Below are 230,686 nucleotides of genomic sequence, written 5' to 3' on the forward strand. Positions count from 1 at the left end.
TAGCCGGTCATCGACTCGGGTCGAGGTGCGACATATCCCTGCCGCCAGGAGTTCGAGGTCACCGCGGCGCTCGCGACGTTGGCCATCACATAGCAGGAGGTCCGCGCCGCATCGACCGTGCGCGCATCGCAGGCGCTGTGCATCCGCCGGTCCAGCTGCGCGTCAAGGCTTTTCCGTGCCCACGGTCCGAGGGCGGCGCCGTGGCGGTCCGCATAGCGCAGCAGGTCGTAGCCGAGATCGTGGGCCTTGCAAGCGGTCTCGAACTCCGCGGGCAGCGTGACCGGAGAGGAACAGTCGCCACTCGGGTTCACGAGCATCCCGGATTCGACGGCCGGGCGGTAGCCCATCGTGGCCACGAAGTCCGCCGGGATCGACGACGCAGGCGCCGCGTGATCGGCGGTGGTGAGCGAGGCGATCGCGGCCGCGGTGGGGGTGCTCTCGCGCGGCTGCTCTGCTCCAGCCGGGTGGGCCATCAGGGTGGTCGTCAGGGCGGCCGCCGCGGCCACCGTCAGCGCTGTCCAGGTCGTCTTCCGCATGGAGAAAACGCTAGGAATCCGCGGGACCAGGGCACATCACCCCGCAGCGTGGTTCCCGGGTTCCCACGCAGGTGGCGTCGATGCTGCGCCCTCATACCCTGGTGCCGCGCTGGTCTCACCCCGCAGTATGAGGACTTTTCGGATCCCGGTTCCTACGCTTCTGGATGTGAGTAAGACAAATCGTGCGCTCAAGAAGGTCGCGAACGAGGCCGCGGTGGCGGCCGCGCCGCGACTCAAGCGGGTGAGCTCGAGCCAGTGGGTGGACGTCTTCATCATCTTCGTCACCGGCGTGCTCTTCGCCATCGCCTGGCCGACGCTGCAGGTCACACACCACGTGCCCGCCGGGGTGCAGCCGGTCATCGCCGGGCTCGCGGCGCTGCCCCTGCTGCTGGTTCGGGCGAATCCCGCCCTGGGGTGGGCGATCTCGGCGGCGGGCGCGCTGGTGATCCCGCTGGTGTTCGACCGCACCGACGACTACGACTTCCCGTGGCAGGTCGTCCACGTGATGGTCATGATGGTGCTGCTGGTTGCGGTCAGCATGCGGGCACCGATCCCGGTGGTCGGGGTGGCATGGGTGTCGACGGTGCTGCTCTTCCTCGCCGACGCGCCCGGCCAGGACGGCAGGGGCTGGGCGGTCGGGCTGACCGCGTTGGTGCTGTTCGGCCTGCTGATCCGCTGGCTGGTGCTCTCCCGTCGCGAGCTCGCCCGGCAGGAGGAGGTCAACGAGGTCGAGCGGGCGCGGCGGGCGATCCTCGAGGAGAAGGCGCGCATCGCCCGCGACCTGCACGACGTCGTTGCCCACCACATGTCGCTGGTGGTGGTGCAGGCGCAGAGCGCGCCGTACCGGATCGACGATGTCTCGCCCGCGGCACGGGCCGAGTTCGAATCCATCGGTGCCACGGCCCGCGACGCCCTCAACGAGATCAGGGGCATGCTCGGGGTGCTCCGCAGCGACGGACAGCTCGCCGAGGACGCCCCGATGCCGGGCCTCGACCGGATCGACGAGCTGGTCGAGGGCAGCAGGCGGGCGGGCATGCAGGTGCAGGTGGACCGGATCGGGATGCCCGAGCGGTTGTCCGATTCGGCGGGGCTGACGATGTACCGGATCTTGCAGGAATCACTGTCCAACGCTGCCCGGCACGCGCCGGGGGCGCCGGTTCGCGTCATCCTCGGCGGGGACGGGGGCCTCGCCACCATGGCGGTGGTCAACGACCGGCCCGTCGGTACCACTGTGTCGACGGTCGCCGATCATGCCGGTGGGCACGGCATCGCCGGCATGCGCGATCGGGCCTCGTCGGTCGGTGGGAGCCTGGTCGCGCAGCCGCGCCCCGACGGCGGATTCGAGGTGCTGGCGCGGGTCCCCGCAGTGCCAGGGGCGGCGGTGTCGAGCGGCCACGTCACCCCGGCATAGGGTGACCGGGTGGCGATCACGGTATTCATTGCGGACGATCAGGCGATGGTGCGCCAGGGTTTTGGCGCGCTGCTCGGCGCTCAGCCCGACATCAGCGTGGTCGGCGACGCCCCCGACGGGAAGATCGCGGTCGACGAGGTGATGCGCCTTCGCCCGGACGTCGTGCTGATGGACGTGCGGATGCCGAACCTGAACGGGCTGGAGGCGGCACAGCAGATTCTGTCGGCCTCGTTCGACAAGCCGGTGCGGGTGCTGATGCTCACCACCTTCGACATCGATGACTATGTCTACGAGGCGCTGCGCGTCGGCGCCAGCGGCTTCATGCTCAAGGACGCCCCAGCCGAGGAACTGATCCGGGCGGTCCGGGTGGTGGCGGACGGGCAGGCACTGCTCGCGCCGACCGTGACCCGCAGGCTGATCGCCGATGTCACCAGCAGGCGCGCGCCCGCACGGCGCGAGCCGGCGCAGCTCGCGGCGCTGACTCCCCGCGAACGGGAAGTGTTGGAACTGATCGCCCGCGGGCTGTCGAACGTGGAGATCGCGGAGTCGCTGTTCGTGGCCGAGCAGACCGTCAAGACGCACGTCGGCAAGGTCCTCGGCAAGCTGCACCTGCGGGACCGGGCGCAGGCCGTGGTGCTCGCCTACGAGACGGGACTGGTCACCCCAGGCTGACCCGTCGGCGTGCCCGAACCGCCGGGCGGGGGCAGTATGCAATGGGACACTGAGGATCCACCTGCACGCAGAACGGGCGATTGACGATGACGACGATCGGCATTCTCACCAGCGGCGGCGACTGCCCCGGCCTCAACGCGGTGATCCGGGGCGCTGTGCTCAAGGGCTCCGAGGTGCACGGGCAGGATTTCGTCGGATTCCTCGACGGGTGGCGCGGCCTGGTCGAGGGCGACGCGATGCCCCTGGATCGCAGCCGCGTCCGCGGACTCTCGCACGAGGGCGGGACGATTCTCGGGACCAGCCGCATCGGTCCGTATCAGGGACCGAACGGCGGGGCGGAGAACATCGCCCGCACCATGGCGCGGCTCGGGGTCGATGCCGTGGTGGCCATCGGTGGCGAGGGCACCGCCGCCGCGTCGCAACGCCTGTTCGACGAGGGCATTCGGATCGTCGGGGTCCCGAAGACCATCGACAACGACCTCGACCAGACCGACTACACCTTCGGATTCGACACGGCGGTGGAGATCGCGACCGAGGCGATCGACCGGCTCCGGACGACGGGCAACTCGCACAAGCGGTGCATGGTTCTCGAGGTGATGGGGCGCAACGCCGGATGGATCGCCCTGCACTCGGGGACGGCAGGCGGTGCGCACGCGATCCTGATCCCCGAACAGCCCGAGAGCATCGAGCAGATCTGCTCGTGGGTGAACAGCGTCCGCGAACGCGGCCGGGCGCCGATGGTGGTCGTCGCGGAGGGCTTCACCTTGCCGGACATGACGGCGGCCCATTCGACCAAGGGCATGGACGGCTTCGACCGCCCGCGGCTCGGTGGGATCGCCGAGCTGCTGGCACCGATCATCCAGGAGCGCACCGGAATCGAGACCAGGGCGACGGTGTTGGGCCACATCCAGCGGGGCGGCGTCCCGACCGCGTTCGACCGTGTCCTCGCGACCAGGCTCGGCATGGCGGTGACCGATCTGGTGGCGGACGAGGAATGGGGCCACATGGTTGCGCTGCACGGAACGGAGATCGTGCGGGTGGGTTTCGACGAGGCGCTCGTCGACCACAAGTCCGTACCCGCGCACCGGTATCAGGAGATGCGGGTCATCTTCGGGTGAGCCCGGATCAGCGCCGCCCGATTCGCAGCAGCACGAAAACCGCGAGGGTGGCCACGGCCGCGATCGCCGAACTCGTCGCCATCACCGCGTCCAGTCCCTGCGCTGTCGCCCCCCGTGCCAGTTCGGACAGCGCGGGCACCGCGGCGGCAAACTGATCGGGGACGAACTCGATGACCCGTTGTCCGGCACCGGAACCGAGCGCCTCGGTGATCATGTCGGCCTGCTCGTCCGGGACCGAGACGGTCATCGTCCCGACGGTCAGCGCGGCGAGGCCGGTGTTCGCCTCGGTGGCGACCGCGTGCGAGAAGACCGCGCCGAGGCCGGCCACTCCGACCACGATGCCGACCTGGCGGGCGGTGTTGACCGCGCCGGTGGCCATGCCGGCCCGATCCACCTCGACGAAGGTCAGCGCGGACTGCGAGGCGATCACCGTGACCGCGCCGAGTCCGGCACCGCCGAGGACCGAGCCGGCGATGTAGTGCGTCCACGTGGTGGACGCATCCGCCCCGGTGCACAGCCACAGGCCCGCCGCGACCACCCCCATCGAGACCGGCAGCGACCACCTCGCGGGCAGGCGGTCGTGCAGCACGGCGATCGGCGGGGCGACGACGAGCGCGGACAGGGTGAGCGGCAGGGCCCGCAGTCCCGCCTGGAACGGGTCGTGGCCGAGCGTGTTGATGAAATACAGCGCCAGGAAATTCGTTGCGGCGACGAGGGTTCCTGCGCCTGCGAAGGCCGCGAGCGCGTTCGCCGCGAAGGCGGGCCGGACGACGAGACGCAGGTCCAGCATCGGGTGATCGGCACGTAGCTCCCAGGCGATGAAGGCGAGCAGTCCGGCGATCGAGGTGGCGCCGAGGGCAATCACCCGCGCGGACGACCAGCCCCACCCGTTGCCCTCGATCAGCGCCAGCACCCCGGGCAGGAGCGCGAGGGTGAGCAGCCCGGTGCCGGCCCAGTCCGCAGGCACCGCACTGTCCGCACGGGATTCGGTGACGTATCGGTACGCCAATGCCACCGCGACGATGCCGATGGGGACGTTGATCAGGAAGATCCACTCCCAGCCGATCGCCGTGACGAGGGCCCCGCCGACGAGGGGACCGGCGGCGGTCGCCGATGCCATCACCGCGCCGTAGATGCCGATCGCCCTGGCCCGCTTCATCGGATCGGGGAAAGCCGCCGCGACGAGGGGCAGGGAGACGCCGAACAGCAGCGCCGCGCCGACGCCCTGGACCGCCCGCACCACGTTGAGTGTCACGATGTCGCCCGCGAGCGCGCAGCCGAGCGAGGTGAGGGTGAAGATCGCCATGCCCGCGATGTAGAGGCGGCGTCGGCCGAGCCGGTCGCCGAGGGTGGCCGCGGTCAGCAGCAGCGCCGCGACCGGCAGCGTGTAGGCGTCGACCACCCACTGCAGGCCGCTGAGCGAGGCGTCGAGGGAGGACTGGATGTTGGCCAGCGCGGCCGCGACGATCGTCATGTCCAGCATCAGCATGAACATTCCGATGCAGACCGTGATCAGCGTGGCGGTGGGATGGGTGGCGGTCGACTCCGCGGTGGTCGCGTCGGAAACGTCGGTGAGCGAGCCGGTACCGGCCATCGGTCCTCCTCTGCGGGCGCCGTGCCGGATCGGGTAGCGCTACGGGTGTAAATTAACAGGCGTAGCCCTACGGGTGTCAATGCGGATCGCCCGGCCCCGACCGCCCGCGACTAAGGTGGCTCGCGTGATTTCGACGAGGAAGAAGGCTCAGCGCACGCCGTCCAGACGGGGAGCGGGCGAGTCGCTGCGAACGGACATCCTCGCGGCCGCAGCGGAGATGCTCGGCGAGACCGGCGATGTCGACGCGGTGTCGCTGCGCGGCGTCGCCAGGCGCGTCGGCGTCACACCGACCTCCATCTATCTGCACTTCGCCGATCGCGAGGAGCTCCACCTGGCGGTGAAGCAGCTCCGGTTCGAGGAGTTCGCCGCCGTGCTGCAGGCGGCCGCCGAAGCCGCCGGCGAGGATCCAGGCGCCCGGCTGCGCGCGATGGGGCATGCCTACGTCGGCTACGGCCTGGCCAATCCCGGCCACTATCGGGTGCTGTTCGTCTCCAACCTGCGTCATCAGGCCGGCGAGAAGCTGGCCGACTCGCACGCGCACCGTGCGATCCAGCTCATCACCGAGGAGGTCGGGCGATATCTGGGCCTGCCCGCGGAGGCGAAGGAGACGGTGATGCTCGCGTTGCACCTGTGGAGCGCGACCCACGGCATGGTGGCGCTGCGGCTCGCGCAAACCCGCTATCCGCACGCGGATGCGACCCGCGCCGCCTGGCCGGATGCGCACGAGCAGATCGACAACCTGGCCGACCTGCTGCTGCCGAAGCGGGGCGCATAAACTCGTGACCATGACTGCAGCCGGCCGGGTGGCGACAAGTACTGACCTTCTCGACTACGACGAGGTGCTCGCCCGCTTCGAGCCCGTCATGGGCATGGAGGTACACGTCGAGCTGCACACCGCGACGAAGATGTTCTGCCCGTGCCCCACGACCTTCGGCGCCGAGCCCAACACCCAGGTGTGCCCGGTCTGCCTGGGCCTGCCGGGCTCGCTGCCGGTCGTCAACCAGTCGGCGGTCGAGTCCGCCATCCGCATCGGTCTTGCGCTGAACTGCTCGATCACCCCGTGGGGCCGCTTCGCCAGGAAGAACTACTTCTACCCGGATCAGCCGAAGAACTACCAGATCTCGCAGTACGACGAGCCGATCGCCACCGAGGGATACCTCGACGTCGTGCTCGACGACGGCACCACCTGGCGGGTCGAGATCGAGCGCGCGCACATGGAGGAGGACACCGGTAAGTCGTTGCACGTCGGCGGCGCCACCGGCCGGATCCACGGCGCCAGCCACTCGCTGCTCGACTACAACCGCGCGGGCGTCCCGCTGGTGGAGATCGTCACCAAGACCATCTCCGGTGCGGGCGAGCGCGCCCCCGAGGTCGCCCGCGCGTACGTCACCGCGCTGCGTGACCTGCTCAAGTCGCTCGACGTCTCCGACGTCCGGATGGACCAGGGGTCGATGCGGTGCGACGCCAACATCTCGCTGATGCCGATCGGCGCCAAGGAGTTCGGCACCCGCACCGAGACCAAGAACGTCAACTCCCTCAAGAGCGTCGAGGTGGCCGTCCGCTACGAGATGCGCCGGCAGGCCGCCGTGCTCAGCTCGGGCGGTGAGGTCATCCAGGAGACCCGCCACTTCCAGGAGGCCGACGGCACCACCTCCGCCGGGCGCCGCAAGGAGACCGCGGAGGACTACCGGTACTTCCCGGAGCCGGACCTCGAGCCGGTCGCCCCGAGCGCCGAGTGGGTCGAGGAACTGCGCGGCACGCTGCCCGAGCTGCCGTGGATCCGCCGCGCCCGCATCCAGGCGGACTGGGGCGTCTCCGACGAGGAGATGCGCGACCTGGTGAACTCCGGTGCGCTGGAGCTGGTCATCGCGACCACCGAGGCGGGCGCGCCCGCCGACGCGGCGCGGTCCTGGTGGGTGGCGTACCTCTCGCAGCAGGCGAACACCCGCGGCGTGGCGCTGGCCGAGCTGCCGATCACCCCGGCCCAGCTGGCGCGGGTCATCGCGCTCGTCGCCGATGGCACCCTGGCGAACAAGCAGGCGCGGCAGGCCGTCGACGGCGTGCTCGCAGGCGAGGGCGAGCCGGACGAGGTAGTGGCCAAGCGGGAGCTCGCCGTGATGCGCGACGACTCGGCGCTGCAGGCCGCTGTCGACGCCGCGCTCGCCGCGAACCCGGACATCGCCGAGAAGATCCGCTCCGGCAAGGTCGCGGCGGCGGGCAAGATCGTCGGCGACGTCATGAAGGCGACCCGAGGCCAGGCCGACCCGGCCCAGGTCAAGGACATGGTCATCGCGGCCTGCTCCTGAGCCGACACACGGCGTGAGGGTCCTGTCGTCGATGGTGGTGCCCGTCTAGCAGAATCAGGCGGGTGCCCTCAGTCTCCGCTTCGTTCTTCTGGATAGCGCTCTGCGCCGTCATCGCTCCGCTGGTCGCCGGGCTGGTGCCGCGGAAGCTGGTGCCGGAGGTCGTGCTGCTGCTGATCGCGGGCGTCATCGTCGGGCCGCACGTTCTCGACCTCGCCGTCATGGGCAGCGAGATCGACCTGCTCCGCGAGCTCGGCCTCGGCATGCTGTTCCTGCTCGCCGGCTACGAGATCAACACCAGTGAGCTGACCGGTCGCGGCGGGCGCCGGGCGCTGATCACGTGGCTGTCCTGCCTGGTGCTGGCCTTCGTGGTGGTCGGGTTGCTCGGCCTCACCGGCGCGATCAACGCGGAGATCGCGGTGGCCATCGCCCTGACCTCCACGGCGCTCGGCACGCTGCTGCCGATCCTCAAGGACAGCGGCATGCTCGGAACCCGCTTGGGCCGAACCGTTCTCAACCACGGCGCCTTCGGTGAGCTCGGCCCGGTGATCGCGATGGCGATCCTGCTGAGCTCACGGAGTGCCGGCGCGTCGCTTGTCGTGCTCGCGGCGTTCGCGGCGGCCGCGGTCGGAGTCGCGTTCATCCCGGCGGGCCTGCGCCGCGAGGGCTCGAAGCTGGCCTCGATCATCCGGCTCGGCTCCGAGACCACCGCGCAGACGACCGTGCGGCTGACGATCCTGCTGCTGGTCACGCTGATCGCGGTCGCGACGATCTTCGATCTCGACATCATCCTGGGCGCCTTCGCCGCTGGCTTCATCCTGCGCCGCGCGATGCCGTCGGGCGACGAGAAGCTGGAGGCGAAGCTGGACGGACTGGCCTTCGGGCTGCTCATCCCGATCTTCTTCGTCACCTCGGGCATGGCGATCGACGTCAAGGCGGTGGCCGCGGCGCCGGGCGTCCTGCTCGCGTTCCTGGTGCTGATCCTCTTGGTGCGCGGGCTGCCGGTGTTCTTCGCCGAACGCTTCGACCGGGGTCCGGACCTCAAGGATCCGCAGCCGACCGTGCGGGAACGGGGGCAGGTGGCGCTGTACGCCGCGACCGGTCTGCCGCTGATCGTCGCGGTCACGGAGGTCGCGGTGAACGCCGGTCAGATGACCGAGTCGAACGCCTCGATCCTGGTCGCCGCGGGCGCGATCACCGTGCTGGTGTTGCCGCTGTCCGCTTCGCTGCTCGCGCCGAAGGCGCCGAAGAAGGTTCCGGCCCCCACCACCGGCTAGCGCCGAGTGTGCACCTACTGTCGGGTGTTCTCGGCCGATGCCCCGGCAGCTGCACACTCGGCGGTCAGTCGAAGCCGCCGCCGCCCTGCGGTGCGGGGATCTTGACCACCCGGTCGTCGGTCGGGCCGCCGGGATGGCCGTCGGCCTTGTTGACCGTCGATACCCAGATCGTGTTCTCGGCGCCGAGCGCGGCCGCGCCGAGCCGGCCGTACCGGTCCTGGGCGATCAGCGACGGCGCCGCGGTCACGGCGCCGGTCTGCGGATCGGTGTCGAGCAGCGCGAGTGCCCTGCCCGCGGTCAGCGCGATGGCGACCGAACCGCCGCCCGCCGTGCAGCCCGCGACACCGGGCCTGTCCGGCCAGGTCCAGACCGGGACGCCCGCCGCGCCGTTCGGGGCGACCTTCTGCAGTCGGTCCTCGAGCGGGGTCCGGTCGGTCACCCAGATGTTCTGGTCGGTCGGGTCCACGCAGACATCGCCCGCGCCGCCGATGCCCGACAGCGCGACCTGGGGGAAGGGCTGCGACCCGGGAGGTCCGGGCGTCAGCGCGGTCACGCGGAGCAGCTTTCCGGCCAGCGAGCCGGGATCGGCTGCGGCGGAAGGGTTCCCGGCATCACCGGTCAGCACCAGTAGTTCATTGGGGCCCGCGAAGGTCAGGGCTCCTGTGTTGCCGACGGATCCGCGCGGGATGCCGGTCAGGACGTCCTTGGGAGCATCGCCCTGCGCGACCCGCACCACCCGGTTGTCGCCAGGGGTGGAGACATAGGCGTACACCAGGTTGTCCTCGACGAAGGTCGGCGACAGCGCGACATCGAGCAGGCCGCCGTCGGAGGAGCCGTCCACGTCGAGTCGGGCGAACTCCTCGGTGGGCTTGCCAGGGGTGACGCGGAGGATGCGGCCGGTGCGGCGCTCGGTGACCAGTACCGAATCGCCGCCGGGCAGCATGGCCATGCCGCCGGTGGTGTCGAGGCAGGTGGTCACGACGGCGGGGTCCGGGTCCATGCAAAGCACCGGCTCGGCGGTCGGGAGGGGCCCGCGGGGGCTGGTCGGGGGCGTGCCGGGCGGTCGGGGCCGGACCTCTCCGCCTGCGTCGAACGTCGGCGCGGGGGTGAACGGGCTCGTCGCCGAGTCGTCGAACCGGGCACAGCCCGCCACCGCGACGACGATCGACACGGCCGCCAACACCCTGACCCGACTTGCTCCCATGACTGCAAACGGTACGGAATCCGGTGGGGGCGGCGCCACGGCGGCCCGGTGCGGCGCGCCGGACCGCGTATCTGCCGCTCGCCCTTACGCTGTCCATCGTGACAGCGAAGCAGCAAGGGAACCCGGACCGTGACGGCACCGAGCGCACCGCCTCCAGTCCGTTCGACCTGCCGACCGAGCAACTTCCAACCTCCTCCGGCGGTGCGCTGCCAGTATCGGACGACGATCTCGGGCTGATGCCCACCGAGCAGATCCCGACCTACCGCGGCAGTTCGGTCGACGAGGTGTATCCCAGCGACGAGGTGTATCCCACCGAGGAACTACGGTTCGCCGAGCCGTCCGAGCCTGCCGTCGTGTCTGCTTTCACCTCGCCCGTCCAGCAGGCGATGCCGGAGACGATCGCGCCGGAGACGCCGTCCGGGCGAGGAACGCTCGACCTCGGCCTGCTCGTCCTTCGGGTGGGGCTCGGGACGGTCGCGCTCTTCCACGGGCTGCAGAAACTGTTCGGCTGGTGGAACGGCCCCGGACTCGACGGCTTCGAGACGACGCTGCTCGACGCCGGCTTCGAGCAGGCCCGACTGCTCTCGATCCTCACCGCCGTCGGTGAGGTCGCGGCAGGCGCCCTCCTGATCATCGGTCTGGTGACGCCGCTGGCCGGCGCCGCGGTACTCGCGGTACTGATCAACGCGTGGTGCGTTCGCCAGGTCGCGGAGCCGGGACTGCAGTTCTTCGCGCCGTCCGGCGTCGAGCACGAGACGATGCTGGTCGCCGCGGCCGTCGCGGTGGTGTTGACCGGCCCCGGCCGGTTCTCGGTGGACGGAGGCCGGAAGTGGGCCACCAGGCCGCACATCGGTTCCTTCGTCGCACTCATCCTCGGCGTCGCGGCAGGCGTCTGCCTCTGGATCTTCTTCAACGGGGCGAACCCCCTGATCTGAGTGATCAGGGGGTTCGCGGCCGGGTCGGTCAGGCGGTGACCGTCTCCAACTGCTCCTCCGGGGGCGGCGTGGCCTGGGCGGCGAGCCGCTGGCCGAGCACCGACTTGCGCTTGCCGTAGGCGAAGTAGATCACCACACCGATCGCCATCCAGACCAGGAATCGGATCCAGGTCTCCACGGACAGGTTCAGCATCAGCCACCCGCAGGCCAGCACCGCGAGGATCGGCACGAGGGGAACCAGCGGGACCCGGAATCCGCGCGGCAGGTCGGGTCGCGTCTTGCGCAGCACCACGACGCCGATGCAGACCAGGACGAAGGCGAACAGGGTGCCGATGTTGACCATTTCCTCGAGGGTCCCCATCGGGAAGAAGGCCGCGAGCAGCGCGACGATCACGCCGACGACGACGGTGATCCGCACCGGGGTGCCCTTGGTGCCGGTCTTGGCGAGTCCGCGGGGCATCAGCCCGTCCCGCGACATCGCGAACAACACCCGGGTCTGGCCGAGCATCATGACCATGACGACGGTCGTCAGTCCCGCGAGGCCGCCGAAGTTGATCACCCACTGCGCCCAGGTGATCCCGTGCGCCTCGAATGCGGTCGCGAGGGTGGCGCTGCTGTCGCCGACGAGCGGGCTGCCGGTCTTCAGGTCGGTGTACTTGACCATGCCGGTCAGGACCAGGGTCACCGCGACGTACAGGACGGTGACGATGGCGAGCGAACCGAGAATGCCGCGGGGGAGCGCCTTCTGCGGGTTCTTGGTCTCCTCGGCGGTGGTGGCCACGACGTCGAACCCGATGAACGCGAAGAACACGAGGCTGGCCGCGGCGAGCAGGCCGTACCAGCCGTAGCTGCTGCCGTCGGCGCCGGTGAGGAACGAGAACAGGGTCTGGTGGACGCCGCTTGCCGTGCTGGCCGCGCCCTCGGCGGGCGGGATGTACGGCGAGTAGTTGTCCTTGTTGATGTAGAACGCGCCGACCACGACGACGAGCAGGACCACGGCGATCTTGATGGCGGTGATGATGGCCGACACCCGCGAGGACACCTTGGTGCCGACGGCCAGCACGATGGTGATCGCGCCGATGATCAGCAGGGCGCCCCAGTCGAAGTCGATCGGGCCGAGATGTGCGGTGGTCGAACCGCTGGCCCCGAGCACGTTCCCCAGGTACAGCGACCAGCCCTTGGCGACCACCGCCGATGCGAGCGCGAACTCGAGGATGAGGTCCCATCCGATGATCCAGGCGACGAACTCGCCGAAGGTCGCATAGGAGAAGGTGTAGGCACTGCCTGCGACCGGGACGGTGGAGGCGAACTCGGCGTAACAGAGGGCTGCGAGCCCGCACGCGATGGCGGCGAGGACGAAGGCGAGTGAGATGGACGGTCCTGCGACGTTTCCTGCCGTCCTCGCGGTGAGGGTGAAGATGCCCGCCCCGATGACCACGGCGACGCCGAAGACGGTGAGGTCCCAGGCGGTCAGCTCTTTGCGTAGGCGGGTACCGGGTTCATCGGTATCTGATATCGACTGTTCGACGGACTTGGTGCGCCAAATACCGACTCCGGGCATGGATGGGCTCCTTGGTTGACTCCCGACGGCCTTGTGGGTCGCCGGGTGGGGGCAGTGCTTGACCGGATGTGATCTGTGTCTCATCGGCTGAAGAGAGAACCACCTGCGAACCCGATGCGCAACACCCGGTCGCTCGATGGTGCAACATGCTCAGCTGCGCGCCGAATCGCTCGGGCGAACTGCGCGGTGTGCACACCTGGATTGGGCCGATTCGCCAATTCTGCTGCCTTGGCGCGTGATCGCGGCCCCGGCGTCGCCCTGCGCGGAACAGGCAACGGCTTGACATCCGTGTGACGCGCCTTACAGTTCATGCCGGGCAGGTACTCCGCCCGTCGCGGCCACAAGTGCCGTAACTCTCTGTCCCGCAATGGATCAGCCCCACAAGGGTGTCATCTGTCGTGGGCTGACCTCAGGAGCAGTAGTGAGCGCCATCAATTCCCTGGCCGAGCAGGACTTCGAGCAGCTGTCGATCCAGCGCGTGGAGAACGGGCTCGCCAGCATCATCGCGGTCCACGACACCACCCTCGGGCCCGCGCTCGGGGGAGTCCGGATCCGCCAGTACGAATCCGACGATGCGGCCGCGGCGGACGCGATGCGCCTCGCACGCGCGATGACCTACAAGGCGGCGCTCGCCGGCCTGGCGCTCGGCGGCGGAAAGAGCGTGATCAACGCCGATCCCCGCAGCCAGAAGACGCGTTCGCTCCTGGAGGCGCACGGCAGGCACATCGGGATGCTCGGTGGCCGCTACATCCCCGGCGCCGACATGGGCACCGGACCCGCGGACCTGAAGGTGATCGCCGAGCACGCCCCCCGGGTCTCCAGCGACGGCCGCGATCCCTCGCCGTACACGGCCAGGGGAGTGGTCGCCTCGATCTCGGCGGTCGCCGACCACCTGGGGCGTGACGGCGTCGAGGGGCTGCGGGTTGCCGTGCAGGGCGCGGGCAATGTCGGCCTCGGGATCGTCGAGCTCCTCTCCGCGGCGGGGGCCACGGTGCTGGTGGCCGACCCCGATCCGGAGCGGGTGCGGCTCGCGGTGGAAGGTTTTGGTGCGCAGGCGAGTTCGCTGGACGAGATCCTGCACACCGACGTCGATGTGGTCTGCCCCGCGGGTCCGGGACTGGTGATCGACGAGCGTGCGGTCGACCGGTTCAAGGCGGTGGCGCTGGTCGGTGCGGCCAACAACATGCTCGCCTCTCCGGCCGCGGGTGACGCGCTGACCGCTCGCGGCATCGTGCACATCCCGGATTTCGTGTCGAACGCGGGCGGCCTGATCTCCTGCGACGCCGAGGTGAACGGGCTGACGGACTTCGTCGGCAAGGTGGACCGCATCGCGGATGTGGTGATGGAGATCCTCGACCGGGCTCGGGTGACCGGGGTGGACACCTCTACGGCCGCGATCGAGCTGGCCGAGCGACGGATCGCGGAGGTCCGCGCGGCCTGAGCCCGAGCAAGAGCGGGAGCATCCCGCCGATACGACAGCGCCCCTGCGGTTCCGGGCATTCCCGGCACCACAGGGGCGCGTCTGTGAACAGTGAGGACTACGGCACGTAGCGAACGGCGCCCTTGTCCGCGGAGGTCGCCAGCGCCGCGTAGGCGCGCAGCGCGGTGGTGACGGTGCGCTGGCGGTCGACCGGCTGCCACGGACGCTCGGATGCCTCCATCTTGGCGCGGCGCTCGGCGAGCACGGCGTCGTCGACGAGGATCTCGAGGGTTCGGGTCGCGACGTCGATGCGGACCTGGTCGCCGTTCTCCACCAGGCCGATCACGCCGCCCGCCGCGGCCTCCGGGGAGATGTGCCCGATGGACAGGCCGGAGGTGCCGCCGGAGAAGCGGCCGTCGGTGATGAGCGCGCACTCCTTGCCGAGGCCCGCGCCCTTGAGGAATGCGGTGGGGTGCAGCATTTCCTGCATGCCCGGTCCGCCCTTGGGGCCCTCGTAGCGGACCACGAGGACGTCGCCGGGCTTGATCTTCTTCTGCAGGATCACCGAGACGGCCTCCTCCTGCGATTCGACGACGAGCGCCGGACCCTGGAAGGAGAACAGCTCCTCGTCGATGCCCGCGGTCTTGAGGATGGCGCCGTCGAGCGCGATGTTGCCGCGCAGCACGACGAGTCCGCCCTCGACGGTGTACGCGTGCTCCTTGTCCCGGATGCACCCGCCTGCTGCGTCGGTGTCCAGCGCGCTCCAGCGGTTGGAGGTGGAGAACGGCTCGGTGGTGCGGACCCCGCCCGGTGCGGCGTGGAAGAGCTCGATCGCCTCGTCGGTTGCCTTGCCGGAGCGGATGTCCCAGTCGTCGAGCCACTGGTCGAAGCTCTTGGTGTGGACCGTGGAGACATCGGTCTCGAGCAGGTTCGCGCGACGCAGCTCGCCGAGCAGCGCGGGGATTCCGCCCGCCCGGTGCACGTCCTCCATGTGGTAGTCGGAGTTTGGTGAGACCTTCGACAGGCACGGCACCAGGCGGCTGATCTCGTCGATGGTGTCGAGGTCGAAGTCGACCTCGCCCTCCTGGGCGGCGGCGAGGGTGTGCAGGACCGTGTTGGTCGAGCCGCCCATCGCGACGTCGAGGGCCATCGCGTTGCGGAACGCCTTGGGAGTGGCGATGTTCCGGGGGAGCACCGACTCGTCCTCGTCGCGGTAGTACTTGAGCGCGGCCTCGACGACCGTGGTGCCCGCGCGGGAGAACAGTGCGCGGCGGGCCTCGTGGGTGGCCAGGGTGGAGCCGTTGCCGGGCAGCGCAAGGCCGAGTGCCTCGGTGAGGCAGTTCATCGAGTTCGCCGTGAACATGCCGGAGCAGGAGCCACAGGTCGGGCACGCGCTGCGCTCGACCTCGTCGAGGCCTTCCTCGGACACCGCGTCGTTCGCGGATGCCGAGATGGCGGTGATCAGGTCGGTGGGGGCCTGCGCGACGCCGCCGACGACGACGGCCTTGCCTGCCTCCATCGGACCGCCCGAGACGAAGACGGTCGGGATGTTCAGTCGCATCGCGGCATTGAGCATGCCGGGGGTGATCTTGTCGCAGTTGGAGATGCAGACGAGTGCGTCGGCGGTGTGCGCGTTCGCCATGTACTCGACCGAGTCGGCGATGATCTCGCGGCTGGGCAGCGAGTAGAGCATGCCGCCGTGGCCCATGGCGATGCCGTCGTCCACCGCGATGGTGTGGAACTCGCGGGGCACTCCGCCCGCGGCGCGCACGGCCTCGGCCACGATCTCGCCGACGTCCTTGAGGTGCACGTGCCCGGGGACGAACTGGGTGTACGAGTTCGCGATCGCGACGATCGGCTTGCCGAAATCGGAGTCCGTCATTCCGGTGGCGCGCCACAGGGCGCGGGCTCCGGCGGCATTGCGTCCGACGGTGGTGGTGCGTGACCTCAACGGGGGCATAGGACTGTCCTTAATCGTCGAACTGCGAACGTTGCCGTGACTCGAGCGGCTCCGGCGGGCTGGGCCGGTGGGCGGGTCTTCGGCATGGGGTGGGTGCCGTCGGCGCCCTGGCGTCGAGTGTCCGTAGCAACGCTACTCGCGGGCTATTTCGTTCCCGGATCCGACTCCGTGCCGGACTCGGTCTCGTCATTCTCTGCGGCGGCCCTCTCGGCGGCGGCCTTCTCGCGGGCCGCACGATCCGCGGCCGCGTAGGGGTCGGTCACCCGGCCGCCGCTGGCCGCCGCGATCTGGGGGAGCCGACCGAAGGTGACGACGGGCAGGCTCACCTCGCGGCCGTCGGTCAGGTCGGCGCGCGCCCATCCGCGCTTGGGGAAGCGGAAGCCCTTGATCTGGCTCCACTCGATGTTCTCGGTGGAGAACATCCGGCGCAGGCGCAGTCCCTCGGCGGTGACGGTGGTCCGTACCCGCAGCATCCACCAGGCGACCGCGACGGGGATCAGCAGCAGGATCACAAGGGGGACCGGCTTGGTGAGCACGACGGGGCTCAGGCAGATCGCCAGCAGGCCAACCGCGAGGAGTCCGAGCTTCGAGATGTGTATGGACTGCTCGATCGGTTCGGCGGTGTGCGAGGATGAGTTCGGTGGCACGGGCTGCGATGAGGATGACACCGCACCATCCTTGCATTGCAGTCAGCGCTTCTCACATTCTGGGACAGCAGACTCACCAAGTTGACTGTTCACCCTTGACGCGCCTACCTTCGAGCGCGTGAAGCAGAATGAGTTGCTCGTAATCGGCCGGCGCGTCGCCGCCTGAGTCGATTTCGTCAACTCACAAGCACGACGCGCCACCCTCGTACAGCAAGATTGCTGACGGGGGTTTTTTCTTGCCCGGAGCCAGCTTGAACCGTCAAGACCAGAGGATTATGCAGTGAGCGCACCAACCGCACGGCCGCAGCCCACGCCGCGCAAGTCGGGGGGAACGGGTCAGCCCAGCCCCGCGGCAGCGCCGGCCGCCCAGCCCGGTACCCGCCGTCAAGTCGCCCCCGAGCGAGTGACCGGCGCCCAGTCCGTGGTTCGGGCCCTCGAGGAGCTCGAGGTCGACACTGTATTCGGCATTCCCGGCGGCGCCGTTCTGCCCGTCTACGACCCGCTCTTCGACTCGAAGAAGGTTCGGCACGTCCTGGTCCGGCACGAGCAGGGCGCCGGACACGCCGCAACCGGGTACGCCCAGGCCACCGGCAAGGTCGGCGTCTGCATGGCCACCTCCGGCCCCGGCGCCACCAACCTGGTGACCCCGATCGCCGACGCGCAGATGGACTCGGTCCCGATCGTCGCGATCACCGGCCAGGTCGGTCGCAGCCTGATCGGCACCGACGCGTTCCAGGAGGCCGACATCTCCGGCATCACCATGCCGGTGACCAAGCACAACTTCCTGATCACCGACGGCGCCGACATCCCGCGGATCATGGCGGAGGCCTTCTACCTGGCGTCCTCCGGTCGTCCCGGTGCAGTCCTCGTCGACATCCCGAAGGACGTGCTGCAGGCGCAGACCACGTTCTCGTGGCCGCCGGAGATGCACCTGCCCGGCTACCGTCCGGTGAGCAAGCCGCACGGCAAGCAGGTCCGCGAGGCGGCCCGGCTGATCGCCGAGTCGAAGGCGCCCGTGCTCTACGTCGGTGGCGGCGTCATCAAGGCCGACGCGTCCGCCGAGCTGCTCGAGCTCGCGGAACTGACCGGCATCCCCGTCGTGACGACGCTGATGGCCCGCGGCGCGTTCCCCGACAGCCACCAGCTGCACTGCGGCATGCCGGGCATGCACGGCACCGTGGCGGCGGTCGGCGCGCTGCAGAAGAGCGACCTGCTGATCACCCTCGGCGCACGTTTCGACGACCGGGTGACCGGTCAGCTCGACTCGTTCGCACCCGACGCCAAGGTCATCCACGCCGACATCGACCCGGCCGAGATCGGCAAGAACCGGTACGCGGACGTCCCGATCGTCGGTGACTGCGGCGAGGTGATCACCGAGCTGATCGAGGCGATCAAGGCGGATCAGGCCACCGGGACCACGCTCGACTACGCCGAGTGGTGGTCGTACCTGGACGGTCTGCGCGACACCTACCCGCTGGCCTACGGCAAGCCGTCGGACGGCGCGCTGTCCCCGGAGTACGTGATCGAGGCGGTCGGCAGGCTCGCGGGCCCGGACGCGATCTACTGCGCGGGCGTCGGCCAGCACCAGATGTGGGCTGCGCAGTTCGTCAAGTACGAGAAGCCGCGCACCTGGCTCAACTCCGGCGGCCTCGGCACCATGGGTTACGCGGTGCCCGCCGCGATGGGCGCCAAGATGGGCATGCCGGACAAGGAAGTCTGGGCCATCGACGGTGACGGCTGCTTCCAGATGACCAACCAGGAGCTCGCGACCTGCGCGGTCGAGGGCGTGCCGATCAAGGTCGCGCTGGTCAACAACGGCAACCTCGGCATGGTGCGGCAGTGGCAGACGCTGTTCTACGACCAGCGTTACTCCAACACCAACCTCGGCACCCACGGAGCGATCCGGATCCCGGACTTCGTCAAGCTCGCCGAGGCGTTGGGCTGCCACGGCATCCGCGTCGAGCGCGAGGAGGACGTCGAGGCGGCGATCCGCGAGGCACAGTCCATCAACGACAAGCCGGTGGTGATCGACTTCATCGTCGGCGCCGACGCCCAGGTGTGGCCCATGGTGGCCGCGGGCACCAGCAACGACGAGATCCAGGCGGCGCGGGGCATCCGGCCGCTGTTCGACGACGACGAGGCCGTCAATGAGCCCGCCGTCATCCACGAGGCCATGGAGCGCGAGCAGCAGTCCGGCCAGGCCGCTGCCGCCGCAAGGGAGGACAACCAGTGAGCACCAGCCACACCCTCAGCGTTCTCGTCGAGGACAAGCCGGGAGTGTTGGCCAGGGTGGCCGCGCTGTTCTCGCGCAGGGGCTTCAACATCGAGTCCCTCGCTGTCGGGGGACCGAACTCCCCGACGTCTCCCGCATGACCATCGTCGTCACCGTCGACGAGTTCCCGCTCGAGCAGGTGACCAAGCAGCTCAACAAGCTGATCAACGTGCTCAAGATCGTCGAGCAGGACACCGAGGCCTCGGTGGCCCGTGAGCTCGTGCTGATCAAGGTGCGGGCCGACGCCAGCGTTCGGACGCAGGTCCTCGAGACGGTGAACCTGTTCCGCGCCAAGGTGATCGACGTCTCGCCTGAGTCGGTGACCATCGAGGCGACCGGCACCCGGTCGAAGCTCGACGCGTTGCTGCGGATGCTCGATCCCTACGGGATCCGGGAGATCGTGCAGTCCGGTGTCGTGGCTGTCGGCCGTGGGCCGAAGTCCATCACCGCGGCCCGCTAGTACTTTCTATTCACGAATCAAGTCTTCAGATAACCGAGGAGAGGTAATACCAGTGGCAGTCGAGATGTTCTACGACGATGACGCCGACCTGTCGATCATCCAGGGCCGCAAGGTCGCTGTGATCGGCTACGGCAGCCAGGGACACGCGCATTCGCTCAGCCTGCGTGATTCGGGCGTCGATGTGCGCATCGGCCTCAAGGAGGGTTCGAAGTCTCGGGCCAAGGCCGAGGAGCAGGGCCTGACCGTCGGCACGCCTGCCGAGGTCGCCGAGTGGGCAGACGTGATCATGGTGCTGGCACCTGACACCGCGCAGGCGTCGATCTTCACCAACGACATCGAGCCGAACCTCAAGGACGGCGACGCGCTGTTCTTCGGGCACGGCCTGAACATCCACTTCGACCTGATCAAGGCCCCGGAGTTCGTCACCGTCGGCATGGTCGCCCCGAAGGGCCCCGGCCACCTGGTGCGCCGTCAGTTCGTCGACGGCAAGGGCGTTCCCGCCCTCATTGCCGTCGACCAGGACCCGAAGGGCGAGGGCCAGGCCCTGGCGCTGTCCTACGCCAAGGCGATCGGTGGCACCCGCGCGGGCGTCATCAAGACCACCTTCAAGGAAGAGACCGAGACGGACCTCTTCGGCGAGCAGGCCGTGCTCTGCGGCGGCACCGAGGAGCTCGTCAAGACGGGCTTCGAGGTCATGGTCGAGGCCGGCTACGCGCCCGAGATGGCGTACTTCGAGGTCCTGCACGAGCTCAAGCTGATCGTCGACCTCATGTACGAGGGCGGCATCGCGCGCATGAACTACTCGGTGTCCGACACCGCCGAGTTTGGTGGCTACCTCTCCGGCCCGCGCGTCATCGACGCAGGCACCAAGGACCGCATGAAGGCGATCCTGGCCGACATCCAGTCGGGCGAGTTCACCCGTCGCCTGGTCGCCAACGTCGAGAACGGCAACACCGAGCTCGAGGGCCTGCGCAAGGCCAACGCCGAGCACCCGATCGAGGTCACCGGCAAGAAGCTGCGCGACCTGATGAGCTGGGTCGATCGCCCGATCACCGAAACCGCTTAGGCGGCTGCGCCACCCGTGAGTCCTTCCGGTCCCGTAGGGGCCAGAAGGACTCACGGGGCGCGAAGCGCATTTTGGGGCCCGATGTCACCCCGTGACGGTGCAGACTGTCACGGAGGGCATCGGGCCCTTGCGTTGTCCGGGGTAGGTGATGGATGGCACGACAATCGTCCCTTCGGTCATGGCTTCCTGGTGTCGAGGTTGCCCGCCGATACGAGCGGTCCTGGTTGCGCCCCGACCTCACCGCAGGGGTCGCACTCACCGCGCTGCTGATCCCGCGGGCATGGGGTACGCCGAGGCGGCGGGCCTGCCCCCGGAGACCGGCCTCTACGCCACCATCGTGCCGCTGCTCGTCTACGCACTGGTCGGGCCCTCGAAGATCCTGGTGCTCGGCCCCGATTCCTCGCTCGCCCCGATCATCGGCGCGGCCGTCCTGCCGCTCGCCGCTGGAGATCCTGACCGGGCCGTCGCCCTCGCAGGACTGCTCGCGATCCTGATGGGCCTGATCCTGGTCGCCGGTGGCCTGCTGAACCTGGGCTTCGTCACGGACCTGCTGTCCAAACCGATTCGGCTCGGCTACCTCAACGGCATCGCCCTGGTCGTGGTCGTCAGCCAGATACCGAAGCTGCTCGGCTTCTCCGTCGACGGCGTCAACCTCATCGACGAGGCCCGCAACACCGTTGTCGCGATCGCCGACGGCGAGATCGACCCGACCGCCGCCGTGTTCGGCATCGGGGGCATCGCGGTGATCCTCGCCTTCAAGCTGCTGCACAGCCGCATCCCCGGTGTACTGGTCGCGGTGGTGGGCGCGATCGTCCTGGCTTACGTCCTCGGCCTGAAGGACGATCTCCCGATGGTCGGCGCGCTGCCGCAGGGCCTACCCGCGCCCGCGCTCGGCGGGCTGACCTGGTCAGACGTCGCCGATCTGATAGTCCCGGCGGCTGGTATCGCGCTGATCGCGTTCGCCGACACCGGGGTGCTCTCGCGCACCTTCGCGGCGCGGCGCGGCGAGAGTGTCAACGGCAGCATCGAGATGCGCGCGATCGGCACCGCCAACGTGGCCAGCGGGCTGCTCGGTGGATTCCCGATGTCCGCGAGCTCCTCGCGCACCCCGGTCGCCGAACAGAACGGCGCCAAGACCCAGCTCGTCGGGGTGGTCGGTGCACTGGCCATCGTGCTGTTCATCCTCGTCGCGCCCGGCGTAACCGGTTACCTGCCGTCGGCGGTGCTGGCGTCGGTGGTGATCGTGGCGGCGACCTCGCTGGTGGACGTCCGCGGGATGGTGGCGATGTGGCGGATGAGCAAGGTGGAGGCGTCCCTTGCGATCGCCGCGTTCCTCGGCGTCGCGCTGGTCGGGGTGCTGGAGGGCATCGTGGTGGCGATCGCCCTGTCCTTCGTGGCCGTCGTCGTGCACGCGTGGCAGCCGTACCGTGCGGAACTGGTGGTGGTACCCGACCTCGACGGCTACCACGACCTCGCCCGGCACCCCGAGGGCCACCGGATCCCGGGCCTGGTCATCGCTCGGTTCGACGCACAGCTCTTCTTCGCGAACGGTGCGCTGTTCGACGACTACGTGCGGGGGCTCGTCACCGACGCGCCCGATCCGGTCCGATGGGTGGTGATCGCCTCGGAGCCGTTGACCGGGCTCGACACCACGGCGGTGGACGAGCTGGTGGAGCTCGACCAGTACCTGGACAGCCACGGGGTGCGACTGGTCTTCGCCGAGATGAAGGGACCGGTGAAGGATCGGCTGATCCTGTTCGGGGTCGGCGACCGTTTCGGCCACGACAGGTTCTATCCGACGCTCGACGCCGCGGTGGAGGCGTTCGAGGCCGGCCGCTCGGGCTGAGTGATCCGTCCCACGAGGTGTCCACTATCTGGTATCGGCGCACCCAGGGTGCCGAAACCCGGGGGCCCGCACACTAAGCTGTCTTCGGTCACGGCCTCACGTGGGCGCCCGAGGCGGCGCCGGGCCGCGGACGATCCGCCCGACACCTAACACAGGAGTTCACTCGTGAGCCAGCCAGGCCGTCCCGTTGTTCTGATCGCAGACAAGCTCGCGCCGTCCACGGTCGAGGCGCTCGGCGATGGCGTGGAAGTGCGCTGGGTCGACGGTCCCGACCGTCCCGCCCTGCTGGCCGCCGTCCCGAGGCCGACGCGATCCTGGTCCGCTCGGCGACCACCGTCGACGCGGACGTCCTCGCCGCGGGCACCAAGCTGAAGATCGTCGGCCGTGCAGGCGTCGGCCTGGACAACGTCGACATCCCGGCCGCCACCGAGCGCGGCGTGATGGTCGTCAACGCGCCGACCTCGAACATCCACACCGCCGCCGAGCACGCCGTCGCCCTGCTGCTGGCCACCGCGCGACAGATCCCGGCCGCCGACCGCACCCTCCGCGAGAAGACCTGGAAGCGTTCGAGCTTCAACGGCACCGAGATCCTCGGCAAGACCGTCGGCGTCGTCGGCCTCGGCCGGATCGGCCAGCTGTTCGCGCAGCGCCTCGCGGCGTTCGAGACCCACGTCATCGCGTACGACCCCTACCTGCCCGCGGCCCGCGCCGCGCAGCTCGGCATCGAGCTCGTCGACATCGACGAGCTGGTCAAGCGCTCGGACTTCATCTCCGTGCACCTGCCGAAGACCAAGGAGACGGCCGGCCTGATCAACGCCGAGCGTCTCGCCACCGCCAAGGACGGGCTGATCATCGTCAACGCCGCCCGCGGCGGCCTGATCGACGAGGACGCGCTGTACGACGCGCTCGTCTCCGGCAAGGTCCGCGCCGCAGGCCTGGACGTGTTCAACACCGAGCCGTGCACCGACTCGAAGCTGTTCGACCTCGACAACGTCGTCGTCACCCCGCACCTCGGCGCGTCCACCTCGGAGGCCCAGGACCGCGCGGGCACCGACGTCGCCAAGAGCGTGCTGCTGGCGCTGGCGGGCGAGTTCGTGCCCGAGGCCGTCAACGTCTCCGGTGGCCCGGTCGGCGAGGAGGTCGCGCCGTGGCTCGACCTGGTCCGCAAGCTCGGCCTGCTCGCGGGCACCCTCTCCCCGGAGGCCGTGCAGAACATCCAGGTCATCGTCAGCGGTGAGCTGTCGGCGGAGAACGTCGAGATCCTCGGCCTTGCCGCGCTGCGCGGACTCTTCTCGGCCAGCAGCGACGAGCCGGTCACCTTCGTCAACGCGCCCGCGCTCGCCGAGCAGCGTGGCGTGAGTGTCGAGGTCGACAAGCACAGTGAGGCGCTCACGCACCGCAGCGCGGTCGAGGTGCGGGCCGTCGCGGCCGACGGCACCGTCACCGCCGTCGCTGGCGCGCTGACCGGCCTGCAGCAGATCGAGAAGATCGTCAACGTCAACGGCCGCAGCTTCGACCTGCGCGCCGAGGGCCACAACATCGTCGTGCACTACCAGGATCGTCCGGGCGTGCTCGGCACCCTCGGCACCGTGCTGGGCAACGCCGGCATCGACATCCAGGCCGCGGCGCTGAGCCAGGACGTCGAGGGCGAGGGCGCAACCGTCATCCTGCGCGTTGACCGCGTGGTCGGCGATGCCGAGGTCTCGGAGGTCGTCGCCCAGCTCGACGCCCGCGTTGCCCAGGTCGACCTGTCCTGATTTCGTCTCTGCGAGGAAGTGAGTAAGTACATGAAGCTTGCAGTCATTCCCGGCGACGGCATCGGGGTCGAGGTCACGGCAGAGGCGCTCAAGGTGTTGCGCAAGCTGGTCCCCGACCTGCAGACCACCGAGTACGACCTCGGTGCGACGCGCTACAACGCGACCGGTGAACTGCTGCCGGACGCGGAGCTCGCGCAGATCCGCGAGCACGACGCGATCCTGCTCGGCGCGATCGGCGACCCGCGCCTGGTCGGCCCCGGCATCCTCGAGCGTGGCCTGCTGCTGAACATGCGGTTCCAGCTCGATCACCATGTGAACCTGCGTCCGTCGCGGCTGTACCCGGGCGCGACGTCGCCGCTGGCCGCCAACCCGGACATCGATTTCGTGGTGGTGCGCGAGGGCACCGAGGGCCCGTACACCGGCAACGGCGGCGCCATCCGCGTCGGGACGCCGCACGAGATCGCCACCGAGGTGTCGATCAACACGTGGTTCGGTGCCGAGCGCGTCGTCCGCTACGCCTTCGAGTTGGCGCAGACGCGGCGTAAGCACCTCACACTGATCCACAAGACCAACGTGCTCTCCAACGCGGGCGCCATCTGGTCTCGTGCGGTGGAGACCGTCGGTGCCGAGTACCCGGACGTCGAGACCGCGTACTGCCACATCGACGCCGCCACCATCTACATGGTCAGCGACCCGTCGCGCTTCGACGTGATCGTCACCGACAACCTGTTCGGCGACATCATCACCGACCTGGCAGGCGCGGTCACCGGTGGCATCGGTCTCTCGGCGTCCGGCAACATCGATGCCTCGGGCACCAACCCGTCGATGTTCGAGCCCGTGCACGGCTCGGCTCCTGACATCGCGGGCAAGGGCATCGCCGATCCCACCGCCGCGATCCTGTCGGTGGCGCTGATGCTGCGTCACCTCGGGCGCGAGGAAGATGCGGCCCGCGTCGAGCAGGCCGTCGAGGCCGATCTCGCGGCCCGCGGTGATGGTCCGATCAAGACCTCCGAGGTCGGCGACCGCATCGCCGCGAGCCTCTAGGCTCGGCGAAACTCCGTAGTAGCACTCCGCCCGCGAACCGAAAGGTCGCGGGCGGAGTGCGTTCGGGGTGGTTCACGTCGATGGCGGAGGTGGGTCGGCGGGGACCAGCGGGGCGGCGGCCAGCGGCAGCGCGGCGGCGAGCGCGAAGGCGGCAGGAAAGCCGAGGGTCCCGATCACCGCACCGAACACCGGCGGCACGAACGCGGCGACCAGGAACTGGCCGGTGTTCTGGGCGCCGAGTGCCCTGCCGCTCCAATACGGGCCCGCGATCTCCGCGACCGCGGTGAAGGCGAGTCCGTTGTCGGCCACCGTGATCACCGAGGCCACCACCATCAGGGCGACGGAGATCGGTGAGTCGAGCCAGTCCGTGATCGCCAGCGCCGCCATGGACAGCGCCGCGGCGACCGCGACGGTCCGCAGCGGGCCCATCCGGCTGCCGACCCGGTCCGACCAGATCCCCGCACCGATCCGGCCGAGCGCGCCCAGCAGCTGGGTCGCGGTGATGAGAATGCCCGCCGACGCCGCCGACCAGTGCCGGTCGGTGATCAGCCAGACCGGGACGAAGGTCCACACCAGATACTGCGGCACCACCAGCGCCGCCGAGACCGAGTGGATTCGCCACAGCACGCTCTGGTTCCGGTACGGGTTGGCCAACAGGCCCTGCGACGACGCCGCCGCGCGGCTGGGCCGCGGTGGGTCGACCACGAACACCAGGCAGGCCAGTGCGGCGACCGCGCAGATGATCGCGGGCACGGTCAGCGCCCAGCCGATCCCGTGGTCGGCGGCCAGGTTCGGGACGGTCAGCGCGGCCACCGCAACTCCGAGGGGCAGTGCCATCTGGCGCACGCCCATCGCGAATCCGCGCCGGTGCGGCGGGAACCAGCCCACCACCACCCGCCCGCTGGCGGCGTTGGGACTCGAGGCGGCAACGCCGCCGAGGAACAGGAACACCCCCAGTGCCAGAAAGGACGCGCTCAGTGCCGCGGCCGCAGCACTCGCGAGTGCCGCGGCGCCGAGTCCGATGGCCAGCACCCGGCGTTCGCCGATCCGGTCGACCACCACACCCCACGCGAACAGGCTGACGAGGAAGCCGACCGTCGGGGCGGCCGCGATCAGTCCGGCGCGGGCCAGGCTCATGCCCTGTGCGTCGTGCAGGGTCGGGATGAGGAAGGCGGGTGCGTTGGCAAACACCCCGCCCGCCGCCTGGGCGAGGACACCGAGGCCGAGCATGGACCACCGCCTCGGCGAGGTGATCTGCGAATCCTGTCTGTTCTGTTCCTGAACACTCATGCAAGCCGTCCCAATATATGGAATGAGAATCTTATAGAATGGAATTCGAGATCGAGTGTATCGCGCCGTTCCCTGCCGCGCGCCACGGGTGGACGCGGGGGTCCGGTGGCGGCCGATAGACTGCCGCCATGCGTCTAGGTCGAATCGCCAGCCCTGATGGGGTCGCCTTTGTTTCCATCGAAGGGGAGGGTGACGCGCAGACCGCGAAGGAGATCGCCGAGCATCCGTTCGGCAACCCGACCTTCACCGGCAGGAGCTGGCCGCTCGCCGACGTCCGGCTGCTCGCGCCGATCCTGGCCAGCAAGGTGATCTGCATCGGCAAGAACTACGCGGCGCACGCGGCCGAGATGGGCTCCGAGGCGCCCGAGGATCCCGTGATCTTCCTCAAGCCGAACACCTCGATCATCGGCCCCGGTGTGCCGATCATGTTGCCGCCCAGCTCGAATGAGGTGCACTACGAGGGCGAGCTCGCGATCGTCATCGGGCGTCCCTGCAAGGACGTGCCCGCCGCGAAGGCGCTCGAGGTGGTGCTCGGGTACACCGTCGCGAACGATGTGTCCGCGCGCGATCATCAGCGCCAGGACGGCCAGTGGACCAGGGCCAAGGGGCACGACACGTTCTGCCCACTCGGACCGTGGATCGAGACCACCCTTGACGCCTCCGATCTCGAGATCAAGACGGATGTCAACGGTGAGGTCAAGCAGCGCAGTCGGACTTCGCTTCTGCTGCACGACATTCCGAAGATCATCGAGTGGGTCTCCGCGGTGATGACGCTGCTCCCCGGCGACGTCATCCTGACCGGCACCCCCGAGGGGGTCGGTCCGATCGTCGCGGGCGACACCGTGAGCGTCACCATCGAGGGCATCGGTACCCTCGCCAACCCGGTGGCCGCCAAGGGCTGAGTCCGGCGGCGTGGCGACGGGTCGGTGGTCACTGCCGGGCCGGGTGGGGGCGGGGAAGACTAGCCTGTAGGGGACCGATTCCCCCCTCCGACCCAAGTGAGCCATGACCTCCAGCGAAGTGCGTGTTCGTTTCTGTCCCTCGCCGACCGGCACGCCCCATGTCGGGCTGATCCGTACGGCCCTGTTCAACTGGGCCTATGCCCGGCACCACGGCGGCAAGTTCGTCTTCCGCATCGAGGACACCGACGCCGCGAGGGACTCGGAGGAGTCCTACCAGGCGATCCTCGACGCGCTGAACTGGCTCGGCCTGACCTGGGACGAGGGTCCCGAGGTCGGCGGCCCATACGCGCCGTACCGCCAGTCGCAGCGACGAGACCTGCACCTCGAGGTCGTCGCGAAGCTGCTGGCGGCGGGGGAGGCATACGAGTCCTTCTCCACCCCGAGGAGGTCGAGGCGCGGCACAAGGCGGCCGGCCGTGACCCCAAGCTCGGGTACGACAACTTCGATCGCGATCTGACCGCAGAGCAGCGTCAGGCGTACCTCGACGAGGGGCGTAAGCCCGTCGTGCGGTTGCGGATGCCCGACCACGATCTGACCTGGAACGACCTCGTTCGCGGCGAGACCACCTTCAAGGCGGGCACGGTGCCCGATTTCGCACTCACCCGGGGCAACGGCATCCCGCTGTACACCTTGGTGAACCCCGTGGACGACGCGCTGATGAAGATCACTCACGTGCTGCGTGGCGAGGACCTCCTCTCGTCGACGCCGCGCCAGCTGGCCCTCTACGAGGCGCTGCAGCGGATCGGCGTCGCTGAGCTCACCCCGGAGTTCGGTCACCTCCCGTTCGTGATGGGGCAGGGCAACAAGAAGCTCTCGAAGCGTGACCCCGAGTCGAACCTGTTCATCCATCGGGACCGCGGCTTCATTCCAGAGGGTCTGCTCAACTACCTGGCTCTGCTCGGCTGGGGCATCGCGGACGATCGCGACGTGTTCTCGCTCACGGAGATGGTCGAGGCCTTCGACATCTCGAAGGTCAACTCCAATCCGGCGCGTTTCGACCAGAAGAAGGCCGACGCGATCAACGCCGAGCACATCCGGTTGCTCGACCCCGCGGACTTCACGGCGCGGCTGCGGGCGTTCCTGGCCGGGCACGGTCATCTCGTGGACGCGCTCGACGAGGCCTCGTTCGCCGTCGCGGCCGAACTCGTGCAGACGCGCATCGTCGTCCTCGCCGATGCGTGGGACCTGCTCAAGTTCCTCTTCGTGGACGAGTCCGAGTTCGCGATCGATCCGGCCGCGGCCGCGAAGAACCTGGGCGCGGATTCCGCTCCCGTGCTCGACGCAACGATCGCCGCGCTCGAGGCGACGCCGAACTGGGCGAGCGTGGACCTGGAGGAGTCTCTGAAGGCCGCTCTCATCGATGGCCTGGAACTCAAGCCGCGCAAGGCCTTTGCGCCCGTGCGGGTCGCGGTGACCGGCTCACACATCAGCCCGCCGCTGTACGAGTCGATGGAGTTGCTCGGCAGGGAGAAGACGATGGCCCGGCTGCGCTCGGCACGCGCTCAGGTGGGTCAGTAGGAGTTCCTGTCGGCTGGCCAGGGGCGATTTCAGGCCCCTGACCAGCCGATTTGGAGAATGGCCCTAGGGCTTTGCTATTGTTCTCCTCGTCCGAAACGGAGAGCACAGCCGCAAGGTTGAGCGAGCCGCCGAGGTCATTGGGGTATGGTGTAATTGGCAACACAGCGGTTTCTGGTACCGCCATTCTAGGTTCGAGTCCTGGTACCCCAGCGGAGAGTTCAGACGATTTTGACTCTGAACTCCGGCCAGCTAAGCTAGCCGAGCTTCCACTGATGCGGAACTTCTCTTCGGAAGAGTTCCACAGCAGCGCAACAAATCAGTACAGCGTGTTCTTGGCCCCGTCGTCTAGCGGCCTAGGACGCCGCCCTCTCAAGGCGGTAGCGCGGGTTCGAATCCCGTCGGGGCTACAAATGAAAAAGACCCTCTGGCACATGCCAGGGGGTCTTTTTCTTGTCTCCGGTAGATCGAACGGGCGGCGTTCGGAGCTGGGACTGGCGCAGTGCGAAAAAGGCGCCCACCCGAGCCGGGTGAGCGCCTTCGCTCGGAAATGCTCAGCCGCTCTTGCGGCGGAATTCTCGTTTGTGATCTGCGGGGCCGTGCGTGTGATGAATCTTCGAATCGCCGGCCGTGGCGGCCGTCGGGTTCGCGTTCTTGTGGTTCTTGCGCTCTAGTGCCTCGCGGAACTGCTGCTTGATCTGATCGTTCTCGTTCTGATCCTTCGCGGAGTCAGTCACGGTGCGCTCCTCCCATTCTGTTTGGTCGCACCGTGACGGTACCGCCGCCGCCGCGGGAAGTCCCGCAGATTTCCGCGGTGGCGCCGCTACAGGAAAGCCGCGGTGGTGCCGCCCACGGGCATCTGGGGCAATCCGAGCTTGCGGTGATCCCAGGACCGGATGCGATCGATCTTCACCCGAACGGCGACCCGCTTGTTGAGCATCATCTCGATCGCCGGGTCCACGTCGGTGGAGTACGGGCCCGTGTAGCGCTCCCAGATGCTGACGCCGACCTGCCAGAGGGCGTCTCGGTCGTCGACGATCTCGGCGGTGCCCTCGATGGAGATGCCGCGCAGGGTGTCGTAGGTGTCGCCGTCCTCGATCATGACGGTGATCCGGTTGTCCCGGCGGAGGTTGACGGCCTTCTGTGATTTCGACTTCGTCTCGAACCAGATCTCGCCGTCGATCACCGCGTACCACATGGCGATCAGGTGCGGCGCACCCTTCGCGCCCACCGTCGCCAAGGTGGCGATCCGGCTGCGTTCGATGAACCCGGCGATCTCGTCGTCGTTCATCGTGATCTGGCTACGTTGGTTGGTGCCCACTGCGCTGTCCTCCCATGGGGATCGGAACCTGTTCTCGCATGCACTGTGCCATGGGCCACACATGTGGCTGTGCCATGGGCCACATCGGATGCGCAGGTGGCTACAGGCGTTTGTGGAGTGCGTCCGCGGCGGCGAGGAGGTCGGCGGCCCAGCGGGCGCCGGGGCGCCTGCCCATTCGGTCGATCGGACCCGAGACCGAGATCGCCGCGATCACGACGCCAGCGCCATCACGCACCGGCGCCGCGACGCTCGCCACCCCGGGTTCGCGTTCGGCGGCGCTCTGTGCCCAGCCTCGCTTGCGCACCTCGAGCAGTGCCCGCTCGCTGAAGAGCGCGTCGGCCAGCACCGCCCGCTGGGTCTGCGGGTCCGCCCATGCCAGCAGCACCTTGGCTCCCGAGCCTGCGGTCATCGGCAGGCGTGCGCCGACAAGTACCGTGTCCCGGAGGCCGGTCGGCGGCTCCATGGAGGCCACGCACACCCGCTGGGTGCCCTCCCTGCGGTAAAGCTGCACACTCTCGCCGGTGATCTCGCGCAGTCGCGGCAGGATCATGGCGGCCGCCTCGAGGAGGCTGTCGTGTGCGGTCGGGGCCAGCTCCGCAAGGCCGGGACCCGGGCGCCAGAGCCCGTCGCCGTCGCGGGCGAGGAGCCGGTGCACCTCGAGGCCGACCGCCAGTCGGTGGGCCGTCGCCCGGGGCAGACCCGTGCGGGCGCACAGCTCTCCGAGATTGCAGGGCTGCTCCGCAACGGCGTGGAGAACGGTCATCGCCTTGTCGAGCACCCCGATCCCGCTCGAGGCGGGGGAGCCGCTATGCTGTCTCATAGGGCGATACTACCGTCTCGCATTCTGAGATGGAAATTCGGACGGCTTCGATCGGGCGTGATCGGGGAGATGATGGAAGTGGCGCACTCCAGGCCGTCCGATGTCCGGGACGCACTAGTCACACTGAGAGGTGGAGAACATGGTCAGTAGAAAGCGCACCCTGGCAGAGAAGGTGTGGGACGAGCATGTCGTCGTCCAGGGCGAGGGGGAGGGCGCCTCGCGCAACCCGGACCTCATCTACATCGATCTGCACCTCATTCACGAAGTGACCAGTCCTCAAGCCTTCGACGGCCTTCGGTTGGCGGGCAGGCCATTGCGACGCCCCGATCTCACAATCGCCACCGAGGACCACAACGTCCCGACCATCGACATCGACAAGCCGATCGCGGACCCGGTCTCCCGTATCCAGGTCGAGACCCTTCGTCGCAATTGCGAGGAGTTCGGAGTCCGCCTGCACCCGATGGGCGACCTCGATCAGGGCATCGTCCACGTCGTCGGTCCGCAGCTGGGCCTGACCCAGCCCGGCATGACGGTGGTGTGCGGCGACAGTCACACCTCGACCCACGGCGCCTTCGGTGCTCTCGCAATGGGAATCGGCACCAGCGAGGTCGAGCACGTGATGGCGACCCAGACGCTGTCGCTGCGCCCGTTCAAGACGATGGCGATCAACGTCGACGGCGAACTCCAGCCAGGGGTGACGAGCAAGGACGTCGTGCTCGCCGTCATCGCGAAGATCGGCACCGGCGGCGGCCAGGGCTACGTGCTGGAGTACCGCGGATCGGCCATCCGTCAAATGTCGATGGAAGCCCGAATGACGGTCTGCAACATGTCGATCGAGGCCGGTGCCCGCGCGGGCATGATCGCGCCCGACGAGATCACCTACGAGTTCATCAAGGGACGGCCGCACGCGCCGCAGGGCGCGGACTGGGATGCCGCCGTCGCTGCGTGGGAGCAGCTGAAGACCGACGAGGGCGCGACTTTCGACCAAGAGGTCTACATCGACGCGAACTCGCTGACCCCGTTCGTCACATGGGGGACCAACCCGGCCCAGGGTGCGCCGCTCGGCGACTCGGTGCCGGATCCCACGCAGATGGTCGACGAGAGCGAACGCCAGGCCGCCGAGAAGGCGTTGACCTACATGGGCCTGACGGCGGGCACTCCGCTGCGTGAGATCGCCGTGGACACGGTCTTCGTCGGTTCCTGCACCAATGGCCGGATCGAGGACTTGCGGGCCGTGGCGGGCGTCCTGAAGGGCCGCAAGGTGGCCGAGGGTGTGCGGATGCTGGTCGTCCCCGGCTCGATGAGGGTTCGCGCGGAGGCCGAGAAGGAGGGCCTCGGTGAGATCTTCATCGCAGCGGGTGCGGAATGGCGGCAGGCGGGGTGCTCGATGTGTCTCGGTATGAATCCCGATCAGCTGTCCTCGGGTGAGCGTTCGGCATCGACTTCCAACCGGAATTTCGAAGGTAGGCAGGGCAAGGGCGGGCGGACCCATCTCGTCTCCCCGCTGGTCGCGGCGGCGACGGCGGTGCGAGGCACGCTCTCGGCGCCCGCGGACCTGGACTGAAGACCACCGGAACGACAGGAGTATTTGATGGAAGCCTTTACGACACACAAGGGAATCGGCGTCCCCTGCGGCGCTCCAATGTCGATACCGACCAGATCATTCCGGCGGTCTACCTAAAGTCGGTCTCTCGTAGCGGTTTCGAGGAGGGCCTCTTCGCGGGCTGGCGGGCCGACCCCGAGTTCATCCTGAACATTCCGCCGTACGACAAGGGCTCGGTTCTCGTCGCGGGCCCGGACTTCGGCACCGGCTCGTCCCGGGAGCACGCGGTGTGGGCGCTATCGGACTACGGATTTCGCGTAGTGATCGCCTCTCGCTTCGCGGACATCTTCCGCGGCAACTCCGGCAAGGCCGGCCTGCTGGCCGCTCAGGTCGACCAGTCGGACGTCGAACTGCTCTGGAAGTTGCTCGAAGAGCAGCCCGGTCTCGAAATTGTTGTGGATCTCACGGAGCGCACAGTGACCGCAGGAACGCTGGTGGTGCGCTTCAACATTGATGACTACACACGGTGGCGTCTGCTCGAGGGTCTGGACGATATCGGATTGACATTGCGGCAGGTAGATGCGATTTCGGAGTTCGAAAAGTCAAGGCCGTCATGGAAACCTGCCACCCTCCCGGCACGGGTTGCCGAGGGAAACTAATACGACCGACTAACGGGATTCAGGCACGAAAGAGGGTGCCACGCCTCTGAGAAGGACATGAGAATTGGCGTGGCACATAGACTCTTGCCCTTTTCCGGATTACCGTGTTTGCTAGTCGGTCCGACAATGGGCCATCAGTTTGCGGAGGACTTCCATGAACAAAGCAGAGCTCATTGACATCTTGACCGAACGGTTGGACTCGGATCGCCGTACCGCCACCGATGCGGTCGAGCACATCGTCGACACCATCGTGCGCGCCGTGCACAGGGGCGAGAGCGTCACGATCACCGGCTTCGGCGTCTTCGAGCAGCGTCGCCGTGCGGCCCGCGTCGCGCGCAACCCGCGCACCGGCGAGACCGTCAAGGTCAAGCCGACCTCGGTGCCTGCGTTCCGTCCGGGTGCCCAGTTCAAGGCCGTGATCGCCGGTAGCCAGAAGCTTCCGGCCAGCGGACCCGCGGTCAAGCGTGGGTCGGCGGCCGCCGCACCTGCGAAGAAGGCAGCGGCGAAGAAGACCGCAGCGAAGAAGGTTGCGGCCAAGAAGGCGGCGCCCGCGAAGAAGGCTCCGGCCAAGAAGGTCGTGGCGAAGAAGGCGGCACCGGCCAAGAAGGCGGTCGTGAAGAAGGCGGCGCCCGCGAAGAAGGCTCCGGCCAAGAAGGTCGTGGCGAAGAAGGCGGCACCGGCCAAGAAGGCGGTCGTGAAGAAGGCGGCACCGGCCAAGAAGGCGGTCGTGAAGAAGGCGGCGCCCGCCAAGAAGGCTCCGGCCAAGAAGGTCGTCGCCAAGAAGGCGGCTCCGGCCAAGAAGGCGGCTCCGGCGAAGAAGGCTCCTGCCAAGAAGGCGCCTGCCAAGAAGGCGCCCGCTCGCAAGAAGTAGGCACGACCGACTACTCGTGCCTCGCACGAGATCGAGGGCGGCGACGGGAAACCGTCGCCGCCCTCTGTCGGATCGGTGGCCGCCTCAGGCGTTCTCGGGCAGCGGGCTGTCGATGTGGCTGGCGTCCACCAGCTTGCCCCCGGAGAACGAGAGAACCCAGGTGCTGGCCTTCCGGTTGCGGGCAGGCGGCAGGGTGATCCCGTCCCGTTCCGCCCACCAGCTCAGCAGGTCGGGATCACCCCGCTCTGACTGCAGATCACCTGGACGCCACCGAGCGTGGCGATCTTCCGCACGCGTGACCGGGCCGCGGCCGGATCCTCCGCGTACGCCTCCTCCGAGAGCAGCGGCTCCGCCACGATCTCGGTGCCGAGCGCACGCGCAAGCGGTTCCACCGTCTGCTCGCAGCGGATGCGATCGGCAGAATGAACCGCCGTCGCACCGAAGGCGAGGAGCTGGGGCACCAGCGCCTCGGCCTGGACGCGCCCGAGCTCGTCCAACGGGCGCAGCGCGTCGTCCGGTGAGTCCTTCCGTCGTCCGGCCTTGCCGTGCCGGACGACGAGCATGGTGGTGGTGTCGGCGGGAACACGGAGGAACCGGCGCATCACCTTGCCGTCCACCGAGTACGAGAGTTCACCGGCCACGTCCTCGGGCGCCACCCACCGGAGCTCGTCGACCTCGGAGTTCGGTACGAACTCGCCCCCGAGTGATTCGGCGGCCCAGTAGTCGACCCGCTTGCGCTTGCGGTGGCCGGGGATCTCGTAGGCGACCCGGGTCACGCGCCGGTCCAGGCGCACCCGTAGCCCGGTCTCCTCCTGCACCTCTCGCAGCGCCGCGACGATCGGCGTCTCCCCGGGGTCGAGCTTGCCCTTGGGGAAGGACCAGTCGTCGTACTTGGGCCGGTGGATCAGTGCGATCTCGATCTCGTAGGGATTGGTCGGTGACTTACGCCAGAGCACGGCACCTGCCGCGAAGATATTGGCCTTGATGGGTCGATCCGACTTCGAGCTCACTAGCTGCCTTCCTGTGGTGGCCGGAAAACGTTCCTACGAGCCGAGTGCACGGCGGCCGCGCATCAACTCCTGCTGGTGCTCGCGGACGCGTTCACCCCGCGCAGGCGAGGCCGCCCAGTGCCCGTCGGACTGGAGTACCCAGCACCTGGTGGTCGGGTCGAGAGCGGAGTCGAAGATGTCGCCGAGCTGACGGGACAGCCGCGGATCCTTCACCTGGGCCATCACCTCCACCCGCCGGTCGAGATTGCGGTGCATCATGTCGGCGCTGCCGATCCAGAATTCCTCCGCGCCGACGAAATGCAGGATGCGTGAATGCTCGAGGAACCGTCCGAGAATCGAACGGACCTCGATGTTCTCGCTCAGTCCCGGCACCCCCGGCTTGAGCGCACAGATACCGCGGACCACCACCTGCACCTGCACGCCTGCCTGCGAGGCGCGATAGAGCGCGTCGATCACCTGCTCGTCCACCAGGGCGTTGGCCTTGAGGCGGACTCCCGCGGACTTGCCCTCGAGCTGGCGCGCGACCTCCGCGTCGATTCGCTTGATGATGCCGTCGCGGACGCCGTAGGGAGCGACCAGCAGGTTCCGGTACTGCGCCTTGCGCGAGTACCCGGTCAGCGAGTTGAACAGGTCCGTGAGGTCCGCACCGATTTCCGGCGCGGCGGTGAGCAGGCCCACGTCCTCGTACAGCCGGGCCGTCTTCGGGTTGTAGTTCCCGGTGCCGATGTGGCAGTACCGGCGGATCGCCGAGCCCTCCCGGCGCACGACAAGGCAAGTCTTGCAATGGGTCTTGAGTCCGACCAGTCCGTACACCACGTGCACGCCCGCCTGTTCGAGCTTGCGCGCCCACTTGATGTTCGCCTGCTCGTCGAACCGTGCCTTGATCTCGACGAGCGCCACCACCTGCTTGCCCGCCTCCGCGGCGTCGATCAGCGCGTTCACGATCGGGGAGTCGCCGGAGGTGCGGTACAGCGTCTGCTTGATGGCCAGCACATGCGGATCGGCCGCCGCCTGCTCGATGAACCGCTGCACGCTGGTGGAGAACGAGTCGTAGGGGTGGTGCACCAGGACGTCGCCGTCGCGCAGCGTCGAGAACACGCTCTTCGGGGTCTCCCGCTCTCCGAACGCCGGATGGGTCGCGGGCACGAAGGGGGCGTCCTTGAGGTTGGCGCGGTCGACACCGTAGACCTGCCACAGGCAGGACAGGTCGAGCAGACCGGGGACCTGGATCACGTCGCCCGGATCCACGTCGAGCTCGCGCAGCAGCAGTTCGAGCATGTGCTCGGTCATGTCGTCCGCGACCTCGAGCCGGACCGGCGACCCGAACCGCCTGCGGGCCAGCTCGCGCTCGAGGGCCTGCAGCAGATCCTCGTCGCGATCCTCTTCGACCTCGAAGTCGGCGTTGCGGGTGATCCGGAATGCGTGGTGTTCGACGATCTCCATCCCGGGGAACAGTGCGTTCAGGTGTGCCGCGATGAGCGCCTCCATGGGCAGGAAGGCCGGGGTCGTCGCGGGGAATCGGTGCGGTTGACGCGGACGAACCGGTCGACGTTGTCGGGCACCTTCACCCTCGCGAAGTGCTCGCCACCCGTCGACGAATCCTTCACGGTCACCGCGAGGTTCAGGCTCAGGCCGCTGATGTAGGGGAACGGGTGCGCCGGATCGACCGCGAGGGGAGTGAGCACGGGGAACACCTGCTCGCGGAAGTGCGCGGACAGGCGCTCCTCCTCGTCGGCATCGAGGTCGGCCCAGCCGATGATGGAGATGCCCTCCTCGGCGAGCTGGGGCAGCACCTTGTCCAGGAAGGTCCTGGCGTGCTTCTCCGCGATCTCCTGGGTCCGTCGACCGATCAGCGCCAACTGTTCGCGCGGGCTCAGGCCGTCGGCGGAACGGACCGAGAGTCCTGTCTCGTCCCTGCGCTTGAGGCCCGCGACCCGGACCATGTAGAACTCGTCGAGGTTCGAGGCGAAGATCGCGAGGAACTTGGCGCGCTCGAGCAGCGGAAGCGACGGATCCTCGGCGAGGCTGAGCACCCGGGAGTTGAAGTCGAGCCAGCTCAGCTCGCGGTTGAGGTAGCGCTCCTCCGGCAGGGGATGACCGAACCGTCGACCACCACCGGGTGGCGGCGGGCGGCGCGGTCGGGATCACCGGAAGGTGATTGACGATCGGTGCGCTCCAATCGCGCTCGCCGGTGCCCGACGCCGTGTGCTGCCCGGCGTCCTGTCCGCGTACCTCACCGTTACTCACGCGTAGATCATCCCCCAGATCGCGAGTGGGCGACAATCGATGCGCATTTATCTTCGGTGAATTCGCCGGGCGGTTCCCGCGACGCCGGGCCAGCCGATCCGGTCGAGCTCCGCGGCGGTTGCCGGGCCGGGTCCCAGCATGACCGCGGCATCGAGGTCGGCCGCGGTGTCGACATCGAGTCGCAGCCCCGGCCAGTCGCCGGACAGTTCCGCTGCCCCGGAAAGGCGGTGCCGCCGCGCCGAGTCCGGACCGAACGCGGGGTCGAGGTCGGCCCGCGGATCCCCGACGATCAGCGCCGCGGTCCCTGTGCCGTGGTGATCGACCACGAACGAGCGGGGTGCCCGTGCGCCTGCGTCCAGCGCCGCCGTCAGCTCGCCCGGGCGTAGGCAGGGGAGATCGCCCTGCAATGCCACGATGGGTCCTCGGCCGTGGGTCGATCGCACATGGGTGGCGGCGGCCCGCAGGACGGCGTTGAGGCGATCGCCACCCTCGCCTGCCGGGTCGGCGTAGTGCCCGGCCCCGCACTCGCGCGCAACGCGGGCCACCGACGGGTCAGGGGTGATGACCGTGATCTCGGCGATCCCCGACGCGGTCGCGGCCGCCGTCAAGGTGTCGCGCAGCATGGCCAGCACGAGCGCAGTCCGCTCCTGTGGCCCGAGGCGGGCGGCCAGCCTGCTCTTGGCCCGGCCGAGCTCCTTGACCGCGATCAACACGTGCGCCTGCCCCGAGGGCGGCGTGCGATGCGCTGGGTCCATAGCGGCAATCCTGCCAGCACGCCGCCGCGGGCGAGCAGACCGCGGTGCCCCCGCGGCCGTCTACTCTTGGGTCCCGGCGGCAGCGGGTGGCGAGGGGAAGGGACATTCCATGAGCAAGGCAGCGGTACTGGGGCGGGGTCCTGGGGACGGCGTTCGCGAAGGTGTTGGCGGACGCCGGCACCGACGTCACGATGTGGGCGCGGAGACCCGAAGTGGCCGAGGCGATCTCGGCGGATCACCAGAATCTGTTCTACCTCGAGGGATCGCGTTGCCGCCCTCGCTGTCGGCCACCAGTGATCATCGCGTCGCGCTCGAGGGCGCCGACATCGTCGTCCTGGCCGTGCCCTCGCAGTCGCTGCGCGAGAACCTCGGTGCCTGGGCGCCGTCGATCGAGCCCGATTCGACGCTGTTGTCCCTGGCGAAGGGCATCGAGAGCGGGACACTGATGCGGATGAGCCAGGTCATCAGCCAGGTGGCGGGTGCGGATCCGTCGCGGGTGGCGGTGCTGTCGGGGCCCAACCTGGCCAGGGAGATCGCGGTGGAACAGCCAGCGGCCACCGTGATCGCGTGCACCGATTCCGTTCGCGCGGTGGATCTGCAAAAGGCTTGCGCCACCGGCTATTTCCGCCCCTATACCAATTCCGATGTGATCGGCTGCGAGGTGGGCGGGGCGTGCAAGAACGTGATCGCCCTTGCCTGCGGAATGGCATCGGGGATCGGTCTGGGGAGAACACCAACGCAACCATCATCACCCGTGGACTGGCGGAGATGATCAGGCTCGGGGTGGCGCTCGGCGCGAACCCGGCGACGCTGGCCGGACTGGCGGGCGTCGGCGACCTCGTCGCTACCTGCTCCTCGCCGCTCTCGCGAAACCGGACCTTCGGCCACCACCTCGGTGCGGGCGGCTCCATGGAGAGCGCTCAGCGGGCCACGAAGGGCAGGTGGCCGAGGGTGTGAAGTCCTGCACCTCGGTGCGGGCGCTGGCGGCGAGTCACGACGTGGAGATGCCTCTCACCGACGCGGTTCATCGGGTCTGCCACGAGGGCATGTCGGTCCCGGATGCCGTCGGACTGCTCCTGGGGCGGCGCACCAAGCCAGAGTGAGCAGCCCGAACGGTTCGAGTGGTCCCGATCAGCGGTGACCTGACGCGGCAGATCGGTTGGTCCAACGGTACGGTTCGGTACGTGAGTAATCCGCGTACGAGGGTGGCTGTGGTCTTCGGTGGCCGTAGCAGTGAGCACTCCGTCTCCTGTGTTTCCGCTGGCAGTGTGCTTCGCAACCTCGATCCCGAGCGTTACGAGGTGGTGCCGATCGGCATCACCCCCGACGGTGCCTGGGTGCTCGGTCCGACGGACCCCGACGCCCTCACCATCGCGGGCCGCTCACTGCCCACCGTCGACGCGGCGGGTACCGCACTGACCCTGACCGCCGACCCGACCCGTTCGGGCGCGCTGGTGTCCCTGAGCAACGACGAGGCCGGAGCGGTCCTCGCGTCGGTGGACGTGGTGTTCCCGGTCCTGCACGGCGCTTACGGCGAGGACGGCACCATCCAGGGCCTGCTCGAGCTCGCGGGCCTGCCCTATGTCGGTCCCGGCGTGCTGGCCAGCGCGGCGGGCATGGACAAGGAGTTCACCAAGAAGTTACTCGCGGCCGATGGGCTGCCGATCGGGGAGCAGGTGGTGCTGCGCGCGGGTACCACTACGGTGTCGCCCGCCGATCGCGAGCGGCTCGGCCTCCCGGTGTTCGTCAAGCCCGCCCGCGGTGGATCCTCGATCGGGATCTCCCGGGTGTCGTCCTGGGATGATCTCGACGCGGCGATCGAGATGGCCCGCAGCCACGACCCGAAGGTCATCGTGGAGGCGGGCATCGTCGGCCGCGAGGTCGAGTGCGGTGTACTCGAATTCCCGGATGGCTCAGTGAAATCCAGTGTCGTGGCGGAGATCCGGATGCCGGAGTTCGCGGGCGACGACGGCGCCTTCTACGACTTCGACACCAAGTACCTCGACGACATCTGCGAGTTCGACGTGCCCGCCAAGCTCGACGACGCGATCAGCGAGGAGATCCGGGCGATCGCCGTGCGGGCCTTCGCCGCGCTCGACTGCCAGGGGCTCGCCAGGGTCGACTTCTTCATCACCGAGAACGGTCCGGTGATCAACGAGATCAACACGATGCCCGGGTTCACCTCGATCTCGATGTACCCGCGGATGTGGGACGCGGCAGGGATCGACTACCGGACCCTGGTGTCCACTCTGGTCGAGACGGCGCTGGCCCGGGGACCGGCCTGCGCTGACGGCAGGCCGGCAGGCCCGGGTCAGGGCGTCGGAATGGGCGCCGGGTCCAGCGGTCGCTGTTCCAGCGCGCCGGTGATGGCGGTCGAGGCGTCCTGCAGTGGGGTCGGACCCGATCCGTGCGGCACGGTCAGTGCGACGTAGACCCCGCGATCGACCGCGAACCAGGTACTGGCGTCCAGTCCCTCCTCGCCGGGAACCTCGAACCACTGCACCGCGTCGACCACCGTTAACGGCGATGCCGCGTTGAACTCGAGCGGGCGGTCGACCCCACAGCGAAGCACGACCTCTTTGGCGTCGTCCGCCTGCCAAGCGGCCGCGCCGACGGGGCCGGATCCATCAGTTCGGCCCTCTCGAAATCGCCGAGGTTCTCGGGCAGATCCGCGATCAGGGCCGCGCACTCGGGGGACTCGGCGGCGGGGGCGGGCACCGTGCCCAGCGCGACCGGCTCCCGGATGGGGTCGCGTCCGGCGATCACGGCGGCGACCAGCACGCCGACCACAAGGGCGACCGGAAGGGCGACCGCGACGGCGATCAGCGCCGGGCTGCGCCGGGCGGTGGGGTGGGGTTCTGCGGGTTCGGGAGCGTCAGCGGAATCGGGGAGATCGGGGTCGTTCACGGTTACTAGTGTGCCGCAACCTGACATGTGAGGGTCCGGGTGATTCCCTGGACGCGCTGAATCCGCTGCACCACGCCCGGTAGCTCGGTCGTGTCCGCGGCCTCCACCCGGACGACCACGTCGTAGGGGCCGAGGACGTCCTCCGCGCTGAGAACGCCAGGTAGCTGGCTGATCACCTCGGAGACGAGCAGGGCCTTGCCGACCTCGGTCTGGATCAGAACGAAAGCTTGCATCGCTGACGCCCCTTCTCGGTGCAGTGCCCGCGACCTCGGTAGAGTCGCGGTGGCCCTGGCCTGCCACTTGCACGGTCGGGTCACTCCCGGCTGCGATAAAGGGTACCGGTTCTCATTCCTCGGAGGTGCGTCATCGAATCGACTGATCGCGGCACCGATGCCGGGCGCACGGTCGCCGACATCGGCGAATTCGCGGTGATCGACCGGGCGGTGGCGGGTCGAGCGCAACCCGAGAGCACGCTGCTCGGCCCCGGTGACGACGCCGCGGTGGTGCGGGCGCCGGACGGCGCGGTCGTCGCCTCGACCGACATGCTGGTCGAGGGCAGGCATTTCCGGCTGGACTGGTCGACTCCCGACCAGGTGGGGCGCAAGGCGGTCGCGCAGAACGGCGCGGACATCGTCGCGATGGGCGCGTGGCCGACCTCGTTCCTGGTCGCGATCGGGTGCCCACCGAGCACGCCGGTGTCCGTCACCGACGCGCTGACGGACGGGATCTGGGCCGAGGTGGCCGGGTTCGGTGCGGGTGTGATCGGCGGGGACATGGTGCAGGCGGAGCACTTGGTGGTCTCGATCACGGTGCTCGGCGACCTCGGCGGGCACGCGCCGGTATTGCGGTCGGGGGCGCGTCCCGGTGATCAGGTGGCCGTCGCGGGTCGGCTCGGCTGGTCGGCGGCTGGACTGTCCGCGTTGCTCGCCGAATCCGGTCGTTTCCCGGAACTGGTTGCCGCGCACAAGGTTCCGGTCCCTCCCTACGAGAGCGGTCCGGTTGCGGCGCGCGCAGGGGCCTCCGCCATGACCGATGTGTCCGACGGATTGATCGCCGATCTGGGGCACATGTGCACAGCTTCGGGGGTCGCGATGGACCTGGACAGCGCGCTGCTCGAACCTGGGCCCGAGCTGTCCGAGGCCGCGACGGCGCTGGGGCGGACGCGCTCGACTGGGTGCTCACCGGTGGCGAGGACCATGCCCTGGCCGCGACCTTCCCCGCCGATGCGCCGCTGCCTTCGGGCTGGCGGCGGATCGGGTCGGTCCTGGCCGGTGACGGCGTGCAGGTCGACGGCCGTTCCTGGGCGGGCGGCGGCGGATGGCAGAGCTTCGATTAGATAGATTGCCCGCATGCCTATCTACGCCCTCGGTGACCGCGTTCCCGACATCCATCCGGACGCGTACGTCCACCCCGACGCCGTGGTGATCGGTGCGGTCACCCTGGCCGCGGGCGCCTCCGTGTGGCCGCAGGCAGTGCTGCGCGGCGACTACGGCACCATCACGATCGGCGCGGACACCAACATCCAGGACGGCACAGTCATCCACTGCACCCCGATCGATCCGACGGTGATCGGGTCGGGCTGCGTGGTGGGGCACAGCGCGCACATCGAGGGCGCCACCATCGGCGACAACTGCCTGATCGCGTCCGGATCGGTCGTGCTGAACGGCTCGAAGGTCGGCAGCGGCGCGATCGTCGGCGCCGGGGCCGTCATCCCGTTCAGGTTCGAGGTGCCCACGCGGCGGATGGCGCTCGGCGTGCCCGCGAAGATCCGCGAGGGCTACGAGGTGCCCGAGGGCACCTGGATATCAACGTGAAGACCTATTCGGCGAACGCCGCGTTCTACCGGGACGCGCTCCGGCGTCTCGACTGATGCCTGCCCGAGCTCTCGACGAGCTGATGGAGGCGGGCTGGGCGCAGGCCCTGGCGCCGGTCGCGGTGCAGATCTCCGCGATGCAGGAGTTCGTTCGTGACGAGGCCACACAGGGCCGCGACCCCCTGCCCGCCCAGGAGAACGTGCTGCGTGCCTTCCGGCAGCCGTTTCGTGACGTTCGGGTGCTGATCGTGGGACAGGATCCGTACCCGACGCCGGGACATGCGGTGGGACTGAGCTTCTCGGTGGCGCCCGACGTGCGTCCTGTGCCGCGCAGCCTCGGCAACATCTTCGCCGAGTACAGCGAGGATCTGGGGTTGCCGACGCCCGGCAATGGCGACCTGACGCCGTGGAGCGAGCGGGGGTGCTGCTGCTCAACAGGGTGCTCACCGTCGAGTCCGGCAGGGCGGCTGCCCATCGAGGCAAGGGCTGGGAGGCCGTGACGGAGCAGGCCATCCGGGCGCTGGTCGCGCGGCCCGAGCCGATGGTGGCGATCCTGTGGGGGCGGGACGCGGGCACCCTGAAGCCGATGCTCGGCGATGTGCCGGTGATCGAGTCCGCGCACCCGTCGCCGCTGTCCGCCCGGCGTGGGTTCTTCGGGTCGCGGCCGTTCAGCCGCGCCAATCGGCTCCTCGACGAATTGGGGGAGGGCCGGTCGACTGGCGGCTGCCGTTCTGAGCCAACGGGCATCCATGTGTTGTTGTCGTAGGAATTGAGCCGGTAGGGACGCTTGTCTCCCTTGCGATCAGGGGCCGTAGTGCTCCACGACGAGGCGGGTGAGCGGGTCGGGGTACTCCCAGAAAGCTTCGTCCAGCTCGCCCAGGCGTTCGTTGTCGGCTTCGGTCAGACGGCCGTAGATGTCCGAGATCGATTCGATCCCGCCTGCGGCGAGATGCGGCTCGACGACGATGAACATCGCCCGCAGTATGCCCGCGGCCGCAGTCGCGCCGACCGCATCCAGCGCGGCGACCGCGGTCTCGTGATTGCGGATGCCCCAGTTCCCGAGGAACTGCAGGAACCCGCCGTTGTTGATGTCGGCCTCCGCCCGCCACAGCGCGACAAGGTCGCGGTCACGCGGCGAGATCGCATCCGTGTTCCAGTCGGCGGTCTTGAGTCGGCCGAGGGCGGCGTCGTAGAGGCGATCCTGCAGGATCTCCCACACACTCACCATTCCCTCCGGGCTCGGATCCCACAGCTCAGGCCAGTTCACGCCGTGACCGTCGTCGATCAGCCGCCACCGCTCACGCTCCGCGGGTGTCGCCTTCTCCAGACGAACATGGCGCCGGAGCGGCTCAGCGAGTGTTTGCCCGTCGGCGAGGGTCAGCACGACGGCGGTATCGGTGAGGGCGACGCCGGTGATGCGGTACGTCCCGTTCGTGTCGAATCGATCCTCTGTCACGCGGAAATCCTAATCAGCGTCCTGAACTGGGGTGATGACACTGCCCGGTCGACTCGGTGAGAGTGGGTAGTGGGGTCCGGTCGAGTCGGATCTTGTGTGCAGCGCGCCCGTGTCGGCGAGGATGGATCAGATCCCTGAAAAGGTAAGAAGGAGTCGACGCGATGACGAAGTACCTGATCTCGTTCCCGAGTGGCGCCATGGACTTTCCCGACGAGGTTCTGCAGGCAGCGTCGGATGCGTCGCACGCGGTGGTGGAGGAGGCGAAGGACGCCGGCGTCTGGGTGTTCGGTGGTGGAATCGACGAGAGCGTTCCGCCTGTCCTTGTCGATGGGGATGGCACGGTGACCGAGGGCACGTACCCGCAGACGAAGCAGCTCGACGGCGGTTACACGGTGCTGGAGTTGCCCTCCCGCGAGGCAGCACTGGAATGGGCTGCGAAGATCGCGGTTGCCTGCCGGTGCGCGCAGGAGGTGCGCGCGTTCCATTACGACCCCGCCAGCTGACGAGGTTCGCGCTGACTATCGACGACCCTGCGCTTTCGTCGGGCTCGGTCGAGGAGCTCTTTCGGGTGGTGGCGGTGGTTGATGCGGGGTTTTTGCTGGGGTCGATGTGCGGTGGTGGGATCCATTGGGTGCGTCCGGCGTATTCGGTGCCTTTGGGTGCGGTGCGGGTTTCCAGCCGCCGGGTCCGTCGTGGATCAGGGCGTGGCAGCCATCGCATCCGAGCGTGAGCACGCCAATGTCGGTGGTGCCGCTCTTGGACCAGTCGTGGATGTGGTGGACGGCGGTCATCGTGGCCGGTGCGTCGCAGCCGGGCCTGGTGCAGCCGCGATCGGCGGCGACCAAGGCGAGTCGTTGGTCGGCGGTAGCGAGGCGTTTCGAACGTCCGAGGTGCAGGGGTCTGCCGTTGTGGTCGAAGAGCACCAGTACCGGATGTGACCGTTCTGCGAGCCTGAGGGCGTCCTTGATCGGACGATCCCCCGGATGCGGTGGTGACCACACCTGTTTGTTGTTCGAGTTGATCGATTGTCAGCGTCAGGATCGTCGTCACCGGCAACCCGCGGTGCGACCCGAGGATGCCGGAACCGAGGAGGGCGCGTAGTGCTTCCTTGAATGCGTCGTGGTTGCGTTGTGCGGCGGTGCGGGTGTCGCGGCCCGCGGCCGCGGCGAGCTGGTCGCGGTCGAGGTTTGGGTGTTCGGCGGCGCCGGTGGGTGATTCGGGGTCGTCGGGGTTGTTCATCCCCGGCCGAGCCCATTTGGCGAGGATCGGGTCGAGCAACGCCCGGGTCTCGGGGTCGAGGTGCCCGGAGATCGGGGTCATGAGGTTCTGGTCCTGACGACCCAACCGGATCCCGCGCAGTCGCTTGCGGTCCTTCTCGTCGGTGAGGTCGCCGTCGGGGTTCAGGTGCGCGAGCAGATCATGTCCGGCCTTCTCGACGTCCTCCGGTGTTGCCGAGCGCGCCAGTTCCGCCAGGATCTCCTCCGCGGTCGCGACGTCGGAACTGCTGACGGCGTGCGGGATCTTGCGGATGACCTCGCGTATCGCGCGGGCGTGGTCCGGGCCGATGTCGCCGTCGCGTTGCGCGGCAGCGGTTTCGGGCAGGTCCGCGGGTAATTGCTCGCCGGAGAGCGCATGCCAGGTGCCGAGGGCCTTGGCTGCGGTGACCCGCGCGGAGGCGTCGGCCGCGGAGATCCGCAGCACGGCGATGAGCAGCTTGTTGACGGATTTGTGGCCCAGTTTCCCAGGTAGGGAACGTTCGACGGATTCGACGATCAGGTTGTGGCCGACTGCCGAGGCCCGGCGCAGCGTTTTCTCCAGCCGGCGCATGGTGTCGGTCAGCTCGTCGTCGGAGAGCCCGGTCAGATCGCTGTCGCATAGTCCCTCGACGGCGTCGGCGATCGTGGACAGGTGTTCCTGCACCTGCCCCGCAGCCCCGACCCCATTGATCGAACTCATGTTCGAAGTCTACCGCCGGGGTCTGACACAATGCTCCGCATCGGATCTGCTGATGGCGGAGGAGCGCGCCCGGTTGATCACGAGCTTGAGTGACTCAAGGCGGGTCGTTCATGAGGTGCCCGTACGGCGACCGCAGGGAGGGCGGAACTCTCGGGGTCGCCCTCCCTGTGGTCTCCTACCGGTGCACCGGTCGAGCTACTGGCCGGCGGAGAAGTCGGCGCGGCGCTTCTCGACGAAGGCGTCGACACCCTCCCGGCCGGTCGGGCCTGCGGCCGCGGCCGAGATCGAGGCGGTCTCCGCATCCAGCTGCTCGGACAGCGAACGCTGACCCGACTGGGCGAGCAGGCGCTTGATGCCCGCATATGCGGCGGTCGGACCGGCGGCGAGGGTGCGGGCGACCCGCAGCGCCTCTTCGCGGATCTCGTCGTCGCCGACCAGCCTGCTCAGGATGCCGAGCCGCACCGCCTCGTCACCGCCGATGATCGCGTCGGTGAGCAGGATCTCGCGGGCCTTGGCGATCCCGACGATCCGCGGCAGCGTCCAGGACATGCCGCCGTCGGGGTGTACCCGATCGAGGGGTAGGCCGGGCGGAGCTTGGTGGACGGGCCGCCGATGGAGACGTCGGAGGCGCAGACCAGGCTCATGCCCGCGCCCGCCGCCCAGCCCTGAACCGCGGCCACGACCGGGATCTCGGTGGCGTCGATCGCACGGACGAAGTCGTGCAGGGTGCGTGCGAGGTAGTCGACGAACTCGCCGCGGTTCTCGGCGGCGGCGAAGGCTCGGACATTGCCGCCCGCGCAGAAGTTGGCGCCCTCGCCGATCAACAGGACGCTGCGCGCGGCGAGGGTGCCCGCCGTCACGGCCTGCAGGGCGGTGGTGCCCTGGCTCACCCCGTCGAAGTCGAGGGAGGTGCCGTTGTCGGCGGTGGCGATTGCGATTCGGAGTACGTCGCCTTCGAGGCGGACGTGGCTGAGGCCGTCGAGTGAAGTCACCGATGAACCATATCGGGCCGCAGATACGACTGTGCCCCGACACCTGAGGTGTCGGGGCACAGTCGTGAAAGCGTGAAACGCGTCAGCCGCGGACGACCTTGCCAGCCTTGAGGCAGGAGGTGCACACGTTGAGCTTCTGACGGGTACCGGGTCCAACCTGGGCCCGGACAGTCTGAATGTTCGGGTTCCAACGACGGTTGGTACGCCGGTGCGAGTGCGAGACCGACTTACCGAAGCCGGGCCCCTTGGCGCATACGTCGCAGACGGCAGCCATAGTCGCGAACTCCTTGAATTGATGTACGGATATCTTCTTTGGTGCTGGCCTACGAACACGGGACACCGAAGTGACCCTTGCGAGGCAACCCTGCAAGAGTAACCGTATCCGTGTTGATTGACCAAACCGGCCTGTCCCGCACGTGGAGCCGGGCGGACCGTCTGTGGAGAAGGATAGTCTGGCCGAGCCGAGCAGTTACCACTAGGGCAGAGAGGAAGAGTCGAGTTGCTCATTGCCCTGGACAGCGTGGACGGCGAGGCGTTGCTGCGTTGGTCGCGGCGGTGCGTGGACGGCCTGGTCGCCCGCTGCGAGGAGATCAACAGCCTCAATGTCTTCCCGGTTCCGGACTCGGACACCGGCACGAATCTCCTGTTCACCATGCGCGCGGCCGCCGAAGGCGCCGAGGTCGTCGGCCCCGCCGCCTCGGTGGGTGCGGTGGCCGCGGCCCTGGCCCGAGGCGCGGTCGCGGGAGCGCGCGGTAACTCCGGTGTGATCCTGTCCCAGGTGCTCCGTGGGATCGCCGAGGTCGCGGGTGACGAGCCGCTGGACGCCCGGCTGCTGCGCGGTGCACTGAACGAGGCCGCCGTGCTGGCGACCGAGGCGATCAGCATCCCGGTCGAGGGCACGATCGTGACGGTGCTCCGGCACGCAGCAGCGGCGGCGGACGGGTGCCCGCACGACGCGGCGCTGTCGGTGGTGGCCGTGGAGGCAGCGGACGCCGCCGCCGAAGCGCTCGCGCGCACCCCCTCGCAGCTCTCCGTCCTCGGCGCGGCAGGCGTGGTCGACGCGGGCGGGCTCGGGCTGCTTGTCATTCTGGACGCGCTCGTCGGCGTGGTCACGGGGGCGACACCCGAGCGCCAGGACATCGTGGTCGCGCCGGTCACGCTGGCGACCCCCGGCGTGGTCGCACCGCCGTCCACCTGCGCGGACGAGCCGGGCGACCAGGACTACGAGGTGATGTACCTGCTCTCCGGGTCCGATTCGCGACGGGTGGACACCTTGCGGTCCCGGCTCGGTGAGCTGGGCGACTCGGTGATCATCGTCGGCGACGGCGAGGGCTCCTGGTCTGTGCACGTGCACTGCTCGGATCCCGGCCCCGCGATCGAGGCCGGACTCGCCGCGGGCCGCACCCACGACATCCGGATCTCCTGCTTTGCCCTCGACGAGGCTCGGGCGGGGACGGTGGCCAGGCGGGCGGTCGCGACCGACCGCGGGGTTCTCGCAATCGTCGCGGGCGACGGCGCCGCCGACCTCTTCGCGGGGAGGGTGCGACGGTGCTCCGCTGTGACGAACCGGTCACCCCCGAGCAGCTGCTCGACGCGATTCGCGCGCTCGACTGCGGTGAGGTGCTGGTGCTCCCGAACGGCGCACTCTCGGCGCCGGAGCTGGTGACCATCGGTGTCGCCGCCCGCGACGAGAGCCACGAGGTGCTCCTGCTGCCCTGCTCGTCGATGGTGCAGGGGCTTGCCGCCCTTGCAGTGCACGACCCGGGGCGGGCCGCTGTCGACGACGTGTTCGCGATGTCCGAGGCAGCCGCGACGACGCGCTGGGGATCCTTGCGGGTGGCGACGGAGCGGGCGCTCACCCTGATGGGTACCTGCGAGGCCGGCGACGGGCTCGGGCTGATCGGACGCGAGGTCGTGGTGATCGCGCCCGACCCGGCCGAGGCGGGCAGGCGCCTGATCGACCAGGTTCTCGGGGTCGGCGGCGAACTGCTGACGTTGTTGTTGGGGGCCGAGATTCCCGCGGGCTTCGCCGATCTCCTGTCGGAGCATGTCGCGGCGCGCCACCAGGGCGTCGAGGTGTTGATCTACGAGGGCGGGCAGTCCGGGGATCTGCTGCAGCTCGGCGTCGAATAGGCGGTGTGATGGCTACTCTGACCGATCGGATCGATCACCTGCTCGGCCGCAAGGTCGCGGAGCCGCTCGCGGAGGCGTTCGGGATCGAGACCGTGCAGGACCTGCTGCGGCACTATCCGCACCGGTACGCGACGCAGGGCGCCGAGCTCGGCGAGAAGGAGCCGCCCGAGGGCACGCACCTGACGATTCTGGCGACGGTGACCTCGGCCGCGATCATCTCGATGAAGTCGCGCAGCGGGAAGATGCTCAAGGTGGTGCTGACGTCCGACAAGCAGAGCGTCGACGCCACCTTCTTCAACCCGCAAAAGGTGGCACACTCCATCAAACCCGGTGTGCGCGCGATGTTCTCGGGGAACGTGAAGTACTTCAGGGGCAAGCTGGGGCTCACGCACCCCAGCTATCTCATCCTGCCGAACCGCGACGAGGACGACGGTTCGGTGGTGGCCGCGGGCAAGGTGCGCGGCGGTGGTGCTCTGGCCGGGATGGCGCGCAGCGCACAGGATCCGGGCGCAGGAGTCGACATGTCGATCTTCGAACGGAACCTCATCCCGCTGTACCCGGCGACCCGCGAGGTCGAGAGCTGGACGCTGCTGCGGTGCATCCGCCAGGTGCTCGACCAGCTCGACGAGGTACAGGACCCGTTGCCCGAGGAGATTCGGCGTGAGCACGGTCTGATCGGCCTCGACGAGGCGCTGCGATCGGTGCACCTGCCGGAGACGAAGGACGAGGTGGATCTCGCCCGCGAGCGTCTCCGGTTCGACGAGGCGGTCGCGCTGCAGTTGGTGCTGGCGCAGCGCAGCCACGAGGTGGCGGGACGGGTGGCACCCGCCTGCCCGCCGAAGCCCGACGGTGTCGCCGCCGCATTCGAGACGCGGCTGCCGTTCACTCTGACCGAGGGCAGCACGCGGTCGCCGAGGAGATCTCGGCAGACCTCGGCCGGGCACACCCGATGAACCGGTTGCTGCAGGGTGAGGTCGGCTCGGGTAAGACCGTCGTCGCTTTGCGCGCCATGCTGCAGGTGATCGATGCCGGCTACCAGTGCGCGCTGCTGGCGCCGACTGAGGTGCTCGCCGCGCAGCATGCCCGCTCACTACGGCAGATGCTCGGAAACCTCGCCATGGCAGGCGAACTCGGCGCCGACGAGCTGGCCACGCGGGTGACCCTGCTGACCGGGTCGATGTCGGTCGCGGCTCGCCGCGCCGCGTTGCTGGAGGCGGTGACGGGCGACGCAGGGATCGTGATCGGCACCCACGCCCTCATCCAGGACGGCGTCGAGTTCTTCAACCTCGGCATGGTGGTGGTCGACGAGCAGCACCGGTTCGGCGTCGAGCAGCGCGACGAGTTGCGTGGCCGGGCACGCGAGGGGCTCAGCCCGCACCTGCTGGTGATGACGGCGACGCCCATTCCCCGGACCATCGCGATGACCGTGCTCGGCGACCTGGAGACCTCGACGCTGCGGCAGCTGCCCGGCGGGCGTTCGCCCATCGTCAGCAAGGTCGTGCCCGCCCTGACCCAGCCTGCGTGGGTGGACCGCGCCTGGGAACGGATCCGCGAGGAGGTCGCCGACGGCAGGCAGGCCTACGTGGTGTGCTCGCGGATCGGCGAGGGCGACGACGCCCCGGACGCGAAGGAGCAGCCCACGACGGCGGCGTTGGCGCTGTTCGAGGAGCTGCGGTTCGGCCCGCTGTCCGATCTGCGGGTCGGCCTGCTGCACGGCCGGTTGCCCGCGGACGAGAAGGACGCGGTGATGCGCGATTTCACCGCGGGACTGATCGACGTGCTGGTGTGCACCACCGTCGTCGAGGTCGGGGTGGACGTGCCGAACGCGACCGTGATGGTGCTCAAGGACGCGGACCGGTTCGGCGTCAGTCAGCTCCACCAGCTCCGCGGCCGGGTCGGTCGCGGTGCCCATCAGGGCTGTGCCTGCTCATCACGGACACGAAGCCCGGCTCCCCGCCGTTCGAACGACTGACCGCGGTTGCGGGCACGAACGACGGCTTCGAGCTCGCCCAACTCGACCTCGCGCAGCGGCGCGAGGGCGACGTGCTCGGTGCCGCGCAGTCCGGCAGCACCACCACCCTCCGGCTGCTGTCACTGCTCGACCACGAGGACGTGATCGTGGCCGCACGCGAGTTCTCGCGCGCGGTGATCGACGCCGATCCAGACCTGGCCCGGCATCCGGGCCTGGCCTCGATGGTGACCGCCGCGATCGACGCCGACCGGATCGAATACCTGGAGAAGTCATGATCGGGCGCGGTGATCGCTCGCCGGTGTGAGTGCCTCGGTCAGTCGTCGGGACCGAGGATCGACGCGCCCCGCGATGCGAGCCATTCGATGGGGTCGACCTTGTCGCCCGACGGTGATTCCACCTCGAAATGTAGGTGCGGGCCGGTGGAGTTGCCGCGATTGCCGACGGTCGCGATCCGTTGACCGGCCCGCACCCGCTGGCCGACCGACACGGCGTTGTCGTTGTTGTGGCCGTAGGTGGTGACCGTTCCGTCGTCGTGCCTGATCCTGATCCACAGCCCGAAGCCCTGCGCCTGGCCCGCGCTGATCACCTCGCCGTCGGCAACCGCGACGATGGGGGACCCGAGCGTGTTCGCAATGTCGATGCCCTGGTGCCTGCGTCCGTCTCCGAAGGTCGAGGTGACGCTGCCGGCGGTCGGTGCCACGAACGGGCCGGTGGAGAGGTCGCTGCTCGATCCGCCCTCTGCGGTTTCTGTGATGTCCAGGGTGGAATCGGTTTCGCCGCTGGGGGTTTCGGTGACATCCTGGTTCATGCTCGGATGTGTGCTCTCCGTCGGGCCGAGTTCGATCGCGTCCAGCAGTCGTACGATGATCATCGGATCGATCGTCGTGAACTCGTCCGCACAGGCCGCCACCGCTACCTCGGCATCTGCCACGCCGTACGGGCTCAAGCATTCCGACAGGCTCCGTTGGGCAGATGCCAGGTCCACGAGCGATCCGTTGGCGCTAGCGTTCTCCAGGCTGGCGCTGGTGATGTTCGCGATCGTCTGCCACAGGGTGGGGTCGACGAGTGCGTCGGCCGTGTCGTCCGGTGTCGAGGCCAGCAGGCCTGCCACCAATCCCACGAGTGAGGTGTCTGCAGCGTCGGTCGGCGACACCGCGGCCGCGGTCCCGGCCGCCATGGCGGATGTGGCCGCGGCGGCGAGGACACAGGCGGTCGAGCGGGCGATTCGTCGGTGGGCGACGCGGGTTTTCGTCGAGCGCATCATGGGGTCCCTTCGGGTTGGTGGGGGTCGACGGGTATCCGGTCAGATCGGGAGCACCACCGAGCTGACGAACTCGTCGCGAATCCACGCGACGAACAGCTGCCATACGCCGGTGACCAGAGCCAGCCCGACCGCGATCAGCGTGACGCCGCCGACGATTTGCACGGTGCGCGAGTGCCTGCGCAGCCATCCGACACCGCTCATCGCCCGGTTGGACCCGAAGGCCAGTGCGATGAACGGCAATCCGAGGCCGAGGCAGTAGGCGACGATGAGCACAACGCCCCGTGCCGCGGTGGTGCCCTCGGTGCCGGCGGCGACGGAGAGCACCCCGGCGAGCGTGGGGCCCAGGCATGGGGTCCAGCCCAGGCCGAATGCGCCGCCGAGCAGCGGGGCCCCGATCAGGTGGGGATCCGTCGCGGGCGCGGTCGTAGGTCCCGTTGCAGCGCGGGGAAGAGTCCGATGAACGTCAGCCCCATCGCGATCGCGACCACACCGCCGAGCCGTTGCAGCAGATCCCGGTTGATCTGCAGTGCACTGATGAGTCCGAATACGGACGCGGTCGCGAGCACGAACACGACGGTGAACCCCGCGACGAACAACAGGGCTGCCCCGGTGACGCGCCAGCGCGCGGCACGCGCGGTGATGGTCGTGACGCCTCCGCGCCCGGACCCTGCAGATATCTCGGCACCCGAGATGCCCGCCAGGTAGGACAGGTAGCCGGGCACCAGTGGAATGCAGCACGGCGAGGCGAACGAGATCAGTCCGGCCAGGGCCGCGGCACCGAAGGCGAGCAGCAGCGGCCCCGATGCCGCGACTGATTGGAAGCTGGTGCCCCAGTCCTGGGCGAGCACGGTCATTGCGTCTCGAGCCTTCCGTCTTGGTCGCAGGGGCGGGCCGCGGTGGTTCCGGACCCGGGTCAGCGTAATCTACTATTTACGTACGTAGATAGTAGATGGCAACTTCGCCATACTCTTGGGTGCGGGCGACGGAGGGAGGCGACGGTGCGGGTGCGGGGGTTCGGCGAGCTCGAGGCGGCCGTGATGGATCGGTTGTGGAGCCGTGAGCGGGCGACGACGGTTCGTGAGGTTTTCGACGAGCTGTCCGCCGATCGCGAGATCGCCTACACCACGGTGATGTCCACGATGGACAACCTGCACCGCAAAGGCTGGCTCGAGCGGGAACGCGTCGGCAAGGCCTTCGCCTACTGGCCCACGATGACGAGGGAGCAACACACCGCGCGGCTGATGCGGGAGGCCTTCGACGGTGGCGGGCGATCCGACATCGTCCTGACCCACTTCATCGAGCAGATGAGCGACGAGGAATCGGCCACGCTGCGCGACGCGCTGCGCCGTCTCGCCGGGCCTGAGGGGCCTGATGAGCGCGGGGGCGTGTCTGCTGATCTACTCGGTGTCGATCGCAGTGTTCGCGCCTTCGGTGTTGACCCGATGGGCACATCACGGCAACGCACCCCGGCTGGGGGTGGCCGCGTGGGTCACCGCCATCGGCAGCGCGGTGGTCTCGTGGGTCGCGGGTGCCATCCTGCTCGCCATCGAACTGCCGCACGCGATGCCTGTCGCGGGGGAGTCGGTCGTCGGGTCTTGCCTGCAGTTCCTGCGGGGGTCCTCGGTGACGGCGGAACCGTCGGAGTGCAACTCGGGTTGCTCGTGTCGGCAACCGTGGTCGCGGTCATCGTCGGGTGGCGGCTGATCGGGGGACTTGCGGTCGCGCGCAGGCGTACTCACGCCCATGCACACGACACCCGGATGGTGGCGCGGCGCGTCGACGGAGTCGACGCCCTCGTCCTCGACGCCGGTGAGCGTGCCGCCTACTGCGTGCCGGGGCGCCCGCACGTCATCGTCGTCACCAGTTCCGCTCTGGACGCACTCGCTTCGCACGAGCTCGACGCCATCCTCGCCCACGAACGAGCACACCTGGACGGCCACCACCCGCAGTTGCTCGCCGTGCTCCGGGTGCTGGCGGGGGTTCTCCCGCGGGTGGCGCTGTTCACCACAGGGGCCGCCGAGGTCTCGCGTTTGCTGGAGATGTGCGCGGACGACGCGGCGACACGGATCCACGGGCGGGGCGCGCTGCTCGCCGGGCTGATCGCCCTGGCAGGCTCCGGGCCGATTCCCGCCCAGGGAATGGGCGCCACGTCGGTCGCAGTGCTGGACAGGGCGGGCCGTCTGGCCGCGCCCGCTCCCGGACCGGACCGGGTGCGTGCGCGGGCGCAGTTGGCGCTGGCGAGCGTCGCGGTCGCCACACTCGTGTTGGTTCCCGGACTGACCGCGGTCACCGGCGTCATGTGGTGCCCGCCGATGGCCCTGTGATCGGGCAACCCCGCGTGCGTGCAGCGGTCGTCGTGGGCGTCGTCTATCTGCTTGCACACACGATCCTGCAGTGCGGGTTCGCATTCGCGCACGGTGCCGAGCCGGATCCCGCGCACACGCTGTCGGCCACAGCGATCGAGACCGAACTCTCGCCTGCGCACACCCACATCGGAGATGTCGCGGAGCACGTGGCCCACGAGGAACACTCGCTCGCCTCGTTGCCGCGCGTCGACAACCCGTTCCGCCTGCTGGCCATCGCAGTGGCGATGGTCGCTGTGGTGGCCGCTTCGGTGTTGTGGTCCCCGCAAACCACGCGGTCCTCACCCGTGGTGTCCGCGCCCGCGCGCCGCGGGCGCGTGGTCCTGATCGAGCTGTGTATCGACAGGTGCTGATCGGTCGTGGACCGCCTCCGAGACTCCTCGGCGGTCGGTCATCGCTGTCACCGATCACCCGCCTGCGCCGAGCGCAGCGACACACAGGGACTTGATGTCACATGAATACTCTTGCGACCACGATCGATCATGCACCGTCGACCCAGCTTTCGACGCCGCCCGCGGCGCAATTGCTGACCACCGCGGGGCGCTGCCCGCAGCCGAGCACGATGGTGGGGAACACGCCCGTGCTCTGGATAGGTGAGCCGTTTGCCGACGCCGGCCGCGGGTTCTGGGCGAAACTCGAGGGGGCCAACCCCGGTGGGATGAAGGATCGACCCGCGCTGCACATGGTCGAGCGGGCGAAGCTAAGGGGTGATCTGGCCCCGGGCGCCATGATCATCGAATCGACAAGCGGCACATTGGGTCTCGGGTTGGCCCTGGCGGGGATCGTGCATCGGCACCCGGTCACCCTCGTCACCGATCCGGGCATGGAACCGATCGTGCACCACCTGCTCGCCGCCTGCGGGGCGAGGGTTGAGTTGGTCACCGAACCCCACGCGACCGGCGGGTGGCAGCAGGCCCGCCGGGACCGGGTGCACCAGCTCCTCGTGCGCAATCCTGGATCCTGGTGCCCGGACCAGTATCAGAATCCCGACAACGTCGACGCGTACGGCTCACTCGCGCTCGAGCTGATCGCACAGCTCGGCCGGGTCGACGTGCTGGTCTGTTCGGTGGGGACCGGGGGCACTCGGCGGGCGTGGCGAGGGTGCTGCGCCAGTACTGCCCCGATCTCCGATTGGTGGGGGTCGACACGGTCGGCTCGACGATTTTCGGCCAGCCGGCGGGAACCCGGATCATGCGCGGCCTCGGTTCGAGCATCTACCCCGCGAACGTCGACTACCCGGCGTTCGATGAGGTCCATTGGGTGGCGGCGTCGGAGGCGGTGTGGTCGTGCCGGACCCTGGCCGCGACCCATCACGCGAGCGGCGGGTGGAGCGTCGGGGCCGTCGCGCTGACCGCGGGCTGGGTGGCGCGGAACTCGGGCCCAGACGTCCGGGTGGCGGCGATCTTCCCGGACGGGCCGCAGCGGTATTTCGACACCGTGTACAACGACGAGTTCTGTGCGGCGAACGGACTTCTCGGCGACCCGCCACCGGCAGGGCCCGTCACGATCCAGCGACCCGATGACCAGGTTGTCGACAGGTGGACCCGCTGCGCCACGGTCATCGATCCGAGCGGGTCGCGCGCATGAGGGGTCTGATCGGGGGTTCCGAAGCTTCGACCGGCCCAGCCGGGTCCTGATGGTCAACCAGTTCTCGATCAACGTCGGCTTCTACATGCTGATGCCGTATCTCGCGGGGTACCTCGCGGGCCCGCTCGGGCTGGCGGCCTGGGCAGTCGGGCTGGTACTCGGTGTCCGCAACTTCTCGCAGCAGGGCATGTTCCTGGTCGGCGGCACACTGGCCGACCGTTGGGGTTACAAGCCGCTGATCGTCGCGGGGTGCCTGTTGCGAACCGGCGGATTCCTCCTGCTGGCGATGGTCGACTCCCTGCCCGCGGTCCTCGTGGCCGCAGTCGCGACCGGGTTCGCGGGAGCGCTGTTCAACCCGGCTGTGCGTGCTTACCTCGCCGCCGACTCGGGCCCGCGTCGGGTCGAGGCCTTCGCGGTGTTCAACGTCTTCTACCAGGCGGGGATCCTGGTTGGCCCCCTCGTCGGCCTGGCCCTGACGGCCTTGGACTTTCGAGCCACGGCAATGGTCGCGGCGTCGGTGTTCGCGGTACTGACCGTCGTGCAGATCTGGGCCCTGCCGACGCGGCGGGACGGGACCGGCGCATCAAGGACCTCCGTCCTCGACGGTTGGCGCCTGGTCGTCTCGAATCGTCCGTTCGTGCTGTTCGCGGTGGCGATGATCGGGTCCTATGTGCTCTCGTTCCAGGTCTATCTCGCGCTGCCGTTGCAGGCCGCCGTGGCGGCGGGGGACTCTCGCTCCGAGACCGTGCTGGTCACGTCGGTGTTCGTCGTGTCGGGGGTGGTGGCGATCGCGGGTCAGCTCCGGATCACGTCGTGGTTCGCCGGTCGGTGGGGCTCGGGCCGAAGTCTGGTCGTCGGGATGGCCGTGATGGCGAGCGCGTTCGTGCCGCTGATCGTGGTGTCGGGGAAGGGGTTCGGATGGTGGCCCGCGGCCGGTGCGCTGCTCCTGACCGCGGGCCTGCTGGCGGTCGGGACGGCGGCGGTGTTCCCCTTCGAGATGGACACGATCGTCGCGCTGTCGGGTGGTCGTCTCATCGCGACGCACTACGGCTTCTACAACACGGTGGTCGGGGTCGGCATCCTGCTCGGGAACCTCGGTACCGGCGCGGTGTTCGGGAGGGCGCGCGATTCGGGCATGGGGGCGGTGACGTGGGTGGTGCTCACGATCGTCGGAATCGCCTGCGTCGGTTCGCTGTACCTGCTCGAGCATTCGGGCCGACTGGACCGGCCCCCGGCGCGGGACGAGACCGCCCGCGAGGGGGATTCGGTGACCGCGGCCGGCTGACCGCTGACGGGACTCCCATCTACTATGCAACTCAGTAGATGGGAGTCCGCCGGGACCCGATGAGGAGCGTGTGTGATCGATCGAATCCACGGTGGGCGGCGACCGCGCCCGACCACAACCCACAGATCGACAGGTCGTCTCAGGTTGTGCGGCGTCACTGCCGTCACTCTGGTCATCGCGGGATGTTCGGGGGCGGTGCCGACAGTGCGCTCGACGCAGCGGCAGCACCGAGTCCGCGGATGCAGTCGGTGCCGATGGCACCGGCGCTCGACCACCTGCACGGATTGCATGTCGCCACCCGCGGGACGGTGTTGGCGGGCACCCACACCGGCCTGTATGCCGTCGGCACCTCGGGCCGGACCGAGCGCGTGGGCGCGAGGGACGACGATCTCATGGGCCTGGCGGGTGTGGCACAGACCGACACCCTCTACTCGTCGGGGCACCCCGGTCCGTCGAGTGCCGCCCCGAACCCGCTGGGGCTCAAGGAGAGCACCGACGGCGGCCGAACGTGGCGGGCGAGGTCGCTGGCGGGCGAGGTCGATTTCCACGCTCTCGCCTCCGACGGTGAGCTGCTGGTCGGGTTCGACGGAACCGGCGGGCTCCGGGTGTCCACCGACCGGGGAACGACCTGGGCCGCCGGCGCGGCCCTGCCAGCCGCCTCGCTCGCGATAGCTGCGGACGGGGTCTGGGCCGTGACGCCGGATGGACTGCAGCGCAGCACCGATGTGGCGTTGTCGTTCACGGTCGTCGAGGGCGCTCCGGACCTGGTGATCGTCTCGGCGGGCGCGGACGGATCGCTGTGGGGCGTCGACGCCGGCGGCACGGCCTGGCGGAGCGACCTTTCCCGGAGCTGGCAGCGGGTGGCCGAGATCGGCGAGGTGGAGGCGCTCGCCGCGGCCGACTACGGGCGGGCATACGCGGCGACCTCGAGGGTCCTGCACACGCTGGGCTGACGCCGAGACCGGTCCGGCTCACGCATACTGAAGCCATGCGGCGTCTGGGTTTTCGCGGCGGTCTCGGGCTGGTGGTGTTGCTTGCCGTCGCGATCCTGATCGCGGTCGGGTTACTGCAGTCCCGCGGGACGGACAGCGACCCGACCGTCGCCGGATCCGGTGCGGTGAGCACCACGCCGGTGGGCGATCCGGCGCCCGATCCGCTGGCGGGCATCGCGGTCGTGGCCAAGCGCACCAAGGTGCCCGGCTACGACCGCGAGGACTTCGGCCCCGCGTGGACGGACGACACCGATGCCCCGCTGGGCCGCAACGGCTGCGACACCCGCAACGACATCCTCGAGCGGGACCTGGTGGACCGGGTGAACTTCGACATCTGGCGCTGTCCGTGGGCGGTGCGGAGCGGCACCCTGCACGACCCGTACAGCGGCGCCGTCATCGCGTTCCAACACGGGGAGGACACCAGCAACGCGGTCCAGATCGACCACATCGTCTCGCTGGCCCTCGCCTGGGACATGGGCGCGAGCACCTGGACCCCGGAACTGCGGGCGAGGTTCGCGAACGACCCCGCGAACCTCATCGCGGTTGCGGGGGCGGTCAATTTCGCCAAGGCCTCGCACACCCCCGCCAGCTGGATGCCGCCGAACGAGGCCTTCCGCTGCGACTACGCGCATCGCTACACCTCGGTACTGCGGCAGTACGGGCTGCCCATCGACAGGGCGTCCGCCGAGGCGTTGCGCGGGGTCCTGCGGAATTGCTGACCGACGACTGCGGAGGTTGCGCTTGCCCGGACGACAGTCGGTTCTTCAAACCAACAACACCCGGCTCCCTGGCGCCGATCGAGTTGTGGGTACCTAGAGATATCGCTTGATTCTCTTCTGCCATTCTGTGAGTCGCGTGAGCTCCCGCTCAAGATCGGCGGGTTCAGGTGCGACGTAGTTGGTCTCAGCGGCTTTGTCGTGGCGCCGTCCCCACTTGGATGTCGCACCGTAACCTTCTTGAAGATCTTGGTTGTCGGCTTCGGTGATCTTTGTGAGTATGCGAAACTTCAGCATCCGCACTTGCGAACTGCCGCGGTCAAAGACTTGATTCATGATCTCAGTCGTCACGCTGCGTTCCCACGCCTCCGACAAGCGCCCAGCCCAGGACGCGACTTTCTCCTCCCATTCGTCCTGCACAAGGTTTGGTCTTTCCTTCGTGAGCTTTGCAAGTTCGACCTTGAGATGGTCAATTCGGGAGGCGAAGTCCTTTGCCTTCCATGGGAATGCCTTGATGCAGATGCCGGGCTCGATCCCGCGTCGCTCGACAGCCCGCTCTGTGAGCGCAACTCCTTCGCTGTCAGCTGCCGCAGTCAGATCGCCGGTGAAGGCAACATCATGGGTGAATACCACGACCTGCCGGTCTCGTGCGAGCTGAGCCAGGCGTTCTGCAACCTTGTCTCGACGTACGTGGTCCAGTGAAGTGACAGGGTCGTCGAAAATGATGGCCGACCGCGACTCATCGAAGACCGCTTCGGTGAAGAAACCGGCAAGCCCTAGCGCGGTTTGCTCTCCTTCGCTCAGCACACTCGGAGCAGTGATTCCTCTGGTCGCACCGAGGAGTCCGGGCTTCTGGTTAAGTTGACCCTTTCGTCCACCCAGATCCTGCAGGGTGACCTTCTGCAACCTGAGACGATCTGTCTCTCGGGTGAACTGGTCGACGATGCGGTCTGTCGCGTATTCGCGAGTCAGTGATGCCGCTTTTTGGGTGATGCTGCTTGTGTCTGCTGCGCTACGCGCTTGCTTGAGCCCCATCAGGTCTCGTAGCCGCCCAGTCTCTGCTTTGACTCGAGCAGCAGACTCCGAGAGGCGAACACTCGCTTGGAGTTCCGTCTTCTCCTTCGTCGCCGCTGAGAGAGTTGCCTGGAACTGTGATAAGTCTGTCGCTGTGGCCTGACGTTCAAGTTCCTCGGCGAGAGTGATGAGCTTCTCCGGTAGATCAACTTCAGGTATCGGCGTCGGGGCAGCCTCGTCTGTTGTGAGGTGGCGTACGACTGCATCACGCTGTTCTTCAATCTTCGTGAGTAGTGCGGTCGCGGTATCACAAAGGCTCGCGCTATGAGCTTCGAGCGCCGTAAGTGCGGACGTTCGGACTGGAGTCGCAACCTCCAATGATCGCAACTCTTCCATGGCTTCCTCGTAGCTGCGTTCCGCCGCTACGGCGTCACGTTCGGTGGTGTCTGCCATGTACTGCTCGAACCGGCGTAAGCGCTCCTTGGCACTCACGTCGAGGTCTTGCTGGCACAAAACGCAGACTGCCGCATCACCTGTAGCCGGGAAGTCGTGCGAATGGTAAGCCTCGGTGACTGAATAGGCTCGCGCTGTGTTCCAGAGGGCACGCCATGTCTCGGAACCGACTCCGACAAGCGGCTCATCATCGAACGAGTTCGCCGCGGCGACGGACGCCGCCGCACGCGCACTCATTGCGTCAGATCGGAGCTTGGCACGTGAATCGGTCGCCTCGGAATCCAGTGCCCTGATTAATAGGTTCAGGTCTTGCGCAAGACTTTTCACCTGCTTCGCCAGCGTCGTTAGTCGTGTCTTTTCTCGCTGCGGATTGCTTGATGTCAGGCGTGATTCTTCCTGGAGGACGGTGGCGAGGCGCGCGTTCGTCCCGTCTGTCAGCGCTGTCGCTGCATCGACCTGCGCTTCGGTGGTGGAGGCGGTGAGCGTGGCGAGGAACGCCCCCGATGTCGTCGTCGGGGGAACATCCAGTCTCAGAGCGGTTGATTCGTTGGTCTTGATTCGGGCCGCAATCTCGCTACGTGCGCTGTCACATATCTGTATGAGACCGTCCAGCAGGTTCAGGGCGGACGGGCGATAGGAGATTGTTGATTCTTTCGTCAGATACTCGTCGCCGCAGTGCTCGTCAAAGAAGCTCATTCGGAGGAACTCGGGAGGTGGGCTAGCCAAGACTGCCTGCTGTCGTTCGACGCCTGCGACGCTAAAGTGAAGCACACCCGAGGGCTCGGCTGGTGCTTCGCTGAAAACATTCGGTAGGACAGCGGAGCGATGCCGGGCACTCACGGTTGCCTTGATTAGTCGTGCATACCCTGACTTGCCGCTGCCGTTGTCGCCGTAGACGATCGTTAGTCCGTTCGTCGCGAAGTCGAGCCGTTGACCGTCCGCAAGGGCATTCACCCCGTTAAGGTCAGCAATGGCAATCAATTGCACTTGTTCGATGTCCGGCGATTTGACCGAGATTCCCTTGGCTTCCTGGCTCGGTTCGATGTTGGTGCCCGCCAAGATATCGTCGACCAACTGCTCGATCCGCTTCGAGTCGTACGCTTCGCCGTTGGCGAGCGCAACCAAGACATCCTGCTGCCACCCGGGCCGCTGCAGTGCCCACTCGATGATGTCGCTCTCAATCGTCACGGCTCATCTTCACATTCCACCACTCTTCGCGAGGGTCGAATCGACACTGGGATTTGGAGTTCCGCGGCACTTGCAGCAATCGTCGTCCTTGATCCCTCCGACACGAGTCATCTCTACCGCTAGCACCTTCGACCTCATATCTTGAGCGGTTCTTTGGGCCTTGAAGATTCACCTTTCGAAGGGCAATCGTGGGCGATGCTTCTGCCTGGGGTGGCTCGGGAGTGCCGAGTCCCGCTGAGGCCCGGCGGGTAGATGCCTTGCTGCTGCTTGCGTGAATGCTGTTGCTAATTAAAGCTATCCGCTGGGTGCCGCCCTGGCCCGTCGCGCAAGGCCAGGAGCCTACTGCCGGACGATGGCGCCTAGATCGGAAGGGGGACGGTGTCAGAGTCAAGGCAAGCGCCTCGACTCCGAACGTCACAACGGGTCACACATGAGTCAGCACCGCCAATACCTTGTGGCAGCGTCATCGCCACCCTCGAAGGACCGCCGGTAACACATCGTCTCGCTGGCCCTCGCCTGGGACATCGGCGCGAGCACCTGGACCCCGGAACTGCGGGCGAGGTTCGCGAACGACCCCGCGAACCTCATCGCGGTTGCGGGGGCGGCCAATTTCGCCAAGGCCTCGCACACCCCCGCCAGCTGGATGCCGCCGAACGAGGCCTTCCGCTGCGACTACGCGCATCGCTACACCTCGGTGCTGCGGCAGTACGGGCTGCCCATCGACAGGGCGTCCGCCGAGGCGTTGCGCGGTGTGCTGCGCGCCTGCTGACCCCGGACTCAGGCGACGACCGTGCGCTGCGGCACCCCGAGTACTGACTGAGTGGACGGATCAGTGCGTTGGAGCCGCTCTGCTCGATGATGTGCGCGGTCCACCCGGTGATCCGGCTCATCACGAAGATCGGCGTGAACATCTCCACGTCGAAACCCATCAGGTAGTACGCGGGCCCGGTAGGGAAGTCGAGGTTCGGCTTGATGCCCGTCGCGCCGACCATCGTCTTCTCGAGGACCTCGTAGATCCGCACCCAGTTCTCGCCGCCGGTCTGCGCGGCGACATCGGCCAGCGCGGACCTCATCGTCGGCACCCGCGAATCGCCGTTCTTGTAGACCCGGTGCCCGAAGCCCATCACCTTCTCCTTGGCGGCGAGCTTGGCGAGCAGCCACTCCTCGGCACGGTCGGGGGTGGCGATCTCGAGCATGTCGTGCATGACGGCCTCGTTGGCGCCGCCGTGCAGCGGGCCCTTGAGGGCGCCGATCGCGGCGGTCACCGCGCTGTAGATGTCCGAGAGCGTCGAGGTGACGACCCGCGCGGCGAAGGTCGAGGCGTTGAAGCTGTGCTCTGCGTACAGGATCAGCGACACCTCGAAGGCCCGCACGATCGCCGGGTCGGGAACGGTGCCGAAGCACATGTTGAGGAAGTTCTCCGCGAAACCCCGATGTGAGTGCGGTGCGATCGGATCGAGCCCGCGCCTGCGCCGGAAGTCGGCCGCGACGATCGTCGGGAGCACCGCCGTCATCCGCAGTGCCTTCGCGAGGTTCTCCTCGGGCGAGTTGTCCTCCTCCGCAGGGTCTTCCGCGCCGAGGTAGCTGATCGCGGTGCGCACGACGTCCATCGGGTGACAGTTGTCGGGCATCTTCGCCAGCAGCGACAGCAGCGAGCGGTCGGCCCGGCGCGCCGCGCGTTCGCGCTGGCACATCAGCTCCAACTGCGCGGGCGTGGGGAGTTCTCCGTGCCAGAGCAGGTACGCGACCTCCTCGAAGCTGCAGTGCGCCGCGAGGTCCTGCACCGCGTACCCGCGATAGGTCAGCGAGTTGGTCTCGGGGACCACCTTGGAGATCGCGGTGGTGTCGACGACGACGCCCGCGAGGCCCTTGTAGATGGTCGGAATCGCCTCGGTCATGAGCCACTCTCCTCAATGCGGAAGTTGAAGATGCCGCTGTCGAATTCGTTGTAGCGCTCGTACTCGAGCAGTTCGTAGAGCCGGCTGCGGTGCTGCATCCTGTCGAGCAGCCCGGATTGGGTTCCCTCGGTGTGGATCTCGCGGAGACCCTGCTCCGCCGCGAACATCGCCAGCCGCAGCGTGGTGACCGGATAGATCACCGCGTTGAAACCGATGTCCTCGAGCGTTTTCGACGAGATCAGTTCGGACTTGCCGAACTCGGTCATGTTCGCCAGCAACGGGATCTCGACGGCCGCGCGGAACTTCTCGAACTCGGCCTCGGTGTGCAGGGCCTCGGTGAAGATCAGGTCGGCGCCTGCGTCCGCGTAGGCCTTGGCTCGCTCGATCGCGTCGTCGATTCCATTGATGCCCGCGGCGTCGGTGCGGGCGCAGATCACGAAGGTCGGGTCCCGCCGGGCGGAGACCGCCGCGCGCAGGCGCCGCACCATCTCGGCGGTCGACACCACGGCCTTTCCGTCGAGGTGTCCGCACCGCTTCGGGTTCACCTGGTCCTCGAGGTGGCAGCCCGCGATCCCGGCGTCCTCGAGCAGCGTGACTGTGCGGGCCGCACTCATCGGTTCTCCGAATCCGGTGTCCGCGTCGATCAGCACGGGCAGGTCGGTGACGCGGGCGATCTGCCTGCCGCGCTCGGCCACCTCGGTCAGTGTGGTCAGTCCGATGTCGGGCAGCGCGAGGTCCGCGGAGACGACGGCGCCGGACACGTAGACGCCTTCGAAGCCGATCTCCTGGATCAGCTTGGCGACCAGTGGATTGAACGCCCCGGGCAGGCGCTGGATAGAACCCGACGTGAGCCCGCGCCGAAACGCGATCCGCTTGTCGGAGGCGGAGGTCGCGGCGGCGATCAGGCCCGACATCAGAACAGCCCCTTCGGCGACTTCGGTGCGCGGTCGAGCACGTCCTCGGCGACGGTGAACGTGAGCTGGTTCAGCTCGCCGGACCTCAGCTCGGGGGCGCGTTGCGCGGCGTCCAGGAAGCGGTCCTGCTCGGCAGGGGCGACGACGCCCTCGGCGAGCGTGCGGAACTTGGCGATGTACTGGTCCCGTGCGAACGGGCGCGCGCCCAACGGATGTGCGTCGGTGATCGCGAGCTCGTCGACGATCACCTCGCCGCTCTTCAGCGTCACCTCGGCGCGGGCGCCGAACGCCTTCTCGTCCGGGTCGGTCGAGTGGTAGCGGCGGGTCCACTCCGGATCCTCGGCCGTGGAGATCTTCTGCCAGAGCTCGATCGTGTCCGCGTGCTGCGCGCGCTCGGGCGCGTACGAGCGCTCGTGATGCCACGTGCCGTCCTGCAGGGCGACGGCGAAGATGTACATCACCGAGTGGTCGAGGGTCTCCCGAGACGCGGTGGGGTCGAACTTCTGCGGGTCATTCGAGCCGGTTCCGATCACCACATGCGTGTGGTGGCTGGTGTGCAGGACGATCGACGCGATCTGGTCCAGATCGCCGATCCGGGCACGCATCCGGCGGGCAAGGTCGATCGGCGCCTGGCTCTGGTACTCGGCCGAGTGCTCCTTGGTGTAGGTGTCCAGGATCGCGCGCTTGGCCTCGCCAGGTCCGGGCAGAGGAACCTGGTACTCGGCCTTCGGTCCGCCGAGCAGCCAGGCGATGACGCCGTCCTCGCCCTCCCAGATCGGTGATGGTGCGCCCTCGCCGCGCATCGCTCGGTCCACGGCCTCGACGGCCATCTTGCCGGCGAACGCCGGTGCGTACGCCTTCCAGCTGGAGATCTCGCCCTTGCGGGACTGACGCGTCGCCGTGGTGGTGTGCAGCGCCTGGCCGACGGCCTGGTACACCGTCTCGGTGTCCAGGCCCAGCAGGGTTCCGATGCCAGCGGCGGCGGAGGGGCCGAGATGCGCGACGTGGTCGATCTTGTGCTCGTGCAGGCAGATCGCGCGCACCAGGTCCACCTGGATCTCGTAGCCCGTGGCCAGCCCGCGGACCAGATCGGCACCGCTACGACCCGTGTGCTGGGCGACGGCGAGGATCGGCGGGATGTTGTCTCCTGGGTGCGAGTACTCGGCTGCCAGGAAGGTGTCGTGGAAGTCGAGTTCGCGGACCGCGACGCCGTTGGCCCACGCGGCCCACTCGGGGGAGAAGGTTCCGCCGATCCCGAACACCGTCGATCCGGCGCTGTACGGATGCGCCTGCGCCTGGGCCCGGGCATTGGCCACCGGGCGGCGGACGAGGGAGGCCGCCGCCACGGCCGCGTTGTCGATGATCCGGTTGACGATCATCTCGGAGGTGGCGGCCGGGACCTCGACCGTGTCGGTGGCGACCTCGGCGATCTTCCAGGCCAGGTGCTCGGGCTTGGGGAACGCCTCCGCCGACCGGTGCGTGCGTACGAGATGTGTCTTCATCGATCCTCCGTTGTGATGCCTGGCCTGCTGTCCTTCGCACGCTACGCATGGGGTGAGGCGCATGAAATACGTTGCACTTGCCTATTTTTGTGTGAGGCGACCGCAGATCTTGCGAATCTTGTGAATCGGTGCGCGGTACCCTCACTGGGCAAGCGAGGAGAGTCCGATGAAGAAGATGTACGCCGGAGCCCGGCTGCGGCGGCTCCGCGAGGAGCGGCACCTGTCGCAGCTGGCGCTCGCCAAGACGCTGGGGCTCTCGCCGAGCTACGTCAATCAGCTCGAGAACGACCAACGCCCGCTCACGGTGCCGGTGCTCCTCAAGCTCAACTCCGAGTTCGATCTCGACGTCCAGTTCTTCGCGGCGGACTCCGACGCCCGCCTGGTCGCCGATGTGCACCAGGCGCTGGCGGAGACGTCCGAGTCCGGCGACGTCTCGCTGGCGGAGCTGGACGAGTTGGTGGCCCGCATGCCCGCGGTGGGGCGAACCCTGGTGACGCTGCACCGTCGCCTGCACGCGGCGACCGATCAGCTGGACCAGTTCTCGGCGCAGCTGTCCGGGGAGGCCACGGCCGGGTCCGCGCGCGTTCCGATGCCGTACGAGGAGGTTCGCGACTTCTTCTACGATCGCCGCAACCACATCGCCCGGCTCGACGACGCCGCGGAGCAGATGTTCACCCGCAACGAGCTGACCATCGGCGCGCTCGACCTGCAGCTCGCGAGGCTGATGCGCGATCGGCACGGCGTCACGGTGCGGATCCGGACCGATGAACCGGATCAATTGGGTCCCAAGCGTTTCTTCGACGTGAAGAAGTCGACCCTCACGTTGGCGCGGCGGCTCACCGCCGGTCAGCGCGCCTTTCAGATCGCGATGCAGCTGGCCTTCCTGACGCAGGCCGAGGCGATCGACTCCATTGTCGCGGAAGATGATTCGCTGAGCGCCGAATCCGCGGCACTGGCGCGGATCGGATTGGCGCACTACTTTGCCGGCGCGCTGATCCTGCCGTACAGCCAGTTCCTGGACTCGGCCGAATCACTGCGCTACGACATCGACCTGCTCAGCCTGAAGTTCGAGGTCGGCTTCGAGACCATCTGTCACCGGCTGTCCACGCTGCAGCGGCACCGCCAGCGCGGGGTGCCCTTCTTTTTCGTCCGCACCGATCGCGCCGGGAACATCTCCAAGCGGCAGTCCGCCACCGCCTTTCACTTCTCCCGGGTGGGTGGGAGTTGCCCGTTGTGGGTGGTCCACGAGGCCTTCGCCAACCCGGGCCGGATCCACACGCAGGTGGCGAAGATGCCCGACGGGCGAACCTACCTGTGGGTGGCCAGGACCACGCACAGCGGTGGCCTCGGCTACCTGGCCCCCGAGCGCAACTTTGCGATCGGGCTCGGCTGCGACATCGCCTACGCCGACCGCATGGTGTACTCACGTGGAATCCAGACCGACGATCCGGCCACGATCGTGCCGATCGGCGCGGGGTGCAAGGTGTGCGACCGCCCCGCCTGCGCGCAACGGGCGTTCCCGCAGTTGGGGCGGTCGGTCCTGGTCAACGAGAACAGCAGCGGCCACCTGCCGTACCCGCAGGCGTAGCCGCACCCGCGCCCGCCGGGGGCGAGCGTGGGTGCGGCGTCGGCCTAGAGCTCGGCCCGGACCAGTTCGGTCGCGGCGACGAGGTTGCGCAGGGACGCCTCGACCTCGGCCCGGCCGCGGGTCTTCAGGCCACAGTCGGGGTTGACCCACAGCCGCTCCGCAGGCACGGCCTTCAGCGCGGCACGCAGCGAGTCGGCGATCTCCGCGACCGAGGGCACCCTGGGGGAGTGGATGTCGTAGACGCCCGGACCGACACCGAGATCGAATCCGACCGCGTTGAGATCGTCGAGGACCTCCATGTGTGAGCGCGCCGCCTCGATCGAGGTGACGTCCGCATCCAGACCGGCGATCGCCCCGATCACCTCGCCGAACTCCGAGTAGCACAGGTGGGTGTGAACCGAGGTCGCGTCGGCGACCCCGGAGGTGGCCAACCGGAACGCTCCCACAGACCAGTCCAGGTAGGCGGGTTGGTCCGCCGACCGCAGTGGCAACAGCTCGCGCAGCGCGGGTTCGTCCACCTGGATCACCTGCGCCCCCGCGGATTCCAGGTCGACGGTCTCGTCGCGGATCGCGAGCGCCACCTGGTCGGCCGACTCGGACAGCGGCTGGTCGTCGCGGACAAACGACCACGCCAGGATGGTGACCGGCCCGGTCAGCATGCCCTTGACCGGCCTCGCCGTCAGTGACTGTGCGTACGAGGTCCAGTCGACCGTCATCGGGCGCGGTCGGCGGACATCGCCGTACAGGATCGGCGGCCGCACGCAGCGGGTCCCGTAGGACTGCACCCAACCGTTGGCGGTGGCGAAGAAGCCGTCGAGCTGTTCGGCGAAGTACTGCACCATGTCGTTGCGCTCGGGTTCACCGTGCACGAGCACGTCGAGACCCAGCTGTTCCTGGAGGGCGATGACATCGGCTACCTCGCCGCGCATCCGGTGCAGGTACTCGGCCTCGTCGATCTCGCCCTTCCGCAGCGCGGCCCTGGCCACCCGGATCGCGGTCGTCTGCGGGTACGAGCCGATCGTGGTGGTGGGCAGCTGTGGCAGCGGCAGGACTGCCGCCTGCACCTCGCGACGCTCCGCGGCGGGACGCCGCCCGCCGTCGGCCGCCTTCAGGCCGGTCAATCGCGCCCGGATCGCGTAGTCGTGCAGCCGTCGATCGGCCGCCCGGGTGGCCTTCGCGGAAGCCGCATGAGCCAGTTCCGCGCCGACGGCATCGCGACCGGAACGCAGGCCGGTCGCGAGGGTGATCACCTCGCGCACCTTCTCGGAGCCGAAGGCCAGCCAGGACCGCAGGGCGTCGTCGAGTTCGCTCTCGCTCTCGAGCGAGTACGGCACGTGCAGCAGGGAGCAGGAGGTGGAGACCGCGACCGAACCCACGCTCCCGCGCAGGGTTTCGAGCGTCGTCAGGGATTCGGCCAGGTCGTTGCGCCAGATGTTCCGCCCGTCGACGATCCCGGCGACGACGTGCTTGCCCGCGAGTTCGGGGATTCCGGCCAGTGCCTCGGGGTCGCCGGCGACGAGGTCGACCGCCAGTCCCTCGACGCCGGTCTTCGCAAGCGTGGGCAGGGCGGCGCCGAGGTCGCCGAAGTAGGAGGCGAGCAGGATCGCGGGCCGATGCTCGAGCGCGGACAGCGCCCGGTAGACCTCGCCCGCGGTGGCGATCTCGGGCTCCGTGCGATCGGCGACCAGCGCGGGTTCATCGATCTGGACCCACTCGACGCCTGCGTCCGCCAGCCGCCCGAGCAGCGCGGAGTAGAGCGGGAGGAGCTCCCCGACTCGGGAGAGGAGGGAGGACTCGGAGTCGATCGCTTTCGACAGGAGCAGGAAGGTGACCGGCCCGATCAGCACCGGTCGCGCGGCGATGCCGAGCGCCCGCGCCTCCTCGACCTCGCCCAGCACCTTCGACGGGTCGAGGGTGAACCGCGTCGAGGAGCTGATCTCGGGGACCAGGTAGTGGTAGTTCGTGTCGAACCACTTCGTCATCTCGAGTGGGGTGACGGTGGCGGTACCGCGGGCGGCCGCGAAATAGCGATCAAGAGCCGTCGACTCTCCTGCGACCCGCTCCGGCAGGGCGCCGAGCATCGCGGCGGTGTCGAGCATCTGGTCGTAGTACGAGAAGACGTTGACCGGAACGGAGTCGATCCCGGCGTCGCGCAGTTCGGTCCAGGTCTGTGTGCGCAGGTCCCGCGCGACGGCATCGAGCGCGGAGGCGTCGAGCGTGCCTGCCCAGAAGGACTCGACGGCCTTCTTGAGTTCGCGGCGGGGACCGATGCGCGGGGAGCCCAGCACGGTTGCGGTGAAGGTGGATGTCACGGTGTTCTCCAGTTGCTGACAGCGGGGTGGCCACCACCGGCAGACGAGAGCACGGACCGAGCCCAGGTGGCGCCCGCATGCGGGCAGCAGTCAACGGCGATCCGATCTACTCGCCCATTCCACGAGGCGGTGGACCGTCGGGCACGGCGTGCCCGACGCAGTCGGCAGGTCTTCGGACTCGCAGGCGCCCGGTGATCGACACCGGTCCTAGTGGCCGTCGCTTCCCAGACGCGAAGTCCAGTGCATGGTGACGGCGGTCGTTCCTGCATACCGCTGCGGGACAGTCCCGGATTCTCACCGGGTTCCCTCTCACACCTCTCTCCACATAGACGGGGAGACGTGCTTCGACGCCGGGCGGGGACTTCGGGGCTCCTCATGACCACACCGGGCGGACCGATTGCACTGATGAGTATATGAGGCAGAACGGGAGCGGTCGACCAGCTCGCTGCGGGGGTGTTCGCCCGCCGTTCGGGCCATCTGCGAACCCTGCGAAAGAGGGCGCGATCGAGTCGTATCCGCAGCTCACGGTGGGTGCCGTATCCCTGTGAGGTGGGGGCCGGTAGCGTACTGCATCGTTACAGCGGGTCGAGTATGCGGGAATTTCCCGGATGCTAGGACACCGTCCGGCGAGCGGTACGAGAGCAAGGGTAATTTTCAGCAATGTTCTCTAAAGTTTTGGTTGCCAATCGCGGGGAAATCGCGATCAGGGCATTCCGCGCCTCCTACGAGCTGGGCGCGGGGACCGTAGCTGTCTTTCCGTACGAGGACCGCAACTCGGTCCACCGACTGAAGGCCGACGAGAGTTACCAGATCGGGGAGGAGGGGCACCCGGTCCGGGCCTACCTGTCGATCGCCGAGATCGTCGCGGCTGCGAAGAAGTCCGGCGCCGACGCCATCTACCCCGGCTACGGCTTCCTCTCGGAGAACCCGGACCTCGCCGCGGCCTGTGCCGCCGAGGGCATCACCTTCGTCGGCCCGTCCGCCGAGGTGCTCGAGCTCACCGGCAACAAGGCCCGCGCGATCGCCGCCGCGAAGGCGGCCGGACTCCCCGTGCTCTCCTCGTCGGCGCCGTCCGCCGACGTGGACGAGCTGCTCGCCGCCGCCGAGTCCATGCAGTTCCCGCTGTTCGTCAAGGCGGTCGCAGGCGGCGGTGGTCGCGGCATGCGCCGGGTCGCCGAGCGTGCCCAGCTGCGCGAGGCGATCGAGGCCGCGGCCCGCGAGGCGGAGTCCGCCTTCGGTGACGCCACCGTGTTCCTCGAGCAGGCCGTCGTCGACCCGCGGCACATCGAGGTGCAGATCCTGGCCGACGGTCAGGGCAACGTGATCCACCTGTTCGAGCGTGACTGCAGCGTGCAGCGACGGCACCAGAAGGTGATCGAGCTGGCGCCCGCGCCGAACCTCCCGGAGGATCTGCGCGCGCGGATCTGCGCCGACGCTGTCGCCTTCGCCAAGGAGATCAACTACAGCTGCGCGGGCACCGTCGAGTTCCTCCTCGACACCCGCGGCAACCACGTGTTCATCGAGATGAACCCGCGCATCCAGGTCGAGCACACCGTCACCGAGGAGGTGACGGACGTGGACCTGGTGCAGGCGCAGCTCCGGATCGCCTCCGGCGAGACGCTGGCCGATCTGGGTCTGGCCCAGGATTCGATCAAGCTCCGCGGCGCGGCGCTGCAGCTCCGCATCACCACCGAGGACCCGGCCAACGGATTCCGCCCCGACACCGGCCGGATCACCGCGTACCGCACGCCCGGCGGTGCAGGCGTTCGCCTCGACGGCGGCGCCAACCTGGGCGCCGAGGTGGGCGCCTACTTCGACTCGATGCTCGTCAAGCTCACCTGTCGCGGCCGGGACCTGCCCGCGGCCGTGGCAAGGGCGCGCCGGGCGGTGACCGAATTCCGGATCCGCGGCGTGGCCACCAACATCCCGTTCCTGCAGGCCGTCCTCGACGACCCGGACTTCCGCGCGGGCAACGTGACGACCTCGTTCATCGAGGAGCGCCCGGCGCTGCTGACCTCGAGGGCGTCGGCCGACCGCGGCACCAAGATCCTGACCTACCTCGCCGACGTGACCGTCAACAAGCCGCACGGCGAGCGCCCCACCACCGTCTACGCGCGCGACAAGCTGCCCAAGATCGACCTGACCACGCCGCCGCCCGCCGGCTCGAAGCAGCGACTGATCGAGCTCGGGCCCGACGGCTTCGCCGCCGCGCTGCGCGCACAGGCCGCGCTCGGTGTCACCGACACCACCTTCCGCGACGCGCACCAGTCCCTGCTGGCGACCCGGGTTCGCACCGGCGGCCTGCTCGACGTCGCGGGTCACGTCGCCCGGTTGACGCCCGAGCTGCTGTCGGTGGAGGCCTGGGGCGGCGCGACCTACGACGTCGCGCTGCGCTTCCTGCACGAGGACCCGTGGGAGCGGCTGGCCGCGCTGCGCGAGGCGATGCCGAATATCTGTCTGCAGATGCTGCTGCGCGGCCGCAACACCGTCGGCTACACGCCCTACCCCGAGTCGGTCACCCGCGCGTTCGTGCGCGAGGCCACCTCGACGGGCGTGGACATCTTCCGGATCTTCGACGCGCTCAACAACGTCGACCAGATGCGGCCCGCCATCGACGCGGTCCGCGAGACGGGCACCGCCGTCGCCGAGGTCGCGATGAGCTACACCGGTGACCTGTCGAACCCGAACGAGGACCTCTACACCCTCGACTACTACCTGAAGCTGGCCGAGCAGATCGTGGACGCGGGCGCCCACGTGCTGGCCATCAAGGACATGGCCGGACTGCTGCGCGCACCGGCGGCCGCCACCCTGGTGTCGGCGCTGCGCAGCAACTTCGACCTGCCGGTGCACGTGCACACCCACGACACCCCCGGCGGCCAGCTGGCCACCTATCTGGCGGCGTGGCAGGCGGGAGCCGACGCCGTCGACGGCGCGAGCGCGGCGCTGGCGGGCACCACCAGCCAGCCCGCGTTGTCGGCGATCGTCGCGGCCACCGCACACTCGGCGCGGGACACGGGCCTGGATCTGCAGGCCGTGTGCGACCTCGAGCCGTACTGGGAGGCGCTGCGAAAGGTGTACGCGCCGTTCGAGTCCGGGCTGCCTGCCCCACCGGTCGCGTCTACACGCACGAGATCCCCGGCGGTCAGCTGTCGAACCTGCGCCAGCAGGCCATCGCGCTCGGACTGGGCGACCAGTTCGAGGAGGTCGAGGCGAAGTACGCGGCGGCGGACCGGATGCTCGGGCGCCTGGTGAAGGTGACCCCGTCCTCCAAGGTGGTCGGCGACCTCGCGCTGCACCTCGTCGGCTCGGGCGTGTCGACGGACGAGTTCGCGGAGAACCCCGCCGGATACGACATCCCGGAATCGGTGATCGGGTTCCTGCGCGGCGAACTGGGCAACCCGGCGGGCGGCTGGCCGGAGCCGTTCCGCACCAGGGCGCTCGAGGGCCGCGGCGACGCGAAGCCCGAGACCCCTCTGACCGCGGACGACCAGGCCGGACTCGACGGTTCTCCTGTCGAGCGCCGCGGCACCCTGAACCGGCTGCTGTTCCCCGGACCCACCCGCGAGTTCCTCGAGCACCGCGAGAAGTACGGCGACACCTCGCGGCTGTCGGCGAACCAGTTCTTCTACGGCCTGCGCCGCGGCGAGGAGCACCGGGTCACGCTGGCCCCCGGTGTCGAGCTGCTCATCGGGCTGGAGGCGATCTCCGAACCCGACGAGCGCGGCATGCGCACGGTGATGTGCATCCTCAACGGCCAGCTGCGTCCGGTGTCGGTGCGTGACCGTTCGATCGCCAGCGAGGTCCCCGCCGCGGAGAAGGCGGACCGGGGCAACCCCGGCCACGTGGCCGCGCCGTTCGCGGGCGTCGTCACCCTTGTCGTGGCGGAGGGACAGAAGGTCGCCGCGGGCGACACCGTCGCGACGATCGAGGCGATGAAGATGGAGGCGGCGATCACCGCCACCCGTGGTGGCGTCGTGAGCAGGCTCGCGATCACCCCGGTGCAGCAGGTCGAGGGCGGCGACCTGCTGACCGTGATCTCCGTGGTGTCGACGGAGGAGGACGGGCCGCAGTGACCCGGATCGTCGCCGGCGCCGCGGGTGGGCGCCGGCTCCGGGTCCCGCCGAAGGGCACCCGGCCAACCTCGGAGCGTGTGCGCGAGGCGTTGTTCAGTTCGCTCGACGCCAGGATGCATCTCGACGGCGCCGCCGTGCTCGACCTGTTCGCGGGATCGGGAGCGCTTGGCCTGGAGGCGCTCTCGCGGGGCGCCGAGCACGTGGTGCTGGTCGAGTCGGACGCGAAGGCGGCCGCGGTGGCGCGCGAGAACGTGGCGACGCTCGGGCTGCCCGGCGCGCTCGTGCGGTCGTCGCCGGTGGCCGCGGTCGTCGCGGGCACCCCCGACCGCGAGTACGACCTGGTCTTCCTCGACCCGCCGTATGCGATGGGCGAGGACGAGGTCGGGTCGGTGCTGGGTGCGCTCGTCGACGGGGGCTGGATCGGGGAGGATTCGCTGGTCGTGCTCGAGCGGTCCTCGCGATCGCCTGCGACCGTGTGGCCGCCCGGACTGTCGGCCGACCGGGTGCGCAAGTACGGCGAGACCCGGATCGAGATCGCCTGTTACGGTCTGCAGTCATGAGCAGTGCGGTCTGCCCCGGGTCCTTCGATCCCATCACCAACGGTCACCTCGACGTGATCGGCCGGGTGGCGGTTCAGTTCGACGAGGTCATCGTCACGGTGATGATCAACAAGAATAAGAAGGGGCTGTTCAGCATCGACGAACGCCTCGAGATGCTGCGCGAGGCCGTCGCGGACCTGCCGAACGTCCGGGTCGACTCCTGGCAGGGACTCCTCGTCGACTACGCGAAGGCCAATGGGGCCAGCGCGATCGTCAAGGGCCTGCGCGGCGCCAACGACTTCGACTACGAGCTGCAGATGGCGCAGATGAACCACAAGCTCACCGGGGTCGACACCCTCTTCATCGCGACGAACCCGCGCTACAGCTACCTCTCCAGCTCGCTGGTGAAGGAGGTGGCGACCTACGGCGGTGACGTCGCGGACATGCTGCCCGCCAAGGTGCACGAGCGGCTGCTGGCCCGGCTGGCGGAGCGCGCCGCGGGGCCGGCCACGTAACGGTTGATCCTCGACACACTGGGCGTGGCGGCGCGTCGGTGAGCGGCGCGACGGGCAGACTGGTCACGTAAGCCGTCGTCGACGATTGGGGTTTGGCGTGTACCGGGTATTCGAGGCGCTCGACGAGCTCGTCGCGATCGTGGAAGAGGCGCGCGGTGTCCCGATGACGGCCGGGTGCGTTGTGCCCCGCGGCGACGTCCTCGAACTCCTCGATGACGTCCGTGAGGCGATCCCGGGCGAGCTCGACGACGCACAGGACGTGCTCGACCACCGCGACAAGCTGGTCGGCGACGCCCGCGCGCACGCCGAGCAGGCGGTCTCGAGTGCGGACGCCGAGGCGGCGGCCACCCTCGCCGAATCGCGCGACAACGCCGACCGGATCCTCGCCGACGCCAAGGCGAAGGCCGACCGGATGGTCTCCGAGGCGCAGGCACACGCCGACGAACTCGTCGCCGACGCGCGCGAGGAGGCAGACAGGACCATCGCCGAGGGGCAGCACGAATACGACAGCCTCACCGGACAGGCCGCGGCCGAGGCGGAGCGCCTGGTCGAATCCGGCCGCGCCGCGCACGAGCGATCGGTCGCGGACGGCCGCGCCGAGCAGGAGCGCCTGGTGTCGCAGACCGAGGTCGTGCAGGCCGCGCATTCGGAGTCGGCTCGGGTCATCGACTCCGCGCACGCCGAGTCGGACCGGTTGCGGGGCGAATGCGACCTGTACGTGGACGGCAAGCTCGCGGAGTTCGAGGAGTTCCTCAGCGGGACCATCCGCTCCGTTGGCCGCGGCCGCCAGCAGCTGCGGACCGGATCCGGGATCCCCGACTACGACGAGCCCGACGAGCGGCCCAGCCGGTCGAGCCGTCACCGGTAGCCGGGTCGCCGGCTGCAGATTTTCCTTTGGGGGACCCCATCGCGTACCGTTGAGTGGTTGCCCATCCCCTTCTTCGCTGACGAAAGAGTATTCGCGTGTCCTCGCATCGTTCCGGTTCGCCCCGTCTCCACGAGGGCGGCCTCGTGCTGGACATCCTCAGTCTGGGGCGCCGTCCCGGGTCGATGACCACGGTCACCCGCACGGTGCCCGCCGCCTCGCGCATCGGCCTCGACATGATCGCGGTGCCGGTCGGCGGTGACGTCGAACTCGACCTCCGCCTGGAGTCCGTCTCGGAGGGCGTGCTGGTCACCGGCACCGTTCGGGCGGCCACCGAGGGGGAGTGCTCGCGCTGCCTCGAACCGTTCGGCGGCGAGCTCGACCTCTACCTCACGGAGCTGTTCGCGTACCCGAACAGCACCACCGAGGCGACCACCGAAGAAGATGAGATCTACCGCATCGTCGACGACCTGATCGATCTCGAACCGGTCATCGTGAATGCGGCCGGGCTAGCGCTTCCGCTGCAGCCATTGTGCAGCGAAGATTGCCAGGGACTGTGCCCCGAATGTGGGGTTCGTCTGGCGATTGCAGAATCTGGGCATGGACATGAGATACTGGATCCTCGCTGGGCTGCCCTCGCGGGGAAGTTCGACGCTGAGGATGCATCATCCCAGCCCAGCAAGAGTCGTGTGAACACTGAAGCCGAGGAGAAGTAGAAGTGGCTGTCCCCAAGCGCAAGATGTCGCGGTCCAACACCAGGTCGCGTCGCAGCCAGTGGAAGACCACTGTGCCCACCCTCATCACCTGCCCGAACCGTGGCTGTGGCGAGAAGACCCTGCCCCACATTGCGTGCCCGTCCTGCGGCACCTACAAGGGTCGTCAGGTCACCGCTGCGGTCTAGTCGCGCAGTGACAAGTAGTAGCAACGCAGCACCCGCCGGCGGCGAGGGGGATCATGATTCCCTCCTCGCCGCTCTTGGCGTTGTCCTGGACGAACCGCTGCTCACGCTGGCGCTGACCCACCGCTCGTACGCGTACGAGAACGGCGGGTTGCCGACCAACGAGCGGCTCGAGTTCCTTGGCGACTCGGTGCTCGGCCTGACCATCACCGAGAAGCTCTACGTCGCGCATCCGGAGAAGTCCGAGGGTGAGCTGGCCAAGATCAGGGCCAGCATCGTCAACATGCATGCACTCGCGGAGGTCGCACGCGATCTCGGTGAGGGTGGTCTCGGTGCCCATCTGCTGCTCGGCAAGGGCGAGGAGATGACCGGGGGCCGCGGCAAGGCGAGCATCCTGGCCGACGGCATGGAGTCGCTGCTCGGTGCCGTGCACCTGCAGCACGGCATCGACACCGCGCGGACCGTCGTGCTCTCGCTGTTCGGCGATCTGCTCGAGCGCGCGCCCAAGCTGGGCGCGGGTCTCGACTGGAAGACCAGCCTCCAGGAGCTGACCGCGGAGCGTGGCGCGGGCGTGCCGGTCTACGAGATCAGCGCGACCGGGCCCGATCACGACAAGGAGTTCACCGCGACCGTGCTGGTCGCGGGGAACGCGCTCGGGGTCGGTGTCGGGCGGTCGAAGAAGGAAGCCGAGCAGAAGGCGGCCAGCACCGCCTGGAAGTCCCTCTCGGAGGACGACTCCGACCAGGTCGGCTGACGCCGTGCCGGAGCTGCCTGAGGTCGAGGTGGTCCGGCGCGGGCTCGAGGCCCACGTCGTCGGGTCCCGGATCGACGCCGTCGAGGTGCTGCATCCCCGTGCCGTCCGCAGGCACGTCCTCGGCGGTCATGATCTCGCGGCGCAGCTGGCCGGTCTTGCTGTCACCGGCGCCAGCCGTCGCGGCAAGTACCTCTGGCTCGAGTTGGCGCCCGGTGACCTCGCCGTGGTCGTCCATCTCGGGATGAGCGGCCAGATGCTGGTGCAGCCGCCGAGCGCGGCCCGCGAGAAGCATCTGCGGATCCTGGCAGCGCTGGACAACGGCACCGAGCTCCGGTTCGTGGATCAACGCACCTTCGGTGGTTGGGCGCTCGCCCCCATGGTCGAGGTTGACGGCGCGGCGCTGCCCGAGCCGGTCGCCCACATCGCGCGGGACCCTCTGGACCCCGGGTTCGACGGCGAGGCGGTCGTCGCGGCGATCCGCGGCAAGCGCAGCGAGATCAAGCGGATCCTGCTCGATCAGACGGTGCTGTCCGGGGTCGGCAACATCTACGCCGACGAGGCGTTGTGGCGCACCGGGATCCATGGGAACAGGCCTGCGGACCGGCTGACCCGCCCACAGGTGCGCCTGCTGCTCGGCTCGGTCACCGACGTGATGAGTGAGGCGCTGGCGCAGGGCGGTACCTCGTTCGACGCGCTGTACGTCAACGTGAACGGGGAGTCCGGGTACTTCGACCGGTCGCTGTCCGCCTACGGCCGCGAGGACCGTCCGTGCCCGCGCTGTGGTGCGCCCATCCGGCGGGAGAAGTTCATGAACAGGTCCTCCTACAGCTGCCCGAAGTGCCAGCCACGGCCGCGAGGCTTGTAGACCCCGAGCCGCGACGCGCACACTGACGAGTGTCCTTCGGCGAGGAGGTCCCGTGGCCGACTACGACGACATGCTCATCGTGCGCCAGCTCGTCGACGATGTGCTGCTGGTGCTGCGCTGGTCGGCGCAACCGGACGCGGCCCTCGCTGACGACAGCGGTGCGGAGCGCGCCATGCTGCCCGACGAGGATCTCCGGCGCCAGTTCGCCTCCGCTGTCGAACAACTCGTGGCGAATCAGGGGGCGGAGGCGCTTCGCGCACTCGGCGGCGATAGCCGGGAGTTCCCCGCCGGCACCGTGATCGACGCGTTGGGGGCGGCGGGCTGGGACGGCGCCATGCGTGAGTTCAAGCTCGCGGTGCTCGAGCTGGCAGGCCGCAGCGAGGTGATGGGGGTCGTCCGCGGCGGCGGGACGATCGGGCGGCGGGTCTTTCGAGCCCTCCTGGCGGCCCTGAACGCGGCCCTCGCCAGTCTCAGCGCCATCCCCGGGGCGTCCGCGATCCAGGAACTCAAGGACTTCCTGGAGAAGGTCCTCGAGCAGGAGCCCGATGGGCAGCCGTGAGTCAGCGGGCGAGATGCCTGCCGACCACCTCCGCGATCGCCCTTGCGACGGTGTCGGCCTGGGTCTCGGGCAACTGCGCGTATCCGAGCGTCAGGCCCCGTGGGCCCGCGGCGTCGGTTCGGTACGAACCCAGACCGGGCACCGCGATGCCCCTGGCGCCGAGTTCGGTTGCGATGGCGTCGTCGTCGGCGTGGTCCGGCAGGCGCAGCACCACGTGCAGCCCGGCCTCGATGCCTGCCAGGTCGATCCCCGGCCGGTCCATCAGGGCGAGGTGGCTTCGGAGTGCCCCGACCAGGGCCGCCCGTCGCGCCGAGTAGGTGCGTGACGCCCGGGCGAGGTGCCGGGTCAGGGCGCCGGATTCGATGAAATGGGCCAGCGCGAGTCCGGTGACCCCGCAGCAGTTCTCGCCGGTGCCACGCAACGATTCGTGCACCCGCTGGAGGAGCGAGGGCGGGGGGAGCAGCCACGCCATGCGAATCGAGGGCGAGAGGATCTTCGACGCGGTGCCGAGGTAGGCGACGTGCTCGCGTCCGCCCTCGATGCTGCGCAGGGCGGGCAGGGCGGAGACGTCGTAGCGGAACTCGCCGTCGTAGTCGTCTTCGATGATCAGCGTCCCGGAGGTGGCCGCCCGCGCCACCAGCCCGGCGCGACGAGCGACCGGCATCCGGGCGCCGAGCGGATACTGATGTGCCGGAGTGCAATACACGGCGGCATCGGTCTCACGGAGCGCCGCCGGGTCGAGACCGTCGGCATCGACCGCGATTGGCCGCAGGCGGGCCCCGGACAGCTCGAGTGTCCGGCGGGCGTTGCGGTATCCCGGCTCCTCGAAGGCGACGTCCCTGCCGGCCAGGTCCGCGGCCGCGGCGAGAGTGCGCAGCGCGGCGTCCACACCGGGGACGAGCACCAGTTCGTCCGGGTGCGCGAGAATCCCGCGGGTGCGGCGCAGGTGCAGGGCCAGGGCGTGGCGCAGCTCCGGATGGCCGGTCGAGCCGGGGGACCGCGGGCGGATCGGTGCCGCCGCGGCCGCACGCCAGGCGCGCCGCCAGTCGTCGGGGGAGATGAGGCTGGTGTCCGGGCAGCCGGGGGTGAGGTCCCAGGTCGGGGCGGTCGGTGTCGTTTCGGTGTCCGGGACCGGCGTCGGGCCGTCCGACACGTGGGAGCCGGCTCCCACGGCGGCGGCGGCATCGGCCCCAGGCGCGATCAGGGTCCCGGATCCCGGCCGTGCGCAGGCATATCCGGCCGCACAGAGTTCGTCGTAGGCCTCGACCACGCCTGCCCTGGACACGCCCAGTTCGGCGGCGAGCGCCCTTGTCGGCGGCAGTGCGTCGCCGGGGTGGAGCCGGCCGAGCCTAATCGCGTCGATGATCGCCTCCGAGATGCGGTGCCGGAGAGCGGCGCCGGTGGGCGGCAGCGTCAGCGTCAGTTGGACGTCGCGGGGGTGGCGGGCCATGGTCGAAGAATACTGGACTATTCAGATTGGAGATTCTGGACCTGTCGACTGCACCAGAATGCGATGAGGCTGGTGGCGTGGACACAATCAACAGGCACCCCGAACGCTCGATGCACGACCGAACCCAGCTCGACGCTGTGCTCGACGCCGCGGCGGTGGGCACCCTCGCCACCGTTGTCGATGGCATGCCCTGGGCGGTTCCGATGCTCTATGCCAGGGACGGCGACCGGATCATCCTGCACGGGTCAACCGGCGCCGGGGCGCTGCGCCGGGTTGCCGCGGGCGCACCGGCCGCGCTCTGCGTAGCCCTGCTCGACGGGATCGTGGTGGCGGACAACCTCTTCAACTCCTCGGCCAACTACCGATCCGCCGTGGTGCGCGGGCACCTGACCGCGCTCACGCGGGAGGAGTCCGCCGACGCGCTGAACGCACTCTCGGACGCCCTGATACCGGGGCGGAGTGACGAGGTGCGTGGCCACACCAAGAAGGAGCTCGCGGCCACGCTGACGATCGCATTGCCGATCAGCGCGGGCGGATGGACCGTCAAGGTGCGCAACGCCCCGCCGAGTGAACCCAACGTCGACGGTGGTGCTTGGGCGGGCGTCGTGCCGCTGCGGACCGTCGCGGGCACCCCGATTCCTGCGCCATGGGTGGACGGGGACACCCCGGTGCCCGCGTCGGTTGGACGGCTCGCCGGGGAGGGCGCCGTTGTTTGACCGCCGCGGAACTGTGCGCGCGTTGTACCCCCGGTGGGGTGCAACGCGCGCACGGGCGCGAAGCGCGTAAAGAAGGCGTCAACAGCCCAGGTGGCGGCGTTAGCGAGCCGTAAGGAAGTCCCCTTTCGTCCCCGTCCGGGAGCACGCTGCACTGTGCCCCGAAACAGGGACGGCGCACGCCGATGGACGGCGCGCGTGAGACTTTCGAAAAGGAACTGTCATGGCTGATCTGGCCTACGTGGCGCTCATCATCGGCACCTTCGGCCTCTGCGCGCTGGTGCTGCGCGGGTTGCAGACAAAGCGTGCGCAGTGACCGCCGGCGGGACGCTCAGCGTCATCCTGATCGCCATCGCGGCGGCCCTCGTGATCTACCTGCTGATCGCGCTTCTTGACCCCGAGAGGTTCTGACACATGAATCCCGCGCTTGCTGCGGGACTGCAGATAGCACTGGTGATCGCCGTGCTAGCGATTCTGTATGTCCCCGTCGGTGACTACATGGCCAAGGTCTACACCACCGACACCGATCTCCGCTCAGGGGATCTGCGCATCGAGACGGTCCTGTACCGGCTCTGCCGCATCAACGCCCGCACCGACCAGACCTGGTACGGCTACGCCGGGAGCCTGCTCGGCTTCTCGGCCGCGAGCGTGCTGTTCCTCTACTTCCTGCAGCGCGTGCAGGGCGTGCTGCCGCTCAGCGGTGACCTGTCCGGGGTGAGCCCCGCGATGGCGTTCAACACCGCCGCATCGTTCGTGGCGAACACCAACTGGCAGTCGTACGCGCCCGAGACCACGATGACCAACCTGACCCAGCCGGTGGGCCTTGCGGTGCAGAACTTCGTGTCCGCGGCCGTCGGTATGGCAGTCGCCGCCGCGCTGATCCGCGGCTTCGTTCGCGTCTCCCGCGGCGGCGAGATCGGCAACTTCTGGGTGGACCTGACCCGTGGCTGCATTCGGATCCTGCTGCCCATCTCGTTCGTCATCGCACTGATCCTGCTGAGCCAGGGCGTGATCCAGTCATTCGACTCCGGCTTCACCTCGACCGGCCTCGACGGGAACTCCGTGACCAACGCGCTGGCACCTGTGGCCTCGCAGGAGGCCATCAAGGAACTCGGCACCAACGGCGGCGGCATCCTCGCGGCGAACTCGGCGCACCCGTTCGAGAACCCGACCCCGCTGAGCAATATCGTCGAGATCATCGCGATCCTGCTCATCCCGGTGTCGCTCACCCGCACCTTCGGCACCATGGTCGGGGACCGCAAGCAGGGCCTGACCCTGCTGGCCGTCATGGGCCTCCTCTGGGCCGGCCTGCTCGCCGTGACCCTCGCCTCCGAGTCCGGCCAGCGTGGCGTCGCCGCCACCGCGGCAGGCGGGATGATGGAGGGCAAGGAGGTCCGGTTCGGAATTCCGGGTAGCGCGCTGTTCGCGGTGAGCACCACCGGAACCTCCACCGGCGCGGTCAATTCAGCGCACGACAGCATGTCGCCGCTCGGCGGCGGCGCGGTGATGCTCAACATGCTCCTCGGCGAGATCGCACCCGGCGGCGTCGGCACCGGCCTGTACGGCATCCTCGTGTTGGCGCTTATCGCGGTGTTCGTCGGTGGGCTGCTCGTCGGCAGGACCCCCGAGTACCTCGGCAAGAAGCTGGCGCAGCGCGAGATCACCCTTGCGGCGCTCTCGGTGCTCGTGATGCCCGCGCTGGTGCTCATCGGCACCGGCATCACCGTAATCCTGTCGTCCACCACCGGATACCAGGGCAACAGCGGTGATCCGGGCACGCCCGGATCCATCCACGGATTCTCCGAGGTGCTCTACGCGTTCGCCTCGGCCTCGAACAACAACGGCAGCGCCTTCGGCGGCCTGACCGTGACAAGCGACTGGTTCCAGTCCTCGCTCGGCGTCTGCATGCTGCTCGGACGTTTCCTGCCGATCATCTTCGTGCTGGCGCTCGCCGGATCGCTTGCGTCGCAGAAGAAGACGGCGCCGGGCGCGGGCACCCTGCCTACCGCGGGCCCGATGTTCGCCGGCCTTCTCACCGGCACCGTCGTCCTGGTCGCGGCGCTGACATTCTTCCCGGCCCTGGCTCTGGGCCCGATCGCGGAGGCTCTGCAATGAGTGTGAACGTAACCGAACGTCCTGACGTCACCCCACGATCCGGGGAGGGCGTGGGGGACGAGCAGCACCACCAGCATCGGGTGCAGGGCGGGATCTTCAGCCCCAAGCAGCTGCTCACGGCCCTGCCAGGCGCGGTCCGCAAGCTCGACCCGCGTCACCTCGCGCGCAACCCGGTCATGTTCGTGGTGCTCGTCGGCTCGGTCGTCACCACCGTGATGGCGATCGCCGACCCGTCGGTGTTCTCCTGGGTGGTCGCGGCCTGGCTGTGGTTCACGGTGCTCTTCGCGAACCTGGCCGAGTCCGTCGCCGAGGGCCGCGGCAAGGCCCAGGCGGCGAGCCTGCGGAAGGTCAAGCAGGACACCACCGCTCACCGCATCACGGACAGTGGCGCGATCGAGTCGATCCCGGGTGCGGAGCTGGTGGTCGGCGATCGCGTGGTCGTGGTCGCGGGTGAGGTCATCCCAGGCGACGGCGACGTCGTCGAGGGCATCGCCACCGTGGACGAGTCGGCCATCACCGGCGAATCCGCGCCCGTGGTCCGTGAGTCCGGCGGCGACCGCTGCGCGGTGACCGGCGGCACCATCGTGCTGTCCGACCGGATCGTCGTCGAGATCACCGCGGCGCCGGGGCACTCGTTCGTGGACCGGATGATCGCCCTGGTCGAGGGCGCAGCGCGGCAGAAGACGCCCAACGAGATCGCCCTGAACATCCTGCTGGCCTCGCTGACCATCATCTTCATGCTTGCCGTGGTCGCCATCGGGCCGATGGGCACGTACGCGGGCCAGGAGCAGGACCCGATCAAGCTGATCGCGCTACTGGTCTGTCTCATCCCGACGACCATCGGCGCGCTGCTCTCGGCCATCGGCATCGCGGGCATGGATCGACTGGTGCAACGCAACGTGCTGGCCATGTCGGGCCGCGCGGTCGAGGCGGCGGGCGACATCGACACGCTGCTGATGGACAAGACCGGCACCATCACCTACGGCAACCGCAGGGCCACCGCCCTGCATCCCGCTCCCGGGGTCACCGCGGGGGAGCTCGCGGAAGCGGCGCGGCTGTCCAGCCTGGCGGACGGCACGCCCGAGGGACGAAGCATCGTGGAGTTGTGCGCCAAGGACTTCGGGCTCGACTCGGATCCGTCCGAGGCGGAGAAGCTCGGCGAGTTCGTGCCGTTCACGGCTCAGACCCGGATGAGTGGACTCGATCTCAACGGATCGCAGATCCGCAAGGGCGCCAGCGACGCAACGCTGTCCTGGGTGCGGGCCGAGGGGGCGGTGTGGCGCCTGCGGTGACCGATACCGTCAACGAGATCGCCCAGGTCGGCGGCACGCCGCTCGTGGTGGCCGTGGTCGAGGCGGGGAGCCCGAGGGTGCTCGGCGTCATCCAGCTGTCCGACGTGGTCAAGCCGGGCATCGCCGAGCGGTTCGCCGAGCTGCGGGCCATGGGCATCCGCACCGTCATGATCACCGGCGACAACCCGTTGACCGCCAAGGCGATCGCCGCCGAGGCAGGGGTGGACGACTTCATGGCCGAGGCGACCCCGGAGGACAAGCTCGAGCTGATCCGCAAGGAGCAGCGGGGTGGCCGTCTGGTCGCGATGACCGGTGACGGTACCAACGATGCGCCTGCGCTGGCACAGGCCGACGTGGGCGTGGCGATGAACACCGGTACCTCCGCGGCCAAGGAGGCGGGGAACATGGTGGACCTGGACTCGGATCCCACCAAGCTCATCGAGGTGGTGGAGATCGGCAAGCAGCTGCTCATCACCCGCGGTGCGCTGACCACGTTCTCGCTGGCCAACGACCTGGCGAAGTACTTCGCCATCCTGCCCGCGCTGTTCAGCGGGATCTACCCGCAGCTGGACACGCTGAACATCATGCGACTGGCGACGCCGCAGTCGGCGATCGTGTCGGCGGTGATCTTCAACGCGCTGGTCATCGTGGCGCTGATCCCGTTGGCGCTCAAGGGCGTGCGTTACCGGCCGTCCTCGGCCTCGCAGTTGCTGGGGCGAAACCTGTTGATCTATGGCCTCGGCGGTGTGATCACGCCGTTTATCGGCATCTGGCTGATCGACCTCGTCGTCCGACTTATTCCTGGAATTGGGTGAGCTTGAATGCGATTCACAATCGGTTTCGTGAAGCAGGTGTGGGCAGGCCTGCTGGTCCTGCTCGCGCTCACCGTGATCCTCGGCGTGATCTACCCCGCCGCGGTGTGGGGAGTGGGCCGGATCAGCTCCGGGTCCGCGGAGGGCTCACCGGTGCGCGACAGCAACGGGTGCGTGGTCGGCAGCCGCTGGGTCGGGGTTGACCCGCAGGTGGCGGCAGGCGCGCCGGATCCGTTCTTCCACAACCGGGTCACCGGTTCTGTCGCCGATGAGGACCCGTTCGCACCGGGCGACCCCGCGACCGCCCTGCCGACCAACCAGGGCCCCAGCAGCGAGGTCCTGGCATCGTTCATCGCCGAGCGCCGCACGGCGATCGCGGAGCGGGAGGGCGTGCACCCGGACCAGGTTCCCGTCGACGCGGTGACCGGATCCGGGTCCGGCATCGACCCGCACATCAGCCCCGCCTACGCCGCGATCCAGGTGCCGCGGGTCGCCGAGGCGAACGGGCTCGGCGACGAGCGTGTGCGTCAGCTGGTCGACGAACACACCGAGGGCCGCCAGCTCGGCGTGCTCGGCGCCGAACGGGTGAACGTGCTCGAGCTGAACCTCGCGCTGGGCCTGACCGCGCCTTCCTGCGGCTGACGTGCGCACTGGTGGATGATGACGGAGTGAGCGGAACGGGTTCCTGCGACGGGTGCAAGCGCGGTGAGCTGCGCATCTATCTGGGCGCGGCCCCCGGGGTGGGCAAGACGTTCGCGATGCTCGGTGAGGCCCATCGCCGTCGCGAACGGGGCACCGATGTGGTCGCGGCCGTGGTGGAGACCCACGGCCGCGCCCGCACCGCCGCGCAGATCGGCGACCTCGAGGTGGTGCCGCCGAAGCTGATCGACTACCGCGGCACCACGATGGGTGAACTGGACGTGGACGCCGTGCTCAGGCGTAGGCCGGCGCTGGTGCTGGTCGACGAGCTCGCCCACACCAACACCCCGGGCAGCCGCAACGAGAAGCGGTGGCAGGACGTCGAGGAGGTGCTCGCTGCGGGCATCGACGTGCTCACCACCCTCAACGTGCAGCACCTCGAGAGCCTCAACGATGTCGTCCAGCAGATCACTGGGGTGACCCAACGGGAAACCGTGCCCGACGCGGTCGTGCGCGCGGCAACCCAGGTCGAGCTCGTCGACATCACCCCGGAGGCCCTGCGCCGCAGGCTCTCCCACGGAAACATCTACGCCGCTGAGAAGGTGGACGCGGCACTGAGCAACTACTTCCGTCGCGGAAACCTCACCGCGTTGCGGGAACTCGCGCTGCTGTGGGTCGCCGATCAGGTGGATGCGGCGCTCGCGAAGTACCGGGCAGAGAACGAGATCACCGACACCTGGGAGGCCAGGGAGCGGGTGGTGGTGGCCGTCACAGGCGGACCGGAGTCGGAGACCCTGGTGCGCCGGGCCGGCCGGATCGCCTCGAAGTCCAGTGCAGAGCTCATCGTCGTGCACGTGGTGCGCGGCGATGGGCTCGCCGGGGTGTCCGCGCCGGAGATGGGCAAGGTGCGCAAACTGGCGAACAGCATCGGCGCGAGCCTGCACAGCGTGGTCGGCGACGATGTGCCGTCGACCCTGCTCGACTTTGCGCGAGCGGCCAACGCCACCCAGCTGGTGCTGGGGACCTCGAGGCGATCGCGCTGGGCCCGCATCCTCGACGAGGGCATCGGTGCGGCCGTGGTCCAGCAGTCCGGCTCGATCGACGTGCACATGGTCACGCACGGTGAGTCGAGCACCCCACGCAGGCTGACCCCGGTGGGCACGCGTTCGCGAAAGATCCTGGCCTGGGTCGCCGCGGTCCTGGTGCCGTCGGCGGCCGCGCTGGTCATGGGCGCGGTCAACCGGTCCTTCGGCTGGGGCGGGGAGAGCGCGCTGTTCTTCATCGTGGTGCTGCTCGTCGCCCTGCTCGGCGGCGTGGCGCCCGCCGCTCTGTCCGCGCTGATCTCGGGTCTGCTGCTGAACTACTTCTTCACCCCGCCGCTGCGCAGCTTCACGATCGCCGAGCCGGACAACTTCATCACCACGGTGGTGCTGTTGGTGATCGCCGTCGCGGTGGCCGTGCTGGTGGACGCCGCGGCGAAGCGGGCCAGAGAGGCGCGCCGGGCGTCCAAGGAGGCGGAACTGCTGGCCCTGTTCGCCGGGTCGGTGCTGCGCGGCGCCGACCTGCCTGCGCTGCTGGAGAAGGTGCGGGAGACTTATGCCCAACAGTCGGTGAGCATGATTCGTCGCGGGCACGGGGTGGTGAGCTCGGTGGGACCGGACCCGCTCGCGACGGTCGACGAGGCCGACACCGTGTGCGAGGTCAGCGACGGCGAGTACGCGTTGGCGCTGCGCGGTGACGAACTGCACGCGCGCGACCGGCGGGTGCTACTGGCCGTCGCGAATCAGGCGGTGGGGTTGATCCGGCAGAGCGAGCTCGCCGAGGAGGCCAGCCAGGCGAAGGCCCTAGCGGAGGCGGACCGGCTGCGGCGCTCGCTGCTGTCCGCGGTGAGCCACGACCTGCGGACGCCTCTCGCCGCGGTCAAGGCCGCGGTCTCGAGCCTGCGCAGCGACGATGTGGAGTTCTCGCCGGAGGACACCGCGGAACTGCTTGCCACGGTGGAAGAGTCGGCCGACCAGCTGACCAATCTGGTGGGCAATCTGCTCGACTCGTCGAGGCTGGCGGCGGGTGTGGTGCGCCCGACCCTTCGCCCGGTCTACCTCGAAGAGGTGGTCCATCGCGCGCTGGTCGGCGTCGGGGTCGGCGCGCCGGGAATCGGCAGGGCGGGCCCGGACCGGGTGAAGGTCGAGGTCGGCGGCAACGCGGTGATGGCGGACAGCGGACTGCTCGAGCGGGTACTGGCGAATCTGGTGGACAACGCGCTCCGGTATGCACCGGACTCGATGGTGCGGATCGCGGCGGCGCCGGTGAAGGACCGGGTGCTGATCACGGTCGCGGACACCGGGCCCGGGATCGCCCGAGGCGCCGAGGAGCAGATCTTCGACTCGTTCCAACGCCTCGGCGACCGCGACATGTCCACAGGGGTGGGCCTTGGGCTGTCGGTGGTGCGCGGGTTCGTCGAGGCGATGGGGGGAAGCGTCAGTGCCACGGACACGCCGGGCGGTGGGCTGACAATGGTGGTGGACTTGGCCGGGATCGGGAAGGTGACTGCGTGACACGGGTGCTGGTGATCGACGACGAACCGCAGATCCTGCGCGCGCTGCGGATCAATCTGAGCGTGCGGGGCTACGAGGTGACCACGGCGGCGACCGGGGCGGCGGCGCTGCGGGCTGCCGCCGAGAAGCACCCCGAGGTGATCGTGCTCGATCTGGGGCTGCCGGACATGGACGGCATAGAGGTGCTGGCGGGGCTCCGCGGCTGGTCCACCGCCCCCGTGATCGTGCTGTCCGCGCGCACCGACTCGGCCGACAAGGTGGAGGCCCTCGATGCGGGCGCCGACGACTACGTCACCAAGCCTTTCGGCATGGACGAGTTCCTGGCACGCCTGCGGGCCGCGGTTCGGCGGCACTCCGCCGCCACCGATGTGGGCGAGCCGGTGGTGGTGACCGAGTCGTTCACCGTCGACCTGGCCGCGAAGCGGGTGATCAAGGACGAACGCGAGGTGCATCTGACGCCCACCGAGTGGGGGATGCTGGAGATGCTGGTGCGCAACAAGGGCAAGCTGGTCGGGCAGAAGGAGTTGCTGCGCGAGGTGTGGGGCCCGTCGTACGCCACCGAAACCCACTACCTGCGTGTGTATCTCGCGCAGCTACGCCGCAAGCTGGAACGGGATCCCTCGCAGCCCAAGCATCTGATCACCGAATCCGGGATGGGGTATCGCTTCCAGGTGTAACCGAGTGGCACCTCGCGTGTTGGCCGTGATCCTGGCCGTGCACAGGAGATGATCGTCGCTGTCACGATCGACCCCGACGGCAGAGGATCCCACCATGGACACGGCGATCGATCTCGTCAACGCAGTCAACGACAAGTTCTGGTACCTGATCATCGTGCTGCTGGTCGGTCTCGGCCTGTACTTCTCGATTCGGTCCCGGTTCGTCCAGGTTCGCCTGCTGCGGGAGATGTTCCGGGTCATCACCGACAAGCCGGCCGACCTCGCGGACGGCCGCCCTGGCATCTCCTCGTTCCGGGCGTTCGCCATCTCGGCGGCCTCGCGGGTGGGTACCGGCAACATCGCGGGCGTCGCGATCGCGATCAGTGTCGGTGGGCCGGGCGCGGTCTTCTGGATGTGGGCGATGGCGATCGTCGGCGGCGCGACCGCCTTCGTCGAGTCCACCCTCGGGCAGCTCTACAAGATCCGCGATCGGGACAGCTTCCGCGGTGGGCCGGCGTACTACATGCAGTACGGCCTCGGGAAGCGGTGGATGGGTGCCCTCTTCGCGGTGGTGATCACCATCACGTACGGGTTCGTATTCGTAGCCGTGCAGTCCAATTCGATCGCGGATGCGGTCGACACCTCGGTGGGTGGATCCTCGGACACGGTGAACGTGATCGTCGGCGTGGTGGTCGCGGCGCTCACCGGCGCCGTGATCTTCGGTGGCGTGCGGCGTATCTCGTCCGTTTCGCAGGTCGTGGTGCCCGTCGTGGCGGGCATCTATCTGCTGCTCGGCCTCATCGTGGTGCTGATGAATCTCGGTCGGGTGCCCGAGATGTTGACGCTGATCGTGGAGAACGCATTCGGGATCCAGGAGATCGTCGGCGGCGGCATCGGCGCGGCCATCATGCAGGGCGTCCGGCGGGGACTGTTCTCCAATGAGGCGGGAATGGGATCGGCCCCGAACGCCGGTGCCACGGCGTCGATCTCCCATCCCGCCAAGCAGGGCCTGGTGCAGAGCCTCGGCGTGTACTTCGACACCCTGCTGGTGTGCACCACCACCGCCTTCATCATCCTGCTGGCCAACCCCGACTACGGCACCGAGAGTGGCGCCTCGCTCACCCAGGTCGCCCTGGCGGAACATCTGGGGGACTGGACGATCCACTTCCTGACCGTGGCGCTCTTCTTCCTCGCGTTCACCTCGGTGATCGGCAACTACTACTACGGCGAGTCCAACATCGGGTTCCTGACGCCGTCGAAGGGCGCGCTGCAGGGCTTCCGGGTGCTGGTGGTGCTGTGCGCCTTCGGCGGCGCGGTCGGCTCGCTCCCGCTGATCTGGAGCCTGGCGGACCTGTCGATGGGGGTGATGGCGACGATCAACCTGATCGCGATCGCGCCGCTGTCTGTGCTGGCCTTCCGGCTCATGCGGCACTACACCGATCAGCGCAGGAGGGGCCTGGACCCGGTGTTCAACCGGTCGGAGATGCCGGACATCAGGGGGATCCAGGTCTGGGACGACACGCCCTCGTCGGCGGAACGGGCGATCACCGAGCGCCCGCCGACCGCGGCCATGGAGGGTTGAGGCCGCACGTCGCCACTCGCCTGCGGAGCCGACCACGGCGGATGGCAGGATTCGGGTATGGCTGATCAGACTTCCGCTAGCACCCCCGCCCAGCCGGCTGCGTCCACCGAGTTGTGGGTCGAGCGCACCGGGACGCGCCGCTACACGGGCCGCAGCTCGCGCGGCGCGGAGGTGCTGATCGGGTCGGAGAGCGTCGACGGCGTGTTCACTCCCGGCGAGCTGCTCAAGATCGCGCTGGCCGCGTGCACCGGCATGAGCTCGGACCTGCCGCTCTCGCGCAGGCTCGGGGACAACTACGACGCGACCGTCCGGGTGTCGGGCGCGGCCGACCGTGAGAACGAGGTGTACCCGCGGTTGGACGAGGTCCTTGAGGTCGATCTCAGCGAACTGGACGCCGAGGCGCAGGAGCGTTTGCTCACCGTTGTGCTCAAATCCGTGGACAAGGTGTGCACGGTCGGACGTACCCTGAAAAATGGCACCGTGGTGAACCTGACGGTTGAAACTGATTCGTGATCAAATAGGCGCCATGTTGCTCTCTCGTGTTGCGATGGTCGGTGCCCTGGTGGCAACCGGCGCGATCGTGGGTGCCCCGATCGCCGTCGCCCAGCCCGCTCCCGTTCAGCCTGCTCCGACTCCCGCGGAGCCCGTGGCCACGACGACGCCCACTGTCGCGCCGCCCTTCTCGCTGCCCGGCCTGACCTCGCCGTTGCCGGGAGTCGCCGCGCCGACCACGACGGCCGCGCCCGTCGCGCCGACCACGTCCGCCGCACCTGCTGCCGCGACGCCCGCCGCCACCGCGGCACCGACCACGGCGCCCGCGACATCTACACCCGCGAGCTCGGCACCCGCGCCCGCCGCCGCGACCACGACGCCGTCCATCACCACGACCACCGCGGCCGCGCAGTCGTGTACGCCGTGGAAGGCGAGCGAGGTGGCCAGCGGATTCGGGATGCTGGAGAACCTGGCGTTCGACGGCCGCGGAATGATGCTGCTGTCCGAGGGCACACTGTTCGGCGACGGAGCCATCCGAACGCTGTCCCCCGGGGGCAAGACCGGCACGCTGGTCTCGGACTTCACCGGGCCGGGCGGCATTGTCGTGAACGGTGACAGCATCCTGTTCACCACCGGGAACAATGCGATGGCGGGCCTGTCGAACAGCAAGAACGGCACCGTCGAGTCCCTCGACCTGGACACCGGCGAGCAGACCACGGTGGCCAAGGGGCTGACGATGCCGAACGGGCTGGTCAAGCTGGCGAACGGTGACCTGCTGGTGACCAGGAACCTCGGGTCCGATCAGGGCCTGACCCGAATTCCGGCCGCGCAGCCGGGCAGCCCGGCGTCGGTGCGCACCGACCTGGGCTCCGCCAACGGCCTCGCCGTGTCTGCGGACGGCGCAACTGTCTACGTCGGCAACACCTTTGACTCGAACACCGAGATCCGGGAGCTGAACGCGACCGATCTCAAGGGTGCGGTCCACACCATGAAGGTCGCGGGATCCGGTGCGTCGAACGCGGGCGACGACCTCACCGTCGGGGACGACGGCAACATCTACATGGCGCTCAACGGCGCGGGCAAGGTGGTTCGGGTAGACCCCACCACCGGCTCCACCTGCGAGATCGGCTCCGATCTGCCGCTGACGAGTTCCGTCCGGTTCGGATCCGGCCCCGGCTGGGATCCGGCGGCGTTGTACACCACCAGCTTTGACGGCAGCGTGCACAAGCTCGTGCCGCCGAAGAGCAGCTGAGCGAGCTCCGATGCGCCCACCGGAACCGGTGCGCCTGACCGCCTGGGTACACGGGTCGGTTCAGGGCGTGGGGTTTCGGTGGTGGACGCGGTCGAGGGCGCTCGAACTCGGCCTCGTGGGGCATGCCACCAATCGCCCGGACGGGCGGGTGCTGGTGATCGCCGAGGGGCCCCGGCCGCAGTGCGAGCTGCTGCTGGAGCTGCTCCGGTCCGGTTCGACGCCCGGCCGGGTCGATCTCGTGGTGGAGAGCTGGTCGGACGCCGCGGGGAATCTCGCCGGTTTCGACGAACGCTAACCTCGGTGCGATGACGTCACAGGATGGGGAGGGACGAGTGGGACCGGATCAGGGCGGACCGGACGACCGGAACGGGGCAGGCGAGACCGGCGGCGCCGACGGGTCCGGCAGCGGCGACGAGGCCGCGCAGGCTCCCGGCGGCGGCAGGATACGGCGTCAGGAACCCGGCGCCACGGTGCCCCGTCCGCCGACCGTCGGCGAGGCGCGCGCCAGGGACAAGGCCCGCAAGGACCGCGCCGAGCAGGAGCGGCTGGCTGCCGAGGCCGAGGCCAAGGCCGAGGAACGCCGTCGCAAACGGAAAAAGGGCCTGATCGGCGGCGTCGCGGTGGTCGGCGTGGTCGGACTGGTCGCGCTCGGATACACCGCGCTGTCCTCGGACGACGTCCAGGCCACCTGCATCGACCCGAACACCGAGGTCGAGGTCGACGAGTCGTATTGCACGACCGGGACTCCCGGCACCGGCGGCATGGCGGGCATGTTCATCTTCGCGGGCTCGCCGTACCGCTACTACTACGGCGGGAGCGCGGGCGGCGTCGGCACGAAGGTGACCGGCGGCACCGTCGTGACGCCCAAGGGAGCCACCATCACCACCAAGTCCGGTACCACGATTCAACGCGGCGGGTTCGGCAGCAAGTCGACCGGCAGCGGCGGGAGCTGACGTGCGCAGAGTTCGTTCCACCCCGCGTCCTGGGTGGCAGAAGATCGTCGAATCCCAGGGTCTGGTGTACGGCACCCCGGCCCGGCTCGGCGACGGCACCGCCCGCCCCTACTGGGACGAGTCGGTGCACTACGAGTTCGACATGGACGAGATCCTGGCGATCGAGGCGGATGTCGAACTGCTGCACTCGATGTGCCTCAACGCGGTCGAGCACGTGATCCTCACCGAGCGGTTCGCGGACTTCGGTCTGCCGGAATGGACCTGGGGCCCGATCGCCGAGTCCTGGCGTCGCGGCGACCCGCACGTCTACGGTCGATTCGACCTCCGCTACGACGGTCGCCGTCCCGCGAAGCTGCTCGAGTACAACGCGGACACACCGACCACCCTGCTCGAAGCGTCCATCCTGCAATGGCATTGGCTCAAGGACACTCACCCCGACGACGACCAGTGGAACTCGCTGCACGAGGCGCTGGTCGAGCGATGGGGAGCGATCCGCGACCGACTGCCCGGCGACGAGGCGCATTTCTCCTGGTCGTCGGCGGATGCCAGCGGCGAGGACAACATCACCGTCGCGTATCTGCAGGAGACAGCGGCGGAAGCGGGACTGAACACCGTGGCGCTCGCGATCGAGGAGATCGGCTACGACGAGGACCTGCACCGGTTCGTCGACCTCGAAGAGGCGCCGATCTCGACCCTGTTCAAGTTGTACCCCTGGGAGTGGGTGCTCGATGACGACTTCGGGAAGAAGGCCCTCGCGCTGCTCCCGGAGACGATGTGGGTCGAGCCGCTCTGGAAGACGCTGTTGAGCAACAAGGCGATCCTGGCGGTGCTGTGGGGCATGTATCCCGGGCACCCGAACCTGTTGCCCGCGTATCTCGACGACCCGCACGAGCTCACCGAGTACGTGCGCAAGCCCAGGCTCGGCCGGGAGGGCGCGAACATCTCGGTGGTGGGCGCGGGCATGGAGACGACCACCGGCGGCATCTACGGCGACGAGGGCTTCGTCTACCAATTGCTCGATCCACTGCCGGAATTCGACGGCATGCGCCCGGCTCTCGGCGCCTGGATCGTCGGCGACACGGCCGCCGGTCTCGGCATCCGGGAGACCTCCGGGCTGATCACCGATGACGGCGCGGCCTTCGTGCCGCACCGGATTCCGCAGCCGTGACCGCACTCTTCGAACCCGATGCATACCGAAACGGAGCGATTGATGACGACTGAGGTGCTCGCCCTGAGCAGCGATTACTGGTCCGATCTGGGCAGGGGCGTCTCCGCGATCGCGCTGTACGCGATCGTCGGTCTGCTGCTGATGGTCCTCGGCTTCTACGCCATCGACTGGACCACGCCCGGCCACCTGCGAACGCTGGTGCGCGAGGGCAGGCCCAATGCGGCGATCGTGACGTCGGCGGGCATGGTGAGCATGGCGCTGATCATCGTGCTGGCGATCTACGCCTCCTCCGGCCGACTGGTCGAGGGTCTGATCTACACGCTCGTCTTCGGGCTGCTGGGGATTGTCGCGCAGGTGTTCTCGGTGCGATTCATCGAGCTCGTCACCGGCATCGACATCGGCGAGGTGCTCGCCGAGGAGCGCTTCACTCCCGAGGTGCTCGTCGTCGCGGCCGCGCACGTCGCGCTCGGTCTGATCGTCGCGGTCGCCATCCTGTAGGGGTCACCGCTCCCACGGACCGGGAGTAGGTTGGCGGCATGAGTGAATTCCTCGGACGTGTCGCGGTCGTCACCGGCGCAGGCTCCGGCATGGGGCGAACCCTCGCACTCGGTCTGGCTCGCCGCGGGGCGCGACTGGCGGTGTCCGACGTCGACACCGAGGGGCTCGCCGCGACCGTCGGGCTGCTCGAGGAACTGGGTGCCGAGGTGAGGTCGGACCGGCTCGACGTGTCCGAGCGCGAATCGGTGCTGCGCTATGCCGACGCCGTCGTCGAGCATTTCGGCGTCGTCAACCAGGTCTACAACAATGCGGGCATCGCCTTCTCCGGCTCCATCCTCGAGTCCGAGTTCAAGGACATCGAGCGCGTCCTCGACGTCGATTACTGGGGAGTCGTCAACGGCACCAAGGCATTCCTGCCGCACCTCATCGCGTCGGGCGACGGCCACGTGATCAACACGTCCAGCCTCTACGGCATCCTCGCCCTGCCCCGCCAGAGCGCCTACAACTCCGCGAAATTCGCGGTGCGCGGGTTCACCGAGTCGTTGCGGCTGGAGATGCTCGCGGGTGGACACCCCGTGCGCGTCACGTGCGTGCACCCGGGCGGCGTCAAGACCAACGTCGCCAACAACGCCGGGCATGCGGGCCCGACGAAGGACGCGGCCGAGACCGCGCTCTACAACGAGAAGCTGCTGAGGATGAGCCCGGAGAAGGCGGCGGAGATCATCCTCGACGGCGTCGCGAAGAACCGGGCCCGCGTCCTCGTCGGCAACGATGCCCGCGGCCTGGACCTCATGGTGCGCGTTCTCGGTTCGTGGTACCAGCGGCCCATGCTCGAGGTGCTCAGGCGGGTCATGCCGTCCACGAAGCGCGCCTGACGCCTCAGACGACCGGTTCGCGGTCGCGGGCCTCGGGTTCGGGGAGTCGGCGTTCGATGATCTCGCCGTCGAAGAATCGCCGGTCGCGGCCGCGCCACCACCACATCAGCGGCAGGCCGAGCAGCATCGACCCCACACCGAGGATGAACACGCCGCCGATCTGCCAGTGCGGGGCGAAGGGCAGCGTCCAACTGGTCTCGCCGTAGTCCGAGGCGAACGAGGTCACCGCCGTCCATCCGGCGGAGAACAGCAGCATCGCGCCGCCGAGGAGCGGGAGGATGCCCCGCATCCACAGTTCGCGCGGACCCTCGCGCAGGGTGTCCCGGTACAGCCACGCACAGGACACACCGGTGATGCCGTAGTAGAAGCCGACGGCGATCCCGATCGCGGAGACCGAGTCGAAGATCAGGTTGCCCGCGGAGACGAAGTTGAACGCGATGTAGAGCCCCGCCGACACCGCGCCCATCGCGAGGGTGGACACCGTCGGTGTCAGGAAGCGGGGGTGCACCTTCGCGAAGCTGTCCGGCAACGCCTTGAAGACGCCCATCGACAGGGTGGTGCGGGCGGTCGGCAGGATGGTGGTCTGCGTCGACGCGATCGCCGACGTCAGGATCATCAGCAGCAGGACGTGCACCAGGATCTGCCCGAGCATGCTCTCGCCGAACACCGCGGTCCCGAGCGCGGCGAAGATGTCGTCCACGTGCTCGGGGTTGGCCAGCCCGGTTCCCTCCTCGCCGATCCCGGCGAAGGACTGCGCCGCGACGGTGACGAGCACGTACAGGGCGACCAGCACGATCGTCGAGATCACCGCCGAGCGGCCCGGCGTGCGCCGCTTGTCGACGGTCTCCTCGTTGACGGAGACCACCGAGTCCCAGCCCCAGTAGATGAACACCATCAGCAGGATCGCGTTGACGAACGTCGAGAACGATCCGATCTCGAACGGGTTGAACCAGCTCCACTGCGGGGTCAGGGCAGCGGCGCCCGCATTGCCGAGCCACACGCGGATCAGGGCGACCACCGCGAACAGCACCAGCGCGACGAACTCGATCGTCAACAGCACCGACTGGAAGCGTGCCGAGATGTCGATGCCGCGGAAGCACAGGTAGGTCATGGCGACCATGAACGCCACCCCGAGCAGCAGCACCCAGACGCTGGTGGCGTCGCGGCCGATCCCCTCCGCGCCGAACAGCAGGAAGGTGTACTGGCCCGCGACCTGGGCCATGCTCGCCATCACCAGCACGTCCGCGACGACGATGGCCCAGCCGGCCATCCACCCCCAGGACGGGCCGAACGCGCGCGTGGCCCAGACGAAGGTGGTGCCGCAATCCGGGTCGGCGCGGTTGAGTTCCTTGTAGCCGAATGCGGCGAACAGGATCGGGACGAACGCGAGCAACGCCACCACCGGGGCCTGTTGCCCGACCGCCGCGACGACGAGGCCGAGGGTGGCGGCGATGCTGTAGGCGGGGCCGGCGGAGGCCACCCCGATCACCACGCTGGAGGTCAGGCTCAGGGCCCCGCCCGGAGCCCCTTGGAACTGGTCACATCATCGATCACTCGGGGAGAGTAATGCAGGGTCCGTGTCGGCGCCGAAGGCTAGCGTCGACGGCGTACCCGACAGTTGAGGAGTAGCGATGAGCGCCGTCACGACGAACCAACCGCTTGGCACCCCGACCTGGATCGACCTGGGCATCCCCGACCTGGATCGGGCGATGTCGTTCTACGGGCAGGTCTTCGGCTGGGAGTTCGACATCGGCCCCGAAGAGGCCGGGCGGTACACGATGTGTCTGTTGCGGGGTAAGAAGGTGGCCGCGCTGATGCCGAACCCCGACGAGAACGCGACCGATTTCTGGTGGAACGTCTACCTGGCAACCGACGACGTCGACGAAACGGTCGCTCGATCCAGGGACGCGGGCGGTGCCGTGCTGGTCGAACCGATGGATGTGATGGGGCAGGGCCGGATGGCGATCATGCGAGACCCCTCTGGCGGACAGTTCGGGCTCTGGCAGGGCCAGGCACACGTCGGCTGCGAGTTGGTGAACGAGCCGAACACGCTGCTGCGGAACGACCTGGTGACACCGAGACCCGGCCCGGCCCGCGACTTCTACGCCGCGGTGTTCGACTTCACCCTGGACGGAAACGACGACCTGCCCGGCATGGACTTCACATTTCTACGCCGACCGGACGGACACGAGATCGGCGGCATCATGGGTGACCCGGCGGCGCCCGCAGCGGCTTGGGGCACGCTGTTCCAGGTGGACGACGCGAACGCGACCGTCGCCGCCGCCCGAGCAGCCGGGGCACCGCGGACGACCCGACGGACATGCCGTACGGGCGGACCGCGGAGATCACCGACCCGTTCGGCGCCAAGTTCACGGTGGGTTCCCCGGTTCCTGGCGCATCGGGGTAGGGCCTCGCCGGTGCCGCGGGCGAAGACCCTGGTCTTCGCCCCGGCGCGGTGCTCAATGGCCGATTCGGTCGGTGCGGTGCAGTAACGTCATTCGCCATGCATCTCAAGAGTCTGACGCTGAAGGGGTTCAAGTCCTTCGCGTCCGCGACGACTCTGCGGTTCGAACCGGGCATCACCTGCGTGGTGGGGCCGAACGGGTCCGGCAAGTCGAACATCCTCGACGCCCTCACCTGGGTGATGGGCGAGCAGGGCGCGAAGGCGCTGCGCGGCGGCAAGATGGAGGACGTCATCTTCGCCGGCACCTCCGGCCGGCCCCCACTCGGCCGCGCCGAGGTGACGCTCACCATCGACAACTCCGACGGCGCGCTGCCGATCGAGTACTCCGAGGTCTCGATCACCCGGAGGATGTTCCGCGACGGCGCGGGCGAGTACGAGATCAACGGCAGCTCGTGCCGGTTGATGGACGTCCAGGAGTTGCTCAGCGACTCCGGCATCGGCCGGGAGATGCACGTCATCGTCGGTCAGGGCCGCCTGGCCGCCATCCTGGAGTCCCGCCCGGAGGACCGCCGCGCGTTCATCGAGGAGGCCGCGGGCGTCCTCAAGCACCGCAAGCGCAAGGAAAAGGCCGTCCGCAAGCTGGACGCCATGCAGGCCAACCTCGCCAGGCTGACCGATCTCACGACCGAACTGCGTCGTCAGCTCAAGCCGCTGAGCAGGCAGGCCGAGGTCGCGCGCCGCGCGCAGACTGTGCAGGCCGACCTGCGCGACGCCCGGCTGCGGTTGGTGGCCGACGACCTGGTCACCCGGCGGGCGGAGCTGGCATCGCAGTCCCAGGACGAGGCGATGGCCCGAGCTCAGCAGGAGCACGTGCAGGCCGAGCTCGAGGCGGCGTCCGCGGAGCTCGGCGCCCACGAGCAGGCCCTGGCGCGGCTGACCCCGAGCGCGGAGGCAGCGGGGCAGACGTGGTTCCAGCTCTCCGCGCTGGCCGAGCGGGTCAACGCCACGATCAGGATCGCCGCCGAACGTGCCCGCCACCTCGACAGCGCACCCACCTCGAGTCGCGGGCAGGACCCCGACCAGCTCGAGGCGCAGGCCGAACGCGTCGCGGCGGAGGAGGCGGAGCTGGTGGCCGCGGTCGAGATGGCCAGGGCCACCCTCGACGCCGCCAAAGACACTCTGACCGAGTACGAGGAGGCCTCCGCCGCCGCCGAGCGGGCGCACATGGCCGCGGTCCGGGCCATTGCCGACCGTCGCGAGGGCCTGGCCCGGCTCTCCGGCCAGGTGGACACCCTCCGCACCCGCGCGGACTCAGTCGATGCCGAGGTCGCGCGACTGACGCTGGCCATCGAGGACGCGCGCGCCCGCGGCGATGCGGCGCAGGCGGAATTCGAAGGCGTGCAGGCGCAGATCGGCGATCTCGACGAGGGCGAACTCGGGCTCGACACCCAGCACGAACGGGCCGTCGCCGCGCTCGAGGCGGCCAACGCCCGGGTCACCGAACTGCAGGACGCCGAGCGCGCCGCCGGCCAGGAGGTCGCGTCGCTGCGGGCCAGGATCGAGGCGCTCTCGATCGGACTGCAGCAGAAGGACGGCGCCGCCTGGCTGATCGAGCATCGCGCCGAGGACGGATTGATCGGCCCGCTCGCCGGGATGCTCCGCATCCGGCAGGGCTACGAGGTCGCGATCGCCGCCGCCCTCGGGCCCGCCGCAGACGCCATCGCGGCACAGACCGTGGCCGCCGCGCGGTCGGCCGTCGCCGCGCTCAAGGAGGCCGACGGCGGACGGGCCGCCCTGGTGGTCGGGGACGGCGCCTCGGTGTCGCCGCGGGACGACGCTGCCCTGCCAGGATCCGCGCAGCGCGCCCTCGACCTGGTCGAACATCCCGACAACCTGCGCGCGGCGCTCAGCGCGCTGCTCGGCGAGGTGGCCGTCGTGGACACCCTCGAGGAGGCCTCGGACCTCGTCGCCGGACGACCCGGCCTGCGGGCGGTCACCAGGGACGGCGACCTCCTCGGGTCCGGCTGGATGACCGGCGGCTCCGATCGTCGACCCTCCACCCTCGAGGTGCAGTCGGCCATCGACGCGTCCACGGCGGGCCTGGCGGACGCCGAGCGCCGCGCGGACGAGCTCTCCGCCGCGCTGTCGGGGCCACCACCGAACGCGAGCTCCGCGCCGAGTCCGCCGAGCAGACCCTGGCCGCGCTCAACGAGTCCGACGCCGCCCTGTCGGCGATCTACGAGCAGCTCGGCAGGCTCGGCCAGGTGGCCCGCGCCGCGCACGCCGAATCCGAGCGGCTTGCGGGCCAGCGCACCGCGGCGGAGACGGGCCGTGAGGACGCGGTCGCGTCGCTGCGGGAGCTGGAGGAGCGCCTGGCGCTGGCCCAGCAGGAGCAGTCACTGGACAGCGATCCGGCGGCCGGGGACCCAAGCAGCGGCGAGCGCGAGGCCGCGGCCGCGGCGCTGGCCGAGGTGCGGTCCGTGGAGATGGAGGCGCGCCTGACGCTGCGGACGGCCGAAGAACGGGCGGAATCCGTTCGCGGCAAGTCGGATTCGCTTCGGCGTGCGGCGCAGGTGGAACGCGAGGCACGGGCCCGTGCCGAAAGGGCCATGGCCGCGCGGCAGAACGCGGCCACGGTCGCCGCCGCCGTCGCGGAGTCCGGCAGGCGGGTGGCGACTCACCTGGAGGAGGTGGTCGCGGCCGCCGTGGCACACCGCGACGAGCTGACCCGGCAGCGGACCGAGCGCACACAGCAACTGGAGACGGTCAAGGAGCGGGTGCGGCAGTACACCGGCCAGCTGACCGCGCTCACCGACGCCGTGCACCGCGACGAGGTCGCCCGGGCTCAGGCCGCACTGCGGATCGAGCAGCTCGAGCAGACCATCTCGGAGCAGCACGGCATCGGCCTTGACGACCTCGTCGCGGAGTACGGACCCGACGTACCGCTGCCGCCGTCGGCACTGGAGATGGCCGAGTACGAACAGGCGCGCGAGCGGGGCGAACAGGTGGTGGCCCCCGCTCCGATGCCCTACGACCGGGACACCCAGGAGCGACGGGCCAAGCGGGCCGAGCGGGACCTCGCGACCCTTGGCAAGGTCAATCCGCTTGCGCTGGAGGAGTTCGCGGCCCTCGAGGAGCGCTACAACTTCCTGGCCACCCAGCTCGAGGACGTCAAGACCGCGCGCAAGGACCTGCTCGGGGTTGTCGCCGACGTTGACGCCCGGATCCTGCAGGTGTTCACCGAGGCGTGGCTGGACGTCGAGCGCGAGTTCGTCGGGGTGTTCGCGAAACTGTTCCCCGGCGGCGAGGGCAGGCTGGTGCTGACCGATCCGTCCGACATGCTCACCACCGGCATCGAGGTGGAGGCCCGCCCGCCCGGCAAGAAGGTCAAGCGGCTCTCGCTGCTCTCCGGTGGCGAGAAGTCGCTGACCGCGGTGGCGATGCTGGTGGCGATCTTCCGCGCCCGTCCCTCCCCGTTCTATGTGATGGACGAGGTGGAGGCCGCGCTCGACGACACCAACCTCCGGCGCCTGATCGGCCTGTTCGAGCAGCTGCGCGAGAAGTCGCAGCTAATCGTCATCACCCACCAGAAGCCGACCATGGAGGTGGCCGACGCGCTGTACGGCGTCAGCATGCGCGGCGACGGCATCACGCAGGTCATCTCGCAGCGCATGCGGGGGCAGAACCTGGCCGTTCCCCAGCCGGTCGCGGAGTGATGCACGGGGCGTCGATCGCTCGCTGACCGGGTGATCTCCCGTCGCCTCTCTGCGCCGGATCGGTGCCTGAAAGGATGGGGGGCGTGACTACCGGAGCTTGGATCGCAATCGCGGCCGTCGTGGCCGTCCTTCTCGTCGCGCTCGTCGTGGGCTGGGCGCTGTACCGGAGGCGGCGGGTCAGCCTGCAGCCCACCCAGCCGGCGCCAGGTGAACTGGGGGAGACGAAGGACCGTTCGGGCGGGTACAAGCCCGCGAGCGGGATCAGCTTCAGTCAGGGTGCGACGGCCACCGCGCCGCCCGTGTCCCGGCCGACCCCGCCGCAGGCGCCGCCGGTGACTCCGCCGGTCGAGGAACCGATCACGGAGGTGCCGCCCGCGCCGATCGAGCCGGCCCCGGCCGCTCCCGCGCCGGTCGAGCCCGCGCCCGCCCCCGCCGAGGAAACGCCCGTCGAGGAGGCGCCGGAGGTCGCTCCCGCCCCGGAAGCCCCTGCCCCGGAAGTCCCCGCCCCGGTCGAGCCGGCTCCCGTCGAGGAGGCGGCTGCCCCGCCCCGGTCCCGGCTGTTCCCGCCCCGGTGGAGGAGATCGCGCCGACCGCGGGACGGCTCGACCGGCTGCGCGGCCGGCTCTCGCGCTCGCAGTCCGCGGTCGGCAAGAGCCTGCTGGGTCTGCTCGGCGGCGGCGACCTGGACGAGGACTCGTGGGAGGAGATCGAGGACACGCTGCTGATCGCGGACCTCGGTAGCGCAACCACCGAGCAGATCATGACCCGGCTGCGCTCCGAGCTGGCGGCGGGCAGCGTCAAGTCCGAGGCCGACGCTCGAGCCCTGCTGCGCACCGTCCTGATCGAGGCCCTGCACCCCGAATTCGACCGTTCGATCAAGGCGCTGCCGCACGATTCGACCCCGGGGTGCTGCTGGTCGTCGGCGTCAACGGCACCGGCAAGACCACCAGCACCGGCAAGCTGGCGCGCGTGCTCGTCGCGGACGGTCGCAGGGTGTTGCTCGGCGCTGCCGACACGTTCCGCGCGGCCGCCGCGGACCAGTTGCAGACCTGGGCCGAGCGGGTGGGCGCCGAGGTGGTGCGTGGTCCCGAGGGTGGTGATCCCGCCGCGATCGCCTTCGACTCGGTGACCAAGGGCATCGAGACCGGCGTGGACGTGGTGATCGTCGACACCGCAGGCCGGCTACACACCAAGACCGGGCTGATGGACGAGCTCGGCAAGGTCAAGCGCGTGGTGGAGAAGCGCGCCGTCGTCGACGAGGTGCTGCTGGTGCTCGACGCCACCGTCGGTCAGAACGGCCTGATGCAGGCCAGGGTGTTCGCGGAGGTCGTGGACATCACCGGTGTGGTGCTGACCAAGCTCGACGGCACGGCGAAGGGTGGCATCGTCTTCCAGGTCCAGCACGAGCTGGGTGTTCCGGTGAAGCTCGTCGGGCTGGGGGAGGGCGCGGACGACCTCGCGCCGTTCGAGCCGGGCGCCTTCGTGGACGCGCTGCTGGGCTGACCCGAGGGGTCAGACCCCGGACTCGGCGAGCACCGTCAACGCGTCCGCGGTACGGGCGCAGAACGACTCCGCGTCGATCAGCCCGACCGTGAGCCCGCGCATGGTCGTGGCCGACATCAGCAGGTCGAAGACCGCGTTCGCGGTGGCCTGTGTGGCCTCGGCCGTGCGTTCCGGCGCGGCCGAGGCGAGCAGCACGGTCATCGCCTCCCTTGCGGGCAGCTCGGCGCGGCCGACGAGCCGTTCGTAGACGCCCTCGTGGTGGTGGTACGCCGAGAGCAGGCCGGGGATCGCCGACCTGGTCGCGGGTTCCGCGATCCGGTCGAGGAACATCCTCGTCCAGGCGAGCAGGTCCGCGTGCAGGTCGCCGGTCGCGGTGGGGAGGTCCACGTCCTGCATGCCGAAGATTGCGTCCTCGACGATCGATTCCCTCGTCGCCCAGCGCCGGTAGATGGCGGCGGTGCCGACCTTCGCGCGCCGGGAGATCGCCGAGATCGTGGTCTTCTGGTAGCCCGTTTCCGTCAGCAGCTCGCGGGTGGCCTGGAGGATCGACCTGTCGACCTCGGGGTCGCGGGGCCTGCCCGCGCCCGGTTGCTGGACCTGTCGATCCCTCTGTTCGCTCACATCGGCGGACAGTACCGCAGAGTTTTCGCGGAAAGCATTACGATGCGACATGCTCCGTATTATATTTCGGGAATCATCCGATTCACGAAGGGCTCGCCATGATCACGCCGCACGACGAACTGCTCATCCACCAGCTCCCGACCACCCTCGACCACGTCTCGCAGAGCGACCTGCGCTGGACCGAGCGCATCGTGATGTACGGCTTCGACAAGTCCGGCGAGATCAGCATCATGACCGGCATGGCGAAGTACCCGAACCGCAACGTCATGGACGCCTACGCCATGGTCACCCGCAAGGGCGAGCAGGCCCGCGTGGTGCGCATGTCCACCGAGCTGAACCCGCAGACCGGGGCCCTGAACGCGTTCAGCGTCGGGCCGTACACGTACGAGATCGTCGAGCCGCTGCGCAAGGTGAGCTCCACCGTCGAGTCCAACGAGCACGGCCTGAGCCTGCAGCTCGACTTCACCGGTGACTTCCCGGTCTACGAGCAGACCGCTGCCTTCCACCGCAGCCGCGGCCGGGTTCGGGAGGATGCGCGCCGGTTCTACCAGAACGGCACCATCACCGGCTGGATCGAGCTCGACGGCGAGCGCATCGAGATCGACCCCGAGAACTGGTGGTTCGGTCGCGACCACTCGTGGGGCGTGCGCCACGGTGGCGGCGGCGGCAGCCTGCCCGAGGGCGGAAACATGCAGCCCTCCGAGGTGCCTGCCGGCGTCCTCTACTACATGGGTATCTTCCAGTTCGACGACGAGGTGGTGCACTTCGCGCAGCGTGAGACCCACACAGGGGAGCGCTGGCAGTTCGAGGGCGAGGTGCTCTTCCCGATCGACTCCGGCAAGGAGCCGCTGCCGATCATCGACGTCGAGCACGATCTGGACTTCCGCGACGACCTCCGCGTCGTCAAGTCCGGAACGTTCACCGTGCACCGCTCGGACCGCACGACCGATGTCATCGAGGTCAAGCCCGTGTGCGACTTCTGGCCGGGCCTCGCCGGTTACGACGAGTACAACGGCTACGCGTCGGGCATGTACCGCGGCAAGGACTTCAGCGACAGCTTCGACGTCGACATCACCGACGTCGACGAGATCCGCAAGGTGAGCATGCTCAGCGAGACGCTCGTCGAGGTCCGGATGGGCGACAAGGTCGGACACGGACTGGTCGAGATGGTGTTCATGGGCGTGAACCCGCGCTACGGCTACACCGACTGGAGCGCCAACCGATCCGGCAAGAACAATGGCTGAGCGGGTCGCGCCGGAGGACCTGGCGGCCGCCCTCGAGCCGATTGTCCAACAGCGCATTCCGGGTGCCAAGAACGCGAAGATCGTCGACTGGAAGCGCACCGAACGCGGGTTCTCGACCGAGACCTACCTGTTCGACCTCGAGGGTGCCGAGCACGAGTCGGCCGGGTACGTCTTCCGACGGCCGCCCGAGATCTCGCTGTTCCCTGACTACGACCTGCGGCGCCAGTACCTGGTCTCGGAGCGGCTCGCGCCGACCGATCTCCCCGTCCCCAGCGTCCGGTGGATCGACGCGGACGACAACCCGCTCGGAACTCCGTACTACGTGATGGACCGCATCGGAAATGCCGAGGCGCCCAGCGACTTCCCGTCGTACCACACCGCAGGCAACTACTTCGAGGCCGACGAGCAGGGTCGGGCAAAGATGTGGTGGGAGTGCATCGAGACGATGGCGCAGGTGCATCTGCTCGACCCCGAGGAGCTGCGGCTCGGGTTCCTGGCGATGCCCGAGTTCGGGGACAAGCCGGTCGAGCAGATCGTGAACTACCTCGACCAGGCCGTGCGCTGGGCGGCGCCGGAACTGCCCCCGGTGATGGAGAGGGCCCTGACCTGGCTCAAGGGCAACCTCTACGAGCCGGAGCACGTGACGCTGGTCTGGGGCGACGCCCGCATGTCGAACATCCTGTACACGCCGGAGCTGGCGGTCGCCGGCGTACTCGACTGGGAGATGGCATACCTGGGCGACCACGAGGCCGACCTGGCCTGGGTGCTGTTCCTGGATTGGGCATGCAGCGAGAACGAGGGCCACCCGACCCTGCCCGGCACCCCGACGCGGGAGGAGACCGTCGCCCGCTACGAGGAGCTGACCGGCTGGAAGGTGCAGAACCTGCTGTTCAACGAGGTGCTCGGCGCGGTGCTGCTCTCGGTTCCGCTGCTGCGCCTGTCCACCCATCTGAACCTCGGTGACAACGTCAGCATCAGCGGGTTCTGCATGGCCCGGCTCGAGCAGCTGCTCGACGGGGAGTGAAAAGGGGTCACGGGGGCGCCCTCTCGGCGCCCCCGTGGCCGTCGGTGGACGCCTAACGAATGAGTAACGAAGCGGCCGGGGCCCGCCCGGCCGCGGCTCCGCACAGGGAGATTCACTGGGGCGACAGGTTCGTGAAACGTAGAAGCAACACATTCCCCCGATGCGTTCACTCGAGCGAAACACAGCAGCGCCACAGCTGAAACACCGGATCAGCAGTCTTCACACCAAGTCGAAAGCCGCAAGGAGCGGGACGACAGAAGGAGGAGGCTCAACGTGGAATTTCCCACAATCGGGGCGCCGGACACCGGAGACACCGCGTGGATGCTGATGAGCGCCGCGCTCGTGTTGCTGATGACGCCGGGGCTCGCATTCTTCTACGGCGGCATGGTCCGGGCCAAGAGCGTTCTGAACATGATCATGATGAGCATCGGCGCGATGGGCGTCGTGGGCATCCTCTGGGTCCTGTTCGGCTACTCGGTGGCCTTCGGCGAGGACAAGGGCGGCCTCTTCGGTGACCCCTTCCAGTACTTCGGCCTGAAGGGCATCTTCGGCGGCGCCTACCTGGCCGACGCCGACACCGGCGCAGGCATGGCCATCCCGCTGGTCGGCACCATCCCGGCAACCGTCTTCGTCGCCTTCCAGGCGATGTTCGCGATCATCACCGTCGCCCTGATCTCGGGCGCGGTCGCCGACCGCCTCCGGTTCGGCCCCTGGCTGCTCTTCGCGGGCCTGTGGGCGACCATCGTCTACTTCCCGGTGGCGCACTGGGTCTTCGCCTTCGACGGCGTGACCGCGGAGAAGGGTGGCTGGATCGCCAACCAGCTCAAGGCAATCGACTTCGCGGGTGGTACCGCGGTTCACATCAACGCCGGCATCGCCGGCCTGGTCCTCGCCATCGTCCTCGGCAAGCGTCGGGGATGGCCAGGAACGCCGTTCCGTCCGCACAACCTGCCGTTCGTGATGCTCGGCGCCGCACTGCTGTGGTTCGGCTGGTTCGGCTTCAACGCGGGATCCGCGGTGGGCTCCAACGGGATCGCCGGTGCCACCTTCCTGACCACCGTCATCGCCACCTGCGCCGCGATGCTGTCCTGGCTCCTGGTCGAGCGGATTCGTGACGGGCACGCCACCACCCTCGGCGCCGCCTCCGGCATCGTCGCCGGTCTGGTCGCCATCACCCCCGCCTGCTCCTCGGTGAACGTGCTCGGCGCGCTGGCCATCGGCGTGGCCGCGGGTGTCCTCTGCGCCCTCGCGGTCGGCCTGAAGTACCGCTTCGGCTACGACGATTCGCTCGACGTCGTCGGTGTCCACCTCGTCGGCGGTCTGGTCGGCACCCTGCTGATCGGCTTCGTCGCGACGGAGGAGGCGCCCGCGGGCGTCAAGGGACTGTTCTATGGTGGGGGCTTCGACCAGCTGTGGCGTCAGGCGGTCGGTGCGGGTGCGGTTCTGCTGTACTCGCTCGTCGCCACGACGATCGTCGCGCTCATCGTGAAGTACACGATCGGCCTCCGGGCCAGCGATGAGGCCGAGTCGCTCGGCGTGGACGAAGCAGAACACGCTGAGAACGCATACGATTTCGCCGCGCTCGGCGGAAGCTCGGTACCGGGGCGCTCGACCGTCAGGGAGGCATGAGAAATATGAAGCTGATCACCGCAATCGTCAAACCGTTCACCCTCGAGGATGTCAAGACCGGCTTGGAGCAGGCCGGGGTGCTCGGTATGACCGTCAGTGAGGTCCAGGGCTACGGCCGTCAGAAGGGCCACACCGAGGTGTACCGCGGTGCCGAGTACTCGGTCGACTTCGTGCCCAAGGTCCGCGTCGAGGTCGTCGTCGACGACGCCGCCGTGGACAAGGTCGTCGAGGTCATCGTCGAGGCCGCTCGTACCGGAAAGATCGGAGACGGCAAGGTCTGGGTGTCGCCCGTCGAATCCGTCATCCGCGTACGTACGGGTGAACGGGGCGCGGATGCGCTCTGACCCAACAGGGTCCGGATCTGGTGGCCCCGATCCCGCCGCGACGTCGGCGGGGTCGGGGCCACCCGCGTCCGGGGCATCGTTGCCGCCGACGATCTGGTCCGTGCCCGGAAGCAGTTGCTGGACGGTGGTTCCCGGAGCCGCCGTCTCGACACGATCGCCCTCCGGCAGGCGCTGGTGGACCTGCACGAATTCTGGCTGACCACCAAGGGGGCCGAGCTCGGCATCAAGCCGGACAGCGGATTCGCCATCGTCGCCGTCGGCGGGCTCGGCCGCCGCGAGCTGCTGCCGTACTCCGACCTGGACCTGGTGCTGCTGCACGACGACCTGGACCCCGCCGTCGTCTCCGACGTGGCCGATCGGCTCTGGTATCCGTTGTGGGACGCGCACATCAAGCTCGACCACAGCGTGCGGACCGTCCCGCAGGCGCTGCAGGTGGCGTCGTCGGACCTCACCGCCGCTCTCGGTCTCCTCGAGGCCCGGCACATCGCGGGCGATGTGGAGCTGAGCAACCTGCTGATCGGCGGGGTGCGGCGGCAGTGGCGCACCGGGATCCGTTCGCGTTTCGACGAACTCGTCGAGCAGGCGCGCACGCGGTGGGCACGCAGCGGCGAGATCGCGCACCGGGCCGAACCGGACATCAAGAACGGCCGCGGCGGGCTGCGCGACATCCAGCTGCTCAGCGCGCTGGCGATCGCGCAGCTGACCGACGCGGTGCCTGGACTCGGCCCGCAGACACCCGGCGGCGGACTGGCATTCGCGCACGATCGGCTGCTGGACGTGCGGACCGAACTGCACCGGGTGGCCGGACGCGCCCGCGACCAGCTCCGGGCTCAGGACGCCGACGAGATCGGCGCGGCCCTGCGGATAGGGGACCGCTTCGACCTGGCCCGGATGCTCAGTGACTCGGCCCGCACCATCAGCTATTCCGTCGACGTCGGGCTGCGGACGGCGGGCAACGCGCTGCCGCGCCGGGGCCTGTCGCGGCTGCGCAGGGTGCCGGTGCGGCGACCGCTGGACGAGGGAGTGGTCGAGCACGCGGGTGAGGTGGTGCTGGCGCGCGATGCCAAACCGAACAAGGACCCGGGGCTGATCATGCGGGTTGCGGCCGCGGCCGCGCAGACCGGCATGCCGATCTCCGCCTCGACGTTGAACCGCCTCTCGGACAGCGCACCCGAGCTACGGGAGCCGTGGCCGAAGGAGGCCCTCGACGACCTGCTTGTGCTGCTCGGATCCGGCAGGAACACGATTGGGGTGATCGAGGCGCTCGACCGCACCGGCCTGTGGGGGCGGCTGCTGCCCGAATGGGGCGCGATCCGCGACCTGCCGCCGCGCGACGCGGTGCACACGTGGACGGTGGACCGGCACCTCGTCGAGACCGCCGCCTATGCCAGCGGGTTCACCACCCGGGTCTCGCGGCCCGACCTGCTGGTGCTCGGCGCCCTCCTGCACGACATCGGGAAGGGCCGCGGCGGCGATCACAGCCTGGTCGGCGCCGAGCTCGCCAATCAGATCGGCAATCGGCTCGGGCTGTGGCCCTCGGACGTGGCGGTGCTCAGCGCGATGGTGCGCTACCACCTGCTGCTGCCGGAAACCGCAACCCGCCGCGACCTGGACGACCCGGCGACGGTCCGGATGGTCGCGGAGGCCCTCGGCGGCGACACGGTGCTGCTCGAACTCCTCTATGCGCTCGCCGAGGCCGATTCCCTGGCCACCGGTCCTGGTGTGTGGGGGGACTGGAAGTCGTCGCTGATCAGGGAACTGGTCCGGCGCTGCCGGATGGTGATGGCGGGCGAGCAGCTGCCGACGCCGGACCCGATCGACCCGGAGCATGCGGCGTTGGCGGCCGACGGGGGAGTGCACGTGCTGTTGCAGCCCGCGGAGGGCGCGCACACCTACACCGTCACCGTGGTCGCGCCGGACACGCCAGGCCTGCTCTCGGACGCCGCGGGCGTGCTGGCGCTGCATTCGCTGCGCGTGCTCTCGGCCTCCCTCGGTAGCCACGAGGGAGCCGCGGTGAACTCGTTCACCGTTGCGCCCCGGTTCGGTGCGCCGCCGCAGGCCGGGCTGCTGCGCCAGGAACTGATCCGGGCCATCTCAGGGGAACTGGACCTGGTCGCGATGCTCGAGGCGAAGGAGCAGCAGGCGCTGGCCGAGCAGGCGCTCGAGCGCGGAGCCGAGGGCGTGCCTGTCCAGTACGCGCAGGCGCCGCCGCGGATCATCTGGTTCGACACCCCGGTGGACGGCCAGGTGATCCTCGAACTGAGGGCCGAGGACCGGCTCGGCCTGCTGTGCCGGCTGGCGAGCGTGCTCGAGCATCACGGTGCCGACATTCGCTGGGCGCGGGTCTCCACACTCGGCGCGTCGGTGGTCGACGCGTTCTGCCTGTATCTCGGCGACACCGACTCGCGGGTAACCAGGGAAGAGTTCGAGGCTGCGATGCTCGCGGTGGTCCCTGCGCCCCGGCCGCGCACGAGCGAGGGCGCCGAGGATGGCGCCACGGACGGGGGCGCCGGGTAGAGCGGCTAGGCTTGACCGAAACGCCCACGCGACAGCCAGGAGCCCGATCGGTGTTCGAATCCCTTTCCGACAGGTTGACCGGTGCCCTCAAGGACCTCCGGGGCAAGGGGCGTCTCTCCGGCGCCGACATCGACGCCACCTGCAGGGAGATCCGGCTCGCCCTGCTCGAGGCCGACGTTGCGCTGCCCGTGGTGCGCGCCTTCATCGAGAAGATCAAGGTGCGCGCCAAGGGCGCCGAGGTCTCCGGCGCGCTGAACCCGGCGCAGCAGGTCGTCAAGATCGTCAACGAGGAGCTCGTCGGGATCCTCGGCGGCGAGACCCGGCGGCTCCGGTTCGCGAAGAACCCGCCGACCGTCATCATGCTGGCCGGCTTGCAGGGCTCCGGTAAGACCACCCTCGCGGGAAAGCTCGCGAAGTGGCTGACCGGGCAGGGCCACACGCCGCTCCTGGTGGCCTGCGACCTGCAGCGCCCCGGCGCGGTCAGCCAGCTCCAGATCGTCGGTGAGCGCGCGGGCGCCGCGGTGTACGCGCCGCACCCGGGCACCTCGATCGGCGGCGGCGAGAACGCGCTGGGTCAGTCGGCCGCCGACCCGGTCGACATCGCGCGGCAGGGCATCGCGGAGGCCAGGGCCAAGCAGCACGACGTGGTGATCGTCGACACCGCCGGACGCCTCGGCATCGACGAGGAGCTGATGGGTCAGGCGGCGGGCATCCGCGACGCCGTCAACCCGGACGAGATCCTGTTCGTCCTCGATGCGATGACCGGTCAGGACGCCGTCCAGACGGCGGAGGCGTTCCGTGCGGGCGTCGGCTTCACCGGCGTGGTGCTCACCAAGCTCGACGGCGACGCCCGCGGCGGTGCCGCGCTGAGCGTCCGCGAGATTACCGGCGAGCCGATCATGTTCGCCTCCACGGGCGAGAAGCTCGAGGACTTCGACGTCTTCCACCCGGACCGGATGGCCAGCCGGATCCTCGGCATGGGCGACGTGCTCAGCCTGATCGAGCAGGCCGAGCAGGTCTTCGATGCGAAGCAGGCCGAGGCAACCGCCCAGAAGATCGGTTCCGGCCAGCTCACCCTCGAGGACTTCCTCGAGCAGATGATGGCCGTGCGGAAGATGGGCCCCATCGGCAACCTGCTGGGCATGCTGCCCGGCGCCGGGCAGATGAAGGACGCGCTCGCCAACGTCGACGAGAAGCAGCTCGACCGGGTCCAGGCCATCATCCGCGGCATGACGCCCGCGGAGCGCGATGACCCGAAGATCATCAACGCCTCCCGGCGGCTGCGCATCGCCAACGGCTCCGGCGTCAAGGTCTCCGACGTCAACCAGTTGGTGGACCGGTTCTTCGAGGCCCGCAAGATGATGGCCGCGATGGCTGGCCGGATGGGGATGCCAGGGGCCCGCTCGAGCCAGCGCAGCAAGAAGGGCAAGAAGGGCAAGAAGGGCGGCAAGGGGCCGACGCAGCCGAAGATCCGCGGCGGCTTCCCCGGCATGCCCGGTGGGATGCCGGGCGGGATGCCCGCCGGGTTCCCGGGACTGCCCGCAGGCATGGACCTGTCGAAGATGCCGAAGGGGCTCGACGAGCTGCCGCCCGGCCTCGAGGGCATCGACCTGTCCCAGCTGAAGCTGCCCAAGAAGTAGCCGTGGCGCCTGCCCGCCCAGAGTCCTTCCGGCTGCGCGGTGTCGGGCTGCCCGACGGGCAGCCGCTGGAACTGTGGGTCGGCGATGGGGTGATCTCCGATCAGCCGGTGCCCGGCGCGGAGTCCCTGTGCGAATCGGGCTGGATCCTGCCCGGGCTGGTCGACGCGCACTGCCACGTCGGTATCAAGTACGGCGGGGGTCACGAGGACGGGCCGGGAATGATCGCGCAGGCCGAGGCCGAACGCGCGGTCGGGGCGCTGCTGTTGCGCGACGCGGGTCGCCGGTGGACACCCGGGATCTCGACGCGCGCGAGGACCTGCCGCGGATCATCCGGGCGGGTCGGCACATCGCGATGCCGAAGCGGTACATCCCCGGCCTTGCCGTCGATCTCGAGGACGAGTCGCAGCTACCGGAGGCGGTCACCCAGCAGGCGCTGCTCGGCGACGGGTGGGTCAAGATCGTCGGGGACTGGATCGACCGCTCGGTGGGGGACCTGCGCCCGTTGTGGAGCGACGACATCCTCAAGGAGTCCATCGAGGCCGCACACCGGGTCGGCGCCCGGGTGACCGCGCACGTCTTCTCCGAGGACGCGCTGCCCGGCCTGATCAACGCAGGCATCGACTGCATCGAGCACGGCACCGGCCTCACCTCGGAGACGATCGAGCTGATGGTCGAACGCGGCACCGCGCTGGTGCCGACGCTGATCAACATCGACACCTTCCCCGGCATCGCGGACGCGGCCACCCGGTACCCGGTCTACGCGCGCCACATGCGGGAGCTGCACTCGCGGGTCCGTCGCACCGTCGGCGACGCGCACGACGCAGGCATCCCGATCTACGCGGGCACCGACGCCGGCGGCTCGATCGTGCACGGGCGGGTCGCGGACGAGGTCGCCGCGCTCGCGCAGGCCGGACTGGGGCCGACCCGCGCGCTCGGCGCCGCCTGCTGGGACGCCAGGGCCTGGCTGGGTCGGCCCGGGATCGAGCCCGGCGCGCCCGCCGACCTGCTCGTCTACGAGCAGGACCCGCGCACCGGGCCCGAGGTGCTCGCCGCTCCGGACCTGGTCATGCTCCGCGGCCGGGTGGTCGAGGTGCGCGGCCGGGTCGTGTGATGCGCGCGCCTACTTGACGCAGGGATCGGCCCCTGCATCGGCCCGGCCGGTGAACCGGACCTCGCTCACCGAGGTGACGTCGTTGAACGGCGCGGATTCCTGGCCTGCCGCGTTCTTCACCGGCTGACCGTCCACCGTCTCGTTGATCGTCAGGGTGACCGTCTTGGCCGCCTTGTCGACCTCGAGCGCCTGGATGCCGCGCTCCGGACGGACCTCCTGGACGACCGAGGTGCCGTCGTCGAAGGCCCATGTCACCTTCGTGACCTTGCGGTTCTGGGCGAACCGGTCCGAGCCGTCCACGTCCTTCTTGTCGTAGCCGGGATCGATCCCGACGGAGGTGAGGTCGAGCTTGCAGGCGAAGCTCACCGAGAGCACCTGGCCCTTGGTGCCAGCGCAGCGCCAGGCGGTGGTGACGTCGCCGTCGGTGGCGTTCGGGCCTCATAGGAGTTCTTGCGTCCCGTGGAGTCGACCGCGGGCGGGTAAGCGGCGCAGGTGGGGACGGCGCCGGTCGGGGTGATCGCGGTGCCATCGGTTCCGAAGGCGCCGTCGTCGAGGGAGCCTGCATCGCCCCCGGCGTCACCCCCGGCGTCGCCGAAGGAATCGCTATCGGCGGCGGTCGCCTCGCCGTTCGTGTCGCGGGTCAGCGTCGAGTTGAGCAGGAAGCCGCCGCCTGCGAGCAGCACGACCGCGGCGGTGACGGCCGCGATGATGCCGAGCCAGCCCTTCCAGGACAGCGGCCCTCCTCCGGGCGCGGTCCCAGTGGGCGCGTCGAAGATGGGCTGGGCGGGCGGCGGAGGCGGTGGTGGCGGCGGGGAGTCGCCTCGGGGCGGGGCGAGGTCCGTCGTCGGGGGTCACGGGGCCTCCACCTTCTCGCCGGCCTTGTCGGTGGCCTTGTCGGCGGTCTGCTTCGCGGTCTTGTCGGTCTTGTCGGCCTTGTCCTTGTCCTTGTCGGCGGGCTCGTCCACGGGCTTGTCCCCGGTCTTGGCGTCGCGGCGGTCCTGGCGTGCCTTCAGCGCGGCGTCCACCTCGGGGTCGCCCAGCTCCGCCAGCCAGTCCAGCAGGTCGGGGTAGGCGCTGGGGTTCGCCGCGACGTACGGCCGCAACGCGGCATCGGACTGGGCGATGTGGCCGAGCGTCTGCAGCGGGGTGTACGGATCGAGCGCGAGTGCCTGGGTGTACGGCTTGGTCGGGGCGGGGGACCCGACCGCGGGCGGGGGCGTCCCCGGGACCTCCGCGTCGAGGTGCTCGGACTGTGCGGGCGGGAGACCGGCGCCCTGATCGGGCGCGCGGGCGGCGCGGGGCTGCACCAGGCCGAGGTCGTAGGCCAGGGCGAGGAACGCCGCCACGGTCTGCAGGATCGACAGGACCAGGATCGCGATCCCGCCCCAGCCGAGCGAGACGGACAGGCTCTCGTCGTCGGAATCGTCGAAGAAGTTGCCGGTGAAGGTGGGGACGTTGCTGATCGCGATCAGAAGGAAAAGGGCCAGCAGGGCGCCGACCGCGGCCGCGGCGGTCGCGATGGCCCGCAGGACCGGCGCCGCGCCAGGGAACTGGGACAGCCGGGACACGGTGGACAGGCCCGCGCTGATGCCGGAGAACAGCAGGAAAACGACGATGAGCAGGGCCTGTGGGAGGAGGAAGCCGCTTATGTTGATCACGTCGCCGGAGGTTCGGACGACGAAGTAGGGGCCGAAGCCGAGCAGCAGGTTGAGCAGGCCGAGCGTGAGCACTGCGATGCCGAGTGCGTTCGGTCGGCCGACGGCCGGAACCGGTGGCCCCGCAATGGGCGCTGCGAACGGCGCGTTGGACATGATCCCCCTTGTGAACGAGCGACGACTTCGGTCGAATTCGTCACCGACCTGCGGTGATGACGTGCAAACGAAGTCTAGGCCGAGGGGGCGCCCGCGGAAGGGCGAAACACCGGCGGCCGCGGGCGATTAACGGCGCGACCTCATCGTCTGGCAGAATGGACCGCTGTTCGCCCGTCTCCGGTTACGTACCGCGCGGCGGTCACGACAACCCCTCAACGCGAAACCGGGTGCGTAGGCCTTGCGCATCGCTGAATTGCGCCGTGACCATCTGAAAGGCTCCACCATGGCTGTCAAGATCAAGCTCATGCGGCTCGGCAAGATCCGCACCCCGCACTACCGCATCGTCATCGCCGACGCCCGCACCCGCCGCAACGGCCGCGCGATCGAGACCATCGGCAAGTACCACCCCAAGGAAGAGCCCTCCCTGATCGAGATCGACTCGGAGCGTGCGCAGTACTGGCTGGGTGTCGGCGCGCAGCCGACCGAGCCGGTCGAGAACCTGCTCAAGATCACCGGCGACTGGCAGAAGTTCAAGGGCCTGCCGGGCACCGAGGGCACCCTGAAGGTCAAGGAAGCCAAGCCGTCCAAGCTGGAGCTCTTCCAGGCCGCGCTGGCGCAGGCCGACAGCGAGCCGGTGGCCGAGGCCATCACCCCGAAGAAGAAGCAGGCCAAGAAGTCGGCCGAGGACGCTGTGGAGGAGGCCACCGAGGCTCCGGCCGAGGCCGCCGCGGATTCCGAGGCTGCTGACAAGTGAGTGCCGTTGTCGCCGATGCCGTCGAACAGCTCGTTCGCGGCATCGTCGCCAACCCCGACGACGTCCGGGTCGAGCTCTCGACCGGACGCCGTGGGCGGACGGTCGAGGTGCACGTGAACCCCGAGGACCTGGGCAAGGTCATCGGTCGTGGCGGACGCACCGCCACCGCGTTGCGGACCCTGGTCACCGGCATCGGTGGCCGTGGTATCCGCGTCGACGTGGTCGACACCGATCAGTAAATCAGTGGAGCTCGTCATCGGGCGTGTGGCCAAGTCACACGGCATCAGGGGTGAATTGGCCGTAGACATACGGACCGACGATCCCGAAGAGCGTTTTGCGGTCGGCACCGTGCTGCACGGCCGCAAGCCCCGCGAGCAGAAACTCACCAGCTACACGGTGGAAGCCGCCCGGGAACACTCCGGGCGGCTTCTGCTGCGTCTCAAGGGGATCGACGACCGCACGGCGTCGGACGCGATCCGCGGCACGCTGTTCATCGTCGACACCGCGGACCTGCCGCCGTCGGATGATCCCGACGAGTTCTACGACCACGAGCTCGAGGGCCTCGCCGTCCGGCTGGGCGACGGCACCGCGGTCGGCTCCGTCATCGAGGTGCTGCACTCGGCCGCGGGAGAGCTGCTCTCCGTGCGTCCGGATGGGCAGAAGACCGGCGAGATCCTGATCCCATTCGTCGCGGCCATCGTCACCTCTGTGTCCGTCGCCGACGGAGTCATCGAGATCGATCCGCCTGAGGGACTTCTGAATCCGGAGTAGCTGTGCGCCTCGACGTCATCACGATCTTTCCCGAGTACCTCGAGCCGTTGCGAACGGCGTTGCTGGGCAAGGCCATCGACAAGGGCCTGATCTCCGTCGGCGTGCACGACCTGCGGGACTGGACGCATGACGTCCACAAGGCGGTCGACGACTCGCCGTACGGCGGCGGTCCGGGCATGGTGATGAAGCCGACCGTGTGGGGCGAGGCGCTTGACGAGGTGCTCGGCACCGAGCCGGACCCCGACACGCTGCTGGTGGTCCCCACCCCGGCAGGCGTGCCCTTCACGCAGGACACCGCGCACCGATGGGCGGGGGAGAAGCGCCTCGTGTTCGCCTGCGGCCGCTACGAGGGCATCGACCAGCGGGTGTTCGACGATGCGGCCAGGCGGGTGCGGGTCGAGGAGGTCAGCATCGGCGACTACGTCCTCATCGGGGGCGAGGCCGCGGTGCTGGTGATGGCCGAGGCCGTCGTCCGGTTGCTCCCCGGCGTGCTCGGCAATCAGCAATCGCACCAAGAGGATTCGTTCTCCGACGGCCTGCTGGAGGGTCCGAGTTACACCCGGCCGGTGAGCTGGCGCGAGCTCGAGGTGCCGCCGATCCTGCTCTCCGGTGACCACGCCAAGGTGGCCCGCTGGCGCAGGGAGCAGTCGCTGTTGCGCACCGGCGAACGACGCCCCGACCTGCTCGAACACGTCGAGCTCTCCGACGCGGATCGCTCGGTTCTCGAGCCCTGACGGTGGCTGCCGGTAGGGTCGATCGCCGTGACCTCAGCTCCGAATGCACCAGCTCTGAAATCAGTCAACGCGCGCATCGCGGAGGAACTCGGCGTCCGGGAAGAGCAGGTCCGCGCGGCGGTCGAACTGCTCGACGGCGGCGCGACGGTTCCCTTCATCGCCCGGTACCGCAAGGAGGTCACCGGGACCCTCGACGACGCCCAGCTGCGCACGCTCGAGGAGCGGCTGCGGTACCTGCGTGAGCTCGACGAGCGCCGGGTCGCGGTGCTCGAGTCGATCCGCTCCCAGGACAAGCTCGATCCTGAGCTCCATGCGCAGATCATGCTCGCGGACACCAAGGCCCGCCTCGAGGACATCTACCTGCCGTTCAAGCCGAAGCGGCGTACCAAGGCACAGATCGCGCGCGAGGCCGGGCACCAGCCCGTCGCCGACGCCCTGCTGTCGGACCCGACCACCGACCCAGCGCAGTACACCGCCGAGCAGCTCGAGGGTGCCCGCGCCATCCTGGTCGAGCAGTTCGCCGAGGATGCCGACCTGGTCGGCGAGCTGCGCGAGCTGATGTGGACCCGCGGCCAGGTCAAGTCCGCGGTCCGCAAGGGCAAGGAGACCGAGGGCGCCAAGTTCGCCGACTACTTCGAGTTCTCCGAGCCCTTCGGCAAGCTGCCCAGCCACCGCATCCTCGCCATGTTCCGCGGCGAGAAGGAGGAGGTGCTCTCGCTGACCCTCGACCCCGAGACCGAGGAGCTCCCGCTCGGCGAGGTCAGCGTCTACGAGGGCCGCATCGCAGGCCGGTTCGGCGTCGCGGACCGCGGGCGCGCCGCGGACCGGTGGCTGCTCGACACCGTCCGTTGGGCCTGGAAGACCAAGATGCTCATCACGCTCGGCATCGACACCCGGATGCGGCTGCGTCAGTCGGCCGAGCGGGACGCCGTCGACGTGTTCGCGATGAACCTCAAGGACCTGCTGCTCGCCGCGCCCGCGGGCACCCGCGCCACGATGGGCCTCGACCCCGGGTTCCGGACGGGCACCAAGGTCGCCGTCGTCGACTCCACCGGCAAGGTGCTCGCCTACGACACCATCTACCCGCACCAGCCGGCCAACAAGTGGGACCAGTCGCTGGCGACGCTCGCCGCGCTGGCCGCCAAGCACAAGGTCGACCTGATCGCGATCGGCAACGGCACCGCCTCGCGCGAGACGGACGCGCTTGCGGCGGACCTGATCAAGAAGTTCCCCGAGGCCGGGCTCACCAAGGTGATGGTCTCCGAGGCGGGCGCCTCGGTGTACTCCGCCTCCGCGTACGCCTCCGCCGAGCTGCCGGACCTTGACGTGTCCATCCGCGGCGCGGTGTCGATCGCGCGCCGGCTGCAGGACCCGCTGGCCGAGCTGGTGAAGATCGACCCGAAGTCGATCGGCGTCGGCCAGTACCAGCACGACATCTCCGAGACGCTGCTGGCGCGCTCGCTGGCCGCGGTGGTCGAGGACGCGGTGAACGCGGTCGGCGTCGACGTCAACACCGCGTCGGTGCCGCTGCTCTCGCGGGTCTCGGGCATCACCGGCTCGCTGGCCGAGTCCATCGTCGCGCACCGCGACGCGAACGGTCCCTTCCGCGCCCGCGCGGGCATCCTCGACGTGGCGCGGCTTGGTCCCAAGGCGTTCGAGCAGTGCGCGGGCTTCCTCAAGATCACCGACGGCGACGACCCGCTGGACGCCTCCGCGGTGCACCCGGAGGCGTACCCCGTCGTGCGGCGGATCGTGGAGGCCACCGGAACCGGCGTCAAGGAGATCATCGGCAACACCACGGCGCTGCGGGCGCTGCGGCCGCAGGACTTCGCCGACGACAAGTTCGGCCTGCCGACCGTCACCGACATCATCGCCGAGCTGGAGAAGCCGGGCCGCGACCCGCGCCCGGAGTTCAAGACCGCGACGTTCGCGTCGGGTGTGGAGAAGGTCGCCGACCTCAAGCCCGGCATGACGCTCGAGGGCGTGGTCACCAACGTCGCGGCCTTCGGCGCCTTCGTCGACGTCGGCGTGCACCAGGACGGGCTCGTGCACGTCTCCGCGATGTCGCACAACTTCGTGAAGGACCCGCGCGAGGTGGTCAAGTCCGGCGACGTCGTGAAGGTGAAGGTGATGGAGGTCGACCTGCCGCGCCAGCGCATCGGGCTGAGCCTGCGCCTGGACGACGAGCCCGGCGCGGCCAAGCAGGACGGCCAGGGCGGCGGACAGCGCGCCGCAGGTGGTCAGCGGCAGGGCGGGGGCCAGCGGGACGGTGGATCACGTCAGGGTGGCGGCCAGCGTGGCGGTGGGCAGCGGGGCGGCGGCCAGCGTCAGGGCGGCGGGTCGGGTGGCAGCAGCCCGGCGAGCGGCTCGATGGCCGACGCCCTCCGCAAGGCCGGCTTCGGCAAGTAGGCGGCTCCGCCGCCTGTGCGCGGTTGACGAGTCCAGAGACTCGTCAACCGCGCACAGGCGCGCAGCGCCTAGTACCCGCCGAGGCCCTTGCCGATCATCACCACGCCGATCACCAGCAGCAGCGTCGCCATCACGGCCGCGTTGTTGGCGGTCAGCCAGGACTTGAGGTTCTGCAGCCAGACCGTCGCCTTCTCCTTGGCGACGAAGTAGGCGATCACCGGCACCGCCACCGTGCTGGCGGCCAGGATGGTGAAGACCACCCCGGTGACCACCAGCGTGACGCCGCTGACCCCGAGGTTGGCGACGGCCACCGCCGCGCCGACGATCATCAGCAGGTTCTTCGGGTTCACCGCGGACAGTGCGAAGCCGAGCCCGAGCGCCTTGCCTGGGGTGACCTTGTCGATGGCGGCGAGCCAGGCGGGCATGGTCGGTTCCGCGCCAGGCGCGGGCCTGCCACGCCACTGCTTGAGCGCCAGCCCGAGCAGCGCGACGCCAAGGATGATCTTGATGGTCGCGGTCGTCGCGTTCCCGCCCGACGAGCTGTCCAGGCCGACCACGCTGGCGATCGTCACGATCACCGCGTACCCGAGCGCGATGCCGAGAATCCAGCCGGCGGTGAACGCCGTCGCGGTGCTCCCCGCCTTCGGCGTCAGCAGCATGAGGATCGCGGCGATGATCGGGATCGGACTGATCGCGACGCCGAGAGCGAGCGGAAGAATGTCACCAATGGCAGTTCCCATGAATGGCATGCTCTCAGTCGGCGGGTCGCCGGGAACCACCCGAAAAGGGTGACCGGTGGTGGCTGCGCGGGGTGCGGGTGAGGTGACATGCTTCCTTGCATGGCGTCGAGCACCCAGTCGTTGAACACCCCACTCAAAAACATGTCCTGGGTTCCGGGCGGTCTCTTCTGGATGGGCTCGGAGGATTTCTACCCGGAGGAGAAGCCCGTCCATCAGGTCGAGGTGGACGGCTTCTGGATGGACACCCACCAGGTGACCGTCGCGGAGTTCCGGCGTTTCGTGAAGGACACCGGCCACGTCACCGTCGCCGAGACCGCGCCCGACCCCGCCGACTACCCCGGCGCCGACCCTGCGCTGCTGGTGCCTGGCTCGCTGGTGTTCACCCCGCCGCCCGGGCCGGTCTCGCTCGACGACTACCAGCAGTGGTGGTCCTGGGTGCCGGGCGCGGACTGGCGTCACCCGGAGGGCCCGGACAGCAACGTCGGCGGGCGCGAGCGGCACCCGGTGACGCACGTCGCCTATGTGGACGCCCAGGCCTACGCCGCGTGGGCGGGCAAGGAATTGCCGACCGAGGCCGAGTGGGAGTTCGCCGCCCGCGGGGGTCTCGACCGCAAGGCCTTCGCGTGGGGCGACGAGTACACACCCGGCGGGAAGCAGCAGGCCAACACCTGGCAGGGCCAGTTCCCGTGGCAGAACCTCGTCGAGGACGGGTTCGTCGGGACCTCGCCGGTCGGGAGTTTCAAGCCCAACGGCTACGGGCTCCTGGACGTCGCGGGCAACGTGTGGGAGTGGACGACCGACTTCCACACCGCCGACCACAGCGCGGGCGGGAAGAACGTCAACCCGGCGAGCTCGTGCTGTATCCCGCGCAACCCGAGGTCGGAGTCGGCGGCGCGGACCGAGGGCGAGAGCTACCCGCGCCGGGTCATCAAGGGCGGCTCGCACCTGTGCGCGCCCAACTACTGCCTCCGCTATCGCCCCGCCGCCCGCCAGGGGAGACCGAGGAGACCTCCACCTGCCACGTCGGGTTCCGCTGCATCGTCAGGACGCAAGGGCCGAGCTGATGAACCACTGGCTGGAGCGGGCGATCATCGAGCCGGGCAAGCTGCCGCTGCTCATGTTCTTCCTGGGTTTCATCGGTGGCTTCGCGTTCATCCGGCTCAGCGTGCGGATGATCCGGGCGAACGTCCGGTGGTGGCCCGGCAACGTCACCCCCGGTGGCCAGCACGTGCATCACGTTGTGTTCGGCGTGGTGGCCATGCTCATCAGCGGCGGCTGGCTGATCGCCGTGTTCGAGGACGGCAGCTCGACGACCGGCGCGGTACTCGCAGGCGTCTTCGGGGTCGGCGCCGCGCTGGTCCTCGACGAGTTCGCACTGATCTTCTACCTCAAGGACGTCTACTGGGCGGAGCAGGGCCGGACCTCCGTCGACGCGGTGTTCGTCGCCATCGCGGTCACCGGGCTGCTGCTGCTCGGCGCCCGCCCGACGGCGATCCTGGACGTCGAGGACTTCCGAGGGCAGGAGCCCTGGTGGGTCCGCGGGTTGGTGGTGCTGATCACCGTGTTGGGCCTGATGATCGCGGCGGTGGTGATCGCCAAGGGCAAGATCTGGACCGCCCTGCTGGGGATGTTCATCTTCCCGGTGCTCCTGGTCGGCGCGATCCGGCTGAGCCGACCAGGGGCGCCGTGGGCGCGGTGGCGCTACGCGGAGCGGCCGAAGAAGATGCTGCGGGCGATCGAACGGGAGAAGCGCTACCACCGGCCGGTGGTCCGGGCGAAGATCTACGTGCAGGACCTCGTCGCGGGCAAGCCGAGCGTCGAGCATGTGAGGGTCGCGACCGAGCAGGAGTTGGAGCGGACCGTGCGCGCCGCGCCCCCCGCCCCGCACCACGAGCGGGTGCCTCGGTAGTCCCGATTTCGTCCCGTCCTGGTTGTCTGGCACAATTGACGGGTTGCCTGTACAGGCCACACCTACCTAATCGGAGTACGAACCAGCCGAGCACAGCGTGAGCAGTGCCGCTCGGTTCCTCTACTCGTGCGAAAACGCAAGGATGGAACAACCGATGAACACCCTGGACTTTCTGGACGCCCGCTCTCTCCGCGACGACATTCCGGAGTTCCGTCCCGGCGACACCCTGAACGTGCACGTCAAGGTCATCGAAGGCTCGAAGGAGCGCGTGCAGGTCTTCAAGGGCGTCGTGATCCGTCGCCAGGGCGGCGGCATCCGCGAGACCTTCACCGTTCGCAAGGTGTCCTTCGGCGTCGGCGTCGAGCGCACTTTCCCGGTGCACAGCCCGAACATCGCTCAGGTCGAGGTCCTCACCCGTGGTGACGTCCGTCGCGCCAAGCTGTACTACCTCCGCGATCTGCGTGGCAAGGCCGCCAAGATCAAGGAAAAGCGCTGATCTTTTTCACGTCGGCCCGGCCCCGGAACAGCACCACCGTTCCTGGGCCGGGCTAACCTGTTCCGGTGGTAAATACCCCTCAGGAATCGACGGCGCCGGACGGCGCCGAATCCCCCGAACCGACGTCGGGAAGGGTCGAGAAGAAACCCCGCTCGTTCTGGCGGGAACTCCCCATCCTCATTCTCGTCGCGCTCGTGATGAGCTTTCTGCTGCAGACCTTCATCGTCAGGGTGTACCTGATTCCGTCGGAGTCGATGGAACCCACGCTGCACGGGTGCAACGGCTGCACCGGCGACCGGATCGCCGTCGAGAAGATCAGCTATCGCTTCGGCGAACCGCAGCCCGGTGACGTGATCGTGTTCAAGGGCCCGGAGTCCTGGAACAGCGGATGGTCGTCCACCCGCTCCGACAACCCGGTGGTCCGCGGATTGCAGGAGTTCGGTTCCCTGGTCGGGCTCGTGCCGCCGGACGAGAACGATCTCGTCAAGCGAGTCATCGCTACCGGTGGTCAGACCGTCGAGTGCTGCGACGACCAGGGCCGGATCCTGGTCGACGGCAAGCCGATCGACGAGCCGTACGTCGTCACCGACTTCCCCTTCACCCCGGGCACCCAGACCTGCGACACCCCGCTCAAGTCGGGTCGATGCTTCGGTCCCGTCACCGTCCCGAGGGCAACCTCTGGATGATGGGCGACAACCGCAACAACTCTGCGGACTCGCGCTACCACGTCGGCGACGAGTACAACGGAAGCGTGCCCGTGGACAACGTCATCGGCAAGGCCGTCGCCATCGTGCTGCCGCCCTCGCGCTGGGGCCTCATCGATTCGCCTGATATCCAAGGACAGTGAGTACCTGGCCACCGAGGACGATCATCCGCAGAGCGGCTGGCCTGCGGACGATGGAGTCTGCCCTCATCCGTAGCGGCCTCGGCCCCGTGGTGGGCGTCGACGAGGCCGGCCGCGGCGCCTGCGCGGGCCCGCTCGTGGTCGCCGCCTGCGCGTTGGGGCCCAAGCTGCACCCGGCCCTGGAGAACCTCGACGACTCCAAGAAGCTGACCGAGCGGACTCGGGAGCAGCTGTTCCCCGCCATCACGCGAATCGCCAGGGCCTGGTGCATCGTGGAGATCCCGGCGTGGGAGGTCGACTCGCTCGGCGTGCACGTGGCGAACATCGAGGGCATGCGTCGCGCGGTCGCGGGCCTGGCGTTGTCCCCGGGATATGTTCTGACGGACGGGTTTCGGGTGCCGGGCCTGCCCGCGCCGTCACTGCCGGTGATCGGCGGCGACGCGTCGGCGGCGTGCATCGCGGCGGCCAGCGTGCTGGCGAAGGTCTCGCGCGACCGCACGATGGTGGCGATGGACACGGAACTGCCCGGGTACGGGTTCGCCGCGCACAAGGGGTACAGCACGGCCGCGCACACCGCGGCGATGGCCGCGCTCGGCCCGAGTCGCGAGCACCGGATGTCGTACGCGAACGTCGCCGCCGCGCGACTGATGCAGCGCGATCCGGTGCGCTCGGCGGTCGATGAGGTGGGCGAAATGCACACCGCGGAGGTGCGTGCGGGATGATGATGGTTCACCACAGAGCAGGAGGACGGCGAAACAGATGAGTGCCGAAGATCTCGAGAAGTACGAAACGGAGATGGAGCTCTCGCTCTACCGTGAGTACAAGGACATCGTCGGCCAGTTCGCCTACGTAGTGGAGACCGAACGCCGGTTCTACCTGGCGAACTCCGTCGAGCTGATCCCGCACAACGCGGACGGGGAGATCTACTTCGAGGTGCGGATGGCCGACGCCTGGGTGTGGGACATGTACCGCCCCGCGCGGTTCGTCAAGCACGTCCGGGTCATCACCTTCAAGGACGTCAACATCGAGGAGCTGGAGAAGTCCGACCTGCGGCTGCCCGAGAACGGGCCGTTCGGGGAGTAGGGCGCGCACGCCGCCGCACATTTTTTGCCGAGTTCGCACACCCCTTGATCACTCAAGGGGTGTGCGTTCTCGTCAATGGGTGTGCGCGGTCGCTGGGCGCGCATCAGGCGATCCGGACGCCGTTCTCCAGCATTGTGGTCCGCAGGACGAAGGCGGCCTCGCCGCCGATGATCTCGCCGACCAGGACCAGGTAGCGATCGATGAACTCGGGGCCGTGCGGGGCCAGTGCCGCGCCGTCCGGCTCGAGGTGATGGGCCAGCTCGTGCAGGACCACCAGCTCGCGCAGCGCCCATGCCGTACCGCGGGTGTGCAGCGGCACCGCGATGGTCGCCGCGCCGGCCTCGTAGTGGGCGGCGGCCGCCCCGGCCCGCGCGCGGACGGTGACCGGGACGGCCGCGCCCGGCCAGCGCTCGCGCACCCAGTTCAGGGCCAGCACCCGGTCCGCGTAGTCCTGCACCGAGTCGACCGAGGCGAACTTCCGCTCCACCGGCAGCGTGATCGTGGAGCCGAACAGCTCGAGTTCGCGTGCCCCCTTGTCGGCGCGGTCGAACACCGTGCGCACGACGGACTCGGCCTCGTAGACCCGGGAGCGCTGGCTGTCGCGGTCGGTGCTCACTCGAGCTGCTTCCTCGCGCCCGCGAGCTCCGGCGCGTGCCCGAGGCGCGCGGCCCGGCCCGCCCTGTCGCCCGCCCGCCGCGCGGTCGAGGAGTGCCCCGCCGTGGCCTTGGACCCCCGCCACGTCCCGCGCGCCTGCGACGTCTGACGGTAGAAGTCGGACAGCTCGAGCTGCTTGTCGCGCAGCACCAGCGCGGTGCCGGTCAGTTCGGGGCCCGTGGACGCGTCCGCGCGGACCGCCTCGGCCTCGGCGGCCTTCTTCGCGGTTGCCAGCCGCTCGCCGATCCGGGCGGCGAATGCGAGCTGGAAGTTCAGCCTGGCTGTGACCCCGGCGACCGGCCGGTGTGCGCCCGACTTGATGAACGCGTCCGAGGCCCGGACCATCTGCACCAGCAGGCTCGAGTACAACGCCTCGCAGGCGTCGATGTCGGTGCCGAACCCGTAGGCGAACACCTGCGTCGAGTTGTGTGCGACGTCGCACTGCACGTCGTTGGCGGCCGCGATGCTGACGAACAGGTGCACATAAGTGCGCAGCCCCTTCTTGCCGGTCTCGCCGATCGCGATTACCCGCTGGGTGGGGGTGACGCGCTGCTCGCGGCGCGAGGTGTGCGAGCGCGCGACGGCGAGGTCGATCGAGGTGGCGGTGGCGAGGCGCTGCGCGGCCTCCATGAAGGCCTGGGCCTCGTGCGGGTTGGTGGTGGACTCGGCCTGGCGGAGCAGGCCGCCGATCCGGGCCAGCATCTTCTCGGAACTCACCCGGACGAGCGTAGACCGCGGCACCGACGCGCGGCCGGGCCTATCGCGGGCCGTCGAGCTCGAAGTACAGCGCGTCGGACCAGTAGCCCAGTCCGAGCTCTCGGAGCGGTTCCTCGATGCTCTCCTGTGACGGCGTGAACACCCGCTGCCAGAAACTCGGCTTGGTGGGCGCGAGCCCAGCCAGCGCGGCCTCCATCTCGGCGTCGATGTCCGCCAGCCCGGCCAGCAGTGCCGCGCCCTGGTCGGCGAACGGCTCGTCGTCCATCGCGAAGATCTCGCCGCATTCGAGGACGAAATGGTCGTCGGGTTCGGTGTGGGCGCGCAGGAAGCGCAGCGCGTCCTCGGCCATAGTGCCGAGACCCGGGTGGTCGATGCGGCTCAGGAACTTCTCGAGCCGGGCGATGCCGGGGCCGCAGCGCGCGGTGACCGCGATCAGGTCGGGGGTGTCGTCCCAGATGATCGACTGGTGGGCGCGGGGGTCCACGGAGACGAGGATCCGGGGACCAGCGGTATCGCGTACGACCACTCGGAGACGCCTGCGAGACGCCGGGTGCCGGCCGCGGAGGGATCCGTCTGTGGGGCAAGGGGAGTGGTGTAGAGGTACGTGCGGTTGGCCACGCCGCCTCCTGTCTGCGTGCGGGATCGGGCGACCGGCCGAGTGTAGGTGTCGCCGGTGACAGGGACGGTCTGCTGCGTTCTCCACAGGCCGGGATCCATCCACAGGTACCGCGAAATCGGCCGCCGCCGGGTGCGATTCGTCCCGGCCGCGGTGCATCGTCTGGTCATGGCACGAAACCTGGAGCTGGGGCATGGGGCGAGGAGTTGGCCGCGGACCACCTCACCCGCGCGGGCCTGACGATCCTCGCGCGGAACTGGCGGTGCCGCTACGGCGAGCTGGATCTCATCGCCAGGGAGGGGGACGCGGTCGTCTTCGTCGAGGTGAAGACGCGATCGGGCCGGGGCTACGGCACGCCCGCCGAGGCGGTGACGTTCGCGAAGCAAGGGCGGATCCGCCGGCTGGCCGGGTTGTGGTTGGCCGAGCAGCCGCACGGCTGGCGGCACGTTCGGTTCGACGTGGTCGCCGTCGTGGTCGAGTCCGGCCGGGATCCGGTGCTCGAACACCTGCGCGCGGTGTTCTGATGGCGCTCGGGCGGGCCTACGCGGTGGCGGTGCGCGGCGTCGACGGTCAGTTGGTGGAGATCGAGGCGGACATCGGGCGCGGGCTGCCCGGGGTGCACCTGGTCGGGCTGCCCGACACCGCGCTGCAGGAATCGCGGGACCGGGTGCGGGCCGCGGTCACCAACTCCGGTGAGCGATGGCCGGATTCGCGGGTGATCCTGGCGCTCTCACCCGCGACCCTGCCGAAGGGCGGCAGCGGATTCGACCTCGCGCTGGCCTGCGCGGTCCTGGTCGCGGACGGGCGGGTGCCGAGCGCGGACCTGGACAAGGCCGTGCTGCTCGGCGAGCTCGCGCTGGACGGCCGGCTGCGCGGGGTCCGCGGCGTGCTGCCCGCCGTGCTGGCGGCCAAGTCCGCGGGACGGCCCGCCGTGGTGGTGCCGTACCCGGCGCTGGCCGAGGCCGGTCTGGTGGACGGCATCGAGGTGTGGGGCGCGCGCAACCTCCGGGAGGTGATCGAGTGGCTGCGAGGGGAGTTGGTGCTGCCCGGGCCTGCCCCGCTGGAGGTGCCGCCCGAACGGACGACGGCCGACCTCAGCGACGTGGCGGGCCAGGGCGACGCGCGGTTGGCGCTGGAGGTGGCGGCCGCGGGGGCGCACCACCTGATGCTGACCGGTCCGCCCGGTATCGGGAAGACGATGCTGGCGCAACGGCTTCCGGGGGTGCTGCCGCCGTTGAGCGAGCAGGAGGCCCTCGAGGTGACCGCGATCCATTCGGTGGCGGGGCTGCTCACCAGCAAGCGGCCGCTGATCACCGAGCCGCCCTTCGTCGCCCCGCACCACACCTGTTCGATCAGCGCGCTGGTCGGCGGCGGGTCCGGGATGGCACGGCCCGGTGCGGTGAGCCGCGCGCATCGGGGCGTGCTCTTCCTCGACGAGTGCGCCGAGCTGGGTGTGAAGGCGCTGGAGGCACTGCGCACCCCGCTCGAGGACGGTGAGGTCCGGATCGCGCGGCGGGACGGGGTGGCCTGCTACCCGGCACGGTTCCAGCTGGTGCTGGCGGCGAATCCGTGCCCGTGCGCGCCGCCCCGCACGGAGGACTGCGTCTGCGCGCCGACCACGCGCAGGCGCTACCTGGGGAAGCTGTCGGGTCCGCTGCTCGATCGGGTGGATCTGCGGGTGAGCATGCAGCCGCTCTCCGTCGGCGCACTGAACGGGGAGGCCGCCGAGTCGACGGCGGAAGTGCGGGCGAGGGTGGCGGCCGCACGGGCGACGGCGGTCGAGAGGTGGCGTGAGTTCGGTTGGCGGACCAACGCGGAGGTGCCGGGTCCGGCTCTGCGGCAACGGTTCCGGATCTCCCGTGCGGCGCTCCGTCCGCTGGAGGGGGCGCTGCGGGAGGGGCAGATCACCGCCCGGGGCGCCGACCGCGCCCTCAGGGTGTCAAATGCACTACGATAGCTCAAGTGAGAGTAGCTGTGTACCTGAGGCAGAGTCAAGACCGATCCGGTGAACAGCTCGGAATTGATCGCCAACGCGAAGACGTGCACCGCATGGTCGAGGCACGCGGTTGGAGTGTCGCAGCTGAATATGTTGATAACGACGTTAGTGCAACCTCTCGCAAGCCACGCCCCGCCTTCAATCGGATGATGGAGGCGGTGGACGCCGGTGACGTGGACGTGATCGCAGCGCGCCACATTGACCGTCTGCTGCGAAGGCTGTCCGAGATGGAAAGCGCTCTTGAACGCTGCGACGCGCACGGGGTGTTCATCGTGACTGCTTCCGACAGCGTGGACACGTCCACGGACGGCGGACGCCTGGTAGCCCGCATTCTGGCAAGCGTCGGTCAGGGTGAGATGGAACGGAAGTCGGCCCGGCACAAGTCGGCGCAGGCTCAGGCGGCGAAGCTGGGCCGGTGGACCGGGGGGAGGCGTGCGTTCGGCTACGAGTCCGATGGTGTGATCATTCGTGAGTCTGAGGCTGAGCTGATCCGCCAGGGCTACTCAGACGTGTTGGCGGGCCTCAGCATGGGTGACGTTGCCCGGAGGTGGAATGCGGCCGGTCTCCGTACACCGCAGGGTCAGAGAGACGGCACCGAGAAGCTGTGGAATCACCAGAATGCCAAGGACGTGCTGACGAATCCGCGTTATGCCGGACTGAGGCGGCACCGAGAACAGGGACAGCGGGCCTCAATCCGGCAGAACCCGACGCTCGGAATCGTGGCAACGGCTGAGTGGCCGGCACTGGTGTCTGAGGACGCTTGGCGGGCAGCCGTGGCTGTCTTGACGGACCCGGCGCGGTGGAAGCCTGTGAAGGGCCGTAAGAAGCTACTCACAGGTGTTGCAATGTGTGCAGTTTGCTTGGACACAGTTCACGGTGGGGCCTCAAGCCACGGGAAGCCTGCCTATCGGTGCCGCAGCCTCAAGCATGTATCTCGGCTGTCTGACCCCATTGACGAGTTCGTATGTGCAGTCGCCGTGGAACGGCTGAGCCGACCCGACGCGCTGGCGACGTTTGCGCCTCAGGTGGAACGGGACACCCGTCCTCTGTCGGAGGAGGCCGACACCTTGCGGAAGCGACTTGATGAGGTGGCGGTGACCTATGCGGAAGGTGCCATCACTGACGCTCAATTCCGCACTGTGACAACCCGAGTCAGGATCCGGCTGGCTGAGATTGAGGCCGAGATTGCTGCTGCGGGAAGTGCTGACCTGATCGCGCCACTGGTGCGCAAGAGCGACCTTCGCGATGCGTGGGAAGCCCTCGAAACGGGGCGCAAGCGGTCGATCATTGAGGCGCTTATGGAGGTCACCATTCACCCTGTCGGGCGAGGCGTGCGCACCTTCAAGCCTGAGAGTGTCGAGATTGAGTGGAAAGAGATTGACGCCGATGTGTGACCTGCGGTTTCAGTCCCAATCTGGGCGTGGCGCATGACGTTTGCATGAGAACTCATGCAGACGACACGAGGGAACAGGGAACAGGGAACAGGAAAGGCGCGCTGGCGCGCTCCGAGAGCTACCTCAATCCTTGAACTACTTGCCACTGAATTGTGACCTGTGACACGTCGATGCATGGCATCACCTCGGATGGTCGCATGCCGTACCACCTGCGAGTTTCGTCATTGTGGTTCACAACATCTCGCGTTCTATGGATATGTCGGACACTAGGTGTAATCTCTAATACACGAGCGGTGCAAAAGTCAAGGGTCGAGATGATCGGCCGTGACGCCCGTGTCACAGTTGGAGTCGAGTCAGCGGAGGGCCTGAAGCCCTGAGGAAAGCGCACCTGCGGGTGCCATCCTCAACCGCCCCGCTCCACTACCAAGTCCCAAATCCACTGCCGGCCTTTGGCCGGTCTCTTTCACGTGCCCGGAGCACGCGAAATCCCTGTGTAGGAGCATCTTTTATGGCGTATGACCCGTCAAGTGTTTGTCGTGCCGCTGGCCTTGCGGGTGCAGCGGCTCGCTGGAAAAAGCCCGAAGCCATCGCCCGTAAACGTGAACTGGCAGAAGCGCAGATCAGCGACTACATCATGCGAGTCGTAGCGAAAGCGCCACCGCTGGCACCTGCACAGCGGGATCGAATCGCGGCCCTCATCAAGGCGGGCAAGTGACTTATAACCAGCAAGGCCACGAGTTCAACCTGTCATGGTTCAACCGCAACGGGGCAACTGTGTTCCGGCTCGAAACCACCAACTCCCGGTGCATCAACCTGTCGATGACCGAAGCTGAGGCGCTACGGCTGCGGGATGCTGTCAACGATTGCCTCGACAGGTTTGAGGCCCACCGGATTCGGCATCTGAAGCGAACGGCCAACGCGGGAGGCCAATGAGGGGGGCAGATGCCGTCAAGAAGTGGCATGTACCTCAACGGGACTTCCTCAAAGCCGCGAATAGCATTGCTAGGTCAACCATCAAGCCGACACGGCTAAAGGTGTTGCTGTTCCTCCTCAGTCATGAGGATGGGTTCCGAATCATGAAGTCCAGTGCGGCAACCACTTTAGGTCTCAGCCGGCCGGCAGTGGACGCAGCAATCAAGGGTCTTGAGTCAGAGGACCGGCTACTGATCCGACAGCCAGTAATCGGCCCAAGCGGGAAGCAAGTTGGCGTCACCTATCACGCCAGTCACACGCCGTTCAGTGCCGCCGAGGCTGCGGAACTCTCGTTGGCAGTACAGGTTGGGCGTGTAAACGAGACTGTGGCCACGTGTAAACGAGGTTTACATGAGTGTGTAAACGAGCCTTACGCATTAGAAGACCATCCAGAAGACCAAGAGCAGCTAGCTACGCCTGGGGTTCTCCCTGAGGACTGGGCGCCGGGTGAACAGCTGCAACGACTTGCAAGCGAGTTAGGCGTCAACCTCGCTGAGTTCACCGCCAAGTTCCGCGACAAGACACGGGGCGAAACCTCCCTGGACTGGAACCACCGCTATCAGCAATGGCTTATGCGGGAGAAGGCGTCCAGGCCAAGGGCCGGCGCAACCACTTCGGGCGTCAGTCAGGACGGAAGGCGCTGGCAGGAATGACCACGACCGGCCACATCGGCAAGCGATCCCGAGGCATCCACGGCTCGAACACAGAACAGGACAACAACGCATGACAGTCACACCGAACAACATTGCTGGCGCAGGCAACGACATAGACGGGACTCCCAGACGATCCGACGCACACGTCTGGGTCGATCGGTCCATAGTGATGATGCCGCCCGGCTGGGTCAATCGCTACCAGTCGTCCACAGGTGATGAGTACTCAATTCCCTGCCCTGCCGTGATCACACAGCAAGGCAACCTGATCGGAGAAGCGGGCAACCTGAAAGGGCTTTGCCAGTACCGCACCGTACCGGCGCGCTTCGACCGTGGACGCCTTGTAGCCGCATTCAGCGGCATGGATAGATCCGCCAAGTACACGGCTACGGAGTACTGCGGGGCTGTTGGGGTAGGGGGGCAAATGCCACAACGATGACCAAGGGCGGCCAACTCCACGAGGGTTGTTGTCCTCTCCCCCCGGACGGGGTACCCATCGCGCGCGCGTGCGTGGGTGGGGTTCGGTCCACGTAGGGCCAAATTCATTGGCGCCGAGGATTCTGGGGCACCTTCGCCCTATCCTCTGCCCAATCACTTGCGTACCACGTTAGTGCGCTGAGAATTCCAACAGAAGTGAAGTGATTCCACGATGATTTTCGCCAATTGCTGTGACGCATCTTGGGGAGGCACCAGGACATGCCACTGCTCGGGATGCCACAAGACATTCACGGCCATTGAGGCATTCGACCTACATCGGCGCAATGGACGCTGCGTCGATCCCGTCAAGGCAGGCTTGGTTGAAGCTGGGCGCAACTACCAGTGTTGGCGTCGGGATAGGCCCGACCGTTCAGCGCCGAATGGTGTTTGGCGCATGAGCGCCTGACGCGAGTTCACTGTCACGGCAACGGCTGCCGCTGACACTTCCATTCCACGATTGGGGATAGCTATGGCTGAAAGCGCCACTGCTCACGTAGATCACATTCGAGCGTGCCGACTGGCACTCGCGGTAAGGCATGGCGATGAAGCGAACGTCCAACTAATTGCCAGGGAAGCCGTAGAAGACGGCGAGCTAGGCGTTGACCGACTCCTCATTGTTATGGCTGAACTGCTGGGGAGGGCTCTGGATCTGAGCCGCGGTGCCTCCACCGATGACTTCCTGCTCGCTGCAATCGCGGCCCACCAGGAACTCTCCAAGGCCGGTGGCCAGCGATGAGCGATGATCTGGCGATGATGGAGGTGGCGGCATCCCAGGCCCGCAGGGCGGGTTCGCTAGTTGGTGAGGTTAGAAAGATCTGGGTAGAGAGCTTCCTGCATGGCGGGCGGATAGAAGTTCCCGTCGAGAATGCGAAACAGTGGGATGACAGATTCTGGAATGACCGACCGTGAGTAGCGGATTCCTGCCCGGCTATCTCGACCCCACTCGCCCGCAATGGCTTGACGAGAGTGAAGCATGCCGGCGGGTGAGCCGCTCTCGGTGGACGTTAAGGGACTGGCGGCTTGAGGGCCTGCTGTCGGTTCAGAAGATCAGCGGATCATATCGATACCAGTCTCATGCGCTTGATCTTGCGAAGAAGTTCAAGGAGAGGTGTCACAGTGAGGCTGTGACTGGTAAGCGGCTCCGTAAACTCACTACGGGCAATTGTTAGACTGAAGCCGAGACTGGTTTTTCAGTGGTCGCACTCGGATTTGATGTGGAAGCAATCCGGCGTGCTTGATCCGAAATTCACCTCAATTCGACGCATGTGAACAACGAGCTGTTCGATCTACCTAGATTGGATGGTGGATTTGTCGTGCGAATATACCCGTGAAAGGGGTATCTGAAATGGCAACTGAAACGATTATTGAACAGCGCGCTGCGGCCGTGAAGGCGGCCGAGGCGCTGGTAGCCGGCGTCAAGGGCGAGACCCTGAACGCTGCACAGACCGCGGAGCTTCAGAGGCTCACCGAGCAGGTCAAGGGCTTTGACGCCCACATTGCAACGTCCAAGAAGGATCAGGCCCTACTGCAGCAGGTCAAGAACCTTGGGAGCTTTGACGATCAGGGTGCCGGTGGGTACTTGGGCATGACAGGTGTGAAGGCACGTGACCTTGCCCAGTCCATTGCGCGCAGCATGCGGGGGGATGACCGGGAGTTCGGACACAACCCGACTGCGATGAAGGCTGGCGCACCTGCCGGCACGAAGTCGCTCAGCGCCAACGGCGCAGTGACCGTCGGGGTTCCGCTGGTGAGTTCCCCTGTTGAACAGGGCAGGCCGGCGCAGAGTCTGCTTGACGTGCTGCAGCACGTAGTGCGCCCGCCCGTGTACAAGATCAACGTGCAGAAGGCCCGCACCAACAATGCGGCAGTGGTTGCGCCTGGTGGCTTGAAGCCCACCTCGGTCTACGGGATTGAGGACGTCCAGAAGAAGCTGGAGACCATCGCGCATGTGTCCGAGCCGATGGACAACTACCAGCTCGCCAACGGTGTTGACCTCACGCGGTTCCTTGAGATGGAAATGCTCTACGGCTTGCGGGTGAAGCTGGAGGACATGGTTCTGAACGGGGCCGGCGTCGATGACGAGTTCACAGGAATTCTGAAGACCAGCGGGGTTCAGACCCAGGCGTTCGACACTGATCTTCTGACTTCTACACGGGCAGCGAAGACCAAGCTGGACATGTTGGGGTACATCCCTGGCGTCTACGTCATCAGCCCGCTCGATTGGCAGGCGCTGGAACTTCAGCGCAACGCCAGCGGCGCGTTCGATCTGACGGCCGGTCCCGTCGAGAGCGCCGAGCGGCGGCTGTGGGGAACTCCTGTTGTTGTCAGCAACGCGTTGCCGCCGAAGTCGGCCCTGCTGCTTGATACGGCGCAGGTCACTGTCGATACCGATGGGTTCGGTGTGCAGACAAAGTGGAGTGAGGCAACTGGTGAAGACTTCATGAAGAACCAGACCCGCGTGCGCGTCGAAGGTCAGTACGGTGTTTCGCTGTTCCATCCTCAGTCGGCCGTGAAGATCGCAACGGCCGCCTAGGCCCGGCGTTGAGCTGACGGCCTTCCGCCCATTTCACCTGTCAGCTCACGTCAAATAGGAACGCCCCCTGCATCCCGATTGGGTTGTGGGGGGCGTTTTTTCGTGTTCGCGGGCGGCTACGTTGACGTAATCGTCTCGCAGCCGTCGATCCACCTGGCGAGGACACTAAGTGCCGCCAGGTGTTCGAGTGCTTCCTGTTTTGGCACGTCATCGACTGTATGGGTCACTGGGTTACGTATCGCCTGGAAACACCCAACTGCAAAGTTCTTGATGCCGTCGTTCATCGCCTTGACGGTCAGGTTTGTGGGATCGCCGGGCCAGCGCAGGCGCGCCTTGCCTTCCTTTGGCGGGTCAGACGAGAACACCTGCTGCATGAGTGACGAGTCGTTGATGTCGTACCGTCCAACTAGGTCCTGAACGTGACCGCTGAGGTTGGTTGCTGCACGCTGGACGGCCATGCCGTGATGGTGGTCTGACCACAACTTGGATGCTGGTTCCCATACCGTTGGGTGCAACTTGTCCGCAGCCATGCGTGGCGCTTGTGTGCCGATCTTTTCCGCGGTTTCACGCCCACGACGTAGCTGCCCGAGAGCATGTCTGACCGCCAGGATCCCGTTCCTGACCTGAAGGTGCTTGTCGTTTGGGTAGGTTCGGTACAGTAGCTGCTTGACCTGGGTGGGAAGCAACGCGCGAACCATCGTCAGCGTCGACATGTGGCGGTCGGTAAGTTCGTTCCGCAGTACAATTGCACTTTTCAGGCTTGTGGTCTTGATGAGGTCGTACTCTTCTGCCAACTTGACCCACGTCGCCAGTTCTGTCTCAACCCAAACGTCATCCAATTGCGGTTGCCCTTAACTCGTGTGGGTCTGCTTTGACGCTGACCACCATATGGGGAGGCTATCAACGGATACCAGCGATAACGCCTCGTCACGGTGCCCGCGCTGCCAAACTAGCGCCTGTGAGCGTGCCGCCAATCGAATCAGGGCCGCCGTACTCGCGTGACTTCCTGGCGCACCTCCACGGCGAAGGCTACGAGGATGCAAGCCTGTTCAAGCGAGTGTGTGAGGATCAGGACGCCCGTAGCTTCCTTCACGCACTCGATCGGGTGCAGCAACGCCTGTGGGCCTACCGTTTCCACTGCTGAACGATCCTGTCTGCCTACGGGCTGACCCAGCAGATCGTTAGCCGTCTGCTGGTTGGGGATCGGGTCGGTGTGTCGGCGCCGCGTCCGATCGGCGTTCTGAAGAGCGCCACCACCGCCGCGTAGGTTTCATAACTGGGTCTTCGTCAGATGCGGCCGTAGGTACCACGGGGCGGGCACCGGATCGATTCTGAGTCTGAGCCGGGTTGTCGTTGCTAGCGCGTCGCACGCAGTGCCCACGGATTCGACCACGTTTACAAGCTCGGGATCTTGGGGAGGGCGAGCGCCAGACTCATTGGGTTGGATGGCAACAACTCTTGCGGCGGCGCCGAGTGACCGATGCAGGACTCTGAGCGCGTGAAGCACTTCCTCATCGGTGACGATCAGGAAGGCCCGAACCACGATCACATCGATTGCTGTGGTGATTTCAAGAACCTCCCTAAGGGCCTCAGCCAGCCCATCCATGGTTCGCGGAGTTCGACTTCCTTCGCGTCGCGCGTTCTCGAAATGGACAACCCTGAGCAGTTGATAATTGAACTTGTAAGAAGCGTCGATCACCTCAGCAAGGGCAGACCGTTGGTCCGCGTGAGTCTTGTCGAGTCGATCCGCAGCGAAGCGTGCATGAGTGGCATCCAGTTCGAGCGACAGTCGTCGCTCAAGGTTTGACTGTTCAGCTCGGAAGCGCTTCCTCGATAGGCGGTCGCCAACGACCAGTCCGGCGAGTGTTCCGGTTACCGTGACGGCGGTTTGTGCGACGTTTGCCCATGACACCGTGTGGATGCTCCAATCTGGCTTGGCGCCGTGGGAGTTTCACGTTCCGCAGCACGTAGCTATGTCCGAGTCAGCGAACGCCCTGCCAAATGTCTGGCAGAGGCGGGGTGTTCTTCGGGCTGAGGCTAGTCGCCGGCTGAGGTCTGCATAGTCAGAAGGTCACTCAAGATCGCGTGAAGCCGCTCGGCCTGTGGTCGCGTGAGGTCCACGATGAGGTCACGGCCAAAAGCCAGCACAATGTCACTTCCGTCGACATGCGCGGAGGGATCGAACGAGGTGGTGCTGACGTGCTTGATGGTGAACATGCTTCCCTTACTTCCAGATGTTGATGGTTAGGTCTCAAGCCTGACGGACTGAAGGCCCGGCTTGATCTGGACCCCCCAAGCCCCAAGGCCAATTTCCGCCCCCGCGTTGTCCGCTCCACGCCTGATAGCCCGCGTCCTGATGGACGCGTGGCTTATCGGTATCGCCACCGGGACGATGATCAGTCGAAGCGGTGGTGCCTCAGGGCCGGTCTCTGAGGATTTACAAAGGGGCACAGTCAACGGCGGCAGGCTGGTTTTCGTCGGGCGCTGCCAGAAAACGACGCAGAACAGCGGGATCTAGGCCGTGCTGGTCGAGTACAGCCGTTCGGATGCGGCGATGGCGTCGAGCAGTGCGCCCGGGTGATCGCAGGCGACCATCGACAACAGTCGGTAGGCCAGGCGTCCGTCAGGGTCGGCGCCGAGGTGGGTGCTCAAGGCGCTAAGGACTTCGCTGGCGGTCATGCGACGTACCAGCCAAGAGCCAGCGCAAGGCGCAGGGCGCCAACAACAGCCAGATAGACGGTGGGGAGGGTAAGCGTGACGACGACGAATGTCATCGCGTCGTGCGCCTTTTCGGGGCGCGCGGATACACTTCTGGCACGGTTCACGGGCGGGTCTCTTCCGCTAGTGGGCTGAGGCCCCGGCGGAGCGCTCCAACGCTCGCTAGGGCCGCTTGTGTTTAGTTGCGCTATCCCGCTGCCTTTGTCGTCGCGTGGACGCTCGCGGACCTCGCCGGCCTGGCCGTGCCAGGGGAGGACCAGGTGGGGTGCGCGCTGGGCTACCGGGATCGGCGGGGCGAATGAGCGCGCGACGGGAGGCCTGGGCGTATCTGTCGCAGGTGGCGCAGGGTCCGTGCGCCCCGCTGCTGGAACTGGTCGAGGCGGTGGGGCCGGAGGAGGCGGCGCGGGCGGTGCGCGGGGCGGAGTTGCCGGAGGCGCTGCGCACCCGGACGGAGGCGCGCAGGCACCTCGACTCCGCGGCCCGCGATCTCGCAACCGTCGGGCGGCTCGGTGGCAGGCTGCTCACGCCCGACGACGAGGACTGGCCGGCGTGGCGTCTGCTGGCCTTCGACGGTCTCGACTCGCGGCGCGAGCGGGAGTCGGCGCCGCCGTTGGCGCTGTGGGTGCTGGGGGAGCGGCCGCTGACCGAGCTGACCGATCGGGCGGTCGCTGTGGTCGGGACCCGGGCCGCCAGCGGCTACGGCGAGCACGTCACCGGGCAGTTCGTCGACGACCTCGCGGGCCGGGGCTGGACCGTTGTCTCGGGTGGTGCCTACGGCATCGACGGCGCCGCGCACCGCGCCGCCCTGGCCGCGGGTGGTGCGACGGTGGCGGTGCTGGCGTGTGGGGTGGACCGGGCCTATCCGGCGGGGCACGCCCGGCTGCTGCGGGAGATTGCCAGGGAGGGAGCGGTGGTCAGTGAATATGCTCCTGGCACGACCCCTGCCCGGCACCGCTTCCTGGCCCGTAACCGGCTGGTCGCCGCGCTCGCGGGCGCGGTGCTGGTGGTGGAGGCCGGTGCCCGCAGCGGGGCGCGCAACACCGCGACGTGGGCGTCACGGCTGGGCCGTCCGGTGCTGGCGGTGCCGGGCCCGGTGACCTCGGCATCCTCGGTGGGGTGCCATCGGATGATCCGCGAGGGCGAGGCGTTGCTCGCGGCACGCGCCGCCGATGTGGTGGAGGCCGCCGGGCCGGTGGGGTGGGCAGCGAGGAGGGAGGCCCGGTGCGCGCGCTCGACGGTCTGTCCGCCAAGGCGGCGCTGGTGTACGAGGCGCTGCCCGCGTCGGGTTCGGTTGGCGTGGCCGAGCTGTCGGAGGGTTCGGGAATCACGATCGAGTCAGTGCGGGGCGCCCTGCCGGTGCTGGAGCTGGCGGGGCTAGTGGGGTCCGACGGGACAGGGTGGTTCCGGCGCGGGTGAATTCGGGAGAAAGAGTTACGAATCCGCGGTTCGGGCCATCGTGGCAGGCGCGGAGGGTTCGGGACTCAGACTGCTGGGCATCGGCTAGTACGCGGACTGCCAACGATCCTTCCCGTCGCTGGCGACATCGCACACCATTGCTTTGCCCTTCGTGGTTACACCAGTCGCTCCTGGAGTGGAGCAGAACGACCCCGGGTGAACTGTTCCTCCGGATCGCTCCACTGCTGGCGGCGAGTAGACCGGTGCGGGCACAGGTGCCACCGTTGTTGTGGGAGGGGAGAATAGCGGTGCAGGAGCTGGCGGTTGGTTTCTCGGGACCCACGTCGTTCCACAGAGTCTGTCGCCCTCGAGTCCCTTCGACTCCCGCCAGTCCGAGTCGCTGCACGAGGCTTCGAGTGACACTGTGGGTTCGGTGGTGATGGGTCGCTGTGTCGTGGACTCGACAACCGGTGCAACCGGTACCGCCTCCGGTTGCGACGACGGCGGGACCGTCCTTGTTGTTGTCGTTGCGCGCGGCGACGAGGAAACCGGTTGAACCGTAGCGGTAACCGTGGTTCCGGCATCGGATCCGGTGTCGCCGCCGTCGGTTATTGCCCCGAGCGCGATGAACCCAACCACAGCCGCACCGACCAGCCACGGCCAATTTCGATGCTTCTTCTCGACCGCATTCCCGGCCACGCGCGGACGGGCCTGGGCGGTCCATCTCTCGCCGTCCCAGTAGCGCTCACTTGCGCTTGGATCGTATGGGTCCGGGTGCCAACCAGCGGGAGGGAGCATTCCACGTCCGTCTCTTCAGGGTCGAGCTCACTGTTTGCTCGGAGAGTCTGACAGACCGAGCGGTACGGGTCGGCAGTCCCTGAAACTGCTGTCGTTCAGACAGAGGACACCGACTGAGCTGGAGTTATCCAGTTGTGCGAGCGGTTGGAGGTGTCGATCAGGTCGGTTCGGGGCGCGCTGCCGGTGCTGGAGCTGGCGGGGCTGGTCGGTCCGACGGGACGGGGTGGTTCCTGCGCGGGTGACGCCGTGACTTGACCCTGACCCTGGGGCAGGCTTGCAGGATGGTCGGCATGACGAGCACAGAGCCGCCGAGCTACTCCCGAGGGCGCGGTGATCGGTGATGCTCACGGTTGGTGAGCTCGCGTCGCTGGCGGGCACCACGGTGAAGACCGTGCGGCACTACCACGCCCGCGGCCTGCTGGCGGAGCCCGAGCGGGAGGCGAACGGGTACCGCAGCTACAGCGCGCAGGACCTGGTCCGGCTCAGCCGTATCCGCAGGCTTCGTGACCTCGGACTGTCCATCGCCCAAATCGGCGATCTGCTCGAGGGCGAGACCGGCGGCATCCACCAGGCGCTCGACGCGCTGGACGAGGAACTGGCCGAGCAGTCCCGGCTCATCGCGCTCCGCCGCCGCACCATCGCGGACCTGCGCAGCAGCCTCGACCCGGAGCTGCCCTCCGATTTCGCGCAGGTGATGTCGCAGTACCTCGCCGCAGGGGTGTCGCCGGCCTGGGTCGCGCAGGAGAAGGAGTTCCTGCTGCTCGTGCTCGCGGTCTCGGCCGGGAGCCCCGACGTGAGCGAGCGACTCCTCGGCATCCATCGGCGGGTGCTCGCGGAACCTCACCGGGCGCGCGGCGTCGACCTGATCGGCCGGGTCTCCCGGCTCGACGACGACACCGGCGCCGCCGAGATTGACGCGCTGGCGACGGACTACTGCGCCTTCATGGCGGAGGTGCTGCCCGACCAGATGCGTCCAGGAGAGGTCCCGTACATCAGGGACGACGAGCGGATGTCAGCCCTGATGGATGAGCATCGCTTCGCCAACGCCTCATCCGGCTACGCGAGGTTGGTCCGGGCGGTGGCCTCCCGGCTTGCCGACGGCGCCTAGCGCCGCACGCCACCGATTCACCCATTCAGGCCCGCGTCACACGCGGGTCTACCTGCCATGCCCGAACTCAGGAGGTACACGCGCATGAGAAAACTGACAGTCATCACGGCCGCTGCGGCGGCCGTGGGCACCATCGTCACCGGATGTGCTCAGCCCCAGCCGGATTCGGCGGCATCGGCCCCGAGCGCGTCGTCCGTCGCCCTCGACCGCTACTACCGGCAGCCCGTCTCGTGGGCGGCCTGCGCCGACGAGCAACTCGAGGCGAGCGGTAGCGAGTGCGCGACCGTCGACGTCCCGCTCGACTACCGGGATCCGCAGGGCGCGACTATCGAACTCGCGATTTCCCGGATGGCGTCCACCGACCCCGACAGCAGGCGCGGCATCATCCTGACCAACCCCGGTGGACCGGGTGGCCGCGGCCTCGGCATGCCTGCCAACCTGCGCGAAGGGATGACCCCCGACGTGTCCGACGCCTACGACGTCATCGGGATGGACACCCGCGGGCTCGGAAACAGCACCCCGCTCGACTGCGGGCTGACGGACATGACCTGGTTCCGCGCGACCGGCGCCGATCGGTCGGGGTTCGACGAGAACGTACGACGGGCCTCGAAGGCAGCCGACCTGTGCTGGGACAAGTACCCGGATGTATTGCCGCACATCAACACCGCCAACATCGCCAGGGATCTCGACGTGATCCGCGCGGCGCTGGGGGAGGAGAAGGCCTCGTACTTCGGCTGGTCCTACGGCACCGTGCTGGGCGCGACGTACAGCCAGATGTTCCCGGAGCGGATCGACCGCCTGGTGCTCGACAGCGCGGCCGATCCGGCCAAGTACGGCATCGAGATGTTCCGGGATATGGGCCCGGCCAACGAAAAGGCCATCGACGACTTCGCCGCGTGGGCGGCGCCGCGCCACGCCGAGTACGGGCTGGGCGCCACCCCGCAACGGGTGCGGGCGGGCATCGAACAGCTGATCGCCGACGCGGGGACCACCCCGATCAGGACGGGACAGTTCGCCCTCGACGACCACACGCTGCCGTTCGTGCTGTACTTCAACGCCACCAGCGACACCGACAATGCCGCCTTCGCGGAGGTCCTGGTGCAGCTCCGTCAGCTCGCGGCGGGCAAGCAGGTGACGCCGACGCCGAAGCTCGATGGCCTGCTGCAGGCGATGTTCCACCCGGAGTCGGGCACCGGCCTCGACTATGCCTCCACCCTGGCGATCCTCTGCGGCGACCGCAGGATGCCGTCCGACCCGGAGTGGTACTGGCAGCACACCGAACGTGCCCGCGCCGATCAGCCCATCTTCGGATCCGTGCACAACACCATCACGCCGTGTGCCTTCTGGCGCGGGGAACCGATCGAGCAGGTCGAGATCGGCAATGACACCCCCACGCTGCAGGTGCAGTCGCTCGGGGACACCAGGACCACCTACGAGGAGGGCCTGGGCATGCATCGGGCCATGCGAGGGTCGAGGCTGGTCACGGTGCCGGGACGCACGCACGCGGTGTTCCCGGACTACCCCAACGATTGCGCGCGCGACGCGGTGAACGACTACCTCAGGGACGGCACACTGCCGGGCGAAGACGTCGTCTGCGAGGCGTAGCCGGGCGTCAGCCGAACTGTGGGCAGATGCGCTGCCGCGCGGCGTCGTAGGCCCTGGTCTCCTCCTCCAGCGCCTGCTGCTCGGCCGAGGAGTCGCGGCCCGCTGCCTTCGCGGCGTCCAGCGCGGACTGTCGGGCACCGATCAGGGCCGCCGTGTACCCGGCCCAGTCGTCCCAGGAGCCGGTCGACACGGCGGCGGGCAGCATCTGCTCGTACGCCTCGCAGTAGCCGTGGCCCGCGGACACGATGGCGCCGCGTTCGGCGCGCGGGCTCAACGTGATCGCGCCCGCGGTGATGTCGTCCCAGCGGCTGTCCGCGCAGACGGCGCCCGCGTACCCGGCGTCGCCGCGCTCGGGCACGTTCCGGAAGACCGTGCTCTGTCCGATGCGCTCGACCTGGGCCGGGCGCGAGGCGGCGAACTGGTCGACCAGGTTCTGTTCGACGGAGTCGGTGGTCCCGTCGCCCCTCGGCCGGAGCACGTCGACGAGCTCCTCGGCGGTGGCGTTGGGGAGCGACGCGTCGACGCATGCCGCCGCGTCCGCCGACCCGGGCTCGGAGGAGGCCGCCGAGCATCCGCCGAGCAGGACGGCGGCGAGCGGCAGGAGGACGGCGAGCGAACGGATGCGGCGGATGTGTGTCATTGCCCCTCGAGAAGACGCGGAAGTCGTTGGCGGCGGTGTTGGTTCACCTCGCCCCGGCGTGGACGGTCGATCGCAGGCGGCGAATCGGCCAGGCAGCATTATCTCAGGCCGCGGCCGAACGAGAGGGGAATCACGCCATCCGGTCCGAGTCAACCGGTACTGTATTAGGTAACGCTAACTAGCGAGAGGTGTCGGAATGGCCAGGCGAATCACCACACTCACGGTCTCGCGCACCGAGCGGCTGACCCCGCACCTGGTGCGCGTCTTCCTCGGAGACCCCGGCTTCGAGGAGTTCGTCCCCAACGACTTCACCGATGCCTACGTCAAGCTGATCTTCGGGCCGGACGACGACCAGGTGCTGCGCACCTACACCGTCAGCTCCGTGGACGACGAAAAGCGCGAGGTCGCCATCGATTTCGTCGTGCACGGCGACGAGGGGGTCGCCGCACCGTGGGCCGCCGCCGCCGAGCCGGGGGAGAGCGTCCGACTGTACGGTCCCGGTGGGGCCTACGCGCCGCGCGCGGACGCCGACTGGCACCTGCTCGCAGGCGATGAATCGGCGATCCCCGCGGTCGCGGCGGCGGTCGCCGCGCTGCCCGCGGACGCGGTGGCGCGGGTGGTGCTCGAGGTCGCAGGCCAGGACGACGAGGTGCCCCTGCCGTCGGCCGCGCCCGTGCAGGTCACCTGGGTGCACCGCGGCGGCGCCGCGGACGAGGTGGGCGACGACCGGGCCGGCGACAACGCGCCGCTGATCGAGGCGGTCAAGGCCGTGCCGTGGTTGCCCGGTCAGCCACACGTGTTCATCCACGGCGAGGCGCATGCCGTCATGCACGGTCTGCGCGCCTACATCCGCAAGGAGCGCGGGGTCACCGCCGAATGGGCGTCGATCTCCGGCTACTGGAGGCGCGGCCGCACCGAGGAGGGCTTCCGGATATGGAAATCGGAGCTCGCGGCCACCGAGAACCCCGAACGCCCGCGTTAGCCGACGGGGACCGGTTCGCCGCGTCGAACCAGGCGAATCCCGGTGCCGCTGAGCGCTATCGCGATGATCAATCCCAGTGCGAGGCCGATCGCGGGGAAGCTGAGCCAGGTCGGCCCGAGGTCGATGTGCCACGGCAGTGATGCGGTGGTGGGGTCGCCGGTCGGTGTTCGGTCCAGCGCGAAGGGCTCGCCCAGCTGGGGCGGATGGATGCCGCCGACGAGAGCCACGATCGCGCCGTAGACCAGGCCGCAGATCAGGAAGACCGCGAACAACGGCCCTCGTCCGTCGCCCCCGCTGCGGGTCAACCGCCAGCCGGACAACCCCACCAGCGCACCGACGGCGGCCAGCATCGTCGCGCCGACGGCCGGGAAGATCAGCAGCGCCGGGAGCCATGGCGGGCCGGGGAAGTACATGAACCCGTAGTAGATCGTCCTGACACCCAGGCGGCCGTTCGGCTCGGTGGGCGAGTAGTCGGCGTACGGGGTCGCGTGGCGCCACGCCGCCGCGCCGAGCACCCCCGCGGCCAGCCCGAACACGGCCAGCGCGAGGACCACTGCGGCGAACCCGCTGCCCGTCCTTTTGCGGTTGCTCACCGGATCATCATCGCGGACACCGGGTCCCAGACGGTGTAGTCGACGCCGGGCGCGTCACATCGCCGCTTCGGTCTAGGCGCGGGCCGCCACCACACCGGCGCCGTCGACCGCAGGCGTGGCGGGCCTGCCGAGGGCGAGCAGCGCCGTCATCGCCGCGACCGCGCACACCACGATGCCGATGGACATCCCCAGCGCGGACCCGCCGACCAGCGGCGAGATCAGCGCCGCAAGGCCGAACTGGCCCGCGCCCATCAGGGCGGACCCGGTTCCCGCGGCGGCCGTCACCTCGGACTGCCCGAGCGCGGTGGCGTTGCCCATGATGAATCCCAGGCTGGTGGTGACCAGGAACAGCAGGGGCAGCACGACCGCGGTCGCGGCGGCACCGACGGTCACCTCGAGCAGCAGCAGGGTGCCTGCGGTCAGCAGCATCGACACCCCGAACCTCAGCAGCTGTCGGGCGTGGAATCGCCCGATCAGTCTCGTGTTGACGATGCTGCCCGCGACGATGCCGATCGAGTTGACGCCGAACACGATCGAGAACTGGCCGGGGGTCAGGCCGAGCACGTCCTGCACCACGAAGGGCGAGGCGGAGATGTAGGAGAACAGCGCGCCGAATCCGAACATGAAGGTCAGCGCGTACCCGAGGTAGCGGGGGTTGCCGGTCACGTACCGCATGTTGTGCGCGAGCGCCGAGAGGCCGCCGCCGTGCCTGCGTTCGACGGGCAGCGTCTCGGGCACCAGCGTCAGCACACCGACGAGCATCACCACGGAGGCCGCGGCGAGCACCCAGAAGATGCCGCGCCAGCCGATCGGGCCGAGCAGCGCGCCGCCCATCAGCGGGGCCAGCACGGGGGCGACGCCGCCGATGATCATCATGATGCTGAACAGCTTTGCGGCGTTGTCGCCCTTGGCCCGGTCGGCGATCACCGCGCGCGCCAACACGATTCCCGCGCCGCCGCTGAGGCCCTGCAGCAGTCGGGCGCCGATGAGCACCTCCGCCGACGGTGCGAGCGCGCAGGCCACGCCGCTGATCGCGCAGACGATGGTGCCGCCGATGAGCAGCTTGCGCCGCCCCCAGCCGTCGGAGAGCGGGCCGATGATCAGCTGGCCGATGCCGAGGCCTGCCATGAAGGTGGTCAGGGTGAGCTGGACCGTCGAGGCCGAGGTGCCGAGGTCCTCGCCGAGGGCGGGCAGGCCCGGCAGGTACATGTCCGTCGCGAGCGGCGCGATCGCGGACAGCAGGGCGAGGATCAACAGCATCGGGATCGGAATGGTTCGGCTCACATGAGGGACCCAGCGGCGCGGGTGCTTGATTTATTCCCGTCCGGGGGAGACGGTGCGAACATGAGTTCGCAGGCGAAGCGGCAGGAACCGGGCGAGGTGCCCACGCGGTTGGCGTCGCACCTCGACGCCTACGGCGAGTATCTGTCGCTCGAGCGCGGCCGGTCCGAGCACACGGTCCGGGCGTATCTGGCCGACGCCCGGTCGCTGCTCGCGCACCTCGCGGCCGCCTCGCCGGAGGCGGATCTCGACGACATCGACCTGCGGGCGTTGCGGTCCTGGCTGTCCGCGCAGGCATCGGCGGGGGTGGCGCGCACCACCCTGGCTCGCCGAACCGCTGCCGCCCGCACGTTCACCTCCTGGCTGACCCGCACCCGCCGGATCCCCCGCGATCCCGGCGTCCGGCTCGTCGCGCCCAAGGCGCACCGCACCCTGCCTGCCGTGTTGCGCCAGGGTCAGGCGGCGGAGGCCATGCAGGCCGCGGAATCCGGTGCGGCGCAGCTCGAACCGATCGCGGTCCGGGACCGGCTGATCGTGGAGTTGCTGTACGCCAGCGGAATCCGGGTCGGGGAGCTGTGCGGCCTCGACCTCGACGACGTCGACCTCGAACGCCGGGTGCTCCGGGTGCTGGGCAAGGGCAACAAGCAGCGCTCGGTGCCGTTCGGGGGACCGGCGGCCGCCGCCGTCGACGCCTGGCTGACGTCGGGACGCCCCGCGCTGGTGAACGAGCGCTCCGGCCGGGCGCTGCTGCTCGGCCGGCGCGGTGGCCGGATCGATCAGCGGCAGGCCAGGAGCGTCGTGCACGAGGTCCTCGAGGCGGTGCCCGGCGCGCCGAGCCTCGGTCCGCACGGGCTGCGGCACTCGGCGGCGACGCACCTGCTCGAGGGCGGTGCCGACCTGCGGGTGGTGCAGGAGTTGCTCGGGCACAGCAGCCTGGCCACCACGCAGCTCTACACCCACGTGTCGGTTGCGCGGCTGCGGGCCGTGCACGACCAGGCGCACCCTCGCGCCTGACGGCCGCTACCGCTTCGCGTAGTCGGCGAACCCCTGCCAGTCCACCAGGACGCAGGCCTCGTCGCCGACCACCCACGCGTCGTGGCCGGGCGGGGCGATCATGACGTCGCCGGGACCGAACTCCTGCCGTTCGCCGTCGTCCATCACCACGACCATGCGTCCGGAGACGCAGTAGCCCACGTGGGCCGCCTGGCAGCTGTCGGTTTTCGCGATCGGCTTGACGTGATCGGACCACTTCCAGCCGGGTTCGAATACTCCGCGGCCGACCGAACCGCCGTCGAGGTCGACCAGGTCGATCTTGCCCTTGCCGTCCTCGAACGGGCGGGTCTCCTCGGGTGAATCGAAACTCTTGCGAACCAATCCGGACATGGCCTGCCTCCTGTGGTTGCCTACCTCCGATGCTTCTCCCCGGCAGGGGGCGATGTCCAGGCTCCACTTGGTAGCCTCGCCCAGACTGCTGCGGGTCGAACCCGCAGATCTGCCACACATTCGGGGAATTGTGAACCGCGATCATTCGACGCCGGCCTGGCTGCAGGGAGCCGCCGCGCCCGCGGAGGAGCCGATCTGGACGGATCGGAGTGCGCCGCGCACCGCAGTGTCCGCGTGGTCGCCGGCTGCGCCACCCGCGCCCCCTGATCCCGGCGCCCCGGAGGGAGCGTGGACCGGGCCCAACCGCGCCGTCGAACCCGACTGGGCGCAGCCCGGACCCGCCCCGGTCGAGCCGACCTGGACCGAGCCGATCCGCCCACCGGCGCCGCCCCACCAGCCCACCAACCGGGACCTTGTCGCCGGGGCGCTGCTCAAGCGGCCGCGACGTGCCCCCGACGCCGGCTGGCGCGCGGCCGTGCACCGCATCTCCGGCGGGGTCATCAACCCCGGTCAGTCCGGCGAGGAACTGCGACAGCAGGCGCTGGTCGAGCGGATCAACCAGCCGATCCGAGGGGACTACCGGATCGCATTCCTCTCGCTCAAGGGCGGAGTCGGCAAGACCACCACCACGGTCGGGCTCGGTTCGACCTTCGCCTCGCTGCGCGGGGACCAGGTGATCGCGGTGGACGCGAACCCGGACATGGGCACCCTGGCGACCCGGGTTCCGGTGCAGACCGCCTCGACGGTGCGTGATCTGCTCGCCGACGCGCCGAACCTCCACCGTTACTCCGATGTGCGCAGGCACACGTCCCAGGCGGAGAGCCGGCTGGAGGTGCTGGCCAGCGAGCAGGACCCGGCCATGTCGGAGGCGTTCAGCGAGGCCGACTATCGGTCGGTCATCGACATCCTGCAGGTGTACTACAACATCATCCTCACCGACTGCGGCACCGGAATCATGCACTCGGCGATGAACGGCGTTCTGCAGCTTGCCAATTCGCTCGTGCTGGTGAGCTCGCCCGCGATCGACGGGGCCCGCAGCGCCGCGGCCACCCTGGACTGGCTGCAGCACCACGGCTACGGGCACCTGGTCGAACGGACGGTCGTGGTGATCAGTTCCGCCCGGCCGGGCGCGTCGACGATCGATCTCGACGAGCTGAGCAGGCACTTCCTCGCCCGGTGCCGGGCCGTGCAGGTCGTGCCCTTCGACGAGCACCTCGCCGAGGGCGCCGAGATCGACCTGAACCTGCTCCGGCCCGCCACCCGCAGGGCCTTCGTCGAGCTCGCGGCGATGGTCGCCGACGACTTCCCGGCCTCCTCGGGCAGGCACGCCGTCGCCGAGTGGAGCTAATTTCGCCTGCCCGCCGCGCCCAGTGGCTTGAGCCGGACCGGCGCCGAGCGCACCAGGCCGAGCGGGTCGAGGTACTCACGGCCCCGCCGCAGTCCCCAGTGCAGGCACGTCCCGCACCCCGGATGTCCCGGCTCCAGGGTGCCGAGCGGCGTCCCGCGCCCAACCCGCCCGCCGACGGTGACCGCCGCGCGGACCGGCTCGTAGGTGGTCCGCAGCCCGCCCGGGTGATCGATCGAGACCACCGGCTTGCCCGCCACCACGCCCGCGAACGCCACCACCCCCTCGCCCGCCGCGAGCACCGCCTGGCCGGGGCTGCCGACCAGGTCGACGCCGCGGTGCCCGGGCAACCAGTCGTGTTCGGGTGGGTCGAAGGCCCGCGTGAGCGCCGGGCGCGGACGTAGCGGCCAGGAGTAGCCGTCGGGCGCGGCCGTGCTCGGCGCCGGACCGCCGAGCAGGACGATCGCGCACAATCCGAGAACGGTCAGGATCCGCATCTCTCCACCCTGGGCCACGCCGGGTCGTGGTCGGGGCCGCGTCGGGCCACCTGTGGATGACCGATCGGCTGTCCACAGCGCCGGTTATGACCTGCTGGTGTCAGCCCGTACACTGTCCATGCGGTCTGTGCTCGCACAGTCCGACTTCGCGCGCCCGCGCATGAACAACGGCCTCCGGCTGGTCCTGCACTTGTGCAGGTCCGGGGGCTGGCGGGCGCCAGGGCAGGGATCACCGATCGCCTGCGTCAACCGGCTATGAAAGAGGTACACAGCCATGGCTGTCGTAACCATGAAGCAGATGCTCGACAGTGGTACCCACTTCGGGCACCAGACCCGTCGCTGGAACCCGAAGATGAAGCGTTTCATCCTCACGGACCGCAACGGCATCTACATCATCGACCTGCAGCAGACCCTCACGTACATCGACAAGGCGTACGAGTTCGTCAAGGAGACCGTTGCCCACGGCGGCACCGTCCTCTTCGTCGGCACCAAGAAGCAGGCGCAGGAGTCCATCGCCGAAGAGGCGACCCGCGTGGGCATGCCCTACGTGAACCAGCGCTGGCTCGGCGGCATGCTGACCAACTTCACCACCGTCCACAAGCGTCTGCTGCGTCTCAAGGATCTCGAGGCGATGGAGCAGACCGGTGGCTTCGAGGGTCGCACCAAGAAGGAAATCCTCATGCTCACGCGTGAGATGACCAAGCTCGACCGCACCCTCGGTGGTATCCGGGACATGGCCAAGGTCCCGTCGGCCATCTGGGTCGTCGACACCAACAAGGAGCACCTCGCGGTCTCCGAGGCCCGCAAGCTGAACATCCCGGTCATCGCGATCCTGGACACCAACTGCGATCCCGACCTGGTCGACTACCCGATCCCGGGTAACGACGACGCGATCCGCTCCGCCGCTCTGCTGACCAAGGTCGTCGCCTCCGCGGTGGCCGAGGGCCTGCAGGCCCGCGCGGGCCGCGGTTCCGCGGACGACGCGAAGCCCGAGGCCGGCGCCGAGCCGCTCGCCGAGTGGGAGCAGGAGCTGCTCTCGCAGGCCGCCCCCGCCGCCGAGGCGGAGGCAGCAGCCGAGGCTCCCGCAGCCGAGGCGACCGAGGCTCCCGCAGCCGAGGCCCCGCAGGCCTAGTGACTCGGCCCTGACCTTCCAAGGTCAGGGCCGCTTCACTTCCATGCTCCACCCCAGGCATCGAATCTCACTCAAGGAGGCTCGCCCCCAATGGCGAACTACACCGCCGCTGACGTGAAGCGGCTCCGCGAGCTCACCGGCTCCGGAATGATGGATTGCAAGAACGCGCTTGCCGAGACGGACGGCGACTTCGACAAGGCCGTCGAGCTGCTCCGCATCAAGGGCGCCAAGGACGTGGGCAAGCGCGCCGAGCGCACCACGGCCGAGGGCCTGGTCGTCGCCAAGGACGGCGTCATGGTCGAGCTCAACTGCGAGACCGACTTCGTCGCCAAGAACGCCGAGTTCCAGGAGCTCGCGGACAAGGTCGTCACCGCGGCCGCTGCGGCCAAGCCTGCCGACCTCGACGCACTCAAGGCCGCCTCTGCGGGCGACCAGACCGCTGACGAGCTCGTCGCGGCGCTGTCCGCGAAGATCGGCGAGAAGCTCGAGCTGCGTCGCGTCGTCGCGTTCGACGGCCCGGTCGCGACCTACCTGCACAAGCGCAGTGCGGATCTGCCGCCCGCCGTCGGCGTCCTGGTCGAGTACCAGGGCGAGGGCGACGCCGCTGCTGAGGCCGCTCGCGCCGCCGCCATGCAGGTCGCCGCGCTCAAGGCGAAGTACGTCACCCGTGACGAGGTCCCCGCGGAGATCGTCGAGGCCGAGCGCCGCGTCGCCGAGGAGACCGCCAAGGAGGAGGGCAAGCCCGAGGCTGCGCTCCCCAAGATCGTCGAGGGCCGTGTCAACGGCTTCTTCAAGGACGTCGTGCTCACCGAGCAGTCCTCCGTCACCGACTCGAAGAAGACCGTCAAGGCCCTTCTCGACGAGGCCGGCGTGACCATCACCCGCTTCGCGCGGTTCGAGGTCGGCGCCAGCTAGACGGCACCAGCTCCACCGAAAGGCCCCGCCCCGGTTTCCGGGTGCGGGGCCTTTCTGCGTGTGCCGCGCGCGTCGTCGGCCCCGGGCGCCGTTCGCGGGGGCGGATAAGGCAGGATGGAGTGGTCATCTGTGGCCAGAACACCGGGTGGCCTATTCATGCTGGCCACACACCGCCCAGCGCGGCACCGACGATCGAGGAGAGCCATGACCGAACCCGCACCGACCGATTCCGCGCCCCGACGGGACGGCTTCAAGCGCGTCCTCCTCAAGCTCGGTGGCGAGATGTTCGGTGGTGGCGAGGTCGGCCTTGACCCCGACGTGGTGCAGACCGTGGCGGAGCAGATCGCCGATGTCGTCAACTCCGGCGTGCAGGTCGCGGTCGTCATCGGCGGCGGCAACTTCTTCCGCGGCGCCGAGCTGCAGCAGCGCGGCATGGACCGGTCCCGGTCCGACTACATGGGCATGCTCGGTACCGTGATGAACTGCCTTGCGCTGCAGGACTTCCTCGAGAAGCAGGGCGTAGCCACCCGCGTGCAGACGGCCATCACCATGGGCCAGGTCGCCGAGCCGTACCTGCCGCTGCGGGCGCGCAGGCACCTCGAGAAGGGCCGCGTCGTCATCTTCGGCGCAGGCATGGGCATGCCGTACTTCTCCACCGACACGACGGCCGCGCAGCGCGCACTCGAGATCGGGGCCGAGGTCGTGCTGATGGCCAAGGCCGTCGACGGCGTCTACACCGCGGATCCGCGGGAGGACCCGGACGCGACCATGTACACCGACATCACCCACCGCGAGGTGATCGAACAGGGACTGAAGGTGGCCGACGCCACCGCGTTCAGCCTGTGCATGGACAACCAGATGCCGATGCTGGTGTTCAACCTGCTCACCGAGGGGAACATCGCGCGCGCGGTGGCCGGTGAGAAGATCGGAACACTCGTCAAGTCATGAACCATCCCACCGCACCCGCCGAGCCTGGAGGAACACCGTGATTGATGAAGCTCTCTTCGACGCCGAGGAGAAGATGGAGAAGGCCGTCGCGGTGGCCAAGGAGGACCTCGGCGGGATCCGCACCGGCCGGGCGAACCCGGGCATGTTCAACCGGATCGCGATCGAGTACTACGGATCGATCACGCCGATCACCCAGCTGGCGAGCATCAACGTGCCCGAGGCCCGGATGGTCATCATCAAGCCTTACGAGGCCGCGCAGCTCGGACCGATCGAGACCGCGATCCGCAACTCGGACCTGGGGCTCAACCCCAGCAACGACGGCAGCATCATCCGCATCTCGGTGCCGCAGCTGACCGAGGAGCGCCGCCGCGAGTTCGTCAAGCAGGCGAAGGGCAAGGGCGAGGACGCCAAGGTCTCCATCCGCAACGTCCGCCGCAAGGCTATGGACGAGCTCTCGCGCATCCAGAAGGACGGCGACGCGGGCGAGGACGAGGTCGGGCGCGCCGAGAAGGAGCTCGACAAGACCACCGCCAAGTATGTGGCGCACATCGACGAACTTGTGAAGCACAAGGAAGCTGAATTGCTGGAGGTTTAGTGTCAACCGAAGGCTCGGCGCCCCAGGGCGCCGCCGCGGCCGTGAACGCCAAGGCAGGTCGTGACCTGCCCGCGGCGATCGCGGTCGGCGTTGGACTCGGGGCGATGCTCGTCGTCGCGCTGCTCTACGTCCCGAACCTGTTCTTCGCCATCGTGGCGGCCGCGATGGCCGTCGCGACCTGGGAGGTCACCAAGCGGCTGCGCGAGGGCGGTATCGCGGTCCCGTTCATCCCGCTGCTGCTCGGTGGGCAGGCCACGATCTGGCTGGGCTGGCCGTACGGCACCACCGGCGTGCTCGGCGGGTTCGCAGGCACGGTGCTCGCCTGCATGCTGTGGCGCCTGCTGCAGGGCGGGCTGAAGGCCACCCCGCAGAACTTCCTCCGCGACACCGGTGTCGCGGTCTTCGTGGCCGCGTGGATCCCGCTGCTGGCCTCGTTCGCGACGCTGATGGTGCGTCAGGAGGACGGCCCGGGACGGATCTTCTGCCTGATCATCGGGGTGGTGTGCTCCGACGTCGGCGGCTACGCGGCGGGCGTGCTGTTCGGTAAGCACCCGATGGTGCCCGCGATCAGCCCGAAGAAGTCCTGGGAGGGCTTCGCCGGGTCCCTGGTCTTCTGCGTCATCGGCTCGGTCCTCACCGTCACCCTCATCCTCGATGCCGACGCGGTGGTCGGCGTCGTGCTCGGCGTCGTGCTGGTCCTGGTGGCCACCACCGGCGACCTGATCGAGTCGCAGGTCAAGCGCGAACTCGGCATCAAGGACATGGGCACGCTGCTGCCAGGGCACGGCGGGATCATGGACCGGCTGGACTCGCTGCTGCCGTCCGCGTTCGTCACCTGGCTGGTGTTCACCGCGCTGCTGTGACCGTGCGAGCGCAGTCGTGACGGCACCGATCCCGAGCCCCAACATCTGGCACTGGCCGGACGTCTACGAGGTGGAGAACCGCGCCCAGGACGTGGACGGCGCCGTGTTCGGGGAGCTGCGGCGGGTCGCCGACTGGGCCGGGCGCGACGTGCTGGACCTCGGCTGCGGCACCGGGTTCCACCTGCCGGTGTTCGCGGCGGGGGCCCGGACGGTGGTGGGCGTCGAGCCGCACCCCCCGCTGGTCGACCGGGCGCGCAGGCGCACGGCGGGACTCGACACCGTCACGGTGCTGGCCGGCTCCGCCGAGCGGATCCCGCTGCCCGAGAACTCCGTTGACGTCGTGCACGCGCGGACCGCGTACTTCTTCGGCGCGGGCTGCGGGCCAGGCATCACCGAATCCATGCGGGTCCTGCGGCCCGGGGAGTGCTCGCGGTCGTCGACCTGGACGCCACGGTCGGCCCGTACGGCGAGTGGATGCGCGCGGACCTGCCGCACTACGACCCGGCCGGGGTCGAGTCGTTCTTCGCCGCACAGGGATTCGAGCTCTCCCGGGTGCGGACCCGGTGGGAGTTCGACAGCAGGGAGGCCCTGCGCGCCGTGCTGGGGATCGAGTTCAGCGGCAAGATCGCCCAGCGTGCCTACGCGCAGACCCCGGGACTGGCACTCGAGGTCGGCTACCGGATCCACACCAGGCGCGCGCCCGTCGGGCTGCTGTATTGAGTCGTTCCTCCCGCCCGTGACCGCTGGGCGAGGGCATGATGGCCTGATGGCTGAGCTGACCGACTACCTGGCCACGCTCGACGAGCCCGAGCGGTTGTTGCTCGACGGCATCCGGGTGCGCGCGCTGGAACTGGCCCCCGACGCGACCGAGGGCGTGAGCTACGGCATGCCGGCGTTGCGCTACCGGGACAAGCCGCTGCTCGCCGTGCGCGCCGCCGCCACGCACCTGTCGGTGTTCCCGTTCAGCGCGGCGGTCGTCGAGGCGGTCGCGCCCGAGCTGGGCGGCTACTCGCTGTCGAAGGGCACCATCAGGTTCAGCGCGGACCGGCCGCTGCCGCCGCAGGTGCTCACCCGCATCATCGCCCTGCGCCGCGAGGAGATCGACGCAGCGCGCTGACCGGTTCGCCACCCCGACCGACCCACCACCAACGAGCTGTGAGGGCCACGCCGGGAGATTCCCCGGTGTGACCCTGACAGCTCGTGGATGGTTCAGAGGCGACGCTCGCGGCGGTAGAGCGAGCGCGCCCACGCGTATCCGGCGACGCCGATCGCGACGGTCCAGCCGACGGCCTGCGCAACCACCGCGCCCTCTAGGCCCGCGCCGCCTGCGAGCAGCCCGCGCACGGTCTCGATGATCGGCGTGAACGGCTGGTACTCGGCGAACCAGCGCACCGCCGTCGGCATGGTCTCGACCGGCACGAACCCGCTACCCAGGAACGGCAGCAGCAGCAGGATCATCGGGGTGTTGCTGGCCGTCTCCACGCTCCGAGCGTTCAGCCCCATGGCGACGCACAGCCAGCTGAGGGCCAGCCCCAGCAGCACGAACAGACCCAGCAGCGCGGCCCAGTCGAGCACGTCGGCGTCGGGACGGTAGCCCATCGCGAGTGCCGCGCCGAGCACGAGGACGAGCGCTGCCAGCGACTGGAGCACGGTGCCGAGCACCTGCCCGGAGAGCACGGACCCCGGTGAGATCGCCATGGTCTTGAACCGCGCCATGATCCCGCTTGCGGCGTCCATGGCGGCGCTGATGGCCACGGACTGTCCCGCGCCCACGATCGTGAGGATGAACAGGGTCGGCGTGATGTAGTCCAGGTACGCCGCCCGCCCGTCGGCACCGGGGGCGACCCCGGGCATGACGCCTGCGCCGAGGGCGCCGCCGAAGATGTACACGAACAGCACCAGCATCACCAGCGGACCGGCGACGAGGAACATGGTGAGCCCTGGGTAGCGAACCGCGCGTAGGAGGTTGCGGCGCAGCATCGTGAGGACATCCGTCGCCGGGCGCGAGCGCACTGTGGTGGCGGGAGCGGTGGTGGCGATGGCGGTCATCGGACGTTCTCCTTGGTGGCGGCGGGGTCGTTCTCGGTCTCGGTGGGCGGCTCGGTGAGGGCGAGGAATACGTCGTCGAGTGAGCCGGTGTCGTGCGCGGCCTTGAGCTCCTCGGGGGTGCCCTCGGCGACGATGCGGCCTTCGTTCAGGACGGCGACCGAGTCGGCGAGCTTGTCGGCCTCCTCGAGGTACTGCGTGGTGAGCAGGATCGTGGTGCCCGCGGCGACGAGCGTCCGCACCTCGTCCCACAGGACACGGCGGCTGCGCGGGTCGAGGCCCGTCGTCGGCTCGTCGAGGAATACGACGGACGGTGCACCGACGAGTGTCATCGCGAGGTCGAGCTTGCGCTTCATGCCGCCGGAGAAGGTCGCCACGGGCTTGCGTGCGGCGTCGGCGAGGCCGAAGCGCTCGAGCAGTTCGGCGATCCGGCGGCGCCCCTCGGCGCGGCCGAGGTGGTTGAGGTCGGCCATGAGCCGCAGGTTCTCGGTGGCGTTGAGCAGCTCGTCGACGGCGGTGATCTGGCCGGTCACGCCGATCGACGCGCGCACCGCCTCGGGCTCACGCGCCACGTCGTGGCCCGCGACGCGGACCGTGCCTGCGTCGGCGGCAAGCAGGGTGGACATGACGCCGACGGCAGTGGTCTTGCCCGCCCCGTTGGGGCCGAGCAGTGCGGTCACGGTGCCGGCAGGCACGACCAGGTCGACGCCGTCGAGCACGAGCTGCTCGCCCGCCTTCGACCGGTAGGACTTGCGCAGGCCGGCGACCTCGATCGCGGGACCGCGGACGGTGGTGGTCATGGGTTCTCCTTCGATGGTGGGTTGTTGGGCTGGGGTCAGGCGTGCGGACGTCGGACGACGATGTCGCCGTAGCTGCTGCCTGCGCGTACCTCGACGGTCAGGTCGTTCTCGTCGGGGCCCGTGGCGTCGTGCAGGAGGTTGCGGACCTTGCCGTGCTGCGCGGTGGCGTCGAGCCAGGCGGCGGTGCCCTCGGGCACCCCGACCTCGATCGCGCCGGTCGAGCTCTCCAGCTGGACGCGGCCGGCGATGGCCTGCTCGATGCGGATGTTTCCGTGCGCGGACCGGGCGGTGGTGTCGCCGAGCGACCGCTCGATCGAGATGGGCCCGTTGGCACCGTTCACGCGCAGGACCCCGGTGGACTCGCCGATTTCGGTGGGACCGTTCGGGTTCTTGATGCTGGCGTCCCCGTCGAGTTCGCGGATGCGTACGCCGCCTGCGGTGACGACGATCTCGGTGGAACCGAGGGCGCGTCCCACGACGACGGAGCCCGCCGTCGCGCGGAGGTCGAGCCGGCCTGCCTCGTCGATCCGGACGTCGCCTGCGCGGCTCGTGAACGAGCAGGCGCCGAGCCGACCCTGGGCGAACACGGGGCCCAGCGCGCTGCCCTGCAGGGCGGAGCCGGTCGGGAGCTCGATCGTGACGTCGACGGCGGACTTGGTGAGGTACTTCCACCTGGTGCTCGTCTGCACGGTGAGGGTGCCGTCGTGGAAGTCGATGCGGGTCTCCTCGGCGGCCTTGACATCTCCGGACTTGCTCGGGTCGTTGGGGCGGACGGTGACCACGGTGTCGGTGCGATCGCTCGCGACGAGGTTAACGGCGCCTGCGGCGATGTCGACGGCGACGGTGATCGATTCTGGGGTCGCGAAAGTAGGCATGGTGAGTCCTCGGGGTGTGGTGTCGGCCCCTGGGTGCGGGGCGCGGGTGTGGGGTTCGGGGTTCGGGGTGGTGGGTCAGCGCACCCAGCCGGTCAGCCGACCGGGGGTGCTGGAGGTGCGCGCTGTCGCGCGGGACGGTGCGGCGGGCTGAACAGCGGCAGCGACCGCGCGGACGAGCCACGTGTTGAGGGATACGCCCTCACGGGCCGCCGCCGCCTCGACCTGGGCCTTGAGCTGGTCGGGGAGACGGAGGGTGGTGCGGGACGTGCTGACGTCGTCGGGGTCGAGGGCCGCGGGCTGCGCGGGCTCCGCCGTCACGGGCTCCGCGTTCTCGAATGCCGAGGCCGGGGCGGGGGTGACGACGAACTCCGGGTCGCGGCCCTGGAGGCGCACGTCGACGGACCCGGGGGCGAGCTCGGCCGTGATCTCGTTCGCGGCTGTCGAGAGTGCCTCGAGCAGCACGAGCCGGACGGCGGCGTCGAGCGGGGCGGTCAGGCGGTCGGCGAGCTCGCGTGCCTCGTCGCCGCCGGCTGCGGCTGCGGTGGCGAGCTGGTGCTGAAGCTCGTCGACGTATCTTGTCAGGTTCATGACACCACTATGACACCACTCGGGTGTCAGCGCAAGGGGTGGGGTGTCACTTCTGGTGGCACGGTGGTGTCAAAGTGGTGCTGAATCAGGGAATGTGCAGGTCACCGCGTTCTGATGCTCATGCGAGAAAGTCCGGAGATGCGACACGATGGGGCGATCTCGGGGAGTTTCGGGCATGACGACGGTGCCGGCGGCCGCTACGACACCACGGGTTGTCGCCACGACACCACTGGCAGTCTCGCCGACACCACCAAATACGGCCCAGGCCCCGTGATCGGGACCTGGGCCGTGTTCGGCGAATCGCGAGCCGGGCCTAGTCCAGGCCGAACGACCTGGCGAGGTCCGCAACCTTCTTCGCCTTGGCCAGGCGCGGCAGGTCGCTGCCGTCACGCACGCGTTCGCCGTTCTCGCCGAGCTCGGCGATCACATCCCGCGCCCAGACGACATCGTCCGGGCTCGGGCTCAGCGCCCGATTGACCGCGAGGGCCTGATCGGGGTGCATGCAGAGCTTGCCGGTCAGCCCCATGGACGCGGTCAGCGCCGAATCGCGTTGCAGGACGGTCTCGTTCGTGCTGATGGTCGGGCCGTCGATCGGTCCGGCGAGCCGGGCCGCGCGGCTGGCGACGACGAGGCGGGACCGCGGGTACGCCATCGCCATCGGGTCGTCGCTCATTCCGGTGTCGCGGCGGAAGTCGCCGCTGCCGAACGCGAGCCGGAACACCCCGTCCGCCCTGGCGATCTCGGGCGCGGCCTCCAGGCCCATCGCCGATTCGATCAACGCGAGGATGTGGGTGCCCTCGGGCAGCCGGTCCGCGGTCGCGTCGACCTGGTTGCCGCTCTCGGTCTTGGCGAGCATCACCCCGGCAAGGCCGGGCGCAGCCGCGAGGGCCGCGAGGTCGTCGGCCCAGTAGGGCGTGGTGGCGTCGTTGATCCGGACCCAGGCGCTGCCGCCGCGGTTGAGCCACTCGACCACTCGGGCGCGGGATGCGGGCTTGGCGGGCGGCGACACCGCGTCCTCGAGGTCGAGGATCACCGCGTCCACCCCGGATTCGGCGGCAGGCGTGAAGGCCTCAGGCTTGGTGGCAGGCACCAGAAGCCAGGACCGGGCGAGATCGGGTGGGGCGGCAACCCCTCGACGCTCCGCGTGAATGGTCACAGCAACTCCTCCGGTGATCGGGACGACGCCTTTCATCGTCCTCTCGCCGGGGATGCCGAGCCAGTTTGCGTAAGTAATGTGCGCAGCCACACAGGGCGGGTCAGCGGGTGGTGGATCTGGCCTTCTTCGCCACCCGGCGGATCTGCAGGATGCGGACGCCGCCCGCGAGGGCCATGATCAGCGCGCCCGCGATCGCGGCGAGCAGCAGGCTCACGCCGAGCGGCAGCGAGAACTCCCAGAAGAACAGTTGGAGCGCGACCTGGTCGAGGTTCTGCAGGATGAACACCAGCAGCAGGATCAGGACCAGGACCCCGATGACCAGACCGGTCCAGGTGGCCGCCGCCTTGGTGTGGCCCAGGCTGGTGTGCCGATCGACGGCCGCCTGGGCGGGGTCGACCGGCGGCGGGGCGGCAGGCCCCGGCCGGGTCGCAGCACGCGAGTCGTCGACCGGCTCGGGGGTGGTGTCCGGATCGGGTGCGTCGCTGGTGGCCATGGCCTGATCATTTCGCACCGGATGTGTGATTGCACGCGCATCGCGACGAGAATTCGCATGTCGCGGGTGCCGGATGGGACACTGAGCACACTATGGCCGTTTCAGTCCCGCTCGTGTTCAACGCTCCGCGTCGCGGCATGCCGCCGACGCACCTCGCCGACCTCGACTCCGAGGGCAGGAAGGCGGCCGTTCAGGAGCTGGGTCTGCCCGGGTTCCGGGCGGATCAGCTGGCCCGTCAGTACTACGGCCGGCTCGAGGCCGATCCAGAGAAGATGACGGACCTGCCCGCGTCGGTGCGCGAGAAGGTGGGCGAGGCGCTCTTCCCGACGCTGCTGACCGCGGTCAAGCACGTCGCATGCGACGACGGCACCACCCGTAAGACGCTGTGGAAGGCGAACGACGGCACGCTGCTCGAGAGCGTGCTCATGCGCTACCCGGACCGCGCGACGCTGTGCATCTCCAGCCAGGCCGGCTGCGGGATGGCGTGCCCGTTCTGCGCGACCGGCCAGGCCGGACTGACCAGGAACCTGTCCACCGCCGAGATCGTGGATCAGGTCCGCTCGGCGGCCGCGGCGATGCGGGACGGCGACGTCGCGGGCGGCGAGGGCCGGCTCTCGAACGTGGTCTTCATGGGCATGGGGGAGCCGCTCGCGAACTACAAGCGGGTGGTCGCCGCGGTGCGACGGATCACCTCGCCCGCGCCGGACGGCCTCGGGCTGTCGCAGCGCTCGGTGACCGTGTCGACCGTCGGGCTGGCGCCCGCCATCCGCAAGCTCGCCGACGAGGGCCTGTCGGTGACGCTCGCGGTGTCGCTGCACACCCCGGACGACGAGCTGCGCGACACCCTGGTCCCGGTCAACAACCGCTGGACGGTCGCCGAGGTGCTCGACGCCGCCAAGTACTACGCCGACCAGACCGGTCGCCGGGTGTCGATCGAGTACGCGCTGATCCGCGACATCAACGACCAGCCGTGGCGCGCCGACATGCTCGGCAAGAAGCTGCACAAGGCGCTTGGCTCTCGGGTGCACGTGAACCTGATCCCGTTGAACCCGACACCGGGCAGTAAGTGGGACGCGAGCCCCAAGGACGTCGAGCGCGAGTTCGTGCGCCGGGTCATCGCGCAGGGCGTGTCGTGCACCGTCCGCGACACACGCGGCCAGGAGATCGCCGCCGCCTGTGGGCAGCTCGCCGCCGAGAACTGACCTGCCGGATTTCTCTCACATTCTGTGAGCCGATTGCCGGGAATCTGCCATTGCGGCAGGTTTTCGTGCGATCAGTCCGAACAGCACAACGGCCGCGCGGCTCCGAGGGGAGCGGCGCGGCCGTTGTGGAAAGTTCTTGTCTACCGGGGCTTGCGGCGACGGATGATGTCGCGCACGAGCAGGAACACCATGCCCGCGGAAATACCGACGAGCCACAGGTCCTCGACCTTGCCCTCGTGGTTGCCGATCGTGTACACGAGCAGGAAGGCTGCGAAGAACCAGCCAAGGAAGCGGAACAGTCGCGGCGCCTCGCCGCTCCAGCCCCAGGCTGCGGACGGAACTTCTGCCGTGTCGACGTGTGCGGCGACGAGGGGCTCGTTCACGCTGGGATCCAGCTCGGTGGCCACGGTCGATCCTCCTGCTCGTACGGGTGTGCGTGTGCCTGCATATCGTGGCATACGACCGTGCGTCGTACCTAGCTGGGTCGGCGCGCCAGGGGAGCTCGCGTGAACGCGTCGAGGTAGCGGCGCGTGATCAACCGCTGCACCGCCCGATTCGCCGGGCCGCAGAGCCGGGCCAACGCGCCGCCGCCGGTCGAGAAGGCGTCGATGACCACCCGCACCCGGCCGTCGTCGCCGAGCTCGATGGCGAAGCGCTCCTCGCCGCGCTCGGGGTGCCCGGGCAGGGTGCCGTAGGCGAAGCCGGACCGCCGCGGCTCGTCGATCCGGTACACCACCCGGCACGGCGCCGCGACGGCCAGCGGCCCCGGTCCCAGCCGCAGGATCACGACGGCGCCCTCGACAGCCTCGTCGTCGGTGGACAGCACGCGCAGGCCTGCACGGCGGTGCATGTCCCAGTGCAGCAGTACGCGTTTCGCCCGCTCGAAGTCCTCGGCGCCGACGCCGATCACGGCGCTCTGGTGCACGTGGTGGTACCCGTCGGGCAGGACGGCGCGGGTGCCGCCGACCTCGGGGTAGGTCAGCCGTGCGGTCCGCAGCCTGGCGAGATCCATGACCGCCATCCTGTCAGGGTGGCCGGGCGACGGCCTGAACCGTACGGTGTACTACATGACGATTCTGGTGACCGGATCCACCGCGAACATCGGCCGACTGGTTGTCGACCACCTCCTGGCGGCCGGCGCAACCGATGTGCGGGCCCTGACGAACAACCCGCGCAAGGCGATGCTGCCGAGTGGCGTCGAGGTCGCCGAGGGCTACCTGCGCAGGCCCGAGTCGCTGCCTGCCGCCTTCGAGGGAGTCGAAAGGATGTACCTGGCGCCGACCCCGGACACCGTCGAGGAGGTCGTCTCGCTGGCCCGCGAGGCCGGGATCCGGCACATCGTGGACCTGTCCGGGGAGCACGAATCGTGGTGGGGCACGGTCACCTCGGCCGTCGAGCGGTCCGGGATCGCCTGGACACACCTGTGGGCGGGGGAGTTCCTCGAGAACGACCTCGTCTGGGGCGACCAGGTGCGGCGCACCGGACAGGTGCGCGACCCGTACCCCGATGTGGTCAGCGCGCCGATCGCGATGGACGACATCGCCAGGGTCGCGGCCTCCGTGCTGCTCGGCAGCGGGCACGAGGGCAGCACCTACGAGCTGACCGGGCCGGAGGCCCACTCGCGCGCCGAGCGGGTGCACGAGCTCGGCGCGGTGCTGGGGCTGCCCGTGGAGTACGTCCGGGTGCCGGTCGAGGAGGCCGTCGAGATCCTCGAGCCGGTCATGGGTGTGAATGCCCGGTTCTACCTCGAGACCGCCGTCGCGTCGCTGGTCGGTGCGCCGCAGCGGGCGACCGCCACGGTCGCGGAGGTCACCGGACGCCCGGCCACGACCTTCGCGCAGTGGGCCGCGGCCAACGCCGACACCTTCCGTTAGGCAGCGCGTAGGAGTCCTGTCAGCTTCTTCTCAGGTGTCGTCGTGAAGAATGGACGGGTGGCAGAACCTACGCGCGTGCTCCTGCTCGGCAGCACCGGATCAATCGGCACCCAGGCCCTCGAGGTCATCGCGGCCAATCCCGACAAGTTTACCGTCGTCGGTCTGGCCGCGGGCGGCGGCAACATCGACCTGCTGGCCCGCCAGATCCGCGAGACCGGGGTGAGTGCGGTCGCGGTCGCCGACCCCGAGGCCGCCGCCCGTCTCGACGGCCCCACCCTCAGCGGCCCCGGCGCCGTCACCGAACTGGTCCGCACCACCGAGGCGGACGTGGTGCTCAACGCGCTCGTCGGATCCCTCGGTCTGGAGCCGACGCTCGCGGCCCTCGAATCCGGCGCCCGACTGGCGCTGGCGAACAAGGAGTCGCTCGTCGCGGGCGGTCCGCTGGTCACCGCCGCGGCGGCGCCAGGGCAGATCGTGCCTGTGGACTCCGAGCACTCGGCGCTGGCGCAGTGCCTGCGCGGCGGGCGCGCCGAGGAGGTGGACCGGCTGGTGCTGACCGCCTCGGGGGTCCGTTCCGCGGCTGGACCGCCGACGCCCTCGAGGCCGTCACCCCCGAGCAGGCAGGCGCGCACCCGACCTGGTCGATGGGCCCGATGAACACGCTCAACTCGGCGACCCTGGTCAACAAGGGCCTCGAGCTGATCGAGACCCATCTGCTGTTCGGCATCGACTACGACCGCATCGACGTCACGGTGCACCCGCAGTCGATCGTGCACTCGATGGCCACCTTCACCGACGGCTCCACCCTCGCCCAGGCCAGCCCGCCGGACATGAAGCTGCCGATCGCGCTGGCCCTCGGCTGGCCGGACCGGGTGCCAGGCGCCGCCTCGGCCTGCGACTTCTCCACCGCATCGACCTGGACGTTCGAGCCGCTCGACTCGTCGGTGTTCCCGGCCGTCGACCTGGCAAGGGCGGCAGGCAAGGCAGGCGGCTGCCTGACCGCGGTCTACAACGCGGCCAACGAGGTCGCCGCGCAGGCGTTCCTCGACGGGACCGTCCGGTTCCCGGCGATCGTGCGCACCGTCGAACGCGTTCTCGCTGGTGGCGACGAGTGGTCCGCGCCACCGGCTACCGTGGAGGATGTGCTCGCCGCCGACGGGTGGGCGCGCGCACGGGCACACGAGCTCGTCAAGCAGGAGGACTAGAGCCGCATGGTGTTCGTCATAGGTGTGGTGCTGTTCGCGTTGGGCATCACGGTCTCCATCGCTCTGCACGAGGCCGGCCACATGTGGACCGCCCGCGCGCTGGGGATGAAGGTCCGCCGCTACTACATCGGCTTCGGGCCGAAGATCTTCTCCTTCCGCCGCGGCGAGACGGAGTACGGCCTCAAGGCGATCCCCGCGGGTGGCTTCTGCGACATCGCGGGCATGACCCAGCACGACGAGCTCGCGCCCGACGAGGTCGACCGTGCGATGTACAAGCAGAAGACGTGGAAGCGCCTGGTCGTCATGTCCGGCGGCATCGCGATGAACTTCATCTTCGGCTTCGTGCTCGTCTACATCCAGGCCGTCGGTTGGGGGCTGCCGAACACCGAGACCAGGGCCGTCGTCGAGGGCGTCACCTGCGTGGCGCCGACGCAGAGCGGCAAGGACGGCGACTACGCGCTCGCGGACTGCACTGGCGAGGGGCCCGCGCAGCAGGCGGGCATCCTGCCCGGCGACGTGGTCGTCGCGGTCAACGGGACGCCGACCTCGACCTTCGGTGACGTCGTCAAGGCGACGCAGCCGCTCTCGGGCACCGCGGAGTTCACCGTCGACAGGGACGGTGAGACCCAGGTGGTCGACGTGCAGGTGCAGCAGGCGCAGCGCTGGGTCAACAACCCGGACTCCACCAACAGCAACCCGCTCCCGCCCGTCTCCCGCGACGTCGGCGCGATCGGCATCAAGGCGCCGCCGACGTTCCTCGAGTACTCGGCGCTCTCCGCCATCCCCGGCAGTTTCGTCTACACCGGCGATGTCTTCGTCCGCAGCGTGGATGCGCTGGTCCAGATGCCGTCGAAGGTCGCGGACCTGTGGACCGCCGTCACCGGCGGCGAACGCGACATCGAGACCCCGATCAGTGTCGTCGGCGCCTCCGTCATCGGCGGTCAGATGGCCGAACGCGGTTACATCGACCTGTTCATCGGGTTGCTGGCGACGCTGAACTTCTTCCTCGGCATCTTCAACCTGCTGCCGCTGCTCCCGCTCGACGGCGGGCACATGGCGGTGACCATCTACGAGAAGATCCGCGACTCGATCCGCGCGCGCCGCGGTCTGCCCGCGGGCGGACCCGTCAACTACATGAAGCTGATGCCGATCACCTACGTGGTCATCGCGTTGGGCGGCGCGTACATGCTGCTCACGCTGACCGCGGACATCGTCAACCCGATCAAGATCTTCTAGTGCTCGCTAAACTTGTCCTGACGCTACGAAAGAAGGCATCCACGTGACCAGCCCCGTCGGATTGGGCATGCCCGAAGGCCCGGCCGCCGTCCTCGCGCCGCGCCGCAAGACCCGACAGCTCCAGGTCGGATCCGTCGGGGTCGGCAGCGACTTCCCGGTGTCGGTGCAGTCGATGTGCACCACCAAGACGCACGACATCAACGCCACCCTCCAGCAGATCGCCGAGCTGACCGCGTCCGGATGCGACATCGTGCGGGTGGCCTGCCCCCGCCAGGAGGACGCCGACGCGCTGGCGACGATCGCGAAGAAGAGCCAGATCCCGGTCATCGCGGACATCCACTTCCAGCCGCGGTACATCTTCGCCGCCATCGACGCCGGGTGCGCGGCGGTGCGGGTCAACCCCGGCAACATCAAGGAGTTCGACGGCCGGGTCGCCGAGGTGGCCAAGGCCGCAGGCGACGCGGGCATCCCGATCCGGATCGGCGTCAACGCCGGCTCGCTCGACCCGCGCCTGATGCAGAAGTACGGCAAGGCCACCCCGGAGGCGCTCGTCGAGTCGGCGCTGTGGGAGGCCGGCCTGTTCGAGGAGCACGGCTTCGGCGACATCAAGATCTCGGTCAAGCACAACGACCCGGTGATCATGGTCGAGGCCTACCGCCAGCTCGCCGCGCAGTGCGACTACCCGCTGCACCTCGGGGTGACCGAGGCCGGGCCTGCGTTCCAGGGCACCATCAAGTCCGCGGTCGCGTTCGGCGCGCTGCTCTCGGAGGGCATCGGGGACACCATCCGGGTCTCGCTGTCCGCGCCGCCTGCCGAGGAGATCAAGGTCGGCACGCAGATCCTGCAGTCGCTGAACCTGCGCCCGCGCAAGCTGGAGATCGTGTCCTGCCCGTCCTGCGGGCGCGCCCAGGTGGACGTCTACACGCTCGCCGAGCAGGTGACCGCCGGCCTCGAGGGCATGGAGATCCCGCTGCGGGTGGCCGTGATGGGGTGTGTCGTCAACGGTCCCGGTGAGGCCCGCGAGGCCGACCTCGGCGTCGCATCCGGCAACGGAAAGGGTCAGATCTTCGTCAAGGGCAAGGTCATCAAGACGGTGCCCGAGGCGATGATCGTGGAGACGCTGATCGAGGAGGCGATGCGGATCGCCGAGGAGTTCGGCGAGGACCAATCTGCATCGGGTTCCCCGGTCGTTACCGTCAGCTGACGCTCGCACGTATCGTGGGATCACCAGACAATCCGAATCCCGACGACCCGACCCGGGGTGACTCGGTGCTCAAACTGCTCGGCGCCAGGCAGCTCGGTGCGCGCGACAGGGTGCATGTGCTGCGCGTGCTGGACGCCGACCCGATCGCCTCGTGCATGGTCGCGGCCCGGATCCAGGACCTCGGGATCGACCCGAGAGCGATAAACGGCGAGCTCTGGAGCAGGGGCGGCCCTGCCGAATCGCTGTGCTTCTCGGGCGCGAACATGGTTCCGCTGCGCGGCGACCTCGACGACCTGCGGGCCTTCGCGGATCGGGCGTGCCGCGGACCGCGGATGTGCTCGTCGGTGGTCGGCCGCAGCGAGCTGGCCTTGCCGTTGTGGGAGATGCTCGAGACCGACTGGGGGCCGGCGCGCGAGGTGCGCGCCGAGCAGCCGTTGCTCGCGCTGTCGGCGCCGCCCGTCGTCGCGCCGGATCCATACGTGCGTCCGGTACGGATGGATCAGCTCGAGCCGTATCTCACGGCCGCGATCGCGATGTTCATCGAGGAGGTCGGGGTGGACCCGCGCTCCAACGATGGTGGCCGCGGCTACCGGAGGCGGGTGGCGGGCCTGATCGCCGCGGGCCGGGCCTGGGCCAGGTTCGACGGCGAGGAGGTGACCTTCAAGGCGGAGGTCGGCTCGATGTCCGCGCAGGTCGGCCAGATCCAGGGTGTGTGGGTGCACCCGCAGTATCGGGGCCACGGTCTCGGCGCGGCCGGGACCGCCGCGGTGGCGGCGGCGGTGGTGGCGTCGGGCCGCACCGCGAGCCTCTACGTGAACAGCTTCAACCATCAGGCGCGGCGGACCTACCAGCGCATCGGGTTCACCCAGGTCGGCACCTTCTCGACGGTCCTCCTGGACTAGCGGCTTCCGCCGCCCGTGCGCGGGTCGTACCCCGATCGGGGTGAAAAGCGCGCACGGTGCGGGTGCCTTCCCGGTCTCGGCCGTGAGCCCACCTACGATGACAGGCGATGATCTCCACCGCCGCACCCCGCATCCTCTCCTCGCTCGTCGTCACGGGCGCGCTCGTGCTCGGCGCGGTCGCGTGCACCCCGAAACCGGACGGCCCCGAACCGGCCGCGCAGGAGTTTCTCGACGCCGTCGCCGATCGGGACACCGAGCGGGCCGCCGCACTGTCCGACAAGCCGGCGGACGCCCGCTCCGCGCTCGACTCCGCGTGGGAGGGACTGCAGGCCGAATCACTCACCGCGACGACCGATTCGGTCCGGGTGGACGGCGACACCGCGACCGTCGGCTACACCTACGAATGGCATCTGCCCAAGGACCGGGTGTGGACCTACTCCGGCGACCTGCAGATGGGCAGGCGTAACGGCGAGTGGGCGGTCCGTTGGAACGCCACCGACCTGCACCCGAAGCTCGGCGACACCCAGACGATGACGCTGCGGGCCACCCCGGCGCCGCGGGCCCGCGTGAACGAGCGGGCCGGCTCGGACGTGCTGGTGCCGGGGACCATCCAGCGGATCAAGTTCAACGCCAAGGAGTCCGGCAACCCCACCGCGGCCGCGACCGCGCTGGCGTCGGCGCTCGAGCCCTTCGACTCGACCCTCACCCCGCAGTCCATCGTGGAGTCGGCGACCTCGGTCAGCGGCGCCTACCTGGTGGCGAGCCTGCGGCAGGAGGACTACGACACGGTGGCCGCCGCCCTGAGCGGTGTGTCCGGGGTCTCGGTCACCGAGGAGGCGGACCTGGTCTCCACCGATCGCGACTTCGCCCCGACCTGATCGGTCAGGTCAAGAAGCGGGTCATCGACGAGGTGGACGGCAAGGCCGGCTGGAGCGTGGTCACCGTCAACAAGAACGGCGTGGACATCGATGTGCTCACCGAGACCAAACCCCAACCGGCGCCGTCCTTCTCCGTGAGCCTGGACCGGCCCATCCAGGTGGCCGCGCAGAACGCGGTCAACGCCAGGGCCGAGCAGGCGATGATGGTGGTGCTGCAGCCGTCCACCGGTGCGATCCTCGCGGTCGCGCAGAACAAGGCCGCCGACAAGGACGGCCCGGTCGCGACGACGGGCCTGTACCCGCCCGGCTCCACCTTCAAGATCGTCACCGCGGGCGCGGCGATCGACAACGGCCTCGCCCAGCCCGGCACCCCGGTCGGCTGCCCGGGACGAATCGTCATCGGGGAACGGTCGGTGCCCAACTACAACGAGTTCGCGTTGGGCACGGTGCCGATGAGCACCGCGTTCGCGCGCTCGTGCAACACCACCTTCGCCAAGCTGGCCAGCGAGATGGCGCCCGACGCCCTGACGGTGGCGGCCGCGCGCTACGGCATCGGGCCCGACTACGACGTGCCGGGCCTGCCGACGGATTCCGGATCCGTCCCGCCCGCACCGGAACTGGTGCAGCGCACCGAGGACGGTTTCGGGCAGGGCAAGGTCGTCGTGAGCACCTTCGGAATGGCGCTGGCGGCCGCGACGATCGCGAACGGGTCGACGCCGGTGCCGACGCTGATCTCGGGGAGGAGACCAAGATCGACGGCGCCCACCCGCCGATCAGCCCGGAGATGGTCGAGGGCCTGCGCGGGATGATGCGCGACGTGGTCACCAGTGGTACGGCCACCCGGATCGCCGACCAGGGCGAGATCTACGGCAAGACCGGTGAGGCCGAGGTCGACGGCGGCTCGCACGCGTGGTTCGTCGGGTATCGCGGCGACATCGCGTTCGCGACGTTGGTGGTCAGGGGCGGCAGTTCCGACAACGCGGTGGCCGTGACCCGGGACATGTTCGTGGCGTTGCCCGAGGGGTACTGAGGCGTCAGGCCGGCGACCCGGCCCGGTCGAGTCGCGCCGCGAGCCGGGTCCGCACCTCGGGCCAGTCCTCGGCGATGATCGAGAACAGCACGCTGTCCCGCACGGTGCCGTCTTCACGCCGGAAACTGCGGCGCAGCGTCCCCTCGTAGGTGGCGCCGAGGCGAGCGATGGCCTGCTGCGAACGGACATTGCGCACATCGGTCTTGAGTTGCACGCGCCCCACCGACAACTCCTCGAATGCGTAGCGCAGCAGGAGCGACTTGGCCTCGGGGTTGACGGCGCTGCTCCAGACCTCGGGCGTGTACAGGGTCATCCCGATCTCGAGACGGGCGTCGCGGACCGCGACGTCGAGGTAGCAGCTGATGCCGACGATCGCGCCCGCGGGGATCGCTCCGTACGGGCCAACCGTGCGCACGGTCCACGGCTGCCACTCCGGTTGCGCGCACCGCTCGCGGAGGGATTCCGCGAACTGCTCAGGGTCCGACGGTCGCCAGGGCACGTGTGTCCAGACGCGGTCGTGGTCCAGGGCGCGGAACAGTCCTGGTGCATCCGTGTCGGGGTCGAGCGGCGTCAACCGGACCGACGTCCCGACGAGTTCGGTGCCGGCCGGGACCGGCCACGTCATCGCCGGCCACGGCTGATCGGACGGTCGGAGATCCTGGACCGGCTCGAAGCGAACGGGGTCGGCGATGCGGTGCGGCATCCGACAAGTATCACCCGACCACGATCAGGCGCCGCGGTACACCTTGCACTCGCTGACGGTGTGGGTCTTGCGGTCGAGATAGGCGAACAGCACCGCGTGCGCGCCGTCAACGGTCCCGGTGGCGGTGACCGCGTCGCCAGCGGCGATCACCTTGGTCAGGTCGGTGATCACGTTGCCGCCGAGCGTCTTCAGCGCCGTCGCGTCGCCGCGCTGCGCCGAGTCGACCAGCCGCCGGACCGCGTCCTTGCCCTTCTTGCCCACGTTCAGCGCGGCCTTGCCGAAGGCGAGCGTGCCGCCGAGGCCCTGCAGGCGCAGCATCCGTGCGCTCATCGAAGCGGCGACCGTCAACCGCTCGGGGCTGACGCCTGCGACCTGAGCGAACATCGGCGTCACCTCCCAGTGTGCAGCGATGCGGCGGATCCGCGGCTCGCCGTCGTCGAGGGTGGCCTCGTAGAGAAGGTGCATCGGCGCCCTGGCCACGACCCCGGCCGAGAGCCGGGTCTCGATGGTCACGTCGCGGACCACGTGCAGGCCGTCGACGATGTCCTCGTGCTCGATGTCGAAGCTGATGTCGTTGGGCGCGATGAAGGTGTCCCAGAACCGGGCAAGCGGGTCGCCGCCGCGGCGACCCGATTTCCGGTCGTACAGGCCGCCGAGCACGGGCCTGCCGCCGACCGGGTCCTCGATGATGTGCTGGCGCGCGAACAGGCCGAGCCACGCGGCCTTGTCGTGCACGGCGACGGCCGTGGGGAGGAGCGCGCCAGGGCCAGCAGGTCGTCGGTGGACGGATTCGCGGACATGGCACCCCTGGGATCGGCGTCGGACGGTCGATCGGAGTATGCCAGGAAAGGTAGAACTTGTTCTAGATTCGGTTCCCCGCGCCCGCTCAGTTCATCGGTCCGGGCGGCACGCCCTCCTCGCCGAGGAACTCGGGGTGCAGCTCGGCCTTCACGCCCAGCTTCTTGTTGGCCAGGTTGTTGACGACCCACAGCACCACGCCGATCGCCAGCAGCACGCCCGCGATCTTGTACTGCGCGGGATCGCGGTCGGTGAGCGGCGTGGCAAGGAACGCGCAGCTGATAGCGCCGATGATCGGCAGCACGGTCGGCGCGCGGAAGTGCTTGTGGTCCACCGTGTCCTTGCGCAGCACCAGGACGGCGATGTTCACGACGGTGAACACGCACAGCAGCAGCAGCGCGGTGGTGCCGCCGAGCTGGGGCACCTCGCCGACGATCGTGATCAGCCCAAGCGCCAGCAGCGTGGTGAACCCGATCGCGATGTACGGGGTCCGTCGGGTGCGGTGCACCCTGCCGAGCTGCGGCGGCAGCACGTGCTGCCGGCTCATGCCGTACAGCAGTCGGCTCGCCATCAGCATGTTGATCAGCGCGGAGTTGGCGACCGCGAACATGGTGATAAACGCGAAGATCCCGATCGGGAAGCCAGGCGCGCCCGCCTGCACGACCTTGAGCAGCGGGGTGTCGCCCTCGCCGAGCTCGTTCGCGGGGACAAGGGCGATCGCCGTGACCGACACCAGCACGTAGATGATGCCGGTCGAGACGAGGCCGATGAGCAGGACCTTGGGGAAGATCCGGCTCGGCTCCTTGCACTCCTCGGCCATGTTCACCGAGTCCTCGAAGCCGACCATCGCGTAGAAGGCGAGGGTGGTGGCCGCGATGACGCCGCCCAGGGCGGACCGGTCGCCGGTGTCGAAGGTCGCCGCCCGTGAGAAATCGCCCTCACCGATGCCGAGGGCCCACATGCCGATGAAGATGATGATCAGCAGGCCGGACAGCTCGATGCAGGTCAGCAGTACGTTCAGCTTGACGGACTCGCCTACGCCCCGGAAGTTGACCGCCGCCACCGCGATCATGAAGACGATGCCGATCAGGGTGATCCCGATCCCGGTCCGCACGTCCAGGTCGAAGGCCTCGGCGAAGTTGGCGGCGAACGCCCGCGAGGCGGTGGCGGCGGAGGTGATCCCGGAGCACATCACCGCGAACGTCACCATGAAGGTGAAGAACTGGATGCCGAAGGCCTTGTGGGTGTACAGCGCGGCGCCTGCGGCCTGGGGGTACTTGGTGACCAGTTCGAGGTAGCTGAACGCGGTGATCAGCGCGACCACGAAGGCGACCAGGAAGGGCAGCCACACCACGCCGCCGACGTCGTTGGCGACCTGACCGGTCAGGGCGTAGATGCCGGTGCCGAGGATGTCGCCGACGATGAACAGCAGCAGCAACCACGGGCCCATCACCCGCTTGAGGGTCGGTTCGTCCTTCGATTCGTTCACGGCGGCTGGTGGTTTCGTCACTGCGCATCCCCTCGGTGAGGGCGGCCGGGCCGGCCGCGGTGCTTACGGAAGCAGACCCAACCTCCTGGCGGTGACCACCGCCTCGTGTCGCGAGTGGGCGTCGAGCTTGCCCATCGCGGCACGCAGGTAGCTCTTGACAGTCTCGGGCTGGAGCGAGAGCCGATGGGCCACTTCGTTGTTGGTGCAGCCGAGGGCGATGTGGGCGAGCACATCCAGCTCGCGCGGCGACAGCGTGACCGAGGTGTCGCCGGCCTCCGCCTCGTCGTTGACCAGCGCAGCCAACTTGTCGGACACCGCGCGCAGCCGTCCCCGGAGCGGGCCCTCGGGCACCGACTGGGCGAGCCCGCGCAGTTCTGCGTGGGCGCCTCGGATGCCCTCGGCCACCGCCCCGCTCGCGTTGCCCCGGTTGCTGTCGAGCACCCCGAGCATCTGCAGGCGGCGGTCCACCTCGTCGCGGATGGCGAGCTCGGTGCTGAGCCTGCGGCCCGCCTGCACCAGTATCTCGGCGGTGCGGTCGCCGATCGGCATGGATTCGCGGACCGCGGCGTAGAGCACCGCGCGCGAGGCGCCGTTGACCAGGACGGGGACCGCGAGCACCGAGCGGATGCCCTCGCCGAGCACCGGCCGGTCGTAGTGATGCGTGATCGACATCGCGCTGCCGTAGTCGGGCACCGAGACCGGCTGCCGCTGCAGGACCACCCGTCCGCCCAGCCCGAGTTCGGCGGGATCACCAGGCCCTTGAGCCCGTTGGTCCTGGTCCCGAAGAACTCGGTCAGGTGCAACGTACTCGCGGAGACCTCGCCGCCGAACAGCACGGGCACGTTCGCCTGTGCGGCGACCGCGCGCAGCTCGGCGCGCAGGGCGTCGCCGTCGCGGGGCCGCAGCAGGGGCGGGGTGCGGGAGAGCATGGGCTACCCCTTTCCGGGGTGGTGCGTGTTGTTTGTGAGCTAGATCATAGGGCCATGGAGAAGTTCGGCGTCTGCCGGACCGCTGTTGAAGGAGCAAACCATGGGCACCGATGCCACCTCGCGGGTGCGCGAGCTGCTGGAGCAGTACGACACGCCGCAGGCCTGCGCCGCGGACCTGCTGTGTGACCGGCACCCCGACACCGATGTCGCGTTCACGGTGATCGAGGGCGATCTGACCTCGCGTGACCTGAGCTACGGCGAGCTGCGGGCGGAATCGACCAGATTCGCGGCCGCGCTGGCGGAGCTCGGCGTCGAGCCGGGCGACTGCGTGGCCACGCTGATGGGCAAGTCCGCGGAGCTGGTCGTCGCGTTGCTCGGCATCTGGCGTCGCGGCGCCGTGCACGTGCCGCTGTTCACCGCGTTCGCGTCCCCGGCCATCGCGTTCCGGCTCGCCTCCAGTGGCGCCAAGTTCGTGGTGTCCGATCAGAACCAGCTCGCCAAGCTCGCGCCAGGCGAGGACATCCCGGCCGACGCGCCCTGGCGGGTCATCGTCGCGGCGGGCGAGCCCGAGTCCGCGGACCAGTTGCGGTTCGCCGACCTGCTCGCGGCGCACACCGCCGAGGACCCGGCAGGCGCTGCGGTCGCGGTCGGCGGCAACGGCCCGCTCGTGCAGCTGTTCACCAGCGGCACCACCGGGACCCCCAAGGGTGTGCCGGTGCCGGTGCGCGCGCTGGCCTCGTTCCACGCCTATCAGGAGTTCGGCCTCGACGTCCGCAGCGACGACGTGTTCTGGAACGCCGCGGACCCCGGCTGGGCCTACGGGCTGTACTACGCCCTGCTGGGCCCGCTGGCGGCGGGCACCCGCAGCCTGCTGTTGCACTCGGGCTTCTCCGCGCCCCTCACCTGGCAGATCATCGAGAAGTTCGGCGTCACCAATTTCGCCGCCGCGCCGACCGTCTACCGCAGCCTGCGCGCCGACACCACGCCGGTGCCCGAGGGGCTGTCGTTGCGCCGGGCGTCCTCGGCCGGCGAGCCGCTCACCCCCGACGTCGTGGCCTGGTCCCAGAGCGCTCTCGGCGTCGAGGTGCGCGATCACTACGGGCAGACCGAGCACGGCATGTTCATCGTCAACGCGTGGGCGGACGGCCTGCGTGAGGACGTGCGGCCCGGCTCGATGGGCAGGCCGCTGCCGGGATGGAGCTGCGCCGTGCTGCTCGACGAGGCGGACGAGGTCGCGCCGGCCGGCACTCCCGGTCGCGTCGCCATCGACACCGAGGACAGCCCGCTGATGTGGTTCACCGGCTATGTCGACGCCCCCGAGAAGACCGCGCAGCGGTTCAGTGCGGACGGCCGCTGGTACATCACCGGCGACGCGGGCAAGACCGACGAGGACGGCCACTTCTTCTTCTCCTCGCGCGACGACGACGTGATCATCATGGCCGGCTACCGCATCGGACCCTTCGATGTGGAGAGCGTCCTGGTGATGCACGAGCACGTGATCGAGGCGGCAGTGGTCGGCATGCCCGACGAGCTGCGCGGTGAGGTGCTCGAGGCCTTCGTGGTGCTGCGCGACGGGGTCGAGGGCACCGGCGAGCTCGAGGCCGAGCTGCAGACGCTGGTCAAGAAGAAGTTCGCCGCGCACGCCTACCCGCGGACCGTGCACTTCGTGCCGTCGCTGCCGAAGACCCCCAGCGGCAAGGTGCAGCGCTACCTCCTGCGCCAGAAGTAGGCGGCTCCGCCGCCTGTGCGTGGTTGACGAGTCCAGACACTCGTCAACCACGCACAGGCGCGTCAGCGCCTATCGCCTGCGGATGCGCCCGACCACCAGCAGAGCGACCAGGGTGACGGCCATCAGCAGGGTGGTGTCGGCGGCCGCGAGGAACACCTGGCCTCGGTCGGTGAGCCCGAAGATGCTCACCGGCAGCGTCTTCCAGGTGGCCGGGTAGACCATGATGGTCGCGCCGAGCTCACCCATCGACAGCGCGATCGCCAGGCCCGCGGCCGCGCCGAGCGCGGGCAGCAACAGCGGCAGGGTGATCCGCAGCAGCACCCGCGTCGGTCCGGCGCCGAGCGACTCGGCGGCCTGGCGGTAGGCGGGGTCGAGCCGGTCCAGCGCCGCGGAGACGGAGCTGAACGCGAACGCGAGCACCAGCACGGTGTGCGCGAGGATCACGATCCACTTGGTGCCGCCGAGCAGCAGCGGCTCGGCGTTGAAGGCGATCAGCAGCCCGAGGCCGATCGCCACCGACGGCACCGCGATCGGCAGGTGGAACACCGCGTCGGTGGTCTTGCGCAGCCAGGCGGGCGCCTCGCGGGCCGCGAGCGCCGCCCAGGTGCCGACGAACAAGGCCAGCGCGCCCGCGATGAACGCGGTCTGCAGGCTGACCGTGAGGCTGGCCAGATTCTCCTCGGCGAGTGCCGCGGAGAGGTTCTTCGGGCCGAGGTTCGACGGCAACGGCCCGGTCCAGGCCCCGGCGAGGGCGGCGGCGACGACGGTGGCGATGGGGGCGACGAACACCACGACCACCACGACGCCGAAGAGGGCCAGGGCCAACGCCCTAGCGCGTGTGGTCCACAGCAGCACGGCGGCCTCCCAACAGTCGGTTGAACAAGAATCGGTAGCCGCAGTACAGCGACAGCGACAGCACGACCTGGACGCTCGCGATCACCGCGGCGCCCGGCAGGTCGAAGGTCACGATGCCGCGGGTGTAGATCAGCACCGGCAGCGTCACGACGTCCTTGGCCCCGGTGAACAGCACGATGCCGAACTCGTTGAGCGTCAACAGCAGCACCAGCGAGCCGCCCGCCATCAGCGCGGGCCAGGCCTCCGGCATCACGACGGATCGCAGCACCCGCAGCGGGGAGGCACCGAGGCTCGCCGCGACATCGAGTTGTTCGCGCGGCATCTGGGTGAACGCGGCCAGCAGGGGCCGCACCACGAACGGTGTGAAGAAGGTGATCTCCGCGGCGATCACGCCGAGTGGGGTGTTCAGGAAGTTCAGCGGGCCGCTGTCGGCGCCGGTGAGCTGGGTGATCAGTGCGTTGACCGCGCCGGCGGTCCCGTACAGGAACGTGAACGCCAGCGTGATGAGGAACGAGGGCAGCGACAGGATGGTGTCGATCAGCCGGCCGACCACCTTCGAGCCGGGGAAGGGCACGAAGGCGAGCACCAGCGCGAGGAAGGTGCCGAGCACCAGGCATCCCAGTGTGGAGGCAACCGCGATTTCGATGGTGCGCCACAGGGCGTTTCGGAACTGCGCGGACGCGAGCACCTCCGTCCAGGTGGACAGCCCCTGCCCTCGTCGGTGACGGTGGACTCGGCCAGCACCCGGGCCATCGGGTAGACCGCGAAGCCGAGAACCAGCAACAGCGGCGGCAGCGCCCAGGCCACCGACCGCCACCGGCTCGGCCCGGGCCGGACCGGCGGGGGATCGAGGTGGACCCGGTCGAGGACTGCGGTCATGACGCCTGCCCCGGTGCGGGGACGAGCACCGCGCCCTGGTCCGGGAAGCGAATGCCCACCGCGGTTCCGGCCGGGCGTTCGTCGTGCCCGGTCACATCCACCTCGAGCAGGGCGTCGGGCAGGGCGGCGAGCGCGACGGTGAGCCTGGTGGTCGAGCCGCGCCAGACGCTGGCGGTGACCCGTCCTGGCAGCGCGCCGCGTTCGGTGGGCGAGGTGAGGGTGATCGCGTGCGGACGCAGGCAGAGCAGGGCCCCGGCGTCGGACTCCCACTCGGTGGGGCTGATGTCGGGCCGCGGGGCGTGCGCGGTGACCGGTGTGCCGCCGACCGACACCAGGGCCGAGGTGCCGATCACCCGGGTCACGGTGCAGGGCAGCAGGTTCGCGCCGCCGAGGAAGGCCGCGGTGAAGCTGCTCGGCGGCCGCTTCCAGAGGTTCTCCGCGGTGTCGATGTCGACAAGGCGGGCGTCGCGCATCACGGCGATCCGGTCGGCCAGCGCCAGGGCCTCGCTCTGGTCGTGGGTCACATAGAGCATCGCGGTGTCCGGCAGGGCCGCCCGCAGCTGCTGTAGCTCGGCCAGCATGCTCTGCCGGAGCTGGGCGTCGAGCGCAGCCAGCGGCTCGTCGAGCAGCAGGACTTTCGGGCGGATCGCCAGGGCGCGGGCGATGGCGACCCGCTGCTGTTGCCCGCCGGACAGTTCACTGGGCAGTCGCTTGCCGTAGGCGCCCATGCCGACCATCTCCAGCGCCTCGGCGACCCGCGTGCCGATCTGCGCGCGGGGCACCCGGTGCGAGCGCAGGCCGAACGCGACGTTCTCCGAGACCCGCATGTGCGGGAACAGCGCATACGACTGCACGACCACCCCGATGCCGCGCTTGGCAGGCGGCAGGTCCGTGATGTCCCTGCCGCCAGCCGGACCGAGCCCGAGACCGGTCGGGTGAAGCCGGCCAGTGCCTTGAGCGCGGTGGACTTGCCGGACCCACTGGGCCCCAGGAGAGCCACGGTCTCTCCCGGGGACACCCGCAGGTTGAAATCGATCAACGCCCGGGTGGCGCTCTTGCCCCGCCCGTAGGCCACGTTGACGCGGTCGAAGGTGATGGCGGGAGCGGAGTAGTCGGTGGCCCGAGGACACCGGACTCGGCGGTGCTCGTGGTGGGAGCCGATCCGATCCTCGGCCGGGCCGACCCGGTGTTGATCTTCCTCATGTCAGTTCCCGGTGGCCTTCTGGTAGGCCGCGACGTCGGCGTCGAGCTCGGTGAGGACGGTGTTCCAGTTCGGGGTCCAGACGGTGACACCGTTCAGCAGGCCCGCCGGGGTGGACTTGTCATCGACGTCGACGGTCCCGGACTCGCGCACGTCCTTGCGGACCGAGACGCCGAGCGCATCGGGTCCGACGGTCTTCTGCGCCTTCTCCGAGAGCAGGTACTCCATCAGCTTCTTGGCCTGCTCGGACTGCGGTGCGCCCTTGGCCAGGCTCATCACGTAGGGCAGCGCCACGGTGGTGCGGGCGCCGTTCGCCTCGGCGGGGAAGAAGACGTTGAACTTGGAGCCGTCGTCCGCGATGGACGCGAGGTTCATCTGCACGTCGCCGTTCGCGACCAGCAGCTCACCGTTGCTGACCTTCGGCTGCAGCTTGCCGGTGGACGAGGACGGCCCGACGTTGTTGGCCTGCAACTTGTTCAGGTAGTCGAGGGCGCCCTCCTTGCCCTTGAGGTGCTGGAGCAGCAGCAGCACCGCGGTGCCGTCGCCTGCCTGGCCGGGGTGGAGTACTGCAGCTTGCCCTTGAACTGCTCGCCGAGGAGGTCGTCCCAGGTCGCGGGGCCGGGTTGGCGCCAGGGTTGGCGATGAAGTTGAGGTAGTTGTTGACGACCGGGACGTACTTGCCGGCCGGGTCCTTCTCCTCGGCGGGACGGCGGAGGTGTCGATCCCGCTGGGCTGGAGCAGTCCCTGCGCGTCGGCCTTCTGGATGAACGGCGGCAGCGTGACGACGATGTCGGCCTGCGGGTTGGACTGTTCCTTCTCGACCCGGGAGACGACCTCGCCCGAGCCGGCCTCGACCAGGTTCACGGCGACGCCGGTCTCCTCGGTGAATTCGTCGAATCGGGCCTTGTACCAGTTGCTCAGGCCATCGGCGCTGTAGACGGTGACCGTCTCGGTGTCGGAGCTCGCGGCGGTGCCGGTGCCACCGCAGGCGGTGGTCAGGGTGAGCAGGGTCGCGGCCAGGGCGGCTGCGGCCAGGCTGTGGCGGATGCGCATGACGGATTCCTAACTGTGGGTGAGGGATTCTTCGTGTGCGGGACGGTCGAGCCAGGTGTTACGTATTCAGGAGGAGCCGGGCGAACTCGCGCACCGAGGGCACGACGTGGGTGGCGCCCGCCGCGCGGAGCTGGTCCTCGTCGTGGGCGCCGGTGAGGGTGCCCGCGACGATGGCTGCGCCAGAGCGCAGCCCGCTGGTGATGTCATTGGACGTGTCGCCCAGCACGGCAACGCTTTTCACGTCGTCGACCTGCAGGCGCAGCAGCGCGGTGAGGATCAGGTCCGGGTAGGGCCGCCCGCGGCCGGCCTCGGCGGGGGACAGGGTGAGGTCCGCGATCGTCTGCCAGCCGAGCGCGGCGAGCAGCTTGTCCTGCGTGCCGCGGCTGAACCCGGTGGTCAGTGCGACCTTGATCCCGGCCTCGCGCAGCGTGGTGATCGACTCCGCCGCACCGGGGATCGGCTCGGCGTTGCCCTCCTCGATCAAACGGTCGTAGGCGGACTCGAACGCGGCGTTGGCGGCCTGGGCGCGGTCCTCGTCCCCGAAAAGTGCGCGGAAGACGACGATCTTGGACTGGCCCATGGTGTCGAGCACGTAGCGGCGCGAGTGTTCGGCCTCGGCGCCCTCGGAGGGCAGGCCGGCGGCGTCGGCCGCCGCGGCGAAGGCCCGCAGCACCAGTCCGTCGTCGGAGACGGTGGTGCCCGCCATGTCGAGCACGGCGAGTTCGATGGGGGTGGCGGTCACGATTTCTCCTGGGGCGGTGGATGTGTCGGTGGCTCAGAGGCCGAGCTGGTCGGCGGTCTGTTCGGCGAGGGCGGGGCCGAGGGTCATGCCGCGGCCGCCGGGGCCGGCCACCACCCAGACGTTGTCGGCGGGGCTGCCGCGGTGCACGAGGGCGCCGGGGTCCAGGCACTGGCTGTAGACGCCCGCCCAGCGCTTGACGATCGGGGCAGCGTGCGGCCGAGCAACTCCTCGACCACCCCGGTCAGGTGCTGGTACGGCGCCTCGTCGACGTCGAAGTCGAACGGCTCGTCGTACTCGTGGGTGTCGCCGATGGTCAGTCCGCCGTGCAGGCGCTGCACGCAGAGCAGCTGCATCCGGTGCGCCTCCGCGGTCGGGGCCTGCGGCTGGACGGTCCTGAGGTTCTCGAGGGCGGCGCCGGCGAAGCCCGGGTAGTACCGCAGGCTGTCGCCGTCGGCGATGGCGGTGGTCAGCTCCTCGCCGAGCGGGGCGGTCTGCATCATCTGCAGCCGGACCCGGCGCAGCGGCAGCTCCCCGGCCAGGTCCCGGGCCAGGCCGCCGAGGGTCGCGCCGGGGCAGACGATGGCCAGGTCGGCGTCGAAGGTGCGGCCGTGGTCGTCGCGGATGTGCACGCCCGCCGCGTCGGAGGCCACCTCGCGGGCCTCGGTGCCCGCGTGGAAGGTGTAGCGGCCGCTCTCCTCGAGGTGGCGGCGGATCGCGGGCAGGGCGATGCGGGACTCGACGGCGCCGTCGCGGCCGCAGTGCAGCCCGGCGAGGAACTTTCCGCGGAGGGCAGGGTTGACGGCGAGGACCTGCTCCTGGTCGAGCAGCGCGAAGCCGCGGGCCTCGGCGTCGGGGCGGGCCATCGCCTCCTCGGCGACCGCGACCTCCGCGGGGGTGCGCAGCAGCGTCATCGAGCCGGCCGCGCGGAACCCGATCGCCGGGACGCGCGCGGCGAGGTCCTCCCACAGTTGGCGCGAGCGCAGGGCCGCGTCGAGCTCGTGTTCGGCGCGGCCGGAGACCCACACCAGGCCGAAGTTGCGCACGGTCGCGCCGCGGGCCTCGGTCTCGCGCTCGAGCTGGACCACGTCGTGTCCGCGGCGGATCGCCTCGTCGGCGTGGGCCGTGCCGAGGATGCCTCCGCCCACAATCAGAATTCGCATGGCGACGAGCATGCATTTTGGTCTAGACCATCTGGTGATGGCGAGGAGAACGCCGGATGAACAATTGGTATAGACCAATTTGAGGTACGCTGACCTGCATGAACGACAAGGGGATCGGATCGGGCGATGCGGGGGAGTCCGCGCCCAAGTACTACCGGGTGCGCACCGAACTGGCGGCCATCATCGACGATCTCGACGAGGGTGATCCGGTGCCCGCGGAGCGTGACCTCGCGGTGCGCTTCGAGGTGTCCAGGGAGACGGTGCGTCAGGCCGTGCACGAGCTGCTGGTGGAGGGCAGGATCCAACGTCGCGGCCGCGGCACGGTCGTCGCCAGCCCGAAGCTCACCCAGCCGCTCTCGCTCTGTTCATACACCGAGGGCGCGGTCAGTCAGGGCCGGATGCCCGGCCGGGAGTTGGTCACCTTCGAGAACGAGCGGGCCGATTCCGAGCTCGCCGCGGACCTCGGGCTGTCCTCGGGGCTGCCGTGATCCACCTCGAGCGGGTACTGCTCGCGGACGGACAGAAGATCGGGCTCGAGAGTACGTACCTGCCTGCCGGCCGATTCGCCTCGATAGCACGGTCGTTCGACCCTGGCACCTCGCTGTACGCCGCGATCCGCGCCACCGGAGTGACTTTCGACTCGGCCACCGAACGGATCGAGACGGTGCTGGCGTCGCCGCGCGAGGCCGCCCTGCTCGACTCGACGACCGCGATGCCGATGCTGTTGCTGAACCGGATCTCCCTGGACACGGAGGGTGTGCCGATCGAGCGGGTCCGCTCGCTCTACCGCGGCGACCGCGTCGCATTCCTCGCCACGCTGCGGGAGTGAGCGCGGAAGTCGTTCGTTTCACTCATGAGTTGATTGCGGTTAGCATCCGAACCCGTGGTTGACAGCATCGTGGCGACGAGACCCGCATCGGCAAACGGTCCGGAGCTCCCTCCCCACGAGGCACACGGGAAATCCTCGCTCCGCGGCGCCCGCTTGACCGCGATCGTCACGGGCCTGATCGGCATGCTCCTCACCCTGTCGGTGCCGCTGCTGCCCGTCGTGACGGACGAGACGGTGCTCTCGTGGCCGCAACAGGACCTGGCGCGCAGCGTCTCGGCGCCACTCGTCTCGTACTCGCCGGTGAGCCTCGACGTCGAGATCCCCTGTGCTGCCGTCGACCGGCTGGCCCGGACGGGCGGCGCTGTCGTCGCCACCGCCCCGAATGGCGCCGCCGACGCCGAGCGGTACGGATTCGTAACCAAGGTCACGCCTGCAGGCGCCGACGATCCCGGTCGCGTCGAGGTGATCCTCCGCGACACGATGCTGCTGTCCGCGCCGCTCGATCGGCTCGCGGGCGGCGACTGCGCGATCGCGGTGTCCTCCGATGCGACGAGGACCACCGCCGAGATCATCGGGTCGGGCGTCGCACCGACCGTGCACGAGGGTGACCTCCGTCCCCAGATGGTCGGGGTGTTCACCGATCTCGACGGTGCGGCGCCTGTGGGCCTGAAGGTCACCGCGGAACTCGACTCGCGCTTCACCTCGACGCCGTCGACGCTCAAGCTGATCGCGATGGTCGTCGGCGTGCTGGCGATGCTCGCCTCCTTGGTCGCCCTGCACCGCCTCGACCGCGTCGACGGCAGGCGCTCGCGCAGGTTCCTGCCTGCGCGTTGGTGGAAATTCGGCGTTGTGGACGCTGTGATCATCGGCACCCTGGTGCTGTGGCACTTCATCGGCGCGACCACCTCGGACGACGGCTATCAGTTCACGATGGCCCGCGCCGCCGAGCGGGCCGGCTACATGGCGAACTACTTCCGGTACTACGGGGTGCCCGAAACACCCTTCGGGACGCCGTACTACGAGGTGTTCGGGCTGCTTGCCCACATCACGCCCGCGAGCCCCTTCGTCCGGCTGCCCGCGCTGATCGCGGGCATCGTGACCTGGCTGGTGCTCAGCCGTGAGGTGGTGCCCCGCCTCGGCGCGGCGGCGCGGGCCAACCGGCTGGCTCTGTGGACCGGCGGCCTGGTCTTCCTCGCGGTCTGGCTCCCATACAACAACGGGCTGCGCCCCGAGCCGATCGTCGCGGCGGGCGTGCTGCTGACCTGGTGCTCGGTCGAGCGCGCCATCGCCACCCGACGGCTGCTCCCCGCGGCGGGCGCGATCCTGGTCGCCGCCATGACCCTCTCGGTCGGCCCCTCCGGGATCATCTGCTTCGCCGCGCTGATCGCCGGACTGCGCCCCATCGGCCAGATCGTCGTCGCCCGCGCGAAGAAGGTCGGATACCTCGCGCTGCTGCTGCCGCTCCTCGCATCGGGCACCGCGATCCTGGCGGTGATCTTCGCGGACCAGACGTTGGCGGCAGTCTTCGAGATGCAGCGCGTGCACGAGGTCGCCGGACCCAACGAGAAGTGGTTCGACGAGTACCTGCGTTACCAGTGGCTGCTGAACATCTCGCCCGACGGATCGCTGGCCCGCCGGTTCGGCATCTTCATCATGATCCTCGGCGTGGCCGTGAGCATCCTGGCGATGCTCCGCAAGGGCGGCCGCATCCCCGGGACGGCCGCCGGGCCGGCGCGCCGGATCCTCGGGATCACCCTCGGCGCAATGGTGCTGATGATGTTCACGCCGACGAAGTGGACACACCACCTGGGGATCTACGCGGGACTCGCCGGGGCGGTCGCCGTGCTGACCACAGTCGCCGTGAGCGTCCACGTCCTGCGGTCGCCCCGCAACCGCGCGCTGTTCGCCGCGGCAGTGCTGTTCGTGCTCGCCATGTCGTTCACCGGCAGCAACGGCTGGTGGTACGTCTCGAGCTACAGCGTGCCGTGGTGGGACAAGCCGGTCTCCATCGGCGGACTGGGCGCGGGCACCGTGCTGCTCGGCGCCACGATGGCGATGCTGCTCGTCGCGGTCTGGTGTCACGTTCGAGAGCCGCACTCCGGCAACGGTTCGGGGCGGACCAGTCGGCTCTGGGCGATTCCTCCGCTCACCGTCGCCGCCGCGGCGATGGTGCTCTTCGAGGTCCTCTCGCTCGCCAAGGGCGCCGTCGCGCAGTACCCGGCGTACTCCGTCGGCCGTGCGAACTTCAACGCGCTCGGCGGCCAGGTCTGCGGTCTCGCCAACGACGTCTTGCTCGAGACCGACCCGAATGCCTCCATGCTGCAACCGCTCTCGGGTGGCGCCGCGACCGGCCTGGCCGGACCGGGCACGGTCGGCTTCGAGCCGAACGGTGTCGCCGCCGACCTGAGCGCCGACAAGGAATCGTCGGATTCGGTCACGGCGAACTCGGTCGATTCGAACGACAGCCAGGCGAAGTCGGGCAATGCGGCGGGAACGGCCGGCGGGGCAGGACGGGTCGGCATCAACGGCAGCGCGGTGGCTCTCCCGTACGGCCTCGACCCGGCGACCACCCCGGTGCTCGGCAGCCACCTGGCCGGCGGAGTCGCCACGTTGACGACCGGCTGGTATCGACTCCCGCCCGTCGGCTCCGACGGTTCGAGGGGTGACCTCATCTCCATCGCCGCGGCCGGCCGGATCCGATCCGTCGACGCCGACGGAATCGTCACGGAAGGGCAGAATCTCGAGGTCGAGTACGGCACGGGGCAGGGCGACGGCACGGCGGTCGCCCTCGGCACGGTGGCCCCGCTCGACCCCGGCCCCGCGCCGTCCTGGCGCAACCTCCGTGTCCCGCTCGACGCGCTGCCTGCCGAGGCCGACGTGGTTCGGATCGTCGCGTCCGACAACGACCGCGATCCGAAGCAGTGGCTCGCGGTGACCCCGCCGCGGGTACCGCAGACGCAGACGCTCAACTCGGTGGTGGGGTCGCAGACGCCCGTGCTGGTCGACTGGTCGGTCGGGCTGGCGTTCCCGTGTCAGCGACCGTTCGACCATCGCGACGGCGTGGCCGAGGTCCCGAATACCGCATCCTCCCGGACCGGATCGGCGCCATGACGACGAACCTGTGGCAGGACCACTTCGGTGGCGGGCCGCTCGGCTGGACGCAGATGCTGCTCACCGCCAGGACCATCCCGTCCTATCTGGATCAGGACTGGGGTCGGGACTGGGGCGAGATCGAGCAGTTCACGCCGCTCGACCCGACGGCCGATCCCGCGACCCTCGACGTCACGACCACGCAGCGATCCGGGCTGTGGACCCCGGGACCGATCAACACCACGTTCTGACGCCTGCGGGTGCGACTACGCCGGTAGGGGCTCGCAGTGCTCGAGGGTCCGTTCCGTCGCGGACCGCACCACCTCGCCGACGCTGGAGCTGTTCGCCAACGCGTTTCGCTGCCAGATCGCGCCATTGCCCCGCGCGAGCTCATATCTGAGCGCCGCCTCGACACGGCGGCACTCCCCGAGCTCGTCGAGCGCATCGCGCACATGGTCGAGCAGGAGCTCGACTCGGCGCGAACACGGGACGGACCGCGCGGTGTGCGGGTCGAGGCCCATGCCGGAGAGGCCGTCCCTGGCGGCCATCCAGTTGGCGATCCGCAGCGTCGACAGCGTGACGTCGGGCAGGGCGTCTCCCCGCCCGACGGCCGCCACCGCCGTCATGACAAGGGCTCGCACCAGGGTCGCGAGCAGCACCGTCTGATCCACCGTCGGCATCACGTCGCAGACCCGGACCTCGACGGTGGGCAGGTGGGAGGAGGGGCGGATGTCCCAATAGACCATGCGCTCGTCCAGGAGACAGTCGCAGTCGATGAGCATCGCGACGAGGTCGTCGTACGCATCGGCCGAATCGAAGAACGGCGGCGGTCCGGATACCGGCCACCTCGACCACAGGATCGTCCTCCAGCTCGCGAAGCCGCTGTCGATGCCCCGGTGCAGCGGTGAGTTGGCGCTCAGCGCCAGCAGCGTCGGGAGCCAGGGCCGCACGTGATTGCAGACCTGCACCCGGGTCTCCCTGTCGGGAACGTCGACGTGCACGTGGCAGCCGCAGATGCCCTGTTCCAGCGCGAGCGTGCCGAACCGCCTCGCCATGGCGCGATAGCGGTCGCAGTCGCTCACCGGCATCCGCGCGGGACCGACTGGCGGTGTGCCGGTTGCGAGCAGCCTGCTGCCGTTGCGGGCCGCGGCTGCGGCCGCGAGCGTGCGGGACTCGAGCAGGTGGGTGCGTAGCCCGCGGCTGTCCCAGCACACCGGGGAATTGGTCTCGACCTGGCACTGCGAGAGCTCGAGTTGGAGCGACATCCCGAGCTCGGTGGCGGTGGAGATCACCGCGGAGTTCCGCATCTGCGGGAGCCCCGTGTCCGGGTCGACCAGCAGGAATTCCTCCTCCACACCCATGGACGGGCACGTGGGGTGATTCATGCGGGGGATCGCCCTGCTTCGGGCATCAATACCATCTCGGATCCGTGGAATCGGGAGGGTCCTGACTTCAGCTCAATTCAAGCACTAGCCGAACACCGCCGAAAGGGTCAGTCGCGTCGGTAGGTGAGTGGCAGGACGATCCAGAAGTAGGCGAACGCCAGCGCGGTGCAGCCGCCGGCGACGGCCCCGACGACCGGGGTGACGACGCTTCCCGCGATCAGCATCACCACGCCGGTGAGGGCGAGCCCCAGCAGCACCAGCCCGCTGAGTTCGAGGCGGTGCGCCGTCGAGACGATGGTGTCCAGCTTCCGTCTGCGGAACAGGATCCGGTGGAACCCCACCGGGGCGATCAGCAGCACCGTGGCAGCGATCGAGAAGAAGACGGTGGCGAGGTAGACGCCCCGTTCGTAGGTCGACAGCTCCGCGAACCGATCCTGGAACGGCAGGATCAGCAGGAAGCCGGTCAGCAGTTGCACTCCGGTCTGGGCCACCCGCAGCTCTTGCAGGATGCTCGCCCAGTTGCGGTCGAGGCGCTCCGTCTCGGTCTCGTGCCTGCCGTCGTCGGCGGCGCCGTCCACGGTCATCGGGGCCGGCGCCTAGGATGCGCGCGACGACTGCGCGGCCGAATCCGCGCAGCGGCAGCCGAGCGGGACGTCGCCGCAGTCCAGGACCAGAGGGTGCCGCGTCGGGGCCAGGTCGGCGCACTGCTCCTCGGTGCACTCGGCGGGGTCGGTCCTGTGCACGATCAGGGTTCCGTGACAGTGGTCGAGACTGTCGGCACACGCGGCGCAGGCCATGGTGTTACCTCCGGGTCGGGGCGATCGGCATCCTGCCTCCGTTGTTACCACCTGGCGCCGACACCGTGGGGATTCCCCGGGCGTGTCAGTCGACCGGTGCGATCGGACCGGCCGCTTTCGCGGACGTGCCGAGGGGCGGACAATCGAGGGGCAAGAAAAGACGGCCTCGACCGACGGAGGAGGGGCAGCGGTGAACCGGACCGAGCTCCCACAGACAGTGCGGCGATCGTCCAAGGAGGCGCAGGAGGTCTTCGCGACGGCACGCGACACGGCCATCAAGCGGTACGGGGAGGGCGAGGACGCCCTTCGCGCGGCGTACGGCGAGCTCAAACACGATTTCGAGTTGGAGGTCGATCACTGGGTGCCCAAGCAGGGGTGACCTCGGCACGACATGGTCCGTGTCGCGGTGGGACGCGACGCGGTGGGTCTGACCGTGTGCCCACGCGGTGCGTCTACCCTTGTCCGTATGCCAGTTCGCACCCAGCTCAGCCCCGGAACCGTCTCCGCGACGCTCGCCGTCCCCGCCAACATCGAACGGCCGGAGTATGCGTGGAAGCCGAAGGTCAACGAGGGCAACGAGCCGTGGGTGCAGACGCAGGAGACCATCGAGGCCATGCGGGTGGCGAGCAAGATCGCCGCGCAGGCCCTGCAGGAGGCGGGCAAGGCGGTCGCGCCGGGCGTGACCACCGACGAGCTCGACCGCATCGCGCACGAGTACATGATCGACCACGGCGCCTACCCGTCCACGCTGGGCTACAAGGACTTCCCGAAGTCCTGCTGCACCTCGCTGAACGAGGTCATCTGCCACGGCATCCCCGACTCGACGGTGATCCAGGACGGCGACATCGTCAACATCGACGTGACCGCGTACATCGGCGGGGTGCACGGCGACACCAACGCCACGTTCCTGGCCGGTGACGTGTCCGAGGAGAACCGCCTGCTCGTCGAGCGCACCCACGAGGCGACGATGCGCGCCATCAAGGCGGTCAAGCCCGGCCGCGAGCTCAACGTCATCGGGCGGGTCATCGAGGCATACGCCAACCGCTTCGGCTACGGCGTGGTGCGGGACTTCACCGGCCACGGCATCGGCGAGACGTTCCACAACGGGTTGGTCATCCTGCACTACGACCAGCCGAACGTGGACACCGTCATCGAGCCGGGCATGGTGTTCACCATCGAGCCGATGATCAACCTCGGCACCGTCGACTACGACATCTGGGACGACGGCTGGACCGTCGTGACCAAGGACCGCAAGTGGACGGCCCAGTTCGAGCACACCATCGTCGTCACCGACACGGGCGCGGAAATCCTCACGCTGCCGTGAAGGGTGCGCTGCTCGTCGCCGGAACGACCTCCGACGCGGGCAAGAGCGTGCTGGTCGCCGGGCTGTGCCGGATGCTGGCCCGGCGCGGGGTGTCGGTAGCGCCGTTCAAGGCGCAGAACATGTCCAACAACTCGGTGGTCACCCTCGACGGTGGCGAGATCGGGCGGGCGCAGGCATTGCAGGCGCGGGCCTGCGGGCTCGAGCCGAGCGTGCGCTTCAACCCGGTGCTGCTCAAGCCGGGCAGCGACAGGACCTCGCAGCTGGTGGTCCGCGGTCGGGCTGTGACCAACGTGGGGGCCCGCGACTACATCGAGCACAGAGAGTGGCTCCGTGGCATCGTCGCCGATGAGTTGTCCTCGCTGCGAGCGGAATTCGACGTGGTGATCTGCGAGGGCGCCGGCTCGCCTGCCGAGATCAACCTGCGCGCGACGGACCTGGCGAACATGGGGCTGGCACGGGCGGCGTCGCTCCCGGTGATCGTGGTCGGGGACATCGACCGCGGTGGCGTGCTGGCGCACCTGTTCGGCACCCTCGCCGTGCTCTCACCCGAGGACCAGGCGCTGATCGCCGGGTTCGTGGTCAACAAGTTCCGCGGCGACGTGGGTCTGTTGGAGCCGGGCCTGGTCCAGCTGCGGGAGATGACCGGACGCCCCACCCTCGGCGTGGTGCCGTTCGCCGACGGACTGTGGATCGACGCCGAGGACTCGCTGTCCACGGTCGCGGACGCCCCGGTCGGCAGGCCGGCCGCGCCTGCGGGGCAGGGGTGGCTGCGGGTGGCCGCGGTGCGACTGCCGCGGGTGTCCAACGCGACCGACGTGGAGGCACTGGCCTGCGAACCGGGCGTCTCGGTGCACTGGGTCGGTGAGCCGTCACGGCTGCAGGATGCCGACCTGGTGGTGATTCCCGGCAGCAAGTCCACCGTCTCGGACCTGGCCTGGCTGCGCTCGAGCGGGATCGCGGAGGCGCTGGACGCGCGTGCCGCGGCCGGGCTGCCGATCCTCGGTATCTGCGGCGGGTACCAGATGCTCGGGCGCACCATCGTGGACGACGTCGAATCTGGCGCCGGGACGGTGGACGGGCTGGGCCTGCTGGACATGGAGATCGAGTTCGCGCCCGAGAAGGTGCTGCGGCAGGTCACGGGGACCGCCGACTCGGTTGCGGTGTCCGGCTACGAGATCCACCACGGCCGCGTCGTCCGCAACGCAGACCCGCCGCTGCTGCGCGGCGCGGACGGCGAGCCGGAGGGCAGCGTCAGGGAGCAGGTGTTCGGCACCCACTGGCACGGTCTGCTCGAGTCGGACGAGTTCCGTCGCGGGTTCCTGACCCGGGTCGCGGCCGTCACCGGGCGGCCGTTCACGGTCGCGCCCGACACCTCGGTGGCGGCGGAGCGGACAGCGCAGCTGGACCTGCTTGCCGACCTGGTGGAGCGGCACCTCGACGTGGACGCGATCGAGGAACTCATCAACGGCGGTGCGCCGCTGGATCTTCCGGTGGTCACGCACGGCCGCGCGGCGGTGGACCCAGTTCGCTGATCGAGTGTCCGAAGTGTGCGGCCCAGTCCGCCGGTGTCGATCCGAACCGGTTGTCGCGGACGGTCGGGTCGGCGCCGAGCCCCAGCAGCAGCGTCACCAGGTCGCCGTTCCCGGCGCCCGCGGCCTCGTGTAGCGCGGTCTCCCATGGCTCTTCGATCGGCAGGTCCGTTCGGCCGAGCGCGTTGACGTCGAATCCGAGTTCCGCCAGCAGCCGGACCGCGTCGGCGTTCCCCGCCCCGGTGGCCCGCAGGATCGCCGACGGGTGTCGCGCGACGGCTGCCGCGACCAGTTCGGGATGTTCGTCGAGAAGTGCTGCCGCGGTGGGTCGGTCGGCGATCATGCCCGCCGCCATCAGCCGGTCGACCGCGTCGAGGTCGGGGCCGGTGGCGCCCGCGGCCCGTAGCAGGCGGGCCGCTTCCGTCTTCCCGTAGACCGTCGCGAGTTCGAGCGGTGTCCGTCCGCCCCGAAGCTGCCCGTCCGGGGCCGCGCCGCCGCCCCGCAGCAGCAACGCGACGCGGGCGTTGTGGTCGTGCAGGATCGCCCAGCCGAGCTGATCGCCGAGCAGGCCCGCCGCGCCCTCCAGTTCGACGCCGAGGCGTGAGCTCCACGGTTCGCGGTCGCCCCGGCCGAGCCCGTACTCCAGCAGCAGCGCCAGGTGGTCGTCGTCGCGGCCGAACATGCGGTTGTACAGCGCCTGGCCGTCGTTCGGGTTCGCGCCCGCTTCCAACAGCGCGCGGGCGAGCGGGATCGCATGCGGGTGCCGCGGTTGGTCGTCGACGCCGCGTTCGCCACCCCGAGCGCACCGGTCAGCGCGGTGAAGGGGGAGTGTCGCCGTGCCAGAGATAGCCGGCATTCGGATCGGCGCCGGCATCGAGCAGCAGCCGGGTGGCTCCGACCGTCGCTGCTTCGGTGACCTGGTTGTCGTGCCGGGCGTAGGCGAGATACAGCAGCGGCGGCCAGTCGAACGGTCCGCCCTCGGCGCGCGCGAGCCCCGGGTCTGCACCGAGTAGTGCCCGCAGCGCGGAGACGTCGGCGCACGCCGCCGCCGTGTGCACGGTGGCCGCACGGATGCCGGGGTGGGCATCGAGCAGTGCCGAGGCCCGGCCCCACCTGTCCGCACCGTCGTCGGGGCAGTAGCGCAGGCAGGCCAGCAGCAGGAACTCGTCCGCTTCGGTGGCCGCCGTCGCCCGGTCCGGGTACCGGGTGAGCCCGGTTGCGGACTCCATCACGGGGTCGCCCGACGCAGCGCCAGCCAGGCGACCGCCGTCGCGATCGCGGTCGCGGTCAGGGGCAGCGCCACCAGGGGCAGTGCCCGCGGCGAGTCGGCGAACCAGTCGCCCACCGCGGGCCACCACCGCGCCCAGGTGATCAGGATCGCGGCGAGACCGCCGAGGCCGACGACCCCGACTCCGGCGGCCAGCAGTCCCGTGGCCCGCCACCGCTGGTAGATCGCGCCCGCGGCCATCGCGACCGCCGTCGTCAGCAGCAACGTCGAGAAGAGCGTCAGAAACTGCAGGAACGGGTTGTCGGTGAGGTAGTCGGCAAGGCCGAACATCCGCATCCACACGCCCCAGCCGTCGGTGGCGGCCTCGGCGACCGACAGCAGGTAGAGTGCCGCGGCGAACACCGCCGACTGGGCGAGCGCCAACAACGCTGTGGCGGAGAAGAATTCGCGACGGGTCACGCTCATGCCGAGCGCGAAGGGGAAGGTCTGCGCCATCGCCTGCAGGTAGAACGCCAGCACGAACCCGTAGACGGAGAAGACGCCGCCGGTGAAGCCCTCGTTCTGATCGTTCTGGACCAGGAAGTAGATCGTGTAGGTGATCAGGAAGGACGTGGCGAGGATGCCGACCGGCCAGGCGATCAGCAGCGGCCACGCCACGGTGTGCACGCGGAGGACGGCGCCGATCCGGGAGTCGGAGTCCGGCTCGGTCCGCGGCGGTGTCATGGTCGTGGTGGCGGTCTGGGTGGTCATGCCGTGATCTCCCGTGCTCCTGTGGTGGTCGCGATGACGAGGTCCTGCAGCGATACGGGTTCGAGGTCGACGCCCGCCGCACCCAGCCGGGCGCGCTCTGGCTCGGTTGCCGTGCGCTCGACCGTGGCGCGGGCCTGCGATCCGAGCGACTCGCGATGCAGCACCCTGGCACCGGCCGCGAACGTGTCGATGGCCTCCGCGGGCCCGGTGGCGACCACGGCCCGCCTGCGCAGCGCGTCGGCATCGTCGTCGACGACGATCCGCCCGCGGTCGACGACGATGACGTGCTCGAGCAGGTTGCTGACCTCGTCGATGAGGTGCGTGGACAGCACGATCGTGCGGGGGTGCTCGGCGTAGTCGGCGAGCAGCCTGTCGTAGAAGAGGTGCCGGGCGACGGCGTCGAGGCCCAGATAGGGCTCGTCGAACAGCGTGAGCGGTGCCCGCGCGGCGAGCCCGATGATCACGCCGAGCGTGGACTTCATGCCCCTGGACAGCTTCTTGACCTTGCGGCAGAGGGGGAGCTGGAAGTCGTCGAGCAGTCGGTCGGCGAACTCGCGGTCCCAGCCGGGCATCAGATGTCCGGCAGCGGTGAGCACGTGCTTGACCCGGAGGTCGTCCACATACGTCTGACTCTCCTTGATGAAGCAGACGTTCCGCAGGACCCGCGCGTTCTCGAAGGGTGTGCCGCCGAGAACCGTGACGTCGCCGGATGTCTGGGTGTCCTGTCCGGTCAGGATCTGCATCAGGGTGGTCTTGCCCGCGCCGTTTCGGCCGAGCAGGCCGTAGATCTTGTCGGGCTCGATGGTGAAGGAGACGTCGTCGAGCGCGGTGACGTCGCCGAAACGCTTGCTCACGCCGCGAACCGACACGATCGGTTCGGCATCGATGGCGGTCACGGTCATCTGCTTTCCTCCCGGTTGTCGAGCATGGACTTCAGTTCGGCGATCGACATGCCGAGCTTGTCGGCCTCCGCGATCAGCGGCTCGATGTATTGGCGTGCGAAGTGCTCGCGGCGCCGGAATCGGAGCGCGTCTCGCGCGCCCTCGGTGACGAACATCCCGATCCCTCGCTTCTTGTAGAGAATCCCCTCGGCCACCAGCTGTCCGAGCCCCTTCGCCGCCGTCGCCGGGTTGATCCGGTGGAACGCGGCGAGCTCGTTCGTGGAGGGAACCTGACCGTCCTCCGGCAGGGATCCGTCGATGATGGAGTTCTCCACGAGCTCGGCGATCTGCTGGAACAGCGGCCTACCGTCGTCGTTCACCGGAACCGCCGCCCGCGAGGCCCAATGGTTCATTACTCATGTAATGAACCATAGAACCGGTGGGCTCGGTGTGCAAGCGATGGTGGGAGAGTCCGCATGGCGTACCGTCCGTAGCCATGGAATTGACGCAAGTTCCCGTCGGGGAGGGCACCTACACCGTTCGCGTCGACGGCCCCGAGAGCAGGCACACGGTGCTGCTGCTCCCTGGTGCGGGGGAGTCCGCATCCGTGTTCGACGCGGTGTGCGAGCGACTGCACAACTCCGACCTGCGCACGGTCGTGCCGGAGTCGATCGACGGACTCGACGAGTCCAGCGCGATCGCGCTGCTCGACGCGCTGAAACTGCCGTGGGTCAACCTCGCGGGCAACCGCGAGGGTGCCGCGCTGGCCTGGCTGCTCGCCGCCAAGACCTTCGGCCGGTTCGCCAGTCTCGTGGTGGCGGACTGCCCGCACCCCGCGGTGCCCGATCTCGAAGGCGTCGTGCGCGAGTCCGGTTGTGCGCCCGTGGAAATGCCGACGACGCTGCTGATCGGGAACTCGCTGGGCCGGCCGATGGCCGACACCAGCGGCAGGCACGTCTACTCCGACTTCAGGGTCGTCCAGCTCGACGGTGTCGACTCGGTGCCGCAGGGCGCGGCCGCCGAGATGGCCACCGAGATCGTCCTCCGCACCAGCAGCTGGTAGGCGCTGCGCGCCCGTGCGCGGTGAGCGAGTCCAGGGACTCGTCAACCGCGCACGGGCGGCGCAGCCGCCTATTCCAACCCGAGCAGGGCGTTCTCGACGACCTCGGGGAGACCTGGGTGGATCCAGTACTGGCCCTGGCCATGTCCTTGGCGCTCAGGCCGAAGCTCATCGCCTGGATCAGCGGCTGGATCACCGTGGGCGCCTGCGCGCCGATGACGTGGGCGCCCAGCAGCCTGCCGGTGCCGCGCTCGGCGATCACCTTGCACAGGCCCTCGGTGTCCTCCATCGCCCAGCCGTAGGCGACGTCTGAGTACTTCTGCACCTTCACCGTGATGTCGAGGCCCTGATCGCGGGCCTGCTCCTCGGTGAGCCCGACCTCCGCGATCTGCGGGTCGGTGAACACCGCCGCGGGCACGAACCGGTGATCGGTGCGGACCAGGTCCGCCCCGTCCGCCCACGCGTTGCGCAGCAGGTTCTCCTGCACGACCCTGGCCTCGTGGTTCGCCACGTGCTTGAGCTGATAGGGCGAGGACACGTCGCCGAGCGCGAACACGCCCTCCGCCGTGGTGCGCTGGAACCGGTCCACGAGCACCCGTCCCTCGTCGTCGACGTCGACCCCCGCGGTCTCGGCGCCGAGCCGGTCGCCGTTCGGGGCCCGCCCCACCGCGACGAGCAGGGTGTCGCCCGACACCACGCTGCCATCCGCGAGCTCCACCTCCACGTGGCCGTCGCCGCCACGCACGGACGCCACCGGATTGCTCAGTCGCACATCCCATTTCTCGCGGGCGAGGGCGGTGAAATGTGCCGAGATGTCGCCGTCGAGGTGTCGCAGCAGGCGGTTGCCGCGGCCGATGATCGTGACCTTGCTGCCGAATGCGGAGAAGACGTGGGCGAACTCGGAGGCGATGAACCCGCTGCCGATGATCACCAGGTGCTCGGGCAGTTCCGGCAGCCGCATGATGTCGTCGTTGGTGTAGTAGCGGACGCCGCTGCGGGTCACCGCCTCCGGGATGATCGGCCGCGATCCCGCCGCGATCACCACCTGGTCCGCGGTGATCACCTCGCCGGTTCCGGTCTCCAGGCGCCGCGGTCCGATGAACCGGGCGTGGCCGGAAAACAGTGTGGTGCCCGGACTCTCGTCGCGTCGATAGCGCTCGCCGCCCGCCGAGATGGGGTCGATCCGGTCGAACACCCGGCTGACGATGTCGGGCCAGCGCACCTTGTCGATGCGTGAGTCGATGCCGTACCTGCTCGAGTGCTCGATGGTGCGGGCGACCTCTGCGGCGTAGACGAACATCTTGGTCGGGATGCAGCCGACGTTCAGGCAGGTGCCGCCGAAGACGCCGTCCTCGAGCAGCGCGACCTGCATGTCGGCGTACCGGTCGTCGAGAATGGTGTTGCCGGAACCGGATCCGATGATCGCGAGGTCGAAGTGGTTCATGCGCCGTGTCCGTGCAGCCAGTTCAGCCACAGGTCCACCTCGTCGAAGGCCTGCTTGCGCGGGACCTCGGTGGAGAGGAAGACGTCGTGCCGGGCGCCCTCGATCGGCACGATCGTGGTGCGGTCGCCGAGGCAGCCGGCCCAGCGGGCGATCTGCCTCACATCCAGCACCAGGTCGGCCTCGTCGGACTTGGCGGTGTACCGGGAGGAGTAGTGCGTCCTCTCGGACCGCAGGATCAGCGAGGGCACCCCGACGTCGAGCCCGCGGTGCAGCTTCGCGTGGCCGTGTCGGATCGCCCGCAGCCAGCCGAAGGTCACCGGGAACCCGGTCATCGGCTTCCACTCGAGGTTGTAGTCCCACTCGCCGCTCGCCCCGACGTGCAGGCTGCGTCCATAGACGTCGATCGGCGGCTGCTTGACGGCGAGCCTGTCCTTGACCCGGCCGACGGCCTTGACGGCCACGGTGCCGACGCTGCGGAGGTACGACGGGCCCTGCAGGTCGAACCACGGGCTGTTGAGGATCAGTCCGGCGATGCCTGCGCCCGCGCTGCCGCCTGGCCGCTTGTTCAGCCGGTCCAGCCACAGCGGCAGGATCAGCCCGCCGGTGGAGTGCGCAACGAGCAGGACGGTGCCGCCGCCGATCTGCTCGCGGACCAGCGCCAGTGCGCGGCCCAGTTCCTCGTCGTAGAGCGCGAGGTCGGTGACGAAGTGTGCGGTCTGGCCCTGCTTCAGTGAGCGGCCGCATTTGCGCAGGTCCAGGGCGAAGAACGAGTAGCCCTGGTCGTGGAAGTGTTCGGCCATGTGGTGCTGGAAGAAGTAGTCGGTGAACCCGTGCACGTAGAGCACGGCCCGGGCGGGCGTGCGGTCGATCCCGCCCTCGGGCTGGTACCTGACGAGTGTGGCGTCGATCTCACCTTCACCGTCGGGATCGATTCCGAGTGGGATGGTCAACTGCTGATATCCGTCGCCGAGGACGTCGGGAGCCCAAGTAGTCACAGATCACAATGTAATGCGCAGGAATGCCCCCCGCAGTGGCGCACAATTGGGTGAGGTGAACGACGCGTATACGCGCGGGTAACCTATCCGCTGCAGTCGGCGCGACTGCGCACTGCCAATGGACAAGGAAGTCGATTTTCCAGTGTCAGACAACAACGCGGTAGAGACCAAGACCGATGTAGTGCTCGTGGGTGCGGGCATCATGAGTGCGACCCTCGGAGCCATCCTGCGGCAGCTGCAGCCGGATTGGTCGATCAGCGTGTTCGAGCGGCTCGACGCCGCCGCCGCGGAGAGCAGCGACCCGTGGAACAACGCGGGCACCGGACACTCGGCTCTGTGTGAGCTCAACTACACCCCCGAGAACAAGGACGGCTCCGTCGACATCGCCAAGGCGATCACGGTCAACGAGCAGTTCCAGGTCTCCCGGCAGTTCTGGGCGCACGCGCTCGAACAGGGCATCCTCACCGCTCCCAAGGAATTCATCAACCCCATCCCGCACGTGAGCTTCGTGCACGGGGCGGACAACGTGAAGTACCTGAAGGCGCGCTACGACGCCCTCGCCGGCCACACGCTGTTCAACGGCATGGAGTACACCGACAGCGCGGACGAGTTCGCCCGCCGCCTGCCGCTGATGGCCAAGGGTCGCGACTTCTCCGACCCCGTCGCCCTGAACTGGACCGAGGGCGGCACCGATGTCGACTTCGGCGCGCTGACCAAGCAGCTGCTCAACCACGTCGCCTCCTCCGGCGGCACCGTGCACTTCGGTCACGAGGTCACCGGCATCAAGAAGCAGTCCGACGGCAGCTGGAAGCTCAAGGTGCACAACCGTCGCACCGGCGGCCGCAAGACCGTCAACGCCAAGTTCGTCTTCGTCGGAGCAGGCGGCGGCGCCCTGCACCTGCTGCAGCAGTCCGGCATCAAGGAGGCCAAGGGCTTCGGCGGCTTCCCCGTCAGCGGCGCCTTCCTGCGCTGCACCAACCCGGAGCTGATCGATCAGCACCGCGCGAAGGTGTACGGCAAGGCCGCGGTCGGTGCCCCGCCGATGTCGGTGCCGCACCTCGACACCCGCGTCATCGGTGGAAAGCCGGGCCTGCTGTTCGGCCCGTACGCCGGTTGGTCGCCGAAGTTCCTCAAGGAGGGTCGGGTCACCGACCTGCCCGGTTCGGTCAAGCCGAACAACCTGCTGTCCATGCTCGGCGTCGGCGTTTCCGAGCTCGGCCTGGTCAAGTACCTGGTCAGCGAGCTGGCGAAGAATGCGGAGGGTCGCATCGAGACCATGCGCGAGTTCGTCCCCGAGGCAATCGGAGCGGACTGGGAGCTGATCACGGCAGGCCAGCGCGTCCAGGTGATCCGCCGCGACAAGCGCAAGGGTGGCGTGCTCGAGTTCGGCACCGCCGTCATCAGCGCCGCGGACGGCTCGATCGCGGGTCTGCTTGGCGCCTCGCCCGGCGCCTCAACCGCGGTCCCGGCGATGCTCGACGTCCTCAAGCGCTGCTTCGGGGACCGGTTCGCGTCCTGGGAGCCGCAGCTCAAGCAGATGGTGCCCTCGCTCGGCGTGAAGCTCTCCGACGACAAGTCGCTGTTCACCGAGGTCTGGGACTGGTCCAGCCGCGTGCTCGAACTCGACACCGACGTTCAGGAGACCGCCTCCGCCGCGGTGTGATAGTCACACCGTATGACGGCAACAGCGGCGCTGCATCGCGCCTGGGCGCTCGATCTGGACCTCCGCACGCTCTATGACCTGCTGAGACTGCGGGTCGACGTGTTCGTCGTGGAGCAGGCCTGCCCGTACCCGGAATTGGACGGGCGGGACCTGCTCCCCGGCACCAGGCACCTCTGGATCGAGCAGGACGGCCAGATCGTGTGCACCCTCCGTCTGATGGAGGAGCACGACGACGGCAGCTCGTACCGCATCGGACGGCTGTGCACCCGTCCGGACGCGCGCGGGCACGGGCACACCACCAGGCTGCTGCGCACGGCGCTCGCGGAGGTCGGGTCGTCGCCGTGCCGGCTGAGCGCGCAGAGCCACCTGGTGGACATGTACGCCAAGCACGGGTTCACCCCCGACGGCGAGGAGTTCATCGAGGACGGCATCCCGCACGTGCCGATGCGGCGCGGTGGCGGCGAGCCCTGGCGCGAGGTCTAGAGTCAGGACCCGACAATCCCTGCTGCGGGGAAGTCCTGTGTGAACCAGGCACGGTCCCGCCACTGTGATGGATTCGGCCACGTCCGGAACCGGAGTCAGATCGCCGCGGCAGCGGATCAAGGTCCGAACCCTCGGCGTGGACACCGGGGAGTGAAGGGAAAAGCGCTGTGGCACAAGCTGGTACCGGGTCCGAACCGGGATTTCCGTTCAGTGCGATCGTCGGTCAGGACACGCTCCGGCTCGCCCTGACCCTCTGCGCCGTGCACCCCGGTATCGGGGGCGTGCTGGTGCGGGGCGAGAAGGGCACCGCGAAGTCGACGGTGGTGCGCGCGCTCGCCGCGCTGCTGCCGCCCGTCGACGACGGCAACGGTGGCAGGCCCGCCCGGCTGGTGGAGCTGCCGGTCGGCGCGACCGAGGACCGGGTGGTCGGCTCGCTGGACCTGGAGAAGGTGCTGCGGGACGGGGAGCGGGCCTTCCAGCCCGGACTGCTCGCCGCGGCCCACGACGGCGTGCTCTACGTCGACGAGGTCAACCTGCTGCACGATCACCTCGTGGACGTGCTGCTCGACGCCGCCGCGATGGGCCGCGTGCACATCGAGCGCGACGGCGTCTCCCACTCCCATCCCGCGCGGTTCGTCCTGGTCGGGACCATGAACCCGGAGGAGGGCGAACTCCGCCCGCAGCTGCTCGACCGCTTCGGCCTCGCCGTCGACGTGGCGGCCTCGCGCGAGGTGGACGTCCGCATGCAGGTGGTGCGTCGCCGCCTCGATTTCGAGGCCGACCCCGCCGGATTCGCGGCCCGGTACGCCGACGAGGACTCGGCGCTGGCCCGCCGCATCGCCGCGGCAAGGGCGGCCCTGCCCGCCATCGAACTCAGCGACACCGAACTGCGCCGCATCGCCGCGCTGTGCGCCTCCTTCGACGTCGATGGCATGCGTGCCGATCTGGTGCTGGCCCGCACGGCCACCGCGCACGCCGCCTGGCGCGGCGCGGACGCCGTCGCCGAGGAGGACGTGCGGATCGCCGCGGAGCTGACGCTGCCGCACCGGCGCCGCCGCGACCCGTTCGACGAGCCGGGTCTGGACCCGCAGCAGCTCGAGGACGCGATGCGGGACGCCGCCGAGCAGGCAGAGCAGCCCCAGCCGGAACCGGACCCTGAGCCCGACCCGGATCCCGACGGGCCGGGCGGCGGCACGCCGGAGCCCGACGACGGACCGCAGGAACCGGCCGGGTCCGGCGACGAGGAGCCGCGGCAGGACGTCTCGGCGCCCGGGCGCGCCCCCGAGCGCCAGGCCGCGGCCCCCTCCGCCCAGTTCAAGACCCGGCTGCTGACCATTCCCGGTGTCGGCGAGGGTGCGCCAGGCAGACGCTCGCGTTCGCGCTCCGCGCAGGGCCGGACCGTGCGACCCACCACCGAACCGGGTCGCGGGCTGCACCTGGTCGGCACCCTGTTCGCGGCCGCCGAGCACCAGGTCGCCCGCGGACGGCGGGACGGCCGGATGCTGTTGGCGCCCGGCGACATCCGCGGGGCGCACCGCGAGGGTCGCGAGGGCAACCTGGTGGTCTTCGTGGTCGACGCGTCCGGCTCGATGGCCGCGCGGGACCGGCTCTCCGCGGTCACCGGCGCCGTCGTCTCGCTGCTGCGCGACGCCTACCAGCGCCGCGACAAGGTCGCGGTGATCACCGTGCGGGGCGCGGCCGCCGAGCTGGTGCTGCCGCCCACCTCGTCCGTCGACGTCGCGGTCCGGCGACTGCGCTCACTGCGTACCGGCGGTAAAACCCCACTGGCGCAAGGATTCCTGAAGGCTCGCGAGGTGGTGCTGCGGGAGAAGGTGCGCGACCCCCAGCGTCGGGCGATGGTGGTCGCGTTGACCGACGGCCGGGCGACCGGCGGAACCGACCCCGTCCATCGCGCCCGGGTGGCCGCGACCCTGCTCGCCGGCGAGTCGGTGGCCTCGGTGGTGGTGGACTGCGAGTCCGGCATGGTGCGGCTCGGCCTGGCCCGCGACCTGGCGACCGCGCTGCGGGGCGCCTACATCCGGCTCGGCGAGCTCTCGGCGGAGCAGGTGGCCGGCGTCGTCCGGGCCGGTACCTCGAAGCTCGCGGCCTAGAACGGAAAGAGGAGTAGCAGACGATGCCCAAGGGTGTACCGCTTCCCGAGAACGTCCCCGACGACGGCCTGACCACCCGGCAGCGCCGCAACGCGCCGGTGCTGGCCGTGCACACCGGACCCGGCAAGGGGAAGTCGACCGCCGCGTTCGGGATGGCGTTGCGCGCCTGGAACCAGGGCTTCGACATCGGGGTGTTCCAGTTCGTCAAGAGCGCGAAGTGGAAGGTCGGCGAGGAGTCGGCGTTCCGCGCGCTCGGTGAGCTGCACGAGTCCACCGGCGTCGGCGGACCGGTGCAGTGGCACAAGATGGGCGAGGGCTGGTCCTGGACCCGCAAGAAGGGCGAGGACGAGGACCACGCCCGCGTCGCGCTGGACGGCTGGCGCGAGGTGGCCCGCCGGATCGCCAACGAGGAGCACAAGTTCTACGTCCTCGACGAGTTCACCTACCCGCTCAAGTGGGGCTGGGTTGACGTCGACGAGGTGGTCGAGGTGCTGGCTTCGCGGCCGGGGAACCAGCACGTGGTGATCACCGGCCGGGACGCGCCGCAGGCCCTGATCGAGGCGGCCGATCTCGTCACCGAGATGACCAAGATCAAGCACCCCATGGACGCCGGACGCAAGGGCCAGCGGGGCATCGAGTGGTGAACACCGTTCCGGCGGTCGTCATCGCGGCACCCGCATCCGGCAGCGGAAAGACCACCGTCGCAACGGGTCTGATCGGTGCACTGCGCGCGGCCGGTGATCGGGTGGCACCGTTCAAGGTGGGGCCCGACTACATCGACCCGGGCTATCACGGCCTCGCCGCGGGTCGGGTCGGACGCAACCTGGACCCGGTGCTGGTCGGCCCGGACCGGATCGGTCCGCTGTACCGGCACGGCAGCGCGGGCTGCGACATCGCCGTCGTCGAGGGCGTGATGGGCCTGTTCGACGGCAAGATCGCGGACCCGGCGCCCGAGGGCGCCGCGGAGGGGTCGACGGCCCAGGTGGCCGGGTTGCTCGGTGCCCCGGTCGTCCTGGTCGTGGACGCCCGCGGGCACAGCCAGTCGCTGGCCGCGGTGCTGCACGGATTCGCGACCTTCGACAGCGGCGTCCGGATCGGCGGGGTGATCCTGAACCGGGTCGGCAGCGAGCGGCACGAGCAGGTGCTGCGCCAGGCCTGCGACCGGGTCGGGGTGCCGGTGCTCGGGGTGGTGCCCCGGCTCGCGGAGCTGGCGGTGCCCTCGCGGCATCTCGGCCTGATCACCGCCGTCGAGCACGGCCGGGCCGCCACCGACGCGGTGGACGCGATGACCGAGCTGATCGCGCGGCACGTTGACCTGCCCGCCGTGCGGGCGCTGGCCCGCTCGAGCGTCGGCGCACCGGCATGGGATGCCGTGGACGAGGTCGGCACGGACGCGCCGGGACCCGCCCCCGTTGTGGCGCTGGCTGGTGGCTCGGCGTTCACGTTCGGCTACGCCGAGCATCGCGAGCTGCTGGAGGCGTCGGGCGCGCGGGTGTGCACCTTCGACCCCGCCGTCGATCAGCTGCCCGACGGCGCGGCCGCGTTGGTGCTGCCGGGCGGGTTCCCTGAGGAGCACGCGCCCGAGCTGGCGGCGAACATCCCGCTGCTCACCACCGTCCGCGAGCTGGCGCGCCGCGGGATGCCGATCCACGCCGAGTGCGCGGGCCTGCTGTACCTGGCGCGTCGCCTCGACGGGCACCCGATGGCGGGGGTGATCGGGGTGGATGCGGAGTTCGGCACGTCGCTGACGCTGGGCTACCGGGAGGCCGTCGCGCTGGGGGAGTCGGTGCTGTTCGAACCGGGGACGAGGGTGGTCGGTCACGAGTTCCACCGGACCCGGCTCGCGTCGGCATCGGTGGACGGCTGGGCCCCGGCCTGGGGCTGGCGGGCGGCAGGAGCCTCGGCGCGGGAGGGCTTCGCGGGCGGCGGCGTGCACGCCTCCTACCTGCACACCCATCCTGCGGGGAATCCGGCCTCCGTGCGCCGGTTCGTCTCCGCGGCAAGAGATTTCGAGGCGTCCAATGGGTGATCTGGTAGTGGGCATCGGTGCCCGTGACGGGGTGGACCCCGACACCGTGCTGGCCGCGATCAGTGCCGTCGTCGACGACCCGACCGAGCTGCACGCGCTGGCCACCCTCGAGCGCAAGGCCACCGAGTCCTCGATCGCCATCGCGGCGGCCGAGCTGGGTGTGCCGGTGCTCGGGTTCACGGCCGACGAACTCTCGGCCGTGGACGTGCCGACACCCTCGGGACGGGTCGCGGCCGAGGTCGGGACGCCGAGCGTCGCCGAGGCCGCGGCGGTCCTCGGCGCGGGCGGCGGCGACCTGCTGGTGCGCAAACGCGCCCGCAATGGCGTCACCGTTGCCGTCGCCCGTAATGTTTGGTAGCCCGAAGACCCCCGACATCCCAGTCAAGGAGCGTGAAGTGCCAGCAGCGGCCGGAGACGAGCCCAACTACCTCGTAGGGCTCAACCTGACCGATCGACGGGTGGTCGTCGTGGGCGGCGGCACCGTCGCACAGCGGCGCCTTGGCCTGCTCGTGGCCTGCGGGGCGAGGGTGCACGTGGTCAGCCGCGCCGTCACCCCCGCCGTCGAGGCGATGGCCACCGGCGGCCAGATCACCATCGACCTGCGCGCGTACGCCGACGGCGACCTGGACGGCGCCTGGTACGCCATCGCCTGCACCGACGAGCCGGACACCAACGCCGCCGTCGTCGCCGAGGCGGAGCGCAGCCGCATCTTCTGCGTCCGCGCCGACAGCGCCCGCAACGGCACCGCCGTCACCCCGCGAGCGCGTCCTTCGACGGGCTCGAGCTCGGCGTGCTGGCGGGCGGCGACCACCGCCGCTCGGCCGCGGTGCGCACCGCGCTGGTCGAGGCCCTGCAGTCCGGCGGCGTGGTGGACGTCGCCGAGCCGCACGCGCCCGGCGTCGCGCTGGTCGGCGGCGGACCCGGCGACCCGGACCTGATCACCGTCCGCGGCCGCAGGCTGCTGGCCCGGGCCGATGTCGTGGTCGCGGACCGGCTCGCGCCGCCAGAGCTGCTCGCCGAGCTCGGCCCCCAGGTCGAGGTCATCGATGCGGCGAAGATCCCGTACGGCCGCGCGATGGCGCAGGAGGCGATCAACGCCGCCCTGATCGACGGCTACAAGGCCGGCAAGTTCGTGGTCCGGCTCAAGGGCGGCGATCCGTACGTGTTCGGCCGCGGCTTCGAGGAGCTGCAGGCCTGCGCGGCCGCCGGGGTGCCGGTCACCGTGGTACCGGGCATCACCAGCGCGATCGCCGTGCCGTCCGCGGCCGGGATCCCGGTGACGCACCGCGGCGTCACGCACGAGTTCGTCGTCGTCAGCGGGCACATCGCCCCGGACCACCCCGACTCGCTGGTGGACTGGTCGGCGCTGGCGAAGCTGCGCGGCACCCTGGTACTGCTGATGGCGGTGGAACGGATCGAGAAGTTCGCCGCCGTGCTCACCGAGGGCGGCAGGCCGGCCGAGACCCCGGTGACCGTGATCCAGGAGGGCACCACGCGCGCCCAGCGGGTGGTGCGAGCCGATCTGGCGACCGTCGCTGCCCGGGTTCGCGAGGAGAACATCCGCCCGCCCGCCATCATCGTGATCGGGCCGGTCGCGGGCCTGACCGCCGACGCGCAGTAACCTGGGCGACCGTGCCTGACTCCACTGTCGTGAAGTACCCCGTGACCACGCGAGCCTTCGGTCTCGCCATCGTCGTCCTCGGCGGTATGCAGCTGATGATGGTGCTCGACGGGACCGTCGCGTCGCTGGCCCTGGCCCGGATCCAGCAGGACCTCGACCTGAGCGACGCGGGCAGGAACTGGGTGATCACGTCCTACGCGCTCACCTACGGCGGCCTGATGCTGCTGGGTGGTCGGCTCGGCGACGCCTTCGGGCGCAAGCGGGTCTTCATCGGCGGCGTGGTGCTGTTCACGGTGGCCTCGCTCATCTGCGGACTCGCCACCGGCGAGATCTCGCTGATCGCGGCGCGGGCACTGCAGGGCGTGGGTGCGGCGATCGCGTCACCGACCGCGCTGGCCCTGGTGGCGACGACATTCGCGCCCGGCCCGGTCCGCAACCAGGCGATCGCGATCTTCGCGGCCATGACCGGTATCGGTTCGGTGACCGGACTGATCGTCGGCGGCGCCCTGACCGAGGTGTCATGGCGCTGGATCTTCCTGATCAATGTGCCGATCGGGCTGCTGATCATCGGCCTCGCCGTTCCCTCGCTGGTGGAGACCGGCGCCGAGCGGCTCAAGCTGGACGTGCCGGGTGCGGTGCTCGCGACCCTGGGCTGCACGGGCGTGGTCTTCGGGTTCACCGAGGGCGCGGAGATGGGCTGGACGAGCCCGCCGGTGATCGCGGCGCTGGTCGTGGGGCTGGGCATGCTGGCGGCGTTCCTCCTGGTCGAGCGCAGGGCGGAGAACCCGCTGCTGCCGTTCTCGCTGTTCCGCAACGGGAACCGGGTGGCCACCTTCATCGCGATCGCGCTGGTGGGCGCGGTGATGTTCAGCCTGGCGCCGTTCGTCGCGCTGTACGTGCAGGACATCCTCGGCTACAGCCCGCTCGCCGCGGGCATGGCGTTCGTGCCGTTCGCCTTCGGCCTCGGCGCCGCGGCGTTCGTGGCGTCCAAGCTCGCGGTCCGTGTCCAGCCCCGGTGGCTGATCGTCGCAGGCACCGTCCTGACCACGCTCGGCCTGCTGTACGGCTCCACGTTGGACACCTCGGCGACGTACATGGGCAACCTGTTCATGCTGGTGGTCGGCGTCGGATTCGGTGTCGGCCTCGCGGTGGTGCCGCTGCCGCTGTGCGCGATCGCCGGGGTCGGGCAGCACGAGATCGGCCCGCTGTCCGCGATCGCCCAGGTGGCCCAGGTGCTCTTCGGCCCGATCGGACTGGCGATCGTCGGCGCGATGGCGACGTCCAAGACGCTTTCGCTCGGCGGCACCTCCGGGGTGGCGGCGACCATGAACGCGGACCAGCTGTTCGCACTCAGCGAGGGCTATACGACGGCCCTGCTCGGCTGCGCGATCTTCGCCGCCCTCGCCGCCGTCGTGGCCCTGTTCATCCGGTTCACCCGCAGCAGGTCGCCCAGGCGCAGGCTGCGGAGAAGGCGGCACAGGAGTCCTAGGCGCGTCTCGGAGGCGTTCCCGTATGGGTGAACGCCTCCGAGTACTGCCTGGCCTCCGGTCAGGCCAACTGGGCGAAGAACTGACGGATATCGCCGACCAGGACCTCGGGCGCCTCGTGCGCGGCGTAGTGTCCGGCGGCGTCGTTCGCGCCGCCGCTCGGCCCGGCGGTGTCGTAGGAATTCCAGCTGACGATGTTGCTGTGGTCGCGTTCGGCGAACCGGCGGATCGACTGGAAGTCGCCTGCGAACATCGCGAGACCGGTCGGCACCGTGGTCGGCGCGGTCGGGTGGTCGGTGGCGTGGGCATCCTCGTAGTAGAACCGCGTCGAGGACCCGGCGGTGCCGGTCAGCCAGTAGATGGCGACGTTCGCGAGGACGAAATCGGCATCGAGGCCCTCGCCGAAAAGCTGTGCGTTCCACGCGAGGAGCCCCACCGGCGAGTCGGCGAGGGCGAAGGCGAGGGTCTGCGGCTGCTGGCTGTGCAGCGTGTTGAACGCCATCTTGTTCGCGTGGAACCACTGCAGGTGCTCGAGGGCCGCCTGGTCGGCGTCGGAGAGCCCCTCGAACTCGGACGGATCGCCGGACGGGAAGGAGAACAGCTGGGTGACGTGCACGCCGACGACGTTCGACGGGTCGAGGCGGCCGATCTCGGGCGCGATCATCGAACCGCCGTCATTGCCGACCGCCCCGTACGACTGGTAGCCCAACCGATGCATCAGCTCGATCCAGGCCCTGGCGGTGCGGTACCGATTCCAGCCGGTGCTGCGCGTCGGGCCGGAGAAGCCGAAGCCCGGGATCGACGGGATCACCAGGTGGAACGCGGGTGAATCGGGGGACTCCGGCTCGGTGAGCGGGGCGATGACATCGAGGTACTCGACGATCGACCCCGGCCATCCGTGCGTGAGCACCAGCGGCGTGGCGTCCGGCCGGGACGACCTGATGTGCAGGAAGTGGATGTCCTCGCCGTCGATCTCGGTGACGAATTGTGGGTAGGAGTTGATCCTCGCCTCGACGGCGCGCCAGTCGAATCCGTCGAGCCACCGGGCGGCGAGCGCGCGCACCCGATCGTTCGGGACACCGTACGAGTCGGCGACGCCCGGCAGCTCGTTCGGCCACAGCGTGCGTCGCAGCCGCTCGTGCAGGTCGTCGAGCTGGGCTTGCGGGACGTCGATGGCGAAGGGGCGGATGTCGTTCACGGCTACTCCTCGTTAGAACGGAATGTTCGGTTCCGTTTGAACGTAACAGATCGGATCATTCCGTTCCAGTGTTATCGTCGGTGCATGCCGAAATCGACTGAAAGCGCAGTTCGCGAGAGCAGGCCCGGGCTGCCGGGGCGCAAACAGCAGGCGGCGCGCAACGACGGAGTCATCCTCGAGGCCGCGCGGGAGGTGTTCCTGTCCGATCCGAAGGCGCCCATCACCGCGGTGGCTCAGCGTGCAGGCGTCGGGATCAGCGCGCTCTACCGCCGGTACCCAGGCAAGGAGGACCTCCTGCGTACTCTGTGTCACGACGGCCTGCGCCGCTACATCGCCGAGGCGGAAATGGGCCTCGAGGACGCCGACGCGTGGCGCGGACTGACCGGATTTCTCGAGAGGGTGGTCGAAGCCGATGTGCACTCATTGACGGTGCACCTGGCGGGGGCGTTCACCCCGACCGAGGAGATGGGGCGCGACGCGATGCGCTCCCACGAGCTGACCGATGCCCTCGTCGAGCGGGCACGCGCGACGGGGCGCCTGCGTGCCGACATCGTCACCCTTGATCTCGGGCTGCTGCTCGAGGGGTGCGCCGCCATCCGGATTCCGGACCCGGAGCGGACCCGGCAATTGCGACGCCGCCACCTCGCCCTGCTCGTCGACGGTCTGGCCGCGAGCGGTGATCTGCCCGGACCGCCACCGCAGGCGGGGGAGTTCGGGTCGCGGTGGAACCCGGAGGCCGGCAGCGTGTAACGACCGTCCAGTACGGTGCGACGAACCGGCTATGAGGGGGACAAGGCGTGCGATGACGGTTGAACCGCAAGAATTGGCGGCGCCCGGGAGGGCGCGCGCTCGTTGGCGTATCGCCCTGGGGGTGGCGACCATCGTCGTCGGAATCGTGGTGGCGATCGCCGCCGGCGCGCTGGCGGTGGGCCTGGTGGCCGCCGTGGTCGACACCCCGGCCCTGTTCCTCTGCGCCGGATTGCTCGTCGCCGTTGCCGCTTGTTTCCTGTTGAGCTGGTGGGGATTTCGGCTGACGGGCGCGCGTCGCGCGAGGACGGGCGCGGCCGGACTCAGCGCGGCGATCGGCGTGGCCGTCACCGCGCTGGCAGCATCGACGATTCTCAGTCCCTTCCCGGCCCAGCCGCAAGCGGGCGCGCCCTCGGCCGTCCAGTACTGGGACCTGCCGACCGGGTCGCGAATCGCCTACGTCCACGCCCCGGCCGCCGAACTCCCTGCCCGAAGCCGCCGGTGATCTTCGTCCACGGCGGACCGGGAACACCCGGCGAGGGAATACCGGTCGCCGGCGCCGAACTCGCCGCCCAGGGGTACGACGTATTCGCGTATGACCAAGTGGGGGCGGGCCGTTCGACCCGACTCGACGATGTCACCGACTACACCGTGCAGCGCCAGGTGGCCGATCTCGAAGCGATACGGCAAGAACTCGGTGCCGAGCAATTGATCCTGGTCGGACGGTCCTGGGGCGGATCGCTGACGGCGCAGTACATCGCGGCGCACCCCGATCGAGTCGCGAAAGCTGTCTTCGTCGCGCCAGGGGCGATCTGGCCGACGGCATTTCCCGACGGTGTCGGCGAACCCTGGCACGAGATGGATCCCGCCCAGCAGGCCCGCTACGACGAACTGATGGGCAACCCGCGCATTCTCACCCAATCACTGCTGATGGGCGTGAATCCCGCAGCCGCCCATGCGTTCGTCCCCGACGCCGAAGCCGACTCGTGGATGCACGAGGTCGCCCTGACCGGACGTGACGGGGCCTCATGCTCACGCGAGGTCACCACGCCGCCGCACAACAACCCGCAGGGCTTCTACGTCAACCAGATGACGACCGCCGATTTCGGCTCCATTCCGGATCCCAGGCCTGCCCTCACGAACGCGCAGGTTCCCGTCCTGGTCATGGCGGCGCAATGCGACTTCCTCCGTTGGCCGGTCACACGCGAATACCGTGACACCTTCCCCCACTCCACGCTGGTCGACATCCAGGGCGCCGGGCACGGGGTCTCGACGGACCAGCCGGAGATCTACACCGGCTTGCTGGAGGCCTTTCTGAACGATCAGCCGCTGCCGCTCCCCGCCTACACCTCCATGGACCCTCCGCCTGGACGCTGGACCAGCTGACCGAGCGTTCGCGATCGGATACGGGACATACTCAGCGTGTGACCGCCCTCGAGGAGTACCGCCGGAGGCTTGAGCCCCGCCTTCCGTGGATTCGCGACATCGCGCTGCTGGCGGCGACGATCTTCGTCCTTGTCGGGCGGTTCGTGCAGGCGGGCGACCATTCGGCGCAAGCATTCTGGTTGTCGGCGATTTCGGTCGCCGCCGCCATGACCCTGTGGTGGCGACGCCGGTATCCGATCGCGATCACGTGCCTCGGCATTCTCGTGTGTGCTCTGTCCGGGTCGAATCTGATGATGCTCATCGCGATCTGCACTCTTGCGGTTCGCCGCCGCGACCGATGGCTCTGGATCCTGGCCGTGGCCGGGGCTCTGACCGACGCCACCTCCACGTTCTTCAGGCGGCCCGGAGAGGACTATCCAACGGCGCTGGGCTCGACGTTGTTCGCAGTCGCCGCCTTTGCCGTGCTCGGCGCCTACATCGGCCTGCGCCGCGCGTACCTGGACGGACTTCACGATCGTGTGCGCCAAGCGGAGGCCGAACGTGAGGCACGAGCCGCCCAGGCGCGGCTGGCCGAACGCAGCCGAATTGCCCGCGAGATGCACGACGTGGTGGCGCACAAGGTCTCGCTGATCGCACTGCACGCAGGCGCCCTGCAGCTGACCCGCGCACCCGACGCCGACCGCGTGCAGCGCAGCGCGACGCTGATCGCCGACACCGCCCGAGGTGCGCTCGAGGATCTGCGCGGTGTGCTGGGCGTGCTCCGCGACTCGTCCGACGAACCCGCGCCGGAACCGCCGCAGCCGCTGCTACGGGACATTCCGGCGCTCATCGCCGCCTCGCGCGCCGCGGGCGTCCCGATCGTGGAGGACATCCGCGCGGACCTGGAGCGTCCGGCACCCTCCGTGCTGGCGCACGCGGCCTTCCGCGTGACCCAGGAGGCGCTGACGAACATCCACAAGCACGCGGCGGGCGCCGCCACCACGATCGCGATCCACGGAGCCCCCGGTGACCGTCTGAGCATCGAGATCGTCAATGCAGCAGCCCCGGCAGAATCCTCGGCGACCACGCCCCTGGACGGGTCAGGAACGGGACTCGAGGGGTTGAGGGAGCGCGTCACGGTCGCTGCGGGCACGTTCGAACACGGGCCCACCGCCGACGGCGGCTTCCGGGTGTTCGCCAGCTCGCCATGGCCCAACGGTCAGCCGGACTCACCGAGCAACTGAGCGTCGCGCGCCACCAACGCCGCCTGCACCCGGTTCGAGACCCCCAGGGCCGTGAGAATCCGACTGACGTGCGCCTTCACCGTGCTCTCGCGCATCGACAACGTCTCCGCGATGTCGGCGTTGGAGTCCCCATGCGCGACCCGCTCGAGTACCTGCGTCTCACGCGGGGTGAGCCGCGAAATGCGCTCGGCCGCGGCCTGCGCGGACTCCGCTGTCTGCTGGTGGAATCGATCGATCAGCGCCCGCGCCGCGCCGGGATGCAGCATCGAACCGCCCGCCGCTACGACATGGACGGCCCGGAGGATCTCCGCGGGAGGTGTCTCCTTGAGCAGGAATCCGTCCGCGCCCGCCGCGAGTGCCGAGTACACGTGCTGGTCCAGATCGAACGTGGTGAGCACCAGGATTCGCGGACGGGACGGCAGTGCCGCGATCAGGCGCGTCGCCTCGATCCCGTCCATCGTCGGCATCCGGATGTCCATCAGCACGACGTCGACGTCACGGGACCGAACAACTCGCACCGCGTCGGCGCCGTCCGACGCGTGCGCCACGACGGACAGCTGGTCGTCGGTGGCGATCATGTCGGCCAGCCCCTGGCGCACGAACGGATCGTCGTCGACGACGAGGATGGAGATCACGATGCGAATGTACCTGCGGAATCGACGCCGGGACCGACTTCGCTGACCGATCGCCGGTGACCGCACCGACTTTCGTCGGGGGTGCCGGTGGCCGGATTACCGATGCGGCACACCATTCGGCGCCCGCACTGTGGGTACATGAAGAACATTGCCGCCAGGATCTCTCCGACACGACTCGGCGGCCACGCCCTGTTCGCCGCCGAGGCCGGCCGCGACCTGCGTACGACGGGCGCGCTCGCGCCGAGCAGCCCCGACTGGCACGCGCGCTGACCGGGTCGATCGCCCGCTCCACCGACACCGTGCTGTCGATCCTCGAGGTCGGTGCGGGGACGGGTGCGCTGAGCCGGGCCATCGCGGCACGCATGGGCCCCAACGACACCTTGACCTGCGTCGAACGGAACCCGCGACTCGCCGAGTACCTCCGACGGGAGATCGGCGCAGATCCCGCACTCCGCGCCTGTGCGGAGCGGATCGTGATCCACCAGGCCGACATCGTCGACCTCGCGGCGGCCGAACGGTACGACGTCATCGTGGTCGGACTCCCGTTCGCGAATTTCACCGAGGACGAGACGCGTGCGATCTGCGCAACCCTCGACGGGGTGCTCGAGCCCGGCGGCTGCATCACCTACTTCTCGTACCTCGGCGGTACGGCAGTCGACTGGTTCGTCGGGGACCGGCACCGTCGGCACCGCCGTGGCAGCGCGCGGGCGCTCGCCGAGTTCCGCGCACGCTTCCGGCAGGATCGCGTGAAGGTCTGGACCAACCTCCCACCCGCCTACGCCTGGATGCTAACGAAACCGGGAGCGGCCCAGCCTGATCCGGTCTACGGTGCCGGGATTTCACGCACCGAACCGATCACCGCGTAAGGGGACTCGGAATGTGGCGTGTGGGCGCGCTCACCGATCGGCCCGACACTCCGGCGGTCTGGTGGTTTCTCGCGGCGATGGTGGTGACGGTCATCGGGACGTGGGGATTCGGCCTGGCGCTCTGGCGATATGTCTCGACGCGGACATCGCACACGAGATCGGTGCCATGGGCGGCCGGTTTCGTGATGTGGGCTGGGGGAGTCTGGTTGCTCTTCCACCAGGCGGCGAGTCTGGGGTCCGGCGGCGCCGTCATCGTCGCAGTCGCCGCGGGCCTGTGGAGCTGCGCATACATCAGGCCCCGCCGCCCACCTCCTGTCCTGCGGTATTCCTTTCCGGAGTAGGAGACGCGCAGCCGACGCAACCCGCCGACCGTCGCGACGGAAAGTCGCTCGACACCGCCGGTAGTGTCCGAATGGTGCTGTTCACACTGACCGCGACCGCGACTGGCGGCTTCCCGGATGCGTCGGACCTCGGCTATCTCCTGCACAAGCATCCCGATCGGGTGCAGACGTTCGAGTTGTCGGTGGGGACCGCGACCGTGCTCTATCCGGAGTCCTCGCGGTCGAGCTGCACCGTGGCGCTGATCCTCGACGTCGATCCGGTCGAGTTGGCGCGCAGCAAGCTCCGGCGTGGCAGTGACGGATTCGCGTTGGGCCAGTACGTCAACGACCGACCGTATGCCGGGTCGTCGATGCTGGCGGTGGCGATCTCGCGAGTGTTCAAATCAGCCCTCGCCGGAACACTCTCATCGCGCCAGGAACTTCCGCTGACGGCCGTGCCACTGCGGATCACCATTCCGGCGATGCCGGCCAGGGGCGGCGCAGACCTGCCAGGCCGGCTCTTCGGGCCGCTCGGCTGGGACGTCAGCGCGGAGCCGCTCCCGCTGGACGAGTCTCTTCCGCAGTGGGGTGACTCGGCATATGTGAGCCTGACGCTGGTCGGCACGCAGACGTTGTCCGCGGCGCTGCGACACCTCTACGTCCTGCTGCCGGTGCTCGATGACGTCAAGCACTACTGGGTAGGCGAGGAGGAGGCGGACAAGTTGGTTCGGATGGCAGGGGAGTGGCTGAGCGGCCACCCGGAAGCCGAGCTGATCGCCTCGCGCTACCTCGCGCACCGACGCGAGCTGGTGGCGTCCGTCGTCGATCGGCTGGTCGAGGACGCACCAACGGAAACAGGTGATGTGCAGGCGGTCAACGCAGGCCTCGCGAACCGGCGTCAGGACGCCGTGATCGCGACGCTAGAGGACCTCGGTGTCGCGCGGGTGGTCGATGTCGGCTGCGGTGAGGGAAAGATGTTGCGGGAGCTGCTCGCCCGGCCCGCCTTCGCCAAGATCGTCGGCGTCGATGTCAGCGACAGCGCGCTGCGTAGAGCGGAACGCAGGCTCGGGCTGGCTGAGCTGTCGGACCGTCAGCGGGAGCGCATCTCGGTGCTCCAGTCGTCGGCCACCTACCGTGATCCGCGCCTGAGGGGGTTCGATGCGGTGGTGCTGATGGAGGTCATCGAACACGTCGACGAGTCGCGGCTGCCGGCGCTGGTGCGGTCGGTGTTCGCCGACATGCACCCGCGGGTGGTCCTGGTTACCACGCCCAACTCCGAGTACAACGTGCTGTATCCGAACCTCGAGCCGGGCACCTTCCGCAATCCTGATCACCGATTCGAGTTCAGCCGAACGCAATTCGAGGACTGGGCAGGAGAGGTGACCTCCGCACACGATTATGACGTGAGCTTCACGGGGATTGGTGATGTCGACGAGACCCATGGCGCGCCCACCCAGATGGCCGTGTTCATCCGACGGGAGGTTTCGGCGTGAGTGTTCTCGAGATACCGGAGCCGTCGCTGGTCGTGCTCATCGGGATCAGCGGATCGGGGAAGTCGACCTTTGCGGCGGAGCATTTCGGTGCGTACGAGGTGATCTCGAGCGATCACTGTCGTGGATTGGTCAGTGACGACCCGAACTCGAAGGAGGCCACCGTCGATGCGTTCGAGGTCCTCGAGTTCATCGCCACCAAGAGAATGCGCGCCGGGAAGCTAACTGTCATCGACGCGACGAGCGTTCAGCCGGCGGCCCGCAAGAAACTGATCGACCTCGCCCGCTCCCAGGATGTGCTGCCTGTGGCGATCGTGCTGAACCTGCCTGAGCAGGTGTGCGCCGAGCGCAACGCCGCCCGGGGGACCGAGGGTTCGATCGCAGCGTCCTGCGACGTCAACACCAGCAGCTCTCGCGGTCGATGCGCGGGTTGGCTCGTGAGGGCTTCCGCACGGTCCACGTCCTCGATGGGGTCGAGGACGTGGCGTCGACGCGGATCGTCCGGCAGCCGTTGCGGAGCGACCGCCGCGATCTACGCGGGCCGTTCGACGTGATCGGGGACATCCACGGGTGTCTCGGCGAGCTCGAAACCCTGTTGGGTGCCCTGGGATACACGGTGCGCCGGGACGAGCAGGGTAGGGCGGTGGATGCACTCCCGCCGGCCGGTCGCACCGCGGTGTTCGTGGGCGACTACGTGGACCGCGGCCCCGACTCGCCGGGTGTGCTGAGACTGGTGATGGGAATGGCCGCTGCCGGTCACGCGCTGGCGCTGCCGGGCAACCACGAGAACAAGCTCGTGAAGGCGCTGCGCGGCCATAAGGTCAGTGCCACTCATGGTCTCGACCGCACCCTCGAGCAGCTCGCGTCCGAGTCCGAGGAGTTCCGCCGCGCCGTCGCGGACTTCTGCGACGGGCTGGTCGCGCACCTCGTTCTCGACGACGGGCGGCTGGTCGTCGCCCACGCGGGCCTGAAGGAGGAGTACCACAATCGCGCGTCCGGTCGGGTGCGCAGTTTCGCGCTTTACGGCGAGACCACCGGTGAGACCGATGAATTCGGGCTGCCGGTCCGCTACCCGTGGGCAGAGGACTATCGCGGCGACGCGATGGTGCTGTACGGACACACGCCGGTGCCGGATGTGCGGTGGCTCAACAACACGGCCTGCCTCGACACCGGGTGCGTCTTCGGCGGCGCGCTCACGGCGATGCGCTACCCCGAGCGCGAGGTGGTCTCCGTTCCGGCCGATCGGGAGTGGTATCCGCCGGCCAAGCCGCTGCACATGCCGGAGCCCGATCCGCAGGCACTCGACATCGAGGACATTCTCCGGGTCGGGGGAGTGGATACCGCCCTGCGCGGACGGATCACGATTCGGCCCGAGAATGCGGCGGGTGCGCTCGAGGTGATGAGCCGATGGGCGGTGGCGCCGCAGTGGCTGCACTACCTGCCGCCGACGATGGCACCGTGCGCGACCTCGTCGCGGCCCGGTCTCCTCGAGCATCCAGCCGAAGCCTTCGCCGAGTACCGAAAGGCGGGGGTGAGCGAGGTCATCTGCGAGGAGAAGCACATGGGTTCGCGAGCGATCGTGATGGTGTGCCGCGATGCCTCGACGGCCGCCGCGCGATTCGGCGTCGCGGACGGGCTGTCCGGAATGGTGCACACCCGGACCGGTCGGCGCATGTTCGACGAGGAGCAGACCGAGCGTCTGGTGACCCTCGTCGCGGAGGCGGTCGGGGCCGCCGGGCTGTGGGAGGAGCTCGGCACCGACTGGATGCTCCTGGACGCGGAGCTGCTGCCGTGGTCAGCGAAGTCCGAGGGGCTGCTGCGGTCGCAGTACGCCGCGGTGGGTGCGGCGGCGCGCGCTGACCTCGCGGCCCGCAGATCGGTGCTCGAGGCCTCGGCGACGCGTGGACTCGACGTCGGGGATCTCCTGGAGCGGGTGAACAGCAGGGCGGACGACGTGGCGCGCTACACCGATGCCTACCGGCGATACGTGTGGCCGACCGACGGCCTGGACGGCGTGCGGGTGGCGCCGTTCCAAGTCTTGGCAACCGAGGGAACCGGTCACAGCGATCGCGATCACGGCTGGCACCTGGCAATCGCGGACCGGCTCGTGGCGGCGGCACCGACCCTGTTCACCACGACCAGGCGCGTCGTCGTCGACACCGGCTCGCCGGAGTCGGAGGCCGCGGGCATCGCCTGGTGGGACGAGCTGACCGGCGCAGGCGGCGAGGGCATGGTGGTCAAACCGCTCGCCAACGGGGCGCAGGGCGGCGCTCGTCGCGTTCAGCCCGGCATCAAGGTGCGTGGCCGCGAGTACCTGCGACTGATCTACGGTCCGCACTACACCGAGAAGGAGAACCTGGAGCGGCTGCGCAGTAGAAACCTGGGGCACAAGCAGTCGATGGCGCTGCGCGAGTACGCGCTTGGCATGGAAGCCGTCGACCGACTGGTCAAGGCCGATCCGCTGTGGCGGATCCACCAGGCGGTGTTCGCGGTGCTCGCCCTGGAGTCGGAGGCGGTCGATCCTCGGCTGTGAGTGATCTGTACCCCCATAGGGGTGAAATTCGCGCACGGGCGGCGGAGCCGCGCTTACGTCAGGATGATCAGTTCCCGCTGGGAGGCGATCTCGACCCGCAGCCCGGCCTTGGCCGCGACCTTCGCCACGCCCTTCACGTCGGACGGCTCCGCCCGGGAGACGACCAGCGCGCGGGCGAGCAGGCCCTTGTGGTGCTTGTTGAAGTGGCTGACCACCGAGCGGCTGCCGTCCGGCTTCTCGGTGAGCACGGTCGCGATCACCGCGCCGGGCAGCGGGCCCAGCTGCTGGTAGGTACCCGAGCGCAGGTCCACCACCAGGCCGTCGGCCTCCGCCTCGACCGCCGAGGTGAGCTCCGGCTTCCATACCGACTGCAGTGTGCCCATCCCGGGCAGCTTCGAGCCGCCGGACAGCCGGTAGGCCGGGATCGGATCGCCCGCGCGGACCACGCCGAACAGCGCGGAGCCGATCGCGAGGCGGGTCAGCGCCTTCGCCTTCTGTGCGCGGGTGAACGACTTCGCGTCGAGGGCGTCGAACAGCACCCCCGTGTAGCGCTCCAGGGCCGGTCGCGTCGGCGAGGTCCAGAGAGCCGCGTTGCGGGCGATCTCGTCGGACTGCCCGGCGCTCAGCCCCAGCGCGAGGCTCGACGCGTCGGTGTCGGCGGCCAGCTCGACGAGCGCGTTCACCAGCACCTCGCGGGTCGCGGTGAGCTTGGGCAGCGACAGCTCGCCCAGGTCGAGGGGGTCGCCCTTGCCGCCGTCGGACTTGGTCTCGGAGGGGGAAGCAGCACCAGCACGAGCGGTAACGGTACCGGGCGGGCCGCGCCGCCGCGTGGGCCGACTATCCTGATACCCCGTGATCACCCGCCTGTCTCAGCTGTTCCTTCGCACGCTCCGTGACGACCCGTCCGACGCCGAGGTCGCCAGCCACAAGCTGCTCGTCCGCGCCGGCTACGTGCGGCGCATCGCGCCGGGCGTGTACTCCTGGCTGCCGCTGGGCCTGCGGGTGCTCCGCGAGGTCGAGCGGGTCGTCCGCGAGGAGATGGATGCGATTGGCGCGCAGGAGATCCTGCTGCCCGCTCTGCTCCCGCGCGAGCCCTACGAGACGTCGAACCGCTGGACCGAGTACGGCGCAGGCCTGTTCCGACTCAAGGACCGCAAGGGCAACGACTACATGCTCGGCCCCACCCACGAGGAGCTGTTCGCGCTCACCGTGAAGGGCGAGTACAACTCGTACAAGGACTTCCCGGTCACCCTGTACCAGGTGCAGACCAAGTACCGCGACGAGGAGCGCCCGCGTGCGGGCATCCTGCGCGGCCGCGAGTTCGTGATGAAGGACTCCTACTCCTTCGACCTCACCGACGAGGGCCTGGAGGCGTCCTACCAGGCGCACCGCGACGCCTACGAGCGCATCCTGCAGCGGCTCGGCGTCAAGTACGTCATCGTCTCCGCGACTTCGGGCGCGATGGGCGGCAGCGCCTCGGAGGAGTTCCTGGCCGAGAGCCCGATCGGTGAGGACACCTACGTCCGGTGCATCGAGTCCGGCTACGCCGCCAACGTGGAGGCCGTCAAGACCCTCGCGCCCGCGGCGATCCCGTTCGACGGGCAGCCCGAGGCCAAGGTGTACGACACCCCGGACACCCCGACGATCGATTCTTTGGTCGACTGGGCCAACGGCGCGGACCTGGGCAAGACGGTCACCGCCGCGGACACGCTGAAGAACATCATGGTCAAGACCCGCGTGCCCGGCGGCGAATGGGAGCTGCTCGGCGTCGGCATCCCGGGTGACCGCGAGGTCGACGAGAAGCGCCTCGAGGCGGCCCTCACGCCCGCCGAGTACGTGCTGATCACCGAGACCGACTTCAAGAACAACCCGTTCCTGGCCAAGGGCTACATCGGTCCGAAGGCGCTGCAGGCCAACGGTATCCGTTACGTCGTCGACCCCCGGGTCGTCGACGGCACCAGCTGGATCACCGGCGCCGACGAGGAGGGCAAGCACGTCGTCGGTCTCGTCGCCGGCCGCGACTTCACCCCGGACGGCACCATCGAGGCCGCCGAGGTGCGCGATGGCGACCCTCGCCGGACGGCGCCGGACCGCTGGTCGCCGCCCGCGGCATCGAGGTGGGCCACGTGTTCCAGCTCGGCCGCAAGTACACCGACGCGTTCGGTGTCGACGTGCTCGGCGAGAACGGCAAGCCGGTCCGCCCGACGATGGGCTCCTACGGCATCGGCGTCTCGCGGCTGGTCGCGGTGATGGCCGAGCAGCAGCACGACGACAAGGGCCTGCGCTGGCCGGCCGAGGTGTCGCCCGCGAACGTGCACCTGGTGATCGCGAACAAGGATGATGCGGCCCGCGAGGGCGCCGAGGCGCTCGCCGCGGAGCTGGACCGCGCCGGACTGTCGGTGATCCTCGACGACCGCAAGGCCTCGCCCGGCGTGAAGTTCAAGGACTCCGAGCTGCTCGGCGTGCCGCTGGTGGTCGTCGTCGGCCGCGGGTTCGCCGAGGGCAACGTGGAACTGCGGGACCGCTTCACCGGGGAGTCCCGCGAGGTGCCAGCCGGGTCCGCGCTCGCCGAGGTGCTCGCCGCCGTCCGCGGCTGACGCACGACACAGCAGTACCGGACCGGGCCGTCAGCCGACGGCCCGGTCCAGTGCGTTCAGGCGGTCGTCCTCCGCCGCCACCCGGCGCCGCTGCACGCTCACGTGGGCGACCGCGGCCGCCGCCGCGGTCGCGGCGACCGCAGACAACACCCAGCCGGCGTCCGGTACGTGGTGCGAGAAGACGGCATTGAGCGCGACGAAGCCGCGGAAGCCCCCGATGCAGAAGTAGGCGAGGGCCCCCGCGGCCACCCACCGGGCCTGCAGTGCGGGGACGTTGACCAGCGGCCTGCGCGGTTCGAGACCCAGTTGGGAGCGCCGCAGGGACTCGCGGACCGCTGCCCGGTCCTGCGCGGTGGCTCGGGTGGCGAGAGGTACGACGAGTACGGCGGCGCAGGCGAGGACCAGTGCGGTCTCGCCCGTCGGTCCGTTGCGTACGGCCACAGCCGCCAGCGCCAACAGCCCGGCCGCCAGTGCATACGTCCGGACCCTGGCCCACAGGTCGGCGCGCAGCGCGGGATCGCGGCGCAGTCGGCGATAGCCGAAGTATCCGACCGCGCCAACGGCCAGCAGTGCGACGGCGGTGAACATCCGGAAGCGGTCCCTCGGCTCGAGTGGTGATGCGGTACTGGATGCTCTCACACGCCGCGGCGGCGTCCCGATCTACGTAGACCCGCCGCGGATTCGTGCGTCGTACGCGGCGCGACCGGAGTCGGTGTCCAGGAACACCCGGTCGAGCCCGGTCGCCCGCCGCAGCAGGCGGGCGAGCGGACGCGGGAACAGCGGCCACAGCAGGGAACCGGACAACCGGCGCGGGACGACCGTCCGGCGTCGACCGGACCGCAGCGTCGCGACGACCGCGTCGGCGACCGTCTCCGGCGGGATCGGGGCGAGCAGTCGGCCCGGGTGGGTGCCGTCCAGCAGCGCGGTCTTCGTGAACGACGGCAGCACCGTGGACACCCGTACCCCTGCGGCCGACAGCTCGGCGTCGGCGGCGTCGCCGAAGCAGAGCACCGCGGCCTTGGTGGCGTTGTAGACGGCCATGCCGGGGACGGGGATGCAGCCGGCGATCGAGGCGATGTTGACGATCCGTCCGCCGCCGGAAGAGGTCATCACACGTCCGGCGGCGCGGGTGCCGTGCAGGACGCCGCGCAGATTGACGTCCACCGCCGCGTCCACGATGGCGTCGTCCTGCTCGAGCAGCGCGCCGAGCGGCATGATGCCTGCGTTGTTCACCCATCCCCACGGCCTACCGAGTCTCGATTCCACCTGGGCGAGAAACGATGTCACCGACTTGGGATCGGTGACGTCCAGCACGGCGCCGAGCACCCCGAGCTGGTCGGCCGTGCGGATCACCTCGGCCTCGTCGACGTCGCCGATCGCGACCAGGGCCCCGGCGGCGTGCAGCGCGGTCGCGGTGGCGCGGCCGATGCCGCGGGCCCCGCCGGTGACGACCACCACCCGGCCGGTCAGATCGATGCCACTCATTTGTGCTCCTCCTGCAGTACGTCGAGTGTGTGGCGGGTGAGCTTGCCCGTCGAGCCGCGCGAGAGGCGGTCGACGAACACGATCTCGCGTGGCATCCGCGACCGGGGCAGCTCCGCGGCGAGGTACCGGCGGACCGCCTGCTCGTCGAGCGCGTCCCGACCGGCGGGGGAGTCGGCGCGGACGAGATACGCGCGCAGTCGATGCCCGAACTCGGCATCCGGTACCGGGGTGACGGCGGCGTCCGCGACCTCCGGATGCGCGAGCAAGGCCATCTCGAGTTCCTCCGGGAAGACGTTCTCGCCACCGGAGACGATCATGGCGTCGGAGCGGCCGGCCACGTACAGGCGTCCGGCGGCGTCCAGGTGACCGCGGTCGCCGGTGTCGAGGAACCCGTCGGGATCGCTCTTCCTGGTGCCGTCGGTGTACGCGTCGATCTGGCCCGGCGTGTGCACGAGGATCCGGCCCTCTACGCCGACCGCTGCGCTCGTGCCGTTCGCGTCGGCGATGCGGACGACGGTGCCACGCGGCGGGATTCCCGCGCAGTCCGGGGCCTCGGCCAGGTCCTCCGGTGTCGCGATGCTGATGTACGAGGCCTCGGTGGAACCGTAGAGGTTGTGCAGCACCGGGCCGAGCGCCGCGGTGACCTGGGCGACAAGGGCGCCGTCGAGCCGAGCACCGCCGCTCGCGACGATCCGCAGCGCGGACAGGTCGGCCGCCGAAATCGCGTCACCGAGCGCCACCAGCCGGCGCAGCATAGTAGGGACCGCCACCAGGGTGGAGCAGCGCTGCCGCTGCAGGTCCGTCAGCACCCGCCCGGCGTCGAACCTTCTATGCAGCACCAGCGTCGAGCCCATGGTGAGGGTGAGTGTCGCGACGATCAGGCCCCAGCCGTGGAAGACCGGCGCCGAGAGCAGCACGCGCTCGCCGCCGCGCAGCGGGATCTTCGAGAGCAGCCCGGCGGGGACCATCAGCGACGGTGCCTGCGAGCGCGGGGCGCCCTTGGGGAGCCCGCTGGTGCCGCTGGTGAGCACGACCAACGCGGGGGATCGAGCCGGCCGGGTCGGCAGCGCGGCGGACTCGCCGGTCATCACGGCGGCCAGGGAGCTCTCCGCCTGGGCGTCCTCGGTCCAGGCGCACCACCGGGGCCGTCGAAACCCGCTGCCGCGGTGGTGAATTCGTCGTCGTAGACGAGCGCGTCGAGTCGCTCGCGGGCGGCGACCTGGGCCACCTGGCGCGGGCCGAAATCCGAATTGAGCAGCACCACCCTGGCGCCCGCGGCCGACGCCGCGCAGAGGGCGACGATGGCATCGGCGTGGTTGCGGCAGAGGATGCCGATCCCCGGTTGGGGCGAGGCCAGCAGGGACATCAGCGCGTGTGCCAGCCGGTGGGTGCGCCCCGCGAACTCGGCGAACGTCAGCTGGCCCCGGTCGTCCACGAGGGCGACCCGGTCGGGGAAGGCCGCCGCCCCGAAGGCGGGAAGACCGCCGAACGGCCCGAGCCTGGCGACGGCGCGGGCACCCGAGGCCAGGGCTCGTGGGTTGCGCGGCACGGCCCCCGACCGCCAGAGCGTGCCTGCGGCGAGCGCCTCGTCGAGGATGCGCATCGTTCTCCTCATGATCGGTGTCGAATCGCGAGCAGCGCACGGGTGCCCGCGTTCATCGCGCGGAGCAGGGGCCCGCGGAATCGGTCGGGGTAGGCCGTGGCGACGCGTTGGGTGGTGACCGTCTGCGGTTCGGTGTAGCGGACGATGCCCTCCCGGCCGTGCCGCCGCCCGGTGCCGCTGGTGCGCATCCCTCCCATGGGCGCGCCGAGCGAGGCGATCGCGGACAGGTAGCCGTCGTTGACGTTCACCGCACCCGCGACCACCTGGGCCGCGATCCGGCGGCCACGCCGCAGGTCCCGGGTCCAGACGCTGGCGCTCAGGCCGTACTCGCCCTCGTTCGCGAGGTGGATGGCCTCCGCCTCCGAGGTCACCCGGTACAGGGAGACCACAGGGCCGAAGGTCTCCTCGGCGTAAACGGCCATCTCGGCGGTGACGCCGGTCAGCACGGTGGGCTCGTGGAAGAACGGACCGAGGTCGGGCCGGGGCCTGCCGCCGGTCGCGACGGTCGCGCCCTTGGCGAGGGCGTCGGCCACATGGTGCCGGGTGAGGTCCAGCTGCCCTTGCGAGGTGAGCGAACCCATGTCCACGTCGTAGCCGTATCCGGCGCCGATCCGCAGCCGCGTGGTCCGTCGGACGAGCTCGTCGCGGAACCTGTCGAACACCTTCTCGTGGACGTAGATTCGCTCGATGCCGATGCACATCTGCCCGGCATTGGAGAATGCCGCCTGCACGGCGCCGCGGGCGGCGGCCCGGAGGTCGGCGTCCGCGCAGACGATCATCGGGTTCTTGCCGCCGAGCTCGAGCGAGGCCCCGATCAGCCGGTCGGCGCAGCGACGCGCGATCTCGCGGCCCGTCGCGGTCGAGCCGGTGAAGCTCAGGTGGTCCACCTCGTCGATCAGGGCGGGCCCGATCCGGCTCCCCGGTCCGGCGACCACCTGCCACACGGCCTCGGGCACGCCGGCCCGCACCGCCAGGTGCCGCGCGTGCAACAGGGTGAGCGGGGCCTGCGAGTCGGCCTTGCTGAGCACCGCGTTCCCGGCGAGCAGGGCCGGGACCACGTCGCCGACGGCCAGGAACAGTGGGTAGTTCCACGGGGCGATCACCCCGACGAGCCCCTTCGGGCGGTACCCCACGCGGGCCGAGACGAGGCCGGGCACCGCACCGAGTGCGCGCCGTTCGTCCAGGTACGCGCCGCCACGGGCCGCGTAGTGCCGGGCCACGGACACGACGCCCTGCACCTCGACGGCGGCGTGCACGCGGGCCTTGCCGGTCTCCCACTGCATGAGGTCGCACAGCCGGTCGTGGTCGTCGACCAGCAGTCGTGCGAACCGCGCCAGCACCCGCTGTCGATCGCGCACCGGACTGGCCGCCCACGCGGGCTGCGCGGCCCGGCAGGCCAGCGCAGCGGCGGCCACCGACTCGGTGCCGGTCTGGGGGACGTCGGGGAGGGGTTCCCCGGTGAAAGGGGCCGTGGCCGAAGCGAACTCGGCGGACGGCGGCAGCTGGCGCAGCAGCGCCTCGACCGACGTCGTCACGGTGTCACCACACCAGTCGGGCGAGGTACCTCTCGGCGTAGCGACGCACCGCATCGGGATCGGTGGTGTCGAGGCGGCCGTGCGGGTGCAGCAGCAGCGACATCGAGATCCGGATGAGGATCTCGGAGACCGCGAGCAGGTCGTCCTCGGGCATGGTCGCCCCGCTGTGTCGCAGCGCGGCGGCCACCCGGGCGGCCGCGACCGCGATCGGTGCGCCCGCGGTGCGCGTGGTGACCTCGACCAGCATCTCCGGTTCGCTCTCGAGGATCCGGCCGAGCAGCGGAATCTCCCGCGTCAGCGCGATGCCCCGCGCAAAGCACTCGACCACGGCCCGCACCGGATCCAGGTCCAGGGCAAGGGCGTCGAGCTGATCGAAGAACAGGCCCGCCTCGCGCAACACCAGCACCTCGACCAGTCCGTCCTTGTTCGGGAACTTCCGGTAGAGGGTGCTGCGGCTGATCCCGGCGCGCTTGGCCACATCGTCCATGTTGGTCCGACGGATCCCGTAGCGCTCGAACTCGTCCCTGGCGGCGTCGAGCATCGCCTGCTCCGCGGGGGAGCGTTCGGCGCGACGGGGGCGGGACGGGTGTTCATCGCGTACCAGCATATCCGCGGTCACAGCGCCCGCAGCGTGACGGGCAGGTGGTCCTTCGGGACCGGCAGCGTGGAATTGTCGAGTTTCCAGGTGTAGTCGGCGGGTACCGACCACTCGTACTCGAGAAGCAGGTTGTGCATGATCGTCTTGATCTCCATCTGGGCGAAGTAGAGGCCGATGCACTTGTGCACGCCGCCGCCGAACGGCATCCAGGCGTAGCGGTGCGACTTGTCCTCGGCGCGCTCGGGGGAGAAGCGGTCCGGGTCGAAGCGCTCGGGATGCGTCCACAGGTCCGGGTTGTGGTGGTTGACCATTCCCACCGCGCTGACGTAGGTGCCCTTCGGGACGAAGTGCCCGTTGATCTCGGTGTCCTCCAACGCCCGTCGAGCGAGCCCCGGCACCGGGGAGTTCAGCCGCAGCGACTCCTTCATCACGGCGTCGAGAGCCGTGAACTCGTCGAGGTTGTCGTAGTTGATCTCGCGGGGCAGTGAACGGGACTGTGCCCGGGCCCGGTCCTGCCACTCGGGATGCTTGGCCAGGTAGTAGGCCATGGTGGTGAGGGTGATCGTGGAGGTGTCGTGCGCGGCCATCAGCACGAAGATCATGTGGTTGACGACGTCCTCGTCGGTGAAAGTGTGGCCCTCGTCGGACCGCGCGTGACAGAGCACCGAGAACAGATCGGGGGTCTCGTCGGACGCGCGTTTGGCGGGCAGGTGTCGATGGAAGAACTCCTCGAGCACTCGTCGCCCGGAGAGCCCCTCGCCCACTTGGTCCCCGGAATGTCCTTGCGGATGATCGACATTCCGGCGTTCACGCAGTCGATGAAGGCCTTGTTGATCCGATCGGCCTCGGCGCGCGGCAGGTCCATCCCGAGGAAGATCTCCAGGGCGAGGTCCAGGGTGAGCGCCTTGAGTTCGTCCAGGACGAGAACGTTCTCGCCGGTCGGGAGTCGCTCCACGCCCTTGCGGAGCATCGGCTGCATCTCGTCCAGGTACCCGCGCAGGCGCTTGTTGTTGAAGGCCTGCTGCAGGATCAGCCGGTGGTGGCGGTGCTCCTCGAAGTCCATCAGCAGGATGCCGCGGCGGAAGAACGGACCGATGAGGAAGCCCCACGCGGGTTCGGCGGCCAGCGCCTTCTGCCGGTTCATGGCCACCGACTCGGTGCCGTCCGCGGTGAGCGGGATGGCGAATTCGAGGCCGAACGCCTTGATGTAGGTGATGTCCCCGAAGGCCGCGCGGCGCTGGGCCACCAGCTCGATCGGATTGCGGAAGAAGCGGAGGAGTTCGATCACGCCGGGGTCGCCGGTGCCGTAGATCGGTCGGAGGCCGCTGCCGGCCGGGGGTGCTGCCAACACTTTGGTGCGCACTGGTGACTCCTAGCGGGCGGTCGGGTCGGTGGTGGTGTTCATCAGGGGCCGGGGATCGACGCCGACCCGGCGCCAGGCGTCGTGGGCCCATGGCACGTACAGCGCGCGCAGCGGCAGTCGATTGACGAGCGGGTTGATCTGGCGGGAGAAGGCCGCGAATCGCTGGAACCGCTTCTCCTTCTTGGCATCCCATTCCAGGTTGCATACCTCCCGCATCTGCGGGGGCAGCGTGCCGACGACGACGGTGCGGATGAAGCCGTTCAGGGGTGCCGACAGCACCCGCCACACCGGCGCGGGGATCCGTCGCGGGCCGGGCACTCCCTTTCTGATGTACCCGGTGGCGTACACGATGGTGCGGGTCGGGACGAACCGGTCGAGCATCTGCTCCCAGTAGTCGAGGAACTCCTCATAGGTCTGCGGTTGGCTGCGATCGCTCACCCCGTAGAGGCGGTACCAGGTCTTGCCCTCCTCGAAGATCTGGACCTTCTCCTCGTGGGACAGGCGCCTGATGAAGGTGTCGGTCACGTAGAGGACCTGGTCGACGAAGGTGGCGTGCGCCCAGTAGAAGAGTTCGGGGTTGAGGGCGTGGTAGCGCGATCCGTCGGCGACGGTGCCCTTGATCGGCTTGTGGAAGTCGCGGACGGTGCGGCCCCAGTGGTGCGGGTCCTCGCTGTAGACGGTCTTCATGATCGGGGGTCCGCTGCGCCGAGCGCGGCCGAGGGTGTCCGAGAAGATCACCGAATGGTCCTCGACCGCCTTGCCGAGTTGTTCGATGCAGTTCTCCGTCCCGGCGAGGCGCTGGAAGCCCAGCAGTCCGCGCACGTCGCCGTAGTACTTCCAGATCAGGGAATCGGCGCCAAGCCGCGGTGAGGTCGAGGCGATCTCGTCGTCGACCGGCATGGGGACGGCCTCGCGAATGGCGGAATCGAAGTCGAGCGGCATCGTGGGTTCCTGTCGGCTCTTGGACGATGAAACAAATTTGTATCTCTGTTCCAAAACGTAACAGCGAAGTGACCTGCGACACAAGGGGGTGGAATAGCTACTCGCTGGTAGGTTCATCTCAGACGCGAGCTGATCTGCAAGAGAGGGGCAACCCATGTCCGCGAACGGACACCTGTTCAACCCGACCACCAGCGACTTCGCCGAGTTCGACGAGGAAACCCGGCGGTTGCTGCGTGCGACCGTCGAGTGGTTCGAGAACCGTGGCAAGAAGCAGCTGCTCCAGGACGATCTGGACGCGACCTGGGTCTCGGACTTCCTGGAGTTCGTGAAGAAGGAGAAGCTCTTCGCCACCTTCCAGACCCCGGCCGAATTCGGTGACGGCGACCCGAACCGTCGCTGGGACGCGGCCCGCAACGCCGCCCTCAGCGAGATCTTCGGGTTCTACGGCCTGGCCTACTGGTACGCCTGGCAGGTCACCATCCTCGGCCTCGGGCCGATCTGGATGAGCGACAACACCGCCGCGAAGCAGCGGGCCGCCCGTGAGCTGGCGGACGGCGGCGTGATGGCGTTCGGTCTCTCGGAGCGCGAGCACGGCGCCGATGTGTACTCCACCGACATGCTGCTCACCCCGCAGGCGGGTGACGACGGCGTCGCCTTCCGGGCGACCGGCGAGAAGTACTACATCGGCAACGGCAATGTCGCGGGCATGGTGTCGGTGTTCGGCCGCCGGACCGACGTCGAGGGATCCGACGGGTACGTCTTCTTCGTCGCGGACAGCCAGCATCCGAACTACAAGCTCATCGACAACGTCATCCACGGCCAGATGTACGTGAGCACCTTCCGGCTCGAGGACTACCCGGTGCGCGAGGAGGACATCCTGCACACCGGCGTCCAGGCGTTCGAGGCGGCGCTCAACACCGTCAACGTCGGCAAGTTCAACCTGTGCACCGGCTCGATCGGCATCACCGAGCACGCCTTCTACGAGGCGATCACCCACGCGCAGAACCGGATCCTCTATGGCAACCCGGTCACCGACTTCACCCATGTGCGGGCGGCGTTCGTCGATGCCTACGCCCGGATGGTCGCGATGAAGCAGTTCAGCGCCAGGGCCGTGGACTACTTCCGCAGCGCGAGCCTCGAGGACCGTCGGTACCTGTTGTTCAACCCGATGACCAAGGCGAAGGTCACCTCCGAGGGCGAGCGCGTGATCGCGCTGCTGCACGACGTGGTCGCGGCCAAGGGGTACGAGAAGAACACCTACTTCCGTGAGGCCGTTGAGGTCATCGGCTGCCTGCCCAAGCTGGAGGGCACGGTCCACGTGAACGTCGGGTTGATCCTCAAGTTCATGCCGAACTACATGTTCAATCCGGCATCGTTCCCCGAGATCGGGACCCGCCTGGACGCGGCAGACGACGAGTTCTTCTGGAACCAGGGCCCCACCCGTGGCGCGGCCAAGGTGCAGTTCCACGATTGGACGAAGGTCTACGAGCGTTTCGCGGACATCCCTAACGTCGTGCGGTTCTACGAGCAGGCGCTGGAGCTCAAGAAGCTGCTCGCCACCGCGGCTCCCGATGCCGCGCAGCAGAAGGACCTGGACTTCCTGCTCAACGTCGGGCACCTGTTCTCGCTCGTCGTGTACGGGCAGCTGATCCTCGAGCAGGCCGAGATCACCGGGCTCGACCGGGACCTGGTCGACCAGATCTTCGATTTCCAGGTCCGCGACTTCTCCGGGTATGCCGTTGCACTGCACGGGAAGCCGTCCTCGACGCCTGCTCAGCAGGAGTGGGCGATCGGTGCGATCCGCAAGCCGGTGGTGGACGAGGATCGGTTCGGTCGGGTGTGGGAGCAGGTGCGGGCCTACGATGGCGCCTACGAGATGACGCCGTAGCGTCGGCTGGGGGGCAGGGACGATGAGAACTATTCGGGCAGTTGTCGTGTCGGTCGCGGTGGCGGCGTCGCTGACGGGCGGCACCGCCGCGGCGTCGACCGGGTCGTCGTCCGAACCGGCGGGGATCTCGCCCACGTACACGCTCGGCGGCGGGGCAATCGGGTGCGTCGGGACCGTGGACGCGCACTACGACCCAAACGCCCTCTTCTTCGGGCAGAACCCGACGATCTGGGTGCGGCCGGAGTTCACGTTCGTCCCGGCCCTGTTCCAGGCCCCCTACTGCGGCGTCGAAGCCACCCTGCGCTGGAAGAACCTGGACACCGGAGCGAGCGGAGTTTTCCCGGGGCCGCCGGTGCCGCTCGGCGACAACACACCGCTGTCGCCGACTGACGGCCCGTGGGTGCCGATGACCGCGGACACCGGAGTCGGGCGGATCGAAGTCCAGATCGACACGAACTTCCCGCACGTCGAGGGGCGCGGCACCATCGTCGTCCCCTAGGCGCTTACTCCGAGGTCGAGGGCGTGACTCCCGGTGGTGATGCCGCCGGCGTCACGCCCTTTTCTGTATGAACCTGTGTCATGACGCCGACGGTCGGCGGGTAAAAACAGCTGGTCCCACTCCCAGATCAGGCATGTGAACGAGTTCTAGATTTGCGATCAAGACCGATCGGTCTGGACACCTTGCCAAACACCTGTCCGGCTAATAGTCTCGATCTGATTCGAGTGCTCGCAGACGGTGCAAGGGAGACCCTGGTGAAGTTTGGCATCACGCTGTTCACGAGTGACCGCGGGATCACTCCCGCGGCCGCCGCCGTCGCAGCGGAGGGGGCCGGGTTCGATTCCTTCTACGTCCCCGAGCACACCCACATCCCGGCCCGGAGGGATGCCGCGCACCCGCAGACCGGTGACGAGACGCTGCCCGACGACCGCTACATGCGCACCCTCGACCCCTGGGTGGCGTTGGCGACCGCGGCCTCGGTGACCGAACGTATCGCACTCGGCACCGCGGTCGCGCTCCCAGTCGAGCACGATCCCATCACCCTGGCGAAGACCATCGCCTCGCTCGATCACCTGTCCGGGGGCCGGGTGGTGCTCGGCGTCGGGTACGGCTGGAACCTCGACGAGCTGACCGACCACGGAGTGCCGCCGGGGCGGCGCCGGACGATGCTGCGCGAGTACCTCGAGGCGATGCAGGCGCTGTGGTCGCAGCAGGAGGCCGAGTATGACGGCGAGTTCGTCAAGTTCGGCCCGAGCTGGGCGTGGCCGAAAACCATTCAGCAGCCCCGTGTTCCGGTGATCGTGGGCGCGGCGGGCAACGAGAAGAACTTCAAGTGGATCGCCCGGTCGGCGGACGGCTGGATGACCACCCCGATCGAGCAGGACATCGACGACAACGTGCTGTTGCTGCGCCGCATCTGGCAGGAGGCGGGCCGCGAGGGTGCGCCCCAGGTCGTGGTGCTGGCAGGCAAGCCCGATCCGGAGAAGCTCGCCCGCTGGGAGGATCTCGGCGTGACGGAGGTCGTGTTCGGGGTGCCCGACAAGTCCGAGGCCGAGGTCGTGGCCTACCTGGGCCGGCTCGCGGGCAAGCTGAACCGGGAGCCGGTCTCGCGCTGACCGCGGTGGGCGGGTTCAGCCGAGCGCCTGGACCCGCCCCTGCTTGCGGGCCTTCGCCAGCCCGCGCCTCGCCAGAAAACCGTTGGCCAGCAACACGATGGTCTTGTTCGCGGGTGCGCGGAATCCGGACTCGGTGTGCGGCGCGTAGCGCGCCTCGGTGCCGGAGACATCCAGCCAGCCTGTGTTCTGGCGGGACTCGAGGCCGACGAGCTGGGCTCGATAGGAGTGCGCGAGCAGACCGGCTCGGCGGCCGCCGGGCGGAGTCCAGCTGGGCACTCGAAGCCGGACGCCGTCGGCGTCGGCCGCGGTCACCCCGAC

General features: G+C 69.1%; 175 protein-coding genes, 2 tRNA genes, 48 pseudogenes and 1 riboswitch (2 of these 226 cut by a window edge). Of the genes and pseudogenes, 138 read left to right on the top strand and 87 right to left on the bottom strand.

Annotation, left to right across the window (positions count from 1 at the left end; all coding sequences use genetic code 11):
* Nucleotides 1-536, bottom strand: the 5' portion of a protein-coding gene (locus tag BTZ20_RS09245; protein WP_077041156.1) for a hypothetical protein. It extends 118 nt beyond the left edge of the window; the window shows 536 of its 654 coding nt (coding positions 1-536); the start codon lies at nt 534-536; its stop codon lies off the left edge, out of view.
* A 166-nt stretch (nt 537-702) separates the two neighbouring features.
* On the opposite strand from BTZ20_RS09245, the gene BTZ20_RS09250 reads away from it, so the two are divergent.
* The 3 genes from BTZ20_RS09250 to BTZ20_RS09260 all read left to right on the top strand — a co-directional run bounded on the left by BTZ20_RS09250 (nt 703) and on the right by BTZ20_RS09260 (nt 3,737).
* Nucleotides 703-1,947 carry a sensor histidine kinase gene (locus BTZ20_RS09250; protein ID WP_411269118.1) on the top strand — a complete coding sequence of 415 codons (1,245 nt, stop codon included), beginning with the start codon at nt 703-705 and terminating at the stop codon, nt 1,945-1,947.
* Nucleotides 1,948-1,956: 9 nt separating this feature from the next.
* Complete coding sequence (locus BTZ20_RS09255) at nt 1,957-2,619, top strand: response regulator (protein WP_077041157.1); 663 nt, start codon at nt 1,957-1,959, stop codon at nt 2,617-2,619.
* Nucleotides 2,620-2,705: 86 nt separating this feature from the next.
* Entirely contained in the window at nt 2,706-3,737 is a 1,032-nt protein-coding gene (locus BTZ20_RS09260) for a 6-phosphofructokinase (RefSeq protein ID WP_077041158.1), read from the top strand.
* A 7-nt stretch (nt 3,738-3,744) separates the two neighbouring features.
* Here the strand turns inward: BTZ20_RS09260 and BTZ20_RS09265 are convergent, their stop codons facing one another.
* Nucleotides 3,745-5,331 carry an MFS transporter gene (locus BTZ20_RS09265; protein WP_223263696.1) on the bottom strand — a complete coding sequence of 529 codons (1,587 nt, stop codon included), beginning with the start codon at nt 5,329-5,331 and terminating at the stop codon, nt 3,745-3,747.
* 124 nt (nt 5,332-5,455) lie between these two features.
* On the opposite strand from BTZ20_RS09265, the gene BTZ20_RS09270 reads away from it, so the two are divergent.
* The 3 genes from BTZ20_RS09270 (at nt 5,456) to BTZ20_RS09280 (ending at nt 8,911) form a co-directional block, all read left to right on the top strand.
* Nucleotides 5,456-6,106 (top strand): TetR/AcrR family transcriptional regulator, encoded by a 651-nt coding sequence (locus BTZ20_RS09270; protein WP_077041159.1) that lies wholly within the window; start codon nt 5,456-5,458, stop codon nt 6,104-6,106.
* Nucleotides 6,107-6,116: 10 nt separating this feature from the next.
* The gene (gatB, locus tag BTZ20_RS09275; RefSeq protein WP_077043595.1) at nt 6,117-7,637 is read left to right on the top strand and encodes an Asp-tRNA(Asn)/Glu-tRNA(Gln) amidotransferase subunit GatB; all 1,521 of its coding nucleotides are present in this window, start codon (nt 6,117-6,119) and stop codon (nt 7,635-7,637) included.
* Nucleotides 7,638-7,699: 62 nt separating this feature from the next.
* The gene (locus BTZ20_RS09280) at nt 7,700-8,911 is read left to right on the top strand and encodes a cation:proton antiporter (protein ID WP_077041160.1); all 1,212 of its coding nucleotides are present in this window, start codon (nt 7,700-7,702) and stop codon (nt 8,909-8,911) included.
* Between the two features lie 64 nt (nt 8,912-8,975).
* On the opposite strand, the gene BTZ20_RS09285 is transcribed toward BTZ20_RS09280, so the two are convergent.
* On the bottom strand, nt 8,976-10,115 hold the full coding sequence (locus BTZ20_RS09285; RefSeq protein ID WP_077041161.1) for a PQQ-dependent sugar dehydrogenase: 1,140 nt from the start codon (nt 10,113-10,115) through the stop codon (nt 8,976-8,978).
* 98 nt (nt 10,116-10,213) lie between these two features.
* Between BTZ20_RS09285 and BTZ20_RS09290 the strand changes: the two genes are divergently transcribed.
* Nucleotides 10,214-11,050, top strand: a complete 837-nt coding sequence (locus BTZ20_RS09290; protein ID WP_077043596.1) for a DoxX family protein — start codon at nt 10,214-10,216, stop codon at nt 11,048-11,050.
* A 28-nt stretch (nt 11,051-11,078) separates the two neighbouring features.
* On the opposite strand, the gene BTZ20_RS09295 is transcribed toward BTZ20_RS09290, so the two are convergent.
* On the bottom strand, nt 11,079-12,611 hold the full coding sequence (locus BTZ20_RS09295) for an amino acid permease (RefSeq protein ID WP_077041162.1): 1,533 nt from the start codon (nt 12,609-12,611) through the stop codon (nt 11,079-11,081).
* Between the two features lie 421 nt (nt 12,612-13,032).
* Between BTZ20_RS09295 and BTZ20_RS09300 the strand changes: the two genes are divergently transcribed.
* Nucleotides 13,033-14,052 carry a Glu/Leu/Phe/Val dehydrogenase family protein gene (locus BTZ20_RS09300; RefSeq protein WP_077041163.1) on the top strand — a complete coding sequence of 340 codons (1,020 nt, stop codon included), beginning with the start codon at nt 13,033-13,035 and terminating at the stop codon, nt 14,050-14,052.
* A gap of 97 nt (nt 14,053-14,149) precedes the next feature.
* Here BTZ20_RS09300 and ilvD read toward each other — a convergent pair whose 3' ends face one another.
* Both ilvD and BTZ20_RS09310 read right to left on the bottom strand, forming a co-directional pair.
* Nucleotides 14,150-15,991: a dihydroxy-acid dehydratase gene (ilvD, locus tag BTZ20_RS09305; RefSeq protein ID WP_077041164.1), complete on the bottom strand. Its 1,842-nt coding sequence runs from the start codon at nt 15,989-15,991 to the stop codon at nt 14,150-14,152.
* Nucleotides 15,992-16,134: 143 nt separating this feature from the next.
* A complete protein-coding gene (locus BTZ20_RS09310; RefSeq protein WP_077041165.1) occupies nt 16,135-16,638 on the bottom strand; it encodes a PH domain-containing protein in 504 nt (167 codons plus the stop codon).
* 280 nt (nt 16,639-16,918) lie between these two features.
* On the opposite strand from BTZ20_RS09310, the gene BTZ20_RS09315 reads away from it, so the two are divergent.
* The 6 genes and pseudogenes from BTZ20_RS09315 to BTZ20_RS09340 all read left to right on the top strand — a co-directional run bounded on the left by BTZ20_RS09315 (nt 16,919) and on the right by BTZ20_RS09340 (nt 25,083).
* Nucleotides 16,919-18,871, top strand: a complete 1,953-nt coding sequence (locus tag BTZ20_RS09315; RefSeq protein ID WP_077041166.1) for an acetolactate synthase large subunit — start codon at nt 16,919-16,921, stop codon at nt 18,869-18,871.
* A pseudogene (gene ilvN / locus BTZ20_RS09320) lies at nt 18,868-19,370 on the top strand (acetolactate synthase small subunit). Before BTZ20_RS09315 ends, ilvN begins: the two are co-directional and overlap by 4 nt.
* Nucleotides 19,371-19,434: 64 nt before the next feature.
* Nucleotides 19,435-20,436: a ketol-acid reductoisomerase gene (gene ilvC / locus BTZ20_RS09325; RefSeq protein ID WP_179800683.1), complete on the top strand. Its 1,002-nt coding sequence runs from the start codon at nt 19,435-19,437 to the stop codon at nt 20,434-20,436.
* A 152-nt stretch (nt 20,437-20,588) separates the two neighbouring features.
* Nucleotides 20,589-22,282, top strand: a pseudogene (locus tag BTZ20_RS09330) (SulP family inorganic anion transporter).
* A gap of 165 nt (nt 22,283-22,447) precedes the next feature.
* A pseudogene (gene serA, locus BTZ20_RS09335) lies at nt 22,448-24,039 on the top strand (phosphoglycerate dehydrogenase).
* Nucleotides 24,040-24,069: 30 nt separating this feature from the next.
* Nucleotides 24,070-25,083 (top strand): 3-isopropylmalate dehydrogenase, encoded by a 1,014-nt coding sequence (locus BTZ20_RS09340; RefSeq protein ID WP_077041169.1) that lies wholly within the window; start codon nt 24,070-24,072, stop codon nt 25,081-25,083.
* A 72-nt stretch (nt 25,084-25,155) separates the two neighbouring features.
* Here the strand turns inward: BTZ20_RS09340 and BTZ20_RS09345 are convergent, their stop codons facing one another.
* The gene (locus BTZ20_RS09345) at nt 25,156-26,373 is read right to left on the bottom strand and encodes an MFS transporter (protein WP_189636618.1); all 1,218 of its coding nucleotides are present in this window, start codon (nt 26,371-26,373) and stop codon (nt 25,156-25,158) included.
* 128 nt (nt 26,374-26,501) lie between these two features.
* On the opposite strand from BTZ20_RS09345, the gene BTZ20_RS09350 reads away from it, so the two are divergent.
* The 4 genes and pseudogenes from BTZ20_RS09350 (at nt 26,502) to BTZ20_RS09365 (ending at nt 29,260) form a co-directional block, all read left to right on the top strand.
* Nucleotides 26,502-27,275: a fumarylacetoacetate hydrolase family protein gene (locus BTZ20_RS09350; protein ID WP_077041170.1), complete on the top strand. Its 774-nt coding sequence runs from the start codon at nt 26,502-26,504 to the stop codon at nt 27,273-27,275.
* A gap of 103 nt (nt 27,276-27,378) precedes the next feature.
* Nucleotides 27,379-28,853: pseudogene (gene gltX / locus BTZ20_RS09355) on the top strand (glutamate--tRNA ligase).
* A gap of 138 nt (nt 28,854-28,991) precedes the next feature.
* A tRNA-Gln gene (locus BTZ20_RS09360) sits at nt 28,992-29,063 on the top strand.
* Nucleotides 29,064-29,187: 124 nt separating this feature from the next.
* A tRNA-Glu gene (locus BTZ20_RS09365) sits at nt 29,188-29,260 on the top strand.
* 144 nt (nt 29,261-29,404) lie between these two features.
* On the opposite strand, the gene BTZ20_RS09370 is transcribed toward BTZ20_RS09365, so the two are convergent.
* The 3 genes from BTZ20_RS09370 to BTZ20_RS09380 form a co-directional block, all read right to left on the bottom strand.
* Entirely contained in the window at nt 29,405-29,587 is a 183-nt protein-coding gene (locus BTZ20_RS09370) for a DUF5302 domain-containing protein (RefSeq protein WP_077041171.1), read from the bottom strand.
* Nucleotides 29,588-29,673: 86 nt separating this feature from the next.
* Nucleotides 29,674-30,171: a pyridoxamine 5'-phosphate oxidase family protein gene (locus BTZ20_RS09375; RefSeq protein WP_077041172.1), complete on the bottom strand. Its 498-nt coding sequence runs from the start codon at nt 30,169-30,171 to the stop codon at nt 29,674-29,676.
* A 100-nt stretch (nt 30,172-30,271) separates the two neighbouring features.
* Complete coding sequence (locus BTZ20_RS09380; protein WP_077041173.1) at nt 30,272-30,991, bottom strand: IclR family transcriptional regulator; 720 nt, start codon at nt 30,989-30,991, stop codon at nt 30,272-30,274.
* A gap of 139 nt (nt 30,992-31,130) precedes the next feature.
* Between BTZ20_RS09380 and leuC the strand changes: the two genes are divergently transcribed.
* From leuC to BTZ20_RS09395, 3 genes and pseudogenes are all read left to right on the top strand, one after another.
* Nucleotides 31,131-32,555 carry a 3-isopropylmalate dehydratase large subunit gene (gene leuC, locus BTZ20_RS09385; RefSeq protein ID WP_189636619.1) on the top strand — a complete coding sequence of 475 codons (1,425 nt, stop codon included), beginning with the start codon at nt 31,131-31,133 and terminating at the stop codon, nt 32,553-32,555.
* Nucleotides 32,556-32,582: 27 nt separating this feature from the next.
* Nucleotides 32,583-33,193 (top strand): annotated as a pseudogene (gene leuD / locus BTZ20_RS09390) (3-isopropylmalate dehydratase small subunit).
* A 154-nt stretch (nt 33,194-33,347) separates the two neighbouring features.
* Nucleotides 33,348-34,064: an HU family DNA-binding protein gene (locus BTZ20_RS09395; protein ID WP_077041175.1), complete on the top strand. Its 717-nt coding sequence runs from the start codon at nt 33,348-33,350 to the stop codon at nt 34,062-34,064.
* Between the two features lie 84 nt (nt 34,065-34,148).
* Here BTZ20_RS09395 and BTZ20_RS09400 read toward each other — a convergent pair.
* The 3 genes and pseudogenes from BTZ20_RS09400 to cofC form a co-directional block, all read right to left on the bottom strand.
* Nucleotides 34,149-35,074 (bottom strand): annotated as a pseudogene (locus tag BTZ20_RS09400) (NUDIX hydrolase).
* Between the two features lie 33 nt (nt 35,075-35,107).
* Nucleotides 35,108-37,222: pseudogene (locus BTZ20_RS09405) on the bottom strand (RNA degradosome polyphosphate kinase).
* A 146-nt stretch (nt 37,223-37,368) separates the two neighbouring features.
* Nucleotides 37,369-38,076 carry a 2-phospho-L-lactate guanylyltransferase gene (gene cofC, locus BTZ20_RS09410; protein ID WP_077041176.1) on the bottom strand — a complete coding sequence of 236 codons (708 nt, stop codon included), beginning with the start codon at nt 38,074-38,076 and terminating at the stop codon, nt 37,369-37,371.
* A 109-nt stretch (nt 38,077-38,185) separates the two neighbouring features.
* Here cofC and BTZ20_RS09415 point away from each other — a divergent pair.
* Together BTZ20_RS09415 and BTZ20_RS09420 are read left to right on the top strand one after the other, a co-directional pair.
* Nucleotides 38,186-39,179: pseudogene (locus tag BTZ20_RS09415) on the top strand (NAD(P)H-dependent glycerol-3-phosphate dehydrogenase).
* 81 nt (nt 39,180-39,260) lie between these two features.
* A pseudogene (locus tag BTZ20_RS09420) lies at nt 39,261-40,352 on the top strand (D-alanine--D-alanine ligase family protein); the annotation flags it as partial.
* A 35-nt stretch (nt 40,353-40,387) separates the two neighbouring features.
* Here the strand turns inward: BTZ20_RS09420 and BTZ20_RS27165 are convergent.
* Nucleotides 40,388-41,010: pseudogene (locus tag BTZ20_RS27165) on the bottom strand (DUF3515 domain-containing protein).
* Nucleotides 40,989-41,216 (bottom strand): Lrp/AsnC ligand binding domain-containing protein, encoded by a 228-nt coding sequence (locus BTZ20_RS09430; protein WP_077041177.1) that lies wholly within the window; start codon nt 41,214-41,216, stop codon nt 40,989-40,991. Before BTZ20_RS09430 ends, BTZ20_RS27165 begins: the two are co-directional and overlap by 22 nt.
* 195 nt (nt 41,217-41,411) lie before the next feature.
* Here BTZ20_RS09430 and BTZ20_RS09435 point away from each other — a divergent pair.
* The 3 pseudogenes from BTZ20_RS09435 to BTZ20_RS09445 all read left to right on the top strand — a co-directional run bounded on the left by BTZ20_RS09435 (nt 41,412) and on the right by BTZ20_RS09445 (nt 43,531).
* A pseudogene (locus BTZ20_RS09435) lies at nt 41,412-42,319 on the top strand (thiamine-phosphate kinase).
* 13 nt (nt 42,320-42,332) lie between these two features.
* Nucleotides 42,333-42,853, top strand: a pseudogene (locus BTZ20_RS09440) (gamma carbonic anhydrase family protein).
* A pseudogene (locus tag BTZ20_RS09445) lies at nt 42,853-43,531 on the top strand (uracil-DNA glycosylase). The pseudogenes BTZ20_RS09440 and BTZ20_RS09445 overlap by 1 nt, the downstream one beginning before the upstream one ends.
* A 67-nt stretch (nt 43,532-43,598) precedes the next feature.
* Here BTZ20_RS09445 and BTZ20_RS09450 read toward each other — a convergent pair.
* Nucleotides 43,599-44,252, bottom strand: a complete 654-nt coding sequence (locus tag BTZ20_RS09450) for a DUF4375 domain-containing protein (RefSeq protein ID WP_077041178.1) — start codon at nt 44,250-44,252, stop codon at nt 43,599-43,601.
* 161 nt (nt 44,253-44,413) lie between these two features.
* Between BTZ20_RS09450 and BTZ20_RS09455 the strand changes: the two genes are divergently transcribed.
* A complete protein-coding gene (locus tag BTZ20_RS09455) occupies nt 44,414-44,755 on the top strand; it encodes a YciI family protein (RefSeq protein WP_077041179.1) in 342 nt (113 codons plus the stop codon).
* A 15-nt stretch (nt 44,756-44,770) separates the two neighbouring features.
* Here BTZ20_RS09455 and BTZ20_RS27920 read toward each other — a convergent pair whose 3' ends face one another.
* From BTZ20_RS27920 to rpmB, 4 genes and pseudogenes are all read right to left on the bottom strand, one after another.
* Nucleotides 44,771-45,043 carry an HNH endonuclease gene (locus BTZ20_RS27920; RefSeq protein WP_262982593.1) on the bottom strand — a complete coding sequence of 91 codons (273 nt, stop codon included), beginning with the start codon at nt 45,041-45,043 and terminating at the stop codon, nt 44,771-44,773.
* A 250-nt stretch (nt 45,044-45,293) separates the two neighbouring features.
* Nucleotides 45,294-46,208 (bottom strand): annotated as a pseudogene (locus BTZ20_RS09460) (DUF222 domain-containing protein); the annotation flags it as partial.
* Between the two features lie 195 nt (nt 46,209-46,403).
* A pseudogene (locus tag BTZ20_RS09465) lies at nt 46,404-47,200 on the bottom strand (enoyl-CoA hydratase/isomerase family protein).
* Between the two features lie 82 nt (nt 47,201-47,282).
* Complete coding sequence (gene rpmB, locus BTZ20_RS09470) at nt 47,283-47,474, bottom strand: 50S ribosomal protein L28 (RefSeq protein ID WP_072750141.1); 192 nt, start codon at nt 47,472-47,474, stop codon at nt 47,283-47,285.
* A 231-nt stretch (nt 47,475-47,705) separates the two neighbouring features.
* Between rpmB and BTZ20_RS09475 the strand changes: the two are divergent.
* Nucleotides 47,706-49,333 (top strand): annotated as a pseudogene (locus BTZ20_RS09475) (DAK2 domain-containing protein).
* 8 nt (nt 49,334-49,341) lie between these two features.
* Nucleotides 49,342-51,580: pseudogene (recG, locus tag BTZ20_RS09480) on the top strand (ATP-dependent DNA helicase RecG).
* Between the two features lie 38 nt (nt 51,581-51,618).
* Here the strand turns inward: recG and BTZ20_RS09485 are convergent.
* Nucleotides 51,619-52,566 (bottom strand): M23 family metallopeptidase, encoded by a 948-nt coding sequence (locus tag BTZ20_RS09485; RefSeq protein WP_077043598.1) that lies wholly within the window; start codon nt 52,564-52,566, stop codon nt 51,619-51,621.
* Nucleotides 52,567-52,608: 42 nt separating this feature from the next.
* Nucleotides 52,609-53,423: pseudogene (locus BTZ20_RS09490) on the bottom strand (cytochrome c biogenesis CcdA family protein).
* A gap of 144 nt (nt 53,424-53,567) precedes the next feature.
* On the opposite strand from BTZ20_RS09490, the pseudogene BTZ20_RS27925 reads away from it, so the two are divergent.
* From BTZ20_RS27925 to BTZ20_RS09525, 7 genes and pseudogenes are all read left to right on the top strand, one after another.
* Nucleotides 53,568-53,924: pseudogene (locus tag BTZ20_RS27925) on the top strand (BlaI/MecI/CopY family transcriptional regulator); the annotation flags it as partial.
* A 405-nt stretch (nt 53,925-54,329) separates the two neighbouring features.
* Entirely contained in the window at nt 54,330-54,893 is a 564-nt protein-coding gene (locus BTZ20_RS29005; protein WP_262982594.1) for a M56 family metallopeptidase, read from the top strand.
* Nucleotides 54,894-54,907: 14 nt separating this feature from the next.
* The gene (locus tag BTZ20_RS09505; protein WP_077043599.1) at nt 54,908-55,285 is read left to right on the top strand and encodes a hypothetical protein; all 378 of its coding nucleotides are present in this window, start codon (nt 54,908-54,910) and stop codon (nt 55,283-55,285) included.
* 209 nt (nt 55,286-55,494) lie between these two features.
* Nucleotides 55,495-56,519, top strand: a pseudogene (locus tag BTZ20_RS09510) (PLP-dependent cysteine synthase family protein).
* 49 nt (nt 56,520-56,568) lie between these two features.
* Nucleotides 56,569-57,804 (top strand): MFS transporter, encoded by a 1,236-nt coding sequence (locus BTZ20_RS09515; protein ID WP_077041180.1) that lies wholly within the window; start codon nt 56,569-56,571, stop codon nt 57,802-57,804.
* A gap of 182 nt (nt 57,805-57,986) precedes the next feature.
* The gene (locus BTZ20_RS09520) at nt 57,987-58,757 is read left to right on the top strand and encodes a F510_1955 family glycosylhydrolase (protein ID WP_223263699.1); all 771 of its coding nucleotides are present in this window, start codon (nt 57,987-57,989) and stop codon (nt 58,755-58,757) included.
* A gap of 35 nt (nt 58,758-58,792) precedes the next feature.
* A complete protein-coding gene (locus tag BTZ20_RS09525) occupies nt 58,793-59,515 on the top strand; it encodes an HNH endonuclease family protein (protein ID WP_077041181.1) in 723 nt (240 codons plus the stop codon).
* Nucleotides 59,516-59,608: 93 nt separating this feature from the next.
* Here BTZ20_RS09525 and BTZ20_RS09530 read toward each other — a convergent pair whose 3' ends face one another.
* A complete protein-coding gene (locus BTZ20_RS09530) occupies nt 59,609-62,167 on the bottom strand; it encodes an AAA family ATPase (RefSeq protein WP_077041182.1) in 2,559 nt (852 codons plus the stop codon).
* 550 nt (nt 62,168-62,717) lie between these two features.
* Here BTZ20_RS09530 and BTZ20_RS09535 point away from each other — a divergent pair.
* On the top strand, nt 62,718-62,936 hold the full coding sequence (locus BTZ20_RS09535) for a DUF1524 domain-containing protein (RefSeq protein WP_411269144.1): 219 nt from the start codon (nt 62,718-62,720) through the stop codon (nt 62,934-62,936).
* A gap of 8 nt (nt 62,937-62,944) precedes the next feature.
* Here the strand turns inward: BTZ20_RS09535 and BTZ20_RS09540 are convergent.
* The 3 genes and pseudogenes from BTZ20_RS09540 to prpD all read right to left on the bottom strand — a co-directional run bounded on the left by BTZ20_RS09540 (nt 62,945) and on the right by prpD (nt 66,481).
* Nucleotides 62,945-64,065: pseudogene (locus tag BTZ20_RS09540) on the bottom strand (bifunctional 2-methylcitrate synthase/citrate synthase).
* Nucleotides 64,062-64,979: a methylisocitrate lyase gene (prpB, locus tag BTZ20_RS09545; protein ID WP_077041183.1), complete on the bottom strand. Its 918-nt coding sequence runs from the start codon at nt 64,977-64,979 to the stop codon at nt 64,062-64,064. The pseudogene BTZ20_RS09540 and the gene prpB overlap by 4 nt, the downstream one beginning before the upstream one ends.
* Nucleotides 64,979-66,481 carry a 2-methylcitrate dehydratase PrpD gene (gene prpD / locus BTZ20_RS09550; protein ID WP_077041184.1) on the bottom strand — a complete coding sequence of 501 codons (1,503 nt, stop codon included), beginning with the start codon at nt 66,479-66,481 and terminating at the stop codon, nt 64,979-64,981. The genes prpB and prpD overlap by 1 nt, the downstream gene beginning before the upstream one ends.
* A 166-nt stretch (nt 66,482-66,647) precedes the next feature.
* On the opposite strand from prpD, the gene BTZ20_RS09555 reads away from it, so the two are divergent.
* On the top strand, nt 66,648-68,069 hold the full coding sequence (locus tag BTZ20_RS09555; protein WP_077041185.1) for a short-chain fatty acyl-CoA regulator family protein: 1,422 nt from the start codon (nt 66,648-66,650) through the stop codon (nt 68,067-68,069).
* 44 nt (nt 68,070-68,113) lie between these two features.
* Here BTZ20_RS09555 and metE read toward each other — a convergent pair whose 3' ends face one another.
* Complete coding sequence (gene metE / locus BTZ20_RS09560; protein WP_077041186.1) at nt 68,114-70,381, bottom strand: 5-methyltetrahydropteroyltriglutamate--homocysteine S-methyltransferase; 2,268 nt, start codon at nt 70,379-70,381, stop codon at nt 68,114-68,116.
* A 145-nt stretch (nt 70,382-70,526) separates the two neighbouring features.
* Nucleotides 70,527-70,730, bottom strand: a riboswitch (cobalamin riboswitch).
* Between the two features lie 311 nt (nt 70,731-71,041).
* Between metE and BTZ20_RS09565 the strand changes: the two are divergent.
* The 9 genes and pseudogenes from BTZ20_RS09565 to BTZ20_RS09605 all read left to right on the top strand — a co-directional run bounded on the left by BTZ20_RS09565 (nt 71,042) and on the right by BTZ20_RS09605 (nt 79,449).
* Nucleotides 71,042-74,454 (top strand): annotated as a pseudogene (locus BTZ20_RS09565) (pyruvate carboxylase).
* Entirely contained in the window at nt 74,451-75,014 is a 564-nt protein-coding gene (gene rsmD, locus BTZ20_RS09570) for a 16S rRNA (guanine(966)-N(2))-methyltransferase RsmD (RefSeq protein WP_077041187.1), read from the top strand. Before BTZ20_RS09565 ends, rsmD begins: the two are co-directional and overlap by 4 nt.
* Nucleotides 75,011-75,508, top strand: a complete 498-nt coding sequence (gene coaD, locus BTZ20_RS09575) for a pantetheine-phosphate adenylyltransferase (RefSeq protein WP_077041188.1) — start codon at nt 75,011-75,013, stop codon at nt 75,506-75,508. The genes rsmD and coaD overlap by 4 nt, the downstream gene beginning before the upstream one ends.
* A 97-nt stretch (nt 75,509-75,605) precedes the next feature.
* The gene (locus tag BTZ20_RS09580) at nt 75,606-76,376 is read left to right on the top strand and encodes a DivIVA domain-containing protein (protein ID WP_077041189.1); all 771 of its coding nucleotides are present in this window, start codon (nt 75,606-75,608) and stop codon (nt 76,374-76,376) included.
* Between the two features lie 95 nt (nt 76,377-76,471).
* Nucleotides 76,472-77,089 carry a YceD family protein gene (locus BTZ20_RS09585; RefSeq protein ID WP_411269119.1) on the top strand — a complete coding sequence of 206 codons (618 nt, stop codon included), beginning with the start codon at nt 76,472-76,474 and terminating at the stop codon, nt 77,087-77,089.
* A gap of 2 nt (nt 77,090-77,091) precedes the next feature.
* Entirely contained in the window at nt 77,092-77,274 is a 183-nt protein-coding gene (gene rpmF, locus BTZ20_RS09590; protein ID WP_077041191.1) for a 50S ribosomal protein L32, read from the top strand.
* 7 nt (nt 77,275-77,281) lie between these two features.
* The gene (gene rnc, locus BTZ20_RS09595) at nt 77,282-78,025 is read left to right on the top strand and encodes a ribonuclease III (RefSeq protein WP_077041192.1); all 744 of its coding nucleotides are present in this window, start codon (nt 77,282-77,284) and stop codon (nt 78,023-78,025) included.
* Nucleotides 78,026-78,029: 4 nt separating this feature from the next.
* Complete coding sequence (gene mutM, locus BTZ20_RS09600; RefSeq protein WP_077041193.1) at nt 78,030-78,890, top strand: bifunctional DNA-formamidopyrimidine glycosylase/DNA-(apurinic or apyrimidinic site) lyase; 861 nt, start codon at nt 78,030-78,032, stop codon at nt 78,888-78,890.
* Nucleotides 78,891-78,942: 52 nt separating this feature from the next.
* Nucleotides 78,943-79,449: a hypothetical protein gene (locus BTZ20_RS09605; RefSeq protein ID WP_077041194.1), complete on the top strand. Its 507-nt coding sequence runs from the start codon at nt 78,943-78,945 to the stop codon at nt 79,447-79,449.
* A 1-nt stretch (nt 79,450) separates the two neighbouring features.
* Here BTZ20_RS09605 and BTZ20_RS09610 read toward each other — a convergent pair whose 3' ends face one another.
* Nucleotides 79,451-80,899 carry a PLP-dependent aminotransferase family protein gene (locus tag BTZ20_RS09610; RefSeq protein ID WP_077041195.1) on the bottom strand — a complete coding sequence of 483 codons (1,449 nt, stop codon included), beginning with the start codon at nt 80,897-80,899 and terminating at the stop codon, nt 79,451-79,453.
* A 77-nt stretch (nt 80,900-80,976) separates the two neighbouring features.
* Between BTZ20_RS09610 and BTZ20_RS09615 the strand changes: the two genes are divergently transcribed.
* The 15 genes and pseudogenes from BTZ20_RS09615 (at nt 80,977) to BTZ20_RS09685 (ending at nt 96,501) form a co-directional block, all read left to right on the top strand.
* Complete coding sequence (locus tag BTZ20_RS09615; RefSeq protein ID WP_077041196.1) at nt 80,977-81,615, top strand: pyridoxamine 5'-phosphate oxidase family protein; 639 nt, start codon at nt 80,977-80,979, stop codon at nt 81,613-81,615.
* A gap of 309 nt (nt 81,616-81,924) precedes the next feature.
* On the top strand, nt 81,925-82,023 hold the full coding sequence (gene kdpF, locus BTZ20_RS09620; protein WP_099459055.1) for a K(+)-transporting ATPase subunit F: 99 nt from the start codon (nt 81,925-81,927) through the stop codon (nt 82,021-82,023).
* A 3-nt stretch (nt 82,024-82,026) separates the two neighbouring features.
* Complete coding sequence (kdpA, locus tag BTZ20_RS09625) at nt 82,027-83,727, top strand: potassium-transporting ATPase subunit KdpA (RefSeq protein ID WP_077041198.1); 1,701 nt, start codon at nt 82,027-82,029, stop codon at nt 83,725-83,727.
* Nucleotides 83,724-85,834 (top strand): annotated as a pseudogene (gene kdpB / locus BTZ20_RS29760) (potassium-transporting ATPase subunit KdpB). The gene kdpA and the pseudogene kdpB overlap by 4 nt, the downstream one beginning before the upstream one ends.
* 6 nt (nt 85,835-85,840) lie before the next feature.
* Entirely contained in the window at nt 85,841-86,473 is a 633-nt protein-coding gene (locus tag BTZ20_RS09635; RefSeq protein ID WP_077041199.1) for a potassium-transporting ATPase subunit C, read from the top strand.
* 26 nt (nt 86,474-86,499) lie between these two features.
* Complete coding sequence (locus tag BTZ20_RS09640) at nt 86,500-89,025, top strand: sensor histidine kinase (RefSeq protein ID WP_077041200.1); 2,526 nt, start codon at nt 86,500-86,502, stop codon at nt 89,023-89,025.
* Nucleotides 89,022-89,702 carry a response regulator gene (locus BTZ20_RS09645; protein WP_027499265.1) on the top strand — a complete coding sequence of 227 codons (681 nt, stop codon included), beginning with the start codon at nt 89,022-89,024 and terminating at the stop codon, nt 89,700-89,702. The genes BTZ20_RS09640 and BTZ20_RS09645 overlap by 4 nt, the downstream gene beginning before the upstream one ends.
* A 94-nt stretch (nt 89,703-89,796) precedes the next feature.
* Nucleotides 89,797-91,263, top strand: coding sequence for an alanine/glycine:cation symporter family protein (locus BTZ20_RS09650; protein ID WP_077041201.1), 1,467 nt, complete (start codon nt 89,797-89,799; stop codon nt 91,261-91,263).
* A gap of 57 nt (nt 91,264-91,320) precedes the next feature.
* The gene (locus tag BTZ20_RS09655; RefSeq protein ID WP_077041202.1) at nt 91,321-91,776 is read left to right on the top strand and encodes an OsmC family protein; all 456 of its coding nucleotides are present in this window, start codon (nt 91,321-91,323) and stop codon (nt 91,774-91,776) included.
* 13 nt (nt 91,777-91,789) lie between these two features.
* Complete coding sequence (locus BTZ20_RS09660) at nt 91,790-93,007, top strand: SMP-30/gluconolactonase/LRE family protein (protein WP_223263701.1); 1,218 nt, start codon at nt 91,790-91,792, stop codon at nt 93,005-93,007.
* A 10-nt stretch (nt 93,008-93,017) separates the two neighbouring features.
* Entirely contained in the window at nt 93,018-93,302 is a 285-nt protein-coding gene (locus BTZ20_RS09665; RefSeq protein ID WP_077041203.1) for an acylphosphatase, read from the top strand.
* Nucleotides 93,303-93,450: 148 nt separating this feature from the next.
* Complete coding sequence (locus BTZ20_RS09670) at nt 93,451-93,960, top strand: hypothetical protein (protein WP_077043601.1); 510 nt, start codon at nt 93,451-93,453, stop codon at nt 93,958-93,960.
* A 1-nt stretch (nt 93,961) separates the two neighbouring features.
* Nucleotides 93,962-95,128, top strand: a complete 1,167-nt coding sequence (locus BTZ20_RS09675; protein ID WP_077041204.1) for a glutathionylspermidine synthase family protein — start codon at nt 93,962-93,964, stop codon at nt 95,126-95,128.
* 42 nt (nt 95,129-95,170) lie between these two features.
* On the top strand, nt 95,171-95,626 hold the full coding sequence (locus tag BTZ20_RS09680) for a DUF350 domain-containing protein (protein WP_077041205.1): 456 nt from the start codon (nt 95,171-95,173) through the stop codon (nt 95,624-95,626).
* Nucleotides 95,627-95,664: 38 nt separating this feature from the next.
* The gene (locus BTZ20_RS09685; protein ID WP_077041206.1) at nt 95,665-96,501 is read left to right on the top strand and encodes an SDR family NAD(P)-dependent oxidoreductase; all 837 of its coding nucleotides are present in this window, start codon (nt 95,665-95,667) and stop codon (nt 96,499-96,501) included.
* Between the two features lie 4 nt (nt 96,502-96,505).
* Here BTZ20_RS09685 and BTZ20_RS09690 read toward each other — a convergent pair whose 3' ends face one another.
* Nucleotides 96,506-97,981, bottom strand: coding sequence for an APC family permease (locus tag BTZ20_RS09690; protein ID WP_411269120.1), 1,476 nt, complete (start codon nt 97,979-97,981; stop codon nt 96,506-96,508).
* A gap of 151 nt (nt 97,982-98,132) precedes the next feature.
* On the opposite strand from BTZ20_RS09690, the pseudogene BTZ20_RS09695 reads away from it, so the two are divergent.
* From BTZ20_RS09695 to ftsY, 3 pseudogenes are all read left to right on the top strand, one after another.
* A pseudogene (locus BTZ20_RS09695) lies at nt 98,133-98,908 on the top strand (VOC family protein).
* 96 nt (nt 98,909-99,004) lie between these two features.
* Nucleotides 99,005-102,621, top strand: a pseudogene (smc, locus tag BTZ20_RS09700) (chromosome segregation protein SMC).
* An 83-nt stretch (nt 102,622-102,704) separates the two neighbouring features.
* Nucleotides 102,705-104,124: pseudogene (gene ftsY, locus BTZ20_RS09705) on the top strand (signal recognition particle-docking protein FtsY).
* Between the two features lie 9 nt (nt 104,125-104,133).
* Here the strand turns inward: ftsY and BTZ20_RS09710 are convergent.
* Entirely contained in the window at nt 104,134-104,745 is a 612-nt protein-coding gene (locus BTZ20_RS09710; protein WP_077041208.1) for a TetR/AcrR family transcriptional regulator, read from the bottom strand.
* Nucleotides 104,746-104,843: 98 nt separating this feature from the next.
* Here BTZ20_RS09710 and BTZ20_RS09715 point away from each other — a divergent pair, with 98 nt between their 5' ends.
* From BTZ20_RS09715 to BTZ20_RS09745, 7 genes and pseudogenes are all read left to right on the top strand, one after another.
* Nucleotides 104,844-105,989, top strand: a complete 1,146-nt coding sequence (locus BTZ20_RS09715; RefSeq protein ID WP_077041209.1) for a hypothetical protein — start codon at nt 104,844-104,846, stop codon at nt 105,987-105,989.
* Nucleotides 105,982-107,013 carry a phosphotransferase family protein gene (locus BTZ20_RS09720; RefSeq protein WP_077041210.1) on the top strand — a complete coding sequence of 344 codons (1,032 nt, stop codon included), beginning with the start codon at nt 105,982-105,984 and terminating at the stop codon, nt 107,011-107,013. The genes BTZ20_RS09715 and BTZ20_RS09720 overlap by 8 nt, the downstream gene beginning before the upstream one ends.
* Nucleotides 107,014-107,334: 321 nt before the next feature.
* Nucleotides 107,335-108,642, top strand: coding sequence for an ammonium transporter (locus BTZ20_RS09725; RefSeq protein ID WP_189636668.1), 1,308 nt, complete (start codon nt 107,335-107,337; stop codon nt 108,640-108,642).
* Between the two features lie 5 nt (nt 108,643-108,647).
* Nucleotides 108,648-108,986: a P-II family nitrogen regulator gene (locus BTZ20_RS09730; protein ID WP_005240467.1), complete on the top strand. Its 339-nt coding sequence runs from the start codon at nt 108,648-108,650 to the stop codon at nt 108,984-108,986.
* Nucleotides 108,976-111,503 (top strand): annotated as a pseudogene (locus BTZ20_RS09735) ([protein-PII] uridylyltransferase). Before BTZ20_RS09730 ends, BTZ20_RS09735 begins: the two are co-directional and overlap by 11 nt.
* Nucleotides 111,504-111,553: 50 nt before the next feature.
* Nucleotides 111,554-113,143: a signal recognition particle protein gene (ffh, locus tag BTZ20_RS09740; protein WP_077041212.1), complete on the top strand. Its 1,590-nt coding sequence runs from the start codon at nt 111,554-111,556 to the stop codon at nt 113,141-113,143.
* Between the two features lie 2 nt (nt 113,144-113,145).
* A pseudogene (locus BTZ20_RS09745) lies at nt 113,146-114,254 on the top strand (amidohydrolase family protein).
* Nucleotides 114,255-114,263: 9 nt separating this feature from the next.
* Here BTZ20_RS09745 and BTZ20_RS09750 read toward each other — a convergent pair.
* From BTZ20_RS09750 to BTZ20_RS09760, 3 genes are all read right to left on the bottom strand, one after another.
* Nucleotides 114,264-114,629: a hypothetical protein gene (locus BTZ20_RS09750; protein ID WP_077041213.1), complete on the bottom strand. Its 366-nt coding sequence runs from the start codon at nt 114,627-114,629 to the stop codon at nt 114,264-114,266.
* Nucleotides 114,617-114,937, bottom strand: a complete 321-nt coding sequence (locus BTZ20_RS09755) for a hypothetical protein (protein WP_077041214.1) — start codon at nt 114,935-114,937, stop codon at nt 114,617-114,619. Before BTZ20_RS09755 ends, BTZ20_RS09750 begins: the two co-directional genes overlap by 13 nt.
* A gap of 168 nt (nt 114,938-115,105) precedes the next feature.
* Complete coding sequence (locus BTZ20_RS09760; protein ID WP_077041215.1) at nt 115,106-116,065, bottom strand: DUF5336 domain-containing protein; 960 nt, start codon at nt 116,063-116,065, stop codon at nt 115,106-115,108.
* Nucleotides 116,066-116,348: 283 nt separating this feature from the next.
* On the opposite strand from BTZ20_RS09760, the gene rpsP reads away from it, so the two are divergent.
* Genes rpsP through BTZ20_RS09785 form a run of 5 tightly spaced genes read left to right on the top strand, consistent with a single transcriptional unit; the run spans nt 116,349 to nt 120,733 of the window.
* Nucleotides 116,349-116,819 (top strand): 30S ribosomal protein S16, encoded by a 471-nt coding sequence (rpsP, locus tag BTZ20_RS09765; protein WP_077041216.1) that lies wholly within the window; start codon nt 116,349-116,351, stop codon nt 116,817-116,819.
* Nucleotides 116,816-117,058 carry an RNA-binding protein gene (locus BTZ20_RS09770; RefSeq protein WP_027499286.1) on the top strand — a complete coding sequence of 81 codons (243 nt, stop codon included), beginning with the start codon at nt 116,816-116,818 and terminating at the stop codon, nt 117,056-117,058. Before rpsP ends, BTZ20_RS09770 begins: the two co-directional genes overlap by 4 nt.
* Before the next feature lie 4 nt (nt 117,059-117,062).
* Nucleotides 117,063-117,590 (top strand): ribosome maturation factor RimM, encoded by a 528-nt coding sequence (gene rimM / locus BTZ20_RS09775; RefSeq protein WP_077041217.1) that lies wholly within the window; start codon nt 117,063-117,065, stop codon nt 117,588-117,590.
* 2 nt (nt 117,591-117,592) lie between these two features.
* Nucleotides 117,593-118,324, top strand: a complete 732-nt coding sequence (gene trmD, locus BTZ20_RS09780; RefSeq protein WP_077041218.1) for a tRNA (guanosine(37)-N1)-methyltransferase TrmD — start codon at nt 117,593-117,595, stop codon at nt 118,322-118,324.
* Nucleotides 118,325-118,351: 27 nt separating this feature from the next.
* Nucleotides 118,352-120,733, top strand: coding sequence for a Tex family protein (locus tag BTZ20_RS09785; protein ID WP_077041219.1), 2,382 nt, complete (start codon nt 118,352-118,354; stop codon nt 120,731-120,733).
* Between the two features lie 68 nt (nt 120,734-120,801).
* Here the strand turns inward: BTZ20_RS09785 and BTZ20_RS09790 are convergent, their stop codons facing one another.
* Nucleotides 120,802-121,473: a GAP family protein gene (locus tag BTZ20_RS09790; RefSeq protein WP_077041220.1), complete on the bottom strand. Its 672-nt coding sequence runs from the start codon at nt 121,471-121,473 to the stop codon at nt 120,802-120,804.
* 141 nt (nt 121,474-121,614) lie between these two features.
* Here BTZ20_RS09790 and BTZ20_RS09795 point away from each other — a divergent pair.
* The 6 genes and pseudogenes from BTZ20_RS09795 to BTZ20_RS09820 all read left to right on the top strand — a co-directional run bounded on the left by BTZ20_RS09795 (nt 121,615) and on the right by BTZ20_RS09820 (nt 125,805).
* Nucleotides 121,615-122,537: pseudogene (locus BTZ20_RS09795) on the top strand (formylglycine-generating enzyme family protein).
* Nucleotides 122,537-123,382 carry a hypothetical protein gene (locus BTZ20_RS09800; RefSeq protein WP_083742606.1) on the top strand — a complete coding sequence of 282 codons (846 nt, stop codon included), beginning with the start codon at nt 122,537-122,539 and terminating at the stop codon, nt 123,380-123,382. The pseudogene BTZ20_RS09795 and the gene BTZ20_RS09800 overlap by 1 nt, the downstream one beginning before the upstream one ends.
* A gap of 154 nt (nt 123,383-123,536) precedes the next feature.
* Entirely contained in the window at nt 123,537-123,878 is a 342-nt protein-coding gene (gene rplS / locus BTZ20_RS09805; RefSeq protein WP_027499292.1) for a 50S ribosomal protein L19, read from the top strand.
* Nucleotides 123,879-123,943: 65 nt separating this feature from the next.
* A pseudogene (gene lepB, locus BTZ20_RS09810) lies at nt 123,944-124,725 on the top strand (signal peptidase I).
* Nucleotides 124,722-125,444 carry a ribonuclease HII gene (locus BTZ20_RS09815; protein ID WP_077041221.1) on the top strand — a complete coding sequence of 241 codons (723 nt, stop codon included), beginning with the start codon at nt 124,722-124,724 and terminating at the stop codon, nt 125,442-125,444. The pseudogene lepB and the gene BTZ20_RS09815 overlap by 4 nt, the downstream one beginning before the upstream one ends.
* 37 nt (nt 125,445-125,481) lie before the next feature.
* On the top strand, nt 125,482-125,805 hold the full coding sequence (locus tag BTZ20_RS09820; protein WP_072750096.1) for a DUF2469 domain-containing protein: 324 nt from the start codon (nt 125,482-125,484) through the stop codon (nt 125,803-125,805).
* Nucleotides 125,806-125,908: 103 nt separating this feature from the next.
* On the opposite strand, the gene BTZ20_RS09825 is transcribed toward BTZ20_RS09820, so the two are convergent.
* From BTZ20_RS09825 to BTZ20_RS09835, 3 genes are read right to left on the bottom strand one after another with little or no spacing between them, the layout of a single operon-like run.
* Nucleotides 125,909-126,421 carry a TIGR04338 family metallohydrolase gene (locus tag BTZ20_RS09825; protein ID WP_077041222.1) on the bottom strand — a complete coding sequence of 171 codons (513 nt, stop codon included), beginning with the start codon at nt 126,419-126,421 and terminating at the stop codon, nt 125,909-125,911.
* Nucleotides 126,418-127,176 carry a DUF2786 domain-containing protein gene (locus tag BTZ20_RS09830; RefSeq protein ID WP_077041223.1) on the bottom strand — a complete coding sequence of 253 codons (759 nt, stop codon included), beginning with the start codon at nt 127,174-127,176 and terminating at the stop codon, nt 126,418-126,420. Before BTZ20_RS09830 ends, BTZ20_RS09825 begins: the two co-directional genes overlap by 4 nt.
* A 40-nt stretch (nt 127,177-127,216) precedes the next feature.
* Nucleotides 127,217-127,660, bottom strand: a complete 444-nt coding sequence (locus BTZ20_RS09835; protein WP_223263704.1) for a hypothetical protein — start codon at nt 127,658-127,660, stop codon at nt 127,217-127,219.
* A gap of 338 nt (nt 127,661-127,998) precedes the next feature.
* Between BTZ20_RS09835 and BTZ20_RS09840 the strand changes: the two genes are divergently transcribed.
* From BTZ20_RS09840 to BTZ20_RS09865, 7 genes and pseudogenes are all read left to right on the top strand, one after another.
* Nucleotides 127,999-128,316 (top strand): YraN family protein, encoded by a 318-nt coding sequence (locus BTZ20_RS09840; RefSeq protein WP_262982564.1) that lies wholly within the window; start codon nt 127,999-128,001, stop codon nt 128,314-128,316.
* A pseudogene (locus tag BTZ20_RS09845) lies at nt 128,316-129,734 on the top strand (YifB family Mg chelatase-like AAA ATPase); the annotation flags it as partial. The gene BTZ20_RS09840 and the pseudogene BTZ20_RS09845, both read left to right, overlap by 1 nt.
* Nucleotides 129,735-129,754: 20 nt before the next feature.
* Entirely contained in the window at nt 129,755-131,182 is a 1,428-nt protein-coding gene (locus BTZ20_RS09850; RefSeq protein WP_189636621.1) for a recombinase family protein, read from the top strand.
* Between the two features lie 508 nt (nt 131,183-131,690).
* Entirely contained in the window at nt 131,691-131,897 is a 207-nt protein-coding gene (locus BTZ20_RS26690; protein WP_145982263.1) for a hypothetical protein, read from the top strand.
* Nucleotides 131,894-132,115, top strand: coding sequence for a hypothetical protein (locus BTZ20_RS09855; RefSeq protein WP_077041226.1), 222 nt, complete (start codon nt 131,894-131,896; stop codon nt 132,113-132,115). The genes BTZ20_RS26690 and BTZ20_RS09855 overlap by 4 nt, the downstream gene beginning before the upstream one ends.
* Before the next feature lie 1,898 nt (nt 132,116-134,013).
* Nucleotides 134,014-134,190: a hypothetical protein gene (locus BTZ20_RS27175; protein WP_189636622.1), complete on the top strand. Its 177-nt coding sequence runs from the start codon at nt 134,014-134,016 to the stop codon at nt 134,188-134,190.
* Nucleotides 134,191-134,626: 436 nt separating this feature from the next.
* Nucleotides 134,627-135,814, top strand: a complete 1,188-nt coding sequence (locus BTZ20_RS09865) for a phage major capsid protein (protein WP_077041228.1) — start codon at nt 134,627-134,629, stop codon at nt 135,812-135,814.
* 116 nt (nt 135,815-135,930) lie between these two features.
* Here BTZ20_RS09865 and BTZ20_RS09870 read toward each other — a convergent pair whose 3' ends face one another.
* From BTZ20_RS09870 to BTZ20_RS27180, 4 genes are all read right to left on the bottom strand, one after another.
* Nucleotides 135,931-136,653 carry a TIGR02391 family protein gene (locus BTZ20_RS09870; RefSeq protein WP_077041229.1) on the bottom strand — a complete coding sequence of 241 codons (723 nt, stop codon included), beginning with the start codon at nt 136,651-136,653 and terminating at the stop codon, nt 135,931-135,933.
* A gap of 431 nt (nt 136,654-137,084) precedes the next feature.
* Entirely contained in the window at nt 137,085-137,726 is a 642-nt protein-coding gene (locus BTZ20_RS26695; protein ID WP_145982264.1) for a hypothetical protein, read from the bottom strand.
* A 125-nt stretch (nt 137,727-137,851) separates the two neighbouring features.
* On the bottom strand, nt 137,852-138,031 hold the full coding sequence (locus BTZ20_RS09880; protein WP_077041231.1) for a hypothetical protein: 180 nt from the start codon (nt 138,029-138,031) through the stop codon (nt 137,852-137,854).
* A gap of 297 nt (nt 138,032-138,328) precedes the next feature.
* Nucleotides 138,329-138,493, bottom strand: coding sequence for a hypothetical protein (locus tag BTZ20_RS27180; protein ID WP_189636623.1), 165 nt, complete (start codon nt 138,491-138,493; stop codon nt 138,329-138,331).
* A 337-nt stretch (nt 138,494-138,830) separates the two neighbouring features.
* Here BTZ20_RS27180 and dprA point away from each other — a divergent pair.
* Nucleotides 138,831-139,948, top strand: a pseudogene (dprA, locus tag BTZ20_RS09885) (DNA-processing protein DprA).
* 84 nt (nt 139,949-140,032) lie between these two features.
* Here the strand turns inward: dprA and BTZ20_RS27950 are convergent.
* On the bottom strand, nt 140,033-140,725 hold the full coding sequence (locus tag BTZ20_RS27950) for a DUF2510 domain-containing protein (RefSeq protein WP_077041232.1): 693 nt from the start codon (nt 140,723-140,725) through the stop codon (nt 140,033-140,035).
* Between the two features lie 340 nt (nt 140,726-141,065).
* Between BTZ20_RS27950 and BTZ20_RS09895 the strand changes: the two genes are divergently transcribed.
* Nucleotides 141,066-141,833, top strand: a complete 768-nt coding sequence (locus BTZ20_RS09895) for a MerR family transcriptional regulator (RefSeq protein WP_077041233.1) — start codon at nt 141,066-141,068, stop codon at nt 141,831-141,833.
* Between the two features lie 84 nt (nt 141,834-141,917).
* A complete protein-coding gene (locus tag BTZ20_RS09900; RefSeq protein ID WP_077041234.1) occupies nt 141,918-143,438 on the top strand; it encodes an alpha/beta hydrolase in 1,521 nt (506 codons plus the stop codon).
* A 7-nt stretch (nt 143,439-143,445) separates the two neighbouring features.
* Here BTZ20_RS09900 and BTZ20_RS09905 read toward each other — a convergent pair whose 3' ends face one another.
* Nucleotides 143,446-144,078: a hypothetical protein gene (locus BTZ20_RS09905; protein WP_077041235.1), complete on the bottom strand. Its 633-nt coding sequence runs from the start codon at nt 144,076-144,078 to the stop codon at nt 143,446-143,448.
* A gap of 196 nt (nt 144,079-144,274) precedes the next feature.
* Between BTZ20_RS09905 and BTZ20_RS09910 the strand changes: the two genes are divergently transcribed.
* On the top strand, nt 144,275-145,060 hold the full coding sequence (locus BTZ20_RS09910) for a siderophore-interacting protein (protein ID WP_077041236.1): 786 nt from the start codon (nt 144,275-144,277) through the stop codon (nt 145,058-145,060).
* Here the strand turns inward: BTZ20_RS09910 and BTZ20_RS09915 are convergent.
* Nucleotides 145,057-145,653: a hypothetical protein gene (locus tag BTZ20_RS09915; RefSeq protein ID WP_145982265.1), complete on the bottom strand. Its 597-nt coding sequence runs from the start codon at nt 145,651-145,653 to the stop codon at nt 145,057-145,059. The two genes, BTZ20_RS09910 and BTZ20_RS09915, sit on opposite strands and share 4 nt — an antisense overlap.
* 72 nt (nt 145,654-145,725) lie before the next feature.
* On the bottom strand, nt 145,726-146,913 hold the full coding sequence (locus tag BTZ20_RS09920) for a multidrug effflux MFS transporter (protein WP_077041238.1): 1,188 nt from the start codon (nt 146,911-146,913) through the stop codon (nt 145,726-145,728).
* Nucleotides 146,914-146,997: 84 nt separating this feature from the next.
* Here BTZ20_RS09920 and BTZ20_RS09925 point away from each other — a divergent pair, with 84 nt between their 5' ends.
* Entirely contained in the window at nt 146,998-147,948 is a 951-nt protein-coding gene (locus tag BTZ20_RS09925; protein WP_077041239.1) for a tyrosine recombinase XerC, read from the top strand.
* A 6-nt stretch (nt 147,949-147,954) separates the two neighbouring features.
* Here the strand turns inward: BTZ20_RS09925 and BTZ20_RS09930 are convergent, their stop codons facing one another.
* Complete coding sequence (locus tag BTZ20_RS09930; protein WP_077041240.1) at nt 147,955-148,317, bottom strand: cupin domain-containing protein; 363 nt, start codon at nt 148,315-148,317, stop codon at nt 147,955-147,957.
* Nucleotides 148,318-148,687: 370 nt separating this feature from the next.
* Here BTZ20_RS09930 and BTZ20_RS09935 point away from each other — a divergent pair, with 370 nt between their 5' ends.
* Nucleotides 148,688-149,665, top strand: a complete 978-nt coding sequence (locus BTZ20_RS09935; RefSeq protein ID WP_077043603.1) for a MinD/ParA family protein — start codon at nt 148,688-148,690, stop codon at nt 149,663-149,665.
* Here BTZ20_RS09935 and BTZ20_RS09940 read toward each other — a convergent pair.
* Nucleotides 149,662-150,159: a M23 family metallopeptidase gene (locus BTZ20_RS09940; RefSeq protein WP_077041241.1), complete on the bottom strand. Its 498-nt coding sequence runs from the start codon at nt 150,157-150,159 to the stop codon at nt 149,662-149,664. The two genes, BTZ20_RS09935 and BTZ20_RS09940, sit on opposite strands and share 4 nt — an antisense overlap.
* 274 nt (nt 150,160-150,433) lie before the next feature.
* Here BTZ20_RS09940 and rpsB point away from each other — a divergent pair, with 274 nt between their 5' ends.
* From rpsB to BTZ20_RS09980, 7 genes and pseudogenes are all read left to right on the top strand, one after another.
* Entirely contained in the window at nt 150,434-151,291 is an 858-nt protein-coding gene (gene rpsB / locus BTZ20_RS09950; protein ID WP_027499310.1) for a 30S ribosomal protein S2, read from the top strand.
* A gap of 90 nt (nt 151,292-151,381) precedes the next feature.
* On the top strand, nt 151,382-152,206 hold the full coding sequence (gene tsf / locus BTZ20_RS09955; RefSeq protein WP_077041243.1) for a translation elongation factor Ts: 825 nt from the start codon (nt 151,382-151,384) through the stop codon (nt 152,204-152,206).
* A gap of 204 nt (nt 152,207-152,410) precedes the next feature.
* The gene (gene pyrH, locus BTZ20_RS09960) at nt 152,411-153,154 is read left to right on the top strand and encodes a UMP kinase (RefSeq protein ID WP_077041244.1); all 744 of its coding nucleotides are present in this window, start codon (nt 152,411-152,413) and stop codon (nt 153,152-153,154) included.
* Nucleotides 153,155-153,191: 37 nt separating this feature from the next.
* Nucleotides 153,192-153,749: a ribosome recycling factor gene (gene frr / locus BTZ20_RS09965; RefSeq protein WP_077041245.1), complete on the top strand. Its 558-nt coding sequence runs from the start codon at nt 153,192-153,194 to the stop codon at nt 153,747-153,749.
* Nucleotides 153,749-154,612, top strand: coding sequence for a phosphatidate cytidylyltransferase (locus BTZ20_RS09970; RefSeq protein ID WP_077041246.1), 864 nt, complete (start codon nt 153,749-153,751; stop codon nt 154,610-154,612). The genes frr and BTZ20_RS09970 overlap by 1 nt, the downstream gene beginning before the upstream one ends.
* A 16-nt stretch (nt 154,613-154,628) precedes the next feature.
* Nucleotides 154,629-155,332 (top strand): annotated as a pseudogene (locus BTZ20_RS09975) (class I SAM-dependent methyltransferase).
* A 46-nt stretch (nt 155,333-155,378) separates the two neighbouring features.
* Nucleotides 155,379-155,729: an iron chaperone gene (locus BTZ20_RS09980; protein ID WP_077041247.1), complete on the top strand. Its 351-nt coding sequence runs from the start codon at nt 155,379-155,381 to the stop codon at nt 155,727-155,729.
* Nucleotides 155,730-155,821: 92 nt separating this feature from the next.
* On the opposite strand, the gene BTZ20_RS09985 is transcribed toward BTZ20_RS09980, so the two are convergent.
* From BTZ20_RS09985 to BTZ20_RS10010, 6 genes are all read right to left on the bottom strand, one after another.
* Entirely contained in the window at nt 155,822-156,661 is an 840-nt protein-coding gene (locus BTZ20_RS09985) for an ABC transporter permease (RefSeq protein WP_083742608.1), read from the bottom strand.
* Entirely contained in the window at nt 156,658-157,458 is an 801-nt protein-coding gene (locus BTZ20_RS09990) for an ABC transporter ATP-binding protein (protein ID WP_077041248.1), read from the bottom strand. Before BTZ20_RS09990 ends, BTZ20_RS09985 begins: the two co-directional genes overlap by 4 nt.
* 35 nt (nt 157,459-157,493) lie before the next feature.
* Nucleotides 157,494-158,333, bottom strand: coding sequence for a DUF4097 family beta strand repeat-containing protein (locus BTZ20_RS09995; protein ID WP_077041249.1), 840 nt, complete (start codon nt 158,331-158,333; stop codon nt 157,494-157,496).
* A gap of 75 nt (nt 158,334-158,408) precedes the next feature.
* On the bottom strand, nt 158,409-158,921 hold the full coding sequence (locus tag BTZ20_RS10000) for a YlcI/YnfO family protein (protein ID WP_077041250.1): 513 nt from the start codon (nt 158,919-158,921) through the stop codon (nt 158,409-158,411).
* Between the two features lie 313 nt (nt 158,922-159,234).
* On the bottom strand, nt 159,235-160,071 hold the full coding sequence (locus BTZ20_RS10005) for an HpcH/HpaI aldolase/citrate lyase family protein (protein WP_411269145.1): 837 nt from the start codon (nt 160,069-160,071) through the stop codon (nt 159,235-159,237).
* Between the two features lie 106 nt (nt 160,072-160,177).
* The gene (locus BTZ20_RS10010; protein ID WP_077041252.1) at nt 160,178-160,570 is read right to left on the bottom strand and encodes a lipopolysaccharide assembly protein LapA domain-containing protein; all 393 of its coding nucleotides are present in this window, start codon (nt 160,568-160,570) and stop codon (nt 160,178-160,180) included.
* A 92-nt stretch (nt 160,571-160,662) separates the two neighbouring features.
* On the opposite strand from BTZ20_RS10010, the gene rlmN reads away from it, so the two are divergent.
* Complete coding sequence (rlmN, locus tag BTZ20_RS10015) at nt 160,663-161,772, top strand: 23S rRNA (adenine(2503)-C(2))-methyltransferase RlmN (protein ID WP_077041253.1); 1,110 nt, start codon at nt 160,663-160,665, stop codon at nt 161,770-161,772.
* 140 nt (nt 161,773-161,912) lie between these two features.
* On the opposite strand, the gene BTZ20_RS10020 is transcribed toward rlmN, so the two are convergent.
* Nucleotides 161,913-162,179 carry a DUF2631 domain-containing protein gene (locus BTZ20_RS10020; RefSeq protein WP_223263706.1) on the bottom strand — a complete coding sequence of 89 codons (267 nt, stop codon included), beginning with the start codon at nt 162,177-162,179 and terminating at the stop codon, nt 161,913-161,915.
* 68 nt (nt 162,180-162,247) lie between these two features.
* Complete coding sequence (locus BTZ20_RS10025) at nt 162,248-162,793, bottom strand: DUF1990 family protein (protein WP_223263707.1); 546 nt, start codon at nt 162,791-162,793, stop codon at nt 162,248-162,250.
* 46 nt (nt 162,794-162,839) lie between these two features.
* Between BTZ20_RS10025 and BTZ20_RS10030 the strand changes: the two genes are divergently transcribed.
* From BTZ20_RS10030 to BTZ20_RS10055, 6 genes and pseudogenes are all read left to right on the top strand, one after another.
* Nucleotides 162,840-163,646 (top strand): NAD(P)H-binding protein, encoded by an 807-nt coding sequence (locus BTZ20_RS10030; protein WP_077043606.1) that lies wholly within the window; start codon nt 162,840-162,842, stop codon nt 163,644-163,646.
* A gap of 75 nt (nt 163,647-163,721) precedes the next feature.
* A pseudogene (dxr, locus tag BTZ20_RS10035) lies at nt 163,722-164,851 on the top strand (1-deoxy-D-xylulose-5-phosphate reductoisomerase).
* Between the two features lie 6 nt (nt 164,852-164,857).
* Nucleotides 164,858-166,087, top strand: a complete 1,230-nt coding sequence (locus BTZ20_RS10040; RefSeq protein ID WP_077041254.1) for a M50 family metallopeptidase — start codon at nt 164,858-164,860, stop codon at nt 166,085-166,087.
* Between the two features lie 43 nt (nt 166,088-166,130).
* Entirely contained in the window at nt 166,131-167,291 is a 1,161-nt protein-coding gene (gene ispG / locus BTZ20_RS10045; protein ID WP_077041255.1) for a flavodoxin-dependent (E)-4-hydroxy-3-methylbut-2-enyl-diphosphate synthase, read from the top strand.
* 65 nt (nt 167,292-167,356) lie between these two features.
* Nucleotides 167,357-168,193 (top strand): GNAT family N-acetyltransferase, encoded by an 837-nt coding sequence (locus tag BTZ20_RS10050; protein ID WP_077043607.1) that lies wholly within the window; start codon nt 167,357-167,359, stop codon nt 168,191-168,193.
* Between the two features lie 107 nt (nt 168,194-168,300).
* Nucleotides 168,301-170,101 (top strand): annotated as a pseudogene (locus BTZ20_RS10055) (penicillin-binding transpeptidase domain-containing protein).
* A gap of 4 nt (nt 170,102-170,105) precedes the next feature.
* On the opposite strand, the gene BTZ20_RS10060 reads toward BTZ20_RS10055, so the two are convergent.
* The 4 genes and pseudogenes from BTZ20_RS10060 to BTZ20_RS10075 form a co-directional block, all read right to left on the bottom strand.
* Nucleotides 170,106-170,804 carry a GNAT family N-acetyltransferase gene (locus BTZ20_RS10060; protein ID WP_083742610.1) on the bottom strand — a complete coding sequence of 233 codons (699 nt, stop codon included), beginning with the start codon at nt 170,802-170,804 and terminating at the stop codon, nt 170,106-170,108.
* Nucleotides 170,805-170,828: 24 nt separating this feature from the next.
* Nucleotides 170,829-171,539 (bottom strand): transporter, encoded by a 711-nt coding sequence (locus tag BTZ20_RS10065; RefSeq protein WP_223263708.1) that lies wholly within the window; start codon nt 171,537-171,539, stop codon nt 170,829-170,831.
* 151 nt (nt 171,540-171,690) lie between these two features.
* Nucleotides 171,691-173,052, bottom strand: coding sequence for an APC family permease (locus BTZ20_RS10070; protein WP_083742914.1), 1,362 nt, complete (start codon nt 173,050-173,052; stop codon nt 171,691-171,693).
* A 102-nt stretch (nt 173,053-173,154) separates the two neighbouring features.
* Nucleotides 173,155-174,020, bottom strand: a pseudogene (locus BTZ20_RS10075) (LuxR C-terminal-related transcriptional regulator).
* A 100-nt stretch (nt 174,021-174,120) separates the two neighbouring features.
* Here BTZ20_RS10075 and BTZ20_RS10080 point away from each other — a divergent pair.
* Nucleotides 174,121-175,749 carry an AMP-binding protein gene (locus BTZ20_RS10080; protein WP_077041257.1) on the top strand — a complete coding sequence of 543 codons (1,629 nt, stop codon included), beginning with the start codon at nt 174,121-174,123 and terminating at the stop codon, nt 175,747-175,749.
* Between the two features lie 69 nt (nt 175,750-175,818).
* On the opposite strand, the gene BTZ20_RS10085 is transcribed toward BTZ20_RS10080, so the two are convergent.
* The 6 genes and pseudogenes from BTZ20_RS10085 to BTZ20_RS10110 all read right to left on the bottom strand — a co-directional run bounded on the left by BTZ20_RS10085 (nt 175,819) and on the right by BTZ20_RS10110 (nt 181,639).
* The gene (locus BTZ20_RS10085) at nt 175,819-176,604 is read right to left on the bottom strand and encodes an ABC transporter permease (RefSeq protein WP_077041258.1); all 786 of its coding nucleotides are present in this window, start codon (nt 176,602-176,604) and stop codon (nt 175,819-175,821) included.
* A pseudogene (locus BTZ20_RS10090) lies at nt 176,579-177,483 on the bottom strand (2-aminoethylphosphonate ABC transporter permease subunit). The gene BTZ20_RS10085 and the pseudogene BTZ20_RS10090 overlap by 26 nt, the downstream one beginning before the upstream one ends.
* Nucleotides 177,480-178,645 (bottom strand): annotated as a pseudogene (locus BTZ20_RS10095) (ABC transporter ATP-binding protein). Before BTZ20_RS10095 ends, BTZ20_RS10090 begins: the two co-directional pseudogenes overlap by 4 nt.
* A gap of 42 nt (nt 178,646-178,687) precedes the next feature.
* Entirely contained in the window at nt 178,688-179,737 is a 1,050-nt protein-coding gene (locus BTZ20_RS10100; protein WP_083742611.1) for a 2-aminoethylphosphonate ABC transporter substrate-binding protein, read from the bottom strand.
* Nucleotides 179,738-179,795: 58 nt separating this feature from the next.
* Nucleotides 179,796-180,479 carry a phosphonatase-like hydrolase gene (locus BTZ20_RS10105; protein WP_077041259.1) on the bottom strand — a complete coding sequence of 228 codons (684 nt, stop codon included), beginning with the start codon at nt 180,477-180,479 and terminating at the stop codon, nt 179,796-179,798.
* Between the two features lie 33 nt (nt 180,480-180,512).
* A pseudogene (locus BTZ20_RS10110) lies at nt 180,513-181,639 on the bottom strand (TIGR03364 family FAD-dependent oxidoreductase).
* Nucleotides 181,640-181,737: 98 nt separating this feature from the next.
* Here BTZ20_RS10110 and BTZ20_RS10115 point away from each other — a divergent pair.
* Nucleotides 181,738-182,468: pseudogene (locus BTZ20_RS10115) on the top strand (GntR family transcriptional regulator).
* Nucleotides 182,469-182,651: 183 nt separating this feature from the next.
* A pseudogene (locus BTZ20_RS10120) lies at nt 182,652-185,809 on the top strand (arabinosyltransferase domain-containing protein).
* 15 nt (nt 185,810-185,824) lie between these two features.
* Here the strand turns inward: BTZ20_RS10120 and BTZ20_RS10125 are convergent.
* The 3 genes from BTZ20_RS10125 to BTZ20_RS10135 form a co-directional block, all read right to left on the bottom strand.
* A complete protein-coding gene (locus BTZ20_RS10125; RefSeq protein ID WP_077041260.1) occupies nt 185,825-186,943 on the bottom strand; it encodes a glutamate--cysteine ligase in 1,119 nt (372 codons plus the stop codon).
* A 107-nt stretch (nt 186,944-187,050) separates the two neighbouring features.
* Entirely contained in the window at nt 187,051-187,527 is a 477-nt protein-coding gene (locus tag BTZ20_RS10130) for a DUF6328 family protein (RefSeq protein WP_077041261.1), read from the bottom strand.
* A gap of 12 nt (nt 187,528-187,539) precedes the next feature.
* The gene (locus BTZ20_RS10135) at nt 187,540-187,686 is read right to left on the bottom strand and encodes a hypothetical protein (RefSeq protein WP_317616086.1); all 147 of its coding nucleotides are present in this window, start codon (nt 187,684-187,686) and stop codon (nt 187,540-187,542) included.
* Nucleotides 187,687-187,930: 244 nt separating this feature from the next.
* Between BTZ20_RS10135 and BTZ20_RS10140 the strand changes: the two genes are divergently transcribed.
* The 3 genes from BTZ20_RS10140 to BTZ20_RS10150 all read left to right on the top strand — a co-directional run bounded on the left by BTZ20_RS10140 (nt 187,931) and on the right by BTZ20_RS10150 (nt 190,596).
* Nucleotides 187,931-188,119: a ChaB family protein gene (locus tag BTZ20_RS10140; protein ID WP_077041263.1), complete on the top strand. Its 189-nt coding sequence runs from the start codon at nt 187,931-187,933 to the stop codon at nt 188,117-188,119.
* Between the two features lie 87 nt (nt 188,120-188,206).
* Nucleotides 188,207-189,064 (top strand): type I methionyl aminopeptidase, encoded by an 858-nt coding sequence (map, locus tag BTZ20_RS10145; protein ID WP_077041264.1) that lies wholly within the window; start codon nt 188,207-188,209, stop codon nt 189,062-189,064.
* On the top strand, nt 189,061-190,596 hold the full coding sequence (locus tag BTZ20_RS10150; protein WP_077041265.1) for a cobyric acid synthase: 1,536 nt from the start codon (nt 189,061-189,063) through the stop codon (nt 190,594-190,596). Before map ends, BTZ20_RS10150 begins: the two co-directional genes overlap by 4 nt.
* Here BTZ20_RS10150 and BTZ20_RS10155 read toward each other — a convergent pair.
* The 5 genes from BTZ20_RS10155 to BTZ20_RS10175 form a co-directional block, all read right to left on the bottom strand.
* Nucleotides 190,559-191,323, bottom strand: coding sequence for an ankyrin repeat domain-containing protein (locus tag BTZ20_RS10155; RefSeq protein ID WP_077041266.1), 765 nt, complete (start codon nt 191,321-191,323; stop codon nt 190,559-190,561). The two genes, BTZ20_RS10150 and BTZ20_RS10155, sit on opposite strands and share 38 nt — an antisense overlap.
* 79 nt (nt 191,324-191,402) lie before the next feature.
* The gene (locus BTZ20_RS27185) at nt 191,403-191,822 is read right to left on the bottom strand and encodes a hypothetical protein (RefSeq protein WP_077041267.1); all 420 of its coding nucleotides are present in this window, start codon (nt 191,820-191,822) and stop codon (nt 191,403-191,405) included.
* On the bottom strand, nt 191,822-192,571 hold the full coding sequence (locus BTZ20_RS10165) for an ABC transporter permease (protein ID WP_223263709.1): 750 nt from the start codon (nt 192,569-192,571) through the stop codon (nt 191,822-191,824). The genes BTZ20_RS27185 and BTZ20_RS10165 overlap by 1 nt, the downstream gene beginning before the upstream one ends.
* A complete protein-coding gene (locus BTZ20_RS10170; RefSeq protein ID WP_077041268.1) occupies nt 192,568-193,473 on the bottom strand; it encodes an ABC transporter ATP-binding protein in 906 nt (301 codons plus the stop codon). The genes BTZ20_RS10165 and BTZ20_RS10170 overlap by 4 nt, the downstream gene beginning before the upstream one ends.
* Nucleotides 193,470-193,832 carry a GntR family transcriptional regulator gene (locus BTZ20_RS10175; protein ID WP_077043609.1) on the bottom strand — a complete coding sequence of 121 codons (363 nt, stop codon included), beginning with the start codon at nt 193,830-193,832 and terminating at the stop codon, nt 193,470-193,472. The genes BTZ20_RS10170 and BTZ20_RS10175 overlap by 4 nt, the downstream gene beginning before the upstream one ends.
* A gap of 116 nt (nt 193,833-193,948) precedes the next feature.
* Between BTZ20_RS10175 and BTZ20_RS10180 the strand changes: the two genes are divergently transcribed.
* Nucleotides 193,949-194,515 (top strand): hypothetical protein, encoded by a 567-nt coding sequence (locus BTZ20_RS10180; RefSeq protein ID WP_077041269.1) that lies wholly within the window; start codon nt 193,949-193,951, stop codon nt 194,513-194,515.
* Between the two features lie 68 nt (nt 194,516-194,583).
* On the opposite strand, the pseudogene mtr reads toward BTZ20_RS10180, so the two are convergent.
* Nucleotides 194,584-195,956, bottom strand: a pseudogene (mtr, locus tag BTZ20_RS10185) (mycothione reductase).
* Entirely contained in the window at nt 195,953-196,951 is a 999-nt protein-coding gene (locus BTZ20_RS10190) for an alpha/beta hydrolase (protein ID WP_077041270.1), read from the bottom strand. The pseudogene mtr and the gene BTZ20_RS10190 overlap by 4 nt, the downstream one beginning before the upstream one ends.
* A 118-nt stretch (nt 196,952-197,069) precedes the next feature.
* Here BTZ20_RS10190 and mqo point away from each other — a divergent pair, with 118 nt between their 5' ends.
* From mqo to BTZ20_RS10230, 8 genes and pseudogenes are all read left to right on the top strand, one after another.
* The gene (gene mqo, locus BTZ20_RS10195; RefSeq protein ID WP_077041271.1) at nt 197,070-198,614 is read left to right on the top strand and encodes a malate dehydrogenase (quinone); all 1,545 of its coding nucleotides are present in this window, start codon (nt 197,070-197,072) and stop codon (nt 198,612-198,614) included.
* A gap of 12 nt (nt 198,615-198,626) precedes the next feature.
* A complete protein-coding gene (locus BTZ20_RS10200) occupies nt 198,627-199,097 on the top strand; it encodes a GNAT family N-acetyltransferase (RefSeq protein ID WP_077041272.1) in 471 nt (156 codons plus the stop codon).
* Between the two features lie 167 nt (nt 199,098-199,264).
* Nucleotides 199,265-201,208 carry a magnesium chelatase subunit D family protein gene (locus BTZ20_RS10205; RefSeq protein WP_077041273.1) on the top strand — a complete coding sequence of 648 codons (1,944 nt, stop codon included), beginning with the start codon at nt 199,265-199,267 and terminating at the stop codon, nt 201,206-201,208.
* A gap of 23 nt (nt 201,209-201,231) precedes the next feature.
* On the top strand, nt 201,232-201,852 hold the full coding sequence (gene cobO, locus BTZ20_RS10210) for a cob(I)yrinic acid a,c-diamide adenosyltransferase (protein WP_077041274.1): 621 nt from the start codon (nt 201,232-201,234) through the stop codon (nt 201,850-201,852).
* Entirely contained in the window at nt 201,849-203,237 is a 1,389-nt protein-coding gene (locus tag BTZ20_RS10215; RefSeq protein WP_411269121.1) for a cobyrinate a,c-diamide synthase, read from the top strand. Before cobO ends, BTZ20_RS10215 begins: the two co-directional genes overlap by 4 nt.
* On the top strand, nt 203,230-203,595 hold the full coding sequence (locus BTZ20_RS10220) for a cobalamin biosynthesis protein (RefSeq protein ID WP_077041276.1): 366 nt from the start codon (nt 203,230-203,232) through the stop codon (nt 203,593-203,595). The genes BTZ20_RS10215 and BTZ20_RS10220 overlap by 8 nt, the downstream gene beginning before the upstream one ends.
* Nucleotides 203,596-203,632: 37 nt before the next feature.
* Nucleotides 203,633-204,858: pseudogene (gene cobA, locus BTZ20_RS10225) on the top strand (uroporphyrinogen-III C-methyltransferase).
* 11 nt (nt 204,859-204,869) lie between these two features.
* Nucleotides 204,870-206,347, top strand: a pseudogene (locus tag BTZ20_RS10230) (MFS transporter).
* A gap of 59 nt (nt 206,348-206,406) precedes the next feature.
* Here BTZ20_RS10230 and BTZ20_RS10235 read toward each other — a convergent pair.
* Nucleotides 206,407-207,543: an epoxide hydrolase family protein gene (locus BTZ20_RS10235; RefSeq protein ID WP_077041277.1), complete on the bottom strand. Its 1,137-nt coding sequence runs from the start codon at nt 207,541-207,543 to the stop codon at nt 206,407-206,409.
* A gap of 84 nt (nt 207,544-207,627) precedes the next feature.
* Here BTZ20_RS10235 and BTZ20_RS10240 point away from each other — a divergent pair, with 84 nt between their 5' ends.
* The 4 genes from BTZ20_RS10240 to BTZ20_RS10255 all read left to right on the top strand — a co-directional run bounded on the left by BTZ20_RS10240 (nt 207,628) and on the right by BTZ20_RS10255 (nt 210,899).
* The gene (locus BTZ20_RS10240; protein ID WP_077041278.1) at nt 207,628-208,293 is read left to right on the top strand and encodes a TetR/AcrR family transcriptional regulator; all 666 of its coding nucleotides are present in this window, start codon (nt 207,628-207,630) and stop codon (nt 208,291-208,293) included.
* Nucleotides 208,294-208,414: 121 nt separating this feature from the next.
* Nucleotides 208,415-208,795, top strand: coding sequence for a hypothetical protein (locus tag BTZ20_RS27190; RefSeq protein WP_077041279.1), 381 nt, complete (start codon nt 208,415-208,417; stop codon nt 208,793-208,795).
* A complete protein-coding gene (locus BTZ20_RS10250; RefSeq protein ID WP_077041280.1) occupies nt 208,792-209,676 on the top strand; it encodes an alpha/beta hydrolase in 885 nt (294 codons plus the stop codon). Before BTZ20_RS27190 ends, BTZ20_RS10250 begins: the two co-directional genes overlap by 4 nt.
* A gap of 38 nt (nt 209,677-209,714) precedes the next feature.
* Nucleotides 209,715-210,899, top strand: a complete 1,185-nt coding sequence (locus BTZ20_RS10255) for a sensor histidine kinase (RefSeq protein ID WP_077041281.1) — start codon at nt 209,715-209,717, stop codon at nt 210,897-210,899.
* On the opposite strand, the gene BTZ20_RS10260 is transcribed toward BTZ20_RS10255, so the two are convergent.
* Nucleotides 210,875-211,534: a response regulator gene (locus tag BTZ20_RS10260; RefSeq protein ID WP_077041282.1), complete on the bottom strand. Its 660-nt coding sequence runs from the start codon at nt 211,532-211,534 to the stop codon at nt 210,875-210,877. The two genes, BTZ20_RS10255 and BTZ20_RS10260, sit on opposite strands and share 25 nt — an antisense overlap.
* 138 nt (nt 211,535-211,672) lie before the next feature.
* Here BTZ20_RS10260 and BTZ20_RS29010 point away from each other — a divergent pair, with 138 nt between their 5' ends.
* The 5 genes and pseudogenes from BTZ20_RS29010 to BTZ20_RS10280 all read left to right on the top strand — a co-directional run bounded on the left by BTZ20_RS29010 (nt 211,673) and on the right by BTZ20_RS10280 (nt 216,743).
* The gene (locus BTZ20_RS29010; protein WP_262982565.1) at nt 211,673-211,804 is read left to right on the top strand and encodes a hypothetical protein; all 132 of its coding nucleotides are present in this window, start codon (nt 211,673-211,675) and stop codon (nt 211,802-211,804) included.
* Nucleotides 211,805-211,833: 29 nt separating this feature from the next.
* Nucleotides 211,834-212,400, top strand: coding sequence for a class I SAM-dependent methyltransferase (locus BTZ20_RS26245; protein ID WP_077041283.1), 567 nt, complete (start codon nt 211,834-211,836; stop codon nt 212,398-212,400).
* A gap of 11 nt (nt 212,401-212,411) precedes the next feature.
* The gene (locus BTZ20_RS10270) at nt 212,412-212,741 is read left to right on the top strand and encodes a hypothetical protein (RefSeq protein ID WP_077041284.1); all 330 of its coding nucleotides are present in this window, start codon (nt 212,412-212,414) and stop codon (nt 212,739-212,741) included.
* A gap of 71 nt (nt 212,742-212,812) precedes the next feature.
* Entirely contained in the window at nt 212,813-214,213 is a 1,401-nt protein-coding gene (locus BTZ20_RS10275) for a 3' terminal RNA ribose 2'-O-methyltransferase Hen1 (RefSeq protein ID WP_083742614.1), read from the top strand.
* Nucleotides 214,210-216,743, top strand: a pseudogene (locus BTZ20_RS10280) (polynucleotide kinase-phosphatase). Before BTZ20_RS10275 ends, BTZ20_RS10280 begins: the two are co-directional and overlap by 4 nt.
* A 53-nt stretch (nt 216,744-216,796) precedes the next feature.
* Here BTZ20_RS10280 and yaaA read toward each other — a convergent pair.
* Nucleotides 216,797-217,536: pseudogene (gene yaaA, locus BTZ20_RS10285) on the bottom strand (peroxide stress protein YaaA).
* A 59-nt stretch (nt 217,537-217,595) separates the two neighbouring features.
* Here yaaA and BTZ20_RS10290 point away from each other — a divergent pair.
* Nucleotides 217,596-219,340: pseudogene (locus BTZ20_RS10290) on the top strand (proline--tRNA ligase).
* A 30-nt stretch (nt 219,341-219,370) separates the two neighbouring features.
* Here BTZ20_RS10290 and BTZ20_RS10295 read toward each other — a convergent pair.
* The 8 genes and pseudogenes from BTZ20_RS10295 to BTZ20_RS10325 form a co-directional block, all read right to left on the bottom strand.
* Nucleotides 219,371-219,928: a hypothetical protein gene (locus tag BTZ20_RS10295; protein WP_077041285.1), complete on the bottom strand. Its 558-nt coding sequence runs from the start codon at nt 219,926-219,928 to the stop codon at nt 219,371-219,373.
* A 72-nt stretch (nt 219,929-220,000) separates the two neighbouring features.
* Nucleotides 220,001-220,825, bottom strand: a complete 825-nt coding sequence (locus BTZ20_RS10300; RefSeq protein ID WP_077041286.1) for an SDR family NAD(P)-dependent oxidoreductase — start codon at nt 220,823-220,825, stop codon at nt 220,001-220,003.
* On the bottom strand, nt 220,822-221,913 hold the full coding sequence (locus BTZ20_RS10305) for an AMP-binding protein (protein ID WP_223263710.1): 1,092 nt from the start codon (nt 221,911-221,913) through the stop codon (nt 220,822-220,824). Before BTZ20_RS10305 ends, BTZ20_RS10300 begins: the two co-directional genes overlap by 4 nt.
* Nucleotides 221,913-222,428, bottom strand: a complete 516-nt coding sequence (locus tag BTZ20_RS27955) for an AMP-binding protein (protein ID WP_223263711.1) — start codon at nt 222,426-222,428, stop codon at nt 221,913-221,915. Before BTZ20_RS27955 ends, BTZ20_RS10305 begins: the two co-directional genes overlap by 1 nt.
* An 8-nt stretch (nt 222,429-222,436) precedes the next feature.
* The gene (locus BTZ20_RS10310; protein WP_077041287.1) at nt 222,437-223,963 is read right to left on the bottom strand and encodes a succinic semialdehyde dehydrogenase; all 1,527 of its coding nucleotides are present in this window, start codon (nt 223,961-223,963) and stop codon (nt 222,437-222,439) included.
* Between the two features lie 4 nt (nt 223,964-223,967).
* A complete protein-coding gene (locus BTZ20_RS10315; protein ID WP_077043612.1) occupies nt 223,968-224,570 on the bottom strand; it encodes a TetR/AcrR family transcriptional regulator in 603 nt (200 codons plus the stop codon).
* 8 nt (nt 224,571-224,578) lie between these two features.
* Nucleotides 224,579-225,924: pseudogene (locus tag BTZ20_RS10320) on the bottom strand (cytochrome P450).
* A gap of 9 nt (nt 225,925-225,933) precedes the next feature.
* Complete coding sequence (locus BTZ20_RS10325; RefSeq protein WP_077041288.1) at nt 225,934-226,866, bottom strand: oxygenase MpaB family protein; 933 nt, start codon at nt 226,864-226,866, stop codon at nt 225,934-225,936.
* Between the two features lie 154 nt (nt 226,867-227,020).
* On the opposite strand from BTZ20_RS10325, the gene BTZ20_RS10330 reads away from it, so the two are divergent.
* The 3 genes from BTZ20_RS10330 to BTZ20_RS10340 all read left to right on the top strand — a co-directional run bounded on the left by BTZ20_RS10330 (nt 227,021) and on the right by BTZ20_RS10340 (nt 230,368).
* Nucleotides 227,021-228,754, top strand: coding sequence for an acyl-CoA dehydrogenase family protein (locus tag BTZ20_RS10330; RefSeq protein WP_077041289.1), 1,734 nt, complete (start codon nt 227,021-227,023; stop codon nt 228,752-228,754).
* 46 nt (nt 228,755-228,800) lie between these two features.
* Complete coding sequence (locus BTZ20_RS10335; RefSeq protein ID WP_077041290.1) at nt 228,801-229,253, top strand: hypothetical protein; 453 nt, start codon at nt 228,801-228,803, stop codon at nt 229,251-229,253.
* A gap of 254 nt (nt 229,254-229,507) precedes the next feature.
* On the top strand, nt 229,508-230,368 hold the full coding sequence (locus BTZ20_RS10340) for an LLM class F420-dependent oxidoreductase (RefSeq protein WP_077043613.1): 861 nt from the start codon (nt 229,508-229,510) through the stop codon (nt 230,366-230,368).
* Nucleotides 230,369-230,383: 15 nt separating this feature from the next.
* Here BTZ20_RS10340 and BTZ20_RS10345 read toward each other — a convergent pair whose 3' ends face one another.
* Nucleotides 230,384-230,686, bottom strand: the 3' end of a protein-coding gene (locus tag BTZ20_RS10345; RefSeq protein WP_077041291.1) for a hypothetical protein. The gene runs 645 nt beyond the window's last position; only the last 303 of its 948 coding nucleotides appear in the window; its start codon lies off the right edge, out of view; it ends in the stop codon at nt 230,384-230,386.

It is taken from the genome of Rhodococcus sp. MTM3W5.2 (genome assembly GCF_001984015.1).
Taxonomy (GTDB): domain Bacteria; phylum Actinomycetota; class Actinomycetes; order Mycobacteriales; family Mycobacteriaceae; genus Rhodococcus_G; species Rhodococcus_G oryzae.

Excerpts from the sequence above, each read along its gene's own strand:
- BTZ20_RS27920 (WP_262982593.1), bottom strand. The coding sequence starts at position 45,043 with ATGACCGCCGTCCACCACATCCACGACTGGTCCAAGAGCGGCACCACC.
- BTZ20_RS10305 (WP_223263710.1), bottom strand. The coding sequence starts at position 221,913 with ATGACCGGCGAGTCCGCCGCGCTGCCGACCCGGCCGGCTCGATCCCCC.
- BTZ20_RS09345 (WP_189636618.1), bottom strand. The coding sequence starts at position 26,373 with ATGAGTGTTCAGGAACAGAACAGACAGGATTCGCAGATCACCTCGCCG.
- prpB (WP_077041183.1), bottom strand. The coding sequence starts at position 64,979 with ATGTCGGGCCTGATCGCCGCCGCGACCTCCGCCTCCGACAAGCGGATC.
- BTZ20_RS09395 (WP_077041175.1), top strand. The coding sequence starts at position 33,348 with ATGAACAAAGCAGAGCTCATTGACATCTTGACCGAACGGTTGGACTCG.
- BTZ20_RS09895 (WP_077041233.1), top strand. The coding sequence starts at position 141,066 with ATGCTCACGGTTGGTGAGCTCGCGTCGCTGGCGGGCACCACGGTGAAG.
- BTZ20_RS09515 (WP_077041180.1), top strand. The coding sequence starts at position 56,569 with ATGGTCAACCAGTTCTCGATCAACGTCGGCTTCTACATGCTGATGCCG.
- BTZ20_RS09685 (WP_077041206.1), top strand. The coding sequence starts at position 95,665 with ATGAGTGAATTCCTCGGACGTGTCGCGGTCGTCACCGGCGCAGGCTCC.
- BTZ20_RS09940 (WP_077041241.1), bottom strand. The coding sequence starts at position 150,159 with ATGCGGATCCTGACCGTTCTCGGATTGTGCGCGATCGTCCTGCTCGGC.
- BTZ20_RS10000 (WP_077041250.1), bottom strand. The coding sequence starts at position 158,921 with ATGAACCTGACAAGATACGTCGACGAGCTTCAGCACCAGCTCGCCACC.
- leuC (WP_189636619.1), top strand. The coding sequence starts at position 31,131 with ATGGTCAGTAGAAAGCGCACCCTGGCAGAGAAGGTGTGGGACGAGCAT.
- rpmB (WP_072750141.1), bottom strand. The coding sequence starts at position 47,474 with ATGGCTGCCGTCTGCGACGTATGCGCCAAGGGGCCCGGCTTCGGTAAG.
- BTZ20_RS09430 (WP_077041177.1), bottom strand. The coding sequence starts at position 41,216 with ATGCAAGCTTTCGTTCTGATCCAGACCGAGGTCGGCAAGGCCCTGCTC.
- rplS (WP_027499292.1), top strand. The coding sequence starts at position 123,537 with ATGAACACCCTGGACTTTCTGGACGCCCGCTCTCTCCGCGACGACATT.
- BTZ20_RS10060 (WP_083742610.1), bottom strand. The coding sequence starts at position 170,804 with ATGCCGCACCGCATCGCCGACCCCGTTCGCTTCGAGCCGGTCCAGGAT.
- BTZ20_RS10100 (WP_083742611.1), bottom strand. The coding sequence starts at position 179,737 with ATGCGCATCCGCCACAGCCTGGCCGCAGCCGCCCTGGCCGCGACCCTG.
- BTZ20_RS09265 (WP_223263696.1), bottom strand. The coding sequence starts at position 5,331 with ATGGCCGGTACCGGCTCGCTCACCGACGTTTCCGACGCGACCACCGCG.
- rpsB (WP_027499310.1), top strand. The coding sequence starts at position 150,434 with ATGGCTGTCGTAACCATGAAGCAGATGCTCGACAGTGGTACCCACTTC.
- BTZ20_RS09295 (WP_077041162.1), bottom strand. The coding sequence starts at position 12,611 with ATGCCCGGAGTCGGTATTTGGCGCACCAAGTCCGTCGAACAGTCGATA.
- kdpA (WP_077041198.1), top strand. The coding sequence starts at position 82,027 with ATGAATCCCGCGCTTGCTGCGGGACTGCAGATAGCACTGGTGATCGCC.
- BTZ20_RS09730 (WP_005240467.1), top strand. The coding sequence starts at position 108,648 with ATGAAGCTGATCACCGCAATCGTCAAACCGTTCACCCTCGAGGATGTC.
- BTZ20_RS09350 (WP_077041170.1), top strand. The coding sequence starts at position 26,502 with ATGCGTCTAGGTCGAATCGCCAGCCCTGATGGGGTCGCCTTTGTTTCC.
- BTZ20_RS09455 (WP_077041179.1), top strand. The coding sequence starts at position 44,414 with ATGACGAAGTACCTGATCTCGTTCCCGAGTGGCGCCATGGACTTTCCC.
- pyrH (WP_077041244.1), top strand. The coding sequence starts at position 152,411 with ATGACCGAACCCGCACCGACCGATTCCGCGCCCCGACGGGACGGCTTC.
- BTZ20_RS10295 (WP_077041285.1), bottom strand. The coding sequence starts at position 219,928 with ATGTTCACCGCCGTCGCACTGCTGGCCGTTGGCGCGGTCGGATACTTC.
- BTZ20_RS29005 (WP_262982594.1), top strand. The coding sequence starts at position 54,330 with ATGGTGGCGCGGCGCGTCGACGGAGTCGACGCCCTCGTCCTCGACGCC.
- BTZ20_RS10220 (WP_077041276.1), top strand. The coding sequence starts at position 203,230 with ATGGGTGATCTGGTAGTGGGCATCGGTGCCCGTGACGGGGTGGACCCC.
- BTZ20_RS29010 (WP_262982565.1), top strand. The coding sequence starts at position 211,673 with ATGAAGAACATTGCCGCCAGGATCTCTCCGACACGACTCGGCGGCCAC.
- BTZ20_RS09925 (WP_077041239.1), top strand. The coding sequence starts at position 146,998 with ATGAGTTCGCAGGCGAAGCGGCAGGAACCGGGCGAGGTGCCCACGCGG.
- BTZ20_RS09985 (WP_083742608.1), bottom strand. The coding sequence starts at position 156,661 with ATGACCGCCATCGCCACCACCGCTCCCGCCACCACAGTGCGCTCGCGC.
- BTZ20_RS09980 (WP_077041247.1), top strand. The coding sequence starts at position 155,379 with ATGGCTGAGCTGACCGACTACCTGGCCACGCTCGACGAGCCCGAGCGG.
- BTZ20_RS09725 (WP_189636668.1), top strand. The coding sequence starts at position 107,335 with ATGCTGATGAGCGCCGCGCTCGTGTTGCTGATGACGCCGGGGCTCGCA.
- BTZ20_RS09650 (WP_077041201.1), top strand. The coding sequence starts at position 89,797 with ATGGACACGGCGATCGATCTCGTCAACGCAGTCAACGACAAGTTCTGG.
- BTZ20_RS27175 (WP_189636622.1), top strand. The coding sequence starts at position 134,014 with ATGAGCGATGATCTGGCGATGATGGAGGTGGCGGCATCCCAGGCCCGC.
- ilvC (WP_179800683.1), top strand. The coding sequence starts at position 19,435 with ATGTTCTACGACGATGACGCCGACCTGTCGATCATCCAGGGCCGCAAG.
- BTZ20_RS09635 (WP_077041199.1), top strand. The coding sequence starts at position 85,841 with ATGCGATTCACAATCGGTTTCGTGAAGCAGGTGTGGGCAGGCCTGCTG.
- BTZ20_RS09655 (WP_077041202.1), top strand. The coding sequence starts at position 91,321 with ATGGCTGATCAGACTTCCGCTAGCACCCCCGCCCAGCCGGCTGCGTCC.
- BTZ20_RS09340 (WP_077041169.1), top strand. The coding sequence starts at position 24,070 with ATGAAGCTTGCAGTCATTCCCGGCGACGGCATCGGGGTCGAGGTCACG.
- BTZ20_RS27955 (WP_223263711.1), bottom strand. The coding sequence starts at position 222,428 with ATGCGCATCCTCGACGAGGCGCTCGCCGCAGGCACGCTCTGGCGGTCG.
- BTZ20_RS09900 (WP_077041234.1), top strand. The coding sequence starts at position 141,918 with ATGAGAAAACTGACAGTCATCACGGCCGCTGCGGCGGCCGTGGGCACC.
- BTZ20_RS27950 (WP_077041232.1), bottom strand. The coding sequence starts at position 140,725 with ATGCTCCCTCCCGCTGGTTGGCACCCGGACCCATACGATCCAAGCGCA.
- BTZ20_RS09380 (WP_077041173.1), bottom strand. The coding sequence starts at position 30,991 with ATGAGACAGCATAGCGGCTCCCCCGCCTCGAGCGGGATCGGGGTGCTC.
- BTZ20_RS09995 (WP_077041249.1), bottom strand. The coding sequence starts at position 158,333 with ATGCCTACTTTCGCGACCCCAGAATCGATCACCGTCGCCGTCGACATC.
- BTZ20_RS09525 (WP_077041181.1), top strand. The coding sequence starts at position 58,793 with ATGCGGCGTCTGGGTTTTCGCGGCGGTCTCGGGCTGGTGGTGTTGCTT.
- map (WP_077041264.1), top strand. The coding sequence starts at position 188,207 with ATGCCAGTTCGCACCCAGCTCAGCCCCGGAACCGTCTCCGCGACGCTC.
- BTZ20_RS09880 (WP_077041231.1), bottom strand. The coding sequence starts at position 138,031 with ATGTTCACCATCAAGCACGTCAGCACCACCTCGTTCGATCCCTCCGCG.
- BTZ20_RS10025 (WP_223263707.1), bottom strand. The coding sequence starts at position 162,793 with ATGGCGGTCATGGATCTCGCCAGGCTGCGGACCGCACGGCTGACCTAC.
- BTZ20_RS10010 (WP_077041252.1), bottom strand. The coding sequence starts at position 160,570 with ATGGCCACCAGCGACGCACCCGATCCGGACACCACCCCCGAGCCGGTC.
- BTZ20_RS09790 (WP_077041220.1), bottom strand. The coding sequence starts at position 121,473 with ATGGGAACTGCCATTGGTGACATTCTTCCGCTCGCTCTCGGCGTCGCG.
- BTZ20_RS10325 (WP_077041288.1), bottom strand. The coding sequence starts at position 226,866 with ATGCCGCTCGACTTCGATTCCGCCATTCGCGAGGCCGTCCCCATGCCG.
- BTZ20_RS09930 (WP_077041240.1), bottom strand. The coding sequence starts at position 148,317 with ATGTCCGGATTGGTTCGCAAGAGTTTCGATTCACCCGAGGAGACCCGC.
- BTZ20_RS09285 (WP_077041161.1), bottom strand. The coding sequence starts at position 10,115 with ATGGGAGCAAGTCGGGTCAGGGTGTTGGCGGCCGTGTCGATCGTCGTC.
- BTZ20_RS09610 (WP_077041195.1), bottom strand. The coding sequence starts at position 80,899 with ATGGCCCGCCACCCCCGCGACGTCCAACTGACGCTGACGCTGCCGCCC.
- ilvD (WP_077041164.1), bottom strand. The coding sequence starts at position 15,991 with ATGCCCCCGTTGAGGTCACGCACCACCACCGTCGGACGCAATGCCGCC.
- mqo (WP_077041271.1), top strand. The coding sequence starts at position 197,070 with ATGGACAAGGAAGTCGATTTTCCAGTGTCAGACAACAACGCGGTAGAG.
- BTZ20_RS10275 (WP_083742614.1), top strand. The coding sequence starts at position 212,813 with ATGGTGCTGTTCACACTGACCGCGACCGCGACTGGCGGCTTCCCGGAT.
- BTZ20_RS09800 (WP_083742606.1), top strand. The coding sequence starts at position 122,537 with ATGAACCACTGGCTGGAGCGGGCGATCATCGAGCCGGGCAAGCTGCCG.
- coaD (WP_077041188.1), top strand. The coding sequence starts at position 75,011 with ATGAGCAGTGCGGTCTGCCCCGGGTCCTTCGATCCCATCACCAACGGT.
- BTZ20_RS09485 (WP_077043598.1), bottom strand. The coding sequence starts at position 52,566 with ATGCGCTCGACGAAAACCCGCGTCGCCCACCGACGAATCGCCCGCTCG.
- BTZ20_RS10030 (WP_077043606.1), top strand. The coding sequence starts at position 162,840 with ATGACGATTCTGGTGACCGGATCCACCGCGAACATCGGCCGACTGGTT.
- BTZ20_RS09715 (WP_077041209.1), top strand. The coding sequence starts at position 104,844 with ATGATCACGCCGCACGACGAACTGCTCATCCACCAGCTCCCGACCACC.
- BTZ20_RS09665 (WP_077041203.1), top strand. The coding sequence starts at position 93,018 with ATGCGCCCACCGGAACCGGTGCGCCTGACCGCCTGGGTACACGGGTCG.
- BTZ20_RS10165 (WP_223263709.1), bottom strand. The coding sequence starts at position 192,571 with ATGACCACCCAGACCGCCACCACGACCATGACACCGCCGCGGACCGAG.
- BTZ20_RS09680 (WP_077041205.1), top strand. The coding sequence starts at position 95,171 with ATGACGACTGAGGTGCTCGCCCTGAGCAGCGATTACTGGTCCGATCTG.
- tsf (WP_077041243.1), top strand. The coding sequence starts at position 151,382 with ATGGCGAACTACACCGCCGCTGACGTGAAGCGGCTCCGCGAGCTCACC.
- BTZ20_RS10240 (WP_077041278.1), top strand. The coding sequence starts at position 207,628 with ATGCCGAAATCGACTGAAAGCGCAGTTCGCGAGAGCAGGCCCGGGCTG.
- BTZ20_RS09910 (WP_077041236.1), top strand. The coding sequence starts at position 144,275 with ATGGCCAGGCGAATCACCACACTCACGGTCTCGCGCACCGAGCGGCTG.
- rlmN (WP_077041253.1), top strand. The coding sequence starts at position 160,663 with ATGGCCGTTTCAGTCCCGCTCGTGTTCAACGCTCCGCGTCGCGGCATG.
- cofC (WP_077041176.1), bottom strand. The coding sequence starts at position 38,076 with ATGGACCCAGCGCATCGCACGCCGCCCTCGGGGCAGGCGCACGTGTTG.
- BTZ20_RS09660 (WP_223263701.1), top strand. The coding sequence starts at position 91,790 with ATGTTGCTCTCTCGTGTTGCGATGGTCGGTGCCCTGGTGGCAACCGGC.
- BTZ20_RS10080 (WP_077041257.1), top strand. The coding sequence starts at position 174,121 with ATGGGCACCGATGCCACCTCGCGGGTGCGCGAGCTGCTGGAGCAGTAC.
- BTZ20_RS09555 (WP_077041185.1), top strand. The coding sequence starts at position 66,648 with ATGAAGAAGATGTACGCCGGAGCCCGGCTGCGGCGGCTCCGCGAGGAG.
- prpD (WP_077041184.1), bottom strand. The coding sequence starts at position 66,481 with ATGAAGACACATCTCGTACGCACGCACCGGTCGGCGGAGGCGTTCCCC.
- BTZ20_RS10300 (WP_077041286.1), bottom strand. The coding sequence starts at position 220,825 with ATGAGTGGCATCGATCTGACCGGCCGGGTGGTGGTCGTCACCGGCGGG.
- BTZ20_RS10040 (WP_077041254.1), top strand. The coding sequence starts at position 164,858 with ATGGTGTTCGTCATAGGTGTGGTGCTGTTCGCGTTGGGCATCACGGTC.
- BTZ20_RS10270 (WP_077041284.1), top strand. The coding sequence starts at position 212,412 with ATGTGGCGTGTGGGCGCGCTCACCGATCGGCCCGACACTCCGGCGGTC.
- BTZ20_RS09520 (WP_223263699.1), top strand. The coding sequence starts at position 57,987 with ATGTTCGGGGGCGGTGCCGACAGTGCGCTCGACGCAGCGGCAGCACCG.
- BTZ20_RS27185 (WP_077041267.1), bottom strand. The coding sequence starts at position 191,822 with ATGGAGTCCGCAACCGGGCTCACCCGGTACCCGGACCGGGCGACGGCG.
- BTZ20_RS10070 (WP_083742914.1), bottom strand. The coding sequence starts at position 173,052 with ATGGGCCCGTGGTTGCTGCTGCTGTTCATCGTCGGCGACATCCTCGGC.
- gatB (WP_077043595.1), top strand. The coding sequence starts at position 6,117 with ATGACTGCAGCCGGCCGGGTGGCGACAAGTACTGACCTTCTCGACTAC.
- BTZ20_RS10330 (WP_077041289.1), top strand. The coding sequence starts at position 227,021 with ATGTCCGCGAACGGACACCTGTTCAACCCGACCACCAGCGACTTCGCC.
- BTZ20_RS09865 (WP_077041228.1), top strand. The coding sequence starts at position 134,627 with ATGGCAACTGAAACGATTATTGAACAGCGCGCTGCGGCCGTGAAGGCG.
- BTZ20_RS10170 (WP_077041268.1), bottom strand. The coding sequence starts at position 193,473 with ATGACCGTGACCGCCATCGATGCCGAACCGATCGTGTCGGTTCGCGGC.
- BTZ20_RS09760 (WP_077041215.1), bottom strand. The coding sequence starts at position 116,065 with ATGTCCAACGCGCCGTTCGCAGCGCCCATTGCGGGGCCACCGGTTCCG.
- BTZ20_RS09820 (WP_072750096.1), top strand. The coding sequence starts at position 125,482 with ATGAGTGCCGAAGATCTCGAGAAGTACGAAACGGAGATGGAGCTCTCG.
- rpsP (WP_077041216.1), top strand. The coding sequence starts at position 116,349 with ATGGCTGTCAAGATCAAGCTCATGCGGCTCGGCAAGATCCGCACCCCG.
- BTZ20_RS10130 (WP_077041261.1), bottom strand. The coding sequence starts at position 187,527 with ATGACCGTGGACGGCGCCGCCGACGACGGCAGGCACGAGACCGAGACG.
- BTZ20_RS10180 (WP_077041269.1), top strand. The coding sequence starts at position 193,949 with ATGGAATTGACGCAAGTTCCCGTCGGGGAGGGCACCTACACCGTTCGC.
- BTZ20_RS09720 (WP_077041210.1), top strand. The coding sequence starts at position 105,982 with ATGGCTGAGCGGGTCGCGCCGGAGGACCTGGCGGCCGCCCTCGAGCCG.
- BTZ20_RS10200 (WP_077041272.1), top strand. The coding sequence starts at position 198,627 with ATGACGGCAACAGCGGCGCTGCATCGCGCCTGGGCGCTCGATCTGGAC.
- BTZ20_RS09990 (WP_077041248.1), bottom strand. The coding sequence starts at position 157,458 with ATGACCACCACCGTCCGCGGTCCCGCGATCGAGGTCGCCGGCCTGCGC.
- BTZ20_RS26690 (WP_145982263.1), top strand. The coding sequence starts at position 131,691 with ATGGCGTATGACCCGTCAAGTGTTTGTCGTGCCGCTGGCCTTGCGGGT.
- BTZ20_RS10125 (WP_077041260.1), bottom strand. The coding sequence starts at position 186,943 with ATGAATCACCCCACGTGCCCGTCCATGGGTGTGGAGGAGGAATTCCTG.
- BTZ20_RS27180 (WP_189636623.1), bottom strand. The coding sequence starts at position 138,493 with ATGACCGCCAGCGAAGTCCTTAGCGCCTTGAGCACCCACCTCGGCGCC.
- BTZ20_RS10315 (WP_077043612.1), bottom strand. The coding sequence starts at position 224,570 with ATGCTGGTACGCGATGAACACCCGTCCCGCCCCCGTCGCGCCGAACGC.
- BTZ20_RS09905 (WP_077041235.1), bottom strand. The coding sequence starts at position 144,078 with ATGACACACATCCGCCGCATCCGTTCGCTCGCCGTCCTCCTGCCGCTC.
- cobO (WP_077041274.1), top strand. The coding sequence starts at position 201,232 with ATGCCCAAGGGTGTACCGCTTCCCGAGAACGTCCCCGACGACGGCCTG.
- BTZ20_RS09920 (WP_077041238.1), bottom strand. The coding sequence starts at position 146,913 with ATGCTGTTGATCCTCGCCCTGCTGTCCGCGATCGCGCCGCTCGCGACG.
- BTZ20_RS09260 (WP_077041158.1), top strand. The coding sequence starts at position 2,706 with ATGACGACGATCGGCATTCTCACCAGCGGCGGCGACTGCCCCGGCCTC.